This window comes from Maribacter sp. Hel_I_7 (genome assembly GCF_000688315.1).
Lineage (GTDB): Bacteria > Bacteroidota > Bacteroidia > Flavobacteriales > Flavobacteriaceae > Maribacter > Maribacter stanieri.
Window position 1 is genome coordinate 57,672 of record NZ_JHZW01000001.1, and the last position, 207,329, is coordinate 265,000.

At 34.2% G+C, this 207,329-nt stretch carries 183 protein-coding genes, 5 tRNA genes and 2 rRNA genes (2 of these 190 cut by a window edge); 91 read left to right on the forward strand and 99 right to left on the reverse strand.

From position 1 onward, the window contains the following. A protein-coding gene (locus P178_RS0100335; protein ID WP_027064361.1) for a Gfo/Idh/MocA family protein crosses the window boundary here: on the forward strand, positions 1-109 show its 3' portion. The gene continues 1,241 nt to the left of window position 1, outside the view; the window shows 109 of its 1,350 coding nt (coding positions 1,242-1,350); its start codon lies off the left edge, out of view; the stop codon is at positions 107-109. A gap of 5 nt (positions 110-114) precedes the next feature. Here the strand turns inward: P178_RS0100335 and P178_RS0100340 are convergent, their stop codons facing one another. Then, positions 115-714, reverse strand: coding sequence for a YdeI/OmpD-associated family protein (locus P178_RS0100340; RefSeq protein WP_027064362.1), 600 nt, complete (start codon positions 712-714; stop codon positions 115-117). A 4-nt stretch (positions 715-718) separates the two neighbouring features. Beyond that, a complete protein-coding gene (gene pepT / locus P178_RS0100345; protein WP_027064363.1) occupies positions 719-1,942 on the reverse strand; it encodes a peptidase T in 1,224 nt (407 codons plus the stop codon). Between the two features lie 72 nt (positions 1,943-2,014). Between pepT and P178_RS0100350 the strand changes: the two genes are divergently transcribed. Next, positions 2,015-2,464 carry a hypothetical protein gene (locus P178_RS0100350; RefSeq protein WP_027064364.1) on the forward strand — a complete coding sequence of 150 codons (450 nt, stop codon included), beginning with the start codon at positions 2,015-2,017 and terminating at the stop codon, positions 2,462-2,464. Positions 2,465-2,521: 57 nt separating this feature from the next. Further along, positions 2,522-3,568, forward strand: a complete 1,047-nt coding sequence (locus P178_RS0100355) for a quinone-dependent dihydroorotate dehydrogenase (protein WP_027064365.1) — start codon at positions 2,522-2,524, stop codon at positions 3,566-3,568. 81 nt (positions 3,569-3,649) lie between these two features. Here P178_RS0100355 and P178_RS0100360 read toward each other — a convergent pair whose 3' ends face one another. After that, positions 3,650-4,060: a Dabb family protein gene (locus P178_RS0100360; RefSeq protein WP_036145398.1), complete on the reverse strand. Its 411-nt coding sequence runs from the start codon at positions 4,058-4,060 to the stop codon at positions 3,650-3,652. A gap of 86 nt (positions 4,061-4,146) precedes the next feature. Here P178_RS0100360 and P178_RS0100365 point away from each other — a divergent pair, with 86 nt between their 5' ends. The 6 genes from P178_RS0100365 to guaB all read left to right on the forward strand — a co-directional run bounded on the left by P178_RS0100365 (position 4,147) and on the right by guaB (position 9,597). Then, positions 4,147-4,767 (forward strand): LysE family translocator, encoded by a 621-nt coding sequence (locus tag P178_RS0100365; RefSeq protein WP_027064367.1) that lies wholly within the window; start codon positions 4,147-4,149, stop codon positions 4,765-4,767. 53 nt (positions 4,768-4,820) lie between these two features. After that, entirely contained in the window at positions 4,821-5,690 is an 870-nt protein-coding gene (locus P178_RS0100370) for a hydroxymethylglutaryl-CoA lyase (protein ID WP_027064368.1), read from the forward strand. A gap of 144 nt (positions 5,691-5,834) precedes the next feature. Then, positions 5,835-7,013: a hypothetical protein gene (locus tag P178_RS0100375; protein WP_027064369.1), complete on the forward strand. Its 1,179-nt coding sequence runs from the start codon at positions 5,835-5,837 to the stop codon at positions 7,011-7,013. 23 nt (positions 7,014-7,036) lie between these two features. Next, positions 7,037-7,573, forward strand: a complete 537-nt coding sequence (locus tag P178_RS0100380; RefSeq protein WP_027064370.1) for an FMN-binding protein — start codon at positions 7,037-7,039, stop codon at positions 7,571-7,573. Then, entirely contained in the window at positions 7,573-8,085 is a 513-nt protein-coding gene (locus tag P178_RS0100385) for a hypothetical protein (protein ID WP_027064371.1), read from the forward strand. The genes P178_RS0100380 and P178_RS0100385 overlap by 1 nt, the downstream gene beginning before the upstream one ends. 39 nt (positions 8,086-8,124) lie before the next feature. Then, a complete protein-coding gene (guaB, locus tag P178_RS0100390; protein WP_027064372.1) occupies positions 8,125-9,597 on the forward strand; it encodes an IMP dehydrogenase in 1,473 nt (490 codons plus the stop codon). Positions 9,598-9,662: 65 nt separating this feature from the next. On the opposite strand, the gene P178_RS0100395 is transcribed toward guaB, so the two are convergent. The 3 genes from P178_RS0100395 to lysA form a co-directional block, all read right to left on the reverse strand. Then, complete coding sequence (locus P178_RS0100395; protein ID WP_027064373.1) at positions 9,663-12,245, reverse strand: M1 family metallopeptidase; 2,583 nt, start codon at positions 12,243-12,245, stop codon at positions 9,663-9,665. Positions 12,246-12,415: 170 nt separating this feature from the next. Then, complete coding sequence (locus P178_RS0100400) at positions 12,416-12,952, reverse strand: thioredoxin family protein (RefSeq protein WP_027064374.1); 537 nt, start codon at positions 12,950-12,952, stop codon at positions 12,416-12,418. 60 nt (positions 12,953-13,012) lie between these two features. Further along, on the reverse strand, positions 13,013-14,251 hold the full coding sequence (gene lysA / locus P178_RS0100405; protein ID WP_027064375.1) for a diaminopimelate decarboxylase: 1,239 nt from the start codon (positions 14,249-14,251) through the stop codon (positions 13,013-13,015). Positions 14,252-14,402: 151 nt separating this feature from the next. On the opposite strand from lysA, the gene P178_RS0100410 reads away from it, so the two are divergent. The 4 genes from P178_RS0100410 to P178_RS0100425 all read left to right on the forward strand — a co-directional run bounded on the left by P178_RS0100410 (position 14,403) and on the right by P178_RS0100425 (position 17,651). Further along, positions 14,403-15,041, forward strand: a complete 639-nt coding sequence (locus tag P178_RS0100410) for an LON peptidase substrate-binding domain-containing protein (RefSeq protein ID WP_027064376.1) — start codon at positions 14,403-14,405, stop codon at positions 15,039-15,041. Positions 15,042-15,192: 151 nt separating this feature from the next. After that, complete coding sequence (gene sucC, locus P178_RS0100415) at positions 15,193-16,386, forward strand: ADP-forming succinate--CoA ligase subunit beta (RefSeq protein ID WP_027064377.1); 1,194 nt, start codon at positions 15,193-15,195, stop codon at positions 16,384-16,386. A 227-nt stretch (positions 16,387-16,613) separates the two neighbouring features. After that, positions 16,614-16,949 carry a hypothetical protein gene (locus tag P178_RS0100420; RefSeq protein WP_027064378.1) on the forward strand — a complete coding sequence of 112 codons (336 nt, stop codon included), beginning with the start codon at positions 16,614-16,616 and terminating at the stop codon, positions 16,947-16,949. A gap of 366 nt (positions 16,950-17,315) precedes the next feature. After that, positions 17,316-17,651: a hypothetical protein gene (locus P178_RS0100425; RefSeq protein WP_027064379.1), complete on the forward strand. Its 336-nt coding sequence runs from the start codon at positions 17,316-17,318 to the stop codon at positions 17,649-17,651. Positions 17,652-17,697: 46 nt separating this feature from the next. Here P178_RS0100425 and P178_RS21185 read toward each other — a convergent pair whose 3' ends face one another. After that, positions 17,698-18,075 (reverse strand): DUF1456 family protein, encoded by a 378-nt coding sequence (locus tag P178_RS21185; protein ID WP_036145404.1) that lies wholly within the window; start codon positions 18,073-18,075, stop codon positions 17,698-17,700. Positions 18,076-18,324: 249 nt separating this feature from the next. Between P178_RS21185 and P178_RS0100435 the strand changes: the two genes are divergently transcribed. Further along, positions 18,325-18,726, forward strand: a complete 402-nt coding sequence (locus P178_RS0100435) for a hypothetical protein (RefSeq protein ID WP_027064380.1) — start codon at positions 18,325-18,327, stop codon at positions 18,724-18,726. Here P178_RS0100435 and P178_RS0100440 read toward each other — a convergent pair. Beyond that, positions 18,723-19,991, reverse strand: coding sequence for a DUF2254 domain-containing protein (locus tag P178_RS0100440; RefSeq protein WP_027064381.1), 1,269 nt, complete (start codon positions 19,989-19,991; stop codon positions 18,723-18,725). The two genes, P178_RS0100435 and P178_RS0100440, sit on opposite strands and share 4 nt — an antisense overlap. A 205-nt stretch (positions 19,992-20,196) precedes the next feature. On the opposite strand from P178_RS0100440, the gene P178_RS0100445 reads away from it, so the two are divergent. After that, the gene (locus tag P178_RS0100445; protein WP_027064382.1) at positions 20,197-20,622 is read left to right on the forward strand and encodes an Hsp20/alpha crystallin family protein; all 426 of its coding nucleotides are present in this window, start codon (positions 20,197-20,199) and stop codon (positions 20,620-20,622) included. A gap of 75 nt (positions 20,623-20,697) precedes the next feature. Here the strand turns inward: P178_RS0100445 and P178_RS0100450 are convergent, their stop codons facing one another. The 6 genes from P178_RS0100450 to P178_RS0100475 all read right to left on the reverse strand — a co-directional run bounded on the left by P178_RS0100450 (position 20,698) and on the right by P178_RS0100475 (position 41,098). Next, complete coding sequence (locus P178_RS0100450) at positions 20,698-22,224, reverse strand: M20/M25/M40 family metallo-hydrolase (RefSeq protein ID WP_027064383.1); 1,527 nt, start codon at positions 22,222-22,224, stop codon at positions 20,698-20,700. 135 nt (positions 22,225-22,359) lie between these two features. Next, positions 22,360-24,348, reverse strand: coding sequence for an excinuclease ABC subunit UvrB (uvrB, locus tag P178_RS0100455; protein WP_027064384.1), 1,989 nt, complete (start codon positions 24,346-24,348; stop codon positions 22,360-22,362). Positions 24,349-24,407: 59 nt separating this feature from the next. Continuing rightward, positions 24,408-26,177 carry a T9SS type B sorting domain-containing protein gene (locus P178_RS0100460; protein WP_027064385.1) on the reverse strand — a complete coding sequence of 590 codons (1,770 nt, stop codon included), beginning with the start codon at positions 26,175-26,177 and terminating at the stop codon, positions 24,408-24,410. Between the two features lie 95 nt (positions 26,178-26,272). Further along, on the reverse strand, positions 26,273-27,106 hold the full coding sequence (locus P178_RS0100465; protein ID WP_027064386.1) for an ABC transporter permease: 834 nt from the start codon (positions 27,104-27,106) through the stop codon (positions 26,273-26,275). Positions 27,107-27,118: 12 nt separating this feature from the next. Further along, the gene (locus P178_RS0100470) at positions 27,119-28,021 is read right to left on the reverse strand and encodes an ABC transporter ATP-binding protein (protein WP_027064387.1); all 903 of its coding nucleotides are present in this window, start codon (positions 28,019-28,021) and stop codon (positions 27,119-27,121) included. Between the two features lie 243 nt (positions 28,022-28,264). After that, on the reverse strand, positions 28,265-41,098 hold the full coding sequence (locus P178_RS0100475) for a T9SS type B sorting domain-containing protein (protein WP_036145409.1): 12,834 nt from the start codon (positions 41,096-41,098) through the stop codon (positions 28,265-28,267). 163 nt (positions 41,099-41,261) lie between these two features. On the opposite strand from P178_RS0100475, the gene P178_RS0100480 reads away from it, so the two are divergent. Continuing rightward, on the forward strand, positions 41,262-42,350 hold the full coding sequence (locus tag P178_RS0100480) for a hypothetical protein (RefSeq protein WP_027064389.1): 1,089 nt from the start codon (positions 41,262-41,264) through the stop codon (positions 42,348-42,350). Positions 42,351-42,436: 86 nt separating this feature from the next. Here the strand turns inward: P178_RS0100480 and P178_RS0100485 are convergent, their stop codons facing one another. From P178_RS0100485 to P178_RS0100510, 6 genes are read right to left on the reverse strand one after another with little or no spacing between them, the layout of a single operon-like run. Further along, positions 42,437-43,495, reverse strand: coding sequence for a nucleoid-associated protein (locus P178_RS0100485; RefSeq protein WP_027064390.1), 1,059 nt, complete (start codon positions 43,493-43,495; stop codon positions 42,437-42,439). A 55-nt stretch (positions 43,496-43,550) separates the two neighbouring features. Continuing rightward, positions 43,551-44,048, reverse strand: coding sequence for an IS1096 element passenger TnpR family protein (locus P178_RS0100490; protein WP_027064391.1), 498 nt, complete (start codon positions 44,046-44,048; stop codon positions 43,551-43,553). 26 nt (positions 44,049-44,074) lie between these two features. Continuing rightward, positions 44,075-45,109, reverse strand: a complete 1,035-nt coding sequence (locus P178_RS0100495; RefSeq protein WP_027064392.1) for a COX15/CtaA family protein — start codon at positions 45,107-45,109, stop codon at positions 44,075-44,077. A gap of 14 nt (positions 45,110-45,123) precedes the next feature. After that, complete coding sequence (locus tag P178_RS0100500) at positions 45,124-46,548, reverse strand: CCA tRNA nucleotidyltransferase (RefSeq protein WP_027064393.1); 1,425 nt, start codon at positions 46,546-46,548, stop codon at positions 45,124-45,126. Positions 46,549-46,552: 4 nt separating this feature from the next. After that, positions 46,553-47,113, reverse strand: coding sequence for an L-threonylcarbamoyladenylate synthase (locus P178_RS0100505; protein ID WP_027064394.1), 561 nt, complete (start codon positions 47,111-47,113; stop codon positions 46,553-46,555). A 16-nt stretch (positions 47,114-47,129) separates the two neighbouring features. Beyond that, positions 47,130-47,960 (reverse strand): hypothetical protein, encoded by an 831-nt coding sequence (locus P178_RS0100510; RefSeq protein ID WP_027064395.1) that lies wholly within the window; start codon positions 47,958-47,960, stop codon positions 47,130-47,132. A 99-nt stretch (positions 47,961-48,059) separates the two neighbouring features. On the opposite strand from P178_RS0100510, the gene P178_RS0100515 reads away from it, so the two are divergent. Continuing rightward, positions 48,060-48,878, forward strand: a complete 819-nt coding sequence (locus P178_RS0100515) for a glycosyltransferase family 2 protein (RefSeq protein WP_027064396.1) — start codon at positions 48,060-48,062, stop codon at positions 48,876-48,878. Here P178_RS0100515 and P178_RS0100520 read toward each other — a convergent pair. Both P178_RS0100520 and glf read right to left on the reverse strand, forming a co-directional pair. Further along, a complete protein-coding gene (locus tag P178_RS0100520; protein WP_027064397.1) occupies positions 48,860-49,654 on the reverse strand; it encodes a glycosyltransferase family 2 protein in 795 nt (264 codons plus the stop codon). The genes P178_RS0100515 and P178_RS0100520 overlap by 19 nt on opposite strands. Positions 49,655-49,813: 159 nt before the next feature. After that, entirely contained in the window at positions 49,814-50,926 is a 1,113-nt protein-coding gene (gene glf / locus P178_RS0100525; RefSeq protein WP_197026766.1) for a UDP-galactopyranose mutase, read from the reverse strand. 141 nt (positions 50,927-51,067) lie between these two features. On the opposite strand from glf, the gene P178_RS0100530 reads away from it, so the two are divergent. Then, entirely contained in the window at positions 51,068-52,102 is a 1,035-nt protein-coding gene (locus tag P178_RS0100530; protein ID WP_027064399.1) for a beta-1,6-galactofuranosyltransferase, read from the forward strand. Positions 52,103-52,105: 3 nt separating this feature from the next. Here the strand turns inward: P178_RS0100530 and P178_RS0100535 are convergent, their stop codons facing one another. Then, a complete protein-coding gene (locus P178_RS0100535) occupies positions 52,106-52,921 on the reverse strand; it encodes a 2,3,4,5-tetrahydropyridine-2,6-dicarboxylate N-succinyltransferase (protein ID WP_027064400.1) in 816 nt (271 codons plus the stop codon). Positions 52,922-53,020: 99 nt separating this feature from the next. On the opposite strand from P178_RS0100535, the gene ruvX reads away from it, so the two are divergent. The 5 genes from ruvX (at position 53,021) to P178_RS0100560 (ending at position 56,232) form a co-directional block, all read left to right on the forward strand. Continuing rightward, the gene (gene ruvX, locus P178_RS0100540) at positions 53,021-53,431 is read left to right on the forward strand and encodes a Holliday junction resolvase RuvX (RefSeq protein WP_027064401.1); all 411 of its coding nucleotides are present in this window, start codon (positions 53,021-53,023) and stop codon (positions 53,429-53,431) included. Then, positions 53,432-54,022 carry a peptide deformylase gene (gene def, locus P178_RS0100545; protein ID WP_027064402.1) on the forward strand — a complete coding sequence of 197 codons (591 nt, stop codon included), beginning with the start codon at positions 53,432-53,434 and terminating at the stop codon, positions 54,020-54,022. Positions 54,023-54,083: 61 nt separating this feature from the next. Beyond that, a complete protein-coding gene (locus P178_RS0100550; protein ID WP_027064403.1) occupies positions 54,084-54,512 on the forward strand; it encodes a DUF5606 domain-containing protein in 429 nt (142 codons plus the stop codon). Positions 54,513-54,736: 224 nt separating this feature from the next. Further along, positions 54,737-55,852 carry a PAS domain-containing sensor histidine kinase gene (locus tag P178_RS0100555; RefSeq protein WP_027064404.1) on the forward strand — a complete coding sequence of 372 codons (1,116 nt, stop codon included), beginning with the start codon at positions 54,737-54,739 and terminating at the stop codon, positions 55,850-55,852. Next, a complete protein-coding gene (locus P178_RS0100560) occupies positions 55,846-56,232 on the forward strand; it encodes a response regulator (RefSeq protein WP_027064405.1) in 387 nt (128 codons plus the stop codon). The genes P178_RS0100555 and P178_RS0100560 overlap by 7 nt, the downstream gene beginning before the upstream one ends. 52 nt (positions 56,233-56,284) lie before the next feature. Here the strand turns inward: P178_RS0100560 and P178_RS0100565 are convergent, their stop codons facing one another. Genes P178_RS0100565 through P178_RS0100580 form a run of 4 tightly spaced genes read right to left on the reverse strand, consistent with a single transcriptional unit; the run spans position 56,285 to position 60,219 of the window. Then, the gene (locus tag P178_RS0100565; RefSeq protein ID WP_410477197.1) at positions 56,285-57,895 is read right to left on the reverse strand and encodes a family 20 glycosylhydrolase; all 1,611 of its coding nucleotides are present in this window, start codon (positions 57,893-57,895) and stop codon (positions 56,285-56,287) included. Positions 57,896-57,907: 12 nt separating this feature from the next. Continuing rightward, a complete protein-coding gene (locus P178_RS0100570) occupies positions 57,908-58,597 on the reverse strand; it encodes a GDSL-type esterase/lipase family protein (protein ID WP_081819366.1) in 690 nt (229 codons plus the stop codon). A gap of 3 nt (positions 58,598-58,600) precedes the next feature. Beyond that, the gene (locus P178_RS0100575) at positions 58,601-59,476 is read right to left on the reverse strand and encodes an alpha/beta hydrolase (protein WP_027064408.1); all 876 of its coding nucleotides are present in this window, start codon (positions 59,474-59,476) and stop codon (positions 58,601-58,603) included. An 11-nt stretch (positions 59,477-59,487) separates the two neighbouring features. Then, positions 59,488-60,219: an MIP/aquaporin family protein gene (locus P178_RS0100580; protein ID WP_027064409.1), complete on the reverse strand. Its 732-nt coding sequence runs from the start codon at positions 60,217-60,219 to the stop codon at positions 59,488-59,490. Between the two features lie 260 nt (positions 60,220-60,479). Here P178_RS0100580 and P178_RS0100585 point away from each other — a divergent pair, with 260 nt between their 5' ends. After that, entirely contained in the window at positions 60,480-60,944 is a 465-nt protein-coding gene (locus P178_RS0100585; RefSeq protein WP_027064410.1) for a hypothetical protein, read from the forward strand. A 2-nt stretch (positions 60,945-60,946) separates the two neighbouring features. Here the strand turns inward: P178_RS0100585 and P178_RS0100590 are convergent, their stop codons facing one another. After that, on the reverse strand, positions 60,947-61,849 hold the full coding sequence (locus tag P178_RS0100590) for an SMP-30/gluconolactonase/LRE family protein (protein WP_027064411.1): 903 nt from the start codon (positions 61,847-61,849) through the stop codon (positions 60,947-60,949). A 10-nt stretch (positions 61,850-61,859) separates the two neighbouring features. Next, entirely contained in the window at positions 61,860-62,693 is an 834-nt protein-coding gene (locus tag P178_RS0100595; protein ID WP_027064412.1) for a sugar phosphate isomerase/epimerase family protein, read from the reverse strand. Positions 62,694-62,857: 164 nt separating this feature from the next. Here P178_RS0100595 and mazG point away from each other — a divergent pair, with 164 nt between their 5' ends. Beyond that, positions 62,858-63,634: a nucleoside triphosphate pyrophosphohydrolase gene (gene mazG / locus P178_RS0100600; protein ID WP_027064413.1), complete on the forward strand. Its 777-nt coding sequence runs from the start codon at positions 62,858-62,860 to the stop codon at positions 63,632-63,634. A 9-nt stretch (positions 63,635-63,643) separates the two neighbouring features. On the opposite strand, the gene P178_RS0100605 is transcribed toward mazG, so the two are convergent. Continuing rightward, the gene (locus P178_RS0100605) at positions 63,644-64,042 is read right to left on the reverse strand and encodes a response regulator (protein ID WP_027064414.1); all 399 of its coding nucleotides are present in this window, start codon (positions 64,040-64,042) and stop codon (positions 63,644-63,646) included. Positions 64,043-64,368: 326 nt separating this feature from the next. On the opposite strand from P178_RS0100605, the gene P178_RS0100610 reads away from it, so the two are divergent. From P178_RS0100610 to P178_RS0100625, 4 genes are read left to right on the forward strand one after another with little or no spacing between them, the layout of a single operon-like run. Continuing rightward, entirely contained in the window at positions 64,369-65,736 is a 1,368-nt protein-coding gene (locus P178_RS0100610) for an MATE family efflux transporter (RefSeq protein WP_027064415.1), read from the forward strand. A 48-nt stretch (positions 65,737-65,784) separates the two neighbouring features. Continuing rightward, positions 65,785-66,012, forward strand: coding sequence for a hypothetical protein (locus tag P178_RS0100615; protein ID WP_027064416.1), 228 nt, complete (start codon positions 65,785-65,787; stop codon positions 66,010-66,012). 8 nt (positions 66,013-66,020) lie between these two features. Then, positions 66,021-66,590, forward strand: a complete 570-nt coding sequence (locus P178_RS0100620; RefSeq protein WP_027064417.1) for a phosphatase PAP2 family protein — start codon at positions 66,021-66,023, stop codon at positions 66,588-66,590. Beyond that, positions 66,587-68,245 (forward strand): ArnT family glycosyltransferase, encoded by a 1,659-nt coding sequence (locus P178_RS0100625; protein ID WP_027064418.1) that lies wholly within the window; start codon positions 66,587-66,589, stop codon positions 68,243-68,245. The genes P178_RS0100620 and P178_RS0100625 overlap by 4 nt, the downstream gene beginning before the upstream one ends. Before the next feature lie 5 nt (positions 68,246-68,250). On the opposite strand, the gene P178_RS0100630 is transcribed toward P178_RS0100625, so the two are convergent. The 5 genes from P178_RS0100630 to P178_RS0100650 all read right to left on the reverse strand — a co-directional run bounded on the left by P178_RS0100630 (position 68,251) and on the right by P178_RS0100650 (position 72,685). Continuing rightward, on the reverse strand, positions 68,251-69,141 hold the full coding sequence (locus tag P178_RS0100630) for a lysylphosphatidylglycerol synthase transmembrane domain-containing protein (protein ID WP_027064419.1): 891 nt from the start codon (positions 69,139-69,141) through the stop codon (positions 68,251-68,253). After that, complete coding sequence (locus P178_RS0100635) at positions 69,125-70,084, reverse strand: glycosyltransferase family 2 protein (RefSeq protein ID WP_027064420.1); 960 nt, start codon at positions 70,082-70,084, stop codon at positions 69,125-69,127. Before P178_RS0100635 ends, P178_RS0100630 begins: the two co-directional genes overlap by 17 nt. A gap of 83 nt (positions 70,085-70,167) precedes the next feature. Continuing rightward, entirely contained in the window at positions 70,168-71,157 is a 990-nt protein-coding gene (gene meaB, locus P178_RS21190; RefSeq protein WP_051638129.1) for a methylmalonyl Co-A mutase-associated GTPase MeaB, read from the reverse strand. A gap of 40 nt (positions 71,158-71,197) precedes the next feature. Continuing rightward, positions 71,198-71,770 carry a DUF2911 domain-containing protein gene (locus P178_RS0100645; RefSeq protein WP_027064421.1) on the reverse strand — a complete coding sequence of 191 codons (573 nt, stop codon included), beginning with the start codon at positions 71,768-71,770 and terminating at the stop codon, positions 71,198-71,200. After that, on the reverse strand, positions 71,771-72,685 hold the full coding sequence (locus P178_RS0100650; protein WP_027064422.1) for an aldose epimerase family protein: 915 nt from the start codon (positions 72,683-72,685) through the stop codon (positions 71,771-71,773). A gap of 104 nt (positions 72,686-72,789) precedes the next feature. Here P178_RS0100650 and P178_RS0100655 point away from each other — a divergent pair, with 104 nt between their 5' ends. Genes P178_RS0100655 through P178_RS0100665 form a run of 3 tightly spaced genes read left to right on the forward strand, consistent with a single transcriptional unit; the run spans position 72,790 to position 75,302 of the window. After that, positions 72,790-73,332: an RNA polymerase sigma factor gene (locus P178_RS0100655; RefSeq protein WP_027064423.1), complete on the forward strand. Its 543-nt coding sequence runs from the start codon at positions 72,790-72,792 to the stop codon at positions 73,330-73,332. Continuing rightward, positions 73,316-73,900, forward strand: coding sequence for a hypothetical protein (locus P178_RS0100660; protein WP_027064424.1), 585 nt, complete (start codon positions 73,316-73,318; stop codon positions 73,898-73,900). The genes P178_RS0100655 and P178_RS0100660 overlap by 17 nt, the downstream gene beginning before the upstream one ends. After that, positions 73,872-75,302: a hypothetical protein gene (locus tag P178_RS0100665; RefSeq protein ID WP_027064425.1), complete on the forward strand. Its 1,431-nt coding sequence runs from the start codon at positions 73,872-73,874 to the stop codon at positions 75,300-75,302. The genes P178_RS0100660 and P178_RS0100665 overlap by 29 nt, the downstream gene beginning before the upstream one ends. On the opposite strand, the gene P178_RS0100670 is transcribed toward P178_RS0100665, so the two are convergent. Together P178_RS0100670 and msrA are read right to left on the reverse strand one after the other, a co-directional pair. Next, complete coding sequence (locus P178_RS0100670; RefSeq protein WP_027064426.1) at positions 75,303-76,037, reverse strand: sugar-binding protein; 735 nt, start codon at positions 76,035-76,037, stop codon at positions 75,303-75,305. It lies immediately after the preceding gene. Between the two features lie 214 nt (positions 76,038-76,251). Next, positions 76,252-76,959, reverse strand: coding sequence for a peptide-methionine (S)-S-oxide reductase MsrA (gene msrA, locus P178_RS0100675; RefSeq protein ID WP_027064427.1), 708 nt, complete (start codon positions 76,957-76,959; stop codon positions 76,252-76,254). A 102-nt stretch (positions 76,960-77,061) separates the two neighbouring features. Between msrA and P178_RS0100680 the strand changes: the two genes are divergently transcribed. Next, the gene (locus P178_RS0100680) at positions 77,062-77,748 is read left to right on the forward strand and encodes a peptidoglycan DD-metalloendopeptidase family protein (RefSeq protein ID WP_027064428.1); all 687 of its coding nucleotides are present in this window, start codon (positions 77,062-77,064) and stop codon (positions 77,746-77,748) included. A 297-nt stretch (positions 77,749-78,045) separates the two neighbouring features. After that, on the forward strand, positions 78,046-78,285 hold the full coding sequence (locus P178_RS0100685) for a hypothetical protein (RefSeq protein ID WP_027064429.1): 240 nt from the start codon (positions 78,046-78,048) through the stop codon (positions 78,283-78,285). Here the strand turns inward: P178_RS0100685 and P178_RS21195 are convergent. Beyond that, positions 78,282-79,028: an arylesterase gene (locus tag P178_RS21195; protein ID WP_081819367.1), complete on the reverse strand. Its 747-nt coding sequence runs from the start codon at positions 79,026-79,028 to the stop codon at positions 78,282-78,284. The genes P178_RS0100685 and P178_RS21195 overlap by 4 nt on opposite strands. A gap of 62 nt (positions 79,029-79,090) precedes the next feature. On the opposite strand from P178_RS21195, the gene P178_RS0100695 reads away from it, so the two are divergent. Genes P178_RS0100695 through P178_RS0100710 form a run of 4 tightly spaced genes read left to right on the forward strand, consistent with a single transcriptional unit; the run spans position 79,091 to position 84,729 of the window. Then, positions 79,091-79,780, forward strand: a complete 690-nt coding sequence (locus P178_RS0100695; protein WP_027064430.1) for an ABC transporter ATP-binding protein — start codon at positions 79,091-79,093, stop codon at positions 79,778-79,780. A gap of 47 nt (positions 79,781-79,827) precedes the next feature. After that, complete coding sequence (locus P178_RS0100700) at positions 79,828-82,329, forward strand: ABC transporter permease (protein ID WP_036145484.1); 2,502 nt, start codon at positions 79,828-79,830, stop codon at positions 82,327-82,329. A 56-nt stretch (positions 82,330-82,385) separates the two neighbouring features. Beyond that, positions 82,386-84,032, forward strand: coding sequence for an amidohydrolase (locus P178_RS0100705; protein ID WP_036145425.1), 1,647 nt, complete (start codon positions 82,386-82,388; stop codon positions 84,030-84,032). Positions 84,033-84,060: 28 nt separating this feature from the next. Continuing rightward, complete coding sequence (locus P178_RS0100710) at positions 84,061-84,729, forward strand: cyclase family protein (protein WP_027064433.1); 669 nt, start codon at positions 84,061-84,063, stop codon at positions 84,727-84,729. 30 nt (positions 84,730-84,759) lie between these two features. Here P178_RS0100710 and P178_RS0100715 read toward each other — a convergent pair whose 3' ends face one another. Beyond that, the gene (locus tag P178_RS0100715; RefSeq protein ID WP_155941550.1) at positions 84,760-85,344 is read right to left on the reverse strand and encodes a hypothetical protein; all 585 of its coding nucleotides are present in this window, start codon (positions 85,342-85,344) and stop codon (positions 84,760-84,762) included. A gap of 152 nt (positions 85,345-85,496) precedes the next feature. Here P178_RS0100715 and P178_RS0100720 point away from each other — a divergent pair, with 152 nt between their 5' ends. The 3 genes from P178_RS0100720 (at position 85,497) to P178_RS0100730 (ending at position 88,013) form a co-directional block, all read left to right on the forward strand. Further along, entirely contained in the window at positions 85,497-85,973 is a 477-nt protein-coding gene (locus P178_RS0100720; protein WP_027064435.1) for an OsmC family protein, read from the forward strand. A 152-nt stretch (positions 85,974-86,125) separates the two neighbouring features. Then, a complete protein-coding gene (locus P178_RS0100725; protein WP_027064436.1) occupies positions 86,126-87,481 on the forward strand; it encodes a DEAD/DEAH box helicase in 1,356 nt (451 codons plus the stop codon). A 274-nt stretch (positions 87,482-87,755) separates the two neighbouring features. Then, positions 87,756-88,013: a hypothetical protein gene (locus P178_RS0100730; protein WP_027064437.1), complete on the forward strand. Its 258-nt coding sequence runs from the start codon at positions 87,756-87,758 to the stop codon at positions 88,011-88,013. Between the two features lie 167 nt (positions 88,014-88,180). On the opposite strand, the gene P178_RS0100740 is transcribed toward P178_RS0100730, so the two are convergent. The 13 genes from P178_RS0100740 to P178_RS0100800 all read right to left on the reverse strand — a co-directional run bounded on the left by P178_RS0100740 (position 88,181) and on the right by P178_RS0100800 (position 104,128). Further along, positions 88,181-89,728 carry an amidohydrolase family protein gene (locus tag P178_RS0100740; protein WP_231500493.1) on the reverse strand — a complete coding sequence of 516 codons (1,548 nt, stop codon included), beginning with the start codon at positions 89,726-89,728 and terminating at the stop codon, positions 88,181-88,183. Between the two features lie 74 nt (positions 89,729-89,802). Beyond that, on the reverse strand, positions 89,803-92,322 hold the full coding sequence (locus P178_RS0100745) for a M14 metallopeptidase family protein (RefSeq protein WP_027064439.1): 2,520 nt from the start codon (positions 92,320-92,322) through the stop codon (positions 89,803-89,805). A gap of 114 nt (positions 92,323-92,436) precedes the next feature. Further along, positions 92,437-93,657 (reverse strand): sensor histidine kinase, encoded by a 1,221-nt coding sequence (locus P178_RS0100750; RefSeq protein WP_036145432.1) that lies wholly within the window; start codon positions 93,655-93,657, stop codon positions 92,437-92,439. Positions 93,658-93,972: 315 nt separating this feature from the next. Next, positions 93,973-97,335: a preprotein translocase subunit SecA gene (secA, locus tag P178_RS0100755; protein ID WP_027064441.1), complete on the reverse strand. Its 3,363-nt coding sequence runs from the start codon at positions 97,333-97,335 to the stop codon at positions 93,973-93,975. A gap of 215 nt (positions 97,336-97,550) precedes the next feature. Then, positions 97,551-97,775 carry a DUF2795 domain-containing protein gene (locus P178_RS0100760; RefSeq protein WP_027064442.1) on the reverse strand — a complete coding sequence of 75 codons (225 nt, stop codon included), beginning with the start codon at positions 97,773-97,775 and terminating at the stop codon, positions 97,551-97,553. Positions 97,776-97,908: 133 nt separating this feature from the next. After that, positions 97,909-98,484: a cob(I)yrinic acid a,c-diamide adenosyltransferase gene (locus P178_RS0100765; protein WP_027064443.1), complete on the reverse strand. Its 576-nt coding sequence runs from the start codon at positions 98,482-98,484 to the stop codon at positions 97,909-97,911. A 73-nt stretch (positions 98,485-98,557) separates the two neighbouring features. Further along, positions 98,558-98,707 carry a hypothetical protein gene (locus P178_RS23340; RefSeq protein ID WP_177214941.1) on the reverse strand — a complete coding sequence of 50 codons (150 nt, stop codon included), beginning with the start codon at positions 98,705-98,707 and terminating at the stop codon, positions 98,558-98,560. A 30-nt stretch (positions 98,708-98,737) separates the two neighbouring features. Next, positions 98,738-99,256 carry a hypothetical protein gene (locus P178_RS0100775; RefSeq protein WP_027064444.1) on the reverse strand — a complete coding sequence of 173 codons (519 nt, stop codon included), beginning with the start codon at positions 99,254-99,256 and terminating at the stop codon, positions 98,738-98,740. Positions 99,257-99,377: 121 nt separating this feature from the next. Continuing rightward, positions 99,378-99,608 (reverse strand): hypothetical protein, encoded by a 231-nt coding sequence (locus P178_RS0100780; protein ID WP_027064445.1) that lies wholly within the window; start codon positions 99,606-99,608, stop codon positions 99,378-99,380. Positions 99,609-100,022: 414 nt separating this feature from the next. After that, positions 100,023-100,253, reverse strand: a complete 231-nt coding sequence (locus tag P178_RS0100785) for a hypothetical protein (RefSeq protein WP_027064446.1) — start codon at positions 100,251-100,253, stop codon at positions 100,023-100,025. Between the two features lie 413 nt (positions 100,254-100,666). Beyond that, on the reverse strand, positions 100,667-100,897 hold the full coding sequence (locus P178_RS0100790; protein ID WP_027064446.1) for a hypothetical protein: 231 nt from the start codon (positions 100,895-100,897) through the stop codon (positions 100,667-100,669). Positions 100,898-101,054: 157 nt separating this feature from the next. Then, on the reverse strand, positions 101,055-102,926 hold the full coding sequence (locus P178_RS0100795; RefSeq protein ID WP_027064447.1) for an ABC-F family ATP-binding cassette domain-containing protein: 1,872 nt from the start codon (positions 102,924-102,926) through the stop codon (positions 101,055-101,057). Positions 102,927-102,943: 17 nt separating this feature from the next. Further along, on the reverse strand, positions 102,944-104,128 hold the full coding sequence (locus P178_RS0100800) for a DUF4105 domain-containing protein (protein ID WP_027064448.1): 1,185 nt from the start codon (positions 104,126-104,128) through the stop codon (positions 102,944-102,946). Positions 104,129-104,374: 246 nt separating this feature from the next. Between P178_RS0100800 and P178_RS0100805 the strand changes: the two genes are divergently transcribed. The 9 genes from P178_RS0100805 to P178_RS0100845 are packed head-to-tail and all read left to right on the forward strand — an operon-like array spanning position 104,375 to position 112,588. Then, complete coding sequence (locus tag P178_RS0100805; protein ID WP_027064449.1) at positions 104,375-105,118, forward strand: CDP-alcohol phosphatidyltransferase family protein; 744 nt, start codon at positions 104,375-104,377, stop codon at positions 105,116-105,118. Positions 105,119-105,138: 20 nt separating this feature from the next. Beyond that, entirely contained in the window at positions 105,139-105,660 is a 522-nt protein-coding gene (locus P178_RS0100810; protein WP_027064450.1) for a DinB family protein, read from the forward strand. Positions 105,661-105,689: 29 nt separating this feature from the next. Continuing rightward, positions 105,690-106,754 carry a flavin monoamine oxidase family protein gene (locus P178_RS0100815; protein WP_036145438.1) on the forward strand — a complete coding sequence of 355 codons (1,065 nt, stop codon included), beginning with the start codon at positions 105,690-105,692 and terminating at the stop codon, positions 106,752-106,754. A gap of 7 nt (positions 106,755-106,761) precedes the next feature. Then, entirely contained in the window at positions 106,762-107,706 is a 945-nt protein-coding gene (locus tag P178_RS0100820; RefSeq protein ID WP_027064452.1) for a tRNA dihydrouridine synthase, read from the forward strand. 40 nt (positions 107,707-107,746) lie between these two features. Then, positions 107,747-109,927, forward strand: a complete 2,181-nt coding sequence (locus P178_RS0100825; protein WP_027064453.1) for a B12-binding domain-containing radical SAM protein — start codon at positions 107,747-107,749, stop codon at positions 109,925-109,927. Between the two features lie 16 nt (positions 109,928-109,943). Continuing rightward, positions 109,944-110,465 (forward strand): GNAT family N-acetyltransferase, encoded by a 522-nt coding sequence (locus tag P178_RS0100830; protein WP_027064454.1) that lies wholly within the window; start codon positions 109,944-109,946, stop codon positions 110,463-110,465. Then, positions 110,465-110,944, forward strand: a complete 480-nt coding sequence (locus tag P178_RS0100835) for a GyrI-like domain-containing protein (protein WP_027064455.1) — start codon at positions 110,465-110,467, stop codon at positions 110,942-110,944. The genes P178_RS0100830 and P178_RS0100835 overlap by 1 nt, the downstream gene beginning before the upstream one ends. After that, positions 110,941-112,224, forward strand: a complete 1,284-nt coding sequence (locus P178_RS0100840) for an MFS transporter (protein WP_027064456.1) — start codon at positions 110,941-110,943, stop codon at positions 112,222-112,224. The genes P178_RS0100835 and P178_RS0100840 overlap by 4 nt, the downstream gene beginning before the upstream one ends. Further along, complete coding sequence (locus tag P178_RS0100845) at positions 112,202-112,588, forward strand: DUF4345 domain-containing protein (RefSeq protein WP_036145441.1); 387 nt, start codon at positions 112,202-112,204, stop codon at positions 112,586-112,588. Before P178_RS0100840 ends, P178_RS0100845 begins: the two co-directional genes overlap by 23 nt. Before the next feature lie 12 nt (positions 112,589-112,600). Here P178_RS0100845 and lptB read toward each other — a convergent pair whose 3' ends face one another. Genes lptB through P178_RS0100865 form a run of 4 tightly spaced genes read right to left on the reverse strand, consistent with a single transcriptional unit; the run spans position 112,601 to position 115,585 of the window. Beyond that, on the reverse strand, positions 112,601-113,341 hold the full coding sequence (gene lptB / locus P178_RS0100850; RefSeq protein ID WP_027064458.1) for an LPS export ABC transporter ATP-binding protein: 741 nt from the start codon (positions 113,339-113,341) through the stop codon (positions 112,601-112,603). Positions 113,342-113,392: 51 nt separating this feature from the next. Next, positions 113,393-113,743 (reverse strand): carboxymuconolactone decarboxylase family protein, encoded by a 351-nt coding sequence (locus P178_RS0100855; protein ID WP_027064459.1) that lies wholly within the window; start codon positions 113,741-113,743, stop codon positions 113,393-113,395. Next, positions 113,727-114,608, reverse strand: coding sequence for a twin-arginine translocase subunit TatC (gene tatC, locus P178_RS0100860; RefSeq protein ID WP_027064460.1), 882 nt, complete (start codon positions 114,606-114,608; stop codon positions 113,727-113,729). Before tatC ends, P178_RS0100855 begins: the two co-directional genes overlap by 17 nt. After that, complete coding sequence (locus P178_RS0100865) at positions 114,608-115,585, reverse strand: SIS domain-containing protein (protein ID WP_027064461.1); 978 nt, start codon at positions 115,583-115,585, stop codon at positions 114,608-114,610. The genes tatC and P178_RS0100865 overlap by 1 nt, the downstream gene beginning before the upstream one ends. A 172-nt stretch (positions 115,586-115,757) precedes the next feature. Here P178_RS0100865 and recQ point away from each other — a divergent pair, with 172 nt between their 5' ends. After that, a complete protein-coding gene (recQ, locus tag P178_RS0100870) occupies positions 115,758-117,968 on the forward strand; it encodes a DNA helicase RecQ (RefSeq protein ID WP_027064462.1) in 2,211 nt (736 codons plus the stop codon). An 89-nt stretch (positions 117,969-118,057) separates the two neighbouring features. On the opposite strand, the gene P178_RS0100875 is transcribed toward recQ, so the two are convergent. The 4 genes from P178_RS0100875 to P178_RS0100890 all read right to left on the reverse strand — a co-directional run bounded on the left by P178_RS0100875 (position 118,058) and on the right by P178_RS0100890 (position 121,625). Next, positions 118,058-119,368, reverse strand: coding sequence for a carboxypeptidase-like regulatory domain-containing protein (locus P178_RS0100875; RefSeq protein WP_051638130.1), 1,311 nt, complete (start codon positions 119,366-119,368; stop codon positions 118,058-118,060). A 105-nt stretch (positions 119,369-119,473) separates the two neighbouring features. Then, the gene (gene rluF / locus P178_RS0100880; protein ID WP_027064464.1) at positions 119,474-120,220 is read right to left on the reverse strand and encodes a 23S rRNA pseudouridine(2604) synthase RluF; all 747 of its coding nucleotides are present in this window, start codon (positions 120,218-120,220) and stop codon (positions 119,474-119,476) included. 22 nt (positions 120,221-120,242) lie between these two features. Next, entirely contained in the window at positions 120,243-121,370 is a 1,128-nt protein-coding gene (locus tag P178_RS0100885) for a serine hydrolase (protein ID WP_027064465.1), read from the reverse strand. A gap of 15 nt (positions 121,371-121,385) precedes the next feature. Then, positions 121,386-121,625, reverse strand: coding sequence for a hypothetical protein (locus P178_RS0100890; RefSeq protein WP_027064466.1), 240 nt, complete (start codon positions 121,623-121,625; stop codon positions 121,386-121,388). Positions 121,626-121,893: 268 nt separating this feature from the next. On the opposite strand from P178_RS0100890, the gene P178_RS0100895 reads away from it, so the two are divergent. The 5 genes from P178_RS0100895 to P178_RS0100915 all read left to right on the forward strand — a co-directional run bounded on the left by P178_RS0100895 (position 121,894) and on the right by P178_RS0100915 (position 128,218). Beyond that, the gene (locus P178_RS0100895) at positions 121,894-122,733 is read left to right on the forward strand and encodes a peptidyl-prolyl cis-trans isomerase (protein WP_231500492.1); all 840 of its coding nucleotides are present in this window, start codon (positions 121,894-121,896) and stop codon (positions 122,731-122,733) included. After that, positions 122,702-124,165, forward strand: a complete 1,464-nt coding sequence (locus P178_RS0100900) for a peptidylprolyl isomerase (protein WP_036145445.1) — start codon at positions 122,702-122,704, stop codon at positions 124,163-124,165. The genes P178_RS0100895 and P178_RS0100900 overlap by 32 nt, the downstream gene beginning before the upstream one ends. Before the next feature lie 5 nt (positions 124,166-124,170). Beyond that, a complete protein-coding gene (locus P178_RS0100905) occupies positions 124,171-125,124 on the forward strand; it encodes an AAA family ATPase (protein WP_027064469.1) in 954 nt (317 codons plus the stop codon). A gap of 186 nt (positions 125,125-125,310) precedes the next feature. After that, complete coding sequence (locus P178_RS0100910) at positions 125,311-127,584, forward strand: aconitate hydratase (protein ID WP_027064470.1); 2,274 nt, start codon at positions 125,311-125,313, stop codon at positions 127,582-127,584. Between the two features lie 79 nt (positions 127,585-127,663). Then, positions 127,664-128,218: a TlpA family protein disulfide reductase gene (locus P178_RS0100915; protein WP_027064471.1), complete on the forward strand. Its 555-nt coding sequence runs from the start codon at positions 127,664-127,666 to the stop codon at positions 128,216-128,218. Between the two features lie 27 nt (positions 128,219-128,245). On the opposite strand, the gene P178_RS0100920 is transcribed toward P178_RS0100915, so the two are convergent. The 6 genes from P178_RS0100920 to P178_RS0100945 form a co-directional block, all read right to left on the reverse strand. Continuing rightward, positions 128,246-128,692, reverse strand: a complete 447-nt coding sequence (locus P178_RS0100920) for a sterol desaturase family protein (protein WP_027064472.1) — start codon at positions 128,690-128,692, stop codon at positions 128,246-128,248. Then, entirely contained in the window at positions 128,692-129,531 is an 840-nt protein-coding gene (locus P178_RS0100925; RefSeq protein WP_027064473.1) for a phytoene/squalene synthase family protein, read from the reverse strand. The genes P178_RS0100920 and P178_RS0100925 overlap by 1 nt, the downstream gene beginning before the upstream one ends. Positions 129,532-129,538: 7 nt before the next feature. Further along, positions 129,539-130,996, reverse strand: a complete 1,458-nt coding sequence (locus P178_RS0100930) for a phytoene desaturase family protein (RefSeq protein WP_027064474.1) — start codon at positions 130,994-130,996, stop codon at positions 129,539-129,541. 14 nt (positions 130,997-131,010) lie between these two features. Continuing rightward, a complete protein-coding gene (locus P178_RS0100935; RefSeq protein ID WP_027064475.1) occupies positions 131,011-131,910 on the reverse strand; it encodes a MerR family transcriptional regulator in 900 nt (299 codons plus the stop codon). A 110-nt stretch (positions 131,911-132,020) separates the two neighbouring features. Beyond that, a tRNA-Leu gene (locus P178_RS0100940) sits at positions 132,021-132,104 on the reverse strand. Positions 132,105-132,186: 82 nt separating this feature from the next. Further along, positions 132,187-133,032, reverse strand: a complete 846-nt coding sequence (locus tag P178_RS0100945) for an AraC family transcriptional regulator (RefSeq protein ID WP_027064476.1) — start codon at positions 133,030-133,032, stop codon at positions 132,187-132,189. Positions 133,033-133,166: 134 nt separating this feature from the next. Between P178_RS0100945 and P178_RS0100950 the strand changes: the two genes are divergently transcribed. From P178_RS0100950 to P178_RS0101000, 11 genes are all read left to right on the forward strand, one after another. Continuing rightward, positions 133,167-134,084 (forward strand): dihydrodipicolinate synthase family protein, encoded by a 918-nt coding sequence (locus tag P178_RS0100950; protein ID WP_027064477.1) that lies wholly within the window; start codon positions 133,167-133,169, stop codon positions 134,082-134,084. Between the two features lie 118 nt (positions 134,085-134,202). Then, on the forward strand, positions 134,203-135,780 hold the full coding sequence (locus tag P178_RS0100955) for an aldehyde dehydrogenase (NADP(+)) (RefSeq protein ID WP_027064478.1): 1,578 nt from the start codon (positions 134,203-134,205) through the stop codon (positions 135,778-135,780). 37 nt (positions 135,781-135,817) lie between these two features. Further along, a complete protein-coding gene (locus P178_RS0100960) occupies positions 135,818-136,825 on the forward strand; it encodes a 4-hydroxyproline epimerase (RefSeq protein ID WP_027064479.1) in 1,008 nt (335 codons plus the stop codon). 18 nt (positions 136,826-136,843) lie between these two features. After that, the gene (locus P178_RS0100965; protein ID WP_027064480.1) at positions 136,844-138,091 is read left to right on the forward strand and encodes an NAD(P)/FAD-dependent oxidoreductase; all 1,248 of its coding nucleotides are present in this window, start codon (positions 136,844-136,846) and stop codon (positions 138,089-138,091) included. 124 nt (positions 138,092-138,215) lie between these two features. Further along, positions 138,216-138,617: a response regulator gene (locus P178_RS0100970; RefSeq protein WP_027064481.1), complete on the forward strand. Its 402-nt coding sequence runs from the start codon at positions 138,216-138,218 to the stop codon at positions 138,615-138,617. A gap of 80 nt (positions 138,618-138,697) precedes the next feature. After that, a complete protein-coding gene (locus P178_RS0100975; protein ID WP_027064482.1) occupies positions 138,698-139,240 on the forward strand; it encodes a heme NO-binding domain-containing protein in 543 nt (180 codons plus the stop codon). Continuing rightward, entirely contained in the window at positions 139,233-141,596 is a 2,364-nt protein-coding gene (locus P178_RS0100980; protein WP_027064483.1) for a PAS domain-containing sensor histidine kinase, read from the forward strand. The genes P178_RS0100975 and P178_RS0100980 overlap by 8 nt, the downstream gene beginning before the upstream one ends. A gap of 11 nt (positions 141,597-141,607) precedes the next feature. Continuing rightward, positions 141,608-142,738, forward strand: coding sequence for an FIST signal transduction protein (locus tag P178_RS0100985; protein WP_027064484.1), 1,131 nt, complete (start codon positions 141,608-141,610; stop codon positions 142,736-142,738). Beyond that, positions 142,738-143,802: a sensor histidine kinase gene (locus P178_RS0100990; protein ID WP_027064485.1), complete on the forward strand. Its 1,065-nt coding sequence runs from the start codon at positions 142,738-142,740 to the stop codon at positions 143,800-143,802. Before P178_RS0100985 ends, P178_RS0100990 begins: the two co-directional genes overlap by 1 nt. After that, entirely contained in the window at positions 143,799-144,119 is a 321-nt protein-coding gene (locus P178_RS0100995) for a hypothetical protein (RefSeq protein WP_036145450.1), read from the forward strand. Before P178_RS0100990 ends, P178_RS0100995 begins: the two co-directional genes overlap by 4 nt. Further along, complete coding sequence (locus P178_RS0101000) at positions 144,120-144,830, forward strand: LytR/AlgR family response regulator transcription factor (protein ID WP_027064487.1); 711 nt, start codon at positions 144,120-144,122, stop codon at positions 144,828-144,830. It abuts the gene before it with no gap. A 13-nt stretch (positions 144,831-144,843) separates the two neighbouring features. On the opposite strand, the gene P178_RS0101005 is transcribed toward P178_RS0101000, so the two are convergent. The 3 genes from P178_RS0101005 to P178_RS21200 form a co-directional block, all read right to left on the reverse strand. Further along, positions 144,844-145,257, reverse strand: a complete 414-nt coding sequence (locus P178_RS0101005; protein ID WP_027064488.1) for a response regulator — start codon at positions 145,255-145,257, stop codon at positions 144,844-144,846. Between the two features lies 1 nt (position 145,258). Then, a complete protein-coding gene (locus P178_RS0101010) occupies positions 145,259-147,046 on the reverse strand; it encodes a sensor histidine kinase (RefSeq protein WP_027064489.1) in 1,788 nt (595 codons plus the stop codon). A 269-nt stretch (positions 147,047-147,315) separates the two neighbouring features. Next, positions 147,316-149,376, reverse strand: a complete 2,061-nt coding sequence (locus P178_RS21200; protein WP_051638131.1) for a tetratricopeptide repeat protein — start codon at positions 149,374-149,376, stop codon at positions 147,316-147,318. A 225-nt stretch (positions 149,377-149,601) separates the two neighbouring features. Here P178_RS21200 and P178_RS0101020 point away from each other — a divergent pair, with 225 nt between their 5' ends. From P178_RS0101020 to P178_RS0101040, 5 genes are all read left to right on the forward strand, one after another. Continuing rightward, a complete protein-coding gene (locus tag P178_RS0101020; RefSeq protein WP_027064490.1) occupies positions 149,602-150,849 on the forward strand; it encodes an oligosaccharide flippase family protein in 1,248 nt (415 codons plus the stop codon). A 249-nt stretch (positions 150,850-151,098) separates the two neighbouring features. Continuing rightward, positions 151,099-152,328 carry a glycosyltransferase gene (locus P178_RS0101025; RefSeq protein ID WP_027064491.1) on the forward strand — a complete coding sequence of 410 codons (1,230 nt, stop codon included), beginning with the start codon at positions 151,099-151,101 and terminating at the stop codon, positions 152,326-152,328. 257 nt (positions 152,329-152,585) lie between these two features. After that, a complete protein-coding gene (locus tag P178_RS0101030; protein WP_027064492.1) occupies positions 152,586-153,725 on the forward strand; it encodes a response regulator in 1,140 nt (379 codons plus the stop codon). Between the two features lie 39 nt (positions 153,726-153,764). Then, on the forward strand, positions 153,765-155,036 hold the full coding sequence (locus P178_RS21205) for an oligosaccharide flippase family protein (protein WP_036145453.1): 1,272 nt from the start codon (positions 153,765-153,767) through the stop codon (positions 155,034-155,036). A gap of 49 nt (positions 155,037-155,085) precedes the next feature. Next, positions 155,086-156,315, forward strand: coding sequence for a glycosyltransferase (locus P178_RS0101040; protein ID WP_027064493.1), 1,230 nt, complete (start codon positions 155,086-155,088; stop codon positions 156,313-156,315). 115 nt (positions 156,316-156,430) lie between these two features. On the opposite strand, the gene P178_RS0101045 is transcribed toward P178_RS0101040, so the two are convergent. Genes P178_RS0101045 through P178_RS0101055 form a run of 3 tightly spaced genes read right to left on the reverse strand, consistent with a single transcriptional unit; the run spans position 156,431 to position 162,291 of the window. Next, positions 156,431-157,972 carry a glycoside hydrolase family 2 TIM barrel-domain containing protein gene (locus P178_RS0101045; protein ID WP_036145456.1) on the reverse strand — a complete coding sequence of 514 codons (1,542 nt, stop codon included), beginning with the start codon at positions 157,970-157,972 and terminating at the stop codon, positions 156,431-156,433. Continuing rightward, on the reverse strand, positions 157,953-159,200 hold the full coding sequence (locus P178_RS0101050) for a hypothetical protein (protein WP_036145459.1): 1,248 nt from the start codon (positions 159,198-159,200) through the stop codon (positions 157,953-157,955). The genes P178_RS0101045 and P178_RS0101050 overlap by 20 nt, the downstream gene beginning before the upstream one ends. Position 159,201: 1 nt before the next feature. Then, positions 159,202-162,291, reverse strand: a complete 3,090-nt coding sequence (locus P178_RS0101055; protein ID WP_027064496.1) for a membrane protein — start codon at positions 162,289-162,291, stop codon at positions 159,202-159,204. Positions 162,292-162,748: 457 nt separating this feature from the next. On the opposite strand from P178_RS0101055, the gene P178_RS0101060 reads away from it, so the two are divergent. Both P178_RS0101060 and P178_RS0101065 read left to right on the forward strand, forming a co-directional pair. Next, positions 162,749-163,915, forward strand: a complete 1,167-nt coding sequence (locus tag P178_RS0101060; protein WP_027064497.1) for a glycosyltransferase — start codon at positions 162,749-162,751, stop codon at positions 163,913-163,915. Between the two features lie 137 nt (positions 163,916-164,052). Beyond that, on the forward strand, positions 164,053-166,281 hold the full coding sequence (locus tag P178_RS0101065) for an FUSC family protein (protein WP_027064498.1): 2,229 nt from the start codon (positions 164,053-164,055) through the stop codon (positions 166,279-166,281). Here the strand turns inward: P178_RS0101065 and P178_RS0101070 are convergent, their stop codons facing one another. The 15 genes from P178_RS0101070 to P178_RS0101140 form a co-directional block, all read right to left on the reverse strand. After that, positions 166,282-166,911, reverse strand: coding sequence for a chloramphenicol acetyltransferase (locus P178_RS0101070; RefSeq protein WP_027064499.1), 630 nt, complete (start codon positions 166,909-166,911; stop codon positions 166,282-166,284). Positions 166,912-167,013: 102 nt separating this feature from the next. Beyond that, positions 167,014-167,547, reverse strand: a complete 534-nt coding sequence (locus P178_RS21210) for a DUF4303 domain-containing protein (RefSeq protein WP_051638132.1) — start codon at positions 167,545-167,547, stop codon at positions 167,014-167,016. A gap of 70 nt (positions 167,548-167,617) precedes the next feature. Continuing rightward, the gene (locus P178_RS0101080; protein ID WP_027064500.1) at positions 167,618-168,631 is read right to left on the reverse strand and encodes a hypothetical protein; all 1,014 of its coding nucleotides are present in this window, start codon (positions 168,629-168,631) and stop codon (positions 167,618-167,620) included. Positions 168,632-168,767: 136 nt separating this feature from the next. Next, positions 168,768-169,325, reverse strand: coding sequence for a hypothetical protein (locus tag P178_RS0101085; protein ID WP_027064501.1), 558 nt, complete (start codon positions 169,323-169,325; stop codon positions 168,768-168,770). Between the two features lie 7 nt (positions 169,326-169,332). Further along, the gene (locus P178_RS23090; protein WP_155941551.1) at positions 169,333-169,509 is read right to left on the reverse strand and encodes a hypothetical protein; all 177 of its coding nucleotides are present in this window, start codon (positions 169,507-169,509) and stop codon (positions 169,333-169,335) included. 123 nt (positions 169,510-169,632) lie between these two features. After that, positions 169,633-170,886, reverse strand: a complete 1,254-nt coding sequence (locus P178_RS0101095) for a mechanosensitive ion channel family protein (protein WP_027064502.1) — start codon at positions 170,884-170,886, stop codon at positions 169,633-169,635. A gap of 76 nt (positions 170,887-170,962) precedes the next feature. Further along, on the reverse strand, positions 170,963-171,811 hold the full coding sequence (locus P178_RS0101100) for a universal stress protein (RefSeq protein ID WP_027064503.1): 849 nt from the start codon (positions 171,809-171,811) through the stop codon (positions 170,963-170,965). A gap of 68 nt (positions 171,812-171,879) precedes the next feature. Beyond that, positions 171,880-172,272 (reverse strand): hypothetical protein, encoded by a 393-nt coding sequence (locus P178_RS0101105; RefSeq protein WP_027064504.1) that lies wholly within the window; start codon positions 172,270-172,272, stop codon positions 171,880-171,882. Continuing rightward, positions 172,269-172,688, reverse strand: coding sequence for a GreA/GreB family elongation factor (locus tag P178_RS0101110; RefSeq protein ID WP_027064505.1), 420 nt, complete (start codon positions 172,686-172,688; stop codon positions 172,269-172,271). Before P178_RS0101110 ends, P178_RS0101105 begins: the two co-directional genes overlap by 4 nt. A 175-nt stretch (positions 172,689-172,863) precedes the next feature. After that, a complete protein-coding gene (locus P178_RS0101115) occupies positions 172,864-174,153 on the reverse strand; it encodes a Glu/Leu/Phe/Val family dehydrogenase (protein WP_027064506.1) in 1,290 nt (429 codons plus the stop codon). Positions 174,154-174,399: 246 nt separating this feature from the next. Continuing rightward, on the reverse strand, positions 174,400-175,026 hold the full coding sequence (locus tag P178_RS0101120) for a hypothetical protein (RefSeq protein WP_027064507.1): 627 nt from the start codon (positions 175,024-175,026) through the stop codon (positions 174,400-174,402). A gap of 134 nt (positions 175,027-175,160) precedes the next feature. Beyond that, positions 175,161-175,520, reverse strand: coding sequence for a hypothetical protein (locus P178_RS0101125; RefSeq protein WP_027064508.1), 360 nt, complete (start codon positions 175,518-175,520; stop codon positions 175,161-175,163). 17 nt (positions 175,521-175,537) lie between these two features. Beyond that, positions 175,538-175,984 carry a GreA/GreB family elongation factor gene (locus P178_RS0101130; protein ID WP_027064509.1) on the reverse strand — a complete coding sequence of 149 codons (447 nt, stop codon included), beginning with the start codon at positions 175,982-175,984 and terminating at the stop codon, positions 175,538-175,540. Positions 175,985-176,240: 256 nt separating this feature from the next. Continuing rightward, entirely contained in the window at positions 176,241-177,566 is a 1,326-nt protein-coding gene (locus P178_RS0101135; RefSeq protein WP_027064510.1) for a sigma-54-dependent transcriptional regulator, read from the reverse strand. A 2-nt stretch (positions 177,567-177,568) separates the two neighbouring features. Beyond that, the gene (locus P178_RS0101140; RefSeq protein ID WP_027064511.1) at positions 177,569-178,657 is read right to left on the reverse strand and encodes a sensor histidine kinase; all 1,089 of its coding nucleotides are present in this window, start codon (positions 178,655-178,657) and stop codon (positions 177,569-177,571) included. A gap of 345 nt (positions 178,658-179,002) precedes the next feature. On the opposite strand from P178_RS0101140, the gene P178_RS0101145 reads away from it, so the two are divergent. Continuing rightward, a complete protein-coding gene (locus P178_RS0101145) occupies positions 179,003-179,485 on the forward strand; it encodes a T9SS type A sorting domain-containing protein (RefSeq protein ID WP_027064512.1) in 483 nt (160 codons plus the stop codon). Positions 179,486-179,489: 4 nt separating this feature from the next. Then, on the forward strand, positions 179,490-182,621 hold the full coding sequence (locus P178_RS0101150) for a tail fiber domain-containing protein (protein WP_081819370.1): 3,132 nt from the start codon (positions 179,490-179,492) through the stop codon (positions 182,619-182,621). A 124-nt stretch (positions 182,622-182,745) separates the two neighbouring features. On the opposite strand, the gene P178_RS0101155 is transcribed toward P178_RS0101150, so the two are convergent. Together P178_RS0101155 and P178_RS0101160 are read right to left on the reverse strand one after the other, a co-directional pair. Then, positions 182,746-182,818 (reverse strand) — tRNA-Lys (locus tag P178_RS0101155). Between the two features lie 95 nt (positions 182,819-182,913). Then, positions 182,914-182,989, reverse strand: a tRNA-Lys gene (locus P178_RS0101160). 131 nt (positions 182,990-183,120) lie between these two features. Between P178_RS0101160 and P178_RS0101165 the strand changes: the two genes are divergently transcribed. After that, the gene (locus P178_RS0101165) at positions 183,121-183,645 is read left to right on the forward strand and encodes a shikimate kinase (RefSeq protein WP_316929974.1); all 525 of its coding nucleotides are present in this window, start codon (positions 183,121-183,123) and stop codon (positions 183,643-183,645) included. Here P178_RS0101165 and P178_RS0101170 read toward each other — a convergent pair. Beyond that, positions 183,637-184,134: a phosphoribosyltransferase family protein gene (locus P178_RS0101170; RefSeq protein ID WP_027064515.1), complete on the reverse strand. Its 498-nt coding sequence runs from the start codon at positions 184,132-184,134 to the stop codon at positions 183,637-183,639. The genes P178_RS0101165 and P178_RS0101170 overlap by 9 nt on opposite strands. 48 nt (positions 184,135-184,182) lie before the next feature. After that, positions 184,183-184,611, reverse strand: coding sequence for an RNA-binding S4 domain-containing protein (locus P178_RS21215; RefSeq protein WP_051638135.1), 429 nt, complete (start codon positions 184,609-184,611; stop codon positions 184,183-184,185). Positions 184,612-184,689: 78 nt separating this feature from the next. Between P178_RS21215 and P178_RS0101180 the strand changes: the two genes are divergently transcribed. Further along, on the forward strand, positions 184,690-185,649 hold the full coding sequence (locus P178_RS0101180; RefSeq protein WP_027064516.1) for an FKBP-type peptidyl-prolyl cis-trans isomerase: 960 nt from the start codon (positions 184,690-184,692) through the stop codon (positions 185,647-185,649). A gap of 72 nt (positions 185,650-185,721) precedes the next feature. Here P178_RS0101180 and P178_RS0101185 read toward each other — a convergent pair whose 3' ends face one another. Then, entirely contained in the window at positions 185,722-186,312 is a 591-nt protein-coding gene (locus P178_RS0101185; protein WP_027064517.1) for a porin family protein, read from the reverse strand. Between the two features lie 238 nt (positions 186,313-186,550). On the opposite strand from P178_RS0101185, the gene tgt reads away from it, so the two are divergent. The 6 genes from tgt (at position 186,551) to P178_RS0101215 (ending at position 193,796) form a co-directional block, all read left to right on the forward strand. Further along, positions 186,551-187,681, forward strand: coding sequence for a tRNA guanosine(34) transglycosylase Tgt (gene tgt, locus P178_RS0101190; RefSeq protein ID WP_027064518.1), 1,131 nt, complete (start codon positions 186,551-186,553; stop codon positions 187,679-187,681). Further along, positions 187,681-188,763, forward strand: a complete 1,083-nt coding sequence (locus P178_RS0101195; RefSeq protein WP_027064519.1) for an LptF/LptG family permease — start codon at positions 187,681-187,683, stop codon at positions 188,761-188,763. Before tgt ends, P178_RS0101195 begins: the two co-directional genes overlap by 1 nt. Then, positions 188,750-189,649 carry a DMT family transporter gene (locus P178_RS0101200; protein ID WP_027064520.1) on the forward strand — a complete coding sequence of 300 codons (900 nt, stop codon included), beginning with the start codon at positions 188,750-188,752 and terminating at the stop codon, positions 189,647-189,649. The genes P178_RS0101195 and P178_RS0101200 overlap by 14 nt, the downstream gene beginning before the upstream one ends. 49 nt (positions 189,650-189,698) lie before the next feature. Further along, positions 189,699-190,652, forward strand: a complete 954-nt coding sequence (locus P178_RS0101205) for an acetyl-CoA carboxylase carboxyltransferase subunit alpha (protein WP_027064521.1) — start codon at positions 189,699-189,701, stop codon at positions 190,650-190,652. A 166-nt stretch (positions 190,653-190,818) separates the two neighbouring features. Further along, positions 190,819-192,369 carry a replicative DNA helicase gene (dnaB, locus tag P178_RS0101210; protein WP_027064522.1) on the forward strand — a complete coding sequence of 517 codons (1,551 nt, stop codon included), beginning with the start codon at positions 190,819-190,821 and terminating at the stop codon, positions 192,367-192,369. 164 nt (positions 192,370-192,533) lie between these two features. Next, positions 192,534-193,796 carry a hypothetical protein gene (locus P178_RS0101215; protein ID WP_027064523.1) on the forward strand — a complete coding sequence of 421 codons (1,263 nt, stop codon included), beginning with the start codon at positions 192,534-192,536 and terminating at the stop codon, positions 193,794-193,796. A 111-nt stretch (positions 193,797-193,907) separates the two neighbouring features. On the opposite strand, the gene P178_RS0101220 is transcribed toward P178_RS0101215, so the two are convergent. Both P178_RS0101220 and P178_RS0101225 read right to left on the reverse strand, forming a co-directional pair. After that, positions 193,908-195,269: a hypothetical protein gene (locus P178_RS0101220; RefSeq protein WP_027064524.1), complete on the reverse strand. Its 1,362-nt coding sequence runs from the start codon at positions 195,267-195,269 to the stop codon at positions 193,908-193,910. A gap of 20 nt (positions 195,270-195,289) precedes the next feature. After that, positions 195,290-197,707 (reverse strand): TonB-dependent receptor, encoded by a 2,418-nt coding sequence (locus P178_RS0101225; protein ID WP_027064525.1) that lies wholly within the window; start codon positions 197,705-197,707, stop codon positions 195,290-195,292. A gap of 148 nt (positions 197,708-197,855) precedes the next feature. Between P178_RS0101225 and P178_RS22505 the strand changes: the two genes are divergently transcribed. Beyond that, a complete protein-coding gene (locus tag P178_RS22505; protein WP_051638133.1) occupies positions 197,856-198,827 on the forward strand; it encodes a helix-turn-helix domain-containing protein in 972 nt (323 codons plus the stop codon). 47 nt (positions 198,828-198,874) lie between these two features. On the opposite strand, the gene P178_RS0101235 is transcribed toward P178_RS22505, so the two are convergent. After that, complete coding sequence (locus tag P178_RS0101235) at positions 198,875-199,669, reverse strand: HAD family hydrolase (protein WP_027064526.1); 795 nt, start codon at positions 199,667-199,669, stop codon at positions 198,875-198,877. Positions 199,670-199,763: 94 nt separating this feature from the next. Between P178_RS0101235 and P178_RS0101240 the strand changes: the two genes are divergently transcribed. Both P178_RS0101240 and P178_RS0101245 read left to right on the forward strand, forming a co-directional pair. Continuing rightward, the gene (locus P178_RS0101240) at positions 199,764-200,186 is read left to right on the forward strand and encodes a secondary thiamine-phosphate synthase enzyme YjbQ (protein ID WP_027064527.1); all 423 of its coding nucleotides are present in this window, start codon (positions 199,764-199,766) and stop codon (positions 200,184-200,186) included. Positions 200,187-200,218: 32 nt separating this feature from the next. Further along, on the forward strand, positions 200,219-200,497 hold the full coding sequence (locus P178_RS0101245) for an EF-hand domain-containing protein (RefSeq protein ID WP_027064528.1): 279 nt from the start codon (positions 200,219-200,221) through the stop codon (positions 200,495-200,497). A gap of 36 nt (positions 200,498-200,533) precedes the next feature. Here the strand turns inward: P178_RS0101245 and rplT are convergent, their stop codons facing one another. The 4 genes from rplT to thrS form a co-directional block, all read right to left on the reverse strand. Further along, positions 200,534-200,878, reverse strand: coding sequence for a 50S ribosomal protein L20 (gene rplT / locus P178_RS0101250; RefSeq protein ID WP_027064529.1), 345 nt, complete (start codon positions 200,876-200,878; stop codon positions 200,534-200,536). Between the two features lie 97 nt (positions 200,879-200,975). After that, positions 200,976-201,173 carry a 50S ribosomal protein L35 gene (gene rpmI / locus P178_RS0101255; RefSeq protein ID WP_027064530.1) on the reverse strand — a complete coding sequence of 66 codons (198 nt, stop codon included), beginning with the start codon at positions 201,171-201,173 and terminating at the stop codon, positions 200,976-200,978. Between the two features lie 116 nt (positions 201,174-201,289). Next, on the reverse strand, positions 201,290-201,847 hold the full coding sequence (gene infC, locus P178_RS0101260) for a translation initiation factor IF-3 (RefSeq protein WP_081819372.1): 558 nt from the start codon (positions 201,845-201,847) through the stop codon (positions 201,290-201,292). Positions 201,848-201,871: 24 nt separating this feature from the next. Continuing rightward, positions 201,872-203,818: a threonine--tRNA ligase gene (gene thrS, locus P178_RS0101265; RefSeq protein ID WP_027064532.1), complete on the reverse strand. Its 1,947-nt coding sequence runs from the start codon at positions 203,816-203,818 to the stop codon at positions 201,872-201,874. 696 nt (positions 203,819-204,514) lie between these two features. Here thrS and P178_RS0101270 point away from each other — a divergent pair. The 4 genes from P178_RS0101270 to P178_RS0101285 form a co-directional block, all read left to right on the forward strand. Next, positions 204,515-206,039, forward strand: a 16S ribosomal RNA gene (locus P178_RS0101270). Between the two features lie 179 nt (positions 206,040-206,218). Then, positions 206,219-206,292 (forward strand) — tRNA-Ile (locus P178_RS0101275). 158 nt (positions 206,293-206,450) lie between these two features. After that, positions 206,451-206,524: transfer RNA gene (locus P178_RS0101280), tRNA-Ala, on the forward strand. A gap of 142 nt (positions 206,525-206,666) precedes the next feature. Then, a 23S ribosomal RNA gene (locus P178_RS0101285) occupies positions 206,667-207,329 on the forward strand (it continues 2,168 nt past the right edge of the window). Together the 16S and 23S rRNA genes with 2 tRNA genes alongside form the textbook arrangement of a ribosomal RNA operon.

The following is a 207,329-nucleotide window of genomic DNA, read 5'->3' on the forward strand; positions in this document are numbered from 1 at the left end:
GGGAAACAGAATTTATTGGGATGAAACTGCAGGTCAGTTTAAAAATGAAGAAGCTAATCAGTTCCTAAAAGCTAATTATCATAATGGTTGGAAACTGCCAACCTTATAAAGTATTTATTTTCGGTAAATGTCATTAAGACCTTTACCTGCTAAAATTAACGGAACTATTTTGACAAGTCTTGATAGTTTCGTTTTTTCTTGCTTAGCTGTAGTTATATACTCAACGTATTCTTGTTGTTTTGAATGGGTAAGTTTGCTAAATGAGTCTTTAAGCTCAGGGTTTTTATTAAACTCCTGAGTTAAAAGTAGCGGAACTTCAATTTTACCTTTTGGTTTTTTAGAGATTTTTAATTGTAATCCTTTTTTTTGGTTTTCAATGGCTTCATTTATATAATCTGTAACGCTAGTTTTGTCAACTTCCTCTAGATTTAAAAATTTCCAATGCCGCATGGCTTTTGTTTTGCCTTCTTGTGCATTTTCAAGCACTTTCTTAGGGTCATTTAAAAAGACTCCATTAAAAAACCAAATACCAAAATGGGTTTTAAATTTACCGATGGCGATAACATTTTTGCCATCGATCATATAGGTGGGGAAACTCCATTTATAAGTTTCCGTTAAACCACAAGCTAAAGCAAGTTTTCTCAATGCGGCAACACCATTTTTAAAATGGTGCGGCTCATCATAGAATTTATCTAATTTCTCTTGTTTTTCCATAGTGTTACTGGTGTGCCGTCAATTGACAAATACGTACAATAACTTCAACAGCTTTTTGCATACTTTCTACCGGTACATATTCATATTTACCGTGAAAATTATGTCCGCCTGCAAAAATGTTAGGGCATGGTAAGCCCATGTAGCTCAATTGAGACCCATCGGTACCACCTCGTATTGGTTTAATAATTGGTTTTATGCCGATGTCTTCCATTGCTTTTTTAGCAGTTTCAACAATATGAAAAACTGGTTTAACCTTTTCTTTCATATTAAAATATTGATCTTTCAATTCAAGTGCTACACAATTATCAAATTCATGATTGTACTTTTTTACAATGGCTTCTACTAATTCTTTACGCTCATTAAAACGTCTTAAGTCATGGTCCCTTATGATAAGTTCTACGGTAGCATTTTCAATTTCACCTTCCATATGGTGTACATGAAAAAAGCCATCTCTACCATCCGTTTCTTCTGGTATTTCATGTTTAGGTAATTCACTTATAATCTTATTGGCAATTAACACCGCATTTACCATTTTACCCTTCGCATATCCAGGGTGTACGCTTTTACCTTTTATAGTGATTTTTGCTCCTGCAGCATTGAAATTTTCATACTCTAGTTCTCCTATTTGACTACCATCCATAGTGTACGCCCATTCAGCACCAAATTTTTCTACATCAAACTTATGAGCCCCTCTGCCAATTTCTTCATCCGGAGTAAACCCAACTCTAATAGTACCGTGCTTTATTTCAGGATGATTAACTAAATACTCCATAGCGGTAACTATTTCTGTAATACCTGCTTTATCATCGGCACCCAAAAGTGTCGTGCCATCTGTGGTTATAATGGTTTGCCCAATGTATTGCAATAAATCATCAAAATAACTTGAAGATAGTATGATGTTTTCTTCCTTGTTCAACACAATGTCTTTACCATCATAGTTATTGATTATTTGTGGTTTTACATTGGTGCCAGAAAAATCTGGAGAAGTATCGAAATGAGAAATAAAACCTATGGTAGGCACATTATGTTCTACATTAGATGGCAGTGTGGCCATTATATAAGCGTTTTCATCTATGGTAACGTCAGATAAGCCTATAGCACGTAATTCATCAACTAATTTGTTGGCTAAATTCCATTGCTTTTCAGTGCTCGGTGTGGTCTCAGATGATGAATCGCTCTGTGTATCAATAGTGATGTAGCTTATGAAACGATCAATAATATGTTGCATTGTAAATGGGTTTTATCAAAAATAAGCTTATAAATTGTAAATTAGTAAACGTAATATTCTATATATTTTGGCATGGAAAAATTTAAGTATTTAATAATCACAGCTTCTATTTTATTTTTTGTAAAAGTAAATGCACAGGCAGATTGTGTATTAGGGGTTGGGGTTACCAATGATTCCGTGATTTCAGATATCTTTCAGCTTAATGAAATGCAAAATGAGAAGTTGATAAGTTTTAGTGCTGAATTAAAATATAGGAATAATGTACTGAGTAATGAATTGCAGAATGTTGCAGAACGGCATCCACAGAGCAATGTAACCGAATTACGCCAACTAGCAGATAAGTATAAGGCTGTTATGGATAGTATGAACAGTGTTCAGTCACTTATTGACAAAAGAATGTTGTCTTTATTCAATCCTAAGCAATATGAGTTATACCGAACATTGTGTAAAGAAGCCAATCGTTCTCCATATTTAGTTATGCCTACAATATATGCCGATAGTATTGTTGATGAAAACAGATAAGTTATAATTAACTTTCTCGTTTACAGTTTGTACTTTTGCGACTTCTAAAATATATACATGTACAGGCTTATTATCAGACCTATTTTGTTTCTGTTAGACCCAGAAAAAGTTCATCATATTAGTTTTTCGAGTATAAAGTTTTTTTCTAAAATAGGACTTACTAGTCTTATGAAATCTATGTTTGCCGTCGAGGATAAACGTTTGGAGAAAGAACTTTTTGGCTTAAAATTTAAGAACCCTGTAGGGTTGGCAGCTGGTTTTGATAAAAACGCAGTGTTGTATAACGAGCTATCGGATTTCGGATTCGGATTTGTAGAAATAGGGACACTTACACCCAAACCACAAGAAGGAAATCCTAAAAAGAGATTATTCCGTCTTAAAGCGGATAAAGCAATCATAAACCGAATGGGTTTTAATAATCAAGGTGTTTTTGAAGCGGTAGAAAATTTAAAAAAAGAGCATAAAGTTTTAATAGGTGGTAACATTGGTAAGAATAAAATAACACCTAATAATGAAGCTATCAAAGACTATTTAATTTGTTTTGATGCCTTGTTTGATCATGTAGATTACTTTGTGGTGAATGTTAGTTCACCAAATACACCAGGTTTAAGAGAGTTGCAAGACAAAGAGCCTTTAACGGCATTGTTGAACGAACTTCAATTGGAAAACTCTAAACTTAGTAAACGTAAAAGCACAAAGCGTAAGCCAATTCTACTAAAAATAGCACCAGATCTTACAGATAGTCAGTTGTTAGATATTATTGAAATTGTAAGTACTACTACCATAGATGGCGTTATTGCAACAAACACAACCATTTCTAGAGAGAATTTAAAATCGCACGCACTTTTAATAGAAGAGGCTGGCGGACTTAGTGGTGCTCCTTTAAAAGACAGAAGTACAGAGGTGATTAGGTTTTTAGCGGAAAAAAGTAACAAAGCATTTCCAATTATTGGGGTAGGAGGTATTAACTCTGCCGAAGATGCTATTGAAAAATTAGATGCAGGTGCAGATTTAATACAACTTTGGACAGGTTTTGTATATGAGGGACCGGGTTTGGTAAAGAAAATTAATGAAGCTTTATTAGAAAGAATAGCAGAAGTCTAATACAATATACTTCAGCTAAAAAGAATAAATGCCTTTGTACGAACGTGTACAAAGGCATTTGTTTTTATTTGAGATTCTATTTTAATTTTTGACCCAAAAATCAACTACAAAAACATCTTCCAAATGTGGGGTTAAAACTGCACCAAAGGCTTTGTGGTCAGGGTGAGGTAAATATATGGCACGATCTTCTTCGCTTTCAAAAGTAAGAATGAAAGCATGGGTAAACCCTTTATCCAGTCCTTCTGGGCTATTGTTCAAGCCCCATTCATAACCTTTAATTTGTTCAATTTTAGAAGGTAATGCGCTAAAAGCATCTTCAACTTGCTTTATTTGAGCAGGTGTAGTCCCTTCTTTAAATTTAAAAAAAACGGTGTGCCTTAAAAGGCTGTCGGTTTTGATCATTTTAGTTGCTGTTATATTTTCATTTGTTGAAGCAAATGCAGAGGTCATAAACGAAATGCTAATTAATAATACCAGTACTTTAATTTTCATAGTGTCTTTATTTTTAAACAAGATATTAAAAATAGGTGTAATTCTGGGTTATTCGTACATTTCGAGAAGAACTTAAAACTCCTGAATTGAATTACGATATTTTACTTGCCTTTTCTGTAGCTACCTTCGTTTTGTCTCTATCGCCTGGTCCTGATAATATTTTTGTTCTAATACAGAGTATAAGTAATGGTAAAAAACAAGGACTAGCAGTTGTTGCAGGTTTAATGTCCGGTTGTTTAGTACATACTTCTCTTTTGGCATTTGGTGTGTCTGCCATCATAAAAAATAACCCAACCATATTTACGGGTATTAAAGCATTTGGAGCTGCGTATTTACTGTATCTCGCAATACTGGTATATAGAGGAGGTGATGCTATAGCCATAGAGGGGGAATCAAAGAATATAAAAAGCTTAGGGGCATTATATAAACAAGGATTTATAATGAATGTATTAAACCCAAAGGTGATTATATTCTTTCTGGCCTTTTTCCCTGGGTTTCTATTTTCAGACTCTTTAAGTAATGTGTTCCAATTTTATACGCTGGGTTTGTTGTTTATTCTGGTTTCATCAATTGTATTTAGTGGTATTGCCATTTTATCTGGACAGATTTCAACATTTATAAAAACTAAAGAACATACTGGTTTTATATTAAAATGGGTACAGATTATAGTGTTCATTGGTATCGCTATTTATTTATTCTTCGGTTAGTTTATTTAAAACATTAATATGACATACTTATTTAGAGTTCGTATTTTTACATAATGTCTAATTCTAAGCTTAAAATAGTTGAATGTCCTAGGGATGCCATGCAAGGCATTAAAACATTTATACCAACTAATGAAAAGGTTAGGTATATACAATCATTGTTAGGTTGTGGTTTTGATACCCTAGATTTTGGGAGTTTTGTTTCTCCCAAAGCAATACCGCAAATGGTAGATACCGCAGAGGTATTAGCAAAGCTGGATCTTTCAAAGACAAACTCAAAGTTACTGTCTATTGTGGCAAATGTACGTGGAGCGGAAGATGCAGTTTCTCATCCAGAAGTAGATTATTTAGGTTTTCCCTTCTCTATTTCAGAGAATTTTCAAATGCGAAACACGCATAAGACCATAGCACAATCTGTAGAGACTTTACAAGAGATATTTAATTTAGCCGATGCGGCCAATAAAGAGGTGGTTACTTATATATCTATGGGGTTTGGTAATCCATATGGTGACCCTTGGGATGTTGATATAGTTGGCGAGTGGACAGAGAAACTCGCAAAAATGGGAGCTAAAATATTGTCACTTTCCGATACTGTTGGATCTTCAGACCCAGAAACCATTTCATATTTATTTGCTAATCTTATTCCTAAATACCCAAATATTGAATTTGGGGCGCATTTACATACCACTCCTACTAAATGGCATGAGAAAGTTGCTGCTGCATACGAATCTGGTTGTAGACGTTTTGATGGTGCAATACAAGGATTTGGTGGCTGCCCAATGGCTAAAGATGATTTAACGGGTAATATGCCAACTGAGAAAATGCTATCGTATTTTACATCAGAAAAAGTAGAATCTGGAGTCAATTGGATGGCTTTTGAAGCTTCATATAATAAGGCAACAGAATTGTTTTCTAAATATCATTAATACCTTCCTTTTGCATTTTAATTAAAAGCTAATAACTTACTAAGTTTATTTAGATTTATTACAGATAAGCTTTGTTAAATCGAATTTAGATTATAAATTTGCGCTCCGTTAATAATTGACGGCTTGTAAAGAAAATTTATCTTGATGAAATACGCTTATCTATTTTTTTTGTTATTGTCGGCTAGCTTTTTACAGGCTCAGACTAAAACAGATTCAATTACATTAGTTCCCCAAACTCAAATCAATGCTGCGCAAAGATTACTGTCAGGTAATTATGCGTCTGCAGTTACCGTTGGTGCTTATGCGGAAATGCTATATAATCAGCCAGAGGGTGATAATGGTGAATTAGATGTGCAAAGAATGGTTTTGCTTTTTGGATATCGTTTTAATGATAAAACACAATTTGTTACAGAGGTTGAGCTAGAGCATGTTAATGAAATATTTGTAGAACAAGCATTTGTAAATTATTCCGTTGGAAATAATGTGAGCTTACGAGGTGGTTTAATGTTGGTGCCCATGGGAATTATTAATGAATTTCATGAGCCAACAACTTTTAATGGTACTGAAAGACCGGGAATGGATAATGCTATTGTACCAACTACATGGCGTGAAATTGGTGTTGGAGTTGCAGGTAGGTTCAATGATATTAATTTAGGATACCAGGCATATGTTTTTAACGGTTTTAAATCTACAGAGGCTAATGGCGCCGGTGGTTTATCTGGATTCTTAGGAGGTTCTAGCGGATTACGTGGTGGTCGCCAAAAAGCAATACAATCTACTATAGATAGCCCTACATTGTCTACTAAATTAGATTATTACGGTATTCCTGGTCTTCGTTTAGGTCTTTCTACTTATTTTGGAAAAACACAGGCAGAAGATGATATAGAAACCTTGGAAGGAGCAAATATTGGTATAGCAATGGTTGGTGTCGATGCACGTTATGCATATGATCGTTTTACGGCAAGGGGACAGTTTATAAATGCTTCTTTATCAGATACAGAAGAGTATAATACGGCTACTGGTAGAGATTTAGGTAGTGCTCTAAGAGGATTTTATGTGGAAGGAGCTTATAATTTATTGGCAATGGACAAAGAACAAAAATTATATGTTTTTACAAGGTACGAACAGTATGATACCCATGCCAATACAGCGGGTAGTTTGATACGTAATGAGGCATATGACAGAACAGATGTTACTACAGGATTAACATATCATATTGCTCCAGGTGTTGTTTTAAAAGGAGATTATCAGTTTCGTAGCAATGCCTTAGAAGGAGATGATATTAAGGATAGACTTAATTTTGGAATAGGCGTTTGGTTTTAATAGAATTACTTAAGTTTCCATTTATGAAAAAGAAGGTTGTAAAATCAGTTGTGAGCATGCTTACCATAGCCATGGTAATGGGGTTTGGTTTACCCAAAAATCTTCAGAAAAAAGTAGATAAGGAAATTACAGGTTATTTCGAAATTGAAACTTTTACAATGGAGTCTATTCCTGTCCAAAATAACTTAAATAAAGATTTGCCAAGTAAAATTACGGGCGAGAATTTATTTAAATTATTTGATGGTAAAAGTCTTATTGGATATATGTTCATTGAACAGGCACCAAGTAAAACCGCACAGTTTGACTATATGGTTTTATTGGATAAAGATTTTAAAATTTTACATTCCAAGGTTCTTATTTACCGAGAAGAATATGGTGGCGAAATAGGAAGTAAGCGCTGGCTTAAACAATTTGTCGGTAAAATACCTGGTGATAGGGTAGATCATAAAACAAATATTGATGGTATTGCAGGAGCTACTATTTCGGTTCGTTCTATGACTAATGCCATTGATGACCTTTTACAAACACTTACTATATTGCAGGAAAATAAAGTATTATAATGGAATTTAATGGTCTTTTATTAAAGCTTCCAAAAGCAATTCGCTTATTTATAGGGGCTTTTGTAATTGTACTTTCTATTGGCTATTATACAGGTTTGTTATTTGTTTCAGAAACAAGTACTTCTAATTCTAGTGGTATAGAAGAGAATTATCTTGGCAATGAAGCAGATGAAAACGCAGAGATTATGAAGTTCAAGAAAAGTAAAAGACAAATGCTGACTATTGTTCATACGCACATACTGTCCATGTCTTTTATCTTTTTTTTATTAGGTGTTTTAGTTTGGTTGACTAATTTACCAACACGGTTGAAACTCTTTTTAACTATTGAACCATTTTTATCGGTTTTACTCACTTTTGGCGGAATTTACTTTTTATGGTCAGGGATATCTTGGTTTAAATATATAGTAATGTTATCAGGTTTTTTAATGACCGCTACATATACTGCATCTGCTTTAATCGTCTTGTATCAATTAACATTTTCAGTGAAGAACGCTAATATTATTAACCAATAATATTCACTATATTTGCACGCAATTAAATCCTTAATTGCTATGCAAGCCCATCAAAATAAAATTCTAGGAGAAGGTCTAACTTACGATGACGTATTATTAGTACCTGCATATTCTGAAGTACTTCCAAGAGAAGTCAATATTCAGACAAAATTCACAAGAAACATTACAATCAACGTGCCTATTATATCTGCAGCGATGGATACGGTTACGGAGTCTAGAATGGCAATTGCCATGGCTCAAGAAGGTGGTATTGGTGTATTGCACAAGAATATGACTATTGAGCAGCAGGCAATGAAGGTAAGAAAGGTGAAAAGGGCTGAAAGCGGAATGATTTTAGATCCGGTAACCTTGCCTTTAGATTCTAAAGTAAAAGATGCCAAGGCCAATATGAAGGAGTATAGCATTGGTGGTATTCCAATTGTTGATGCTAAAGGAAAACTATTAGGTATTGTAACCAATAGAGATTTACGTTTCGAAAAAAATAACGAAAGACCTATATCTGAGGTTATGACTTCAGAAAACTTGGTAACTGCAGAAGAAGGGACTTCATTATCTGAAGCAGAAGATATTCTACAACAACATAAAATTGAAAAACTACCGGTCGTAACTAAAGATAATATCTTGGTAGGATTGATAACTTTTAGAGATATTACAAAATTAACCCAGAAGCCTATAGCGAATAAAGATCAATATGGTCGTTTAAGAGTGGCAGCAGCTTTGGGTGTTACCGGTGATGCTGTAGATAGAGCAGAAGCTTTGGTAAATGCAGGGGTAGATGCAGTAGTTATAGATACAGCTCATGGACATACGAAAGGTGTTGTGGCGGTATTACAAGCGGTAAAGAAAAAATTCCCTAACCTAGATATTATTGTAGGTAACATTGCTACAGGTGAAGCGGCAAAATATTTGGTAGATGCAGGTGCAGATGCTGTTAAAGTAGGTATTGGTCCTGGTTCTATTTGTACTACTCGTGTAGTTGCGGGTGTTGGTTTTCCTCAATTTTCTGCTGTATTAGAAGTAGCGGCAGCTATAAAAGGTTCTGGAGTTCCTGTTATTGCAGATGGTGGTATTCGTTACACTGGTGATATTCCTAAGGCTATTGCAGCAGGCGCAGATACCGTAATGTTAGGTTCGCTATTGGCAGGTACAAAAGAGTCACCCGGAGAAACTATTATTTACGAAGGAAGAAAGTTTAAATCTTATAGAGGAATGGGTTCTGTTGAAGCCATGAAACAAGGAAGTAAGGATCGTTATTTTCAAGATGTTGAAGATGATATTAAAAAATTAGTGCCAGAAGGTATTGTAGGTCGTGTACCTTACAAAGGTGATTTATTTGAAAGTATTCATCAGTTTATTGGTGGTCTTAGAGCCGGTATGGGATACTGTGGCGCTAAAGATATTGCAACATTACAGGACAATGGTAGATTTGTTAAGATCACAGCCAGTGGTATTAATGAAAGTCACCCACATGATGTAACTATTACAAAGGAGAGTCCAAATTACAGTAGATAGAAAATTAAATATTGATTATAAAAAAAGAGGTCTTTAATAGACCTCTTTTTTTATGTCTCAAAATATCAGTTTACAGAAGTGTCCAGCGGTTTTTGTGAAATTTGTACTCTTCTTAAATCGTCTGAAGCTTGAAGAACTTTTGATTTTAACGACGGATTTAAATCGGGATTTTCGTTAAGAAACGTTTGTAATATATCGTATGCTTCTTTTGAAGTGTAATTTCCTATGGTACTGCTTAACCATCGTTTTGGGAAAAAGATGTCACCGGTTTTTTGAATTTCATCCAGAAGATCAAGACTTGTTCTTAAATAATCAATCGACTCTTGTTGATGCAAAGGGTGATTCAAATTATTCATTGCATTTGCTACCCAAGATTCTTTAGCTCTGTTTTCTTCTTTGCTAAGAGATTTAAAAAAATCGTTTTTTGTTTGTAAGTCATTTGAAAGTGACGGTAGTAAATATCTAAATCGGTTTAATTTATCTTGATTGGAAATAGATTTTTCAGCCGTTACTAAAATGTTCTCGCTATCAGGATGACCATATAATGCCAAGTTTATTGCTAATTCGGTATAGTCATCATCGTTAAGTTTTAAATCATCAATCTTTATATTCTTCGTCCATATATCATATAATCGTTGAAGTGATTTATCGGTATAACCAACAGATGAAAAAGTTGAGAATAAAGTTTTTTTAATATTTGCGGGAAGTGGTTCTTGTAATTTAGTCCAGACTTGATCGGTTATTTCATTTTGGTAAAAGAGACGTTGTTCTTCGGTTAAGTATTTCCAATATACGGTAGTGGTGTATCTAGAAATAAGCCCTATCAATAATTCATTCTCTTCATCGTTTAACCCTTTTAGAAATAGTTTTAGAGCAGATGAGGGTGCAACAGCACCGTTAAGCACATTTTCAAATACATTGATATAGCTATAACCACGTGCTACCTGGTCGCTGAGGTTGGTTATTATTTCTAATTGTTCTTCTTGAATAGGAAATACCCCATAACCTTCTGCATTTGAATTATAGATAATAGCCTCAGGTTTAGGTAAACCAATGGTTTCTTTTAAATGAAACTTATCTTCAAGCATATTTACGGTAAAGACTTTAGTTTCTTTTGGATAAACAAATAGAATTTCGAAAGTCTGCGGCCAGATATTTTTACTTCCATCTTCGGCTTTCTGAAATAATTCAAATGAACTTATCCTGTTGTTTGAATCATATTTTATGTTGTCATTGAAAATAGGTCTACTAGAATTATTGACCCAAACGTTGCTCCATGCTTCAATATCTGTTGATGATTTTTTGTCAAAAATGTCTATGAGTTGACCCCAAACAGCATTTTTATAAGCAAAAATTGTGATGTATTCTTGTATACCACTTTTAAATGCATCCTTTCCTAAAACGGTTTCAAGCTGGCGCATCATTATAGGTGCTTTGTTATAAATGATGCTTCCGTATAATGAACCTGCATTGTTGAGGTTTTCTAAGTCTTGTCTTATGGGATTTGTGCCAAGAGTTCTGTCCTCGCCATAGGCATTGGGATAGTGGGTAATCATAAAAGCCAGTTGATGGTCTATGTTAGGAAAGGCTGGATTCATTATTTTATCTGCCATGAAATTTGCAAAAACTTCTTTCATCCAAACATCATTAAACCAATTCATGGTAACTAAATCGCCAAACCACATATGAGAGGTTTCATGAGCAATCAGTTTTGCGCGACTTAATTTTCGGTTTGCAGTTGCGCTCTCATCTAAGAAAAGAGAGCTTTCTCTGTATTGAATGGCACCAACATGTTCCATACCACCATATTGAAAACCAGGAATTGCAGCAAAATCCATTTTTTGAAAAGGAAAAGGATATGCGGTATACTCTTCTAAAAAGGTTAGTGATTGCTGGTGAAGATCAAAAATGGAATCGGTACTGTATTTAATTTTAGTAGAATCTGTTTCTCTGTACAACATAGTCATTTCCAGATTTGAGGTTTTTTGAGTTGCCGATTCAAATTTGCCTGCTACAAAAGAAAATAGATACGTACTCATTTGGTCAGATTTGCCAAAGTTGTACTGTGTAAATTCTTCTTTTTGAATTTTATTTACCTCTTTAGTACTACATAGCACTTTCCAGTCGTTAGGGGCTGTAATACTTAGTGTATAAACTCCTTTAATATTGGGTTGATCAAAACAGGGGAATAACGTTCTAGCACGGTCTGGAACTAGTAAAGTGTAGAGGTAATCTTTATTTCTATTCAATGAAAGTTCCCCGGCAATGAACGCTATGCTAACAGAGTTCTGTCCCTTTTTTAAATATTCTATTGGTAGAACAATGTGCTCATTAATATGCTGTATAGCAACAGAATCCTCATTAATAAATACCGATTTTATTTTAGCGGTTTCCTCCTTAAAATCTAGATAAACTGCCTCGTTGGTCTGATCTAAATTGAAATCTAAAATTAAATTAGAATGTATAGGGTCTTTTTGCTCTTTAGGAATTTGAAAACTAAGATTGTAGTGTACGTTAGAAATTCTAGTGCTCCTGTTGGTAGCCAATTCTAAAGAAACACCCGATGCTATATCTTTGGGAGATTCTGGGTTATTTTTACAGGAGATGATTACGAAGACCCCAAAAAACAAGTAAAATACCTTCTTCATATGTTGGTGATTATATGTTGTAGTGAAAGTACTTTAATGGAAAGTTCTATCCAATTTTTAAAGTTTGAAATAACACTAAATAAAAAATTGGTTACTCTATAGAAGAGTAACCAATTTATCATGTTAAGTTTTTAGAGGCTTACGTGTAATATTAAAAGTAAACTCTTGGTTTATTTACCAGCCTCGCCAGTGTAAGCTTTCCAATCTTTTTCTTTATAGATATTGTCTCCAAAATAGCGTGCTATTTCCATGAACGGTTCTGGTTTTTGATAGCCCGGTACCGGTGAAAGCATATTTAACTCTTCATCCAGAAAAATTGTAGTAGGGTAGCTTAAGCGTCCTTGCATTAATGCTGCGGCAAACTCATGATATCCTTTTCTGCCAGATGGAACAAATTTATAAGTCTTCCCTTTGTATTCAATTGGATCTTTTCCTTCACCATCAAACTTTACCATGTAGTAGTTGTTTTCCATATAAGCAGCTACCTCAGGATTTTGAAAAGTATCTTTATCCATTTTCTTGCACCATCCGCACCAATCTGTGTAAACATCAATGAAAACTTTTTTTGGATTCTTATCGGTTGAAGCCAATTTTGCAGCCTCATCCCATGATATCCAATTTACTTCTTGTGCATAGCTAGCAGCCGAAATAAACAGAACGGATAAGAATAAAAAAGATTTAGAAAAAAATAAAGAATACGTCGTCATGAGTTTTTTTTGAGTGTTTAGTCCAACTATTATACCAAAACTAACGTATTTTTAAACGCTTTATTTCACTTTTGCCGTTTCTTTAATAGCGAATAAATCATTTACATCTACTTGATTACGAATTAAATCATCAAATGTTTCTCTTTCGCGTATAAGAATTGCCTTTCCTTTATGCCAAAGAACTTCTGGCGGTCTAAATCTAGAGTTGTAATTGCTAGCCATTGTAAAGCAATATGCACCTGCATTTTTAAAACAAAGAATATCACCTTCGGTAATTTCATTTATTCTTTTGTTACTAGCAAATGTATCTGTCTCACAAATATATCCAACAACAGAATAGTAGCGTTCTCTACCAGCAGGGTTAGATATGTTACTTATGCTATGTGTAGCACCATAAAGCATTGGTCTAATTAAGTGATTAAAGCCAGAATCTACACTTGCAAAAACTGTAGATGTAGTTTGTTTTACCACGTTTACTTTTGCAAGAAAAACTCCTGCCTCGCTCACTAGAAACTTACCAGGCTCAAAAGCCAATGTTAAGTCTTTACCATATTCTTTACAAAATTGGTTGAAACGTGTACTTAGCTTTTTACCTAATTCTTCTACATTAGTTTCTATATCACCTACTTTATACGGTACTTTAAAACCACTACCAAAATCTATAAAATCTAAATTTTTGAAGTTTCGTGCAGTATCAAATAAAATTTCTGAAGCATATAAGAATACATCAATATCTAAAATATCACTACCGGTATGCATATGTATACCATTGATATTCATTTTGGTCAATTCCACGATACGTAGTAAATGTGGTATTTGATGAATACTAATACCAAATTTAGAATCTATATGTCCTACAGAAATATTAGAATTTCCACCGGCCATTACATGTGGGTTAATTCGAATACAAACAGGAATTGTTGGGTGCTTGCTACCAAATTGCTCTAAAATAGAAAGGTTGTCAATATTGATACGAACACCAAGTTTTGCTGCTTCCTCAATTTCTTCTAAGGAAACTCCGTTTGGGGTAAATATGATTGATTCTGGTTTAAAACCAGCTAATAAACCTAATTGTACTTCTTGGATAGATACTGTATCTAAACCACTACCTAGACTATTCATTAATCTTAGAATAGTAATATTAGAAAGTGCCTTAGCTGCATAATTAAGTTGTAACTTCTTTACAGAACCAAATGCCTTGGTTAATCTATTGAATTGTGAAACTATTTTTTCCGAGTCATAAACATACACCGGATCACCATAGGTTTTTGCTATCTGCAATAAATCCTCATTTCTCATGCTATCTATTTTTAAGCGAATTTACTTTTCTTAATCATTAAGAGCAAAAATAATAACGTAATTACAATAAAAATAACAGATTGTGATATTTATAACAATCTAGGTGGTTGTATATTTTGGCGCAATGTAAAGAGCTTTGTATTTTTAACGGATGAAATTACCTTTATTTCCATTACAATCAATATTCTTTCCTGGGGAAACAGTTCCACTTCATGTTTTTGAAGAACGCTACAAACAATTAATAAATGATTGTAGACAAGAGGCTATAACCTTTGGTATCCCTGTATTTATCAATAATAAGATGGAGTACGGCGTAGAAGTACAATTGGTAGAAGTCGTAAGTACTTATGGGACTGGAGAAATGGATGTAGTTTGTGTTGCTAGACAAGTATTTAAACTATTAGCCTTTGACAATGTGATGGAAGGTAAGTTGTATGCTGGGGGAATTGTTAAACTGATGGAGTACGATTATGAAGCAACTGACGAAAAAAAACAAGTTATTATTAATGGTATACGACAACTATATACAATTATGGATGTTCCATATACGAAGATAAATGTAAAGGAATTCAACAGTTTTACGCTAGCACATAAAATAGGATTGTCGTTTGAACAAGAATATCAATTATTGCAAATACCATCAGAAAATGACCGTCTTAATTTTATAAGTTTACATTTAACTTCCACTATAACGGTATTGTCTCAGGTAGAAAGAACCAAAAAAATTATTGAACTTAATGGTCATTTTAAAAATTTTGACCCTTTAGATTTTAAAGATATTGAGATATAAGAACTAAAAATGCTAAAAAAATCAATTAGATTTTAAGCGTTTTGTGTTTTTATCAGGTTAATTATAATAGTTATTCTAATTAATCACCAGTATTTTTAGATTATTACTTACTGTTTCCTATTTTTGCCTAACAATTAAAATCACCATATATATGAACCTTCACGAATATCAAGGAAAAGAGATATTAGCAAGTTTTGGGGTGCGCATCCAAAGAGGAATAGTTGCCCATAATGCAAAAGAGGCTGTTGAGGCTGCAAAGCAATTAACTGCTGAAACCGGAACTGGATGGCATGTTATTAAAGCGCAAGTACACGCAGGTGGTCGTGGTAAAGGTGGTGGTGTAAAATTAGCCAAAAACCTAAAAGAGGTAGAAGAGATTGCAAACCAAATTATTGGTATGAACTTAATTACACCGCAGACTTCTGCAGAAGGTAAAAAAGTACATCAAGTTTTGGTTGCAGAAGATGTTTACTACCCAGGCGAAAGCGAAACTAGTGAATTTTATATGTCTGTTGTATTAAATAGAGCTACAGGTAAGAATATGATTATGTATTCTACAGAAGGTGGTATGGACATTGAAGAAGTTGCAGAAAGTACACCACATTTAATTTTTACAGAAGAAATTGATCCAGCTACAGGTTTGTTAGGTTTTCAAGCAAGAAAGATTGCTTTTAACTTAGGTCTTTCAGGTACTGCGTTTAAAGAGATGACAAAATTTGTTGCATCATTATATAAAGCATATGTAGAAAGTGATTCTAATATGTTTGAAATTAACCCAGTATTAAAAACGTCCGATGATTTGATCATGGCTGTTGATGCTAAGGTTTCTATTGATGATAATGCACTTTACCGTAGAAAGCAATATGCAGAAATGCGTGATCTTAGAGAAGAGAATCCAATTGAGGTTGAAGCTAGAGAAGTAGGTCTTAACTATGTAGATCTTGATGGTAACGTTGGTTGTATGGTTAACGGTGCAGGTCTTGCAATGGCTACTATGGATTTAATTAAAATGGCAGGTGGTGAGCCAGCTAACTTCTTAGATGTTGGTGGTACTGCAGATGCTAAAAGAGTTGAAGAAGCTTTTAGAATTATTTTAAAAGATCCTAACGTTAAAGCAATTCTAATAAACATATTTGGTGGTATCGTTCGTTGTGATCGTGTAGCACAAGGTGTTGTTGATGCTTATAAGAATATGGGCGATGCAATGAAAGTGCCAATTATCGTAAGATTACAAGGTACTAACGCAGAGCTTGCAAAAGAGATTATCGACAATTCTGGACTTGCAGTTGAATCAGCTGTTCAGTTTCAAGAAGCAGCAGATAAGGTTAAAGCGGTATTGGCTTAAACTCATTTGCTTATCATATTTTTAAAGACCATTCATTTTGAATGGTCTTTTTTTGTTTTAAGTTTTAATGTAATTATTGAAAATGCAGTTTATATGGCTAAAAACTATGTATATTATTAATTTAATATTAAATAGATGTTAAAATTATCATATTGATATTTTAAATACGTTATTTTGTAGTATATGCAATAAATACGTGTAATTTTCAAACCTTTAAAATATATAGTATGAAAAAAGTCAAAATTATTTTAATCGCAATGTTAACATTTGGGATTGGAACTGTTACGGCTCATGATACCGAGTCTAATGAGGATAAAGGAACAAAGTGGATAACTTCTCAAATTCATGAGATGTTAGCTGATGAGGATATACCTGATCAAATAAGAGGAGCCAAAGCCGAAATTAAAATTGCTGTTGCAGAAGATGGTATGTACAGGTTATTATCAATTGAATCTACCAATAGTAAATTAAAAGAGTTTTTAAAGAACGGTATTGATTTTAAAAATCTTGAACCGGGCAATTCAGATATAGTTTACGTTATTCCAATAGAAATAGCAGACTAGTAGAATTACCACTTACCATTTTATAAAGAACGCTTATTTAGCGTTCTTTTTTTTTGTCAATTAATATAGAAATATCAGTTATTAAGTATTTATTGTGTGTTCTGTTTTAAGTAATCGTAATCATAAAAGGAGGAAATCTATATTTTATGTTACCGAAATGAAATAATGGTTAAGACTCTGTTATCATGTTTTTCGCATGACTTGTATTTCTAAATTTGGGGTGTATAATTGAGGAATTACTATTAAAGAGATGTTAAAATGAGTTTAAATTGTAACATTCTTATTTTACAATCGTCTTTTTAGTAATTCATCATCAATCAATTATTAATCATACTTCAGAATAACTGGAGTAAAAAACAAAAAGTCATGAGAAAATTAAGTTTAGTAGTCTTAGCTGCAATGCTACTTGCAACAGGTAATGTATTAGCTAACGATGTAAAAGGTGAAAACCCTACAAAAAATCTTTCAATACAGATATCAGAAATGTTATCAGAGAATAATTTCTCTGAAATGCATAACGATCTAACAGCACAAGTTCGTTTCACCTTGAACTCAGATGGTGAAATTGTAGTATTATCTGTAAATACAAAATTTGATAAAATGGAAAGTTTTGTCAAAAGCAAATTAAACTATCAAAAGGTTAATTTGGCTGAAGTAGAGGAGGGTAAGGTATATACTATTCCTGTACGTGTAAAGGCGTAATCCCTATTGAGATTGCCGTTAAAAAATCATGATACATAGAGGTGTATCATGATTTTTTTTTGTTTTTATATTTCACATGGCTAATACCAGTATCCACTTTTTTCATTTGCTTAGTTTTAAAATCTTCTCTCACTGTCTTTTTTGGAGCAGATTTCGCCGTATTTCCAGACATACTTAAAAGAACTTCGCCCGGTATTTTGGGGTCTTCTTTTGTGCCACGCAAATGAATGACCAATCCGTTTAAGAAATTACGAAGTACTTGATCGCCACACTCCATATAATTAGGATGGTCTTCGCTTCTAAAGAAAGCACCTAATTCACTTTTAGAAATTTTAAAATCTACTAACTGAAGAATTTCAACGATTTGATCATCCCTGAATTTTAAAGCTACTCTTAATTTTTTAAAAACATCATTATTAGTCATATCGCAATTTTAAGGACTGCAAGTTATTATAAAAATATGACCTGTTGGTTTCAATATCATATTAATAGGTGATTCATATATAGTAACCACATTTTATTTTTTAAAATGAATCTATTAAACTAGTTTAAAAAATAAGATATTTTATTTCAATATTAATTTTAGTACTACGTTATAACCATTAATGAAATAAAGAATGGTTTGCTACGTTTAAAAATGTAGTCCCTGAATATCAAATTGTTACGTAAGAATATGCCTACTAATAAAGAGAAGTTAAGTATTTTATCAGAAATGATTTCGTTTGCGAAAATCGATAATAAAATAAAGGAATCGGAGTATGATTTTTTATTTTCCGTTGCTCAGCAATTAGAGGTGAGTAAGAAAACGTTTGATAGTCTTTTTAATACTGATGTTGAGCATGTTATTCCTAAATCTCAGTCAGATAGGCTCGTACAATTCAATAGATTAGTTCTTCTTATGAATGTTGATGAGAATCAAGAACCAAATGAGGTTAAAAGAATATATGATATTGGTTTAAAAATGGGATTGCCACCAGGCGCAATTCAGCAAGTGTTAACTATTATGCATAAATACCCTAGTAAAATTGTGCCACCCAATATGTTAATCGCAATTTTTAAGGCGCATTATAATTAAGACCAAGAAATGAAATTGGCATCTAATTGTTCTAAATCTCTTTTGTTTTCAATATTGGTGTTTGCATCTTCTCTTAATTGTTTTATTTCTTCCTCTATAATGGTTAATTGATTGGAATTAATAACATGATTGCTTAATGTTTTTAGCATGTGTAGTAGTTTTCTCATCACTGTTATATCATGCTTACAGTACAATCTATATGTAGCCATTACATTAAATAATACCTCAGAAAACTTGGCACATTTAATACGCGACCAATTAGTCCCTTCCTCATCCGTCAAGTATTCAAAATCGGCTTTTTTCATTAAATCAATGAATAGAGAGGTTAGATAGTCGATGGTATTTAAAGCAGTGCCAGGATCATTAATACCTGGAGACATTGCCTTTATTCCAATTTCAGAAATTTGCCTAAACCCATAAATATAGTTTTCACCTATAAGTTCTTCATGACTAAAAAGTAGCGTAGCCATAAGTTTAGTTTTTAAATCCGTATTTATAGGTGTTTCTGTTAATAGACCAATGGTACCATCTAATATGAACTGCCCTTTATGTAGTTGAATTATAACTTTTATATCGTTCTCTCTACATAATTCTAATAAATCATCATGAAGTAATCCATGAAAATAACCAGATTCTGTTATTTCATACTCCTCCCAATGATCATGACTTGGAAACTGAAATGAATTATCACTTTGTTCATCTACAATAGATTTTATTTCAGATTTGGTTCGGGAATGAATTGCCGTTAAAATATTACCTACTTGTATAGCCTGTGAAATATGATGAATAAAATAGATGAAGGCTGCTAGGCAAATAACGGTTAAAATAATACCTAATAACACAGAGAAGCCCGGAGTTTGGTATGACTTTTCTGTAGGTTCAATAGAAATTAGAATAAATATATTGTAAAGTATGGTTGCTATATATTGCCCTAGAACAATCTGATGTTTTTCATCTGAAATAATACCGGGCAAAACCCTTGGTGAAAAATTGCTAGAAGCTTGGTTCAATAGCACCATAACCATAGAGAAGCTGAATACAGTCAGCGAGATTAAACCTCCTATTAGAGTGCTTAGAATAGTTTTGGCAGTATCTGTATCATCAATAACCAAAGCAGGAGCCACTTTCATGAGGTAACCAGAAATATTCTGTTGTTCTAGAAATATCATAAAAAATGCTAAGAATAAACCTGCTAATGAAATAATAGTAGGGAAGAAAGCAATTTTAGTACGTATTTGATGAAAGAAGTTGGTTAGTTTATCCATTTTAAAAATTCTATCAATAAAACTAGTCATTCTTGTCACTAGAATAGCGCTTAAATAAACATAATACGGACTCTTTAAGATAAATTTAAGACAAAATGGCAGTATTTAATTCTATTTACCGGACAAAATGACATTAAATTATGCTTGGTACATACTTTGTTCTATTCAAATCAAATAATGAATTAATTTTTTAAAATATACGATTATGAGTTTAACAAAGAGAAATGAGGTTTTGTTCCCAGCTTTAATGAATGAGTTATTTAGACCAGATTGGTTTGGTGGTACAGAAAATAAACGTGCTACCGTTCCTGCGGTGAACATCAAAGAAAATGAGAAAGATTTTGAATTAGAACTTTTTGTACCTGGAAGGGTTAAAGATGATTTCAAAATTGAAATTGATGATTCAGTATTAACTATATCAGCAGAAATTAAAGAAGAGAATGAAGAAGTAAAAGAGAATTTTACAAGAAGAGAGTTTAGTATTTCATCTTTTAAAAGATCATTTACTTTACCGGATACAGTTGCAACAGATAATATTGAAGCGACATATGAAGGGGGAATTTTAAAATTCAATATTCCAAAAAAAGAAGAGGCTTTGCCGAAACCAAAAAGATTGATTGAGTTAAAATAAGTTTTAAGTACTAAGTTTTTTTTAGGTTGGTTAGAGTTGTTTAGTTGAGTGCTTTGAGAAATCAAAGCACTTTTTTTATGGTAGTTTTTCAGTTAATAACGCAATACATGAAATTATACCCTCCCTATAATTTCCCATTCTTAGATTTTCATTAGGGGCATGTATATTATTATCGGGGTTGGGAATTCGAATAGATACTGCGGGAATATTCAATGTTTCTATAAATGGCGCCATAGGTTGGGATCCACCGGTAGTTCTCATATTTACAATTTTATTACCAAACACTTTAGTTAAAGCCGAATTTAAAAACTCACCGATTGAACTATCCATTTCTGTTCTAAATGGTTTTGAGCCAATTCTGTAATCGAGAGACACGAGTTTAGGGTAAGCTGCTCTTTCTTCTTTAGTTGGTATAGAGTCCACGATGTAAAACCCCTCTTCTTTAATATGCGCCCTTAGTAATTCTATTTGTCTTTCCCCTGGCGTTTCAGGTACTAATCGCATATCTATTTCAATAATAACTTCTTCGGGTATTAGAGTGCGGACTTCCTTGCCTGTCCATCCAGCTTTTAAGCCTCTAATGTTGAAAGATGGAAATTGTAATGCCTCTTGATAGGTGTCTGCAACTTTTTCAGAAGTGGCAATGCCCAGTCTCAAATTTAGACTGTCCATATTTTCTGGTATAGAATTAAGTAGTTCTTTATCGCGATCAGATAAATGGACACCTTCATAAAACCCATTAATTTGAACTATGCCTTTTTCATCTTTGAAACTACTTATTAATTGTGCTGCCTTAAAAACGGGGTTCGGTGCATAATTTCCATATTGACCGCTATGCAATGCATCGGTCGAACCAAAAATGGTAATTGTTGCTGTAGTAATACCTCTGGCGCCATATGTCAAAGTTGGTAAATTAGAAAGATGTCTAGTGCCGTCCATTATCAAAAGCATTTCTGCTTGTAAGAGGCTTTTATTGTTAAGAACAGCTTTTGGTAAATCTGGTGAGCCAAGTTCTTCTTGAAAATCCATGACTACTTTTATGTTGTATTCTGGAATAATTTGTTGTTCTTTTAAAATTTTCAGTGCTGAAATTAATGACATCGCCGGACCTTTAGAATCGGATGCAGATCTTGCAAAAATCCTTAGATCATCTGGTATGTTTTTTTGATTAGAATCAAATTCTTCCGTTGTCCATTCTCCATTTTTCAAGGTCTTGAAAACGGGTTCATAAGGATCGTTTTGAGACCACTCAGAACGGTCGACAGGTTGCCCGTCAATTTGTAAATAAAATAGAATGCTCTTTCTGTTTTTATGATATATTTTTTCGGCAAAAAGTAGGGGTGCACCTTCGGTAATTATGGTCTGTGTTTTGAATTTTAAACTCTTAAAAACACTATCGCACCAAGCTTTATTATTTTCAATTTGTTCGGGAAAATTACCGTCATTTGGTAATCTTAAAAAATGATGTAAATTCGTAGAAGCGGTCATGAAATTTTCATCGACCATTAATCTAATGTCATCGCTTTTTAACTTCTGTGAAAAGCTATTTAAACTACTGCTTATACATACTGCAATAAGCAATAAATTCACTAAATTTTTCATTTAATATAAAAATTATAAGATTTAGTCTTGTCTAAAAATTTTATTTAAATAATTATAAACCAGTATTTTATACAATTTTAAGTGAAGTTTAAATATATCTAACTTCCATTTTGGTTAATTTTTCCTAAACTTGACTTATTCTTGCTCTTGAAGCGATTTTATTTCATCTCTCAATTTCGCAGCCTGCATAAAATCTAATTCTTTTGCTGCTTTTTCCATTGCTTTTCTTTTGTCCTTTATAAGCTTTTCAATCTGTTCTTTGGTTAGGTAATCCATGTCTGGTTCAGCTGCTCTTAACTCTTCTTTTATGAAGTGATAAGTAGAGACAGAATTCTTAGAAAGTACACTATCCAAACTCTTGTTTAATGCTGTTGGAGTTATGTTGTTATCTGTGTTATATTGGATCTGTTTTTGTCTTCTGTATTCTGTTTCGTCAATTGTTTTTTGCATGCTTGCCGTTATCTTATCTGCATACATAATTGCCCTTCCATTTAGGTTTCTTGCAGCTCTACCAACTGTCTGTGTAAGCGATCTATTACTACGTAAAAAACCTTCTTTATCGGCATCTAAAATAACGACTAAAGAGACCTCTGGTAAGTCTAATCCTTCTCTTAATAAATTGACTCCAATAAGCACATCAAAGATTCCTTTTCGTAGATCTTGCATGATTTCTACACGCTCTAATGTGTCAACATCACTATGAATATATCTACATCGAATATTAATTCTGTCCATATATTTTGCCAACTCTTCCGCCATTCTTTTTGTTAAAGTAGTTACCAAAGTCCGTTCATCTTTCTCAACTCTAATTTGAATTTCTTCTACCAAATCATCGATTTGATTTAAACTTGGTCTAACTTCAATAATAGGATCAAGAAGTCCTGTTGGTCTAATAACTTGTTCCACATAAACTCCTTGACTTAATTGTAATTCATAATCTGCAGGAGTAGCACTAACATGTAAAACTTGATTTTGTAAAGCCTCAAATTCTTCAAATTTTAAAGGACGGTTGTCCATTGCTGCCGGTAAACGAAATCCATAATCTACTAAATTTACTTTTCTAGATCGGTCACCACCATACATTGCATGAACTTGTGGTATGGTAACATGACTTTCGTCAATTACCATTAAATAGTCATCTGGAAAATAATCTAATAAGCAGAAAGGTCTTGTTCCGGGTTGGCGACCATCTAAATATCTAGAGTAGTTTTCAATACCTGAGCAATACCCAAGTTCACGAATCATTTCTAAATCAAAATTAGTACGCTCTTCTAAACGTTTTGCTTCTAATGGCTTTGCAATGTCTTTGAAATAATCAATTTGCTTAACTAGGTCGTCTTGTATGTTGTGTATCGCATTTTGCAATACATCTTTAGAGGTAACAAACATGTTGGCAGGGTAGATGTTTAAATTCTCATATACCTCTATAATATTATTGTTGAAGGGGTCAAATGCTTCTATTTCTTCAATTTCATCTCCAAAAAAATGAATTCTATATGCGTGGTCTGCATAACTAGGGAACACATCTACCACATCACCTTTTACCCTGAAGTTTCCATTTTTAAATTCCGCCATTGTCCTAGAGTACAAAGACTGCACTAATTGATGCATAAGCTTTGTACGGGCAATTACCTGATCTTTTTTTATAGATATAACATTCTTCTGAAATTCTACAGGGTTACCAATACCATATAAACATGAAACGGAAGCAATAACAATTACATCTCGTCTACCAGAAAGTAATGAAGAGGTAGTACTAAGACGTAGTTTTTCTATATCCTCATTAATTGAAAGATCCTTTTCTATGTAAACACCGCTAGTAGGTATAAATGCTTCCGGTTGATAATAATCGTAATATGACACGAAATATTCAACCGCATTATCGGGAAAAAACTGCTTAAACTCTGAGTATAGTTGGGCTGCAAGGGTTTTATTATGCGCTAATAAAAGCGTTGGTTTTTGAACTTTTTCAATGACATTGGCTACCGTAAAAGTTTTACCAGAACCCGTAACACCTAATAAAGTTTGGTATTTTTCATTTTCATTTATTCCTTTCACCAATTCTTTAATGGCATTTGGCTGATCCCCAGTGGGTTTGAAGTCTGATACTACTTTAAATTTCATGCTATAAAATTACGAAAGATGTACGAGTTAAAAGAGTTCGATAAACAGAATCATTGCATCTATCGCTTCAATGAAAAATGACCTTTTATTATTTTGTTATTCGTAGAAAAAGCTTTGAACCAATAGTCTGATTCTGGTAAGGATTTTCCATTGAAACTACCGTTCCAGCCATCTGTATTTGGAGCTATTTGAGCCAGTAGAGAACCGAATTTATCGAAAATAAAAATAACGGATACATTGTTTTCACCGGTTTCAACAGGTGGTATAAATTGCCAGAAGTCATTAATACCATCGCCGTTAGGTGTAAAAAAACTAGGGAACCCGTTAACGGTTAAATCTTGTGTCACTAAACGCTTGGCAATACCACACCCTCCTTTGTCTCTAACAAATATGGTATGATTTTGAAATGAAATTCCGTTGAATTGGTTAGAATTTTGATATGGTCCATTTTCATTATCTAAGGCATATTCATAATCACCATTAGCTGCTGTTGAAATTATATAGTTTAATAAATTTGCGCTTATTTGAACATCGACATTTTCAATTACAGGTGCCTGAGATATAGTTGCTTGAAATGTTTTTGATGATGAGCATTCAAAAAATCTGCCTGAGTCTTCGAAGATGTCGTATGACTCATAGATATAATCTCCTTCTTCTGTTATAGACACATTTGCGGTACTAGAAATTAAAGTTTCATTTCCTCTGCTATCTAATTTGTACCATCTATAGCCATCGGCTTCATCGGGTGCAGTGATTGTATTTGATGTGTTACCTCTGCATAAGGAAATTGTATCTGGGAATGTCAATGACGGATTTAAGATTAAAAGTTCTCCACTTACCGGATCATAATATGGTCCGCAACCCAGTATTGTAGAGAATGTTTCTTGAGTACATCCAATGGCTTCACCAGCTTCATTAAAAGGAATTATTGTAATAAAGAAAGTCCGGTTAGGCTCAAAGTCGATAATTGTAGTAGAAGCTTTAAAAAGAATGGCATTTTCTAAAATATTAGTTTCAAAGGGTGATGTGCCAATAGATACCCGGTATCCAGTTGCATTTGCAATTTCGTTCCACTCTAATGTAGGACTCAGGGGCACATTTGTTTCACCGTTTACTGGGGAAACCATACTCGAGCATAACGGTAATTCTGCGGTGGCGGCCGTTGTGAAGATAGTGGTGCTGCAACCTGTAGCCAAACCAATTCTATTATAGGGGATTATTGTTATGTAAATATCGGTTTCTGCTGGTAGATCAATAGAAGGATTATAACTCAGTGTATTTTGAACATCTGCATTATTTAGAATTTCACTACCATTTAAAGTTGTGCCTATGGTTAAGTAATATCCAGACGCGCCGGGTGCGGCACCCCAAATAATATTGGTTGCCGTATTAATTTCAATTGCAGTATCTGCCGGACTAATGTTTGCGCTACAATCGGGAACTTCACTTAAAGCTGAAGTCGTAAAACTTTGACTCTCGCAGACTATATTTGGTTGATTGAAAAAGAAGAGAGTAATGGTTACAAAAATTTCGGTATTCTCCGGTAATCCAGTGGGTGGCATGTAATTTGTTGAAGCTCCAACGTTTCGTTCATTTAAAATATCATTGCCGCCTATTGTTGTACCTAATGAAATTATATAACCTGGTACTCCAGCTACGGCTTCCCAACTAATAGAAGAGTCAACGGATACCATATTGGTACCATCTGCCGGGCTTACCAAAGCTGGGCAGTCTTGTGCTAAGGTTTCTAAAGTGCCAAATAGCAGTGCAATGAAAAATATTGGTAGAACCAATACCCTGGGTAATTTTATGTCCCAATTCTTTTTCATAGCATTTTCGTAAACAGTACAATATACTACAAAATGAAAATGTAAACTTCTGTATGGTTAACAAATGGGACTAATTACCTGTCTAAACAGATGTATTAAAGGTCTCTCCTTTTTAATATGGCTAATGAACCATATACGAAAATGGCTATCCATGCCACTACAATAACAATTTCATACCAGTGTATGTAATAATCTAATGCTAATTGCTCTCCCATTTGGTTGGCTACAGATTGTACCGCTCCTAATCTTGAGAATGGTTCTTTGATAAGGTTGAACATTGATTGTAAAGGGAAAAACCCCATAATAATATCAGTGGTTTCGCTATCAAAAAACTTCCATCTGATAATGCCACGAAAAATTCCTTCAAAAACTTGCCATAGTATTAAAAAACCTAAGGCAAAAGCAGATCGTTTTACCAATACACCTAAGAATAAACAGAAGGAAAAGAACCCCGTTAGTTTAATGAAAAAAGCTAAAAGGAACTCTAAATCGGTAAGAATGATAGATATTTCATTGAAATCTGAGTAAATAAGACCTAAAATCAACGAAACTATAAAAACAAATATTGTTGAAACTAAAGAGAATGAGACTACCGTTAAGAATTTAGAGAAGATAAATTCTTTCTTGGACAGCCCATCAATCAAGTTTTGTTTTATGGTCTTATTGCTGTATTCATTAGACATCATAGAAACGATAACGATTGCCAAGAATAATTTAAAAAATGCAGTAATAAAAGTATTAAAATGCCAGATGTATGGGAAGTTAAAAATACCTTGATCTGCTAAATGAAATTTAATAGGACCAATGTCAAATTTTATGGCAGCTACCAGTGCTATGGATGTTAGCAGCGCAAAATATGAGATAATCAACACCTTACTAGCTCTGTTGTTCCAAAGTTTTATAAATTCTATATGAAGTAATCGTATCATTTTGTTGGTTTGTTAGGCGTTGGCATTTTTGGTTAAAGCTAAAAATTGCTCTTCTAAACTCTCTTTCCTTTTAACTAGGTGAGATGCAATAATACCATTATCAAATAGTAGTTTGTTCAATGTCTGGGCATCTAACTCTGATGTTAAAATTGCGGTAACCAGACCATTTTCTTGTTTTATACTGCCAAAATGCTGATTGCTTTTTAAGTAAGAAGTTAAATTTTCTAAGTCATCAGATTTTAATTCGAAAAATCCGAAACTAGCTTGTAGACTATCAACTCTTCCAGAATATAGTTTTTCCCCTTTTCTTAAAATAACGACATGTGTACACACTTTTTCAACCTCATCCAATAAATGTGAGGCAAGTAAAATAGTAGTGCCTTTTGCTGCAATAGTTTTTATAATTTCTCTAATTTGATGAATACCTTGCGGATCTAAACCATTGGTAGGTTCATCTAATATTAAAATTTCTGGATCGTTCAATAGGGCAGAGGCAATTGCCAAGCGCTGTTTCATCCCTAGAGAGAATGTTTTAAATTTGCTGTTCTTTCTATCAAGCAAGCCAACTAATTCTAGCTTTTCTTCAATTTTAGTTTCCGGTACATCTTTTATTTTGCAGACTAATTTTAAGTTCTGCAAAGCGGTCATATATGGGTAAAAGTTAGGACGCTCAATTATGGCACCTACTTTTTTTAAAGCTTCATGTGTTGAAGATTGACCATTGAACCAAGAAAATTCTCCGCTGGTTTTATTGACTACGTTTAAAACAATGCCAAGCGTAGTCGATTTTCCACTGCCATTTGGTCCAAGAATACCATAAACGTTACCTTTTTCAATGGTAAACGAGAGGTCTTTGACTGCGGTTAGGTACCCGAATTTTTTAGTAAGATGATTGACTGTTAAAATGGTACTCACGTCAGGTGTGTTTTGATTGGTTACACCTACTTGACGAGTAACTTGGTGGTTTGTTACAATTTAATATTAAAATCTATTCATCCGAAATGTAAACTTTCTCTTGGAAGGTAAATCTTCTGGGGAAATCAATTCTAAATATCGATGAAATCATGAATCCAATATTTCATATTATAGGATTGATTGGTTACAAGATTTTATCTAAAAAGAAAAGAGTGGTAGTTTAAACTACCACTCTTTAAAGTTTTATCTGTAGAGTGTAAAATTCCCTACAAACTCTCTTGTGTCTGCTTCACCATTTAGTTTGATTATATACCAGTAGTCTCCTGTTGGTAATTCTGCATTTTGATAGAAACCATTCCAGCCATCTTCATTGTCCTTAAATGTGTAAACTGTTCTACCATATCTATCATAAATGGATATGAATATTTCAGGATATATCTCAATGTTCAATGGCATCCACATATCATTTTCTCCATCACCATTAGGCGTAAAGAAATTTGGTATTTCAATATCAATGAACTCTATAAATATACTTGCAGTAGATTCACAACCATTTTCATCTACTACGGTTACATCGTATGTATTGGTTTCGGTAATGTAATATACATTTTCAGAGCCCATATCCCTATCACCTAAGTAGAATGTATAATTTTCTCTGCCGCCAGTAACCGTTGCAGTTATTTGATTTATGTTACTTTCAACCACAGTTATTTCAAGTGGTTCAAATGCTAATATTTCAACATCATATGTAGCAATACATCCATTTGCATGAGAAATACTTATAAAATGTGTACCCGGTGTCAATTCTCTGAAAATAGGTGTTAATTGCATTTCCATAGGATCAACAGTATCTAATCCAAAAAGAACATCATCTTCTATGCTTGGGTCATTTAATACAATGTTTACATAGTTGCTTGGGAAGTTACCATTACACCCATAAATAGGTTCAACGATAGCTCCAAGGTCAACACCGGTATCAATAGTTACAATAATTGTCTCTTCGCAACCTTGTGCATCTTCGATATAGATGATGTAATCACCTGCAGCCAAGTTTGTAAAGCTTGTTCTATCTTGAACAAAATCTGCTTCATCTGCTAAACGTGTGCTATATGGTGCGGTACCTCCAATTATGGTTAAATCAATAGTTCCGTCTTCTTCGCCTACACAAATTTCAGGAGTACTTGCCGTAGTTATTTCTAAAACTTCTGGTTCTACAATAGTAGCTTCAACAAGTTCAAAACAACCGTTGGAATCTTGTGCTATAATGATATAATCACCAGGAGCCAATTCATCAAATGTATTGTCATCACTAAAGCGATCCAAATTCGGTGAAATTGCATATTGATAAATACCAGATCCACCAATCATGTTTACTGTAATACTACCATCTTCTTGACCATTACATGTTACATCAGTAATTGATGTGTTAGCGGTATCAATTAGAAGTGGGTCAGGCTCCGTAATAGTTATTAAGGCTGATGTTACTTCACAGTCATCACTCTGTACTCTTAAATAATATGAACCTGCCAATAAATCTGTGAAAAGACCTGTTGGTTGATTTGGACTTACTTCATTGGTTAAACCTGCATCAGAGAATAAGGCATATTGATAATTACCTAATCCGCCTTGAGCCTCAGCATTTATAACTCCCGTGTTATCGCCGTTACAGTTAATTGTCGGATTATCATTATCCAATGTTACTGTTAATGGAATAATTGGGTTAATGGTAATGCTGTTCGTTAAAACAGAAATACAACCTTCGCTATCTTGTACATAGTATTGATATGTATTTGGTAGAACTCCCGTAAACAAATGGGTGTTTGGACCATTTATTTCATTCATTGCATTGAATGTTGATGTACCATCAATATTCCACATGTAAGGACCGGTACCACCTGATGCTGTTAACAATAGCTCTGCATCGGATAAACAAGTTGCTCTTTGCGCTGTTACCAATTGACCTTTAACTTCAATAGGCTCAATAATTTCTATAATTGCTGTTTCGTCTGAACAGTTTAAATCATCTAATACAGTAATGCTGTAATATCCTGATCTTAAATTACTGAAAGTCGGAGATGTTTGTGCACTTGTTGTTTGTATTAGATTGGCTCCAGGAGCGTCGCTGTCGTAAGTTTTAAGAATATATCTATAATTGGTCGTAACCGTTCTAGGTGTAAATCCACCCATTATTTCGGCAATGGTATCGCCTTCACAAACCAAGCCTTGAGTAGTTTGAATATTCGCCACTATCGGTTCTGGAGGAGATAATGTAAATGCATTGGTAATGGTTTCTGTACAACCTAAGTTATCTGTTACCTGTACTGTATATTGACCATCGCTTAAACCTCTAAATAAATTGCTATTTACTTGATTAGCTGTGTATGCTGTGCTAGTACTAATATGTGTAAGTACAATATTAAAAGGTGCTTCACCACCATTAGGAATAATATTTGCACTTCCCATATCATTGCTGCAACCAACATCATTGGTATCTATTGTTGCCAAAGTAATAGGAGCACTAGGCGAAGTAATGGTAAACGACCTTTCTTGAATACACTGTGGTGTACCAACTTGTGAAGCCCTTAAAATGTAACTACCTGCAGCAACCGGAATAGATGCCGTTGTTCCTGTACCTGTAAAAGTACCAGCGTCATCTGTACGAGTGGTAGCCGTACCATCAGCATTGAAAACTTCCCAGTTAAAGTCACCTGTATATGATGCATCGGTAAATGTTACTTCAATTCCTCCATCGGTACCATAACATATTACGTCTGCAAGTTTATTAACTTCTATATTAAACGTGTTTGGGTCTTCTACTGTGTGGGTTCTTGTAATTTCACAACCTGTAGTAATATTCCTAATACCAATAGTATATGTTCCAATAGCTAGTGTTAAAAATGTATTATCTCCTGTTTGATAAGTGGTAGAAGGCAATATTCTAAATTCATAGTTGGCTAGATTGCTAATAGAGTTCGTAATTGTACTTGATACATTTACTGTGATATTTTCCCCACTATTTACACAATCCAATTCTCTGTCAACTGTAATTGAGGCAGTATCAAATGTATCATAAGGATTTATAGTAACAATATGTTCTGCAGAACAACCTTCGTCATCGTATACACGAACAATAATATCACCACCAGCCGCATCTGTGTGCGTGTAGGTTAAACTACTGCTGTTTTGAAGTACATTGGTTGTTACATCATCTATAAATTCAAAACGATTGTATGTTCCACTACCACCATTAATTGAACTTGCGTCTATTGTTATTGTGGCATTGTCACCATCATTACCTGTAGCACAACCAAATTGGTCAGGAACGGGAGCAGTAAATGTTACAGCTGCATTTTCATCTATAACCACTGTTTTTACTGTGGTACAGTTATTAGGACCTCTTGCGGTTACATCATATGAGCCACCAGGTAAACCTGTGAAAGATTGGGTGGTTGCATCCCAAATAGCCGTTGCAGGCATAGGGTTTATCGTATATGCTAACGGATTATTTCCATTATTTACTTGAACTAGTTCTATACTTCCGTCTTCCGCACCTGAACAACTAACTTCAATAGGAGTTGCCGTGAAATCTGGACGAATAACCGCAGGTATGGTTACTGTAAAAGTTCTAAAACAATTTGGAGAGGCGGTACCAATATCATAAACATTGACCGTATAATCTGTGTCTATAGTATTATCCGGAACACCTACTGGTACATTCATGGCTCCACCTGTAAGAGTTTGCCTTGTTTCAACATCTGCTGAAGAGCTGTCAAGAATTTCGAACTCATAATTACCTGAACCTGAAATACCTTCAATAGCTATTTCTGCTTCAAAACCAGTGTCGCAACCCAATTGTTTATCTAAACTTGCAGAAGCTTGTAAGCTTGGGTGTACATCTATATTTAAGGTATCTGTACATCCGCTAGCATCTTTTATAAATACATCATAATTGCCGGCAGGGACAGTGTTGTATGTACCTCCGTTATTTTGATATGTACTTCCTCCATCTAAAGAATATAATATAGTACCCGTGCCTGTTGCCGTAATGGTAACAGATGCATTAGTATCACAATTAGCAATTGCCACATCAGTAATACTTGGTGCTGCCGTAAAGCTCATGGTAACATCGTTAAGAGGGTATGAGCAACCATATTGATCCTCTACCGTTACGGTGTATGTACCTGCAGGTGAGTTTGCCGCAATTTCTATTGGGTTATCATCTGTTGTAGTAATTGTAGTAAACGGACTAGGACCTGAAATAGTGTAGAAATAAGTACCTCCTCCACCTTGAACGTTGTCTATTTTTATTAAACCAGGATTCTCACATGAAATATCTTGGATCGATTGTGGATTTCCGGTAATAATTTCTAACTCATCTAAAATAGCATTTTCACTGGCGCTGATACATTGTTGATTATCAGCGTCGTCTATTTGTGTTACCTGAATATAGTATTCATTAGCAGAAAGGCCACTTACGGTAATAGTATTACTATAGGTCACAAAACCTGCACTTTGATCGATAATGTTATTATCGGTGTCAAATAAGGTCCATTCCATTCTATTTTCAGTCAATCCATCTTCATCAACTATCGTATATGTAATTTCACCATTGTTTGCCGTATTACAAGAAGGATTAATTTCTGGCGTAATGGTCATAGGTAAACCACCAGCAATTTCATTTACATTAACAGTACTTTGTCTTATACAAGTGCTTGGGGTGTTATTATCCCTAACATAGAATACATAGGTTCTACCTGGTATTAAGTTCGTGAATTGATAGCTACCGTGACCTGGAGTTACTGCGCTGCCATCTAAATGAAGACTACCACCTGGAAACCATGTAGCCATGCTTTCATCAAAGTTTGATGGGTCGTTAGAGAAAGCATACTCGTAGCCAGGTACACCTTCGCCACCTTGTACCGTTACTTTTAATTCATCACAGTTTTCAACTACCGAAGTTGTTGTAATATCTAAATCATCTAATGGATATGGTATTATTTCTCTTGGTAAATCTGTTTGACAAATTATATTGCCACTACCGTCTATTGTTCTAAGCGATGGGAAAACTTCATCACCAGATGTAAGTCCGGTTCTGAAACTAGTCCCTGTCTGCCAAGTACTTCCGCCATCTTCACTATATTCAATTGTTCCTGGTAGACCACTGGTAATGTTTGTAAAATCGAATCCAAAATCGGTATCGGTACCACTACAGTCACTGGCATAGGCTAAAACAATGTCAGCTGTAAGTTCTGCTGGTGCTGTAATAGTAACAGTTTCTGTTTCTGAACATCCTGCTTCGTCTGTAATAACTACGTCATATTCACCTGGTGCCAGGTTATAGTATGTTTTAGTAGTTCCTACTACATCAGTTTGCACTTGGTCAGGTGTACCATTAGTAACATCTACCAATCTGTAATCGAAAGGAGATTGTCCGTCATTAATGGTCACGGCAATATTACCGGTGCCATCATGACAATCTGGGTCTGTAGCTACTGCTGATATGTCCAATACCGGATTTGCAGCAACGGTCTCTGTAACCATTGTTTGGCAAGCATCTGTAGCATTTGCCTTATCTCTTACATATATGTCATAATTCCCAATATTTGCCAGCGCAATTGTTGTTGAATTACTTGCTGAGAAATCAGCATCAGTAACTGTATTTCCAGAAGGGATAAAAGCATACATGAAATTGTTGTCGCCGCCAGAGGCAGTTGCCGTTAAGCTACCATCCGCACATAAACTTGCATTTACAGGCACAACGCTAAGTGTAATTGTAGGTGCAATCGTTATTGATTCTATTGTAGAGACACAACCATAAATATCGGTTACTTCTACATTATAGGTTCCTTCAGATAAATTATTGAAGGTATATGCTAAATTGGTTGCAGGAGTAGGGGTTTGCCAAGCACCGTTATTAATCCTGAACGAGTAATTACCATTACCATCCGTAACTGTTGCGGTCACAGTACCGTTACTTTGACCATCATAACATTGTGTTGCGGTTAAACCGAAAGCAATGGTTTCTGGTTGAACTACACTTACAGTTGCCGTTGATACTACTTCACAATTGTTTTGATCTTTAACTCTAACATGGTAATCACCAGCTGGCACGTTTAAGAATTGTGATGATGTATCAAAAATTCTAACAATAGTATTATCAGTTCTTTCTAATTGGTATTCATAACTTGGTGTACCTTCAGTAGCAGTTGCCTGTAAAGTTGCACCTGTATTAAAACAAGTAAATTCTGCAGTTTGTTGTAAACTTGCCGTTAACGCATTAGGTGAAGTTAAAGTAACAGATGTTGCTGAAGTTGCAGTACATGAATTGTCATCTATCTTTTCTACCATTAAGTTGTACGTGCCATCTGCCAGGGTAGATGGGGTGGTTATTGGAGAAGTTGTTTCGGTTACCCAATTTGTACCTCCATCCAAAGAATACTGATATCCGAAAGTAGGATCAAAGTTAGAAACCTCAAAACGAATACTACCGTTATCGCTACCGTTACAATTAGGGTTTGTGCTACCTAAAATGGCTACCTCAAAAGTTTTTCCAGTTTCTACTATAACTGATATATCTTGTGTTTGTTCACATATCTCAGGAGTTTGTGAAGCCTGAATGTCATCTAGTACTAAGAAGTTACCATTATCACTGTCTAAATTGGTACGTAAAATAACACCAACAGCAGTATTGGCTCCTGGATTAAATGTTACTGTTCTTAAATGCCAATCGTTTGCGTTGTTGTTTTGAGGAATAGCCGCTGTTGCCTGACTGCTGATTACAGCACCAGAACCATCAACCAATTCTACTAATACCTCTGGGTCGTTACCAGATGCATTGTCTACTAATATATTATATGCATAAAATGATATGGTGATGTCTTGGTTGGCAAGTGCTTCCAAGCCTGTTCTTGACCATAGAATATTATTATTGCCTGCTGAGGTACTTACCCCAATTGCCATAAATCTACCATCGGTCAATCCTGTATGGTCATTAGGGCTTCTCCAAGATGTATTAGGATTGGTTATTCTGTTTGTTACCGCATATTCAGCATTTACAAGAATACCGGCAGGACCTAAATTACAGTCTGTATCCGTACCATCTTGTGGTTCGTAGCAATATCCTGTACCTATTTCTGCAATCTGTGTAGTAACACCAGATCCAAAATTTTCAAGGAATAAAGTACTTTGGTCGGCAGCTATTGAGCTTGTATAGCCAACAGTAATTGTTTGTGTGCCTGGAGCAACATTATTGAAAACATTGCTATCTAATGGTGTGTTATCTGTACCGTTTAATTTATAAGTATAGGTAAAGTCTGTTGTGTTAGAAGGGGTAATTGCAACTACTCCGTTTCCATCACACTCATACGTTATGTCATTAGTGAATGTAGGGTCAATAGCAGCACTCGGTACTGTAATTTCTAAATCTGTAGAACATTCTAAAGCATCTTTTATGGCTAATTGATAAGTTCCTGGTGTTAAACGTTGCTCGTCAACTGCGGTAAACGTACTTCCTCCGTCAAAACTATATTGATACGGAGCTTGACCGCCACTTGCATTTAAAATCTTTACTAAAGCAGTAGGTGTTGCAGCACCAGAAGTATCGCAAGATGCATCTTCTATAATGGAAGGTGATGCAGTTAGCGTAAATGGTTGGGTAACTTCATATTCATAAGTCTCTATACAACCATTACCGGCAGTACCACTAGAATCCATAACTGTAATAGTATAATTACCTGCTGAAATATTGTTGAAGTAATTTTCTGTTTGATAAGTAGTACCACCATCTAGACTGTATTGATATGGAGCATTACCACCAGATGCAGTTATTGTTAAAACAGATGTTGAAGAATCTGCACATGTGATTTCCGTGTTGGTAGCTGATATGGAAATAGTTCCCAAATCTTCCATGGTTACTATATTAGAGAATCCATAACATCCGTTATCATCTCTAATTACAAACACATATTCTCCGTCTTCATTAGGTACATATGTTGAAGGAGTACCTTCATATCCGAATAAAAATGATGGATTAGATGTGAAATCTGAATCGGGAATAGTAGTTTCGTCAGCGTATGGAGCATTACCATCTTTACTATAGATAGCATATTCGTACCCTGTTGTACCACCAGTGCCTATTAAATTTATTACACCGGAAGTACACGTAATGTTTTCTTGATTTGTTGCTGTTAACCTAAGTTCAGGAATTTCGTCTACAGTAATAGTTTGCTCATCTAAACAGCCATCTGTTGTTGAGGTAACAATTACATAGTCACCTGCCGCTAGCCCAGTAAATGTATGAGTATTATCTGATGAAACTAAGTTGTTAGCAACCAATGATCCTTTACCACCACTGCCATTGTCTAAATAAAGTTCGTAACTGTATTCTGGGGATACATTTAAAGCTTGTATTGCGATAGTACCAGCATCAGTACAATCAAATGGAGTAGTGCTAGGGTTTACTTCAAAAATTCTTTCTGAAATTCCTATTTCTTCCGTTTCAAAAATACAGCTATTTACTATCGGTGCTCCAGTGGAAGGATTAAGTTGTGTAATCTGAACTTTGTACGTACCAGGACTAGTGATATTAAAGTTAGGACCTTGACCAGCACTAAATGGTACTGCGATTGAATTATTCTCAACATCATATAACTGATAACCGTAACCGCTACCTAAATCGATTACTCTAATAGAACCATCTGTATCACAAATAATATCAGAAGAATCTGGTTCAGGAATATCTAATGTGTTTTGGTACGAATTGAAATAGAATCTACTAAAACATCCACCTTCATAACCAATAACAACTCTATATTTTCCACTTTCGGTAACAGTAAAGTTATCTGAATCGGTTTGTTCATTCCAAATCCAATTTCCATTGGTATTTGCGCAATTGTCACTAGCATCGCCACAAGTTGCAACATCACAACTTGTTTCATCTAGTTTTTCCCACTTTATGCTTAGTGCATCGGTAATACCTAATTGTATAAAAGCACTATCGGTATCTCCACAAAGGAAGATATGTGGCATTGAGCTGTTGTCATTTGAACATGTAACAGTTTCCCCTTGAATATCATTATCAGGATTACTATCTGAATTTACTTGGTTCAAATAACTAATAATTGGGTTCGTTTGGGTTTCTCCATAACGCTCAACAGAAATTAATTCTGTATGGTTAGCACAACCAGATGTTGCCGTCTTTTCAACAATGTAATTACCTATTGTGGTTACTACTAAAGTATTAGATGTTCCATCATTTAATATTGTATCTCCAGAATCTATTGATCCATTGTTGTTGTTGTCTATTGCCCAAGTATATGTGTCAAAGCCCAAACCAGCTGAAAGGGTACCACTGGCACCACAAAGTTGAACCGTACGTGCTACATTACAATTTGCCAATGCATCGGATACATTGTTTGCAGCAACTTCTAGAGTTGTAGTACAAGCACCTGCCGGGTTACTACCATCTTCATCAGAAAAGATATTGGTATTTAGAGTACCCGAGTAATTAGCATAGGCATTGTTTTCTAGTTGAGAGGCACAAGCCGCTACGAACTCAGAACAGTCGCCCGCAACAGATACCGTTATCTTTATTTTATATTCCGGATCATCAATTTGAACCAAAGCATCAGGTATAGTAAAAGTTATAGTTCTAGTACTTTCGTCATAACTGCTGGTTACTCCTGGTGCATCGTCAATGTTTATATCATCTAAGCTTACGTTATTTGGTAGAACATTTTTTATCGTAAAGCTAGTTGCATGATCATCACCAGTATTCTGAAATCTTAATACGTAATTGTAAGTATCTCCTAAATCAACATCTTCACCGTTAATGTCAGTACCACCTAATAATTCTGAGGTATTGCCTAAAACAATTACCGGAGCAAATACCTGAGTATAAGATGCTGCATTTACGGTACCATCTGTTGGGTCAACCGCAGGAACTCCTGTTCCAAATTCACCACCATCGCCACCGTCAGTAGCATCATCTTTGTAAAATTCGTTGGCATCACTACAACCATCATCATCGCTATCTAAGTCTAAATGATCAGGATAGCCATCCATATCAGTATCTAGATTAGCACAGAATCCAGAAAAAGACGCTGTATTGTAAGATAAAAAGGCAACATCGGCATTTGAACTAAGTTGTAATCGTAGATAAGAAACGTCAGCTAAACTAGCGGCTGGGATACCAAATTCTGACAATTCTACTGTAGCCAAACGATAATCTCTTGTAGTATTGTTATAGAAAATGCTTCCGTTTGCGTGGTAAATATCTAATCTATACGAGCCAACAACATCGGCAAGTGCTCCACCACTATAAGCCTGTACACGTACAGCATTTCCAAGAGGAGCACCTGTAGCATCATAAAGACTTACAACATGACCAACACCACTTGGGTCTGCAACTTGGGTTAATAATATATCTGGTATACCATCGCCAACGTTTGTTGCTACGATAGGATCTATTTCATAAGTCCATGTATCGCCGATGTTAACAATACCGGTACCAAGATCCAATCCATTTTGCCCGTGGGTCAACAAAGGATTTAATGGGTCTGTGGTAGGATCATTTATAACGGTTAATCCTAAAGCATTATCATTATTCCCATCATTTAAGTTAGCTTCAAAGGTAGCCTCGCTATAAATATTATTTGAAGGGGTCAATGCCATCCAGCTAGATTCTGTAGCTGAAATATCTGAAATTCCATCATTATTGGAGTCTATGCGGTCTGATAAACCATTTCCGTTGGAGTCATAAAGATTATCGTCTGCAACCCCAGTGGTAAAAGTGGTTCCTCCGGATGTAAATGCTAGTAATTCGTGTGATAAGTTTGGTAATACTGGATTTCTAGAAGTCGTAGAACTTCTCCAAAAACCAGAGAAATTGGAGAAAATTTCTGTTACGGCAGTACCACCTTGTGCAGTGCTTGATGGTGAAGTGAAATTTACATCACTAGAAATGATACACATTTGTTCAACGGAATCATAAATACCATCATTATCATCATCTAAATCAACGCTATCCACAACGCCGTCATTATCAAAATCGTTATGTACTATAATTCTGGCGGAAGGCTCATCTCTTGTAATGTTTGCGTCCGTTTGGTCTTGAGTATTGGTAGCTATATTTACGAGGTTGAGTAAAGGCAAGATGTCTATTTCGTCTGCAGTTACTTCTAATGTTAAGAATGCAACTTCGCCTGGTGCCAATGTGCCTATATTCCAAACATTTCCATTCCAAGATCCTGTTATGGTAGAAGCCCCTTTCAAGGTTAACCCTGCAGGAATATTATCTGTTACCTGAAGATTAGTGATTGGCAAATACCATAAGTTCTCTGCTCTGATAGTAAATGTGGCAGTTTCCCCCTCTGTAATCTCAGGTTTGTCAACGGTTTTTATAATTTGAACATCTGGCTCACAATAGAAAATTTTAATGGTTTGTGAATCGTAAGTACATGGTCCTTTTGTTCCTCTTACATAGTAATCACCAGCAATAGTTGCGGCATAATCATAGGCATTCGCTCCAGGGATGGCAACACCATCAAAAAACCACTGGTAAGCATCGAAATTATCATCAGAAGCTTCAAAAATACTTGAACCAGAAAAACAATCACCTTCAACACCTCCGTTAATTTGTAAAACAACTTCTGGTACGGTGTCAAACCCTGAAAAATAACCAGCAACACCTTGAGCACCATTATATCCAAAGAATCCAATAGCCATTGGTCCAGTTGAAGTCACACTAATATCTCCGTCTAAGTTTGGTATATAGAAAGTTTTCCAATCACTTGATCCAGCTACTGGTGTAGAGGCGGGTTTTGAAATTTCAACTCCGTCTTCAAATACTTTTACATTAGAGTCAATAGTATTTACGGAAGCTATAATGGTTAATCCCCCGGTTACTGTTGTTCCGGCAATGTTTCTAATATCTGGTATATTATCCATGACATCAGGTAACAGACAGTTAACAGGAGCCACAAAATTTAACCCTTGAGTATATAAATTACTTGATCCCGCCATTGACTGGTATGCATAGACATCTTTTGATGTTTGTACCAACATGTTGGCACCTACCGTATTAGAAGAGTAATTATTGCTTGGAATTTTAAAGTATTCACCATTATTAATTGTAGCAATGGCAGTAGTACTTCCATTCACATATATTTGAGTATTATCTGCTGTTGCAATAACTAACGGAAATTCGGTAAGTCCATTAGTGTTACCATTTCCTCTTATAAATACATATTCTTTACCTAGTTTATTAATAGGTACTGGTTGATCAATACCCGCATCTCTATGGCTCTGACCATCTTCACTACCAAAGTTTATAGAACCATTACTAATTACAATATCTTTTGTAGAAACTATTGATGCCCCGATCCAACCATCTTCGTGTGCTTGGGTAGGTGATGTGCCTATATAGGTTTCATAAACAAAAGATTCGTTTGCGTTTAGTGTTATTGTATGTGAGTTTGCAGTTATACCAGCTCTGTTTCCGCCTACTCTAAATTCGCAACCAGGATCATAACCAGATAATACCACTGTGGTATTATCCTCGGTTGCCATAATACCTAAGGTGTTAGATTTTGAGGAGTGACTTCCTTTATTTGGAACACCGCCCCATTTAAAATTAGTACCCATAGCTTGTCGACCCTTAGCGGTTAACGATGCAGCTTGCGAGCCAGATTTACCTCTATAATTAACATAAAATTTTTGTCCCCCAGCAGAAATAAACCGTAATCCGCTATTGGTAAGTACTTTACCGGTGTTGTTGTTATCTACTAGCGTAATGTTGTTATCACCGTTACCTAAGGTCCAAACACCAGGATTTAAATTATCTATGGTGATTGTTCTTTCGATTGTATTTGAAGTTCCACGATAAACGAAAACGTCGAAAGGTGTCGTTTCTGGTGTAGATAAATAAATAGCTTGGTTCTGAATACCTGCGTTGTTTTGACCTTGCTTCATTGGTGGTAAAAAATGAAGGTCGCTTAATTGTGCAAACCCTAAAAATGAGTTGAATGCAATTAGTAAAAACAGGAGTAATTTGATGTTGGATTTGATATGCGTAATCATTGGTTTGGTTTCATATGGTATGAATAGCAAATAAAACGAGGTTTTAGTTCTTAAATAAAAAAATGTTGTATACACGCGGTATTATGTTGTTGTAGGTGTTAATTCTATATACTAGCTTTCAATTATTAGTTTGAATTGATTATTTTGTAAGTAAATTTGAAGCATGTCAGAAGAAAGATTAATGTCAAAAAAAAAACCAGCTTATCCTGTAAGCGAGGCTTTAGATGGCTATTTGGATCATTATAGTCGTAAGATTGAAATTCCTATATTTTACGACGATTTGCTTCGATTTTCAGGGTCGGTGGTTGTATATGATAAAAATGATGAAGACACCCTTTGGATTCGAGCCTATTATTCTGAATTCGATAGAAAAGAAATTGATGATAGTTTAAAGAAAGTGTATTCTATTTTACTTTCAGATGGTAGTGATAATATTCACCAATATCTTAATGTAGATGCAGTAGATTTTTGCACGTTTGGAAACTCTAAACCTTTTCGTATTAAAATACGTAATATTTTAAACGATAACTTCACATATTTTTATATCAAAAAAACGGATGCATCTCGTATCTACGGACTAGAATTAGAGCATATGCTGTCTCCTTATAACCTAAACTTTTTGGTGTATAAAGACACGTTAATTGAAGAGCATATTGCAGGTATACCAGGCGATGAATTTATAAAAAACAATTTGCCAAAATGTACACCACGAGAAAAAGCTCAATTGGCAAAGGAATTTGTAAAATTCAACGAGCGTTGCATGATTCGATTATTGGGCGATATGCGCTCTTATAATTATGTTATTGTACCTACGCATGATTTTGACCATGTAGTGTATAAAATACGAGCCATTGACTTTGATCAACAATGTTTTGAAGGTAAATTGAAGGTATACAGACCGCAATTTTTTAAAGAAAACTTTCAAATGGTTGAGTTGGTACGGAACAAATTAACGCATGATTCTGTGGATCAATACAAGTTAGAAGAGCGTTCTATGGTAGCTAAACGTATTTTAAGTTCTGGAAATAGAATTAAAAAGTTACGGGCTATCTGTAAAACCGATGAAATTTCTACGCCAGAGAACATAGCTATGCTAAGAGAACAAATCGAAGTTCTTACTATGGATATGGATTTTAAGAACTGTAAGACAATGGGAGAAGTGTTAGATCTTGCCCTTAATTTTGTGCGAAGAAATTATGAAGATGTTAGTGTAAAACAGATTATTGAGCATAATATTAAAATTAATAATTAAAACATTTTCTACTATTTGAAAAGCCCCTTATTTCTTTAAAATAAGGGGCTTTTTATATGATGTATTGATTTTTTAAGTCAATGATATTAGCTCTTTTGCTCTTTGTTAAAGTAAACTAAGTAGTAATACATTTGTTTTTCTTCATCCCATCCTTTTTCTACATATTTCTCTGCAGATTCTGGATTAATGAAGTCCATTTTAATTTGAATATTGGTATCCAAATTAATAACGTTTTTTATCTTTTTACGAGCATCTGAAACTGCTTTATTTGCAATATCAAAATTAGATACATCCTCAATGCTATACTTAGGACCTTTCTCGGTTTTGTAATGCTTAAACTCCGGTATCAATTCTGGGTTTTCCATTACTTCGTTCAAAAAAGTCGATTCTTCAAATGAATCATTTTTTGCAAAATGGTTCACCGCACGGTTCATGAATAACACTTCTTGTTGTTTGTCTTCTGCTGGTAAAACAACATCTTTTGCAAAATTCTGGCAGAACTTTAAATAGTTTTTAGTCTTAAAGTTATCATCTGAAAGTGGATTAACACCCAAAAAGTTCTCTAACCAATACTTAGTATCATATTTATTACTATCTACCGAAAGTACCTTATAACCCTCTTCTTTATCTACATTGAAGATTAAACAACCTTTATCAAGCTTGTTAATATTTATACCTTGCTGAATAACAATATCTAGGTTGCTATCTTTTTCTTCGAACTGAATAAAATCATGTTTTAACTCACTTTTGAAAATACCGATGGCATCTACCTTTTTGTTATCTAAAAGCAACCCAGAAAGAAGAGCTACGTAGACCTCTCCACTTTTAATATGTGGGTGGTTAGATTGTTCAAATAATAAAGAGGCTATTTTTTTAGAATTTATATGAGCCGTAGACGTATCTTCAAATATTTGACTAACAATTTTATGCAGTTCGTTAAATTCTACATCAACTTCATTATCTAGTTTATAGTAGTTTTCTTCTTTTTCTCTAAAAGGTTTAAAAAAATATTCCTTTAATAAACCCGTAGTTTCATCGTTAAGTCTAAAAGGCTCTTCTGATAGAAAAACACCTTCGTTCTTATTTTTGTTACCAACTCTATGTATAGAAATACTTTCAATTTGGGTAGCATATAAGTTGATCATAAAAAGCTTTTATTTTTAATGGTTAGCAAGGGTAATAAAATGTATTATATATAATTTAATTCCAATTTTCATCGAAATCTAAATCATCATAATTTTCAAAAGTATCATCAAAATCAAAGGCGCTGTTCTCAGCCTCAAAGTTTTTTTCTGGCGGAGTTTCTGGTAATTCACCAAATGTAAAAAGTACATTAGGATAAGAATGACCATCTTCATTTTCTTGAATATCTGCAAGCTCAACAAAAAACGTCCACATGTTCATAAAATCATAAACATAAATAAGCTTTGGGTTGTTCTCGGTCATGATATCCTCCAAAAAGGTTTCGTTCATTAACCGTACATCAGATCCAGATTCGCTCATATCAAAAAGAGCAATTTCTTCATCTTGTTTCCATTCTTCGTCACAAGTGTAAAAAGAAGCCATTTCATTACCTAAAAAGCCAAATGCCTGAGTAATGGCATTATGAAACTCTTCTAATGAATTATGGGATTCAATCTCTAAATCTCTGAAAATATCCTCTTCAGCGTCTAGAATTACACGAATTTTATAAATCATACCTTATCTTTTGTGGGACGGCAAAGTTACGAAGTTTCCAAGTTTTTTCTAGGCATTAATGCATCTAAAAGTATGTAGAATTGAACACCGAATAAAATTGAAGCTAACACCAGGTGTAATGGCTGACTAGCAAAGGGGAAATCTAAATAATTCATAGCTATACCCGTAAATACTTCAACTACAAGTAAGAACATGACCCAATAAATTTTAAAATGACCTAGGTCTAGCTTCGTAATCCTATATGCCAAGAAAGCATTTACTGCAATTACTAGTATGGAAAATGACCTATGAACGTAAAATAACAATTCCGGACTTTTTAACCAATTACCTCTTGCAGTATACCCGTAAATGTCTATTTGCTCATCTACAAATTGACGAACTTGGGTACCCATGGTTATCTGAACTAGAGTAAGCAGCAGAGCTATAATACTTAGGTTCAATACCAATTTGTCATATCTAATACGTTTGTTCTCTGTATTGGCCAAGTATATTATATATAGTAATATGGCAACAATAACCAACGCCATTAGCATATGAACGGTAATTTTTGCGGGCTCTAAAACCGAATACACAACCGTTGCGCCCAGCCATGCCTGGAAAACCATGCCCAGCACAACTAACCAAGATAAAATAGGTATGCGTTTTTTCTTTTTCCAAAATTTAATGGACATAATCGCTAAAATTAAAGTGGCTAGTCCCGCTAATGCGCCAAAAAGTCTATTTATATATTCTATCCACGTATGCCAAGGATTAAATTCTGCATAATCATGTTTGGTATATAATTCCCAGTTTTCGGAATTGAACGAATTGGAAGTTGTGAAATCTTTTTTTGAAACCTGTAATGTCTCTCGCCAAATAATAACTTGACCTTTTTCAAAAGCCCTATTTGGTTGCCATTGTATTTCGGTAACCTCAGTTGGGGGTATGTAGTATCCAAAACATTTTGGCCAATCTGGGCAACCCATACCGCTTCCTGTCATTCTAACTACAGCGCCGGCAACAATTACTAAATAAACTAATACCAAAGATATTTTGGCAATTTTTCTAAATGTAATATCCATAAATAATAGCCATTCTATTTCGTAACCTGTAAACCTAATTGGGCACCCTTAAGATACATAAAATCTTGTGCCGCTTTATATTCATTCGGGATTTCTCCCTCTAATATAGCCTCTTTGATCGCTTCTTTTATAATTCCGATTTCTTTTGATGGTTTTAATGAAAAAGCTTCCATAATTTCTTCTCCACTAATAGGCGGTTGAAAGTTTCTAACATGATCACGAGCTTCTACTTCTTCAATTTTTTGACGAACAACCTTAAAATTCTGACGATACTTGCGCTGCTTTTTAGGGTTCTTAGTAGTAATATCTGCTTCGCACAACGTCATTAGGTCCTCTACATTATCGCCTGCATCAAAAATTAATCTACGTACGGCAGAATCTGTAACGAAGTCTTCAGAAAGTACAATTGGTCTAGAGCTCATTAAAACCAACTTTTGAACGAATTTCATTTTATCGTTCAAAGGCATACGGAGGCGTTTAAATAATTTCAAAACCATTTTAGACCCCACAAATTCATGGCCGTGAAATGTCCAACCAATTTTTTTATGGAATCTTTTAGTAGGGGCTTTTCCAATATCATGTAACAAAGCGGCCCAGCGTAGCCAAAGGTCTTCTGTAGCCTCAGAGATATTATCAACTACTTCTAAAGTGTGCCAAAAATTATCTTTATGCTTTTGACCCTCAATTTCTTCTATGCCTTGTAAAGCGGTTAATTCTGGTAGAATTAGTTCTAGTAGTTCTGTTTTATGAAGTAACGAAAACCCTAATGAAGGTTTTTTACATAGCATAATTTTATGTAATTCATCTAAAATTCGCTCATTTGAAACAATTTTTAAACGGTCTTTATTTTCGGTAATAGCTTGTAAAGAGGGTAGTGCAATTTGAAAATCTAATTGTGTTGCAAAACGAATGGCCCGCATCATGCGTAAAGGGTCATCTGAATATGTAACGCCCGGCTCCAAAGGTGTCTTAATGATTTTGTTTTCTAAATCTTTAATACCATTAAAAGGGTCAAGTAATTTACCATAATTGTCTTTGTTTAGCGAAAGTGCTAAAGCGTTAATGGTAAAGTCTCTTCTTTTTTGATCGTCTTCTAACGTGCCATCTTCAACAATGGGCTTACGACTATCTCGATTATAACTTTCTTTACGAGCACCAACAAATTCTAATTCAATTCCGTCATTTTTAATCATGGCGGTACCAAAATTTTTAAAGACAGAAACTTGTGGTTTCCCCTTTAATTTTGATGCTACTTTTTCGGCAAGTGCAATACCGCTGCCAATGGCAACAACATCTATATCTTTTGGTATTGATCTTTTTAAAAAATAATCTCTTACAAAACCACCAATAACATAGCAGTCTACAGAAAGTTCTTCTGCGGCTTCTGAAATTATTTTGAATATTGGGTTGTTTAAAGCGTCTGTATAGCTCTCTTGCATGTTCTTATTCTCGAATAATCTTCACCGTATTATCATTAGAAAGTCTAATAATTGATGAGGCGGAGCTATTCTGTTTCTCACGATGCAAATTTACCACATAGTCTACACCTTTTAAAATAGCTTCATCTATATTTTGAAAAGATTTGGGTGTATTGACCCCAGAAATATTGGCAGAAGTAGAAACTAAAGGTTTTTTAAACTTGCCTATAAGGTAGGTGCAGAATTTATCTGATGCTACTCTTATGGCTAAGGTGTTATCTGACGCAATTAGGTTTTTGGCTACACCACGTGGCTTATCGTATATAATGGTAGTGGGTTTAGTAGCTAGATCCATAAGATCGTATGCAAGTTCAGGTACTTTTTCTACATGTTTTTCAAGCATAGCATCATTGGCTACTAAACAAATTAGCGCCTTGCTATCATCTCGTTGCTTAAGTTGAAATACTTTCTGTACAGCTTCTTCATTGGTAGCATCACAACCAATACCCCAAACCGTATCGGTAGGGTAGAGTATAAGTCCGCCGCTTTCTAAAACTTCTATGCATTTGTTGATTTCCTCTGTCATTTGTTTTTTGCTTGTATTAAAGAAAATTATCTGGAGTAATGTTGAAGTAATTAGTTATAGCTAGCCATTGAGTCTTGTTTTTATCTCCTCCAATATTTGACTTTTTTAGAGATTGCTTTTGAGACCCAATTATAGGTATGGGTGTTTTTGCTTTATTCTTAGCTTGTATAGAAGCTGTTCCTTCTAAATGAGCCATGGCTTTAAACCACAGGTCATCTGCTTTCGGAGCCAATTCTAAAAATAATGTTGAGTCTGTTACTTTTTCAGAAAGGGTTTTGGGTGGATATAAAACACCCTCAGCACCTATAGGTATGACCGCAGATGTATTAAATTTTGAACCTTCAATATAAACCCAGCTTCTATACGATTGTAATTCACCAACATTAGTATAGGTGATATATCTGGTCTGGTTAGCTATTATTTTATTCGGATGTGTTTGATGTTCTTCATATAAGGTTCGAAGCCAATTATATCGATACATCATATCATCATCACAAGTGACAATTATTTCATTCGGGAACAATTCTAAGCTATGAATTAACTTTCTATGAGAACAGGTTAAATCGGAATACAAGATTTCAAATAAATCAGATTCTAATACCGCTAGTTTTTTTGGAATTTCACTTTTTAAAGAATGATGCAACCATAAAATAATTTTTTTAGGCCGTACATCTTGATTCAAAATACTTCTAATGGTTAGGTGAAGTGTACCTAATCTTGATGGAATAGAGGTTAGAGAAACAATTACAGGAATTTCTTCTTTCTGCGTAGTATGCATTCTTTTAACAGAAATAGCTAAAAGTTTAGCTGAATTGTAAATTGATACAGGTATTTCTTTTAACTTCATTTTACAATGCTGTAATTTGTCTTTTAATATTGAAGACTGTCTATTCTAATTCAAAGATAGATAAGAGTTTTATATTTTTGCAGTAATTTGAAATGCAGTATGGAGATTCCTAAAATAAGTATCATAGTTAGTACATATAATGCCGAAGAGTGGTTGCGAAAGGTACTTTGGGGTTTTGAACAGCAAATTTTCAAAGATTTTGAAGTTATTATTGCCGATGATGGATCAAAAGCACCCACCAAAGAATTACTAGCTGAGATGTCTGCGAAGGTGCATTACCCAATAGTTCATGTTTGGCAAGAAGACGAAGGCTTTCAGAAATCTAGAATATTAAATAAAGCTGTAACCGCCTGTTCTGCAGATTACATTATCATGACTGATGGCGATTGTATACCTCGTGAAGATTTTGTTCAGGTGCACTATATTAATAAAGAACCTGGTTATTTTATCTCTGGTGGGTATTACATGCTACCCATGAATATTTCTAAACTAATTACGCTTGATGATATTGAAAAACAACGTTGTTTTAATATTCAATGGCTAAAGGAAAAAGGAATTCCGCAGACATTCAAGAACAATAAACTAACTGCTCAAGGTTTTATTTCTAAAATTCTTAACTGGGTCACACCTACCAATGCTAGTTGGAACGGACATAACTCTTCTGGGTGGAAAAAGGATATAGAAAATGTAAACGGATTTGACGAGCGCATGCAATATGGCGGTCAAGATAGAGAACTAGGTGAGCGTTTGTTCAATTTCGGACTAAAGTCTAAGCAACTAAGATATAGTGCTGTTTGTGTACACTTAGACCATAAAAGAGGGTATAAAACACCAGAATCTATTGCAAAGAATGTGGGAATAAGAAATACTACAAAAAAGGAAAAAAGCGTGTGGACGTTTTATGGCATTACCAAGTAATACGCTAACTCGTTTTTTTGTTCCAATTGTTTAAGTTCATTATAACGTTCTAAAACGCCCAATGAATTTAGATAACAAATTATAAAACCTTTTTTACCATCTAATATACCAAGACGTAAAATGTAGTGGTTGAAAAATTTCCAGCTGGTTTTTAAAACCATCATTACGTAACTAAACTTTTTTTCTTTGTAAAATGATTCAATAGCCTTTAAGCGACCATACTTCAACATTTTACCTTTATAGTCTTCGTAATTTTTATAACAGTAGTGAGTCAATTTTTCTTTTAAAATACCAGATGTGCCATCAACGTCTAATGTTTCATGAACTATCTTGCAATCAGAAAAAACTGCTTTACTTTTTCTAAAAAGTCTATAATTTTTATCGGTCTGCCATCCACTATAGTTCAATTTTTCATTTTGAAACATGAACTGGCGGTAAAACCAAAATGCAGAGATATCAGTATCACTTGCTACCGTTTCTGTAATTTCATTTTGTAATGCATCAGAAACTATTTCATCGGCATCTAAAAATAAAACCCAATCATTTGTTGCTTGTTTTAAGGCAAATGATTTCTGAGCGGTAAAATTCTCAAACGGATTTTGAATGACTTTTACTTTCGGATGGTCTTTTAAAAATTCATAAGTTCCGTCGGTACTAAAAGAATCAACTACAATAATTTCATCAGCAAAAGAAACAGACTCAATACACTTTTCAATGTATCCAATTTCGTTAAACGTAATTACTAATGCGGTAAGTTGTTCTTTTTTGGTAATCATATAATCCAATTTGATAGGTTTGCTCTAATCGGAGCGAACAAAGTTATAACAAAAAAAGAATTAAAAAATTGTGTTAAGAAGTAAATTTCTTACATAATTGAAATCCAATGTTATAGCATGGTTCAGTTAATAAGAGGGCACATTTTAGAATGGTTGCGTTCAATTATCAAAAAGTTTTTTAGTTTTTGCTAACGCTGCGCCAATAACCTGATGCATATCGTAATACTTGTACTCGGCAAGTCTGCCGCCAAAGATGACTAAGTCATTGGAAGCCTTGTTTTTATACTGTAAATACCTATTGTTGTTCTTGTCGTCATTAATAGGATAGTATGGTTCTAAATCTGTTGAAGCTTCTAAAGGATATTCTTTTGTAATGACTGTTTTCTTCTGTTGTCCGAACTCAAAATGTTTGTGCTCTAAGATTCTGGTATAGGGTATATCTGCTTCTGTATAATTAATTACAGCGTTGCCTTGGTAGTTATCGGTATCTAAAATTTCATGGTCAAAACGTAATCCGCGATATTCTAATTTTCCAAATTCGTAATTGTAGTATTCATCTATTTTTCCTGTGAATACGGTTTTGTTGGCCAAGCTGTCCAATGCAATTTTGTCTTTAAAATAATTAACTCCAAGCTGCACATCTATACCTTCTAATAGTCCGCCAGAGAGTTCATTGTAACCGCCAATTGGTATTCCTTGGTAACTGTCATTAAAATAATTGTTGTCAAAAGTGTAGCGTAAGGGCAATCGTTTAATTATAAATGATGGTAATTCCGTAGCTTTTCTTCCCCATTGTTTTTCGGTATAGCCTTTTATCAGTTTGTAATAAATATCTTCCCCAACAAGTGATAATGCTTGCTCTTCTAAATTTTGGGGTTTATTTTTTTGATGCTTCTTACTTTGCTCCTCAATTACAGCTTTTGCCTCGGCCGGTGTTTTTACTCCCCATAATTGGTGAAAAGTATTCATGTTGAAAGGTAAATTGTATAATGACCCTTTATAATTGGCGACGGGAGAGTTCGTGTATCTATTGAAAGGGACAAAATCATTTACATAATCCCAAATTTTCTTATCGTTAGTATGAAATATATGCGCACCGTAGGCATGCACATTAATATCTTCTATTTTTTTGCAAAAAGTATTTCCACCAATATGTTCTCTTTTATCTACTACCAAACAAGTTTTTCCTCTTTTTTTAGCCTCATGGGCAAAAACTGCTCCGTAAAGCCCTGCGCCTACAATGAGAAAATCATACTTTTTAATGGACACCATATTATTTATTTGGAGCTCAAAGATAAGGTTTGAAAATACATTTTTTTGGTAGATTATATTTTGAAAAAGAAAATATTAAGAGTGTTTTAATTGTGAAAGAAGAACCTTAAACTTGCAACTGATAAACCAAACTAATCATTTATGAGTTCTGAAAAGCACTTTTATATTTCTAGAAATTACAAGTTTTCAAAAAATGCAGCATCTAAACCAAAAATGGATTGCGAAACTGTTTTAGAAAAGAATGGGTTTAGGAATTTAGGTTTTAAACAGAGTAATCACCCCAGTTCCGCCATCGGAGCGGTTATTAGTTTTTTCGGAATAACAAAAGGATTATTTCTATTACCAAGACAATCCGTTTTCTGTATGCAATATCCGTTAAGCAAGTTTTTCCGATATATAACTAGCATTGTTTCTTTGAAGAAATGTACTCTCATTATTATTATACATGATGTAAAATTTTTAATGGGTAAGTCTACTGACTTAAAAGGTGAAATGGCAAAATTCAACAAAGCAGATTTCATCATTGTACATAACGATTCTATGAAAAAGTGGTTTCAAGAAAATGGATGTAAAGCACAATTGGTAAGCTTAGAGTTGTTCGATTATTTACATGCAAGTAATAAACATGCGACATTAAATACGCCTTATGATGTAGTTTTTGCTGGAGGATTGGGGAAAGAGAAAAGTGAGTTTTTATATAGTATGGACAGTCTTAAGCCGTCAAATTATAAACTGAAGTTATATGGTAATGGCTTTAATGCGAATGATGCTGAAAGCGATAATTCCATTTTAGATTACCAGGGTGTTTTTTCACCAGATGAGGTTATTGACGAAATAGAAGGTTCGTTCGGTTTAATTTGGAACGGTAATGCTTTGAACGAATGTTCAGGAGATTTTGGAAAGTACCTTTTGTATAACAATCCGCATAAAACATCTTTATATCTGTTGTGCGGATTACCGGTTATTGTTTGGAAAAAAGCTGCTATCGCTAAATTCATTGAAAAAGAACAAATTGGTATTACCTTAAATTCCTTAGATGAATTGGATGCTACATTAGCAAACCTTGATCCTAAAGATTATGCTACTATGATTTCTAATGTAGAAAAGGTAAAAACCAAAGTTGCCTCTGGTCATTACCTTTCTCAAGCTATTACTAAAGTAGTTGAATTGGTTTAATAATTAAACCGCAACATCGTACTCTCTAAGTGCATCGTTCAATGATGTCTTTTTGTTTGTGCTTTCTTTTCTTTTACCTATAATTAAGGCGCATGGCACTTGAAATTCACCAGCAGGAAACTTCTTTGTATAACTACCAGGTATCACTACTGAACGTGCTGGAACAACACCTTTTGTTTCTACGGGAGTTTCACCTGTAACATCAATAATTTTGGTGCTCATTGTTAAAACAACATTCGCCCCTAGAACTGCTTCTTTTTCAACTCTAACACCTTCAACTACAATACAACGAGATCCAATAAATGCACCGTCTTCTATAATAACAGGCGAAGCTTGCAAAGGTTCAAGAACACCACCAATACCAACGCCACCACTTAAGTGAACATTTTTACCGATCTGCGCACAGCTACCAACAGTTGCCCAAGTATCTACCATAGTACCTTCATCAACATAAGCACCGATGTTTACATAACTAGGCATTAGAATTGTACCTGGTGCAATGTATGCACCATGTCTTGCAACTGCATTTGGTACAACACGAATTCCTTTTTCTTTATAGCCTCTTTTTAAAGGCATTTTATCGTGGTACTCAAAAATACCAGCTTCTAAGGTTTCCATTTTCTGAATAGGGAAATACATAACTACCGCTTTCTTTACCCATTCGTTAATTTGCCATCCATTTGCGGTTGGCTCTGCACATCTTAATTTTCCTAAATCTAAAAGGTCAATAACCTCTCTTATAATATTTTGGGTTGCAGTTTCCTTTAAAAGGTCTCTATTGTCCCATGCTTTTTCTATTTGTGCTCTTAATTCTGTCATTTTCATAAAATTTTCTCAAATATAAGTTGAAGTACAGTAATTAGCCATGCTCAAGGGCACATATAACAAATTATCCTTTATTTTTGCCAAAAATTAAGTTTGGGAAAGATTCTTGCAATTGATTACGGAGAAAAACGTATTGGCTTGGCAGTTACCGATGACATGAAAATGATAGCTTTCGGTTTAACTACTGTCGCCACATCAGAAATCTTTACATATTTATCAGATTATATTCCAAGGGAAAATGTAGAAACCATTGTTGTGGGCGAACCCAAGCAAATGAATAATACAGCTTCTGAATCTGAAGTATACATTATTCCATTTTTGGAAAAACTGAAAGAGAAATTCCCGTCAACTCCTATTAAAAGGCATGACGAGCGTTTTACATCTAAAATGGCATTCCAAACCATGTTGAATAGCGGCTTAAAAAAGAAACAACGAAAAAACAAGGCATTGATAGATGAGATCAGTGCAACTATTATATTACAAGATTTTTTAAAGACATTATAAATGATTTTACCCATTATTGCATACGGTGATCCCGTATTACGAAAAGTTGCGGATGATATTGATAAAGATTATCCTAAGCTGAATGATTTGCTTTCTAACATGTGGGAGACCATGTATAATGCTAGTGGTGTAGGTCTTGCAGCACCTCAAATTGGGTTGCCAATTCGTATATTTTTAGTAGATACCACACCTTTTGCTGGTGATGAAGATTTAACTGCAGATGAGCAAAAGCAACTTGACGGATTTAAACAAGTATTCATTAACGCATACATTGAAGAGGAAACTGGCGATGAATGGGCTTTTAACGAAGGCTGTTTAAGTATACCAGATGTTCGCGAAGATGTAAATAGAAAAGGTACCATTAAGATTACTTATTTAGATGAGAATTTTAAGGAACATGTAAAGACTTTTGATGGTTTATTGGCTCGTGTAATTCAACACGAATATGATCATATAGAAGGTATCTTGTTTACAGATAAATTATCTGCCCTTAAAAAGCGAATGTTAAAAGGTAGATTAACCAATATATCTAAAGGAAAAATTAGCGTAGACTATCGCATGAAATTTCCGGCAATGAAAAAAGGGCGTTAAAATGCCTATATAATTAATAGAAAAGTGTAATATTTGTCCACTTAAAATTTTAAATGAGTTTATGGGGTTAGAGAAAATTTTATCCGTTGCAGGAAAACCAGGTTTATATAAATTAATTACTCAAACCAGAACAGGATTTGTAGCTGAGTCTTTGTTAGACGGTAAAAGAATTACTGTGAGTTTACGTAGCAGTGTAAGTGTCTTGTCTGAAATAGCTATTTATACGTTAGAGGAAGAAGTTCCTTTAAGAGATGTGTTTAAAAAGATTCAAGAAAAGGAAAATGGTGGTAAAACATCAATTGGACATAAAGAAGAGAAGATTAAATTAGAAGAATATTTCTTTGAGGTATTGCCTAATTATGATGAAGATCGTGTTTATGTAAGTGATATTAAAAAGGTTATTCAGTGGTATAATATATTAACTGATAATAAAATAACTGATTTTTCTAGTGAAGAAGTAGAAAAAGAAGAAGCCTCTGAAGAGGAATAGAAATTAAGTTTAGTAGAATTAAAAAAGCCCTTTTGGGGCTTTTTTTTTGTTTCAAATTTTTGTAAAAATGCTATTTCATATTTATTTGAGTGTTGTTCATCTATAGTTTAGGGTATTTCATCGGTAGCTTTCTTTCAGTCATCAGTTATTACAAGGAAATTTATGTAAAACCCTGCAAATTAGCACTGTATAAATTTTGATGAATAAATTAAACCTAAATAAACATGAAGCGTAGTTCACCGGAAATTGATAACGATTTAAAGGGAGTATTTTTTGAAAATGCATATTCACCCTTTGTTATTTTAAATCGTTATATGGATTTTGTTGATGTAAACCAAGCAGCGGTTACTACAATAGGGATTGCTAAAGAAAACTTTATAGGTAAAAATATATTGGACATATTCCCTTATTTAGAAGGTACAGAAAGATATAATTCCTATAAAGATGTAATGAAAACAGGAATATCAACTGGTTTTGATGAGCTCATGTTTAAAGGTGAGAATGCTGAGATTAGATTTATGAGTAGGGCATTTAAAATAGGAGATTATCTTGGTATTACTACACTTGATGTAACTAATGTAATTAATACGATAGAAAAATTAAAGACTGCACAAACTTCTCTAAAAGAAGTCAATGAAAATTTACAAAGAAAAAATAATGAGCTTGAAGATTTTTCTTATGTAGCTGCACACGATTTAAGGGCGCCGTTGACTAATTTAAAAAGTCTTTTACAGATGGTATTGAATTCTGATCCTACCTCTAATGATTTTGTGCCTATAGTTGATAAAATGAAAGTTGTTACTAAGGTAATGTGCGACAAGATTAGGGCGTTAAATGAGGTTATTGCTATAAAATCTAATTTTAGTGAAGATAAGGAGGAAATGGTTTTTTCTGAGGTAATGAGTAAAATTAAGTTGTCGTATTCCAAAGAAATTATTGAAGGACGAACAATAATAAAGGAAGATTTCTCTAGTAGCCCAACCATCAATTATAATCCGGTACAGTTACAAAGTATACTTCAAAATTTAATGTCTAATGCACTTAAGTATAGACATCCTAAAAGAAAGCTAAGTATCAAAATTACAACCAAAGAAATCGATGGTAAATTAACATTGACATTCAAGGATAATGGATTGGGTTTTAAACAGAATTTAGCTGATAAAATCTTTAGACTTTTTAAGCGAATGCATACTCATGTAGAAGGCTTAGGTATTGGCTTATACATTATACACTCAATTATTAATAGAAATGGAGGGAATATTAATGTTAATAGTAAAGTTAATAAAGGAACCGAATTTGTAATCCAATTTAAATTAGAACTAAAACTAAAATCATGTTAAAAATACTAATTATTGAAGATGATGAAATCACTAATTTCATAACCAAAACAAATCTTGAGAAATTTGGCTATAAGAATATAGCTGTTGCACTAAATGGTCAAGAAGGGTTAGATTATTTAAAGAATAATTCTTGTCCAGATTTGATATTACTAGATATCAATATGCCTATATTAGATGGGTGGGATTTTCTTGAAGCTACAACTCGTTTAAATTTAGGTCTTGAAATTCCAGTCGTAGTAATAACATCATCTATAAGATTTGAAGATAGGTCAAATGCTGAACTATATTCTAATGTAATAGATTATATGGAGAAGCCTATAAATTTTGAAGAACTGAATAACTTACTAGCTAACTTGAAAACTAAGAAAATTGAATCTTAATTAAAAAAGCCTTGATTTTTATATCAAGGCTTTTTTAATTGTTTAAACACCATCAGTCTTTTTCTATGGTCTCATAAGTGAAATCACTTTTTTTCCAATCTATTAATGGGGATGGATAATACTTTACATCCATTCTATCTAGAAAAGGAGCTTGGTCTGCCAATCTAACTTTATAATCTTCCCAATCTCTATTTTCTTTTATACTCCAACTTAATTCAGAATAACCAATTATTCTAGGGAAAGCTAAGTACTCTAATTCATCAATATTACTGATCGTTTCTGACCAAAGAGGTGCTTCAACCCCTAAAATATTTTCTAATGGTATGCCATATTCTTCAGGTGTCCAAATATATGCTGTATCTACAGGTATATAAGCTGCCCAGTGTAGTCCAAACTTAGATAGGGTGTCATATTCCATATCCAAATAAGCTTTCTTGGCAGGAGATACTATAATTTTCATTCCTTTGTCCACAGCTTTTTTAGCATTTTCTTCACTTGCCCACCATTGAGAGATAGAAGTGGAGTCCACATTTGCAATGGCAACTTCATCCCAACCGATCATTCGCTTACCGTGCTTCTGAACAATTTTTTCAACCTTATCTATAAAATAGATATAATCGCTTTTTTTGGTTACATGACTTTCATCTCCACCAACATGAAAATAAGGACCAGGGGTTATAGCAGAGATTTCTCTTACCACATCGTCTATAAAGGCATAAACAGTATCCTTATGAGTATCAAATGTGCTGAAACCAACGCGCATACCTTCGTATAGTTTTGGTGTTTTGCCATTTCCATTTAAAAACGGATAGGATACCGATGCGGCATTTGTATGCCCTGGCATATCAATTTCTGGTATTATGGTCATGTACCTTTCAGCGGCATATCTAACTATTTCCTTATAATCTTCTTGGGTGTAGAATCCGCCAGATTCGCCACCAACTTCTGTACTACCGCCAACCTCGGTCAATTTTGGCCAAGATTTTATTTCTATTCTCCAACCTTGATCATCACTAAGATGTAAATGCAGAACATTTATTTTATAGTAAGCTAATAGGTCAATATATTTTTTAACATCATCTACACTAAAAAAATGTCTTGCAACATCTAGCATAGAACCTCTATATCCAAAATTAGGATTGTCAATTATTTTACCAGTAGGTACTGGCCAAATCTTTTGAAGCGCTAATGTATCGTTACTTTCTAAGGGTACTAATTGTCTTAAAGTCTGTATACCTCTAAAAGCACCTTCAGCGGTATTAGAATTGATGATAATAGAATCTTGATTAATATATAGTTGATATGCTTCTGGTGATTCTAAATCTGTGCTGTCACTCTGGTTAATGTAAATAACTCTTTCTATCGTATTTGCACCCTCAGAATTCACAGGTATCGTCAGGTTAATTTTGCTTTTAAGCTTATCGGCCAAAAATGTACCAACTTCTTCAAAACCTGTTGCATTTTTAGAAGTGTATATTGCCGTAAACTGGTCTAAAGCAAATGCCGAGTTGGTAGGTATTGTTTTTAAAGGCTTAGGTATTAAGCTAATTTTAGACAAATCTGTCGTAGGCATTGCAATTCTTTCTTTCTTTTCTTCAGCGCAGGCAACTAGCAATATTGCCAAACTTGCAAAAAATAGACTTCTAATAAAAAAGGTCTTCATCATTTTGTGTAATTATGGTTGATTTACTAAATCTTTCATGGCTTCATACCAAATATCATAGCCTTTTTGGTTCATATGTAGACCGTCTTCAATAAAAATATCGGTTATAAGTTTTCGTTTGTTCAACATAGGATTCCATACATCTACGTAATTCAACTGAGCATCCTTTTTAGTAAAACGCTCCATTTTTCTATTTAACCTTTTATATTTTCCACGTATTTTCCATCTACTAATACTAGGCTTAGCCGCTATTAATATAATTTGGGTAGATGGGTTGTCGGCTTTTATTCGACGGATGATCTCTGCGGTCGTATCAAGAACATTTGCAGGTCTTTTTTTTGACCATAAATCATTGTCTCCCTCGTAAATAAAAACTTTTTTGGGATTGTAGGATAGAATTAATTCATCAATAAATAATAGTAAATCAGATGCTTGTGAACCTCCAAAACCACTATTTACAATTTGATGATCAGGAAACTCTTCTTCTAATTTTTTCCATAAACGCACACTAGAGCTACCGGTGAAAACAATAGTTTCTTTACTGGAATCCCAAATACTATCGTATTTCTTGGTAATGTCTTTTACTTCATTGGTAAATACATTTTGAGTTTGAGCGAAACTCGCTAATGATATGAAAAATAAGCAAGCTGTTAAGATTTCAATTTGTTTTAAACTCTTTATAAAAGATAATTTTTTAAGCATTTTTTATTTATTGGTAGTTACTGTTAAACCTTCTGTAATTGCCCATTTGTGAAACTGCGAAATCCAATCGTCAGATGCAAGATTTTGAGTTTTCATTCCAAATCCATGCCCGCCTTTAGAATATATATGCATTCCGGTATTTTTGCCATTTGTTAACCATGCAGCATATAAGTCTGTGCTTGGTTTTGCTAATCCTAACGGATCATCTGAAGCACAGATAACTAACATTGGTGGTGCATCTTGTGGTACAGTATATTCACCTAAAACGGTCATCCACGGATAAACAGGAACTATAAAATTTGGTTTATTTTCTTCTATATAATTAAAGGTTACTCCCATAGTTACTGCCCCACCGGCAGAAAAGCCCATGAAACCTATTTTGTTAGGGTCCAATTTCATTTCATTGGCATTAGTTCTAACGTACGTAATTGCAGAAAGACCGTCTGCAATGGATAGTGGTAAAACTGGCGTAACTCTTTCACCAATTTTTGCGGGGTTACTTGCACCTTCATCCGTAATTTCTTTAATGCCATCTTCACCCGTTGGTACTAACCTATACTTTAGAACAAATGCAGTTATACCTTGTTTGTTTAGCCATTTGGCTACATCTCTTCCTTCGCTATTTATACTTAAACCATAGAGTCCGCCACCTGGAGCAACAATGACACTGGTGCCATTGGGTTGGTCTGCTTCATAAACTTCTAATCGTGGTATAGCTACATTGGTTACAACTTTTGTACCCCAAATATCTGAGTAATACTCATTTTCTGGTGTTGTCCAAGTTACTTCAGCATTGGTTTCAAAAGGTAGGTCTACCATTTTCTGGGCAAGTACATTCATAGAGATAAAAATACAGGTAAGTAAAATAAAATGTTTCATATGTTTAAATATTATTGAATTGTTTCAATTAACATAAATAATGCGGCAGCTAATACTCCGCCTATAATTGGTCCAACAATAGGAACCCAAGCGTAACTCCAATCACTTTTTCCTTTATTTCTAATAGGAAGTATGGAGTGTAATAATCGAGGACCAAAATCTCGTGCAGGATTTATGGCATATCCCGTTGGTCCACCCAAACCAAAGCCAATACCCATCACTAAAAGAGCTACAGGTAAAGCGTCTAGCGATCCTAGTGAAATATCGCTATCACCCATGGTGCCACCTGCTATGTAAAAAACACCAAAAACTAATGCAAATGCTCCAATAATTTCAGTTACCAGATTCCAAAACGGACTACGTATAGCGGGTTGTGTAGAGAAGGTGGCTAAAATAGCACCGGCATCTTCCGTTGCTTCGTATTGTTTTTTATAGTTAAGCCAAACTAAAAGGTTACCCATCATTGCACCTAATATTTGAGCTACAATATAGCCAGGTACTAAAGCCCATGAAAATTTTCCTGCCACGGCAAGTCCCACGGTTACTGCAGGGTTTAGGTGAGCTCCACTAGCATCGGCAGAAATGAACACTCCAATGAATACGGCAATACCCCATGCAAGAGATATACCTACCCAGCCAGAATCTGATCCTTTTGTACCTTTTAAAACAAGATTGGCAACAATACCGTTTCCAATTAAAATTAGCATTGCTGTGCCAATAAATTCAAAAATATATGTAATCATGGGTTGGTTATATTTGAATGGTTTAAGATAAAGAAAATAGAGGAATTATTAAATTTTATAAGGTTTTGTTATGTAATAGATAATAATCAATGTTTAAATATGTGAATTTCAATATAATGTAGGTAAGGTATTGATTGTAGAAATAAAAATTATTGATGACTGAGCTATATTTTTATTGGCTATTTCTTCAAAGTCTTTTCAAAAAATATTTAAATGTTTTAACTACCTTCAATTTTAGATTAAATAATTAGGTCACAACTATGAATAAATACACTTACTTCTTTTTTATCTCTTTGGTGATGCTTTTGTCAGGTTGTTCTTCTGATGATAGTGATGATGAAGTTGATAATAGCGCGTTAGTTATTGGAACTTATAATTTAACTGAAGTTAATGTTAATGTAGCTCAAGATGTCAATGAAGATGGTGTTTCTTCAAACAACATGCTCGATGAGCTTGAATGTTTAAATGGAATTTTGATTATTAGTGACAATAATACATGGACTTTAGATTTGGTTAATCTGGATATTACCAATGTAACCGGCGATTTTTACGCAATTCGTTGTGGTAGAACAAATAGTTTCACCGGTAAGTGGTCTTTTCAAGGTAGTACACTTAATTTAAATGCTACGGATTTTGGTACTATGACACTTAACAATTTAGTATTGACAGAAGGTATTAATGAAAATTTACCTGGTGTACTAAATAGAAAGTTTACGAAACAATAAAACTAATATCTTACTCCGTTTACATTCATTTTTAGGGTGTAAATAGAACCCATTGCGGTAATAAATAAAATGTCTTGGTTTTTGCCGCCAAAAGTTACGTTGGCAGTCCATTTTTCATCAACTGCAATATGATGTATTTGCTTTCCATTTTTATTAAAGATTGTTACTCCGTCGCCAGTTAAATAGATATTGCCTTGATTGTCTATGGTCATACCATCTGAGCCCATGTCTGTAAATAGCTTGCGATTTTTTAATTTTCCATCATCTTGTATGGAAAAGGAATATGTTTTTTTATCTCCAATATCTGCTACATAAAGTATTTTGCCATCAGGTGTTCCTATAATTCCGTTAGGTTGTGTTAAGCCTTCAGCGACTATGGAGACTTGTTTCATATCTGGAGAAATATAGTACACATTCTTTTCTTTAATATCTGCAGAAGTTCTGGACCAATATTCTCTTTGGTAATATGGGTCGGTAAAATAAATACCTCCACTTAAATCGACCCAAATATCATTAGGTCCATTTAATTTTTTGCCCTCAAAAGTGGTTATTAAGGTATCTATGTTTCCGTTAGAGTCAATTCGCCATAACTCATTATTTTCATCAGCAGCTGCCAATAATTTGTCATTATGATCAAAATATAAACCATTAGCTCTACCTGCTGGTTCTTTAAAAATACTAAGGGAATTGTTAGCGGCATCCCACTTTATAATCTTATCATTTGGTTGGTCGGTAAAGTAAACGTTACCGAACTTGTCAGATGCAGGTCCTTCTGTAAAACTATATTCGTTTGATACTTGAACCAGCTTAGCATTTTCTTTAACAACAGATGAATGTTGTGCTTTGCATGACGTGATAAAGACAATAAGTAGTATAGCACTGTAGTATTGAAGTTTATATTCCATAGTTAATATTTTAAATATTCTTCAAGTAATTCATATTATGACGCATGCTTTCAACAGGAGTGCTAGCATATTCTTCTTGTTCTATATAGATATGTTTAGCTCCAGAAAGGTCTTTGTTCTTAAGCATTAATTCTATATCAAGTATGCCTTTTCCGAATTCGGTACTTTCTTTTCCGTGAATATCCATGTCTTTTAAGTGCCAAAGTGGAAATCTACCAGGATACTTTTTAAAGTAATGAAGCGGTTCTTTTCCAGCAACTACCACCCAACCAAGATCTAACTCCATGTGAACTAAATCCTCTTCAGTGTTATCCATTAAAACATCATAAAGGATTTGTCCGTCTTCAGATTCAAATTCATATTCGTGATTATGATAACCAAATTTCAATCCCAATTTTTTACACGCTTCACCTGCAACATTAAATTGCTCTGCTACTTTTTTGTAGTTATCTACTGTTTGTCCGTCAGTAGGCATAGATGAGCATATTACGTACTCTTGTCCAGAAGCAACGGCATCTGCCATAGTTTGTTCAAATTTGTCGTCTAAGCGCACATGTCCACTAGTTAGCTTCATACCTAGTGCCTTACAAGTTTTACCCATTTCAGAAGGCGTTAGTCCATAATAGTAACCCAATTTAGAACCCGCACTTTCAATTTCTTTGAATCCTAAGCTTGCAATTTTCTCTAGAGTAGCCTTAGGGTTTTCTAGCATAGCATCTCTGAAAGAATATAACTGCACTCCATAGCTAGCTTTTTTTATAGCTGCCATACTTAATTGAGGCATTAGTAGGGTAGAAGCACTTAGTAAACTGGCATTTTTAAGAAAATTTCTTCGTGTATTCATTGGTTTGGTATAAAGGTGTTGTTGTTTGTTGTTGATTTTGCAAAATACAGCTCTTAATCAATAAAACGATGGACTAGAAATCTTGCGATTTTAAATGTACAAAATCTAAACAGGATTTTTAGTAGGGCAATCAGTGGTTATGTATTTTTGTAAAAATATTACGCATGAACAGTAGGGCAGAACAATTAAAGGCATTAGATAGGTTGTTAACAATAATGGATGAGTTGCGAGAGCAATGCCCTTGGGACCAAAAACAGACCATGCAATCACTTAGGCACTTGACTATTGAGGAAACTTATGAATTAGGTGATGCTATATTAGATAATGATCTTAATGAGGTGAAAATGGAATTGGGCGATGTGCTGCTTCATATAATGTTCTATTCAAAAATAGGATCAGAAACCAATGACTTTGATATTGCAGATGTTGCCAATGCTATTTGTGATAAATTGGTGCATAGACATCCTCATATTTATGGTGATGTTAAGGTAATAGATGCCGAAGATGTAAAACGAAATTGGGAACAGATTAAATTAAAAGAAGGTAAGAAAAGTGTATTGGAAGGAGTTCCAAGAAGTTTGCCTGCCTTGGTTAAAGCGAGTAGAATACAAGATAAGGTAGCTGGAGTCGGTTTTGATTGGGAAGAGCCTAAACAAGTTTTTGAGAAAGTGCAAGAAGAATTAGGTGAACTGCAAGTGGAGGTAGATGCCGGAAACAAAGAAAAAATTGAAGCTGAATTTGGAGACGTACTTTTCTCCATGATTAATTATGCTAGATTTCTTGGTATAAATCCTGAAAATGCACTTGAACGTACCAATAAAAAGTTTATAAAACGTTTTCAATACCTAGAAGCTACCGCTAAAGAAAAGGGTAAAGAATTAAGAGATATGTCTTTAGAGGAAATGGATGTGTATTGGAATGAAGCAAAATCTAAAGATTAGATTTTACGACTATACTACTGTACTCATAATTCTAGCTAAATCTCTATGTTTTATAGGTTTAATGAAATAGTCTGTTATTTCAGGAAACGATTTGGCATGGTCAAGGTCTTCAGAATTAATAGAAGAAGTAAGCATAATAATATCAATTTTCTTATCAATATTTTTAGCAATTTCTTGAAATTCTTTCAGAAAATCAAAGCCGTTTAAAATAGGCATATGTAAGTCTAGAAAAATAGTATCAGGCAATTTATCCAAAGAATCTAAATTTTCGTTTAATAACGTCAATGGTTTTATAGAATCTGGGAAATCAACAATTTTAGTTATAGATAATTGTTTGAGATATCGTTTCATAACGTACTTTGAAATATCGTCATCGTCGATAATCCAAACTAATGGATCTTGAATCATAAGGTTAATAATTAATGGTAATTGGTGTGTTTGTTTTATATAACGACTTGGTTGGGTGTTATAGTATTCATGAAATGTATATTATGAATGTTTACGCGTGTTATTGATTGTGTAGGGTGTATTTGTGTTCAATTTTGGATATTTTATATTTCTGAATATCAATTAATTACAAGTGTGTTTTTTGAGGAATTTTAGTTTGGAGTGTTGTATGGATAATTCTATAAATTGTTTTTAAGTAATTAGATGTGTCCGTTATTTTTTACCTGATTATACAGAACATAAATTGTTCAATTAACGGTACCTTTGACAAAATTTTATTTTAGGTTTTGTTACAGAATTACACCAAAGAATTTCGTTATAATATTAAGCTTTCCGTACCTGTTATTTTAGGAATGTTAGGTCATACATTCGTTCAATTGGCAGATAATATAATGGTTGGGCAATTAGGTACAGCAGAATTGGCAGCGGTATCTTTAGGTAATAGTTTTGTTTTTATAGCTATGTCTTTAGGCATTGGTTTTTCAACTGCAATTACCCCCTTAGTAGCAGAAGCCGATGGCGCAGGTAATAAAGAAAATGCCAAAAGTGCTTTAAAACATGGTTTGGTGCTCTGTACAGTTCTAGGGTTGACACTTTTTGGTCTAATTTTATTAGCTAAGCCCGTAATGTACGCTATGAAGCAGCCTATTGAGGTTGTTGAACTTGCTTTGCCATATTTAGACTTAGTCGCTTTTTCATTAGTGCCATTAATAATTTTTCAAGCATTTAAACAATTCTCAGAAGGACTCTCGCAGACCAAGTACCCAATGTATGCAACAATTGTTGCCAACATCATTAACATACTTTTAAACTACCTGTTAATCTTTGGTAATTTTGGTTTTCCTGAAATGGGTATCGTAGGTGCGGCAATAGGTACATTGGTTTCCAGGTTTTTTATGGTATTCTATCTTTGGTTCATCCTAAAAACAAAAGAAAAATTTAAATATTACGTAACCGGATTCAATTTTGCCAAAATTGAAAAAACGGTGATGAAAAAAATTGTTGAATTAGGTTTTCCTTCTTCTTTACAAATGTTTTTTGAAGTTGGTATTTTCACATCGGCCGTATGGTTAAGCGGAGTTCTTGGTAAAAATGCTCAAGCAGCAAACCAAATAGCATTGAACTTAAGCAGCATGACATTTATGTTTGGTATGGGGTTAGGTATTGCTGCCATGATACGTGTGGGAAACCAGAAAGGGTTGACCAATTTTAAAGAGCTAAGAAGAATTGCCCAGTCTATATTCTTATTGACATTCTTGTTAGAAATTATATTTGCCGCGCTATTTTTAATAGGTAGGCACTGGTTCCCATCATTGTATTTGGATATCGATGATATGACTAATTTTGCCGATAATACAGAAGTACTGGTAATAGCTGCAGAGTTGTTGTTGGTGGCAGCATTCTTTCAAATTTCAGATGGAATTCAAGTTGTTGTGCTAGGTGCTTTACGTGGTCTGCAAGATGTTAAAATACCAACGGTGATAACCTTTATTTCTTATTGGTTAATAGGTTTTCCTGTAAGCTATTATTTATGTTTACACACAGATTTAAAAAGTACAGGAATATGGATAGGATTGCTTACCGGATTAACGGCATCAGCGATTATGTTGTATATTCGATTTAATTATTTAACTAAAAAACTAATTGCCGGATAACCTTCTTTTGATAGTTGTCTGCAGTTAAATTTATATAGTATATTTCTTATGGAGTTTCCAAAATTTTTATTGGGTGATAATACAGATTTCCCAACAGCAATATTTGTAGTACATACTGAGTTTCCAAGATTCATTATAAACCTAGAAGATGATGAGGTAGAATGGCTTGAAGAATTTTCTAAAGAAGATGAGAAGGAGTTAGAAGAAGAAGCCGAAAACTTAATTGAAGCTGCAACAGCATTTTATGATCGCGAAGTATCTAGATACGAAGATTAACCATTATTATGCTTGAAGAGCTTTTACAGTTAGACAAAGACTTTTTTTTATACTTAAATGGACTTGGTACTCCGCAATGGGATAATCTTTTTCAGTTTATCTCTCATAAATTTAGTGCCATACCATTGTATCTATTTTTGCTCATTCTTTCATTTCAAAAATATGGAGGGAAAAGAACATTGGTCTTATTGGTAACGGTGGCTTTATTAATTACAGTTACGGATCAACTGGGTAATTTTTTCAAGTATGGCGTGGCAAGACTACGCCCTTGTCATGATCCAGAGATTGAACCCTACATGCGCTTGGTAAAAAGCTATTGTGGCGGTAAATTTGGTTATTTTTCTGCTCATGCATCTAATTCATTTGCATTAGCTGTCTTTTTCGGCAGCATTCTAAAATCTAAAATAAAATATATAGGTTTCTTTTTAGTCCTCTGGGCAGCCTTGGTAGCATACAGCAGAATATATTTGGGAGTTCATTTTCCACTTGATATTATTACTGGTGCCTTTATAGGTTCGTTGTTCGGCTGGTTGTTTGTAAAGTTATTTATATTTGCACTTCGCAAATTCTCCCTATGATATCTAATCTAAGGTACTGGTTCTTAATAGTTTTAATTTTCTTGGTATACGTTGCAGGTATGTTTGTTACGTTGTTTGAAAATGATTCTGCACAATTTTCTGTAATGGCCATGCGAATGGTACAAGAGAATGATTTTTTTAGTTTATTTAAAGGTCCAGAAGAATATTTAGATAAGCCGCATATGCACTATTGGTTGGCGGCACTATCTTATAAGATATTTGGTATTCATGATTGGGCTTATCGCATTCCTGGAATCTTATCTACATTACTAGCTGCCTATAGCTGTTATGGTCTTGGAAGTCTTCTATATAACAAACATGTAGGTAAGCTCGCAGCTTTAGTTTTTATGACTGCCCAGACAATTGTATTGGGAGCTATAGATGTACGTACAGATGCAGTATTAACAGGGTTTAGCATTTTAGCTATTTGGCAACTAACAAAGTATATAGAAAAAGGAAGTATTAAAGCAATAGGTATTGGAGCTTTTGCTGCTGGTATTGCATTTTCTACAAAGGGTCAAATTGCACTTTTAGTCATTGGTTTACCTATTTTATGTCACTTGACTTATACCAGAAAATGGAATGCATTTTTAAGTTGGAAAGTGTTATTGGCACTCTTAGTTTTTGCAGTGACGATAACACCAATGTTATATGCGTATTACTTACAGTTTGATCTGCATCCAGAGAAAGTAATACGTGGTAAAGACCATCGTAGCGGTATATTTTTTATTTTTTGGGAACAAAGTTTTGAACGATTAAGCGGAGAAGGTATTGGCAAGAATAGTAGCGATTACTTCTTTTTTTTCCATACTTTTTTATGGGTTTTTCTTCCTTGGACTATATTAGGAATTACCGCATTTTATAATAAGGCGAAGAGTTTTATTAAACTAAAATTTAAATATGTCCCTGGTTATGAGTTTTTAACCATTGGTGGTATTACCTTAATTTTTATTATTATCAGTTTTGCCCAATTTAAGCTTCCACATTATTTAAATATTACCATACCATTATTTGCAGTAATTACGGCTTCATATATTTATAACCTATATACAACCGATAAAGAAAAAACGATTAGATTATTAATGTATGGGCAATACTTTGTACTTAGTATTGTATTCATAGCATCAGCATTAATTTGTTTCTATGTGTTCAAATTAAGAAGTATGGTTGCATATGTTTTTTTAATAGCAGCTTCGGTTATAATTATTTATTACGCTTTAAAAAGAGAAGGTGTATATATGAAACTGGTGACAATTTCTGTTTGTGCTTCACTGTTGTTAAATGCTGTTTTAAACTTACATTTTTACCCAAATTTATTAGACTACCAAGGCGGTTCTTCCATGTCTAAAGTAATTAAAGAAAAAGATATACCTGTAGATCGAATTTACAAAGTGGGTAAAGATTATAGTTGGTCTTTAGATTTTTATAATCAATATCCTGTTCAACTTACAACAGTAGATTTATTGAAAGATAAAAAGGATGTTTGGGTATATGTAAACGATGAGGAAATGAGTTTACTGCAGAGTAAAGGCTTTGACTGGGACTCTCAATTATCAGTAGATCAATTTAGAATAACACGTTTGCAGGGCAAGTTCTTAAACCCCAATACACGTAGAAAGGTTACGCGTAAAATGCACCTATTGCATATCTATTAAGAGTTTTAATAAGCATTCGTTGTTGAAGTATCTGCTAACTCTATTTTGATTTTTTTAAAATGATACCAAACACCTATTAAAGAAACTATAGCGGTTATTAAAAAGAACAAAACACTTACTCCTACAGATATATTTTGGTCTAGTCCTAAAAATTTGGCTCCATAGAAAAAGGTGACCTCACGACTTCCAATACCACCTAAGGTTAATGGAACTACAGCAACAATTGATGAGATAAGGAAAATGATGAGATATGAAATTTGATTTAACTCGATGTTTAAGGCTAACAGTATAAACCAGATACTAACTAATTGTGCTAATTGCACTACTGCTGATAATGCCGTTGTTTTCCAGAATATAGGAAGCACGTAGGTGAAGAATTTTTTGTTCAATAGCCAAAATACAATTACAGCTAATGGAATAGCTACCAAGAACATCCAACGGTATCCATTTAAAAGGTCTACATCAAGAAAAGCGGGTAAAGCACAGGCATATATAAAAAGTAATAATAGTCCGCCTAAACGGTCTAATACGAGCACGCTCACTATTTTTTTTGTTTTTACCTCAAAAATTTTCTTTAAAATATACCCCTTATAGGCATCGCCACCTATACCGCCTGGTAAGAATAGATTGTAAAACATACCCAACAGATACAACTTAAAATTACTTACATGCGTAAGCATAATGTTAAGCCGATGAAAGTAAAGATTTAGCCGAATAGCCCCAATGAATTTGGATAGTACAAAGAAAACAGCGGCTAAAATTAAGTAAAGCGGGTTACTTCGAATCAATATATCTTTTATCTCGCCCACATTAATTTTTGTGAAGATGAAATATATTAAAACGGCACTTATAAGTACTTTTAAACCGGTAGTTACTTTCTTATTTAACTTCGCCACCTACACTTATTTTTTTAACGCGGTAAGGTCTTTTGTTTTGAGATTCGTAATAAGTTCTTATCAATAATTCCATTACAATACCTATTGTGAATAGTTGAATTCCAGCAAAGATTAACATCATTCCAAAGGTCAATAGTGGTCTTGTACCAATGTCTTCTCCAAACCCTAGTTTAACGATCAATAGATAAAGATTAATAAGAACCCCAGACATTATCATTAGAAAACCAGAAATTCCGAAAAGATGAATAGGGCGCTGAAAGTATTTACGAATAAAAAGCAATAACATCATATCTGCTACTACTTTAAAAACACGTTCTAATCCGTATTTAGAAACTCCTGCATGTCGTGCGTGATGCTTTACGGGTACTTGTTTTATTTGTCCGCCTTCTAGAAAAGCTAATAGCGTAATAAACCTATGCATTTCACCATAGAGATTTAAATCTTTAGCAATATCCTTAGTAAAAACTTTAAGGGCACAACCGTTATCTTTAATATCTAATTTGGTAACACGTCTTACCAGAAAATTGGCAATTTTAGATGGTATTTTTTTAACAAGGGAATCTTTCCTCTTTTGGCGTATACCGGTTACAACATCAAACTCTCCACTAACGGCATAAGTAAGCATTTGTGGAATATCAGACGGATCATTTTGTAAATCGCCGTCCATGGTAATAATATACTCTCCTTCGGCATAATCTAGACCTGCAGCCAAGGCTAAACTTTGACCGTAATTTTTCTTCAACTCAATTAAATGAACCTTTTCATCTTTAAGACCTTTGACTACTTTTTTGGTATTGTCCGTCGAGAAATCGTCTATGTAAATAATTTGATAATCGTAGCCAACCAAGCTTTCGTGGATTTTCTGTGTCAGAAGAGCCGCATTGTCTTGTTCGTTATATAAAGGAACAACGACCGAAAGTAGGGAAGTGGTAACAGGTTGCATTGGGTTGTTTTTGGAATAGCTGCAAAGTTATGTTTTTTATCCTAAACATAATGTACCTAAACAGTGGTAACCTTTTAATCTATTTAGGTCTCTTTTATTGCTTTCAATAGCTTTTCAGCAGCTAAAAACGGAGAGATATTACCGCTAATAACTTCTTTTTTTAATTGCGGTAGCATTTCTTTAGTCTTCGGATTATGGTAGAATTCAGTTAATAGTTCTTGCTCTAGATATTGAATTAACCAATTTTCATTTTGTTGTTGTCTGTTGGCGTTAAAATATCCGGATGCCTTCATGCTTGTGCAATAGGTATCTATTAACTGCCAAATTTCGTCTAAGCCTCTATTTTCAATAGCAGAACAGCTTAAAACTTCGGGTATCCAGCCATTTTCTTTAGGTGGAAACATGTGTAAAGCTCTAGTGAACTCCATCCTCGCAAACTCTGTACGTTCTATATTATCTCCGTCAGCTTTGGTAATAACAATAGCATCTGCCATTTCAATAATGCCTCTTTTTATACCTTGTAATTCATCACCGGCACCAGTTAATTTCAGTAATAGAAAGAAATCTACCATATCATGAACGGCTGTTTCACTTTGTCCAACACCAATTGTTTCAATCAGAATACAATTAAAACCGGCAGCTTCTAGAATAACTATACTCTCTCTCGTTTTTCGAGTAACGCCACCTAATGAAGAACCAGATGCAGATGGTCTTATATATGCATTCGGATTTTTAACTAATTCTTCCATACGAGTCTTATCGCCCAAAATACTTCCTTTTGTTCTGCTACTAGATGGGTCTACGGTTAAAACGGCTACTTTTTTGCCAATTTGGGTAAGCATACCTCCAAATTGCTCTATAAAGGTGCTTTTGCCAGCACCAGGTACTCCTGTAATGCCAATTCTAATAGAATCTTGTTTTTTAGAAATACAATGTGCTATAATGTCATTGGCAATATTTCTATGTTCTGGTTTGGTACTTTCTACAATTGTAATTGCCCTACTTACAATAGCTACATTATTAGCGTAGATACCCTCAAGTATTTCTGATGTAGTAAGATTGGCTAAATTCATTTTAACAATGTAATATAATAGCGAGTAAGGTACAAAGTTACTATTTGTAAATAGGAACCATAATTTTTGTGGAATCCCAGGCTAGACTTAAAAAATCTTGAGTTTTCTGGTTTACTGCAACATTCTCAAAATTGATGGATAAATCTTCTACAGGTTCAGCTAATTTTTTTACCGGGACTTCTACGGTCAAATAATCGTATTTTCTTTCATGGGTAGTTTGGTTACCATCTACCCGAGTAACGCCCCAACTTGGTATTTGAGTGTTGAATATTACTTTCCAGCTATTTTGATCAGGTATGGTCCATAAAGAATACTTACCTGCAGGTAGTGTTTTGTCAATTATTTTAATGGGCTCAGTGGTAGTGAATGTTGTAGGTTCATTAGCCCCTGTTCGCCATATTTTTCCATAAGGCACTAAATTTCCAAAAATGACTCGCCCTTTTTTAGAGGGGCTGGAGTAGTCGATCTCAAGTTCACTACCTTTTAAATCTAGGACTACCGTTTTTGCAGGACTAAATTTTCTAGCCTCACTGTGTATGTAAGGAATAACAACTAAATATACCAATGCCACTAGTACTGCAATACCAATGATAATTCTTTTTAACGACTTCATTTAATTTGATGAATCTAGATCAAACTTAAAGATAGAAATGTTGTTGTAGATATCTCCTGGTCTTAAGACGCTTTTAGGAAAATCTGGCTGATTAGGTGCATCAGGATAATTTTGAGCTTCAAAACAAATTCCAGGAAAATCAGATGGAGTATAAACTACCAAAGCAGGTTGGTTGGTGTAAACTTTCATAGTTATACCAGAACTTTTGGAATGAAGCTCTGCCACTTTTTCATTACCAATGTCCTTAATAAAAATGGCATCTAGCCTTTGTACACCTATTTTTCTTGGTAAAAGAAAATCGAATCCCGTTTTACGTACAGGTATAATATCTCCTGTAGGTAGCAAATTCTCTTTTGTTTCTAGTCTGTAAGGGCAGTTTAATTGTAATTCGTATTCGTCTATATACGGACTCTTATCTAGCTTAAAATAAGAATGATTGGTAAGGTTAATAACCGTACTTCTATCTGTCATGCCTTCATAAATAATCTGTAAGGCGTTATTCATTAATTTATAAGTAACACTAACGGTTAGGTTTCCTGGGTAACCTTCTTCTAAATGTTTACTGGTATAGCTAAGTTTAACAAAAGGTTTGTCACTATTATCAACTTCATCTATATTCCAATATTTTTGATGAAAACCTTCTTTTCCACCATGTAAATGCACACCATCTTCATGGTAAATATGGTACCTTTCTCTGTCAAGTGTAAATCCGCCTTCAGAAATTCTACCGGCATAACGGCCAACACTTGCGCCCAATACGTTGTCATCTAAACGATATCTACTAGGGTGATTGTACCCAACAACAACATTAGTATATTCATCATTCTCACCTTTAACAAGTAATTTTTGAATGGTGGCGCCATAATCAAGAACCATTAAGGTTAAATAGGCATTGGAAATTGTAACTTGTTTCAAGGGAATTATTTAATAGTGTGGTGTAAAAATAAAAATTTTTGCAACATTCTATTTTTTATATCGTCCTTATTATAACAACAACTAAAAACCAATCAATTAAACCGATGTTTCAAAGCAGTGTCGTAGAGAAATGTAAAGCAAACGACCGGGCTGCGCAATTGCAGCTATACAGGAAATATTGCGATGGAATGTTTATCGTGGCAATGCGGTTTGTAAAGAATGCCGATGATGCAGAAGATGTTTTACAAGAATCATTTATTAAAGCATTTCAAAAAATACATCAGTTTAAAGGCGATGTAACATTTGGAGCTTGGTTAAAGCGCATAGTTGTTAATAAGAGTATTGATTTTTTAAAATTAAAAAAGGAAAAGATTTCTCTTAATGAAGATAACATGCATGTGGTCGTAGAAGATGATAATTGGAATGTATCATCAACTATAAGTATAGAACAAGTAAGATATGCTATTGATGAATTACAGGATAAGTACAAATATGTAGTGCTCATGTTTTTGGTAGAAGGTTATGATCATCAAGAAATTGCTCAAGTATTAAATATATCAGAATCTGCTTGTAGAACTCGATTGTCGAGAGGAAAAAGTTATTTAAAAGAATTATTAAAAGGAAACAATTATGGAACAGGATCTTAGGGAAATGTTCAAAAAGGATAGAGAAGCGAAAAAGTATACCATAAAACATGGTCATGAAGAGCGCTTTTTAGAAAGACTAAAACAGTCATCCTTAGAAAATAAGAACCAGACTAGTATTTGGTTAAAAATTGCGGCTTCCATAGTAATTATAATAAGTATAGGTTTTGGTTTTAAGTATTTCAATATAGTTACTAATAGTACCCCAACTGTGGTAGATAATACCACAATTGAAAATGAGAAAACTGAATTCACTTTTGGAGACCTTTCACCAGATTTGAAAAAAGTAGAAAACTATTATGTAGCCAATATAAATATGGAATTGGCAAAATTAGAAGTGTCGCCAGATACCAAAGAGCTGATAGATAGTTTTATGGAACAGCTTAATAATCTAAATCTAGAATACAAGACTTTAAATACAGAATTGAAGGATTTGGGACCTAATGACCAAACAATAACCGCATTAATAGAGAATTTACAGTTACGCTTACAATTATTACAGAAATTAAAAAGAAAGTTAAACGAATTAAAATTATCAAAAAATGAACAGATCATTGACAATAGTATCTAAGCAACTCATCATTGCATTAGGACTTCTATCTTCTACTGGGCTAATTGCACAGGCAGAGAGTAAAACATTTCAAGAACGGTTTATTGTAGCTGAAGATGCTGTAGTAAATATTAATACCAGTTATGCTGATATTGAATTTGAAACGTGGGACAAGGATGAGGTGGCTATAACGGCCACCATCACCCTAGAAGGAGCAACCAAAGAAGAGGCTGAGGATTATTTTAAGAATAGCCCTATTGAAATATTAGGAAACAGCAAGGAGGTTAAAGTATCTTCTAAATCTAAGAACAACGATTTTTTTGCAAATTTTGATTCTAATAGCGACTTCGATTTTAACAATATGCGAATAGAGGTGCCAGAAATTGCATCGTTTGTAGTTGCTGTACCACAGATAGCTCCGTTTCCAGAAATGCCACCGTTACCACAAACCGATGCTTTCATTTTTAATTATGAGGAGTATCAAGAAGATGGTGATAAGTATATGAAAAAATGGCAAAAGAATTTTGAAAAGAGTTTTGATAAAAAACATCAAAAACGATTGGAAGAATGGGCTGAGCGCATGGAAGAAAAAGCAGAAGAGTTGGAAATAAGAATGGAAGAACACAATGCAAAAAGAGCTGAGTTAATGGAAGATCGTCATGAAGCTTTGCAACAAAGACTTGAAGAACGAGAGGAAAAACGTGCCCATTTACAATCAGAGAAAGATGAGCTTAGAGCATTTATCCATACTTCTAGAAACAGCTCTGGTGATGCACCAAATGTTTTCTATTATTCTTCTGAAGGGGAACAAAAGAATTTTAAAATTAAAAAAACTATAAAAATAAGCTTGCCAAAGTCTACCAGAATAAAAATGGATGTACGTCATGGTGAGGTGAAATTAGCTGAGAATACCAAAAACTTGAATGCGAATCTTTCGCATTCAAGCCTTTGGGCGGTGACTATTGACGGAGAAGAAACAAACGTTTCAGCTTCGTATTCACCGGTAACTGTTCAAAAATGGAATTATGGTCAATTGAATACATCATATTCTGAAGAAATTTCTTTGTCAGAAGTTGTTCAATTACAATTACAGGCAACTTCATCTACGGTTACTATAAATAAATTATTTAAAAATGCTTTTGTAAAAAATAACTTTGGTGCAGTGCATATTTTAGAAATGAGCAATGACTTTGAAGAGTTAGATGTAAGTGTAAAAAATGGAGAGTTAAATATTGCTTTACCAGTAGTATCTAGTAATATCTATGTAAAAGGTAATTCATCAACATTAAAATTGCCAACAGGTGTAGAGGTTGTTGAAACTAAAAATGGAACTACCTCAATTAAAAAAGGGTATTATTTAAACAATAACAGTAATCGGTCAATTGTAATTACTTCAGACTATAGCGAAGTTGTTCTTCAGTAATTATTTTACCAATTGTAGTGTCCCAAAAACATTTGCATCTATCCATCCCGCATTTTTATTCTCTCCAGGAACAAATACCGATCCAATTAAATTCTCGCGCTCCTCACTATTATCGTTGTCCGCATAGGCTACGGCAAAACCAATTCTTTTATCTGCAGTAAGTATTACTGGCTTTATATTAGGCTCGTCATTATAAAGGCTAGGGTAAATTTTTATATGCATTTCCCAATATGTAGTATTGCCCTCTGTCTGGTGTTTAGATATAATGTGATCATTATATAATGTTGGTTTCTCATTAACACCTAAGTCTACAACATTACCATCTAGGGCAACATGGTAGGTAAAGGCATTGTGATTAAACCTGTGCTGTCCACCAGAGTTGTCTTCGTCAACATAGACAATTACGCAATCATCGTTCCACCAAAGTTTTAATGGGTCTTCTGTTTGGTCTAAAATGGTGTCATCAACTATTTCTAATAATAGATAAAGTCCGTCCTCGTTCCATGCCATTTTATATTTGCCATTATAATCATTGTGGTCAAAAGGACCACCTATCCAATTCTGATCTATTGGTTGCCATTCTAAAAGGTTCCAATAATTCTCAATAGGTCTACCATCTAGGGTAGGAGTATCTTTAATATAGGAGACGGGCGTTACTTGAGAGTTTTTTTTGGTTTTTATTTCTGTACACGAAACAAAGCATACAAGACTTAAAAGATAAATAGTCCACTTCATATTACTGGTTTGAAATCTATGATTTATATACCATTCTCTTAAGTACTGTAAGATTATTAGTACTTAGTTAAGAGGGGACCAAGATAGAATAAAATTAAAACAACCCACTAATTCGTATGTTAACTAATAGATTAATAGGAATATATAATTATTTAAAGCACAAAAAAAGCGTCCCTTTTGGGACGCTTAACTATAGAAATTTTTTGGGAGATCTTTAATGGGCACTCTTCTTCAGATAATCTCCAAAGTTTTCTTTAAACCTATTTAATCTCGGTACCGATACGTTTTTAATATATGAGTTGTTAGGATTATTCTTCTCATAATCTTGATGATATGATTCTGCTTTGTAAAATATAGTATAAGGTACAATTTCTGTAGTAATTGGATCATTATCATACACTTTATTATCAGTAAGTGCCTGAATATAGCTTTCTATGATTTGCTTTTGCTCATCATTTTTGTAAAAAGCAATAGAACGGTACTGTCTACCTTTATCTGGTCCTTGCCTGTTTAACTGGGTTGGATCGTGTGAACCGAAGAATACTTGTACTAGCTCTGTGAAAGATATTTCGTTGGGGTCATAATAAACCTCTACAGCTTCTGCATGGTCAGTTTTTCCATATCCTACCTCTTCGTATGTGGGATTCTTTTGTTTCCCGCCAGCATATCCGGATACTGCTTCTTTAACACCTTTAACACTCTCAAAAATAGCTTCTACGCACCAAAAACATCCACTTGCAAAATAAGCAGTTTCATATTTACTTAATTGTTGAGGACTCAGTTTTATATCTTCTTGTAATTCTTCTTTGTCAACTGCTACATTTTCCGAGTTTTCAGAAAGTGTATTTTTCTTGACTTTTGACTGGCAACTGGTAGCAAGCAAGCTTGCACAGACCAATAAAGAGATTTGTAATAATTTCATAACAATTTTTCTTTTAGCAATTTGTAGGTAATTTACAAAGACCTTACGAGTAAAAGGGTTAAAAAATGTTAACTACATAGAACGATTATATATTTTTGAGACATGAATATATTACTTCATTCACTTGAGTCTTACTCAACAGCAACCATTAGTATTTTAGATGCTACAATTCCAGTTCATAATTACGTGCCTTTAGATTTATCTAAAAACAATAGGGAACTAATTGATTTGGACATTACCGATTATAATGTTTGTCAAGATTACATTGATAAAGTTCTAAAAGACAACAACGGAAGTATTGCTTACGGAGGATATTTAGAGCAACGAAATTTATACAGTGATAAGGATGGTTTTACTTCTAACAATAGACCCATACGCGATATACATTTAGGAATAGACTTTTGGTGTATTGCAGGTACCAAAGTAATTGTACCCATTGATGGTACAGTGCATAGTTTTAAAAATAATAATACAATAGGCGATTACGGACCTACGATTATTTTAAAACATGTTTTAAACAATACTTCTTTCTATAGTTTGTATGGACACTTATCTGAAGATTCTTTAGCCGGACTAGAAAAAGGAAAGGAATTTAAAGCTGGGAATCAGTTGGCTATATTAGGTACGCCAGATATTAATGTCAATTACGCACCGCATCTTCATTTTCAAATAATATATGACTTGGAAGGTAATGAAGGAGATTACCCTGGCGTATGTGCAAAAGCTGATTTGCATCATTATAAAGAGAACTGCCCGGATCCAAATATTTTACTCAAATTGAAAGGATAACCGAAATTTCAGAAGTTGGTAGATTGATTTTTTTTTAATACCAATCAAGATGGCATGTCTTCTTTGTAGTCCGCCTATAGCTATTTTAAATAATTTGTAGGAAAAAACCTATTAAGTCGATGAAGTGCACAAATTCGGCTGCCAACGGAAGAAAATTTTGTAGGAAAAAGGACTACAAATTAGAGTAATACATCGAAAACCCGACTTTTCATCGTAAAAACGATACCTCTTATCGAAATCGAAATACGTTTACCTACACTGGTGGGTTATCTATAGACCAAATTTACCTACTTTATTATGCGTACAATTATTTTTTTATTCCTTGTTGTCTGTTTGGGAACCCAGTCCCAAGCCCAAGCCAAATCACCAGTTAGCAAAGTGCAGACCATTGTCATGCCCATGGCAGATGTAACAATAAAGTCTGATGTAAACTCTCAGGGTTTTCAAACAGCTGCAAGGTTTTTTAAAGTTAAAAATGCAAGAGTTAAACAAGCTTTACTTTTTAAACCAAGAGTAAGAACTTTGTTTTTCGCTTAGTTTAATTCTTCAACTTCAACTTCAACATCTACTGTTGCCTCGGTTCCCCTTACAGGCAATACAATAGTTTTCAAAATTTCCCAAACATTGTTAGTTACTATTCGCTGTCCTTCTGCAGTTGGGTGAATTCCGTCTTCTAAGTTTAATTCTGGTATGCCAGCCACACCTTCCAGTAAGAAAGGAATTAAAAAGGTATTATTGGATTTTGCTAAAGCTGGGTACATAGTTTTAAATTGAGAAGCATAATCTGCACCCATATTTGGTGGTATTTGCATGCCGGCCAATATTATTTTTGTTTCAGGATTTTTGTCCTTCACCATATCTATCATCTCTTGTAAATTATTCATAGATTCTGCAATAGGTATACCTCTTAAGCCATCATTTGCGCCTAATTCCAAAACAAAAATATCAACGGGTTGGTTTAAAACCCAGTCTAATCTATTTAATCCTCCAGAGGTTGTTTCACCACTTAAACCGGAATTAATCACTTTGTAATCTAATCCTAAAGAATCTAATCGCTGTTGAATTCTATTTGGGAATCCTTCTTTTGTATCTAGACCATAAGCTGCTGTAAGACTGTTGCCATAGAACAAAATTACTTTGTCATCACTAGTTGTCTCTGACTTTTCAGAAGAACTTACGGCTTCTGTTTGATTCTCAGTTTCCTTCTTTTCTGGGGTTTCTCCACATCCAACAAACAACAAAGCCAATAAAAAATAACGAAACTTTAATACTTTCAACATAGTCTTAACTGATTAGATTCCAAATCATTTCTTTATTTTGTCCTCTTGTAGCAAAATGATTTATGGCAAAGATATTAAACGTACGTAATCTAAAGAAAACGTATACGAGTGGATCTAAGAATTTAACTGTAATTGATGATATTTCTTTTTCTATAGAGGAAGGTGATACTTTCGCAATTGTGGGTCCATCTGGTAGTGGTAAAACAACCTTATTAGGACTATGTGCAGGGTTAGATGAAATTAATGAAGGTGTAATAGAACTTTGTGGTGAAGATTTGAGTGGTCTTAACGAAGATCAAAGAGCATTACTAAGAAATGAGAAAGTAGGATTCATATTTCAGGATTTTCAATTATTACCAACACTTACGGCCTTAGAGAATGTTAGCGTGCCTTTAGAACTGCAAGGTGCATCTAATGCTGCTAAAGATGCTATGGAGTTGCTTTCTAAAGTTGGTCTTGGTGATCGCTATGATCATTACCCTTCTCAATTATCTGGCGGTGAACAGCAACGTGTGGCTTTAGCACGGGCTTTCTCTAATAAACCTTCTATTCTTTTTGCTGACGAACCTACGGGTAACCTAGATGAAGAAACTGGTGAAAAGGTAATTAAACTTTTATTCGACCTAAATAAAGAAATGGGAACTACCTTGGTTATCGTTACTCATGATTTGGAACTGGCAAATTTGAATAAGCACGTATTACGACTTAAAGGTGGTAAAATAGTAATCAATGAAACCATTGCACTATCTTGAATCTAACACAAAGAACTTCAAAAGCATCATATAATTGGTTGTTGAAAATGGCTTGGCGAGATGGCAAAGCTAGCGGTAAACGACTATTGTTATTCATGGCTTCAATTATTTTAGGTATTGCGGCTGTGGTATCTATTCAATCTTTTAGTGACAATCTTAAAGAAAATATTGGCTTACAATCAAAGGCGCTTATGGGTGCCGATTTTCTAATTGATAGCAACCAGCCTGCCAATGACCGGGTTTCAGAATTAATGGATTCGTTAGGTGGATTCAATGCAAGAGAGGTCAATTTTGCATCTATGGCAGCATTCCCAAAAAGCTTAGCTACCAAATTGGTTCAAGTACGTGCAATTGAAGGTAGTTTCCCTTTTTATGGGGAATTGGAAACAGAACCTGCAAATGCCGCTTATGAATACCAAAATAAAGGAGGAGCTTTGGTTGATGCTACCGCAATGTTGCAGTACAATCTTAAACCTGGCGATAGTGTAAAATTAGGCACAACAACTTTTGCTATTATTGGCTCTTTAATTACTGCACCTGGTAGTACTGGTATTGGCGCTACTGCTGCACCACCTATTATTGTACCGTTTCGTTTTATGGAAGAGAGCGGACTTTTACAACGTGGAAGTCGCTTGGGTTATAATTACTACTTTAATAATGACAAGGCAGATTTAGATGTATTAAGTAAAAAGGTAGACCCTTTACTTGATGCCGAAAATGCAGATATGGATACCCATATCGATACTAGTGAGCGATTAGGACGTAGATATGAAAACGTGGGTCGTTTTCTTAATCTTGTTGCATTTATAGCACTATTGTTAGGGTGTGTAGGTATTGCCAGTTCTGTCCATATTTACATAAAAGAAAAATTAAAGGCTGTTGCGGTACTTAAATGTTTAGGTGCCACACGTAAGCAAACATTTTTAATCTACCTGATTCAAATTGCCGGTATGGGCTTATTAGGTGGTTTAACAGGTACAATTATAGGATTGCTGTTACAACAGACATTTCCGTTAATTTTACAAGAGTTTTTACCTTTCGAGGTTGAAATTTCAACTTCTTTTCAAGCTATATTTATTGGGTTGCTACTTGGTGTTTGTATGTCTGTATTATTCGCACTTTCCCCATTAATTAATACATGGTTCGTATCTCCGTTGCAAGTATTACGTGTGCAAGATGATACTAGTAAAAAATCCAGACCATATCAAATTTGGGTAGTTATAGCTATAGTGCTTTTTATATTGTTATTTGCCTATTGGTTATTAGGAAGGTGGACGTTCGCACTTAGTTTTGTTGCGGGCATATTAGTGGCCTTTTCTATTTTAGCGGGAGTTTCTATTGGCTTTATCCGTTTAATAAAACATTACTTTCCTAAGTCTTGGAGTTTTGCGGCAAGACAAAGTTTGTTGAATTTATACCGCCCCAACAATCAAACTGTAGTATTGATTTTAGCTATTGGAATTGGAACTTTTCTGATCAGCACCTTATATTTTACAAAAGATTTTCTTCTAGCAAAAACTTCTTTTGAGGCAAGTGCAGAAAGTCCTAATTTGATTCTCTTTGATGTACAGACCGACCAACGAGATGCTGTAGCGAATACTATAACTCCAAAAGGGTTACCGGTAATTGATAATATTCCTATCGTTACCATGAGGTTAGAGCGTATTAAAAATAGAAATGTCAATGATATTCGTTTAGATACCACAACACGAGTTAATAAATGGATTCTTAATCACGAGTTTCGAACAACGTATCGCGACTCAATGATAGGTTCAGAGAAATTGTTGGAAGGCGAGTGGATACCTACCGTTGATCCTAATGCGAAGGCTATTCCTATTTCTTTGGCAGATAATGTTGCTAATGATGCGCTAGTAACTATTGGAGATACCTTATTGTTTAATGTACAAGGTAAATTGATGACTACTGTAGTAGGTAATATTAGACAGGTAGATTGGGCTCGTATGCAACTTAATTTTTCTATTGTTTTTCCAAAGGGTGTGCTAGAAAATGCACCACAGTTTCATGTAGTTACTACTAATGCACCAGATAAAACATCTTCGGCTAATCTACAGCGAGAATTGGTAAAGAAATTCCCAAATGTTTCCATCATAGATTTAAGACAGGTGGTTACATTGGTAGAGAATATTTTGGATAAGATTTCATGGGTTATCTCCTTTATGGCTTTCTTTAGTATATTAACGGGAATAATTGTTTTAATAGGCTCTGTTAGAAATAGTAAGTACCAACGTATTAGAGAAAGTGTATTGCTAAGAACATTGGGAGCACAGAGTAAACAGATTTTGAAAATTAATGCTTTAGAATATCTGTTCTTAGGTGTTTTAGGCAGCGGAGTAGGAGTATTACTTTCTTTGCTAAGCAGTTTTTTACTTGCCTATTTTATTTTTGATACACCGTTTATTCCTTCTTGGGTTCCCTTTTTGGTAGTGCTACCAGGTATTACTCTTTTGGTATTGTTAATTGGTTTGTTGAACAGTAAAGGAGTATTAAATAGTCCGCCATTACAGGTTTTAAGGAAAGAGGGCAGCTAATTTTATTTGATGGAAAAGATTATGGAAAACACTCATACTTTTCTATCTTTAAAAGCATGATAAAGCAGTTGTTTTTTTCTCTAGGAATAGCCATTTTCATTTGTTCTTGTACCTCCAATGAAACTGCGAAAGCAGATTTAATAATAACCAATGCCAATATTTGGACGGGTGATTTAGATGCTTTAAAAGCAGAGGCAATGGCAATAAAGGCAGATACACTTTTGGCTGTTGGTTCTTTAGAAAAAATTTTAAAGTTTAAAGGCAAAGTTACAGAAGTACAAGATGTACAAGGTAAATTCATTACTCCGGGATTTATTGATGCTCACGTTCATTTATTAATGGGTGGCAATAGTCTATTAAGTGTACAATTAAGGGATGCAGATAGTAAACAAGAGTTTATAGATAGAATAGCATCTTTTACAAAATCTCTTAGTCCAGGTCAATGGATTGTTGAAGGAAACTGGGATCATACCCTTTGGGGAGGAGAATTACCTAATAAGGATTGGATAGATGAATTTACCGGAAATAATCCCGTAGCTATATATAGAATGGACGGGCACATGATTTTGGCAAATTCTGCTGCCTTAAAAATTGCCGGAATAGATAAGTATAGTCCCGATGTGGAGAATGGAGAAATCGTTAAAAATTTAGACGGTACGCCTACTGGTATTCTTAAAAGTGAAGCCATGTATTTGGTATTGAATAAAATACCAATTCTAACAAAGGCGGAAAAGGAAAAGGCAATTAGTACCGCACAAGATTATTTAATTTCCCAAGGTGTAACGACAATACATGATGTCGATAGTTTAGGCGGTTATGAGGTTTTAGATAAAATGAACTCAGAAAAGAAACTAAAAATAAGAGTCTATTCTGCAAATCCTTTAAAGTATTGGGAAAGTATTTCAACAAGTGATAAAAACTCTAAATGGCTAAAAAGAGGACTGATGAAAGGTTTTGTAGATGGTTCATTAGGTTCACATACAGCTGCATTCAAGGAGCCTTATTCAGATAAGCCAAATGATAAAGGGTTGTTCATCGTTAATGAAGATAGCTTATATAATTGGGTATCTAGTGCCGACAATAAAAATTTACAAGTTACCGTACATGCCATAGGAGATAAGGCAAACCATACGCTATTGAATATTTTTGATAGCGTAATTAAGAAAAATGGGAAAAAGGATAGACGTTTTAGGTTGGAGCACGCGCAACATTTAGCGTTGGAAGATATCAAAAGATTTTCTGAGCTTGGTATAATCGCAAGTATGCAACCTTACCATGCCATAGATGACGGTAGATGGGCAGAAGAACTTATTGGTTCAGAACGTATGAAAACAACTTATGCTTTTAAATCACTATTAAATGCAAATACCACTTTGGTTTTTGGAAGTGATTGGCCCGTGGCACCGGCTTCTCCAATTTATGGTATTTATGCTGCTGTTACCAGACGGACTATTGATGGCAAGAATCCTAAGGGTTGGGTTCCTGATCAGAAAATTAATGTAGTAGAAGCACTAAACGCATATACCAAAGATGCCGCTTATAGCTCTTTTGATGAAGGGATAAAAGGAACTTTGGAACCTGGTAAATTGGCAGATTTTGTTATTCTGAGCGATGATTTAATGAAAGTAGAACCAGTTAAGATTAAGGATGTGAAAGTTTTAGAAACTTACATTGGTGGAGAAAGGGTGTTTAAAGAAAATTAAATAAGAATTTTGAAGCCAGAAGCTCTAAATGAATAAACAGAAAAATACACTACTAGATTTAAGCCATACCATAGACAATGGACTAATAACTTATAAAGGCTTGCCTGCGCCTATAATTTGTGATTATTTAAGTAGAGAAGATTCAAAGCATAATTACGCCGAGGGAACCCAATTTCAAATAGGAAAAATTGAAATGGTGACTAATACAGGTACTTATATAGATTGTCCTTTTCATAAGTTTGAAGATGGTAAAGACGTTTCTCAAATGCCCTTAGAACGCTTTGTAGATTTAGATGCTATCGTAATTCATATTCCATTTACCGAAACTATTGAGATAACTGAAGAACATTTAAAAGGTTATGATGTAAAGAACCGTGCAGTTCTTATACACACAGGTTGGGATATTAAATGGAATACTGATGCCTATTTTGAAAGTAATCCATATTTAACAAAAGGTGCGGCAGAATATCTTAGGGACTCTTCCGTTTTATTGGTAGGGATAGATTCACATAATATTGATGATACTAGAGGGAATAGCAGACCGGTGTATACTATCTTGCTGGGTGCAGAAATATTAATCGTAGAGCATTTATGCCAACTCAATTTGCTGCCAGACAGCAAATTTATGTTCAGTGTAGTTCCTCCAAAATTTAAAGGTGTAGGCACTTTTCCAGTACGGGCGTATGCTAAGTTTTAACACAAGACATTTATCACATTTAAAAGCTGATTACTTTTGAGTGGGTTTACCAACATACATATAAAACACACCATCTGAGTTTGGGTCTATAAATCTGAATAGTTGTAATCTAATTGTAGGTAATTGAAAATCATTTTCATCATATACATCCAATAGAAGTTGGGCATAGTCCGCGCGAGAAACACCTCCTTTTTCTTTGTAAACCTCACCAGCTTTTTGATTTAAAAGCATACTTTTAGTTTTATTATTTTGCATATATTTCGCTAAACCAATAGTTTTCATCTGTTTTAAGCCATTATAATTAAAACGTTTAGCCAGTTTTTGAACAGAATCTCCAATCGCATAATTACTGGTTATTTCAAAAGTACTGTCTTTGCTAATTTGGTTTAATAAATGCACATAGCTATTGTAAGTAGTGTCGGCAATACTATTTCTAGTAAAGAGTTCTTTTTGAAAACCATCTAAAATTTTTATAAGTCCTGTGTAATACTCTGGGTCATTTATTTTGATGCTCTCATTAACAGCTACTTCATATGTATTGGTAGTTACTTGTGAAGCAATTTTACTTGTATAAAAGAGGGGAATTAATATTAAGAATATTGATGATATCTTCATAGTGAATAAAATATTGGCGTATTCGAAAGAAACTAAGCTAAACATAATTTTGGTTTTCTACATTTAGCCGTTTTAATACGAAAGATTTTTTATTATAAATCTTAGTATATAAATTCGGTAAAATATAGTAATTGCAATTTCAAATTAATAGTATGGGTAAGGAACACAAGTATGAAACGAAGGTGGAATGGACCGGTAATAAAGGTACAGGCACATCTAACTATCGTGAGTTTGAAAGAAGTCATACGATATCCGTAGAGAAGAAAGTATCTATTTTGTGTTCTTCTGACCCAGCATTTAGAGGAGATTCCTCTAAATATAACCCAGAAGAGTTATTGGTATCTTCCATTTCTTCTTGCCACATGCTTTGGTATCTGCACTTATGTTCAGAGGCTAAAGTGGTTGTTTTAGAATATACAGATTTTGCTACGGGGACTATGGTTGAAAACGCAAACGGTAGTGGTCAGTTTTCAGAAGTAGTTTTAAAACCTTTGGTGAAAGTGAAACACGCTTCTATGATAGATAAGGCACAAGCCTTGCACAAAAAAGCAAACGAGTTTTGTTTCATTGCTAATTCCGTCAATTTTGATGTAAGGCATCAGTCTACTTGTGTAGAATTTGAAGGGTAAAAAATTGTTTCTTGATTTCTTTCATGGTAAAAAGTATATAAAATAGATTAATAATCAGTAAAAGTCATTATTAAAACCGATAATTGGCTCAGTTTTCGGGAATTGTCAACTAATCAGCATAGCTTTGCACTCATAATACAAATGTGATTCTTATGCCGTTGTTTACCGATTTAAAGATTTCAAGAAATTTAGAAAAAGCGCTTACCGATTTAGGTTTTGAAAACACAACCCCAATTCAAGAGAAAGCTTTTCCTATTGTTATGAGCGGTAGCGATGTAGTAGGTATTGCACAAACGGGTACAGGTAAGACTTTTGCTTATTTACTTCCTATTTTAAATACACTAAATTTTTCAAAGGATATTCACCCTAAGGTTGTCGTTCTTGTGCCTACACGTGAGTTGGTAGTACAAGTTGTTGAAGAAGCGGAAAAGCTTGCTAAATATTCCGGAATTCGTGTTTTAGGAGTTTTTGGAGGTAAGAGTATGCTTCGTCAAAAAGATGCCTTGGCATTAGGTACAGATGTTCTGGTAGCCACACCAGCAAGATTGTATGACTTAATCTTAACCAAAGCTGTTCAATTAAAACAGGTAAAAAAACTTGTTATCGATGAGGTCGATGTAATGTTAGATTTAGGCTTCAGATTTCAATTGGTGAATATTTTTGAGTTGTTACCGCAAAAGAGACAGAACATTATGTTTTCTGCCACAATGACGGACGATATTGAATTATTTATTACCGATTTCTTTACCGGAGTTAAAAAAATAGCCATTGCGGTAAGTGGAACACCATTAGAAAATATTACGCAATATGGTTATGCTACACCCAATTTTTATACGAAAGTGAATTTATTGGTAAGCTTATTACAGGACGAAGAAATGTACCATAAAGTTCTGGTCTTTGTTTCTAGTAAGCGAAGTGCAGATTTATTATTTAAAGAAATGTCTGAATTTTTTAGTGAAGAAATCTGTATTATTCACTCTAACAAGACACAGAACTACAGATTACGTTCTATAAACCAATTCGATGAAGGTAAGAACCGCATTTTGGTTACTACCGATGTAATGGCACGTGGATTGGATTTACAGGAGATATCTCATGTAATCAATTTTGATACACCAGCTTATCCTGAAAACTATATGCACCGTATTGGTAGAACAGGTAGGGCAGAGAAGGAGGGAACTTCAATCTTATTGTTTACACCGCAAGAGGAAGAGTCAAAAGATGCTATTGAAGAATTAATGTCTCATAAGATTAACCAACTGCCATTACCTGAAAATGTAGCAATAGCTACTCAACTTACTTTTGATGAGCAACCTAAGCACAGGGAGCGAGAGAATCCGCTAAACATCAATGAAGAGGAACGTGGTGCAAGTTTTCATGAGAAATCAGATAAGAATAAAAAAGAAAATCAAGGTGGTTCTTATCAACGTATCATTCAAAAGAAATATACCAAACCTAAAACCCGTGGTGATAAAAACTACGGTAAACGAGGACGAAATAAAAAATAACTCCAAGAATTTTTTATTGCTGCCCCTATCTACTACAGGATTGGATAGCTTCATTTAGCCTTATTTTTAAGGGAATTAATTTTTCATCCATTTAAATTCATCGACGAAATGCATACTGAGTCGGTATGCTGATCTTAGACTAAAATCCGTTCGTCGACACTTTTTGTCGATTCATCATAGATTTTTACGCTAGGCGAAAATTATAGCAGTTCAGCGAGGCGAAAAGGCTTATTGATGGGGCTGAAGGTACCTTTATATTGTTCAACATTGAGATATGAAAGCAATATTTACCTTACTAATAATACTTTTCGCTGGCGTAATAGCTTCAGCACAAACACCCCAAACAGATGATAAAATTAACACTATTGAAATGGGTACTGTTATGGTTGATAGCCTTAACCATATTAGTAACAAGAAAACGATTACAATCACTACTGAAACTTTGGTAGCTCGTTTGTACAGATATAAGAATGCAAGAGTTAATAAAGAATTAGGTTTTATTACTGCTAAGGGTTACGGTAAATTGGCATAATCTTTGCCCTATATAAAAAGGTGCAACGAAGCACCTTTTAAATTTGAAATTATGATGTTATTTACAATTTTAATATCTGCTTTTATTGTTATTGCTACTATTGCTTTCGCGGCAAAAAACAAAAAGAAAGTTCGTACTATCAAAGTACTAGTAGACAAACGTAAATTTTAATTTTTAACACCTGGCTGCTTTATAGTATAATTCCTTTTAGCTTTTGCCTCGTCTACTTGGCGTTTTACGTCAGCTAATAGGGCTTTGGAGTCATAAACAATTCCATCCTTTATAGTATATTTTATACCACCAACACGAACCACCTCGTTATCCTCGGTAAGTTTAATAGCTCCCGTACCATATAATACTTTAAGATTTTGTAGCGGATTTTCTTCTACTACGACAAAATCTGCCAATTTCCCGATAGTGACAGATCCTAATTTGTCATCCATACCTAATGCTTCAGCACCATTTAATGTGGCAGATTGTATTATTTCTAATGGATGAAAGCCTGCTTCACGCATAAGTTCTAGTTCTCGTATATAAGCAAAGCCATAAAGTTGGAAAATGAATCCAGAATCTGACCCTGTAGTCACTCTACCACCTCTGTTTTTATATTCATTAATAAAGGTCATCCACAGTTTGTAATTATTTCTCCATTCCACTTCTTGTTCGGTACCCCAATCATGCCAATATGACCCATGTGATATCTTGCTAGGCTGGTAAAATTCCCAAAGAGAAGGTAATGTATAATCTTCATGCCATTCTGCACGTCTGGCACGTTGTAAATCTCTACTTGCCTCATAAATATTAAAAGTAGGATCCATAGTAAAATCCAATGCAATCAACTCATTCATTACATTGTTCCAATGTTCAGAGTAAGGTTCTGCTGCCTGCGCCCATAATTTACCTGCATTTTCAAAACGATGTTGCTCATTTTGGTAATTATAATCTAAAGGAAAATCTTGTACTGTTCGGTCTTCAAATAAAGCTTCTGGTAGTCCGTACCAATGTTCCATAGAGGTTAGTCCTGCTCTTGCAGAATGTAGCACATTCCATCTTGCAACACTCATTTGCGCATGATGACAGGCTGAACCTAAGCCCAGTTTTTTGTTTTCATCTAATGCTGCTTCCATAATCGCAGGTTCGGCACCAAAGAATTTAATACCATCAGCTCCTTTTTTTGCATTAGCTCTTACCCATTCTCTTGCTTGCTCTGTAGTGGAAATCGGAATGTCGTTTAAAGGGTTGAATGATTTACTAGTTTGCCCAAATGCGGTGTATGAAATAATGCGGGGAGCCGTTATTTCATTCTTTTCACTTTTATGTTTTAAATCTAAAGCAATATCAATACCTCTGCCAGCAACTTCACGTACCGTAGTAACACCATGTGCCATCCAAAGTTTAAAAACATAATCAGGGTCAGCTCCTTGTGAGTCACCACCTATGTGAGTATGCATATCTATAAAACCTGGCATTAAGTACATTCCTGTACAATCTAATTCTTTGCCTCCCGCTTTAAGTTGTGGTCTTTTGCTGTCATCAATAGCTACACCGGGGTAACCAACAACCTTAACATCTTTAATGATATTATTTTCTACAACAATATCTATAGGACCTTGCGGTGGTGCTCCATTTCCATTTATGAGTATAACGCCTCTAATAATCAATTGTGAATGTGGACCATCACCTTCTAAGGATTGCGATAATAAAGGTGTTGTCATTAAAAAGACAATTCCTAATAGTAGCAGTGCTTTTATGTTTTTCATTTTTCCGTATTAATTAGTAGTAATTAATGTTAGTCTTCTGAAGGTATTTTTATTTTGTCTCCTAGAATAAGCGCATTTAGAAATAATCTATTGGTTCCATACCATGAACCTCTAAAGTTGGGATTGTCCGCAAAAAGAACTACTCTGCCACTACCCAATTTACTGACAATAAGAGATGCTGAATTTAATATGTTTTCTTGCATATTCTTCTCAGTTATAAATCCGTCTATATGTGGATTTTTAGTATATTTTGCTATTGTTGCATATGAGTTTTTACTTGGTGTTAACCAAACTGAATTATTTTTATACACAGGAATGTTACTGTCTCTATATCCATAAGCTAGCGGGTGGGTAATATCTAAATCAACGTTTAAAATAACTCCACCAAGACTTTCCTTTCCAATATTTTCACGTGCATCTACATATGGTTTTCTCACAGCGATTTGGGTAGAATCTTTTTCCGTTTTGGTAAGTTTTTCTTTTACTAACTTTTTCTCAACAGCCCATTTGCTAGCAGTACCTATTGTAATAAGAGTGTTACCCTTACTGGTCCAATCTTTAATTTTAGACATTTGTTTCCCGGTAAGGTTATATTTTCCAGAAACCATAACCATGGTGTTGTATTTGTCTAAACTTACCTTGTTGAAATTACGCATTGGTATTTTAGTTATAGGCATGTGAACACGAGTATCTAGCAAATGCCAAACTTCCCCTGCTTCATAAGAACTTACGCTATCGCCAATCAACATTACAGCCCTTGTTTTTTTAATTGGTGAAATATTGCCGCTACCTAAATCTACACCTTCTAAACTAAGACCAGAATCTACTGCGTAAATAGGCACTTCGAATTTTTCTTGTGCTTCTTTAATACTTTTGTACACTGCAGCTGCATCTTCTTTTTGTAGGCTAACAGGAACTAAGACAGCACCATAATTAAACTTTTTGGTGTCGTTTTTGGTTTTTATGCTGAATAGCTTAGCTGCAGAAGAAGCTACAATGCCTTTTTTCTGTAAATACACAAGAGCAGCAGGGGCATTATAATCATCCCAGTCCATAACATAGGCATAATTAGATTTTTGAACCGGACTTATAGATATCAAGTTTTTTGTTTCAGTAATTTTATCGCCAAGGTTAAGTGTGTTTACCGACTTGTATTTCATATTATAGAAGTTAGCAACCGACCATGCAGAAGCATCATAATAAACACTATCTCTATACTTCTCATACGTTTCAAACATCGTTTGTACCATTCTGTATTGAGGCTGTTGTGTCGGTACCGTAAATGAGTCTCCAGAACGATAAACGTCTATTTTATGTAGCAATAACTTATCTATAAATGCTTTTGTTCTGTTTTTGTCATGAACATCACCAAAAGTATAGCCTTTAACTTTACTTTTAGCAGCGTTGGTTAAGGCACTTTTAAAGAATTTCTGCTGATACCTACGCATATATTCTTTGTTGTTAACTGCAGTTTTTACCGTTGTTATCCCAGAAACGTATTGGTTTCTAATAGTAAAAGCGAACGTTATTTCTCCAAATGCTGTAGTTTGTCTATGACCTCTAGAACTGGCTTGCTCGAATAATAATCCAAGACCACCTTGTAGGTCAGGGTATGAAGATCCATAACCAGGGTAGGTGCCATCAAAAACTTCTTTGGTGAAGTAAAGAGATCCAATACTATCTAAACTCTTAGAAAATGCATTACCAAAAAGGGTATTTAAATCTTCATAATTCTCTTTAGGCATGATAGGATCATATGAGGCATTTGTTTTCATTGGTTCAAAGAAATAGGTACTTTGCGTACCCATTTCATGAAAATCTGTAACGACATTTGGGTACCATTGGTGGTACCAATTTAATTTTCCTCTACTCTCTGGGTTAATTGCTAATAACCAATCTCTGTTGAGGTCAAACCAATAATGGTTTGTTCTTCCCATTGGCCAGTATTCATTATGTTCAACATCTTGTGGGTCTGCAACTTCTGGATTTCCTTGGTATGTGTTTGCCCATTGTGTGTGTCTGTCTCGACCATCAGGATTAATGGTTGGGTCAATAAAGATTACAGCGTTCTTTAAGTAATTTAATATTTCAGGATTTTCTGAAGCCGCAAATGTATAGGCTGTAAGTAATGCCGCTTCTGAACTAGAAGGTTCATTACCATGTACATTGTATGCTAGATTAATGAAGATTGGAACGTCACCATAATTGGAAACTGATTTTTTAGGGTCTGTAAAAGCTAAATGTTCCTCTTTTAGTTGATCTAGGTTGCTTTGATTTTCTGGAGCGGTAATGGTTAACATAACTAATTTACGTCCCTCATGTGTTCTGCCATACTCTGCTATCGATGCCCTGTCTGAGACTTCAGCTAGTTTTTCAAGATAAGCCACAATTAGATCGTGTCTTGTATGGTGTTCACCTATACCGTAACCCAAAAATGCTTTAGGAGATGGTATTTCGGAATTGAAAGGTTGAAATTTTTGGTAGAAATAATCTTGTGCCGAAATGGTAGTTCCATAAAGGAATACCAATAGTAGTAATTTTTTGATCATTAAGCGCGGTTTGAAAGTTAGTCGCTTAAATATAGGTATTAGTATAAAGATTTGCTAGCATTACTATGGTTCACTAAACATTATTGCGTTAGTGATAAAAATTGATAAGTGATTTTATAGTGTTGGTGATAACTGCTGCTTGATTTCCTGAAATTTTATTATATAATTGGTACCTTTTTTAGAAGGGTCGCGGACGATAGTACCTTTTAATTGACGAGTTAGGTTGTGTATTAATTTTAAACCTAGTGATTTGGTGTTTTTGTAATTGATTGTTTCAGGAAAACCAATACCGTTGTCGCCAATTTCTAAAACATAGCAATGTTCTATTGTAGTGTCTTTTTGAAGTTTAATATTTATTTCACCTTCATCATCACTTTCAATCCCATATTTCAAAGCATTGGTTAATGTTTCATTTATTAACAAACCTAATGGAATAGCGGTATCTATTCCCAGTTTAATATCTGGTATATCAATTTTTAAATCGACATTATTATCGTTTCCTTTTATGGATCTAATTAAATACTCACTTAATTCTTTTACATAATCCTTATATTCAATATGGCTGATATCACTGCGCATATAGAGCATTTCATGAACCATAGCCATGGCAATAACCCTATTTTGTGTGCTTTTTAGAAGTCCTTTCATTGGGCCCGCTTCTATATTACGAGATTGAAGACTTAACAAACTAGATACAGTTTGTAAATTGTTTTTTACTCGGTGGTGTACTTCTTTAAGCAGATTTTCTTTTTCATGTACTTGGTTGGCCAAAGCTTTTTTTGAACTATATAAGGCATTATAGGTTTTTAATAAGCTTTTTCCGAATGTATTACCTAAAACGAAAACTGAAAATAAGATGCTAACAAGACTAAAAATTGCAGCAGATTCCTCAGGGACTACATTGTATGTAAAACTAAGTTCAGGTATAGATTGCGTAAAAACTGCAATAATAATTACAAAAATAACATTCAAGTATATTCTGCCATATCTGATACTATTTATGAAACCTCCAAAAGCAATTAGCGGAATCATGAATATAAACGGGCTATAAATTCCACCACTGTATAAGGTAACGATGGTTGCGCATATTATACCTATAATAGAAGAGAAATTAAAAGTGGGTAATATATTTTTATGGACTTTGAAATATAATAAATTGACAATATTTAATAATGAAAAGCCAATAAGTACAAACGGAATTACTTGGGTTATCTTTAATATAAAATAGCACAATATTCCAAATAGGAATGCAATAATGCTTGTGGTATAATTTACCCTTAAGAAAAGTTTGGTTTTATCCTGAAGACGTTCATTGTCAATGGTAAATCCGGGCATAGAAATTATTTATGTACTAGAAACATACGTATTACGTAATGTAAATCTAATTATGTTTTTATCATTATGCTAGTTTTTTCTGACTTAGTGTATTAAAAACACCAAAAAATTTTCTGAATAACACATTTTTTTTGCCTAAAAATTGGTTAAAAATGTTGAATTAATTGTTAATGTCCGTTTTTCATGAATTATTAGAAATATGATTACAATATTTATGCTTCGTCTATATTGTTTAGTAATAGCTGGTTAAGTATTCATAAATAAAAAAGGCATCCATTTAGATGCCTTTTTTATTAAAACTTTTTTCTATTGAATTTAGTCTTGAGTCAAAACCCAACTTCCGTTTTGTAAAAGAGGTTCTGCTTGTTTAAACTTTACCGTTTTACTTTCTCCACTCATTACATTTTTAATAGTAACACGTTCATTACGACCTATTTTTGGTTGTTCTCTAGTGATAGTCTCAGTAACAGCAGGGCGTTCAGCCTGATTTTGACTTACAGCTCTACTACGTGCCGCTAATTCATCACTATTTGGAATTTCCTCTTTTGTCGTTTGTAAATTTTCTTTAGAGCGTTGAATGTTTCTTTCTTCTTGAATAGCGTTCGGATTCTCTGAAGGCAATTCTCCTTTGAATAAGAAAGAAACAACATCTTTGTTTACTTTCTCTATCATTGATTTAAAAAGTTCAAATGCTTCAAACTTGTAAATAAGTAATGGATCTTTTTGTTCGTGTACCGCTAATTGAACCGATTGCTTTAACTCATCCATTTTACGAAGATGGGTTTTCCAAGAATCATCTATAATTGCTAATGAGATATTCTTTTCAAAATCAGTAATTAATTGCTTACCGTTACTATCATAAGCTTCTTGAAGGTTTGTAACAACATTCAAACTCTTAATACCATCTGTAAAAGGAACAACAATACGTTCAAAATTATTTGCGTTGTCTTCGTGTACTTTTTTAATTACAGGAAAAGCTGCTGCTGCATTACGCTCCATCTTATCATTGTAATAATCATATGCAGCTTTGTAGATTTTTCCGGTAATTTCTTGGGCAGACATGCTGCCAAATTCAGCTTCATCGATTGGAGCTGTCATTGAGAAGTATTTAATCAACTCAAACTCAAAATTCTTAAAATCACTTGCAACTTTATTACTTTCAACGATTACTTCACAAGTATCATAAACCATATTGGCAATATCAAGCTTTAAACGCTCGCCCTGTAAAGCATGACGTCTTCTCTTGTATACAACTTCACGCTGTGCGTTCATTACATCATCATATTCCAATAGACGCTTACGTACACCAAAGTTATTCTCTTCAACTTTTTTCTGGGCACGCTCAATAGATTTGGTCATCATACTATGCTGAATAACTTCACCATCTTCCAAGCCCATTTTATCCATCATCTTAGCGACTCTGTCAGAACCAAATAAACGCATTAGGTTATCTTCTAAAGAAACATAGAATTGAGAGCTTCCTGGATCTCCTTGACGTCCAGAACGTCCACGTAACTGTCTATCTACACGACGGGAATCATGTCTTTCCGTTCCAATAATTGCAAGACCACCAGCTTTCTTGACAGCTTCAGATAATTTAATATCCGTACCACGACCAGCCATGTTGGTTGCAATGGTTACCACACCTGCATTACCAGCTTCTGCAACAACGTCTGCTTCTTTTTTGTGAAGTTTTGCGTTCAATACATTATGAGGTACTTTACGTACACTCAATAATTTAGATAGCAATTCTGAGATTTCAACAGAAGTTGTACCTATAAGTACAGGTCTACCTGCTTGACTTATTTTGGTTACTTCTTCTATAATTGCGTTGTATTTTTCTCTCTTAGTCTTGTAAATTAAATCGTTTTTATCCTCTCTAGCAATAGGTCTGTTAGTTGGGATTTCCATAACATCTAACTTGTAGATTTCCCAAAATTCTCCAGCCTCTGTTACAGCAGTACCTGTCATACCCGCAAGTTTGCTGTACATTCTAAAGTAGTTTTGTAAAGTTACCGTTGCAAAAGTTTGCGTTAGAGCTTCGATTTTTACATTTTCTTTTGCTTCAATAGCTTGGTGTAAACCGTCAGAGTATCTACGACCGTCCATAATACGACCGGTTTGCTCATCAACTATCATCACCTTATTATCCATAACAACATACTCGGTATCCTTTTCAAATAAGGTATAAGCCTTTAATAGTTGGCTCATAGTATGTATACGTTCGCTCTTTATAGTAAAATCTTTAAAAAGATCTTCTTTTAGTTCAGCTTCTTTTTCAATTTCAAGATTTTGACTTTCAATCTTAGCAATTTCCCCACCAATATCTGGCATAACAAAGAAATCTCTGTTTTGCTCACCAGAGATATAATCTACCCCTTTGTCGGTCAATTCTATCTGATTGTTCTTTTCATCGATAACGAAAAGTAAATCTTCATCAACAACAGGCATTTCCCTGTTATTGTCTTGCATGTAGAAATTTTCAGTTTTTTGAAGTAATTGTTTTACTCCTTCTTCACTTAAAAATTTAATTAATGCTTTATTCTTTGGAAGTCCACGGTATACACGTAATAAAAGGAAACCACCTTCTTTAGTATCACCCTCTGCAATTAATTTTTTAGCCTCAGCTAATACGCCCGTTAAATGTTGACGTTGTTTTTTTACAATTTCATCAACCTTAGGTTTTAACTCATTGAATTCGTGACGATCACCTTCTGGTACTGGACCAGAAATAATTAAAGGTGTACGAGCATCATCTACCAATACAGAATCTACCTCATCTACCATTGCATAATTATGTGGACGTTGCACCAAGTCTTTTGGTGTATGTGCCATATTATCTCTTAGGTAGTCAAAACCAAATTCATTATTCGTTCCGTATGTAATATCGGCATTGTATGCTGCGCGTCTACCATCAGAGTTTGGTCTGTGATAATCAATACAATCTACAGATAAACCATGAAATTGAAATATAGGTGCCATCCAAGCACTATCCCTTTTTGCTAAATAATCGTTAACGGTAACCAAGTGCGCACCGTTACCAGTTAAAGCATTTAAATATAGAGGTAAGGTTGCAACTAAGGTTTTACCTTCTCCTGTATGCATCTCTGCAATTTTTCCTTGGTGCATGGCGATACCTCCAATAAGCTGAACATCGTAATGTACCATGTCCCAAGTAACTTCTTTACCTGCGGCGTTCCAAGAATTTTTCCAAATAGCATAAGAACCTTCCAGTGTAACGTAATCTTTGTCACCTGACAATGTTCTGTCATATTCAGAGGCTGTTACTTGTAAAGTTTCATTATTTGCAAATCGCTTAGCAGTTTCTTTAACTACCGCAAATGCCTCTGGAAGTAATTTATTTAATGTCTCTTCAGAAATAGCGTAAGTTTCTTCTTTTAACTTATCTATTTCAGTGTAGATATCCTCATTCTTATCAATATCAGTAGAGTTCTTAACCTCTTCTTCTAAAGTTTTTATTTGATCGGTCTTTTCTTTAATAGAATCTTGAATAACCTTTTTAAACTCTATGGTTTTTTGCCTAAGATCATCATGACTAAGGCTTTCCAGTTTAGATTCGAATGACTTTATTTGGTCTACTAAAGGCTGTAATTCCTTTACATCTTTTTGTGATTTATCACCAACGAATGCCTTTAGGATGGAATTAATGAAACTCATAATATTATAAACTATTAGAATTGAAAATTCTTCACTATCAATTTAGTCAAGGGACTTTCAAAATATTTTAGAATCGACAAATATGTTCGATGCTGTTTAAGAGCAAAAGGCATTCCAGTCTTGATTTTTACACTGATTTACCTAAGAACCTGCCAAAATTACATAAAAAAAAAGCCTCCGAAGAGACTTTTTTGTAGTTATTATGATATCGAATATTAATATTCGTCCTCGTTCCAGAGGTAGTCTTCTTCCGTTGGATAATCAGGCCAGATCTCTTCGATAGATTCATATATTTCGCCACCTTCTTCTTCCATAGATTGTAAATTTTCTACGACTTCAAGAGGGGCTCCAGTTCTGATGGAGTAATCTATTAACTCATCTTTACTTGCCGGCCAAGGTGCATCACTTAAATAAGATGCTAATTCTAATGTCCAATACATAGTAATTGTTTGATTTTAATTTTTTGCAAAAGTAATTTTTAAATTGAGACAGCAAAGAAATTAGTGATAAATTTCATTCTTATCACTGATTTTTTTGCATTTATTAATTGATAACGAATAAATTACAGATTTATTAGTCCTTTTTTTTAGGAACCCATTTTATTTCCTTCGCTTGTAAATCATATGACAACTTCCGTGCCAATACAAAAAGGTAATCTGAAAGTCTATTTATAAAAGATAGCACATTTTTATCAAAAGGTTCACTTTGATATAACAGAGTAGAGATGCGTTCTGCTCTTCTACAAACTGTTCTAGCTATATGACAGTATGACACTGTTGTGTGACCACCAGGTAATATGAAATGCGTCATTGGAGGTAATTGACCATCCATTTGGTCAATGGAGGTCTCTAAAAATTCAATTTCTGTAGTTCCTACTTTAGTGATTTTTAATCGCTCTTTACCATTTTTAAGAACTTCTTTTTCTGGATCGGTGGCTAAAATTGCGCCTACGGTAAATAAATGTTCTTGTATATTAATTAATTGTTGTTGGTAGATTGGGTCTATTTTTTGATCTCTAATAAGTCCTAACCAAGAATTTAGTTCATCTACAGTTCCGTAACTATCTATACGAATATGATGTTTAGCGACGCGTGTGCCACCAAAAAGTCCGGTAGTGCCATCGTCTCCTGTTTTAGTATATATTTTCATTTTGCTGAATAAGAAAGTGGTGGTGTAGGGGAGTTATGCTTTAAAAAAGAATTTGCAATATGAATTTAATATTCTATAAATCTTCTTTTTTTTCTTTTCGCTCATAATTTTCCATGAACTTTCTTGATTTTCGCTCATTAGATTTACTTCTACTGGTAATGCGAACAGCTAAATAAATAGCAAATACGACTCCAAGTATTATATATATAGTATTACTGTTCATTAAAAATAACTTTAGTTTAAAATTACTGGTTTATATCCGAATTTTAAAATGCTCTTCTACTTGTTCCTTTCTAAAGAAAATAACTCCACAGTAGAATAAATCTAAGGTTACACGTACTTGTGATTCCTTTTTTAATCTGTTCCAACTCTCAAGACTTATTTGATCTTTGTGAATGTCATCTAAAAGTACCATTGTATCATTAGACAGGCTACTTATCACAATATCATCGTTTTTTAAATCTGAAATGCTTCCAACTAGTACATCGGCATTGATTTCTGTGAAAGTAACATTAGTACAGAATTTTTTAATAGCTGCTTCTAACATCTTTTTATCCCCTAAAATATGCACCGTTTTAAAGTTGAAATAATGTAGACTTTTAACAAGTACTTTTGAAGTTATTGGCAGTTTTAATTTTTCTTTATTATAAAGACATTTGGTAACATAATCATAAACAAAAGGAGAATGAACCCCATGCTGATTAGTTGCTGTAAAGATGAATTTAATATAGGATAGAAAACGAAACACTATAACTTTTTCATTTTTTGTCAAAGGTAAGTATAGTGATGCAACTTAATATTCTTACAGTAAAGATTATAGTATAATAATACTAGTTAATGGTAAGAAATGGGGTAGGTATACGATTGGGGCGAAAAGGGTAATTTATATTTGTTTAAGAAAGTTTAGCGCTATTCAATTTCGTTGAGAATTTTAAAGCCTTGATTACTCTGTTGTTTTTGTTCTTGTACAATCGAGCAACCTCCGTTGTATTTTCTGTATCAATTGTTTCAATCATTTCAACTTCTACTGTTTTAATTTCTAAAGAAACATTCTCGTCGTTCGCTTGTGCTTGAACTAAGAAAGAAGTGAAAAAAAGAACAGTTAAAAGGATAAATGATTTCATGATATTTGTTTTACACTGCTAAAGTACATTCAAGGCCAAACAAAAATTGGCGCTTATAGTTGGTCGGTATTTAACTGTAGACGAATGGTAAATAACGTTCGTTAACTACCACTGGATAAAATGAGTATTTGCATAGATACCCACTAATGGTTATACATAAACCTTCGGTAATTATTGGTGTAGTGCTATGATTATGACTTTTTGTATGCGGGATAAAAACCTTTTATGGAGAGTTTAGTTTAACTATACAAAATCTTATCACTCAACCTGTGGTGATATCTGAAGATGCATTTGAAAGTAGTGGAGTAGTGATTTTATTAAGGGAAACGGTATTGGGTAATAAATTAGAAAGTAGGTAATGGTAAGAAATGGGGTAGGTATACGATTGGGGCGAAAAGGGTAATTTATATTTGTTTAAGAAAGTTTAGCGCTATTCAATTTCGTTGAGAATTTTAAAGCCTTGATTACTCTGTTGTTTTTGTTCTTGTACAATCGAGCAACCTCCGTTGTATTTTCTGTATCAATTGTTTCAATCATTTCAACTTCTACTGTTTTAATTTCTACAGAAACATTCTCGTCGTTAGCTTGTGCTTGAACTAAGAAAGAAGTGAAAAAAAGAACAGTTAAAAGGATAAATGATTTCATGATATTTGTTTTACACTGCTAAAGTACATTCAAGGCCAAACAAAAATTGGCGCTTATAGTTGGTCGGTATTTAACTGTAGACGAATGGTAAATAACGTTCGTTAACTACCACTGGATAAAATGAGTATTTGCATAGATACCCACTAATGGTTATACATAAACCTTCGGTAATTATTGGTGTAGTGCTATGATTATGACTTTTTGTATGCGGGATAAAAACTTTTAAGGAGAGTTTGGTTTATCTATACTAAACCTTATCACTCAACTTGTGGTGATATCTGAATTTGCATTTGAAAGTAGTGGAGTAGTGATTTTGTTAAGGCAAACGGTATTGGGTAATAAATTGGAAAGTAGGGAATGGTAAGAAATGGGGTAGGTATAAGATTGGGACGAAAAGGGTAATTGTTTTTAGATTAAGAAAGTTTAGCGCTGTTTAATTTCGTTGAGAATTTTAAAGCCTTGATTACTCTGTTGTTTTTGTTCTTGTATAATCTAGCAACCTCCGTTGTATTTTCTGTATCAATTGTTTCAATCATTTCAACTTCTACTGTTTTAATTTCTACAGAAACATTCTCGTCGTTAGCTTGTGCTTGAACTAAGAAAGAAGTGAAAAAAAGAACGGTTAAAAGGATAAATGATTTCATAATATTTGTTTTACACTGCTAAAGTACAGGCATAAACAAACAAAAATTGGCGCATATAGTTGGGCGACATTTTACTGTAGACGAACGGTAAATAACGTTCGTCTACTATCTTTGGGAAGAAGTAAAATGTATTGTGAAATCTTAATGTAAATAGGGTTTAACCTTCCATTATTGCTGAAAGTTCAAACCATCTTTCGGTTTTATTTTCAATAGAGTCGGTCAGTTCTTTCAGTTCAATAGATAGGGCTTTAATATCATCGCCACTCAATGAACCATCGGTGAATTTTTCTTGGAGTGTTACCTTTTTCTTTTCTAATTTCTGAATTTCACGCTCTAATTTTTTATACTCCTGTTGGTCTGCGTAAGAGACTTTAGTAGCCGAGTCTGGCTCTTTCCAATTCGTTTTCGTAGAACTTTGAGTTTCCTTTTGCTCTCTTTTCTCTATGATTTGGCTGTCTTCATAGGCTCTATAATCTGAATAGTTGCCAGGAAAATCTTCAACAACGGCATCACCTCTAAACACAAATAGGTGGTCTACGATTTTGTCCATAAAGTAACGGTCGTGAGAAACCACCATTAAACATCCTTGAAAATCCATTAAGAAACTTTCTAATACGTTAAGCGTTACAATATCTAAATCATTGGTAGGTTCATCTAGTATTAAGAAATTTGGATTCTGAATAAGTATGGTACACAAGTAAAGACGTTTGCGTTCACCACCACTGAGTTTATCTACAAAATCATATTGTTTTTTTCTGTCAAATAGAAAACGTTCAAGCAATTGTTGTGCTGATATCTGTTTTCCTTTCATTAGGGGAATATAATCTCCAAATTCCCGAATGACATCAATAACCTTTTGACCTTGTTTTATGTCAATCCCTTTTTGGGTGTAGTAACCAAACTTAATAGTTTCACCTACAATTACTTTTCCGCTGTCAGGCTGGTCTCTTCCACTAAGAATATTTAAAAAGGTAGACTTGCCTGTACCATTCTTACCAATGATTCCAATACGTTCTCCTTTTTGAAATACATATTCGAACTTGTCTAGAATTGGCTTGTTAGGGAAAGACTTAGAAATCTTATGAAGCTCAAGAATCTTGCTTCCAACACGTTCCATATTAAGTTCTAACTGAACTTGATGGTCTTTTCTACGTTGACTAGCCTTATCTTTAATTAACGCAAAATCATCAATTCTAGATTTAGACTTGGTAGTACGGGCTTTCGGCTGCCTTCTCATCCAATCTAATTCCTTCTTAAAAAGTAATTCTGTTTTATGCTGTTCTGTGGCTTCTTGCTCAATACGGGCTTCTTTTTTCTCTAAATAATAAGAATAATTTCCTTTATAAGGATATAGCTTACCGTTTTCAAGTTCAATGATTTCATTACAAACACGCTCTAAAAAGTAACGGTCGTGCGTTACCATAAATAAAGTCATGTTTTCTTTGGCGAAAAATTCCTCTAACCATTCAATCATTTCTAAGTCTAAATGGTTGGTAGGCTCATCTAATACTAAAAGGTCTGGCTTATTAATAAGCGCATTGGCAAGAGCCAAACGTTTCTTTTGACCACCTGATAACTTATCTACTTTGGCATCTAGATCATCAAGCTTTAGCTTAGAAAGAATTTGCTTGTATTGGGTTTCAAAATCCCAAGCTTCAAATCTATCCATTGCTTCAAATGCTTTTTGATAAGCGTCTGCATCTTCAGGGTTTAGTAATGCCTTTTCGTAATTCGATAAAACTTTTAAAATCTCGTTATCAGAAGCAAAAATAGTTTCCTCTACAGTTAAATTGGGGTCCATTACCGGCTCTTGAGCCAAAAAGGATACTCTGGTAGATTTGCGATAGTTTACCTGACCAGAATCTGGCGTGTCTGCTCCAGACAGTATATTAAGTATAGATGTTTTTCCTGTACCGTTTTTAGCGATTAAAGCAATTTTTTGGTCTTTATTGATACCAAATGATAGGTTATCAAAAAGCACCAATTCGCCATAGGATTTAGAAATGTTTTCAACGGTAAGTAAATTCATGTAAGGTATCTTGATTTTTATTTTTTCGCTAGATGTTTACTTTTAAAATAATATATCAGGTATAGGTATCGTACAGCTAATGCTAGTAATACTATAACTAATAATATGGAAAACACTTGAATTTTAAACATCCAAAGAACACAAGTGATTCCTAGTAATATGGTTAGAAATATGATGTAGGTAATAATCCATTCCGGGACATTCCTTTTAACCATTAAAAATGCTATAAATATATTTGGAGCAAATGCCCATAGCGAATTAAAGTTGCCTTTAGTTGCCAAGTGGTCTGTGCCGAACCAAAGAAAGACTATAAGTACACCTGCCAAGCCCGTTACTAAGAACAGGAAAAAATCTAACCACTTATTCCTTCTAAAATTTTTATAATCGGTGTAGGTTATAAAACAGACCAATATCAGTAATATGCTAAGCCAAAAAAGAGGCGTCAAGAAAATAAGAGCTCGGTCTTCTTGTTCTGGAATATCTAATAATACAGATTCTTTTTTAACTATTGGTTTGCCATCTAGCGTGGTATGTTTCATTTGCTCGTACACATAAATTGGTAAGAACAAATGTTCATATGGCGTGGCCTCTCTATCAATTACAGATCCTAATGCTAAATCAATCCCAAAATTAGACCACGAATTAGGGTTTAATTTTAATCTAATTAATTCGCGAAACGTTAACTGGTCCTCTAAATAGCTGTAGTCAAAATTGAAAGTGCTTCCTAAAGTCTTTTCAAATACCATAGGTATTCTAGTGGCACAATTATCAAACAAGAAGTCATACTTATATTTTTTATTTTCGGGTAGTAAATTATTTTCTAAAAAAGCAACTATTTTGGTGCGTTGCTGTACATCTAAATCTAAAATTTGCTCTCTGATCCATCGTTTTTCTTGTTGGTAAGAGTAATCAAAGTATTTAAACGGAATTCTAGAAATGGTATATGATAATTTACCTCTTGTAAAATTCAAATAAAAATTAGGGTCTTCAAAATCATATGTGCCATAACCATAGACTTCATCTATACCCAAAGTTGGGTCTTGCAATCTAATAGCACTGTGTCCAAATTTAGCAGCTAAATCTTCTCCTGTACCTACCGTCAATAAACTGATTTTTGATAACGGGGAAAGTTCTACATTTTGAGATTGTCCCCAAAATGAAGCAAAAAGTAGCATTAAGAAAAAAGTGAGCTTTTTGAACATACTTTTACTAGTTCATAATAGCTGCAAAGATGCGAATAACTAAGATATTTAATTCTAAAAGCTTTTATAATTTATTGGTTGCACGAAATCCAATATCAATCTTTAGTTTAAAACTTGTTTTACTTTATTGTTTTAAAACTTAGAACCAATAGAATTATCTTATTTTTATAGCATATTTTATATTCGAGAATTCATTATTTCTCCAATCAAGAAAAAAATAGTTCTTGTAACAAAAGCCAGATTCTTATGAAAAAGCATATTCCCAATTTTATTACCCTATTAAACGTTTTTTGTGGCTGTGTGGCAACTGTTTTTGCCGTGCTTAATAAATTAGAAATTGCAGCTATTTTCGTGGCTTTGGGTATATTTTTTGATTTTTTTGACGGACTGGCAGCACGTGTTCTAGATGTAAAAAGTGAACTTGGCTTACAATTAGATTCCCTTGCAGATATGATTACCAGTGGTCTTGTTCCTGGTATTGTAATGTTTCAATTATTGGCAATGTCACAAACTAGTGGCTGGGGAGATGGATCTCACTTCTTTATAGAATCGGGAGAACTAAAACTGGTACATCTTATACCTTTCTTTGGTTTTGTAATTACTATGGCATCAGGTTACAGATTGGCGAAATTTAATATTGATGAAAACCAGACTTCTTCCTTTATAGGATTGCCTACTCCGGCTAATGCGCTATTAATATTATCATTACCCCTTATATTACTGTATCAGAACAATGATTTTTTAAATACTTTGATACTTAATCAGTGGTTTTTAATACTGTTAACTGTTGTTAGCGCCTATCTATTAAATGCAAACCTTCCTTTATTCGCTTTAAAATTTAAGAATACAAGTTTTAAGGATAATGCCATGCGTTACATTTTTATCATTATCAGTTTAGTACTTATCGTAACCATGAAGTTTATGGCAATCCCTTTAATTATCCTCTTTTATGTGGTAAGTTCTATGATACAAGAGAGACTTTATAAATAGAATTAAAAAGTAAGAGTACTATGGATGATGGACAGGAAAAAATGGAATTTTGGTTAGCAGGTCCAATACCAAATATCCCTGATATTTTGCAACCTGCTGCACATGCACTTTTGCAATCTGAAAGAGATTTAAAAAAGTACACTGCAAATTTCCCTAAAGAACTTTTATGGGCTAAAACATCTGGTAGGGCATCGGTTGGTTTCCATATGAATCATATAACTGGTGTTTTAGATAGAATGATGACTTATGCCAAAAGTGAGTCTCTTACCGATGAGCAATTTCTATTCTTAAAACAAGAAGGTTCTTTCAATTTAGATACCGAAGTTGAGGATTTGCAAGAACAATTTTCAACAAAGGTTGCTGAAGCTTTAGCATTTTTTAAGACCATTTCAGAACATACACTTACAGAAACAAGAACTGTGGGCAGGAAAAAATTACCAACTACGGTTTTAGGTCTCTTATTTCATGCTGCAGAGCACAGTCAAAGACATATTGGGCAATTGTTGGTAACTGTAAGTGTGCTACAATCAAAAGTTTCTTAGTCCGGTTTTAATCAAAATAAAATAGAATAATGAGTAAATCGGTAGTGATTGTCGGTGCGGGCTTAACGGGACTTTTAACTGCATACCGTTTGCAAGAACTTGGGTTAAATGTAACGGTACTAGAAGCTCGAGACCGCATAGGAGGTAGAATTCATACCATACAATCTGGGAAAGCAAAAGTTGAAATGGGGGCTACTTGGTTTAATCAAGCTCATTATCATTTAGCTGACCTTATTGAGGAATTTAAGGTTCCTTATTTTGAACAATTTATGACGGGTAAGTCTTATTTTCAGACGTTTTCAAATGTACCACCACAAGAAATTGCAGTACCGAACGATAGCCCTAGTTACAGATTTAAAAATGGAACCATACATTTATTGAATGCCATAAATACTAAACTAAAACCCAACACCGTATCTACAAACGAGGTGGTTAAGCATATTTCAGTGTATGAAAACGGTGCCGCAATAAAAACCAATACACGAACTTTAAATGCAGATGTAATTATTACCACATTACCACCTGCAGCATTAATTGACCAAATAGAATTTTCACCCGCTTTGCCAAAAGATGTAATATTATTGGCAGAACAAACCCACACGTGGATGCAAGATGCTATTAAAGTTGCATTAACTTATAAGAAACCTTTCTGGCGAGAGCAGGGTAAATCGGGAACTATATTTAGTAATGTTGGTCCGCTTACGGAATTTTACGACCAATCTAATTTGGAAACTGAATCTTATGCCCTTGTTGGTTTTGCATCTGGTAGTTGCGCTCGTTTTTCAAAAGAACAAAGAATAGAGAAAATAGAAGCGCAGTTGAAAATGGTATTTGGGGTAGAGGCTTTGCAATACGAATCGTATCACGAAACGGCTTGGTATAATGAAGAATTTACCAAATCTAACAGACAAGAAGACAATTTATTTCCACATCAAAACGGCGGACATGCACTGTATCATGAACCTTTATTTGATGGTAAATTATTTATTTCTGGAGCAGAAACGTCAAAACATCACTCTGGTTACATGGAAGGCGCTATTTTTGCAGCTGAATCTGTTGTTGCAAAATTGAAGAACTTGCACCTAACGCAGTAATACATACATGTCAGTTACCTTATTATCATCCCCATTACAGGGTTTTACCGATTTTAGATTCCGCAATGCATTCCATAAATATTTTGGAGGTATTGATACCTTTTATGCACCATACATTCGTTTGAATGGGAAAATGGTGATAAAAAACTCCTATCAAAAAGATTTACAGCCAGAGAATAACACTACGTTAGAAGTTATTCCGCAGGTAATGACTGGTGATGCCGATGAATTTTTGTTCGTAGTAAAGTATATTCAAAGTTTAGGGTATAAAGAATTGAACTGGAATTTAGGCTGTCCTTATCCTATGGTTACAAAGCAAGGTATGGGTAGCGGACTCATTTGTAATCCCGAAAAAATAGACCATATTTTAAAACGTGCTCACGAAGAAACAGATGTTGTGGTTTCTATGAAAATGAGAATGGGCTATGAAAATGCAGAAGAGATTTTAGATGTTTTTCCTATTCTTGATTCTTATCCATTAAAAAATATTGCCATACATGCGCGTATAGGAAAACAGCTGTATAAGGGTGGTGTAGATTTAGATGCTTTTCAAAAATGTGTAGAAAGTACTACCCATAAATTGTATTATAATGGTGATATTACTACCGTTGCGAAGTTTCAAGAAATGCAGAAACGTTTCCCTTTAATAGACCATTTTATGATGGGTAGAGGACTAATTGCCGACCCATTTCTGCCAAGTATGATTAAGAATAATACCACCGAATACCCAAAAGACCGTTGGAAGATTTTCTCTGAGTTTCATGATACTATTTATCAGCAGTATGACGAGGCATTATCAGGACCAACACCCATTAAAATGAAAATGCAGAGCTTTTGGGAGTATTTTGCTCAATCAACGTCTAATCCACATAAGGCATTCAAGAAAATTAAAAAAGCCAATAATCCAAGAGCATATCAGCAAGCGGTTCGCGAGATATTGAATAATGAGTAAGGTATCCGTTATCTTTGCAGCATTGTTCTAAAATAGCCTTGTGAAAGACCTTCTTCTAATTACACCACCTTTTACCCAACTAAATACTCCGTACCCAGCAACGGCATACATTAAAGGGTTTTTGAATACAAAGGGTATTTCTTCTTTTCAGTCCGATTTAGGTATTGAGGTTATATTATCACTATTTAATAAAAGTAACTTTCAGCAACTATTCGAAATGGCTTTTGAAGCAGATGCTATTGTTTCTGAAAATTGCCAGAGAATATATGCCCTTCGTTATGATTATTTGAAGATGTTAGATGCGGTTATTCTGTTTTTACAAGGAAAGAATGATACGCTGGCAAGACAGTTGTGTACCGATAATTTTTTGCCGCAAGCTTCACGTTTTCAACAACTGGATGATTTAGAGTGGGCTTTTGGTAATATGGGTATGCAAGATAAAGCCAAACATTTGGCAACCTTATATCTTGAAGATTTATCTGATTTTATTGTCGAGTGTATTGATCCTAATTTTGGTTTCAGTAGATATGCTGAAAGATTAGGTAGAAGTGCCAATTCATTTGATGAACTTTACAATCACTTAAATAATGCACCTACTTTTATTGATGAGTTAACACTGAAATTATTAGCAGAACAAGTAGAAAAGGTTCAGCCTAAACTAGTATGTTTTTCGATACCTTTTCCGGGTAATTTATATAGTGCTTTTCGCTGTGCTCAGTTTATAAAAGTAAATTATCCTGATGTGAAAATTGCTATGGGTGGCGGATTCCCAAATACAGAATTACGCAGCCTTACCGATGTTCGTGTTTTTGAATTCTTGGATTTTATTTCGTTAGATGATGGAGAACTTCCTTTAGAACTTGTTCATCAATTTGTAATAAATGGCGAAGGAGAATTGAAACGCACTTTTATCTTAGAGGATAACCAAGTAGTTTATAAAAATAATAGTAGTCAACCAGATTATAAACAGCAAGATATTGGTACTCCAGATTATGCTGACCTGCAATTAAGTAATTATATTTCAGTAATTGAAATTGCCAACCCAATGCATAGTTTATGGAGCGATGGTCGTTGGAATAAACTCACCATGGCGCATGGTTGTTATTGGGGTAAATGTACTTTCTGCGATATCTCTTTAGATTATATAAAGATATATGAACCTGTTGCGGCAAGTCTTTTGGTAGATTGTGTAGAAACTTTAATAGAACAAACAGGTGAATCTGGTTTTCATTTTGTAGATGAAGCAGCACCGCCTTCATTGATGAAAGCTTTTGCGTTAGAAATTCTGAAAAGAAACCTGACCATTACCTGGTGGACAAATATTCGTTTTGAAAAAAACTTCACCCAAGATTTATGTTTTTTGCTAAAAGCATCTGGTTGTATTGCTGTTTCTGGAGGATTGGAAGTAGCATCAGACCGTTTACTGAAATTGATTGATAAAGGTGTTACAGTTGAGCAAGTTGCCAAAGTGACACGCAATTTGACCGAATCTAATATTATGGTGCATTCGTATTTAATGTACGGCTACCCGACACAAACGGTACAAGAAACGGTAGATAGTTTAGAAATGGTGCGCCAGCTGTTTGAATTGGGAATTATACAATCGGGTTTTTGGCATCAGTTTGCATTAACAGCGCATAGTCCTGTAGGTCTTAATCCTGAAGATTATGGAGTAATTCCAGATTTAAAACAAATCAGCTTTGCTAATAATGATATTGACTTCAAAGATAAAATTGGTGTAGATCATGGTAAATTTAGTTATGGTCTAAAAAAATCACTTTTCAATTTTATGCACGGTATCGGGTTTGATATGAGTTTGCAAGAATGGTTCGATTTTAAAATACCTACGTCAACAATAGCTCCAGATTATATTTATAATTGCTTAGAACAAGAATTGGTACTGAATACAAAACCTACTGCTAAAGTAGCTTGGATCGGTGCAATGCCTATGACTAGTGAACGTGTAAAGAAGAAGAAAGGAATGACTTGGCAACAACTAGAATTAAGCTTTCATACTAAGGTTAATAAGTATGAAATAACAGTGGATAAGGACAAAGGAGAATGGTTACTTTCTAGTTTGGAAAAATTAAAACCTGCCAATAAACTAATAAGTTACGGTCAGTTAAAAAAGGATTACGAATCTCAATTACAAGATTTTGAACTTTTTTGGTACTCAAAGCAAATAAGTGGTTTGCGTGAGCACGGACTGTTGGTTTTATAATTTAAGTGAATTAAACATGATAGTTGAAAATATTAGTTTAGAGGAAATTGATGAAGTTTTCAACTTATACAACATTGCCTCAGCATATCAGAAAAGTAAGAAATCTGTAGTAGTCTGGCCTGAATTTGATAGGGATATGGTTTCTGCTGAAATAACCGAACAAAGTCAGTTTAAATTGGTCATTGATAATGAGATTGCTTGTATCTGGGCCATTACTTTTTCTGATGCTCAAATATGGGTAAAGAGAAATGAAGACCCAGCCATTTATATTCATCGTATAGCCACAAATCCAAATTTTCGTGGTCATAATTTTGTCGCTTCGATTGTAGATTGGGCAAAAGAATATGCAAAAATGCATGCTAAACAATTCATTCGTTTAGATACCATTGGGGATAACACCCGCTTAATTAAGCATTATTGCACTTGTGGTTTTAATTTTTTAGGCATGTTTAATCTGCCAAATGTAGATGAACTTCCACCTCATTACAAAGAAGGACCTGTTTGTTTATTTGAAATTGATTTAAAAAAAAGAGCGTAATGAAGCCAAGAATCGTTGAATTAAAATCGAAACAACTAGTAGGGTTAAATCAAGAAATGAGCCTAGTGGATAATAAGACTTTTGAACTTTGGAAAAATTTCAGGCAATGTAGTAAGGATATTTTAAATAAGTCGTCTCAAGACTTTATCTCGTTACAAATATATCCTAAAGGTTATTTTGAAACCTTTTCTCCGGCTAAAAGATTTGTAAAATGGGCTTGTGTAGAAGTAGATGATAATAAAAGTATTTCCACAGATTTTCAAAGTTTAAATCTAGAAGGCGGACTTTATGCTGTCTTCGATTATAAAGGTACTGCAGAAAGTGCCCCAGCTTTTTTTCAATATATTTATGGAGAATGGATTCCTAAATCAGATTATATTTTAGATGACCGCCCACATTTTGAAGTGTTAAGTGACAAGTACAAAAAAAATGACCCTGCCTCGGAAGAGGAGATTTGGATTCCGATTAAAGCAAAATGAAACAACCCGAAAAAGCGCCCTGGTATTACTTGATACTATTAATTTTAGCTGGAGAGAGCGTCTTTATTTTACCCTTTGTTTTACAGCGAGTATTTAGGCCTACGGTATTAAAGGTATTTGAGCTAGACAATGTGTCATTGGGACTTTGTTTTTCTGTTTATGGTTTTGTGGCATTGATATCTTATTTGTTGGGCGGACCTTTGGCAGATAAATATCAACCTAGAAAATTGATAGCTATTGCGTTGTGGATGACCGCCTTAGGTGGATTACTTTTTGCAACCTTCCCTGATTATTTAATGCTTCAAATATTATATGGGTTCTGGGGTTTTACCACTATTTTTCTTTTTTGGTCCCCTATGATAAAAGCCACAAGGGTTTGGGGCGGACAAAATTCTCAAGGTAAGGCATTTGGATTTTTAGATGGAGGTAGGGGATTGGTAGGTGCTCTTTTTGGAACTTTGGGAGTACTCGTTTTTGCTCATTTTATGTCGGCAGATTTAGAGGTGGCGTCCTTGCAAGAAAGTAGATTTGCCTTTCGTTATGTTATTTTAACTTCTTCAGGTATTGTAGCGGTTGTGGGTGTCTTGGTTTGGCTGTTTATGAAGCTGCCCGAGCATCAAGAGAAAGAAATTGTTGTTGATAGAATTACAACTTCACAAATTAAAGAAGTCCTTCGACTGCCATCCGTTTTATTATTAATGATTATTATTCTATGTGCTTATGTAGGATATAAAATCACTGATATATTTTCGCTCTACGCCCAAGATGTTATGTTGTTAGATGAGGTTGGTTCTGCGGAAGTAGGTACGTTCTTGTTATTTGCAAGACCGGTTGTAGGTGTATTTATAGGGATTGTGGCCGACCGTTCTAGACCAAGCTTATTTTTATTTATAGGCTTTGTAATTGCACTTATAGGTTCATTACTCTTTGCTTCTGCTATGGTTGCGAATGTTTCCTATTTTATATTTTTATTTTCTATAATGATTGTTGCATTAGGTGTTTACGCCATACGATCTTTATATTTTGCAGTAATGCAGAGTGGTAAAATTCCTTTAGTATTAACTGGTACTGCGGTTGGGCTTATTTCTTTAGTAGGATATACACCAGATATTTTTGCTGGTCCAGCAATGGGTTATTTACTAGATGCTTCACCAGGTTTAGAAGGACACCGACATGTGTTTTGGATGTTAGCCTTATTTTCATTTATTGGTGGTATAGCGGCATTTAGATATCTTCAACTTTATGGTAAACAATTCAATGACAATTCCAAAAAATCTTAATCTGGTATTATCCGGAATTATTGTAATTATTGCCGGATTCGTATATGGTGGTCATCCAACGGTTATAATGCCAGAACTTTTAGGGTTTGAGGTGGTAGACTTGGAATTGAAGAATATGTTACGTGCTGTAATGGGTATTTATTTGGGTGTAGGGCTATATTGGATAATAGCTGCTTTTAAACCCAAAATTTGGTATGGAGCAACAATGTGTAATGTGCTTTTTATGGGAGGAATTTCTTTTGGAAGAACAGTAAGTACAGTAGTTGATGGTATATCGCCACTATTTACACCTGCATTAATTCTAGAGCTATTGTTTTTTGGATGGGGATTATACAACCTAAAGAAGTACAAAGAAGTAATTTAAGTATATACTTTTTTAGAAATCTAACTTCTTTTTACGTAGTTCAAAGTTTTGCCCCAAGTAAACTTTACGTACCATTTCATCTGCAGCTAATTCTTCTGGCTCACCAGATTTTAATATACCGCCTTCGAACATTAAATAAGAACGTTCTGTAATAGCAAGCGTTTCCTGCACGTTGTGGTCCGTGATAAGAATACCAATGTTTTTATCCTTTAATTGCGCTACAATACGCTGTATGTCTTCTACGGCAACGGGATCTACACCGGCGAAAGGTTCATCCAATAAAATAAATTTAGGATCGGTAGCCAAGGCACGCGCAATTTCTGTTCTTCTTCGTTCACCACCAGATAATAAATCACCACGGCTCTTACGAATATGACCAAGACCAAATTCCTCAATAAGAGACTCCATTTTCATGTGTTGCTCTTTTTTGCTCAACTTGGTCAATTGAAGTACACTTAAAATGTTCTTTTCAATACTTAGCTTTCTAAAGACGGAAGCCTCTTGTGCTAAATATCCAATACCATTCTGGGCTCTCTTGTACATGGGAAATTTTGTAATCTCCATGTCATCTAAATAGATGCTGCCGCCATTAGGTTTAATTAGCCCAACAATCATGTAAAAGGAAGTTGTTTTACCAGCACCATTTGGTCCTAATAATCCAACGATTTCTCCTTGGTTTACTTCCAAGGAAATTCCTTTAACCACCCTACGACCTCTGTAGGACTTCATTATATTGTCGGCACGTAACTTCATGTTTTCAAATCTATTGGTTATTGGTCTGTTAGAAAAGTAATTAGGGATTTTTTAACCTTGTTGGTTTTCTAATTCTTCCCAATACTCATATGCTCTTCTTAAATGTGGAATAACAATAGTACCGCCTACCAATGTAGCAATACTTAAAGTTTCCATGACCTCTTCTTTAGAAACACCCTCATTATAAGAACTTTCTAAATGATACTTTACGCAATCGTCGCAACGAAGAACTGCAGATGCTACAAGACCTAATAACTCTTTTGTCTTTACATCTAAAGCGCCCGCAGCAAAAGCGTTGGTGTCTAGGTTAAATATGCGTTTTACAATCTTATTATTATCGGCCAACAACTTATCGTTCATCTTAGAACGGTAAGCATTAAATTCTTCAATTTGGTTTGACATTTCTATTTTTCTTTTTTTCTTTTTCAGCTTTTTTTCTTTCCTTTCTTAGTACCATGGCAGAAATAAAAATACTTACCTGGTATAAAATTATAACTGGTATAGCAACTATAATTTGACTTGTAACATCTGGAGGAGTAATTACTGCAGAGAGTATTAAAACAACTACCAAAGCAATTTTTCGGTACTTTTTCATTAATTCTGGAGTAACCAAACCTACTTTGGTTAAAAAGAAAATAATAATAGGTAGCTCAAATAAAATACCACAGGCAAGAACCGATATTTTTAGTGTACCTATATAAGAATCAAGGTCGAATTCGTTTAAAACCGAATCACTGACAACATAAGATCCTAAGAAGTTAATAGAAAGTGGTGCTACAATATAGTATCCAAATAAAACACCAATAAAAAATAAGATAGAAGCAATAAGTATAAACCCTCGGGAATTCTTACGTTCGTTAGCGTGAAGTCCAGGACTTATAAACTTCCACATTTCATATAGAATATAGGGAAACCCAATAATTACACCTGCCCAAATCGAGGTCCAGATATGGGCCGAGAATTGTCCACCCATTTCACGACTCTGAATTGTAAAAGGAAATTCATCGGCACAAAAGGAAGAATCTATTACGGTAAATGACTGGATTTTATTTAACCATGTAGCTACATCACAGAAAAAGCGATATGTTGGAAAATCCATGTTTTTAGGTCCGAAAATAATCGTATCAAAAATGAAACCCTTCATTAAAAAGGCAACACTTCCAATGATGACAACAGCCAAAACGGATCTAATTAGATGCCATCTTAATTCTTCTAAATGGTCGAGAAATGACATCTCGTTGTGAGGCGTGGAAGCTTTGGAACTCATTATAAAATACCTTCGTTTATTAAATTATGTAAATGGATAACACCCACATAAGTGTCATTATCCATAGCAAGTAGTTGAGATATGCCCTTTTTTTGCATGTGTTCTAAAGCTTTGATTGCTAGTGTATCAGCAGGTATGGTTTTAGGATTGCTGGTCATAATATCTTCTGCCGTCAAGCCTTTTATGTTGTCGTGCTTATTTAGCATACGCCTAATATCGCCATCAGTAACGATACCTACAACTTTTTCGCCATCTAGTACTGCTGTAACCCCTAACATTTTTTTAGAGATTTCTACAATTACTTTTTTGACTTCCTCGTCTTTTTGAACTTTAGGTACTTGATTTTTACTTACTAAATCAGCTACTCTTAAATACAGTCTTTTTCCCAAAGAACCGCCAGGGTGATATTTTGCAAAATCAGAACTACTAAATCCTTTTATTTCTAAGAGAACAATTGCTAGTGCATCTCCCATTACCAACTGTGCAGTGGTACTGGTAGTAGGTGCTAAACCATTGGGGCAAGCTTCTTTTTCAACATGAGTGTTCAAAATATAATCTGCTTGCTTTGCCAAAAAAGAATCGGTATTACCCGTCATGGCAATTAATTTATTCGTGCCTCTTTTTATAAGTGGCACCAACATTTTAATTTCCGGTGTATTACCACTATTAGAAATACATATCACCACATCGTTATCTTGAACTGTACCCAAATCTCCATGAATGGCATCACCAGCGTGCATGAAAATTGCAGGGGTTCCGGTTGAATTAAGGGTAGCAACAATTTTTGTTGCGATAATGGCACTTTTTCCAATACCGGAAATTATAACGCGACCTTTTGCGTCAATAATGCAGTTTACGATACTAGCAAAATCATCAGTTAAAAGAGAGGAAAGTTGTGCTATAGCATCACGCTCAGTTTCAATGGTTTTTTTCGCTAAGTCAATAATGGTGTCCGTTGCAATCAATCTATTATTCAAATTATGGATTGTATTCCTAAAAGAATGTATTATCTTTAAGATGACAAAATTAAACAAACTTAATTTTAAATGCCGATTATAGCATAATAATTTAGTAATGCCAAGCTAGGCAAATTGTAATTTTGTTCGCTTATGAATTTTAAAGTAAGTAGTGTCCCCTTAAATGTAAAATGTGACAGACAGTAAAGAATTTGACAATATCGATTTACATTCCTCTTTAAAAAAATATTTTGGATTTTCTCAGTTTAAAGGACTTCAAGAGGAAGTAATCAAAAATGTTTTACGACAGAATAATACGTTTGTAATAATGCCCACTGGTGGTGGTAAATCTCTTTGCTACCAATTACCGGCTCTTATGCAAGAGGGTACGGCAATAATTGTTTCTCCATTAATTGCCTTAATGAAGAATCAGGTAGATGCCATTCGTGGTATTTCATCTGAAAACGGAATAGCACATGTACTTAATTCCTCCTTGAACAAAGGGGAGATTAAGCAAGTGAAACAAGATATAACTGATGGTGTAACCAAGTTGTTATATGTAGCACCAGAGTCGCTAACCAAAGAAGAGAATGTAGAATTTTTGCGATCAGTAACTGTTTCTTTTGTAGCGGTAGATGAGGCGCATTGTATTTCTGAATGGGGTCATGATTTTAGACCTGAGTATAGAAATTTGAAATCTATAGTGGAGCGTTTGGGTGATAATATTCCAATTATTGGACTTACCGCCACCGCTACACCTAAGGTTCAAGAAGACATTATAAAAAATTTAGGTATTGGTGGTGCAAAGTTGTTTAAAGCTTCTTTTAATAGACCAAACCTGTTTTATGAAGTACGAACTAAAACAGAAAATATAGAGGCTGATCTTATTCGTTTTGTAAAACAAAACTCGGGTAAATCAGGAATAATATATTGCCTAAGTCGTAAAAAAGTAGAGGAGTTAGCACAAGTTTTACAAGTAAACGGTGTAAGTGCTGTTCCATATCATGCTGGTTTTGATGCTAAAACAAGGTCTAAATATCAAGATATGTTCTTGATGGAGGATGTTGATGTTGTTGTAGCTACAATTGCTTTTGGTATGGGAATCGATAAGCCAGATGTTCGTTTTGTAATCCATCATGATATTCCTAAGAGTATAGAAAGTTATTACCAAGAAACTGGTAGAGCTGGGCGTGATGGGGGCGAAGGGCATTGTTTGGCATACTATTCTTATAAGGATATTGAGAAATTAGAGAAGTTCATGTCTGGTAAGCCAGTGGCTGAACAAGAAATAGGAAACGCGCTGTTGCAAGAGGTTGTAGCATATGCAGAGACATCAATGTCTAGGCGTAAATTTATGTTGCATTATTTTGGAGAGGAATTTGACGATGTTAACGGTGATGGTGCCGAAATGGATGATAATACTAGAAACCCAAAAGAGAAAGAAGAAGCAAAAGAAGATGTCATTAAATTACTAAAAGTAGTTAAAGGCACTAGCGAAAAGTTTAAATCTAAAGAAGTTGTAAATGCAATTCGTGGGAAAACGAATGCCATCATTTCATCTCATAAAACCAATGAAAAAGAGTTTTTTGGAATAGGATCAGATAAAGATAAGAGTCATTGGATGGCATTAATACGTCAAACTTTGGTAGCAGGGCTCCTACGAAAAGAGATTGAGCAATACGGTGTTCTTCATTTAACTGAAAAAGGTAATGAATTTTTAGATGCTCCAGTGTCATTTATGATGACTAAGGATCATGTTTATAATGCTGAAAATGATAATGCAATTGTTGGTGCTGCCAAGTCTGGTGGTATTGCTGATGAGAAATTATTAAAGCAATTAAAGGATTTGAGAAAAGCGCAGGCAAAGAAATTAGATGTGCCTCCTTTTGTTGTATTCCAAGATCCTTCTTTAGAAGATATGGCATTGAAATATCCCATTACACACGAAGAATTATTAAATGTACATGGAGTAGGAGAAGGTAAGGCTAAAAAGTATGGTAAGCCCTTCTTGGCATTCATTAATACATATGTTGCAGATAATGAAATAATTAGACCAGATGATTTAGTAGTTAAAAGTACTGGAGCTAATTCTGCACTGAAGCTTTATGTAATACAGAACGTAGATAGAAAATTACCTTTGTCTGATATAGCATCCTCAAAAGGATTGGAAATACCTGATCTTATAAAGGAAATGGAACAAATTGTATACAGTGGTACCAAATTGAATTTGAACTATTGGATCGATGAAATTTTGGATGAAGATCAACAAGAAGAGATTCACGATTATTTCTTAGAAGCAGATAGTGATGATTTAGAAGAAGCTATGGCTGAATTTGATGGTGACTATGAAGAGGAAGAATTACGACTGTATCGACTTAAATTTATTAGCGAGGTAGCCAATTAAGTTTTTAGTTTGCTAGCATAGACATTTAAAAAATCCTTTTGTAATTCATAAGAATTACAAAAGGATTTTTTATTGCTATTTAGGAGTTTCTAACGTGCGGATGTGCCATTATTTGGTTTTTCTCTTCGCAGTTGCCTTTGAATTTTTTTAATTGCAGATTCAATTGATTTTTCTGGCTCTATAATATTGTATTCTCCCCAGAAATCTGGATCAGCAAAACCAATAGCTTCTTCACTTAAAATGATTGACGCTTTCATTCTGTCTTTAGACTTTGGTATGGTATTTTCTATATTTTTTTCCCAATCTGTAATCGCCATTTCACAACTCATACTATAGACGGAATTAAATAAACGTTTGTCCCAGTTAATTTTAAACTCTAATAATACGTTGCTGTAGCCATAATACCACTTTCCATCTTTTTCTCTATAATCTACTCGATAAGATACTTCTGTAGGCCATACCTCTGCATTCTTTGGTTTTCTACGTACAAACATTTGAGAAGCTAATTTTCTATCTGTTATATTAAGTGAGTAAATAGCACTAGTTAGAATTTTGTTTTCTGCATCTATATATAATTTGCCATTGTATAAGGGGTCAATAATTTCTGGTTTTTGTTTAAAGTCTATTACATATATCAATTGGTCATTTACACGGGTAGAGGTGTCAAACGAAAAATCATAATACCCCAATGTTTCTGGTGTAAAAATATAATTTGGATACTTCACCATATCAACGAATAAAGTGTTGAATGGACCTCCTTGAAGTTTTAGGGCTACAGTGTCTAACTTAGAATAATCTGTGCTCTTACGTGCCTTGTATAGTTCTAATGCATCTGTCTTATTAGATGAATAAGGAGTTTTATAAATATTTACAACAGCTTCAGAAAGACTAACATTAGTTCTTCTCTTTTTAATGGTCTCCCTATAAAACGCGGTCATTACCGTATTTTCATTTAAATAATTACTGCCTTTTTTATCTAAGGTTTCTCTAACCAGGACCTCCGCATCATTAGGAGCATCTATACTAGCTTCTGATAATGCCATAACAAATTCTTCCATGAAGATCTTATTCTTTTCGTTTTCCAATTCAGAAATAGAAATTTGCTTTGTTTTATAACCCAGAAAGCTGATAGTTAAATTATTGTTGATATATTCAGTAGGCACTTTCAATGAAAATTGACCTTCTGAATTAGTAATTGTGGTAACATTGGTATTGTCCACGGTTAGTGTTGCAAAGACTAAGGCTTTTTTGCTATTAGAGTCTAATACCTCACCAGTATACTCAGAATAATTAATGGTTTGCGCCATTAATGAAGTGGTTCCTGTGATTATAGAAATAAGAAGAATAAAACTATACTTTAAAGTATGGTTTTTTATGTGGTTTTTTTTCTCTTTTGACATAACGTAGCTTTTTATTTTAAAATAGTGATTTTTAATGAACTAAGCTACATTGTTGAGCTTTAATTATTTGTGTTGCCCATTTAAAAAAAATGAAAGGTTATTTGTCTACTGTTTTTCGCCGTCAAATGTTTTTGATGAGGAGCTTACCAGTCTATTAATTTCAGCTAATTCTTCTTCTGTTAAATCACGGTATTCTCCTACGGGTATATCTAATTGAACATTCATAATTCTAATTCGCTTTAATTTCTTTACCCTGTATTCCAAATACTCGCACATACGGCGAATTTGCCTGTTGAGACCCTGAGTTAAAATAATTCTGAATTGGTAAGTACTTACTTCAAAAACCTGACATTCTCTGGTTACGGTATCAAGAATAGGAATGCCTTTGCGCATTCTATTTAAAAAATCAATAGTAATAGGTTTATCAACGGTTACTAAATATTCTTTTTCATGATTGTTACGAGCACGTAAAATTTTATTTACAATGTCACCGTCATCAGTAAGAAAAATAAGTCCTTCACTGGGTTTATCTAATCTGCCAATAGGAAAAATACGTTTATGGTAATTTATGAAATCGATAATATTATCTTTTTCAACACCTGTATCTGTTGTACAAACTATGCCTACAGGTTTATTGAAAGCTAAGTAGGTAGACTTTCCTTTTGGTTCTTTTATTAGTTCACCATCAACTTTTACAATATCACCTGCCGTAATCTTAGTGCCCATTTCTGGAACTTCTCCGTTAATAGTAACTCTTCCTTGGTCAATAAGCTTATCTGCAGCCCTACGAGAGCAATAGCCAGCTTCACTTAGGTGTTTGTTAATTCTTGTTTTATTGGTGTTGTCTTGCATAGTCAGCTTGCTGTTTCTATTTTTATTTACGGTTTAATTCCTGATGATAGATTTCTCTACCCAATTGTGCCAAAAACGGAATTCCAATTTCTTCATATTCATAGGCATCATCATTAAAGATACCATCTTTGTTTACCAAAATAGTTGCGGTTAAAAGAAACTCTACGTTATTCTCTGTATCCTTTACGTACGCACAATCAGTAAGGGTGCCGTAGGCAAATCCTACTTTATTGTAAATTTCTAAATGCTCTGGTATATTTTCTTTAGTGTCGCCGTAAAGAAAAAACTTGCAGTAGCTATCATAATATGTTATTGCATCATACCCAGCCTTCTGGGGTACGGTATGCATTGCTTCTAATAGAAAATTCCTTTGTTCAGCGCTTATGTGAAAACGTTCTGTTTCCTCAAAATTATTAGGAAATAAAATTCTTTTTAATACATTATGTTGCGATGAAATTGGGTAATAGTTTTTTTGACTAAAATTAAAAGGAACTTCTACTAATTCCTCATTTTCATAATAACCTACTCCCTTTTTTATTTCTAGAAGCTCTAGTTCATCTGGGGTTTTGTTCAATATAAAGGAAGTAATGCCTGTAGTAGAATCATTAATATAAATAATTAAAGGTTTTGTTCTTAAGTCATCAGAACGATGTCCTAATCTATGTGTAATTCTAACAGGCGATATCCCTTTTTCTCTTAAATTTTGATTGATAGCTTCAAACCCTAAAAATTCGACCAATCTATTGTTGGCTAGATTGTCGCTTACAGCAAATATTTCAGATATATCTTTTGCGAATGTACTTTCAATAGTGTCACCTTCCACATAATACTTCGTTTGCATAGAAAGGCTGTCTATCTTATTTAGTTTTTCTAAAGCCAATACCGCTGTTGGGAATTTTACAGTGCTTGCGGGATAGAAATACATACTATCGTTAACCTGAAAATCATAGTCGGTAAAAATTACACTATCATTTTTTCTGTCTATTTGAGTGTATTTAATTTGAATTTGATAGTTGTCTATACTATCAACAACCCGTTTAATTTTTGCATGATCTGATGATAAAGCAACTTCAAGAAAATTAAGGTTTTGCTTTTGCTGAGAACATGAAGCTATGGCTACACAACATATGAAAAGTAAAAAAGGCTTCATGTCTATGTATTTTAATTAAGCCACGTAAACTTCACCACGGTGTGGCTTTAATAAATCTCTAACAGATATCATTTCTTTTTCTTCCACGACCATGAACGCAATGCTATACATGTCATTTATTTCTTTAAAACCGGTAATGTTAAGTTCGGTTTTTTCCATGGCTATAAATTCATTGAGGTGTTTAACATGGTGTTCTGCAGTTTTTAATGCTGCAGGACCTCTAAAATCCCAAATTAGTTTTATTTGTCGGTTCAAGAATAAGTGGTGTTAAATTATAAAAATCAATACACAAATTTACCTAAAAAACCTCAGTTCATACCCTATTTGGAACGAGATTACAATTTTGCAAAAGATCTAGTTTTAGTTCTTTATAAGGTATTTGTTATATCTTGTGTTCCTAAAATTCGTGTTAAGTAAATCAATAAGCATTTGCACACGAATAGGTTATTGCTATTTTTGCTCGATGTTTTTTAAGAAATCTAAATTTATATACCGCAAGTTTTACCCTTTAGCTAGTCTAGGGATGTTGACTATTTTGTTTATTTCGTGCGATGGTCTTTTTAAAAAAGATGAAGAAAAGAAAGTTATAGCTAGAGTAGGTGAGTCCTTTTTGTATCAAGAAGATTTGGCACCCTTACTTACAGAGAATATGACAAAAGGCGATAGTGCTTCTTTCGCTACCAATTACATTAATAATTGGGCTTCCAAACAATTATTACTTTCTAAAGCCAAAATCAATTTATCTGAAGAAAAGTTAGCGGAGTATAATGCATTGGTAGATGATTATAGAACGGAGTTGTATACCCGGGTTTATAAAGAAGCCTTGGTAACACAAGCTACGGATACTGTAATTACAGATCAGCAGTTGAATGAATTTTACGAGCATGCAAAAGAGAATTTTAAACTCAAAGAAAGAATCGCTAGAATTAGGTTTGTTGCATTGCCAAAAGGTTTTTTGGATCAAGATGAGGTTGGTAAGCGCTTAAAGAGATTTAAGAAAGATGATGTACGTTACTTAGATTCAATTGGTGTTCAGTTCAATAAATTGAATTTTAATGACTCTATATGGGTGCGTTACAGTAGAATATTCGAAGAAATACCCCCAATTACGGCTGACAATGCCAATAAGTACTTAAAAAACTCACAATTTTTTGAATTAGAGGATTCAATCGGGGTATATTTGGGGAAAATAGAGGAAACAAAGGATGTAAATGATATTGCACCTTTGACTTTTATTAAGCCTACAATAGAACAAGTTTTATTAAGTCGTAGAAAAATGGACTACCTACGCAAATTAGAAACTGAATTATTAGATGAAGCAATCAAGGATAATGAATTTGAAGTTTTCGAAAACAAAAAATAGTATTTATATCGGGGCAGTATTACTGTTCTCAAGTGTAGTAACAGCACAAGATTCTATACCAACTGTAACGGATAATCAAGAAGAACCAATGGAAGCCGTTGCGGAAGCTGCTCCAGTAAAGAAAGACTCTTCAATTAATTTCAAGAGAATAAAATTAGATGGTATCGCTGCAGTAGTTGGGGATTACGTAATCTTAGATTCTGATATTGAAAAAACACTTATTGACCTTAAAAGTCAAGGAGCTTCGACGGAAGATATTACCCATTGTGGACTTTTAGGTAAGTTGATGGAAGATCGTTTGTATGCAAACCAGGCGGTTCAAGATAGTATTTTGGTATCTGACGATGAGGTAAATGCTACTGGTGATCGTCAATTACAGTCTTTAGTTCAACAAATTGGTTCTATGGACAAAGTCTTGAAATACTATAAAAAGGAAGACGAAGCGAGCTTTAGGGAAGAGTTATATAAGATTAACAAACTGCGTATGCTTTCTGAGCGTATGCAACAAGATATTATTAAAGAGATTGAAATTACACCTGAAGAGGTTCGTCAATTTTTTAATAAAATACCACAAGATGAACGCCCAGTATTTGGTGCAGAATTAGAGATAGCTCAAATTACAAAAGAGCCAGAACCTTCTGAAGAGGAAAAACAAAAAGTTGTAGATAAACTTAATCAGATAAAAGCTGATGTTGAAGATAATGACGCTAGTTTTAGTGTAAAGGCTATTTTATATTCTCAAGATCCAGGTTCAAAATCTAAAGGAGGGTTTTATAGTATAACTAAAGAGACTGGTTTTGATAAGAAATTTAAAGATGTTGCTTTTAGTTTAAAAGAAGGTGAAGTTTCTGAGCCTTTTGAAACTACTTTTGGGTATCACATTATTTTCATAGAAAAAATTAGAGGTCAAGAATTAGATTTAAGACATATATTAATTCAACCAGAAATATCTCAAAGTGTTTTGGATGCTGCTAAGGCAGAATTGGATACTATTCGTAAGAAAATTATTAATGAGGAATTTACGTTCGCAGAGGCAGCTTTAAATTTTTCTGATGAAAAGGAAACAAAATTCGATGGTGGGCTTTTACGTAACCCTGTGAATTTCGATTCTAAATTCGAATTAACAAAGATGGATCCTACTTTGTACAATCAGGTTCAGAATTTGAAGGATAATGAAATTACATATCCGGTACTTGAACAAGACCAAAGAGGTGGTGCGCCAAAATATAAGATACTTAAGATTACCAATAGGTATGATGAGCATGTAGCTGATTTCTCAAAGGATTATACTAAAATTCAAGAATTGGCGCTTACTGAAAAGAAATACAACGCCATCAAGAAATGGATGGACAAGCATATTAAAGATACCTATATTAGTGTTAATGATCAGAACAAAGATTGTGAGTTCGCTAATAATTGGGTAAAAGAATAAAAAATATGTCAGACGTTGCAGCAATAGAACGCCTAGTAATAAAACATGCTGAGCTTAAGAAAGAAATAGCCAAAATTATTGTAGGTCAAGATGAGGTTATTGAACAGATTCTGCTTTCTATTTACACGGGTGGACATTCATTGCTGATTGGCGTACCAGGCTTGGCAAAAACGTTAATGGTAAATACTATTGCCCAAGCGTTAGGTCTAGATTTTAAAAGAATACAATTTACTCCGGATTTAATGCCAAGTGATATACTTGGTAGTGAAATTTTAGATCAGAACAGAAATTTTAAATTTCTAAAGGGACCTATATTTTCCAATATTATTTTGGCAGATGAAATTAATAGGACTCCTCCAAAAACGCAGGCCGCATTATTAGAAGCCATGCAAGAGAGAGCTGTTACTATTGCTGGTCACCAACATAAATTAGAATTACCGTATTTTGTTTTAGCAACACAAAACCCAATTGAGCAAGAAGGAACATATCCTTTGCCAGAAGCTCAGTTAGACCGTTTTATGTTTGCAATTGAATTGAAATACCCTACAATTGCAGAAGAAATTCAAGTAGTTAAGAATACTACGGCAAATATCAAGCAGGTTATTAATCCGCTTTTCAATGCCCAAGATATTATTGCTGTTCAAGAATTGGTAAGACGAATTCCTGTTGCCGATAATGTTGTGGAATATGCCGTAAAATTGGTAAATAGTACAAGACCTAATTTAGACTCCGCTTCAGACTACGTAAAACAGTATTTAGATTGGGGAGCGGGACCAAGAGCATCTCAAAACTTAATTTTAGGTGCTAAGGCCAATGCTGCTATACATGGTAAATTTTCTCCGGATATAGAAGATGTACATGCCGTTGTAAAAGGTATTCTTCGTCATCGTATAATTAAAAATTACAAGGCAGAAGCAGAAGGTATCACTGAAGAGGATATCATAGATAAACTGCTTTAATTTTCACTTCTTTTTTTTATTTTTTTGAGGGCAAATTGTGATAATAGTCACTTTCTGCCAAGTGCTGTTGTATATACTAGCAAGGCATATTTAATAAAAAGCGATTAATCATACTTATTTAATTTTAATTGCGTTATAGATTTTCTTAAATTTACAGAATTGCGCTAACTTAAAATTAGATAAAGAATGGCATTTGATATTGATATGATTAAAGGAGTTTACGCCAATATGGCTAAACGTGTTGACGAGGCTAGGAATATTGTAGGGAAACCACTTACCCTTTCTGAGAAAATTTTGTATTCACACCTTTGGGATGGAACACCATCTAAAGCATTTACAAGAGGAAAAGATTACGTTGATTTTGCTCCGGATCGTATTGCTTGTCAAGATGCAACTGCACAAATGGCCTTATTACAGTTTATGCAAGCTGGTAAGCCAAAAGTAGCAGTGCCAACTACAGTACATTGTGATCACTTGATCCAAGCTAAAAGTGGTGCTACTGCCGATTTAAAATCTGCAAACACTACAAGTGCCGAAGTTTTTGATTTCTTAGAATCTGTTTCTAATAAATACGGAATCGGTTTTTGGAAACCAGGAGCAGGTATTATTCACCAAGTTGTATTGGAGAACTATGCTTTTCCAGGAGGAATGATGATCGGTACTGATTCTCACACTGTAAACGCAGGTGGTTTAGGTATGGTTGCTATTGGTGTTGGTGGTGCTGATGCCGTTGATGTTATGGCAGGTATGGCATGGGAGCTTAAATTTCCAAAATTAATAGGTGTTAAGTTAACTGGAACTATTTCTGGCTGGACTGCACCAAAAGATGTTATATTAAAAGTTGCCGAAATTCTTACTGTAAAAGGTGGAACAGGAGCAATCGTTGAATACTTTGGTTCAGGAGCTAAATCTTTATCATGTACTGGTAAAGGAACTATCTGTAACATGGGTGCTGAAATAGGAGCTACAACTTCTACTTTTGGTTATGACGAATCTATGGAGCGTTATTTAAGAGCTACCGATAGAGCTGACATTGCAGATGCTGCAAATCAAGTTAAAGAACATTTAACTGCAGATCCTGAAGTATATGCTAACCCAGAACAATATTTCGATGAGGTTATAGAAATTAACTTATCTGAATTAACTCCATTATTAAACGGTCCTTTTACTCCAGATTTATCTACTAAAGTTGGTAGTGATATGACAGAGAAAGCTACTTCTCATGAATGGCCTTTAGCTGTTGAGTGGGGATTGATCGGTTCTTGTACAAACTCTTCTTACGAAGATTTATCTAGAGCTTCATCTATTGCACAACAGGCTATTGATAAAGGAATTAAAATGAAAGCGGAATTAGGAATTAATCCTGGTTCTGAACAAGTACGTTATACTGCAGCTCGTGATGGTATTCTTGGAATATTCGAGAAATTGGATGCTAAGATATTTACTAACGCGTGTGGACCATGTATTGGACAATGGGCACGTTACAGTGATCCGAAAAATGCACCAAAGAACAGTATAGTTCACTCTTTCAACAGAAACTTTGCTAAGCGTGCAGATGGTAACCCAAATACACATGCTTTTGTTGCATCACCTGAAATTACAGCTGCAATAGCTATATCAGGTAGATTAGATTTTAATCCGATGACGGATAAATTAATCAATGAAAAAGGTGAAGAGGTAATGTTCGATGAGCCAACTGGATGGGAATTACCTCCTAAAGGTTTTGAAGTAGAAGATGCAGGTTATCTTGCTCCTGATGCAGATGGTTCAGGTGTATCGGTAAAAGTTGCTACAGATTCAGAGAGACTACAATTATTAGAGCCATTTACTCCTATAAAAGATGAGAGTTTAATGGGGGCTAAATTGTTGATTAAAGCATTTGGGAAATGTACAACGGATCATATTTCTATGGCAGGACCATGGTTACGTTTCCGTGGACATTTAGATAATATTTCAAATAACTGTTTAATTGGTGCTGTAAACGCATTTGGACATAAGACCAATATGGTTAAAAACCAATTAACAGGTGAATTTGGTGGTGTTCCAGATACTGCACGTGCTTATAAAGCTGCAGGTATAAGAAGCATCGTTGTTGGTGATCATAACTATGGTGAAGGATCTTCAAGAGAACATGCTGCAATGGAGCCTCGTCATTTGGGTGTTGCCGCTGTAATTGTTAAGTCGTTTGCACGTATTCACGAAACTAACCTTAAAAAGCAAGGTATGTTAGGTTTAACTTTCGCAAATGAAAGTGATTATGACCTTATACAAGAAGATGATACATTTAACTTTATTGATATTGCAGAATTTGCACCAGACAAACAATTAACCGTTGAGGTTGTTCATGCCGATGGTAGTAAAGATGTTATTAAAGTAAACCATACTTATAATGCCGCTCAAATTGGATGGTATAGAGAAGGTTCTGCTTTAAATGTTATTAAGAGAGAAAATGCTTCTTAATTTCAATAAGTAAAAATTAGTGAGAAAAACTCCTGATATTATTCAGGAGTTTTTTAGTTTTAACCCCTATCTGACTTTTATGAAGAGACAAACAGTTTTTACCTTATTGATTATTGCTTTTGTACTTTCTTTTTTTGTTACCCCTTTGGGTGATTACAGCAAAATTATACTCAACAGGGTCTTCGCAACATCTCCTACTATTATTACGCCAGAAAAAAGAGGAAAGATTGCGGACTATGATTGGAAGTTGAAAAATGAAAATTGGAAATTCATAAATTTTGAGGAAGCAAAAGGTAAAGTAGTCTTCATCACTTTTTGGACTTCATGGCATATGCCTTCTCAGGCACAGTTAAAAGACGTTCAGTACCTTTTTGATACGTATGGGGATAAGATGAAGTTCTATGTAATTACGAATGAAGAAAGAGCTCCTGTAGAGCTTTTTATGAATGAGCAAGGCTATACTTTCCCAGTTACCTATCAGATTATTGGAGAACCAAGCCCAATCTCATTGCTAAAACCGCCAGGATCTTATTTAATAGATAAAGACGGTTCAATAATAATTCACCAAAATGCCATAGCAGACTGGGACAATGAGAAAATTAATAATCTATTAAACGAATTAATTTCGGAGTAAGCGACTTAATCAAAACCGAATAGGGTGTTATTTTTTAAAGTATTTAAACGGTACGAATAACATTCCAAAACATTCTCCATCTCCTTTGCCCAAGTGCTTATGATGCATTTTATGGGCTCTTCTAACACCTCTACTATACCAGTTATTTGCATTTCTGAACAATTTAAAACGTTGGTGAATAAAGATGTCATGTACTAAGAAATAAGCGATTCCGTAGGCTAAAATTCCGAATCCTAAAGGGTAACCATACCAAAAACCTGTAGTACCCGCATAAAATAAAGACATGCTTACAATCGCATAAAAGATGAAGAACAAATCGTTTCTTTCAAACCAAGAGTCGTGGTCCTTCTTGTGGTGGTCTTTATGAAGACTCCATAAAAAACCATGCATTACATATTTATGCGTAAACCACGCCATGAATTCCATGAACAAAAAAGTTCCTAGAAAAATCAATATTCCAATAACTATATCCATTATACTAAGTTCATTTTAAATTTAACGTAAGAACGCGCTAGTAACCCAAATTTTTGATAATTAGGTACTCTAATTCGTGCGTTTTTAATTTCTAAAGATGGTGTGCTCTGCAGTTTCTTTAATAACTTATAATAGTATTTATAAGCTGTATATACTCCAAATTTGGCTTCGGTTGGTAAACCGATAATGCCTTCGTACCCTTTTTTAAAATCGGATTTTATTTCATCAACTATTCGTTTTTTTGAATTTTCGTCAAGCTCCTTTAAATTGGTATTAGGAAAATAAGATCTGTTCAATTCCTCAAAATCAGCTTTTACATCTCTTAAGAAATTTACTTTTTGAAATGCAGAGCCTAGTGCCATTGCAGATTCCTTCAACTTATCATAAGCTTCAATGTCCCCTTTTACAAATACTTGAAGACACATTAAACCAACTACATCTGCAGAACCATATATGTATTCTTTGTATTCAGCATCGGTACGGTAAATATTCTTTACCAAATCCATTCGCATGCTTTTCATAAATGAATCAACCAAATGCTTAGGGATGTTGAATGTATGATAGGTTTGTTGAAATGAGTTTAAAATTGGATTTAAACTAATTTTATCACGAAGAGAAGCTTCTAGTTCTTGCTCAAATTTATCAAAGAGTACTTCCTTATCATAATCATGAAATGTATCTACGATTTCATCCGCAAAGCGAACAAAACCATAAATATTATAAATATGACCGCGTATAGATGAATGTAGCATTTTAGTTGCTAACGCAAAAGATGTGCTATATCTTTTAGTTACAATTTTACTGCACTGGTACGAGACTTGATCAAAAGTATCTTTCATAGGTAAACTAATTATCTTTTATAATTAATTCTGACACTAATTTCCCAGATATTAGTGCGGGTGGCACTCCTGGACCAGGTACAGTCAGTTGTCCTGTAAAATATAAATCAACTACTTTTTTACTTCTTAAATTGGGTCTTAAAAATGCTGTCTGGGTTAGCGTATTAGCCATACCATATGCATTTCCTTTATATGAGTTATATCTTTCTACAAAATCATTAACACAAAATGTTTCCTTGAATATAATATTATTTCTAATGTCTTGATCGGTTCTTTTCTCAAAGCGGTCAATAATTATATCAAAATATTGATTTCTTAATGCCTCTGTATCTTCAAGAGCAGTTGCAATAGGCACTAGAAAAAATGCTGTTTCACAACCTTTGGGCGCCATGCTTTCATCTGTTATAGATGGAAAATTTGCATAGAATAACGGATTTGTAGGCCATTTAGGGTCATCATAAATTTCTTGTGCATGTAATTCAAAATCGGTGTCAAAAAATAAATTGTGATGTTCTACATTTTTCAGCTTGGTGTCAAATCCAATATAAAAAAGAAGGGATGAAGGGGCAAATACCTTTTTATCCCAATAACCTTTGCTATATTGTTGGTGCTTTTCTTCTAGTAAGCTTTCTGAGTGTTGATAATCTGCTCCACTTAAAACTACATCTGAAGTATGAATTTTACCGTTACAAGAAACACCTATTGCCTTACCATTATCTACTAATATTCGTTCTATTGGTGAATTTGTATGTATGGTTACACCTAGCTCTTTAGCCAGACTTTCCATTGCTTTAATAACCTCGTACATACCACCTTTAGGATGCCATGTGCCCAAACCAAAATCGGCAAAGTTCATAAAATTATAGAACGACGGAGTTTTACTAGGTTTTGCGCCAAGAAATAACACTGGAAATTCTAATGTTGATACCAATTTCGGATTTTTAAAGGACTTACGTACTTGCGAGCTAATAGTTTTAAAAAACTGATCAACTTTTAAAATTGTTTCTTTAGTTACTAATTCTAAGGGAGAAAGCCCTGGTCTTAAAACAACTTTGTTGATGGCAATGTCATAATTTTCTTGCGCCTTATCAATGAATTTTTTTAGTGCTTTTGAGCTCCCTGGTTCTATTCTTTCAAATTCTTCACAAATTTTGTTCATACTATCACCAATAGTGATAACATCATCTGAAAAGAAAATTTTGTAGGCAGGACTCAGCTTATCTAGTTGATAATAGTCTGATGTTTGTTTATTGAAATCGGCAAAAAACTTATCAAAAATATCTGGCATCCAATACCAGCTTGGACCCATGTCAAAAGTGAATCCATCTTTAATAAATTGAGAGGCACGGCCACCTACAGATTCATTCTTTTCAAAAATAGAAACATCCCAGCCGTCCTTTGCTAAGTAACATGCTGCTGATAATGACGAGAAACCAGAACCTATTACAATGCAATTCTTCTTCATGTATTTCTGTGAGATTATAAATTGTTTACCAAATTATCGATAGAAGTAAATGTTCTACAAAATTTTGGTTTTGTAGCTTCATCAATAAAATTTGTTTGTCGGCCTAAAAGCCAAATATTAGGGTTGTTATAGTTGGCTACCACCGCTTTAAAGTCTTCTAAGTATTTGTTAACCCTATCTTTTTCTGGAAAAACCGTAAAATATGATACGAAATAGATGTCATCAAAATATTTTAGAACATCTTCAAGATTTTCCATAGGTATTGTTGGACCTAGGTAAATACATTTATATCCCTTAAGGATGATTTCATAATTGATATATAATAAACCAATATCGTGAATTTCATTTTCAGGTAAAAACGCTACAAATACCTTATCCTTTTTAGTAGGCTCTAAATGTTGAAGCTTTTCTGTATTTATTAGAATTTTCTGTTTTATAAGACTACTCATAAAATGCTCGTGAGCAGGACTAATAGTATCTGTTTGCCATAAAAGACCTAATTCGTTCAATAATGGAACAAATGTCTCTTTGAAAATTTCCCTAAAAGAACTTTCACTTAATAAAGCATTGTACGTATTAAAAAACATTGTCTGATCAAAATTGACCATTGCTAGTTTAAAAGCATTTATAGCTTGACTCTTATGACTGTGTTTTGCTACAATTTCACGAACTACATACGGAATATCTTTATCAGATATCTTAGCGATTTTTGAAATTTTGTGACCATTGTTATACAACAAGGTAACATTAAGTAACTTTTGCAAACTAGCGAGGCTATAAGTTCTAATGTTAGTGTCCGTACGCTCAGGCGATAAAAGATTATATCTTTTTTCCCAAATTCTAATGGTGTGTGCCTTAATACCAGAGAGGTTTTCTAAATCTCTAATACTAAACTGCTTTTTTACATTGTTCATGTTTTCTGAAAAAGGATTAAACAAATCTACAATTTATTGAAATGCTTATCACTACCAGAAAGTTAAAATTATCAAAATAAAAAAAGGCTAGATGTAAATCTAACCTTTTGTGCCCACGACTAGATTCGAACTAGCACGTCCTTACGAACACTACCCCCTCAAGGTAGCATGTCTACCAATTTCACCACGTGGGCTAATACGAAGTATATTGGACTGCAAATATAGAAACCTATTATGCAATTTAAAATTAATAGTCGAAATATATGGTTCAACTTTTCACTGAAGAAGCGACTGCTGATATTGGGTTGGCGTAATTCCTTTTAGCTTTTTAAATTTTTTATTAAAATTTGATATCGAATTGAAGCCAGACATGTCAGAAACTAAATTTATATTCAACTCCTTTTTAGAAGAGAGCAATTGACAAGCATGTTCAATTCTAAGCTCAATTAAAAATTGAAAGAAGGTCTTGTTAGTTCGTTGCTTAAAGAATTTACAAAATGCGTTAGGCGTCATAAATGCCATTTTAGATATCTCGTCCAATGAAATGGATTGTTGAAAATTCTTCAAAACAAAATCAAATATTTCCTGTAATCGTTCGCCTTCATTTACACTAAGTGTTTTTGAATAAATAAAGCTACTCAAGGGTTCTGTGCTTATTTGCGACAAGTTTTCTAGCAATTCTAAAAATGATATAAAACGTTTCAACCTATTTTGAGATTGTAGCTCTATTAATTGTTGCGCTATAATTTCTTTATTAGTAATTACTTTAAAACCAGTTGTAGCATTCAAGAAGAATTGTTTTAGGTCTTTAAAATACGGAAGCATGAAAAAATCAGAACCAAAAGATTTATCAGTAAAGAAAACGGTTACCATATGCGCATCTTTTTCTTGAGGTATACTTTTGAAAATATGTGGCAGGTTACTGCCTATTACATAGGTGTCTCCTGCTGAAAATTGATGCACACTATCACCAACTAGTAGTTTTCCATTTCCATTTATAATATGGCTTATTTGTATTTCTTCATGCTGATGTAGACGATTATAAAAAATAGGCTCCTTATCTATTTGAACTATTAAATGCTCATCTATAGGTTTCGGTATTTTAAAAGGATATACTTTCATATGCATCTAATTTATCATATTAATTTATAAATAAACAAGTAAGATGATAATATAGTACCATGTATGGATAATATAAAAACACGTAATAGATAATACGACTAGTAATTTTGAGTATCACCAAAACACAAGATAGAATGAGTATTTCATGGACAGGCGTTATGCCAGCAGTTACCACAAAATTTACCGCTAAAGATGAATTAGATCTAGATATGTTCGCGGTTAATATTAATGCACAATTAGAAGCAGGTGTAAGCGGAATTATTCTCGGTGGCACATTAGGAGAAGCAAGTACTCTTACCTCTAATGAGAAAAAGGTTTTAATGAAAGAGACCGTTAAGTTGGTAAAAGGCAAAGTGCCTGTTATTATCAATATTGCAGAACAGACTACTAAGGGTGCCATACATGCCGCACATGTTGCAGAAGAATGTGGCGCAACAGGGTTGATGATGCTACCACCCATGCGTTACAAAGCTAATGATTATGAAACGGTAACTTATTTTAAAGAAACGGCAAATAGTACCAAGCTGCCAATTATGATTTATAATAACCCTATAGATTATGGTATAATGGTGACTCTAGATATGCTAGAAGAATTGATGGAATGTGATAATATACAGGCTGTAAAAGAATCAACTAGAGATATATCTAACATTACTCGAATTAAGACAAGGTTTGGCAATCGCTTAAATGTTTTAACAGGTGTTGATACGTTAGGTCTGGAAAGTACATTAATGGGTGCCGATGGATGGGTAGCCGGATTAGTTTGTGCTTTTCCTGCAGAAACCTGTGCAGTTTTTGAGTTGGCAGAAGCTGGCAGAATTAAAGAAGCCTTAGAAATCTACAGATGGTTTTTGCCATTGTTAGAATTAGATATTAGCCCACAATTGGTACAGAATATTAAAATGGCAGAAGTAGCTACTGGCATAGGTACTGAATATGTTAGAGCTCCAAGACTACCATTAATAGGTGATGAGAGAAAACGAGTTGCTACAGTTATAAAACAAGGTATGGCTACACGACCTACATTGCCAGATTATAAAGGAATTAATTAATTATATATAAATGACACACCTATAGAGTGTTTTTTCAACTTTAGGCAATTGTCTAGAAAGAAGCTAAATTTATTACAGGTTCTTTCTTTACTTTTGAGTAACACGATAAATATAGAGAATGATAAGTGGTACAAATTCAATAGGGAATACATCTTCTAAAAAGGGTAAAGTAACCTTTAAGACCTTTAACCCTAAAGAAAATAAAAATACGGAGTGGACTTTTTATGAGGCAACTTCTAATGAAATTGATGATGCTGTTGAATTGGCAACGAACGCTTTCAAAGTATATAAGCATATTTCTGGATTACGAAAAGCAGAATTTCTAGAAGAAATAGCAACAGAAATAGAAGCGTTGGGCGACGAATTGATTAATACGTATTGTAAGGAGTCTGGTTTGCCAGAAGGTAGAGCAAGAGGAGAACGCGGTCGTACCATGGGGCAATTACGTGCCTTTGCCAATGTTTTAAAAGAAGGTTCTTGGTTAGAGGCTGTTATTGAAAAAGCACAACCAAATAGAGAACCAATGCCAAAATCAGATATACGTAAAATGTTGTTTCCATTAGGTCCTGTGGTGGTATTTGGAGCCAGTAATTTTCCATTGGCGTTTTCAACTGCTGGTGGAGATACTGCTAGTGCACTAGCGGCAGGTTGTCCGGTTATTGTAAAAAGTCATCCAATGCATGCAGGTACGGGCGAATTGGTATCATCGGCAATAATTAAGGCGGCAGAAAAAACTAGTATGCCAAATGGTGTGTTCTCTAATTTAAATAGTAGTGGAATAGAAGTAGGGCAACAATTGGTTAAACACCCTAAAGTAAAAGCTGTAGGTTTTACCGGTAGTATTAATGGTGGTACAGCACTGTACAAATTAGCCAATGAACGTGATGAACCTATACCTGTATTTGCAGAAATGGGTAGTATTAACCCGGTTGTTATCCTGCCCTCGGCGTTAGAAAGTGATAGTGATGCATGGGCAACCAAATACGCTTCGTCAATTACTATGGGTGCGGGTCAGTTTTGTACCAACCCAGGTTTGGTTATAGGAATAAAAGGAGAAAAGTTAAACGGATTCATAAATAAATTATCCGAGGAAATATTAAAATTAGAGCCTACATGTATGCTCCACCCAAATATACATGCCAAATATCAAGAAGGTAAAAAAGAATTGTCTGGTCAAAATGGAGTAACTGTTACTGCAAATTATGAAAAGGATACAAATGAAAATACGGCACAACCATCTATTTTAAAAGTTAGCGGTGCAGATTTTTTAGCAAACACCAAATTACATAAAGAAGTCTTTGGACCGTTTTCAGTAGTTGTTACTTGTGAGAATGCTACTGAACTCGAAAATATCCTTAATCATCTGGAAGGTCAATTAACTGGTACTATTTTAGGATCAGAAGATGATTTGGAAAAGCATACAAATGTTGTAGATGCGCTACAAAGTAGGGTAGGGCGTTTATTGTTTAATGGCGTGCCTACAGGTGTAGAGGTTTGTTCTTCTATGGTTCATGGAGGTCCATTTCCTGCTTCTACTGATGCTCGTTTTACTTCTGTGGGTACATCGGCAATCAAAAGGTGGGTACGTCCGGTTTCTTTTCAAGACTGGCCTAATAAATTATTGCCACAGGCATTACAAGATGAAAATCCACTTAAAATAACACGTCTAATAGAAGGCGTTTATAGCAAGAACTAAAAAAAATAAGTTGAACAACGGTAATTAATGTTTCTAAATGGCAAGTAGCACTTTTGTTTGTATTGATGCGCACACCTGCGGAAATCCAGTAAGGGTAATTAAGCACGGTGGTCCTAATTTATTTGGGAATACAATGAGTGAAAAACGCCAGCATTTTCTAAAGAAATATGATTGGATCCGTAAAGGATTAATGTTTGAGCCTCGTGGACATGATATGATGAGCGGTAGTATATTCTATGCGCCAAGTGATCCAAACAATGATTTTGGTATACTATTTATTGAAACGAGTGGTTGTTTACCAATGTGTGGGCACGGAACAATAGGAGCAATAACAATTGGTATAGAAGAAGGATTGATTGTGCCAAAAGTACCAGGACAGGTTCGTATGGAAACCCCTGCAGGTTTAGTACTTGTTACTTATCGGCAAACAGGAAAGAAAGTAGATTGGGTTAAATTGATCAATGTAAAGTCTTACTTGGCAGCAACAGATTTGACCATTGAATCTTCCCATTTGGGTGAACTGATTTTTGATGTATCCTACGGTGGTAATTTTTATGCCATTATAGATCCACAAAAAAACTTTAGTGGAATACAGGACTATTCCGCCAACGAATTAATACAGTTTAGTCAAGAGCTAAGAGCAGAAATTAATATCAAGTATCCTAATTTATTTATTCATCCAGAGGATACTACCATAAGAAATGTGAGCCATATGTTATGGACAGGAAATACCATGTCTAACACTGCTACCGCAAGAAATGCTGTTTTTTATGGCGATAAAGCAATTGATCGTTCACCTTGTGGTACAGGTACTTCTGCTAGAATGGCGCAGTGGCATGCAAAAGGCAAATTGACTGTCGCCGAAGATTTTATTCATGAAAGTTATATAGGGTCTCAATTTATAGGATGTGTAGAGGAAGAAACAGAATTGGCAGGGAAACCAGCCATTATACCCAGTATTAAAGGTTGGGCGAAAATATACGGCCACAATACTATTACTATAGATGATGATGATCCGTATGCACATGGATTCCAAGTAATATAAATTTAGCAATGATTTAAAATGAAGAATGTAGTTGTTATTGGTGCTGGTATTGTAGGTTTAAGCACTGCGTATTATTTATTGAAAGAAGGATTTCAAGTTACTATAATTGATAAAGGAGACATCACCTCTGGCGCGTCATTTGTAAATGCAGGCTATATAACACCAAGTCATATAATTCCTTTAGCATCGCCAGGTATGATTGCCAAAGGAATTAAAATGATGTTTAATTCTGCGAGTCCGTTTTATATGAAACCCAGGCTTGATACAGATTTTCTTAAATGGTCATGGTATTTTCATAAATCTTCAACCTTAGCCAAAGTGGAAAAAGCTATTCCACTGATAAAGGATATAAATCTTATAAGTAGACAATTATTTACTGATATCAAAAACTCAGGCGATTTAGGAGATTTTCAATTAGAACGCAAGGGCTTATTAATGTTGTATAAGACAGAAGCAAGTTATTTACATGAAAAGAAAGTTGCAGAAAGGGTAAATTTTGAAGGTCTTGAGGTCTCTGATTTAAATAAGTCTGAACTACATAAATTAGAACCTAATGTAAATATAGAAGCAGAAGGAGCTATACATTATGAATGTGATGGACATACTACACCAACAGAAATAATGCCAAAGCTGTTAATTTACTTAAAACAGCAAGGTGTTGTTATTAAGACAAATGAAGAAGTACTTGATATTAAAACTTCAGGAACAATAATTAAGGAGATAATTACAGATAAAGACAGCTATAGACCAGATGAGGTAGTTTTAGCAGCTGGGTCTTGGAGTGGTAACATTGCTAAAAAACTGAATTTAAAACTATCATTGCAAGGCGGTAAAGGCTATAGTATAAATGTAGCACGCGAAACGGGTATTTCAGTACCGGCAATATTGATGGAATCTAAAATGGCGGTAACGCCTATGAACGGATTTACAAGATTTGCAGGTACTATGGAGTTTTCAGGTAACAATGATGTGGTAAGAAAAGAAAGAGTACATGCTATAGCCAATGGTGCACATTCTTTTTATCCTGATATAGAAATAAACGATACAGAGATAAATGCTGTTAAGACAGGTTTACGACCAGTATCGCCAGACGGTTTGCCGTATATAGGTAAATCTTCAAAGTTTACAAACCTTACCATAGCCACAGGACACGCTATGATGGGGTGGAGTTTAGGACCTGCTACAGGGAAGCTAGTTGCAGAGTTATTATCTGATACTAAGCCATCTATGAACCTTACTGCTTTTAGTCCAGAAAGGACATTCTAAAGAATTTTAAAAAATACTCATCGGCATAGAATCACCATTCACCGACACTAAATTGCCATTCACCTACAGTTACCATTTTAACAATCATTAATCGTTGACATTTGTAGTATCAAATAAATGACCAATGGATATATTATTAATAGAAGACGATTTAATCGAAGTAATGAAGTTGAAACGTACAGTTTCTAAACTTAATTTAAAGCATTCGATTATAGAAGCAAAAAATGGTGAAGAAGCATTAACCTATTTAAGGTCAGGTGAAAAATTACCAGATATTATTCTATTAGATTTAAATATGCCAAGAATGAATGGTATAGAATTTCTTGCTATTTTAAAGGAAGATGAAATACTTCAGTATTTACCAACAGTCATTTTAACCACATCTGAAAATAGAGCAGATCTATTAAAATGTTACCAAGCTGGTATAGCAGGTTATGTAATTAAGCCTTTAAAATATGAGGATTATGAGTATAAGCTAAATGCTGTTTTAGAGTACTGGAATGTTAATCAATTGGTTAAAGGCTAACAAAAAAGCTCATTTCACAACATTTTCAAGTATATCTGTATTAATTTTCCTACGTTTGAAAATAAATCAAATATTTTCGAATGAAAGGCATAGTGTTTACAGAGTTTTTAGAAATGGTCGAATCGGAGTTCGGTTTAGAGACTGTTGATAATATTATTGAAAAATCCAATCTACCATCTGAGGGTATTTATACTTCTGTTGCCACCTATGAATTCAATGAAATGGTGGCGTTGATTACCCAATTAAGTAAAGAGGTAGATTTACCCGCCGGAGATTTAATTTATGCCTTCGGTCTTTACTTGTTTTCAAGTTTAAAGAACGCCCATCCAGAGGTTATTCAAAATTATAAATCACCAATTGGTTTACTATATTCTATAGAAGACCATATACATGTACACGTAAAAAAGCTATATCCAGAAGCTGAGTTACCTACATTTAAAATTCTTGAAAAAACAGATACTTCAATTTCAATGATATATTCTTCATCTAGAGGTTTGTATAGATTGGCCCATGGGTTAATTGAGAAAGCATTTGAACATTTTAATGGTAAGGCAGATATAAGCTATGAACTTCTTAAGGAAGATGGTACGGAAGTGAAATTTGATGTAGTACAAAATGGATAATAAAGAAGTTGTTCTCTTAAAAAAAGCCCTTGAAAGGCAAAAAAAGGCACGTAAACAGGCTGAGAGGATTTTAGAGGATAAATCTAAAGAACTTTATGATGTTACTCACCATTTAAGAGAGTCAAATCAAAAGCTTGAGAATTTACTGAGTGAAAAAACCTCAGAGCTTGATGGTATTTTTATAAATATTATAGATCCTTATGTTGTTATGGATCTTCAGTTCAATGTAATAAACATGAACAGGTCGGCCAAAGAGTTTTTGGGCTTTGACCATTTAGAAAAAGTAGTAAACCTTTCTCAATTTATACATCCAGATTTTTTAGCGTATACCCAGGAGTCTATGAGCTCTATGATGGAGGTTGGCAGTTTAAAGAATTATCGAGCAAAGATTATTCTTGACGGTGGTGTTGAAAAATGGATTCAAATAAATGCTAGTCTTGTTTATGATAAAAACCAAAGACCTATTGCCGCACAGGGTATAATTAGAGATATTTCACAAGAAACAGAAGTAAAAAGACTTGTTGCAGAGCAAAAGGCTCAATTAGATATCATTGTAGAAAACTCTCCTCTTGGTATTGTTCTTTCTGTTGATGGCGAAATTCTAAAGACTAATAATACGTTTCTAGAAATGTTGGGATATAATGAGAAGGAACTTAAAAATGTTTCTTTCAAGTCCATATCTCAACCTGAAAAAGTTAAGGGAGGTATATATTCTATTGATGAAATGTGTGCTGGCAAACTAGATAAGTTTACAGAAGTATGGAGATTCAATAAAAAAGATGGTACTACTATTATGGGCAAGACTATGATGTCCGCTATACATGATGACCATAGAAAAACCGATTATCAAGTAGCAATTATAGAAGATATTTCTCATCAATTAGAAGCTGATAGAAAACTTAAGGCATCTGAAAATAGATTATCAGCATTAATTTCTAATTTACAAACTGGGGTGCTCTTAGAAGATGAGAATGGTAAAGTGGCATTGACCAACCAAATGTTCTGTAATATTTTCAATATTAAAAATACTCCTAAAAATCTTATTGGAGTTGACTGTGAAGAATCTGAAAAAGAGAATAAAAAGCTCTTTAAAAATCCCGATAACTTTGTAACTAGAATTGAAGAAATTCTAGCAAAGAAAGAACCTGTATTGGCAGATGAGTTAGAAATGTTAGATGGTAGGGTCTTGGCAAGAGATTTTATTCCTATTGATAATGATGGCGACTATAAAGGTCACTTATGGGCTTACCATGATATTACAATAAGCAAGAATTACAGAAAAAATTTAGAAGCCCAACGAGAAAAATATGGTAGTATAATAGCTAACATGAATTTAGGTTTGGTTGAGGTTGATAATGACGATATTATACAGATGGTCAACCAAAGTTTTTGTAATATGAGCGGCTATGAAAGCAAATATCTTATAGGTAAAGTTGCTTCTAAAGTTGTTAGATTCAAAGATGGTGGCATTATTGAAAAGAAGAATAAAAATAGACTCGGCGGTATATCAGAATCTTATGAAGTAGAAGTCGTAGATAAAAATGATAATGTAAAACATTGGCTAATTAGTGGCGCACCTAGATATGATGATACAGGTTCGGTAATTGGATCTATAGGCATACATTTAGATATAACTGATCAAAAGGAGTTAGAGCTTCAAAAAGAAAGATTACTTAAAGATTTAGAAAATAGTAATCAAGGTCTACAAGAGTATGCGCATATAGTTTCTCATGACCTTAAATCACCATTAAGAAGTATTAGTGCATTGGCTACTTGGTTAAGCGATGATTACAAAGATGTATTAGATGAAAGTGGACGACAAAATCTTGATCTCATGCAAGAGAAAGTTGCATCTATGGATAAATTAATTCACGGTATTCTAGAATATTCAACTGCCAATAGCTCAGCTCTAGATGATTCTAAAGTAAATTTAAATGAAGTCATTACAGATATAGGTGAAACTATATATATACCTGAACACGTAAAATTGGTGATACCTAAACCACTACCAACTATTATGGCAGATAGAATTAAGGTTCATCAGGTTTTTCAAAATATTATTGGTAATGCCGTGGTACATATAGAAAGGGAAGAAGGACTTGTAGAAGTTCTCTGTAAAGATGATGGAGAATTCTGGCAGTTTACTATTAGCGATAATGGAGTAGGTATACCAGAAGAATATCATAAAAAGATTTTTGATATATTTCAATCTATCGGAAATAATGAAAGATCTACAGGTATAGGACTTTCTATAGTGAAGAAAATTGTTGATCGCTACCAAGGTAACGTGTGGGTAGATAGTGTAGTAGGGGAAGGTACCCAATTTCATTTTACTATAAAGAAGCACCATAATTAATATATCTATAAATGAAAATAGTTCAGGCGATAAAAGAACCTAACAAACCTTTTAAACTCAATAATTCTGTTGCGTTAAAAGAGCCGTTGGTATTAGTTTTTGGTAATAGATATTTATTGGAAAGTGATCAAATTTATGCAGAGGTTAGAGAAATGTTTCCCAACGGACATATTGTATTTGGCACTACATCTGGTGAGATTATAGATAATACCGTTCTTGATAACTGTGTTGTATTAACTGCAATTGAATTTGAAAAAAGTTCAATTTTAGTGAAAAGAAGTAATGTTGACGATTTTAATAACGATGATGAAAAATTAGGGAAGAGCCTTATGGCCGAATTCCCAAGTGAAAATTTAAGGCACCTATTCGTTATATCTGAAGGTAGTACCGTAAATGGTAGTGCACTTATTGCAGGAATTGAACATTTAGGAAACATCAGTTTTGGACTTTCTGGCGGACTTTGTGGTGATGATGATCGTTTTGAGCGAACATTGGCTTCCTATAACGAGAACCCTAAAGAAGGTGAAATTATAGCTATTGGTTTTTATGGCGAAACCTTAGAAATTACTAGTTCTAATTATGGTGGGTGGACAACTTTTGGACCCGAACGTATAATAACCAAATCTAATGGTAATGTACTTTATGAGTTAGATGGTAAACCGGCATTAGATTTATATAAAACCTATTTAGGTGAAAAAGCAAAAGAGTTGCCTAAGTCAGCTTTACTATATCCTTTGAGCGTAAAAGCAACACAAGATTCAGAAGCATTGGTGCGTACTATTCTTAATATAGATGAGGTAGAGAATACTATGACACTTGCAGGCGATGTTCCAGAAGGGGCTAGAGTGCAATTAATGATGTCATCTGTAGATGATATTGTAAATGGTGCTTTTCATGCAGCAGAATTAGCTATAAAGGATAGAAAGAACCCTCCAGAGCTTGCATTATTAATTAGTTGCATTGGTAGAAAACTGGTAATGGATCAAAGAACGGAAGAAGAAATAGAAGAGGTAAAAGCCGTAATAGGTGATGATACCGTAATTGGCGGGTTTTATTCCTATGGAGAAATGGCTCCGTTTAGTGGTCAAGATAGTTGTAAACTACATAACCAGACCATGACTTTAACCTTATTTAGCGAATAATGCATTCACTATTAAAAAGACAGATTCGAAAATATTTACCTGATGATCTAGAATCAAATCCGGAAATGGATAAGTTTTTAGAGGCAATAGAAAAATCGTATGAAAATTACGATGATAAATTTTCTATGCTTCATAGGGCTTCGACAATTAGCTCTGATGAACTTTTTGAAGCAAATAAGAAATTGCAGAAAGAAGCAGAGCAGCAAAAGAATATTTTAAATTCATTAGAAAACGCCATTCGTAGTTTAACAGACAATTTAAACGAAGAGCAATTATTTGGTCAGAATATACAAGATGAGTTTAATGCAGAACATCTGGCGGGTTACATAAGTAATTTAGCTTCTCAGTTTTCTCAGATGACAGTTGAAAAAGATAAACTCCTAATCAGCTTAGAAAACCAAAATGAGTCTTTAAATAATTATGCGCAAATGGTATCGCATGATTTAAAATCACCTATTAGAAACATTAATGCTTTAATGAGTTGGATCATACAAGATGAGAAAGACAAATTCTCTGACACCAGTAAAGAGAATTGCTCGTTAATATCTCAAAACCTGTCAAAGATGGATAAGCTTATTTCGGGTATACTAAGCCATGCTACATTAGGTGAAACAGAGGAGTTTAAGGTTTCGTTTAATTTAATAGATAGTTTAAAAGATATAGAACGCACAATTTATGTTCCAGATAATATAATATTTGAGTATCCTAAAGAGTTACCACAGATGGTTTTTGAAAAATCACGTTTAGAGCAATTGTTCATGAACTTGTTTACAAATGCTATTACGGCGACAGAAAATGTAAAAAAAGGAGTAATTAAAATTCGCTACGAACCAGATGAAGTGTATTGGAAATTTAGTGTTTCCGATAATGGTAAAGGAATTGCGGTTAAACATCAAAAAGGGATTTTTGAAATGTTTAAAAAATTAGAAACAGCAAATAATGCAACCGGAATAGGACTTGCAATTGTTAAGAAAATTGCAGTTCTTTATGAAGGTGATGTATGGTTGGAGTCAGAAGAAAATGTAGGTACTACATTTTTTATAACTTTAAAAAAGAATTTATGATAGATCAACCTAACCTTAATTATGTAAATGAACTTGCCGGGGACGATGTTGAATTTAGAGGTCAATTCATCGATATAATTAAAAACGAGTTCCCCCTAGAAAAAGAAGAGTATTTTGGTCATGTGTCTAATGCTAGAGTAAAAGAAACAGCCGAAATAGTACATAAATTAAAACACAAATTCAATATTCTGGGCATGGAAAATTCCTATAAGTTGGCTGTTGTTTACGAAATGGAATTATTAGAAGGTAAGCACGATAGCCAATCTAAATTCAATGAGATTTTAGAGACTATTGAAGAATATATTAAAACCATATAAATGAACTGTATTATTATTGATGATGAAGCTATGGCAAGGGCAATTGTTAGACAATTGTGTTCTAAAATACCAGAGCTTGATGTCATTGAAGAATTTGATAATGCCATATCTGCAATTAAATTTCTAAATCAACAGGATATAGATGTCATATTTTTAGATATTCATATGCCTGGTTTTAGTGGCGTTGATTTTGTACAGACACTTAAAAATCCGCCAAAAATTGTTCTAACTACTTCAGATACAGATTTTGCTATTGCAGCCTATGAATACGAATGTATTGTTGATTATTTGGTAAAGCCTATAACCCAAGAAAGGTTTGAAAAGAGTATTGCCAAAATTTCTAGTATTTCTAACCAAAGGCCACAAGCTAAAGTAGAATCTAAACAAGATGCTGTAGAGGGTGAAGATTTGTATATTAATATTGATAGAAGATTAATAAAGCTTAAGCTCCAAGATATTTTAGTGATAGAGGCTAAAGGTGATTATATTGATGTTAAAACAGAAAAAGAGGAATATAGAGTGCATACGACCTTAAAGAAAATTAAGGAAAAGCTACCTGAGAAACTATTTCTACAGATACACCGGTCGTATATAATTAATTTTACTAAAATTGTAGATATTGAGGATAATAGCGTTTTGATTGCGAAAAATGTAGTTCCTATAAGCCGATCTAATCGTCCAGAATTAATGAGACGATTAAACCTACTATAGCAATCAAATTATACTACCAATTTTCGTGGTAAATTTTTGTAAAGATTTCTGCTAACTGAACCTTATTTACAGGCTTAATAACATAACCTGTTAAATCTTCAAAGTCAGAGGCTCTTTTAATATCACTATCACGCATAGAAGAACTCACCATATAGATATTTACGTCGTTTTGAATTTTGTCCTTAAGTTTTTTAAACTCGTTTAAAAATCCCCATCCATCTAAGAATGGCATGTTAATGTCTAAGAAAATGACTTCAGGAAGATCAATCTTTTCTTCGGTACATTTAGAAATATATTCAACAGCTTGTTCTCCATCTGTAAATGTACTTACCACCAAATCTTTCGATAATTGATGAATGGTCTTTTCCATTATATATAAATACAGTTCGTCATCATCTACGAGTAAAATATTTGGTTTTGTAATCATTTTAAAATATTAGTTTAAACGTGGTTCCTACTCCTTCTTTGCTATTAATTGTTATGGTTGCGTTGAGCGCGTCTAGTTGAGATTTTACCAGAAATAGTCCCATACCTTTGCCAGAAATATTTCTATGAAATCTTTTGTAGAGCTTAAATACGTTGTCACCATGGCGTTCCATATTCAACCCAATACCATTATCCCTTACATATAAGACTTTGTGCTTGTTTTCTATTGCAGATTTAAATTCTATGTATGACGCAACATTGTCTCTTTTGTATTTTATAGAATTTGAAATAAAGTTGTGAACGATGCTTTGCATATAAAATTTTGAATATGAAATATGATCCCAGGTATCTAAGTTTATCAATACTTCAAATCCGGTATCATCTAACAGAGTTTCGGTAAATTCATTTTTAACTTCAAGTATTAGTTTCTTAAGGTCTATATCTTCAATTTTAACTTCTTGGTTATCCAAAATAGACACATAGTCATTAATATCTTCAGTAAGGTGAGTAATACTTTTTGCTATTTGATCAAGTTTAGGGAGAAGCTGATTGAGTATCTCTGGATTCTTTTCTTTTTGTATCATATCGACGATTACCGACATGCTAGTTACAGGTGAACGCAAGTTGTGAGAAATTAAATAATTGAAATCACTTAACTGTTTGTTTCTTATTTCCAAACTGTTATTCATTTCATTGACCATTACATTGTTCTCTTCTAATAAATCACTGTTTCTAGTCAGCATTATATTCTTACTTTCAAGTTCTTTATAGAACAATTCTTTTTGAGTTTTCTTTTTTTGAAAAACATAGCATAAAGCTAGTAAGCCTACAATAGCTATTACGTTGAACGTAATTAAACTATCATACAATGGTTCTAGGTATTTTTTTAAAAGTCTTGGCGGTATCTCAATAATCATATACCAATTAGATGGTGTAATGATTTCTGAAGGCGGTTTTGATATTGACCCAAACGAATTTTTCGTTCCATTTAGAATTACAGGTTGCATTCGCCATATATGGTCATTATCTATAATTGTGCTGTCTTTTGTAATTCCTTTTATGCTGGTAATTAATTTATTGGGAAATATGTTATCAACTCTGCCGGTTTCATAAGGTAAATCTTCTTCATGTAAGCTAGAGCTAATTAATCTATGATTCTCGTCTAATAAATAAAGTTCTGTATCGGCAACTTTAGATTTTAGTTGGTCTAGTACTCTTTTCATTTTAAAATTAATAACCACTAAACCTATTCTGGTTTCCGTAGTATCATAAATTGGCGCAACGGCTCTAATTACGGGTTTATTGGGTTTTTCAATAATTCCATGCTCCCTATTAAGGCTTATTTGTGATAGGTATAATTGATCTTTATTCAATGCTAGCCCTTCCTTTACATACTGTTGGTTTTCTTTATTCTGTAAATTGCCAATGGTAATGGAATCTGCGTTATTACGAACGGCTCTATATAGCTCTTGTCCTTTAAGGTCTATAAAACGAAACTGATCATAATCTGTTATTTCTTTAATCAATTCAATATATCGATCCATAAAAGCAGTATGCTTTCCTATAGGATCAAAATTTACCGGATATTCTAAGTTTGCCCAATAATGGGTATCTGCAAGTAAGGCATTACATTGCTCTAAAAAGTATTTTTTTTTAATTTCAACATCCCGTTTCTGAAACTCAGATAACGTATTTATTTGCTTTGTCTTTTGAGAGGCAAAGACATATAAAGAAAGGGCTACCAACGGAAGGTAAAGCCCTATAAACATTTTCAAAATTCTTTTCCACATATAAACTCAATTAGAGTCTCATTTTCAATAATAATTCTACAATGGGGGAATTTTGTATCCTTACGCTAAAATAGGTAAAATTCTTACAAATTATTATCTTTTATTTATAATTAGGCTGATAAAACCAGTGATTAGCATTAAATAATATAAATTTTTGTAAGATATTTTATATTAGATATTACCATATAGCACTTAGAGTGATTTTTAGGTATAGTTATACCTAGAATTGAAAAATTAAATTGCAGTAATTGGGACTATTTTTCTGCTGTTTAATCTAGGTTTAAGCTTTTATAAAAAAGTGGTTTCTTTAGAAATAACCATTTCGCTTTTACACCTATTTCGGTAAACTCGAATCCGGCTGCTGTTGCAGAGGCAATATTACTGTACTTACCATAAATATTTAAGCTAAAACGTTTAGAAAACTGTCGTTGCACAGAAGCTTCAGCCCTAAAAATGGCAGTTTTATCATCATCCTCTACTTGCTGTATACCAGTTGCAGCACTAGCCATGTAAGTTGTTTTTTCTGAGATGTTACCACGTATGTCTGCAAATATTTCAACTGCTTTGTACACTTCTGGACTAAAATATATGGTAGGTAGTTGATCTTTAAAAGTAATATACTGGAAGTTTACACCCATTTTCAACGCAGGTTTACGCAGCACATTATAATATAATGAGGTAAATAATAACTTTCTAACGTTATCATCACTCTGTTGGGTGTGCATAAGTTGTGTATACCAACCAAAATTCACATTTGTACCAAGGTTATAATTAAGTCCGTAATGGTTTTGTACAATTTCACGTTCTATTAATTCAGCATTAAAACTTTGTACCTCTCGTTGGTACCCAAGTGTTAAGTTTTGCAATTTAAAGGGTTGCATATCTAACTTAATATCTAAAACTGGTTGTGTATATGCTTCGTCTAAAAACCTAGAGTTGTTTAAACCGATAACCGTTTTTAAAACAGTTTTAGGAAATAATTTGTATTGTAATCCGGCCAATAATACATGAGAGGTTGCTTTATTATCGGTTACACTATTTTCTGTATTTCGAAAAAAGTAAGAAACCGTAGTTCTAAATTTTGTACTAAAAGGTACATCAACGGTAGTGTTGGTGAAAAATGCCACATTATTACCGTTGTCAAAAGTATAGGCTGCATGTTCCTCAATTGTAGGGGTATGCATTAAATTCAGTTTTTCTATAAAACCTTTGGCATCCTTCTGATTTTTATAAAATTTTAAAGTTGAGTTTGCCATATTATAGGCAGGAATAATTCTGTCAGAAGCGAATAATGCATTTGCCTTACCTAAATTTCCATCAAAAGAAGCACTGTCGTTTACTAATATTCTATCATAACTTTCAACGCTAGACTTAGCATCTCCTGTGTATAAACCTAATGTAGCTTTTAAAGCTAAAATCCAATTTTTATTTGGGTTATGTGTCTCTAGGCTATCAATCTTATTCTTTGCAGAAATAAATTTTCTATTCCATATTAATGCCTGTACATAACGATCGTAAGTACTAGCTGTCAATGCCTCGTCATCAATTTTTGCAACTTTTCTAATAGCGCTTTTAGATATTTCTAAAGCTTCTTTATTATTTTCATCTATATGTTCTGCTAGCGCAATACCATTTAATGCGGTAATAGAATCTTTGGGTGTAGTTGCATATCTAATATAGATATCCTTTGCTTTATCGGCTTCTTTAACAATAAGGTATAAATTAGCCAAGTTGATCAAAACATCTTTATCTTCTGGGAAATCCTCAAATATTTTCTTTAATGTCTGTTCACCTTTACCATATTGTTGGTTGTTTACAAAATCGTTGGCATAACCTAATCTCATAAACTTTCTAGAGATTTTTGCACTCGTGTTTTCTGGTTGTAATTGAATAGCTTTTTCAACCCAGCTTAACGCTAATTTGTATTCTTTTAGATTACTTAAGGTGTTGGCGTACCCTAAAACTGCACCAAATTTTGTTGGATATTTTTCTACTAGATCTGCATATAATGGTTTGGCTTGCTCATATTTTTTAGCCCATAGGTATGACTCGTTATAATTTATTAATATCTCAAAATCACCTGGATACTCTTTTAAAAGCTCAGAAAATAAGTTAGTAGCTTTTTGCGGTTCTCCACTTAAGCCAACTGCACGTCCAAAACAAAGTTTTGCTGTTTTATTATCAGGGTCGGTTTTAAGGTATTCTTGAAAAAAAAGTTCAGCTTCTTGAAACTCTCCTTTTTCCAATAAACCAAAGCCTTTGGTCATATCAGATTGTGCCCTTAATAATGAAGTGGTGAATAAAAAAAGGAATATTACTTTGCGAATCATTTAAAAGTCAGATTAATACTACAAATACCTAACGGTAATTATTGCAATTTATTTGTCATAATTAATATTGTAAAGATAAAATTGCCTTCTCCGTAACGGAAGTAAGATAATTGCCATTCATCTATAGTAATTGGTCACCTACCTAAATGCCTATTAAATTAACGCTAGCCTTCATGATATTTGAGGTATAACCAAGTCAATGTTTAGACTCTAAAAAACATAATCATGACGGCAATTAAATTAGTATTCAATAAAGTTTCTCCCGAAAAATTATTTATGGGGAGTGTATTGGTCGTTAATGGTGGTAATTATCTCTATAACCTTATATTAGGTAGATTGCTTGGTCCGGCAGCATATAGTGACGCTGCTTTACTTATTACGTTATTACTTGTACTATCTTTTTTAGGAATGACATTTCAACTTGCCACGGCAAAATTCGCAATCTTATTTACTGGTGATAATTGGGTTGCTTTTAAGCAACTTTTATATACTTATGCTTTAGGTTTTGGAACCCTAATAGGTGTTTTACTTTTTGCCTTTTCGGGGCACCTACAAACTTTATTTCATACAGAATCTGACTTGCTGTTTAAAACTTTTGCCGTATCGGTACCGTTATATTTTTTTATGTCTGTAAACAGAGGAAGGTACCAAGGAAAGCAAGACTACCAAAAATTATCAATTACTTACCAAACTGAAATGTGGAGTAGGTTAATATTGACTTTAGCACTTTTATGGATAGTACCTACTACACCAGCTTTCTTAGTTTCATTAGGTATTGTTCTTTCTTTTGTATTTGGACTGATACCTACTAATTTTAGTATAAAAAATTTAAAAAAGAAAGTCTCTTTATCTAAGGAGAATAAACGAAAAGTCATCAGTTTTATAGTATTGACAGCTTGCTACGAGCTTACCCAAATAATAATTAATAATAGCGATGTACTTTTAGTGAAGCATTATTTTGACACTGTAAATGCAGGGCTTTATGCTTCATTGGCCATGATTGGTCGTGTGGTATATTTTGTGGCTTGGATGTTTGTTATGCTATTGTTACCCGCTGTGGTTCAAAAACAGAAAGATGGTGAAGCAACCGCACCAATATTAATAAAGTATGTAAGCTATGTGGCCGTATTGGCAATTTCTATAATTTTCTGCTGTGCCGTTTTTCCAACATTAATTATTCAATTAATGTTTGGCGACGCCTATATTTCTATGGCGCCATTATTATGGCAGTATGCACTTGCTACCTCTTTGTTTGCCATCTCTAATATATTTGCATATTACTTTTTATCATTAGATCAGTACGTGCCTGTTATTCTATCTGGTGTTCTAGGAATTTCACAAATAATCATGATTATTTTCTTTCATAGTTCATTGTATATGGTAGTTCAAGTTCAAATCATAGCAATGGTAGCCTTGTTAGTTGCTCAACTGCTTTACTTTACCACTAATAATATTCTGAACAAGACCATATAACCCTTTTGTATTAAAAAAATATAATCCAAAAGAAATCTCGCACTTTAAGATTCAAATCTAAATAGATGAATAGTGTATTGAAATTAATGTTGGCTATAATGGTGTGTATAGTTGAATTTTTGGCTTACCGAATGTTTAATTCCATTCATCTACAGTAAATCTTCATCCACCTAAAATAGCCTAAAAAAACTTCTTCTTAGTTGGATATTTGTATCAGAAATAACCCAAATAGTATTTAAACCTTAACCTATGAAGCTTGCTATTGTAACTGCTTATCCCCCAAGTAAAGTGACCTTAACCGAATACGGATACCACTTAGTAAAACATTTTAGACTCCAAAAAGAAGTAACAGAAATAATATTAATTACCGACAAGACTGATGGAGAGAAAGATCTTAATTTTAATGAAGATGGATGTAAGATTACGGTAAAAGAATGTTGGAGTTTTAATGACTACACTAACCTATTTAAAATTAAACGTGTAATTACAGAAACTAAACCAGATGCAGTGCTTTTTAACTTACAGTTCTTAAAATTTGGAGATAAAAAGATACCAGCGGCACTTGGTTTAATGCTACCATTAATGTGCAAATTAAAGGGTATACCAACTATTTCGTTATTGCATAATATTTTGGAACAAGTAGATTTAGAAAATGCCGGTATTACTTCTAATAAATTGATGCAAAAGGTTTACGGCACAATTGGTAATATGTTGACCAGGTTTGTATTGGCTTCAGATGTTGTAGCGGTAACTATAAGTAAATATCAGACTATACTAGAAGACAAATATGTGTCTAGAAATGTAGCAGTTATTCCACACGGTTCTTTTGAAACTCCGCCAGAACCTGTCTATAAATTGCCCGTAGGACCAAAGAAAGTTATGGCTTTTGGAAAGTTTGGTACCTATAAAAAGGTAGAGATTATGATTGAGGCTATTGAATTGATTAGAAAACGTAGCAATGAGGATATTGAAATAGTAATTGCGGGTACAGATAGTCCCAATACCCCTGGTTATTTAGCTGGTATTAAAAAGAAATATGCGCATGTAGAACAATTACATTTTACAGGTTATGTTGCAGAAGAAGATGTACCGGTAATTTTTGGTGAAAGTGTCGTGGTTGTTTTTCCATATACATCTACTACGGGTAGTTCCGGTGTTCTTCACCAAGCTGGTAGTTACGGTAAAGCGGTTGCATTACCAGATTTGGGAGACTTAAGTATTTTGGTAAAGGAAGAAGGTTATAAAGGTGAATTTTTTGAACCAGAAAGTGCTGAGTCTTTGGCAGATGCTATTGAAAATATTCTGGCACATGATTCATACAGAATCTATTTAGCTAAAGCAAATTACAGAGCAGCTTGTTCATTGCCTATGTCAGATATTACAAAAATGTATGTTGAGTATTTTAAAGTATTACAAATAGCAAAATCCAAAGGGTTCATTTTAGATGTACCTACGATAGAAAAAGAATTAACGATATAAACTTTTTGGTTAGGTTTAGTGAAAGAGGGGGTAGTGTGGTTAGCTACTCCCTTTTTATTTATTTAAGTTTAATTTCAAAACCAAATTCCATCTAAATTCTTACAATTATTATTTTCATTTGTTGCAGTTATGGTAGTATGTAAATCAGTCAGTTATATTTTAATTAAAAAAAATTATTTTGATTTTATTTTCATAATACTTACAATTTTTATAAAATAATACGTTATATGTAAGTTAAATCTTACTAGCATAAAACCATGAAAATACTAACTATTGATGATCAACAACTGATTTTATTATCGGTTGAAAAGCGACTTACTGAATTGGGTTATGATGTAATGACAGCCAATTCGGGTAAAAAAGGTATAGAAATATATGATGCTTTTGAGCCAGATTTGGTTCTTGTAGATATAAATATGCCAGATATCTCTGGTCTTGATGTGGTTAAACACATTAAAGAGATTAATAATAAAAATACCCCTGTTTTAATAATGTCAGGTAATACTGATGAGACTATAATTATGGATGGCTTTACTCTGGGCATCGATGATTATATGAAAAAACCTGTGAGCTTATCTGAAATGGCAGCTCGTATTAAAAGGTTAATTGGCGCTCCTGTCGTTCAAGGAGGTGAAACAGTTTCAGGTAATGCTAGAATGCTCCAAAAAAACTGTGTTGGTGTTGTTATACCTTGTTATAACGAAGAAGAACGCCTTTTAGGTAAAGAGTTTAGAGATTTTGCACATAGTAATCTAGGGTATCATCTTTGTTTTGTAAACGATGGTAGTACAGATAAAACTTTAGAAGTTCTTGAAGAACTGAAAAAAGGAAACGAAAGCAATATTAGTATCTATAATTGCGAGAAAAATGGTGGTAAGGCCGAAGCTGTTCGCAAAGGTATGCTACACATGGCAAAAGATAGTCAACTAGACTATATAGGCTTTTTAGATGCCGATTTATCTACTGATTTTAGAGATTTTGATGATTTAGTGGAAACGTTGGATCAATCTAATTTTAAAATAGTAAGTGGTTCTAGAATGAGTAGAATGGGAGCGGATATTACTAAAGAGTCTGCCCGTAAGATTATTAGTATGACTATTAATCTTATTATTAGAACCATTTTAAGAATGCCTTTTAATGATACACAATGTGGTGCAAAAGTTATGGACCGCTCAGTAGTTCCGTTACTTTTTGAAAAAAAATTCATAACGAAGTGGCTTTTTGATGTGGAGATGTTCATTAGAATGAGAAAGCATTATGGTAAAGTCGAAGCCAAAAAGCTTATTTGTGAGCAACCATTAAAACGTTGGATTCATGCAGATGGATCAAAACTATCAATGAAAGACTCTGTAAAGATTGTTGGTCAATTGGCAAAAATCGCCTATGTATACAGATAAATTAATTTCTCCCAAACCCCCGAAAACCCTATCAAAATCATGTCGGCAATAAGATTAGCAATTAAGCGAATTTCCCCTAAACAATTGTTTATGGGTAGTGCGTTGCTGGTAAATGGTGGTAATTATTTATACAATTTACTTTTAGGTAGACTTTTAGGTCCCGAAGCTTTTGCAGATGCGGCATTATTGGTAACCTTATTATTAGTGTTATCTTTTGTAGGCATGACCTTTCAATTAGCGACTACAAAATTTGCGGTGCTATTTTCGGATGAAACCTGGGTGGCATTTAAGAATACCATGTATAGATATGCATTGGTATTTGGTGTCTTTACAGGTATCCTCGTACTCGTTTTTTCAAAAAATCTACAAGCGCTATTTAATACGCAAAATCATTATATGTTTATGATTTTTGCTGTCGCTATTCCGCTATACTTTGTTATGAGCGTTAATAGGGGAAGATTTCAGGGAAAGCATGATTTTGGAAAATTAGCGGGCACATACCAAACGGAAATGTGGAGTAGGTTACTGCTTACTTTTGCGCTATTATTATTGGTGCCCTTTGAACCGGGTGTTTTAATTGCTGTAGGTATCGCTGTGTCGTTTATTTTTGGTCTTTTTCCTTCAGATTTTAAGGGAGTTCAACTATTTTCTAAAAGTAAGTTGGCTTCTGTAGATTTAAGACAAGTCTGGATTTTTATTGGCTTAACTGCTGGTTATGAACTTACACAGATTATCATTAACAATAGTGATATTCTATTGGTAAAGCATTATTTCAATGATAAGAATGCGGGTTTATATTCATCTCTAGCATTAATTGGTAGAGTAGTGTATTTTGTAGCTTGGATGTTTGTAATGCTACTTATGCCAACTGTAATACAAAAACAAAAGGATGGCGAGGCAACTGCACCCGTACTTTTTAAGTATGTGTTCTTTATTGGTGGCTTATCGACCTTTATAGTTTTTGTATGCTTTCTGTTTCCGAATTTGATCATTACGTTAATGTTCGGTGATGCATATTTGTCTATTGCACATTTACTTTGGAAATATGCTTTGGCGACATCACTATTCGCAGTCTCTAATATTTTTGCATACTACTTTCTGTCCTTAAATCAATATTCGCCTGTAATATTATCCGGTTTATTAGGGTTTTCTCAGGTGGCACTAATCATGTTATATCATGAGAATTTAGAAACCGTAGTACATATGCAAATAATTGCCATGGTGATACTATTGGTAGCACAACTATTATTTTTCATCATTAAGAATAAGAAAGATTCATCAGCCTTAAAAAAGCAAAATAATTTGGTCTAGCACTGCTTTTCCAAAACAAAATAACCCTGTATACTAAAATTTAGTTCAAATGAAATTAGCAATCGTAACCGCCTATCCGCCCAGTAAAGTAACTTTAACAGAGTACGGTTATTACTTGGTAAAACACTTTAGACTTCAAGAAGAAGTGACCGAATTAATTTTGATTACCGATCGAACCGATGAACCTAAAGATTTAAACTTTGAAGAAAACGGTTGTAAGATTACGGTAAAGGAATGTTGGAGCTTTAACAGCTACAATAATATCTTTAGTATTAGCAAGACCATTTCGCAAACAAAGCCAGATGCCGTATTATTCAATCTTCAGTTTTTAAAATTCGGAGATAAGAAAATACCGGCGGCACTAGGGCTAATGCTTCCATTTATTTGTAAAACAAAAGGGATACCAACAATTTCATTGTTACATAATATTCTTGAACAAGTAGATTTGGAGAATGCTGGTTTTACCAAAAATAAAGCATTACAGAGCATCTACAATTTTATAGGAACTACATTGACCAAATTTGTTTTAGCTTCAGATATACTTGCAGTAACTATTAGTAAATATGTTACTACGTTAGAAGAAAAATATAAGGTTAAAAATGTTGCGTTAATACCGCATGGCGCTTTTGAAACTCCGCCAGAACCAGATTTTAAACTTCCGGCTGGTCCAAAACAGGTGATGGCTTTCGGTAAATTCGGTACGTACAAAAAAGTAGAAATACTTATTGAAGCCGTAGAAGAAATTAGAGCTCGAACCAATGAAGATTTAGAAATCGTTATTGCAGGTACAGATAGCCCTAATACCCCTGGTTACTTAGAAGAAATGAAACAAAAATATAGCCATGTACCTCAAATTAGATACACAGGTTATGTAGCAGAAGAAGATGTGCCTAAAATATTTGGAGAAAGCGCAGTTACTGTTTTTCCTTATACTTCTACTACGGGCAGTTCTGGTGTATTGCACCAAGCTGGTAGTTATGGTAACGCTGTTGCCTTACCGGATTTAGGAGATCTTAGTGTTCTAGTAAAAGAGGAAGGCTATACCGGAGAGTTCTTTGATGCTCACAGTACTTCGTCTTTGGCAGATGCTATTGAAAAAATTATTACAGACGATGCCTATAGAATACAATTGGCAAAACAAAATTATAAAGCAGCTTGCTCTTTACCAATGTCTACAATTACACAAATGTATATAGATTACTTTAAGGCAATCCAAAAATCAAAAGAAACTGGTTTCAATATTGATATATCAACTATGGAGAAGAAATTGGTTCATTAAGAATTGATATGGTTAGTATGAAAGGGCTGGTTTTTAACCAGCCTTTTTTATTTAAAATACTAATGCCCTATTCTTGATTTTGAAGTAAGTTTAAATAAAACTTTTTTCAATTATTCTATTTTTTAATTATTAATTCTGAATATGCAGGTTTCTTATTACCTAAGGTATCTAAGCAACCAAAGTAATGTTGTTTTTTAGTTTTCCAGGGTAGGCTACCTGCTACAGAGGTAGGTACTTTTTTAAAGTCATATAAAGTCCAAAACATATAGGGAATATTGTTATCCTTCAATATTGGTTGAATTTCTTTATAATAATCTTGTTGCCCCTCTTCATTTGCACCCCTATATAAGTTCCATGCGCCTTTGTAGGAAGACATACCATATTCTTGAAGCACTATAGGTTTATCGCTTATTGCAGCTTTAAGCGTATCATGTGCTTTTTTAAAATCTTCGATATCTCTGTAATAGTGATAGGAAACAAAATCAACTTCATCTCCAAGTTCTATAGCCGCTTCTGGTGAAGACCAACCTATGGAAACTGGGTGGTTTTTATCCCATTTTTTTAAATTTTCGATCATTTGTTCCAACCAAGACAAAACGCGTTGTTTCCCTCTAGAGTCAAAATCTAAATCTGGTTCGTTTTTTATATCCCATCCCAAAAGGGCAGGATGATCTTTTACGGCATTTACAATACTCTCTGCATGTCTGTGGGTAAGTGTCCAATTAGAAACATCATAATCACCATAAAAGTCGAATAACGTAATTACTACGTCTAATTCATTTTTTGCTGCGGTATCTAATAAGGTTTTAAGAAGGTTGAGTTTTTTATAATCTACACGGCTTTTTCCGAAATCTTCATACTGTATAAATACACGAATTGTATTTAGACCCATATTCTGAATGATCTTAAAATCCAAATCAATTATACTATCGTTAAATGTTTTCCCGAAGGTATCCCATGGAGAATCTTTTGGGTAGTAATTAATACCTTTTATGTTTTCAATTTTTTTAAGTTTATCCTTTATGTTTCTTGGTGCTATTGTAGCTGTATCTGCTGGTGCAGGTATTTCTTTTAAGTGTCTAATACGCCAAAAACCATCCTCTAAAAGCATCATTACTTGGTAGCTGGTAGTATCTTTTTCTTTGCTGAGTAGCGTTTCACCTTCATAAATTTCTTGGTATTCTTCAACATTATAATCTTTGAATACCACCATGGTGCCATCTGCGGTATAAAAATCTAAAGAAGAGTTATGGTTTAATGTAGTGCGTTTGTACCAGTGATTGTTCTTTTTATTTAAATCTATATTATCATACAATCGTACCCTTGCGCTATCAGTATAAAAATCTTCTATACCGTAAGGATCATTTTTTTTATATGCGATATTACGAACATGCCAAGCATTCATATAATCGTTCGTGATTTCTCCTAAGGCTTGTTCCTCCATTTGGCGACCTGGATTATCTAAATTTGACCATTTTAAACTTGGCATATACACATCTTCCATTGGGACTTCTAAATGCAACATAGAAGTTTTGTCCGCACCTGTATTCATAAATGCCCACGCAGCCCCAATTCCATATAAGACCAGTGCATTTATAGCTAAGAAAGTAACTATCAGCACAGTTCTGTATAATACCTTATTTAACTGTATCGCCATGTATATTCTTTGTAAATTCTTTAGTAATACCTGCAGCCTTTATTTTTAATATATAATCGCCTTCTTTAAGAAAATGTTCGCCTAAGAAAATATTACAAACTCCGTTTTTGGTCGTTGTTTTCTTAGATGTTATAAAAATACCTTCAGTGTCATAAATATCTAATTTTAATAAAAGACCATCAGGTATAAGCTGTTTCATAAAACTTTCAAACGGACCAATATCTATATTTCTATTTCCTTTAGAAAAATGCACAGGATAATCTTTTATTGCCGCTTTAAAAGTGTATTCTGTTATATTACTCTCTGCTGCCCCTGTAACAAAAGCCTGTATTTCCCATTTAGATGCTTTATCTGGATGTAACGTTTTAGCTTCGGCAATACCATTAATAGTTGTGCCTATAGTGTATAAATGAGTGTCATTTTCATTTTTTATTACAAAGGTTACAAGTGTACCATTGGTAACCATATTTCCGAATTCATCTTTTATGATATTAGATGTAAATGTGATGATTTGATTGCCATCAGCAAAGTCATGTGCACTAGAGCTACTTATGGTGAAATCTGTAGCATTAGAAGGGTAGACGATGGTTGCAAGCTCCTTAGAGGTAACCCCGTTACATTCTGATGACACCAAGATTCTGCCCGATTCTAATGTTGACCTAACATTGTAAAAGGCATATAAACTTTCGGTAATTATTTTTTGCTCTTCTATATTTTCTTGAAATTGATATTTAACGGTTACTTCCGTTCCGTCATCTAATGGGTTGTCATAAGCGTCTGTAGGTGATATGGTCAACATAGAAAAATCGTTGTTACCTGCAGTTACACTTCGTGGTCCAAAGTAAGATTCTATATACGTGGCCTTTGGGGGATTTGTGGCAATATCAAACTTTCCCTCTCGTAAAGTTTGACCATTTAGTAAAACCTTCCATCTACATGGACCCGCAATTCTTGTAAAGTTTTTTGGAATGTTAAAGATTGCGAGTTGGTCTTCTGTATTTTCTGGTGATAAAATGGCGTTTCCGTAGGCATTCTTTATTTGTAATTTTAGATTTTCTTTGAGCGCATCCGTCTTGAAAGATAAGGAAACGGCATCGCCAGCTACACTAGAAGTAATCTCGGAAACTGGCTCAATTTTAGGATAGTCAAATTCTTTTGGTTGTTCTTCTATTTTGTTAGAACAGCCAAGTGATATAAGACTTAAAATGATTAAAATTTTAATGCGCATATTATTTAGGATTACCTATATAACTGTTTATTTCAAATTTTATAAACTCATAACCTTTTCCTTTAAAAGGTTGTGTTTGTTTCTTCTCATGTATAACCTTTCTATTGGGGAATATTTTATCAGCTATCGCTTTGTTTGGTGAGCCATTAACGAAACAATTTTCTAGACTATTGCTAATGATTTCTAGACTATCTAAGTCTAAAGGTTTATAATTAAAAAATTGCTTTCGCTGTATACGAACACCTTCGGTTACAAATTTATGATCTACCCAAAGTAGTTGGCTATTGGCATCGTAATAAGAAATTATTAATTGAGGTATGGTAACCTCTTGTACCCCAGAGTTAAATAAAACACCATTAAAACCCTGTTCGTTATATTCCAAATCTTGTAAAGCTACATGTTTGTATAAATCTGTATTAGCAGTGTTGCCAGCAGATTGCAAGTTGAACTTTGTTGGTTGCTCCTCAAAACTTACCGGTGTAAATTGATCTGGATCAAATGTTGGTGGCAAGGTATCTTTCGTAGAGGACCAAGCTATACCTTCAAAGTTTATTTTAAATGTGGTGGTTTCCTTAGGCATTAATTTATGCTTAATTTGATGCTTGGCATTGTAATTGGCCAGCTCTTTATTATTGTCATTGTACAACGTTGCTTTTATAACAATATCTGCTGGTGTATTATCCACATTTTGTAGCTCACCAATTATACTGTACTGCCCTTTGTATTTCACCAATTTAGCCGATAGAATTTCTAAAACGGGTTGCTTTAAAACATCTTCGTGATAGGTCTCTTGGGTAGTGATTTTTCTTCTGCCGTGGTTATAATAGGTTGTGCTATTAGCCGTAAAAAGCTGATCTGGCGGAATATCGTTATCAACTTTTGAAGATTTTAGATACCACTTATTTTTCCTTTTTATAAGTTCATGATAGTCATTATTAAATACGTTTTCTAGCGGAGTAATCCATCGAGTGGCTACTTTTGCTTTTGCGCTATTTTCAGTTTCATCATAAATTTCAATTCCTAATGAATCTAGTTTTGCATACGAACTTAAAATACCATCTGTAACCGAAACCTCTAGCATATACTGTGCTATATCTATATTTTCTTCTGGGTCTAGATATGAATGAGCTCTAGAGAATTCCTTAAAATCCAATGCATCATAATAAGATTCCACCACATTGTTTGGAGATAGTTGCGTTACATTTTTTACATAAAAAATATACATACCGTATCCCATGCATATAAGGATACCTAATGCCCACCAATGAGAGAAGGTTAAAAGCTTAGAAGGAAACTTTTTGTACGGCAATTCTAATTTCATGAACGAATGTTCAGGAACTTTTTTAGACTTTAATAACCGTATCCAAATCATTTGAATATTTACAAAAATGGCTATTAATACCGTAAGCAATGGTATTACGCCCCACATAATTTTCATGATGGTGGGTACATCTTGCTTAGGCATAATTTGGGGTATGGGAGCAACATTTAATTTCTCCCAAACCATAATGCCATTTTCTAACTGTTGTAATCTTTGCCAACCACAATAATAAAGTATGGGGTCATAGAATTTATCATTGGAGAAAATGTACTTTAAATTATATTTTTCTGGTACGGTTAAAAACTGCTGTAATGAACCAATACCTTCTACACCTCTAAATTTAGAGTTTTCTATGCGTTCTATGGCTCTTGTGGTAAGTTCGGGTAATCTACGTGCAGAGTGATAATTTCCATCAACGGTCATTGCCCCAGTTTGCGCAGAAAGCCAAGCCATTTGATCACCAAAACCCAAGGGAAGATAACGCCAAGAATCATGAGAATCTGCTCCTAAAAAGTTAACTATGGGTAGCATTTTTATTTTTGCAGGTTGAGAGGGTCTAAAATATCCTAAGGTCATGGTAAAGAGAACCATAAACAGCATTCCTCCGGCAATTAATCCGCCTAAAACCCTATGATATACTCCTCCGAATTTTGTTTGTATTAAGGTTTTTAAATCACCTTCTACCATTCTGTAGGCAAATTCAGCAAATATGGGAAGTGCCATAATGGTAGCCCATAATGTAAATCTATCTAAGGTTAGGATATTAAATGCCATTTCACCTAACATTAAACGCGGAATAGGGGTAGTGCCACCAGTTCCTAATATGGTTAATAGTGCAAAAGATAATCCGAAGAACACATATCTTTTACTAAAATATCTGTAAAAGAAATAGGGTATGATAAACAGAAATACTCCCCACGGAATTATAAAAAATACGAGTCCAGATGAAGTTATTTCCAAGAAATTATCCCGAGATCCATGAGGTATGGCAACTTGGGTAATAGGGTTTCTTTTGGAGTTGTACCAATAAGGAAAAATACAGAATATTAATAAAAATATTGCCGTACCACCAAATTTGGCAATTCGCCAAAAGTGCTGAAGGGTAGTAGCCCAAAATACTTTAAATGTAAGCGCTTTATATGATGCTACTTTTTCTCTAGCTGCATCCATAACTGCCATACCCATTAATGGAGCTATAAAAAATACCATTCCAAATAGGGGAGTAACATGATGAGATGTAACCGTTACCGCTAACATAGTTGCCGATGTAATGAAATATCTAGTTTTACCTGTTTTGATATACAGGTATATTTCTGTCATGGCATGAAGTAATATAGATAATGCCGAAATACTAGGTAACTGCCCAAAAATATGAAGTGTTTCTACAAACGTGGATGAAAAAACGGCCATTACAGCACCGTAACCTGCTATTCTACGACTACCAGTCATTAATAGGGTAAACCTATAAGCGCCTGTTATAAACAATACAATGGCAATCAATGCAACTGTATACATTCCAAATTTTAGACCACCTATGTAAGAAAGTATGCCAATGAGTTGATGCACTAATGGCGGATAAGATTGTACCGTAAAACCTGTGTACCATCTATATTCCCATGGATCAAACCAACTATTGGCATAATGGTCGGCGAAAAATAAATGGATTAATGCGTCATAGGTTGATTCTAACGTAAAGAATATAGCAGAACCATGGAAAGCTAGCCCTACAATTAAAGCTAATATTAAGAGGGTGTTGGTTTTTTTTTCCAAAGTTTATATTAGAATCAAATTCTACCTAAAGGTATTAAATATATGAGATGGAGATTACAATTAAAAGCGAACGTTTAATATTTTAATAATAGAATACCTACAATACCGCGAGCTGTAATTTTGAAATCTTCAAATAGTTTATGTCAAATCTTTTAAAAAGTAAAAGTTTTCAAAATATATACTGTCTTAATAATCAAATTATAAAGGTCAATAGAAATGAAAAGAGGTTGGTATAAGCAAGTCTCCATTTTTATATGAATTTATTTTTGTAAGAAAATATATCGATACAAAGATATGCTTATTGTTTATTTTCTAGGCAATGAGCCACCGAACTAATAAAACCATTCGTCTACAGAAAAACGTTAGTCATCTTTTCGGGTCCAAAATCAACGTATCTGAAAAGTACTTTTACGGCATAACTATATAAAGTAACCAAAAACTAACTAAAATCTTACCTATGAAAATCTTAGCCATAGATGACCAAAAATTAATTTTACTATCTGTTGAAAAACGATTATCAGAATTAGGTTATGAAGTAAAGACAGCGAATTCAATTGAAACTGGTATTAAATTGTTCGATTCATTTAAACCAGACTTGGTTTTATTAGATATGAATATGCCAGAAATGTGTGGAACAGAATTGGTTTCATGTACGGGTACAGAAGTTGTTAAATACATTCGTGTATTTATGAGAAATGATACACCTATTTTAGTAATGTCAGGTAATACCGATGAGGCTCTTATCATGAAAAATTTTGATTTAGGGGTTAATGATTACATGAAAAAACCGGTAAGTCTAGATGAAATGGCTGCTAGAATTAAGAGAATTATTGGAGCTCCAGAAAATAAGGCGGGAACTACCACAACAATATCTGACACACGCATGTTGCAGAAAAATTGTGTGGGAGTTGTAATTCCATGTTATAATGAAGAGACAAGACTATCAAGTGAAGAGTTTAAAAACTTCGCCCATAAAAATTTAGGCTACCATCTATGTTTTGTAAATGATGGAAGTACAGATAATACCATGGCTGTACTACAGAAACTACAAAAAGAAAATCCTTCTAATATAAGTATCTACAATTGCGAACAAAATGGAGGTAAGGCAGAAGCGGTACGTCAAGGAATACTTAATCTCGTTAAAGATGAGCAATTTGATTATATAGGATTTTTAGATGCAGATTTATCTACCGATTTTAGAGATTTCGATGATTTGGTAAAAACAATTGAGCAATCAGACTTTAAAATAGTAAGCGGTTCTCGTATCTCAAGAATGGGAGCAAATATTACAAAAGAGTCAGCCCGTAAGGTAATTAGTATGACTATTAATTTTATTATCCAAACCATTTTAGGGATGCCATTTAAAGACACACAATGTGGTGCCAAGGTAATGGACCGTGAAGTTGCTTCTAAAATGTTCAATAAAAAATTTGTTACCAAATGGCTATTTGATGTGGAACTTTTTATGAGAATGAAAAAGTATTTTGGTAAAACAGAGGTAAAGAGCATGATTTGTGAGCAACCGTTAAAAAGATGGATACATGCAGATGGTTCTAAACTATCTATGAAAGACTCCGTTAAAATTGTTGGTCAACTAGCTCAAATAGCAGTTCATTATAGGTAATGTTACTTAAAATTTAGGTTCACATAATTTCAAGTATAGAATAGGTGTTGAGGTTTAATTGCCTCAACACTTTTTGTTTTTTTAGGGTTAATTGCTTCTTTTACCAAAGTGTATCTTTGTGCTTGATTTTATTGGTATTGGAAAAAATTCAACATTACATTTCTGTTTATTTTAAAGAACTGGTTCAATTTCTGGTCAGCACTAATTTTACTAAATCTGTGCTTACCGTAATTGCGGTTATTATACCTATCGCCATTGGGGTTTTAACAGGGTATACAGAAATTGGAGTCGCTATTTGCTTTGGTGCTTTTTGGTGCTCTCCTAGTGATGTTCATGGTAGTCAACGGCACAAAGTTCTAGGCATACTCTTTTCAGGTGCGTTGGTAATGGTTGTAAGTTTTATAGGTGGCTATTTACATTATTCTCTTTGGCTTTCTCTTGTCATTTTAGGATTGATGAGTTTTGCCATTTCCTTTATTTCTGCCTACGGGTTTAGAGCCTCGCTTATTAGTTTCTCTGGTCTTTTAGCATTGATTTTAAGTTTTGCCCATACTCCCGATAAATTGGAGATTTATGAATATTCACTATTGGTTGGTCTTGGTAGTCTCTGGTATTTAGGGTTGTCCTTATTATGGTTTAAAATAAACCCGAAAGGGCAAACAGAAGAGGTTTTGTATGAAACCATAGGTAATACAGCGAAACTTTTAAAGAAACGTGGAACGCTAATTGACCAACAATCCAATAGAAAAAAGTTACAAGAAAGCTTGTTCTTATTACAAAGTCAACTTACAGAACAGCACGATATCTTACGTGAAATTTTAATTCTATCTCGAAAAAACTCTGGTATATCGGTATACAATGGTAAGCGTGTTTTGGTATTGGCGCAACTTATAGAAATGTTAGAAACTTCAGGTGCCAACCCTGTCAACTATATAAAGATGGATGATCAATTTAAATTGCATCCTGAGTTTATCACCCATTTTCAAAATCTGATTTTTGAGATGGCAAATCAATTGCAATTAATTTCAGAAATAGGTAATAAGCCAAATCAAATACCAAAGCATGATGGTTTAACAGCCCTTTTTGAAGATATTCGAATTAAGATTTTAAAGCTGGGCAAAATTAAAGAAGCAAAGGCTTATGAGGCATTTATCATGTTTCAAAATTTATTGGAATATCAAGAAAAGCAATTTGATAAGCTTAAAAGAATAAAATGGCTATTAAGCGATCATGATGTTGCTTCAGAAGAATTTATTGACAAAGAAATTCTGAAACGTTTTTTGATTTCTCAAGATTATAGTCCGAGTATATTATTACGAAATCTAAGTTTTAGGTCTACCATATTTAGACATTCGTTACGTTTGGCAGTAACCTTAATGATTGGTTTTATTCTAGGTAATTTGTTTTCGTTTCAGAATCCGTATTGGATTCTTTTAACCATTATTTTGATTATGAGACCTAATTACGGTCTTACAAAAACACGTTCTAAAGACAGAACAATTGGTACTATGATTGGTGGTGTAATCGCCACGGTTATAGTTTTTCTAATACAAGATGTATATGTGTACGCAATATTGGCATTGATCTCTTTTGTAATTGCACTTTCAATGCTGCAGAAAAATTATAAAGCATCTGCCATATATATCACTTTAAGTATCGTATTTATTTATGGTATTCTACAACCCGATGTTATGACGGTTATTCAATATCGAATACTAGATACGTTGTTAGGAGCAGGATTGTCTTACTTAGGATTTTTGTTTTTATGGCCAAGCTGGGGCTTTCAAGAAATACGAAAAGATGTAACTAAAAGTGTAGAAGCGAACAGGGTATATTTATCTAAAATTGCGGATTATTATATACAAAAAGGCAGAGTACCCACAAGTTATAGACTGGCACGTAAAAATGCTTTTTTAGAAACTTCTAACCTAAGTTCGGCATTTCAACGTATGACCCAAGAACCGCATTCAAAACAGAAGAATTTAAATAAGATATATGAGTTGGTTGAATTGAACCATAACTTTTTATCATCATTGGCATCGTTGAGTATTTACATTCAACACCATACAACCACAGAGGCATCTGAGCGTTTTAATACTATTATAACGAAGATCGATGAAAACCTTTCTGTGGTGCTTCAATCGTTGTCTAAGGAAGCGACAGGAGACCAGAAGCCAAATTTTGATGCCGTGATCTCTTTTGAAAAACAATTGCCAAAATTCGAATCTGATCAGGTAAATTTAAGTGCCGATGATAATGGCGCGTTAAAACGGAATCATCAAGAGGAACAATTGATATGGGAACAATTGCGTTGGCTGTTTTCTTTGAGTTCTAATATGATGAAACTAACCTTGAGCTTAAAGTAATTAATTGTTCTCGTTCATTAGTTCTTGCAGTTTCTCAAAGAATTGCCCAACATGTAAACCGTCCATTAATCCATGGTGCACGTGAACGGAAACGGACATCAATTGCTTATCATTTTCCGTTACCATTTTACCGAAACTTATTTTAGGGCAACTGTCAGGAAAATCATAATGTCTGGCATGAGAAAGAGAGGTGAAATCTATCCAGGGTAATGCTGAAAAATGAATTACGTTTTCACCCGATAGTGCGGGCATTAAACTATTAGAATTTCTAACCTCTTCAATTCTTGGAGCAGCTAAGTCGCAGAAGGTTTTAAAATCTTCATGATAATCTAAATATGAAAATCCAAAAGAACCATTTTCACGGTTTATAGTTGGTGATGCATTTATTGCTTCATATTCAAATAGTTTACCATCAATAATTCGATATCTAAACGGTTCTATTTTATTGGCGGTTACTAGCGTTTTGTGCAGATAATATAAAAAGAAGGAATAGCCATTTTCTTTTGAAATTTTATAGGCTAACGTACAATCAATTTTAGCTGTAACACCAAAAAATGGCTCACTGAACTTAGAAAAAAAATCAAAATGATCTTTTCTGTACCATTCTTTAATGTTTATTTCTTTTCGCATTGTCGTTGGTCTGTTGATTTTTTAAAAGTTGAAGAGGAGTAAACTATCTATAGCAATATACAAGGAATATTAAAATTGCATTTAAGCGACAGGATAGTTTTATTATTCATTGATTAAATAATCCTCAAAACGATTTCCTATAGCTTCAGAATTAAGTCGTTTTCCCCATTGTATTAAATTTTCTTTAGGCTCACTTGTGTCAGAAATGCTAAATAGAACTAAGAGATTTTTACCTAACTCATTTCTAAAAAAATGCTCTGTCCGTAGTTTTTCTAATACTTGAACACAGGTTTCAAACAAGGTATTTCTAAAAGCTTCAAAATCTAAATCGTCATTATCTACTTCATCAGATACCATTTTACAAATGTCATTAAACTCAGTGTTTGCTCCACCAGATGTAAACCATTCTGCAGGTTCAAACTCGTAAGTATCTTTATATGTGGGGTCTTCTAACTGTAGTTCTGTTAAATGACTTTTTGTATTGGTAAAAGGTACTACAGTCATGGCGCCATCATCACTAATCAATGAAAATGAGCATATGTCAGAACCATATTTCTTACTATTTTCTTTGAAACTCTTTCTAGTAGCGCTTTCAATTTTGCTTTTTAATTCTTCAAAATTAAAATTTGTATTCATAGTTTTTGAATTATACATAATGGTTACAAATAACCGTCAATTATATTTTTAATATTGCGATTGTTCTTAACTATTGTTTTTTAATGAGCCTTACGGTGTCGATTTTTTCAATATAATTAAAGTCAAACTCGCTAGAGGCTCTTTCAATTGTCATAATTGTATCTGAAATGTTTAATATTCGCCATTGTTTCGGATAGCCAATTAAGTCCGTTCTTAAACCTTCTAAAATTAATATATTATCTCTTTTTTGAAGGGTGTATGAAGTAGAATCAATTCCAAGAAAAAAATGTGTGATTTGTTCTTTGGATATTTCATAATAGGGAGGCCAAATTGAGTCGTGGTCAGGATTTCGTGCTGGTGGGGGACTTGGCATATTTGAGTTTTCAAAACCCACCCATAATTCTTCAGTCCACTGTCCTAAAATTTTTTCGGAAGTTAATTTTAATTGTTTTTCGTTTTGGTCAATTTTCTCCATCGTTTCTTCAATACTAAATCCCGTAACTATTTTATGAATTCTATATGTGCTGCTTAATAATATTCCATAGATAAAAACTAAAATTGATGAAATCATTATAAATCGCCCAACTTTATAAATCCGTGAAATTGCTGCCCAGTTGAAAAGAAAGATGAAAATGGGCAAGAAAAAAGGTATATAACTATACTTCTCTTTTAAATCTATTTCAAAACCATCGTATCTAAATGAAGTACTGAAGGGGAGGTATTTTGTAGATACAAATAGAATTACCATAAAAATGAAAATAGAATTAGTTTGAGCAATTCTATTTTTGAAATTTTTCTTTCTATTATTTAAAAAATGTTTGCTAGTCCAGAAGTACATAGTATAACAAAAACCAAGTGATGATGAAGTCAATGCCAATAAAAGTGAATTGTAAGGACTTATTAAAAAACCACCGAGTCTAAGATTGTAATGTCTAGTTAAATCAAATACTACAAAAAAGCCATAATCTATTAATCTAAACCAAAGGTTTACTAAAAATCCATAGCCAATACCTAACAAGATTCCAAAGTAGAATCTTAATTTATCAATATTCTTAATTGTTAGAATTGGTTTAATTTTTTTCAAATATTATTATTTGATTTAAATATTAAAATAGAATTATATAGAAAGATTTAAATGGGTTTTATAAAATATACAAAACCTGTGATTAAGCCCTAAATCATTATTGTTTCTTGGTTTTATAGTGATGCGTATTTTATTCCTACTCTAATCTATACGTCATCAATTCTCCATTGCCAAAACTTGCAATTTTCCCAGTTCCTTTTTCGTAGTAATTCAAATAATTCTTTAATTTGTCTGCATCCCGGTTTAAAATTTGGCTTGCTTTCATTACCAGAAGACCACTATACCTTTTGGTTGGGGTTTCTAAATCTGCGTTCATATTAACGATTTCATATTCCCAAGCTTTATCTATACTTTGCCATTTAAAACCAACTTTTGGTTTACTAGGCATAATCATATTTTCAGTACCCGATTGAGTATCAAAATACATGACATTCGTATTTTCTAATCGATATAACGTTTCCGTTTTTTTACCCCAAGAATATTGAATTTCCCTTACAGTATAGATTTTTTCGTTTTTTGACTCGGTTTTGTTCAAGTCTTTATGAAATACATAAGAATCTGAATTGGCATATTTAAATTTCGCATTCATACCCGAAATCGGATAGTATGAATTTTGTACATTGTTGTTACCGATTTTAGAAGTTCCACAGCCAGCTATGATAATGAGTGTTGTTATGTATATAATTTTTTTCATAGTTTGCTTATAAAGTATCCCAATCTTCTGAGGACACATTTTTAATTTCATCAACTTTTACTTGGATTCTATCTAATGTGTCAATTTTATTAATGGCATCAGTAATGGTTTCATCAGATAGTTTTGCATCATTCTTAATATCAATCCACCACTTATCCGTACTTCTAATAAATGATACTCCCATTTATTTTTCTTGGTATAATTAAATAACTGCTTAGACACAACTATGTAGAATCATTTTTAGATAAGAAAGATACAATTTCCATCTAAAACCAAAAATGGGTTATGGTAAATGGTAATTGTAAAATTACCCTTGTGCAATGACACTTTCCGGAACTGGAATTTCATAAACCTGCAAATGAAAATAGGGTAGGGCAGCAATTAAATGGTCAAAAATATCTGCCATTACATACTCATAATTTTCCCATCGTTTGTCTGAGCTAAATGCATAAATTTCTAAGGGAATTCCCTGTGGTGTTGGCGGTAATTGGCGCACCATTAATGTCATTCCTTTATTTACTGCAGAATGGTTTTGAAGATAATCGTTTACGTATTTTCTAAAAACTCCAATATTCGTCAAATTTCTACCATTAATAGCCAGGTCTTTATTTATATTATTACTGGTGTTGTAAGTATTTATCTGTTCGCTACGTGTTGTTAAGTAGGGCTGAATCAGTTGTATTTTTTGAAATTCTTCTACATCTGCATCAGATAGAAAACGAATGCTTTTTTGACTAATGATCAAAGCACGTTTAATACGTCTTCCGCCAGCTTCTTGCATACCTCGCCAGTTCTTGAACGAATCTGAAATTAAGGCATAGGTAGGTATTGTGGTAATTGTCTTATCAAAATTCTGTACTTTAACTGTTGCCAATGATATTTCAATAACATCACCATCTGCACCAAATTTGTCAAAACTGATCCAATCTCCAATACGTACCATATCATTGATACTGACTTGAATACTGGCAACTAAACCTAGAATAGAATCTTTGAAGATTAAAAGTATTACGGCAGAACCTGCACCAAGAGCGGTGAAAAATTTCCAAACCTGAATTTCTGTTATAATAGCGAAAATGGTAAAAATACCCAGTACCCAAGCAAAGATCATAAAGACCTGTATGTAACTGCCCATGGGTTTATCTCTAAACCTTGGCTTGGTCTTTAAATAATCGTTTATACTTTTAAATACACTTTTAACCACATAAAGCGTGAGTACCACAAAAAGTACATGTAAGAACTTTAATGCTATAACGGCCGCATATTCAAAGCCAATAAAGCCAAAGGGCACAAGTTCTACCAATATACTTAATGGTAGAATGTGTGCGAGATATCTAGGCACTCTATTAGCTACTAAAAAATTGTCAAAATTGGTTTTAGACTTGCGTGCTAATCTAAGGGAGACAGAACGTAAAACCTTCCAAATAATTAAATCTAAGAACCACGCTAATACTAGTGCAATTACTAATAAAATGGTAAGATTTAAATACGAAGCAGAAGTTTCGTTAAGTCCTGCTTCAACAAGGTAATTATATAGTATTCTGTGAAAATCATCCTTCATTTTGCATATTCTTTTTTCGTATGCAAAGGTACAATATATGCATTAGCTAGAAGGGGAGTTGGGTCGTGTAAATAGCTTATTTACTATGCAACGCCAATACGGGTACATCTGCATAATAGCCCAATTTATTAAGGTTTAGTTTGCCAAGACCAAGACGCTGCCATAAAGAGGGTTTTTTATCTATATAACTGATCATATTAGAATTTCTAATAGATACAAAACAACTTAGCGCAATACCCATTTTAACATTGCGTAAGGTATTAAAATTATGGTCTACCTCTTTTAATTGCTTACGTATAACAACCTTATTTCTTTTCTGAAAAAAGCTTAATTTGCTAGGTTGTGTTATGCTCAAAACTTGAATGCTGGCATTGCTAAGTTTTGCTATTTCAACCAAGTTTGTTATTTCAGATATTTTAATGTCGGCATTAAAATCTGTAGTCAGTACAATCTCTTTTGGGTGGTTAAAATCTACATTGGAAGGAACTACCAAAATTGGACATTTTCTAATCGACTTTAATATTTCTAAAGTGTGTTTTCCATAAGATTCTCCTTTCTTGTTATTAATGCCTTTGGCACCCATAACAATCATATCGAAATGTAATTTTTTATTCAGATACTTAACGGCATCCAATAACAGGGTAGATTCAGAAACTACATGAAAGCAATGGTTTGTATTATTCTCTAGTTTAGATAGCTTTATTAGAATATCGCCTAAACCTTCTTTAGATTTAATTTCAGACATTTTATTAAATGCTTCGTCTGGATCTAATAGGGTTAAACTGTCTAGACCATGGGTTTCTTTAGCATACGTATGTAGAATGTAAAATTCACACTGTTTTCCTTCAAAAAGTTTAATGGCATACTTAATAGCATTCCAAGAATTTTTTGAAAAATCTGTAGGCAATAATATTCTCTTTTCCATGATGGTTTAGTTTTAGCCCTTTGTTTATTGGTTGTTTTAAGGCGATTCTTAGTTCAATTTGTTTTCACTTAACTCTTTGCATTTAATAGTATTTGCGATAAAATTTTCAGTTTTAGATTTCTGTAATTAGTAATATGAGACAAATAGGTGTCTCTTTTTTTCTCGTGATGGTTTAGGTAGTAGGCATCACATTCTACGGTATCGCATTCTATAGCCTTACCAACGCTATTGTCATATCTGTATAAGGATGCCAACATTAAAGCGTTTTCTCTACGCGTACCATGTAATTCTTGGTACAATTTTGAGTTTCGTATCATGATATCTTCAATATCTAAATAGAAGTCTAGCTCCTTATTTAAAAACTCTAGCTCGTCTGTCCAATTATTTATTTCTAGCCTGTCTTTCTTCATCATAATTCTTTTGTCAGATTCATGAGGATAAAAATGTTTAGATGCGATCATAATACCATGTTCAAGTTTATAGGTGCATTCTCTTGTTCTACTTTTTCAATGGTTAGTTTTTGTTCTCCAGAGGGAAACTCCCATACTACCGAATCGCCTTCGCTATAGCCCATTACTGCTGCTCCCATAGGCGTCAGAATAGATATTTTATCATTTTTAATATCGCTATCAGTAGGCATTACCAATTTAAATTTCTTGTGCCACCCGTTCTCTGATATTATTGTAACCGTTGTGTTGAACCTTATAACATCTTCATACATTTCAGATTCATCACGAATAATTGCAGTCTCTAATTCTCCTACTATTTTTTGAACAGATTTACGTAGCGTATCATCTTTATAGTACCCGGACAGATTCATTAATCTTTTCAGTACTACATATTCTTTTTTCTCTATAACCAGATTCCCGTACTTCATTGTCTAATTTTTTAATTGTAATAAGGGGTGTTTAAAAGGTATATTATACCTCCATATGTAAATAGCCAATAGCGTTAGTTAGTTTGGTTTCAAAATATACTGACTACACTTTATGCGGTAGTATGTTGTACATACCTTTTAAGCCCCTTTCTATAAATGAATCATTTATAATATATCATGGAAAAATACCACGTTGTACATATGCCTCTTCTAAACGCTCAATGGCAATTACAAATGCTGCGGTACGCATATCTACATTTCTCTTTTTTGATGCTTCTAGAACTGTTGTAAAAGACTCTCGCATTTTCTTTTCTAGCTTTTCCATTACTTCTTCTAGAGACCAAATTTCACCGTTACGATTTTGTAGCCACTCAAAATAACTACCGATAACCCCACCAGAGTTGCATAAAATATCTGGAATGATATCTATACCTTTTTTCAATAGAATTTCTTCTGCATCTACATCTGTTGGTCCGTTAGCACCTTCAGCTATTAAATATGCCTTTATTTTACTGGCATTTTTAGCGGTAATTTGATTTCCTAAAGCTGCTGGTATACAGATATCACAGTCTAACGAAAAGAAGTCGGCATTGTCTAGTGTGCGTGCTTTTGCATAACCTAATATGCTTCCTTTATTGCCCTTTGTATAGTTAAGTAACTCATCAACATCTATACCTTCTTCATTTACAATACTACCGTAGGCATCTTGTACCGCCGTTAAAATAGCGCCTTCATTTACTAAGAAATAAGCGGCCCAATATCCAACATTACCAAAACCTTGAACAATGAATTTTTTGTCCTTCAAGTCTACATTATTACTTTCTGCCCAAAATTTAATGGTAAGGAAAACTCCAAAACCTGTTGCCCTATCTCTACCTTTAGAACCACCGGCACCAATAGGTTTACCAGTTACTACGTGCATATTTGTAGAACGTTCTGCAGGCGATTTGGTAGACATGTAAGTATCTAAAATCCAAGCCATAGTTTGCGGATTGGTGTTTACATCTGGTGCAGGAATATCTAATTCTGGACCAATATTATCACCCAATGCATATGTGAATCTTCTGGTAATACGCTCTAGTTCAGAATCTGAATATTTATTAGGGTCTAACTGTATACCACCTTTTGCACCACCGTAAGGCAAACCTGCCAACGAGGTTTTCCAAGTCATCCACATTGCTAATGCTTTTGCAGCATCAATATCAACCGTTGGGTGATAACGAAGGCCACCTTTATATGGCCCTAAAGAATTGTTATGCTGTACACGGTAACCGGTGAAAATTTCTACTTCGCCATTGTCCATTCGAACAGGAAAATGAACAACGATTTCATTATTGGTCACCTCAAGAATTTTTCTAATATTGGTGTTCAGTTCAATGATGTCTGCGGCATTATCAAACTGTCGCATAACATTTTCTAGCATGCCTTGTTTAGGCGCTTTTATAGATGCTACTTTTGCTATCATTATTATAGATTTAAGACTAATTCGTTATTAAATTCTTCAGTACTTGTCATTTCATTTGAAATGATCATGGTAGGTTTATTTGTAATGTCCAAAACATGCACATATTCACTGCACGAAACAATTGAACTTTTGTTTCTTGTTAATGAACAATGTGGCGTGTGCGTACAGGTAGAGCATATGCTCCGCATATAATTTTTCATTGCACTTAAATTATGATGTTCTTAAAAGTTCAGTTAAAATATTCCACTACTCCAAAACAGGTTGTTTTGTTTTCATGGGATAAAAAATTAACGCCAGCAAGGCAATTCCGATCACTATTAAAAAAGCCAACTCAAGTTTAGACAAGAGGATGTTCGTTTCTAAAGATTTGTTTGAAAGTTGCGTCATTTGCTCACTTTCTTGAATCTGTATTCTAGCCAACACATTTAAATTTTCATCTATCTTTTGAAAAGTTTGTTTTGATAAAATAGCTACACCATTTCTAAGATTTTCTTTTGAATGCAAAACCTTATTTTCTGATTTCTTGAGCTTTTCAAATTGCAGATTTAACTCATTAAGTGTGTTGAATTCGTCTGTAGTTAGTTCTGTAGAAGCAAAATCAAGTAAGATTTTTTCAACTTTCTCATTTTCATTTGCTACTGGGGTAAAATCATCTTCGGTTATAAAGCGAAGTTTTTTTGTTTGAAAAATGTTATTAAGCTGATAGATGTAATCTTGAACCAACACCCTGTCTTTATACACTGAATTTACCGTGCTTTGTAATGTATGAAAGTGTCTTTTGTTTAATCTATTAGACCCTAACACCAATAAGAATGCTATTGCCAGAATAAAACCGGCATTAATTCTTTGTGGAGTTTGTTGTTTATTAAACATGGGTTCTTTTTTTAATTAAACTTTAATTGTTCATTCATCTTCAATTTGAGAGAAATCCACCTGGTTATTTCTTAATAAATCAGCCAACTTATTTATAGAAGCCAAGTGGATTACATCAACCAACTAAAAAAAAATTATAAAGCTTGTAATTCACCTGAATCAATGGCTTCTTTAAAGTCTGCAGTTACAACAGTGTGACTGTTAAAAAAACGACCACCATCATTTCGCTTAATTTTAATTTGGGTAGTACCGTCCTTTTTTTCCTTTACAGCGGTAACTATTACTTTCTCTCCATGAGCCTGCCTATAATTGGCAATTCCACCACGTTTAATAATGAAATTTTCACGAGGAAAGTCTATATGTTTGTATTTGTTCGTTTCTGGTTTACCTATTTCAAAAACATCGCCTACATCTACACTTGTTGGTGTAGTAGCGGTGTCTTGAGCGTTCATTATACTTACTGAAAATAATAGGGCTATTGCGTATTTGATCATAACTGAATAATTTATAATTAATGAATTTTCACTTCTTTGGTCATTCCTCCTTTGGTAGTAGTTTTGTTGGCTGTTTTTGGTTGCTTTACTTTTTCAATTACTAAAGACACGGTATCACCAGGTAAGCCATAAGAAATTCTATCTCCTTGGGCACGCCCAATAACAGATGCACCTAAACTGCTGATAACAGATATTTTGTTCTCTTTAAGATCAACTTCATTTGGTGGTACTACCTGAAATGTTTGGCGAATACCAAAGGCGCTGCTTACTTTAATAGTAGAGTACATGGTTATGATATCAAAAGGGATATCAACTTCGTTTAAACACAAGGCAGTGGTCATGTTCTGGGTAAGAACATCTAACACGTTTTTGTGCGCATAATCTTCAATTGTGTAATTCATTTCTTGATATTTTTTAATTATCAAGAATTCATTTGTTTCAAAAACAAGACTACCATACTTCATCTGCTACTATTTAAAAGGTTCCACGTACTACATCTGGTTTGCACATAGTTTGAATTGAATTTCAAGACCGTATGTTGTGCTTTTAGAAGTAGTTGTCTTTTGCGAGATGTATATAGCAATTGATATGCCCGTTACTTTATAGTAGCGTGCCATATATTTTAATTCACTGATATTCAGTGATTAACAATTAAATAAAAAATTATAGAGTAAATTTAATTGGGTAGTTATTCCCCGGTTGAGGAAAATATACCCGATATTATTTTAATTTTTCGCGCAAGGTCTTGCGGTCTATTTGAAGAATTTCGGCAGCTTTTGTTTTATTGCCATTGGTATGGTTTAATACACGTTGTACATATTCTTTCTCCATTTCACGTAGTGGACGTAGCTCGTTATTTGGAAAATCAATTTGATATTTTAAGACATCCGGTAGGTCTTTTACATCTATAGTACCGTCAGACATGATGACGGCACGTTGTATTACGTTTTCAAGCTCTCTAATATTTCCGGGCCAATTGTATCGTTCTACTATTTGAAGTGCTTCTGGAGATATACGTAACAATCTGTCCTTGAATTCAATACCATATTTACGAATGAATTTTTCGGCTAATATAGAAATGTCAGATTTACGTTCTCTTAGTGGTGGTACATTAATTTCAACTACGGTTAACCTATAATAAAGGTCTTCTCTAAACGTATTGTTTTTAATTTCTTCCCTTAAATCTGCATTGGTAGCCGCAATAATTCTAATGTCAACTTTTTCTACTTTTTGCGAACCTACTCTTGTAATTTCTTTTTCTTGTAGTGCGCGTAACAATTTTGTTTGTACGGCAAGTGAGGCTGTTCCAATCTCATCTAAAAATAAGGTGCCTCCTTTTGCTGCTTGAAAGAATCCGTTTCTATTTTCATTTGCGCCGGTAAAGGCACCTTTTATATACCCAAAGAGTTCTGCCTCTTGCAAATTTTCTGGTATGGCGGCACAATTGACCGCTATAAATGGTTCTCTAGAAAACTTCCCGGAATAATGTATGGCACGGGCAACCAATTCTTTACCGGTACCACTTTCCCCAGTTACAATAACTGTTGCTTTATTATCCTTAACCCTATCAATAATGTTGGTTACTTTACGAAAAGCAGTAGATTTTCCCACCATATCTGAATAGATATTAGATGTTGATCTTATAGTATTGCTTTTACTCTTTTTTCTTGTGGTATTCTGTGAAAGTGCCTTGTCTATAGCTTCTTTAAGCTCAGATTTTGTAAACGGTTTAGTAAGATAGTCCGTTGCGCCAGATTTGATAACTTCTAAGGTACCTTCAACAGAGGGGTAACCGGTAACCACTAGTTTAGGAATTTCTGGGTAATGTTCGTTAGCGAATTTCAATAATTGTAGCCCATCTATTTCGGGCATTTGTATATCGGTAATGAGTAAATCAATAAATGTATCTTTTAGTATAAACAACGCCTCTTTTACAGAAACAGCTTTATAGGTATGGTAGTCCATTGATTGTAAGTGCCTTTGTAAAAGCTCAAGAATATCAATGTCATCATCAACAATAAGAATGTTTTCTTTACGCAGCTCCATAATTACAATTTAGGAAAATCGACAGTAAATATAGTCCCTTTTGGTGTATTCCTTTTGTGCTCCAATTTTCCTTTATGGCTGGTGATAATACCATGTACCACACTTAGCCCTAAACCAGAACCCTCGCCAATTGGCTTGGTAGTAAAAAAGGGTTCAAATACTTTGTCATCTAACTCTGGCGGTATACCTTTACCTTCATCTGAAATTTCTATGGTAATATGACTATTGCTTTCTAACACATGTACACTAATAGATGCACCCTGTGGAGAATAATAGATAGCATTCATAATAAGGTTGAACATTACTTGTGTCATTTGAACCGTATCTGCTCTTAATTCAATGTCTTCATTATCAAAGCTTTTTGTCAGCTTTAAATTCTTGGAACGTAAAGAAGGTTCTAGCAGTTTTATAACATTGGTGACGATAGGTATTAATTTTACGGTCTTCATTTCTTGTGGCATTTCACAAGCAAAAAACATTAGTTTTTTTACGATTTCACGGCTAAATATAGCACTGTCCATTATCTTTTCTAAATCTCTAACGGTCTCTTTATCTTTTATTTTTTCTGAAAGTAATTCTGCAAAACCAAGAATATTTGCAAGTGGAGTATTGAGTTCATGGGCAATACCAGCTGTAATTTCACCAAGAATGTGTAAACGATCGGTACGTTCCATCTGTCTTCTAGTAATGGCTTCACTTTCTCTAATCTGCTTACGTTCCATAAGATTGCCAATAGCCAAGGCTACGTTGTTCAATAAAGTCTGCTCCTCAATTAAAAAGTCATCTATGGTATATTTATTAGAAGGATAACCTACAATTACTTCACCTTCTATTTTATTAAAAACTTTAATATTAGATTTCAAAGTAACCATGTTGGTTTTATAGTCGTCTGTCTGTACATGGTACTCACCAACGGTTAAAAATACTTCAGTAACTTTTTCATGTTGCCAAGCTCTTTTCAGACAATATACAATAGCTTCTAAAGAAGTTTCTAACTGCCCATAATCAGAATTAACTATTATAGATGTTACTTCATAAAGACAGGTTAATTCTTTAACGCGCTCCTTTAATTTAGCTTCAACTGATGTCATATCTATTGTATTTCAATTGCGATATATAAAGGTCAGCAATATTTGGTAAGAACGGAAATAATGAATATTCAAATCCATTTGACATCCTTAAAATATAAAACTAGAATACAAGATGGTGGTTTTATAATCTCAAGATATTCCGGGATAATTATATAGTAGGTAAAATCTATTTAATATACCTTTTTAAAAGTAATTATTGGGTAAGTAAAATCTTATTCAATATTTGTAGGAATTTGTTTTTTGTTTTAGATATCGGTCAAGATGAATATGGTGTATTCATAAAAATAGTTCAGAACAATGTTAACCTTTTACGGTTGTGTAACATTAATCTAAAACAGAACTAAAATGAAAAGACAACTACTTCTATTTACATGCTTGTTCTACAGTATATGCTCTATTGCGCAATCTTTAGATCGAAGTGTGGTTGCAAGCCAAGGAAATACATTAAGTAATGATGATATTTCTTTAGGGTTTACAGTAGGTGAACCTTTAGTTGGTTTAATAGCTCGGGAGGGCGCTATCGATCAGGGATTTTGGACAGGTTATGGTCTTTTGATTATACCGTTAAGTCTTGAAGAAGATGATATAGAAATACTAGTATACCCTAACCCTGTTGTTGAGAGTGTTTCGGTTGCTTCTACAGAACAGAGTATTGATGGCATAGAGCTTTTTGCAATAAACGGACAAAAAGTTTCATCGCAGTTATTTGATACTGCTAATACCGAATTTGAAATTGACATGACTACACATGCCAATGGGGTCTACGTATTAAGATTATACTTGGAAGAAGGAACTCAAATCAAAGAATACAAACTGATAAAAAAATAGAACTATGAAAAGAAATTACGTTTCAGTACTGGTAATAGTTGCCATGATGTGTGGCTCTTTTATACTAAATGCACAACAAAAGAATTATATTAATTATCAAGGGGTTGTAAGAGATGCTGATAATGAATTAATGGTTGAAGAGTCTGTTGAAATCGGTATTGCTTTAAAATTTGGAACTTTTAATGCTCCTATTCAATATCAAGAAAATCATTTTATTACAACAGATATAAATGGTGTTTTTAGTCTGCAAATTGGTAGCGGAATCAGTAATAGTGGTGATTATGAGAATTTACCATGGGGAGAAGCTTCATTTGTAGCGGTTTCTTTTAATGGTTCAGAATTGGGTACGACCGAATTAATGGCAGTACCGTACGCGATAACTTCAGGTAGTGATCAGTGGATTGTTGACGGAAATACTATAGCGAATAAGAATATAGGAGAAGTCCGTGTTACCAATGATTTAAAAGTTTTTGGCCAGTTTACATTAAACGATGGTAATGCTGTGAACGAAATATCTGATGATGGAACGTTATTAGAAAACAGTAGTAATATTTTACCAACACAAAAAGCTGTCAAGACTTATGTTGATAGTAGGGTTGTTGGTGGTGGAGAATCTCAAAATGCAGTAGAAGTACCGTTTGATAATTCGGAATCCGGACTAACGGCAATTAATGTTCAGGATGCTTTAGATGAACTTGTTATCGCAGGAATGGGAGGTACTGATGATGATATAGATTCCACCAACGAGCTACAAGATATTTTCCTTTCTGGAACCGATTTGAATATTACGGATGGGTCCACCATAGATTTATCGGCTATTATCCCGCCTGGTGGCACAGATGACCAAAATGCTTCTGAAGTTCCTTTTGACAATACGGGAACAAGTCTTGCTGCTGGTGATACACAAGCGGCAATAGCAGAATTGGCAGCTGGAGGTTTAGTAGATACAGATGATCAGGATTTATCACTATCAGGTACGATTCTACAAATTACAGATGGTGCTAGTGTAGACCTTTCTCCAATTATTCCACCTGGTGGTACAGATGATCAAGAAGCATCCGAAGTTCCTTTTGACAATACTGGAACAGGTCTTGCTGCGGCAGACACACAGGCGGCAATAGCTGAATTGGCGACTGGTGGGATGGTAGATACTGATGATCAGAGTCTATCACTTTCAGGAACTATGCTTCAAATTGATGATGGTACTGGAGTTGATTTAGCACCACTTATATCTAGTAGTGGTCATGATAATCAAAGGTTGGATTTTAATGAATCTACTGGAACATTAAAAATTGAGAATGGAAATGCTGTTAATTTAAGTAGTTTGACAGATGCTGATTCAGATCCTGAAAATGAAATTGATGTGACTAGAAATCATGGACTTCTTGTGGGTGATGATGGAATCATAGATGGTTTGGTAGGTACAGCTGATGGACAGGTAGCAAAGTGGGATGCAGCCTTAGGTAATTGGGTTGCCGGAACGGATGAAGTTGGAGGAGGTAGTGCAAGTTCAGTTTGGAATGAAGTAGCGGACGGGATAAATTATAATGATGGTAATGTCAGCATTGGGACTACTTTTTCTGGACATACTCCGGGAGCTTCAAAATACTTTACTGTATCCGGCGGAATAGCAAATGGTGATTTTGGAGCTATTGAAATAAAAGGGAGACAGAGTACTGTTGGTATGCCAATAGGAAGATTTGGCTTTCTTTCATTAGGGAGTACTGGTTCTACCTTTGAAATTGCACGTATAGAAACAAGGATGTCTGATGGCGCTCAGTTTCGAGGTGATCTTGGTTTTTTTACAATGGATGGCGCAAATTCAGCAGATGCCTTACTTCAAGAACGAATGACTATAAAAAGAACTGGTAATGTTGGTATTGGTACTACAAACCCAACAAGTAAGTTAGATGTTGATGGCACTATAAAATCATCTGATTTATCCGGGACTGGAGAAAGAAATGTAGTTGCAGATGCCGATGGTAATCTTATGATTGGCGGTGATATTGGGGCGATAGTTAATATAAATGATTTAGCTGACGGAAAGTCTAATGAAGAAGGGTCGTCATTGTATGTAGGAAACGGTGCTGGAAATAGAGATTCTGATTTAACAGGATTAAATGTAGGAATAGGTCCTATTGCACTTTATCTGAACGAAAGTGGTGAGCAGAACACTGCCATTGGGAGTGCGGCATTGTACAATAATACAGATGGTAATTTTAACGTCGCTTTAGGAAGAGCTGCACTTTACGCAAATATAAATGGTGAGGGTAATACAGGTATAGGTTATATTGCTCTACAGGCAAATACTACTGGTCAATATAATACAGCAACTGGTCTTAATTCTTTATCGAAGAATGAAAATGGAGATCGAAATACAGCTATGGGTAGTTTTAGCCTTTTTAATAATTTAAATGGAATCTATAATACTGCTATTGGAGCTAGTGTACTTTCTCAAAATACAATAGGAAATTATAATATAGCAATTGGGAGTAGAGCTCTTGATGAAAATGTAAGTGGTGATTATAATACAGCAAATGGATATCAAGCACTTCAAAATAATACTACAGGAGACTATAATACGGCTATAGGTCGTCGTTCTTTATATCAGGTAATTGGCAGTTGGAATACCGCTGTTGGTAATGATGCATTAGGTGATTTGTTAACTGGAGTTAATAATATAGGTATAGGGGCAGATTCTCAAGTTCCTAATAGTAATGGTTCTCATCAAGTTCGCATCGGTAATACCCAAATTACTTACGCAGGTGTTCAAGTAGCTTGGAACATCACTTCTGATATGCGTTGGAAAAATGATGTACAGAATTTATCTTATGGACTAAACATAATTAATAAATTAAGACCTGTTGATTATATTCGAAAAAATAATGATAGCAAGATTCGAGAAATTGGATTCATTGCTCAAGAAGTTGAAGTATTATTAAATGACCTAGGCTATTCTGAACAAGGTATCTTGAGTAAAGATGATCAAGGATTTATGAGCTTAAGATACAATGATTTTATACCTGTACTTACAAAAGCCATTCAAGAACAACAAGCTATAATTGAAGAGCAAGAAATAAGAATACTAAATTTAGAAGAACGGTTAGTCAGATTAGAGGCTATAATCGAAAAATAGTTGAGTTTTTTTGTTTTAATAGATGATGCAAAAGATTATACCTTAATTTATTTTCAATGTTACATTCAGCAAACAGGCTAAAACAAAAAAACCTCCAAATAATTAATATTTGAAGGTTTAAAAGTGACCGGGCTGGGGCTCGAACCCAGGACCCTCTCCTTAAAAGGGAGATGCTCTACCAACTGAGCTACCAGGTCAAAAAATCTTAAGAACGTTAGCGTTAATTACTTATAAAATAAGTTTGAACGCTTAAATAAAAAAGCCTCTTTTTGGTGAAGAGGCTACTATTTATTGGTGACCGGGCTGGGGCTCGAACCCAGGACCCTCTCCTTAAAAGGGAGATGCTCTACCAACTGAGCTACCAGGTCAAAAGCAAATTCGGAAAACAATTCCCTCAATGCGGGTGCAAATATAAGTCGATTACTTTATTTAACAAACCCTTTTCAAGATAAATTTATTTTTTTTTGAAAAACGTATTAATTAGTCCAATTTTGTACAAATGAATAATGTGAAAATAGTATTGGTAGGGTATATGGGGAGTGGAAAGTCAACTGTAGGAAGAATAGTTGCTAACCATTTGAATATTAATTTTTTAGATTTAGATGATTATATCGAGGAAAATGAGAATATGTCTATAGCTTCTATTTTTGATACAAAAGGGGAGATATATTTTAGAAAAAAAGAAATTGAATATTTAAATAAAATATTTTCAACTGATGATAGTTTTGTTCTCTCTCTTGGTGGTGGTACTCCTTGTTTTGGTGATAATATGAGGTTGGTAAATGATAAAACTGCTAATTCCTTTTACTTAAATGTGGGTATAGACGAACTTACAAATCGTTTGTTAAAAGAAAAAAATCATCGTCCTATGATTTCTCATCTACAAGATGAAGAACTGACCGAGTTTATAGGTAAACATTTATTTGAAAGAAGCTTCTTCTATAATCAAGCACATCAAAAGATAAAAAGTAATAACAATACACCAACGGAGATTGCAGAAATGATAGTAAACAAACTAGCTTAAGTACACTCTGTCATTTTTGGATTCAAAATGAACATTTACATGCTCTTGTAATGAGGTAGATAATGAAATTCCCTTGTAGTCTGCTTTTACTGGGTATTTCTTATGATTTCTATTCACTAATACCGCAGTTTTAAGTTGTTTTAAAGGAGTTTTTAGAAAGTGGTGTACACCATAAATTAGGGTTGTGCCAGAATTTAACACGTCATCTACTATAACTACAGATTTATTTGTAAACTCTTCATCTCGTATTGATGTGGTAACTCCACTTGATAATGGATCTTTCTTGTCCATCGTTAGCTTACAAAGAACAATTTTAGCCTCAGTAATTTTTTTAAGCTTAGCTACAATCTTCTTCGCAAACTGAAGTCCACCACCCTCAATACCAGCAATAATAATTTCCTGTTCAGAAACATTTGCTTCATAAATTTGATAAGCTATTCGTTCAATTTTATGCTGAATCTGTTGGTGCGTAAGTATGGTTTGTTCCATGTATTGTTCTTAAAAGAATAAAGATAAGTATGTTTTTAAAAGTTTAGGCTAATCTTCAACTTCTTTACTATTATTATCGGGTTCTACAGTTTTACTTTCATCATTTTTAGAAGGTGTCTCCAAATAATCGTCAATATCTCTCCTGTCTTTTTTGGTGGGTCTACCAATTCCTTTTTTGCGATAGTAATCTTTAGAATACTGTAAAAGCTCGTTATGCTCAAACGCTTCTTTTGGTGTCGTATCCTTTCTATAGATGTCAACTAATTTAGCACCAACGCGACTTGGTGGTATGTCAAGAACCGTAAATTTATAATCTATTTGATTTTTGCGCACTACAATTTGATCCATTGGGAATACTTCCCTTCCAGGTTTAGCGGCAAGACCATTAATTTTTGCATGCCCTTTTTTACAGGCAGTAGTGGCTATGTTTCGCGTTTTAAAATATCGTGTGCTCCACAAGAATTTATCTATGCGCATTACAGGTTGTATTTCTTTGTTAACTTCCAAACAAAAATAGGGGAAAATTGTATCTTGCGCGTTTAAAATATATTATTGATGAAATTGAAAAATGTCTATTTGCTAATAGCTGGCTTACTTATAATAAGTTCATGTAAGAAGGATGATGATTCTATTGGAGAAGTTGTGCCGCCAAGGTTATTAAGTGAAGTTACTGTTGAGGACGATGCCGAAATTATAGAATTTTTAAAAACACATTTTTTTAACGAAGAAGAGTTTGAAACAACACCAGAGGGTTTCGATTTTAAAATTAGGTTTGATACCATTGCAGGTGAAAACAGTACCAAACGTTCAATTTTTGACCACCCAAATTTAATTACGCAAACAATTTCTGTTGATTCTGAGAATTTAGGAAGAGCAGATGATAACGAGATTATTGACCAAACGTTGTATACTTTAGTTGTGAGACAAGGTGCGGTTGATGGTAAACCAACAATAGGGGATTTCTCTATACTTAGATATGAAGGTCTGTTGTTAGATGGTACTCTTTTCGACGCTTCTACAAATCAACCGGTGCGTTTTAACCTTTCTTCTGTAGTAAGGGGTTTTGGAAATGGAATGAAAAATTTTCAAACAGGAACCGGTCCTTTTGAAAATGGCGATGGAACAGTAAGTTATGAGGATTATGGTATTGGAGCTATTTTTATGCCTGCAGCATTAGCGTATTTTGATTCATCACCAAATTCTGATGTACCTTCATATTCTCCATTAATTTTCAAAGTTGACGCCATGACTTATGAGCCAGACTCCGATTTTGATGGCGATGGTATTCCTTCAATTTTAGAAGATTTAAATGGTAACGGAAATTTAAATGACGATAATACGGATGATGAATCTGAAGGTTTTTCTGTGTATTTGGCTAACTTTAATGATAACGATGATGATAATGATGGAATTTTAACCATTGATGAAATAGAACTAGATGCAGATGGTAATTTTGTAGGGTTCTTAGATACAGATGGTGATGGTACACCTGATCATCTTGATAATGACTTATAGTGAATCATTTTAAAACATAAAAAAACCTCTTAAGAGTACTTAAGAGGTTTTTTGTTTCTTGTTAGTTTGTGTTTATAGTGCCAAAGACAAACTTAATATCAATTGATCTGGTCTTGTATCGATTCTGCTAGGACCAATATTAGTTATATTGGTATTTATGAAGGAAGCTTCATTATTACTAAATCCTCTTTCATAACGTAAATCTAATCCAAGTTTACCAAAACTAACACCAGCACCAATATTCATCCCAACGGAAAAATCATTTTCTACATCATCAATAGTAACACCGTCAAACTCGGTATCTAAAATATATTGAAAGCTAGGTCCGGCAAATATATGTAGCGGTCCAATTAGATTAATTCCTAAAAGGACAGGAACATCTAATTTACTCATGTCAAAATCGGCTCCGTCATAATCAGACTTTGTTTTAGTATACACCAATTCTGGTCTTACATAAACTTTAGAAGCTCCAAATTTTCCAAATACACCAACATGGTATCCCACATTTCTATCAGGGTTTCTCGCGGCATCACCGGCAGATTCAAAATAATCTCCGTTTGCGTTGTAGTTTAATCCTCCTTTAATTCCGAATCCCGAATCGCTCTGTGCTACCCCATAAAACCCAGAGAGTGCCATAAAGGCAACTAAAATTGTTTTTTTCATATTCATTGTTGTTTAGGTGGAACAAGTAGCAAATACGATACCAAATGTTCCATTTCTCGTTATACCATCAGAACGGAGGTAAAATATCTTTATTGTTTATCATTGCTTTTGGGTCAATCTCAATTTTATTAAGTTACAATTTTGAACATGTTGCTTTCACTGTTTCATAAACATCTTTGCTTTTTATTAAGTTTTTCCCAAACTCAGTTCATTATATTTGCAGCTAGATTTAGAAATTTTGAAATTTACACTACACAATACCGATACTCAATCAAAAGCTAGGGCAGGAACTATGGTAACTGACCATGGTATTATTGAAACTCCAATTTTTATGCCCGTTGGCACGGTTGCTTCTGTAAAAGGGGTACACCAAAAAGAATTAAGAGAAGAAGTAAATCCTGATATTATCCTTGGTAATACCTATCATTTATTCCTGCGTCCAAAAACTGAAATTTTAAAAAAGGCTGGCGGACTCCATAAATTTATGGGATGGGATAGAAATATACTTACCGATAGTGGTGGGTATCAAGTTTATTCTCTTTCAGCAAATAGAAAGATTAAGGAGGAGGGTGTTAAGTTTAAATCTCATATAGATGGGTCTATGCATTTATTTACACCTGAAAATGTAATGGAAATTCAACGTGTCATTGGAGCTGATATTATTATGGCTTTTGATGAATGCACACCTTACCCTTGCGATTATAATTATGCAAAACGATCAATGCATATGACACATAGGTGGTTAGACAGGTGTATTAATCATTTAGAAAAAACACCTTTTGAATATGATTATGAACAAACGTTTTTTCCGATAGTACAGGGATCTACCTATAAAGACTTAAGAAGACAATCTGCAGAATATATTGCAAACGCGGGTGCAGAAGGCAATGCAATTGGCGGACTATCTGTTGGTGAACCAGCAGAAGAAATGTATGGTATGACCGAGGTGGTTTGTGAAATTCTACCGGAAGATAAACCAAGGTATCTTATGGGAGTAGGTACCCCAATTAATATTTTAGAGAATATAGCGCTGGGTATAGATATGTTTGATTGTGTGATGCCTACAAGAAACGCTAGAAACGGAATGTTGTTTACGGCACATGGTACCATAAATATTAAAAATAAGAAGTGGGAAGATGATTTTTCCCCTTTAGATGACATGGGAACGACATTTGTAGACCGTGAGTATTCAAAGGCATATTTAAGACATTTGTTCGCAGCCAATGAATATTTAGGCAAACAAATAGCAACAATTCATAACTTAGGCTTTTATATGTGGTTAGTGCGTGAAGCACGTAAACATATTATTGCGGGAGATTTTAGAGCTTGGAAAGATATTATGGTTAAACAAATGGATAAAAGGCTATAATGCTATCAATAATAGATAAATACATTCTTAAAAGGTATTTGGCGACGTTTTCGTTAATGCTCTTGTTATTTATTCCCATAGGTATTATGGTGAATTTAGCGGAGCAGATCGGTAAAATGATCGATAATGAAGCACCGTTGAATGAAATTGTAATGTACTATGTAAATTTTACTATTTATATAGGTAATCTATTATTCCCAATTTTTTTATTCCTCTCGGTTATATTTTTCACTTCCAAGTTGGCAAACAATACTGAAATTGTAGCCATTTTAAGTTCTGGGGTTTCTTATGGTCGTTTTTTAAGACCGTACATTATTGGTGCATCTATGATCGCTGTTTTAATGTTTTTTATGACCATGTTCATTGTGCCCAATGCAAGTGTGGGCTTTAATGAATTTAAGTACAAATACCTTAAAAAAGGGAAACAAGATAGGGTTACCAACAATATATTCAATCAACTTAATGAAACTGATTTCATTTATGTAAGTAGTTTTGATCCGGCAAGACAGCTAGGGCATAACTTTACTTTTGAGCGTTTTAATGAGAATAATGAACTTGATTTTAAAATTTCTGCCGCAAATATTCGCTGGGTAGAAAAAGACTCTAATTACAGACTTACATCTTATAAAAAACGAACCGTATTTGGGGACACCGCTTTTATAGAAAGTAAACGACGATTAGATACCATATTCGCTTTTGATATTGGCGACCTAACACCAGTATCTTACGTAGCTGAAACAAAAAATCTTTTTGAGCTAGATACGTTTATAAAAGATCAAAAACGAAAAGGAGCATCTAACATAAATACTTATATTTTAGTTAAATACAAGCGTTGGGCATTACCGCTAACTGCATTTATTCTAACACTTATAGCGGTATCCGTTTCCTCCGTTAAAAGACGTGGTGGAATGGGAGCAAATTTGGCATTCGGTATATTGATCGCATTTATATTTATATTTTTTGATAAGGTATTTGGAGTATTAGCGGAGCAGTCTGGCTTTTCGCCTTTACTTGCTGTAATTATACCTAATGTAGTTTTTGGATGTTTAGCATTTTATCTACTTCAAAATGCAAAAAGATAAAAATCTAAACCTACTACATTTACATTTTATAGTCTTTATTTGGGGCTTTACAGCCATTTTAGGAAAGCTTATTACCATAGATTCATTACCATTGGTTTGGATAAGAATGGGATTGGCTACACTATTTATCGCCGTTTATATTTTAATTGCGAAGTTTAGTTTAAAGGTTTCAAAAAAAACACTTTGGTGGTTAATAGGTGGTGGTATTGTTGTAGCTCTGCATTGGGTAACTTTTTTTCTGGCGATTAAAGTTTCTACAGTCTCCGTAGCGCTTGCAATGATGTCTACAGGAGCCTTTTTTACAGCCTTAATGGAACCATTTTGGTACAAGCGTAAAATTATTGGTTACGAAATATTCTTTGGCTTAATGGTGGTTGTAGGTCTCTATTTAATTTTTAAAGTAGAAACGGAATATGTGTATGGCATGACGATAGCATTGATATCTGCCTTTTTAGCAGCGGTCTTCTCCCTAATAAACGGTAAGTTGGTTCAAAATCATAAACCGTCTGTAATTAGCTTCTATGAACTGGGCGTAGGTGTTGTTTTCTTATCTATAATTTTGATAGTTAAAGGAGATTGGAATTTGTCATTAGTGACATTACCAAGTATGGATTGGATGTACTTGCTTGTATTAGCGCTTATTTGTACTGCTTATGCATTTATCGCATCTGTAAAGATAATGCGTGTTTTAACTCCTTATACGGTGATGTTGACTACAAATTTAGAACCAGTTTACGGTATTCTATTGGCTTGGTTCATATTTGGCTCTGACGAAGAAATGAAACCAATGTTTTATGTTGGAGCCTTAATTATACTCACTACGGTCATTGCCAACGGTATTTTGAAACAAAGAGCAAATATTAAAAAAAGGGTACCCAAGATTTAGGTATTAAAGTTTTATCTTTGAGCCGCAACTAAAGAAACTTTATTGAAATATGGAATATTTGGATTTTGAACTTCCTATTAAAGAACTGGAAGAGCAATTGGACAAGTGCATGGTAATTGGAGAGGAAAGTGATGTTGATGTTACAGAAACATGTAAACAGATTGAGAAGAAACTTGCCGATACTAGAAAAGAGATTTATAAGAATTTAACTGCATGGCAACGCGTACAATTATCTAGGCACCCAAATAGACCTTATACATTAGATTATATAAAAGCTATTTGTGGTGATACGTTCTTGGAGCTTCATGGTGATCGTACTGTGAAAGATGACAAGGCTATGATCGGTGGTTTAGGTAAAATTGGTGATCAGAGTTATATGTTCATTGGTCAGCAAAAAGGATATAATACTAAAACTCGACAGTATCGTAATTTTGGTATGGCAAACCCAGAAGGGTATAGAAAAGCATTGCGCTTAATGAAATCTGCCGAAAAATTTCAAGTTCCTGTAGTTTGTTTAATTGATACTCCGGGTGCTTACCCAGGTATTGAAGCAGAGGAAAGAGGACAAGGAGAAGCCATTGCTAGAAACATTCTTGAAATGACACGCCTTAAAGTGCCTATAATTGTTGTAATTATTGGTGAAGGAGCGTCTGGTGGTGCATTAGGTATAGGTGTTGGTGATAAGGTGTTAATGCTTGAGAATACTTGGTATTCCGTTATTTCACCAGAATCTTGTTCTTCTATTTTATGGAGGAGTTGGGAGTATAAGGAAAAAGCTGCTGAAGCTTTGAAACTAACGGCTACCGATATGAAAAAATTGAAACTTATTGATGAAATCATAAGAGAACCTGCTGGTGGAGCACACTCTAACAGAGAAAAGACTTTTGATACAGTGAAAAATAAAATTTCCTCTCATTTTGAGGATTTGCAAAAGTTATCACCAAAAGAACTGGTAAATCAACGCATGGATAAATATGCACAAATGGGCGTTTTTAACGGCTAATCTGCATTTTAGGCTTATTAAAAATATACCGAGGATTTTATTCCTCGGTTTTTTTATGTTATCAACAGAAAATCGTAACTTATTAACAGTCAATTGTTAGTCAACTGTGAACATCGAAACTGATGTTTTTCACGTTAACTAAAGGTTAATTGTATACTTTCGCACTATGGAGAACACGAAACCCTTTGTCGCTCGAAAGATTGACAAATCTAATATTATAAGCCTTCAAAAAGGTAAGATTCCGCCACAAGCTATTGATTTAGAGGAGGTTGTGTTGGGTGCTATGATGATAGATAAAAAAGGTGTTGATGAAGTTATAGATATTTTACACCCAGATGTTTTCTATAAAGACGCTCATAGATTTATTTATGAGGCTATTTTTATTCTCTTTGAAGAGTCGCAACCAATTGATTTATTAACCGTTTCGTCACAACTTAAGAAAGCGGGTAAATTAGAGGTTTGTGGAGGCGATTTTTATTTGATAAAATTGACTCAAAAAGTAGCATCATCTGCTCATATTGAATTTCATGCACGTATCATTCTTCAGAAATTTATTCAACGTAGTTTAATTAAAATTTCTGGTGAAATTATCGAGGAGGCATATGATGAGGCGATTGACGTATTTGATTTGTTAGATACTGCCGAAGCAAAATTATATGATGTTACCCAAGGTAACTTAAAACGTTCTGCCGAGACTGCGCAAGATTTGGTGATACAAGCTAAAAAGCGAATTGAAGAAATTGCTGGTAAAGAGGGGATGAGTGGTGTTGCCTCAGGATTCGATAAATTAGATAAGCTTACTTCGGGTTGGCAACCAAGTGATTTAATTATTGTTGCTGCACGTCCTGGTATGGGTAAAACGGCATTTACCTTATCTATGGCTAGAAATATGGCTGTAAATACAAATACACCAGTAGCTTTCTTTTCACTTGAGATGTCCTCGGTACAGCTTATTACTAGATTAATTTCTTCTGAAACAGGATTGTCTTCAGAAAAATTAAGAACGGGTAAGTTAGAAAAGCATGAGTGGGAGCAACTGAACGTAAAGGTGAAAACTTTAGAGAAGGCGCCTTTGTTCATTGATGATACTCCGTCTTTATCTATATTCGATTTACGTGCAAAGGCAAGACGTCTTGCCTCTCAACATGGTATAAAAATGATTATGATTGATTACTTGCAGTTAATGACAGCTGGTGGTAGTCAAAAAGGAGGAAACAGGGAACAGGAAATATCTACAATTTCTCGAAACCTAAAAGCACTCGCTAAAGAATTGAATGTGCCTGTAATTGCATTATCTCAATTATCTCGTGCCGTGGAAACACGTGGAGGTAGTAAAAGGCCTATTCTTTCGGATTTGAGGGAATCTGGAGCAATTGAGCAAGATGCCGATATTGTTTCGTTCATCTATAGACCAGAATACTATAAGATTGAAGAGTGGGATGATGAAGAACGTACACCAACTCAAGGTCAGGGAGAATTTATTGTTGCAAAACACCGTAATGGTGGTTTAGAGAATATTAGATTGAAGTTTATTGGTAACCAAGGTAAGTTTGATAACCTTGATGATTTTGACTCTCCGTTCGAATTCCAATCGAAAATGAATGCTAATGAAGAGAACCCATTTGCAACTAAAAATTTACCAAGTGCTGATGATGCCTTTGGTAGTAGCATGAATAGTAGTCCAGATTTAGATGAGGATAATGATGTACCTTTTTAAACTGTAATATAAATATATATTTAAAAAGTCTCCATTAGTGGAGACTTTTTGCGTTTGTAGTAAATCTATTTTCTGGAATATCACTTTACAATACCTTTAACGATAACCCAATTAACGACCAAAGTTTTTACTTTATCTTTGAGTTAATGTCTTGAATATAATATATGTCTAAAATTGTATCATCAGTATTTTTTCTTCTTTTATCAGTGCAGCTATTTGCGTCATCCATATTGATTCCGATGGATTCTGATACTCAAAAAAACCATTTAAAAGCCTATGGTATTACGTATTGGGTTTTGTCTAAACAGCAAAAAGTACAATGGCTACTAAACTATCGTGGCGGGTCATTTTTACTTCCGGATGGGGAAAGTATACGTAAAGAATGTCAAATACGAGGAGTTAGTTTTGAAATTTTATCTGATGAACAGGCAAACGGTATCTTAGATGAGATTAGTAGTCCCTCTAAAAATCAAGATGCTGTTATACTTGAGAAAGCACCAAGAATAGCGGTCTATTCTCCAAAAGACAAACAACCGTGGGATGATGCTGTGACTATGGCATTGACGTATGCGGAAATTCCGTATACCACTATATATGATGAAGAAGTATTAGGAGATAAATTGGCTTTATATGATTGGTTACACTTACACCATGAAGATTTTACAGGGCAGTATGGTAAATTCTACGGTGCTTATAGAGCAACACCTTGGTATATAGAAGGGAAAAAGAATGCAGAGAAACTTGCTAAAAAACTTGGGTATGATAAAGTATCTGAAGAAAAGAGGGCCGTTGCATTAAAAATTAGAAATTATGTTATTGGTGGCGGATTCATGTTTGCTATGTGTTCTGCTACAGATAGTTTTGATATTGCATTAGCTGCTGACGGAATTGATATTGTAGAGCCAATGTTTGATGGTGATGCTTCTGACCCTAATTATCAGGCAAATTTAGACTATAATAAAACTTTTGCTTTTACAGATTTTATATTGGAAAGAAGCCCTTTGAAATATGAGTTTTCATCAATCGATATGACTAATAAAAGAGGGAATGTACCAAAAGAATCCGATTATTTCTCGTTGATGGATTTTTCCGCAAAATGGGATCCTGTTCCTACAATGCTATGTCAAAACCATACTTCTTTGGTTAAAGGTTTTATGGGGCAAACCACGGCTTTTACACGAGACCAAATTAAACCAACTGTTTTGGTGTTAGGTGAAAATAAGATAAACGAAGAAGCAAGATATATTCATGGAATTAAGGGCAAAGGTTTTTTTACATTTTATGGAGGTCATGATCCTGAAGATTATCAGCATAGGGTAGGTGACCCAAAAACGGAGTTAGAGTTGCATCCTACTTCACCGGGATATCGTTTAATTTTAAATAATGTGTTGTTTCCGGCTGCAAAAAAGAAAAAGCAAAAGACTTGATAGCAAATTTAAAATCGATGTAAATAAAAACCGTTGTCAAAATTTAAATTTTGACAACGGTTTTTTAATAAGTTATATTCACTACCGAACTGAATAAATATGACTACTGGTCTAGAATACACCTATGAAGTGACTACCAGCAACATTAACTAATTCAGCACCCTTGGTAACTTCACCAGTTTCTGTTTCAACAACATAGATATTTCCGTTTTCTCCTACTGCACCTTGAGTAAGATAAATTTCTGTTCCGTCAACTACAAAACCTTGGTATTGGAATAAGTAGAAATCTGGATCATAAGGAATAGCGTCAATTTTAACTGCCGTTTTAGCATTTAAATCTACCAATGCAAAAAATCCTTGAGCACCTGCAACACCTTCTGCAGAACCATCATGACGGTAAGCTAGTACAGCTTTACCATTTGCAGCTGGTCTCCAGGCAAGAATATAAGCACCTTCAATACCTAAGGCATCATCTAAATTAAAGTCGTAAGTATTGTCATATTCATTATCGGCACCAATTTTTAAGATATAAGATCCTTCTGGATCGCTTTGGTTAGCTTGATATACGCTACCGTTGTATTCGAAAGAATTAATGCTACGGTATCCATTTGTGTTACCGTGACCAACAGTAGAAGTAATAACAGATGGATTAAGTAAAGATGGGTAATCTAATATGATAGTTTTAGAACCTAAAATCTCATAATCACTATCACTTTCTGCAGTTGCAGGGTCAACTTTACTTAAACGAGCGCCAATATATAATTTGTCTCCAGCTTCATTTAAAGTAGGCATATCAATTCTAGAGATGTAATAACCGTTTGCTTCCTCTTCATCACTTAGGGCAACACTATGTTCTTGAAATTCTTTTATGGAAGAATTCACTAAATCTAAAGTCACAACACCAATTGTTGCTTCTGTACGAGTATAATTGTCATTCTCATCAAATTCATTTTCCGTATTTACATAAACCGCAGCACCGGTTTGGTCTCCATCAAATAATTTTATCCATCTTGGAGCAGTACCTACATAGGGAGCTATACTTACTTCTGAACCTGAAGGTGTAAAAGTTTGTCCGCCTTCTACAGTATATTTTGTATAGTTTCCACCAGTATCTCCTGCGTAGCTAATATTGAAAATAGTATTACCATCTTCAGATGATTGTAATCTTGCCGTTCTGTTAGAAGGTGCAATAAAACCGTTTTCAAAAGGCGCTATAGAAACAGTTGGGTCTTTTGCATCATCACTAGTTACAGAATAAATTAGGGTTCCTCCGTTACCATCACCAGGGTTGTCACCCATTTTAGCAGCAGCTACAGTTATCCATCTTGGTTCTTCTGGTTCTTCTGTTTCCGGTTCTTCAGTATCTGGTTCAGGAGTTACAACTGTATCATCTTCACTACTACATGCGGTCATTAGACTAGCTGTTAATATAATGGCAGCAAAGGTTTTAATGTTTAGAAAAGTTCTTTTCATCTTAGGTGTTATTTAAATAATTAAAATTTATTAATTGCGTAATTTAATTTTACATAAAAAGCCCTACCTGGTTTTTGTACAGATAGATTATCGTAGACTGGTTTGTCAAATATATTTTTGATGTCAAAACTCATGACAAACTTTTTGTTAGGGAATGTGTAACTGAGTCCAATATCTTGTGATAGTTGTTGTGGAACCTCAAAAAACTCATTTCCAACAGTATTAGTTCCCTGTGAGGTTAAGAATGAAAATTCATCAGTGAAATAAGCATTGTAGAAAAGATTTAATTGAGATTTCTTTAATACTACATCTTTAAAGAAATATCGTAGCCCCGCGTTCATGGTAAAGAATGGAGTGTTTGGAACATCTATTTCAATACCTTGATTTATAATTTTTAAATCGAAACGAGATACATTAAAGTTGAGACCAAAATTTTTGTTGTAAGAGTAATTAACTTGAGCATCTATACCCTTAGACGTACCACTACCTTGATTTACGTAAACAATTAATTCGTCATCGACATTTAATGACGTTTCAATAGGGAGACCAATTCTATCTTTAATATTTCTTGTGAAAACGTTTGTAGAAACAGTGAAATCATGTTTTTTGATATTAAAAGAGCCAAATCTGAACCCAAGATTATAGTTATCACTACTTTCTGGGTCTATGCTAGAATTGGCAACTACGTTATCTCCATCATCACCAAAAACCTCTGTTTCATTGGGTAGGCGAATAGCTTTTTCTGCAGATGCCAAAAGTGTTATGTTTGGTACAAGCTCATATGAAGCAGCAAAACCATACCCGTCATATTTCTTATTACTACTAACAACTTCATCAACAATAACATCGTTTCCGTTAGAATCAGTTTCTATAGCAGGATCAACACTTACAGTCTTTTGCTGATAATGTTTTCCAAATAGACTTGCTTTTAACTTTTCATCGAATGCGGTTACTTCATAGGATAAAGAATAGATGTTTTTATGTAAATCTCTTGTGCCAAGGAAGGTGTTTTCCAATACAGATCTTAGGGCATCACTATCTTCTCTATCAATTCCGCTATATACATGATTTACAGTTAATTTATGATTGTCGTTAATAGCATATGATACCCCAGTTCTAATTGAAGCTACATTTCTTTTAATTTTTGCTAGGGTAGGACCGCCCTCTTGTTGAGAACGCCATGTATATTGATATTCATTTCCTCTAAAATCTATTGCTCGTTCTCCGTTCCAGCTGTATGCCCAAGAAACAGTATCGTTAACTACACGGTTTCTTTTTCCGTACAAACCGTTTACGGAAACATCAAGTCCTTTGGTGAATAGATTTTTCTTTTGATAATTTATACTTCCCAATAGCGCATCAGACTCTAAAAATCTATCCTTGTAAGGTGTTATAGTCATAAAGGCTCCGTGCTGCACCTCTTTATAATCATCAGAACCGGTAATGCCTATAAAAAATTGATCTGCCCATTTTACATCGGTAAAACCAATTTCGGCTCTCCCTCCAGTAGATCTATAAGCATCATTAAATCTTCTTGCTGTTATAGGTGTTTGTACGCCTCCTAAACCTGTAACAACGACACTTCTACCTGATACTTTATAGTCATTGTCAGAATAGTTATGGAAAAGAGATGCTTTAACGGTAAAGCCTGATTTTTCAAAACGATATAATCCATTAACATTAGTTTGTAAAGTGTTGAACGATCCGTAAGATACAGAAGCATTGAAATTTGTTTTTGCATCGTTATGCAGCACTATATTTATTGCCCCACCTAAAGCATCATCTGCTAAATGCACTGGTACCACACCTTTGTAAACCTCAATATTTTTAATCATTGAAGGCGGAATGCTGTTAAGGTTAAATGAGTTTCCATAAGTAGAAATAGGGATTCCGTCGATAAATATGCGCACCGAGTTTCCAGATAGCCCATTTAAACTATAAGTAACTTCTGAACCGAGTCCACCGTTTTGGCGAATTTTAACTCCTACTGTAGTGTTTAATAATTCATTGGTTTGAATATTTCGTAAGCTAGCTTCTTCCGTATTTATTGCATTTACCGCAAAACCCTTAGTTTCAATTTGGGTTTCTTTGGTTTTACCTTTTACGGTTACTTCATCTAAATTTTCTGTGGATTCTTGTAGGGTGAAATTTATCTCTTTTAATCTGGTATTTTCACTAAGCTTAAAAGTCTTAAAGCGTGTAGTATAACCAACAAAGGATACAATTAGCTTATGCTCTCCTTTGGGTACTTTATTAATAGTGAAATACCCATTTTCATTGGTGAGAACACCAAGCTTTGTGCCTTCTATAAGAACACTTGCAAAAGGTAATGGAGTGCCCGATGTGTCTTTTACTGTCCCTGAAATTGAACTAAAAATATCTTGCCCTTGAACAGTTGTAAATAATACTAAAAGAATTGCCGTTAAGAAGTTTTTCATTTGAATTTAAAAAAGCTACTAATGTTTATTAAGATTTAGTCTAAATAAATTAGTTTTGCAAATCTAACGCAGGATTGAAAAGGGAAGTGCCGAGAAAGGAATTTAAACATACGCGAAAGGAAGTAATGCTTTGCGATAGAAAATGTATATGAATATAGAGTTGCTACGTAAAGAAATAAGGGTAAAGGAGTTGTTTGAAAATAGCTACATTAATAACTCTGTGCAGTTCAATGAAGTAGAGGTGACAACCAAGGATAATACTTCATTTATAAGAGGCGCAGACTTTTCTAATACAAAATTAATTCAACAATTTGATTCTGAGATTTGTGTAACGAGTGATGAACATTTAATTAAATTTCATTTTTCTTTAGAGGGAGCTTACAATTATCAACCTTTAAGACATATAAAATATTTGGTACAAATTCCAGAAAATCACTGCAATATGTTTTATTATCCAACTACAGAAGGTAGAGATATTTTCTTTAAGAGTAACGCTAAGTTGTTTGAGATTTATGTTAAGCCTAGTCTTTTACAAAATCTTTTAGGGACTGAATTTGAAAATTCTTTTAAGAAATTAAAAGAGGCTATTGTCAATTCTAATTCATTTGTATTATGGGACAAAAGTAAATTTATACCTCCTAACATTCGAAGCAAGATAAATGAGATTATACAATGTCCGTATAAAGGCGAGATCAGAAAGACATATTTAGAAAGTAAGCTTACGGTACTATTAATAGATTTTCTACTGGGTAGACAGACTTCTAAACTTTCCAAGAACAATATAAAATTGTTGAATTCAGATTATTTGGCGTTGGTGAAAGTTGAGGCTTACATAAGAAATAACCTCAAGGAACCATTAAAAATTTTAGACTTAGCAGACATAGCTGGTTTTAATACTACAAAATTAAAAAGAGATTTTAAAAAAGTATATGGTGTTCCTGTATTCAAATATATAACTGCGTTGAGAATGGAGGCTGCCAAATCTTTAATTACGCAAGACGGCGCAACCATTGCATTTGCAGCATACGAAGTGGGTTATGCTAATCCACAACATTTTACTACTGCCTTTAAAAGAACTATGGGGTATCTGCCAAGTGAGCTAAAACCTGCGGTTGAGTAATTCGGATTTATTTGCAGTTGTTTTATAATTTTTATTGAATGGAAAATTTATTTAATTAGCATCTTAAGAATATGTTCAACACCATTATCATCATTACTCAAAGTTTCGTACTTGGCAATTTTCTTCACATTAGGATGAGCATTTTTCATGGCAAAGCCAAAATCAGACAATGCGAGCATTTCTAGATCATTGTTGTAGTCACCGAATACCATTATCTCATCTGAACCAACATTGTAGCTTTTCATTAATTTTTCTAATGCGTATCCTTTATTGGCATTCATACTTGAAATGTCTAACCAATTTTCTCCAGAAACTTTTACTTTCAAATTATCTTCAAAGTGTTTTACGTAAGGATAAATATGTTGCTCAGAACTTTCAAAATGATATATGGCAATTTTAATCACTTCAGATTTGAAGTTAGATAGATGTTCCACTATTTCAAATTCAGTATAATATTCAGCTAATTTTTCGACAAATTCGTTAGACTTGTTGGTTAGGTATGCTTTATGTTTAGTGCAAATAACAGGATGAATTCCAGGTATTTTATCAAGTGTTTTCAGTATATCCTCAACGTAATGTTTGTCTAGTGGCGTAGCTAGAAGCTCAGTTTGCTGTTTCATGGCAAAACCTCCATTTTCTGCAATTACAATGATATCATCTTTAATAGTATATAATTTATCAATTATACTATTGTATTGTCTGCCACTTGCGGCTACAAAGGTTATACCTTGAGATTTTAACCCTTTAAAGAGTTCAAAGAATTGGTCACTAACTTCATGTTGTGAGTTTAAAAGAGTCCCATCCATATCAGAAACAACCATTTTTATCTTTGATAAATCCATATACATTAAATTTTGCAGCAAAGATATTTGAATGCCGGTTAACAAGGGGATGGTATAGCTTAAAGTTTTACCTTTATTTAATTAATTATATATGATGAAGTTGTTTCAAAAAGAGGTAGTTCTACCTTCATATTCAAGAGGGTTTCACATTGTTACAAATCAAATTGTTTCAAAAATACCAGAGATAGAAAAAATAAATAACGGTTTCCTTCAGGTATTCATAAAACATACTTCTGCAAGTCTTACCATTAATGAGAATGCGGATCCCACTGTAAGAGAAGATTTTGAATCGCATATTAATATTTTAGTTCCGGAAAATGCCTCATATTACAAACATGACTATGAAGGATCAGATGATATGCCGGCGCATATTAAATCTTCATTAATGGGAGCATCTGTGCAAGTGCCGGTGACTAATGGTAGATTAAACATGGGTATATGGCAAGGAATTTACCTGTGTGAACACAGAAATTATGCCTCAGGTAGAAACCTTGTATTGACATTATGGGGAATTTGATTTAAATTAAGGTCAATAAAAATAAAGGAATTATGACAACTGAAGAATCTATATTAAACAAGATACAAATACTCATTACTAATCATTTTGAAACACCTGAAATGGCTTTTAATTTTTTTGATAAGGATAATGATCAGAAACTTACAAAAGGAGAGATAGTAAAGCTATTGAAGGATGCTGAAATAAGCGGATTTATTAGAGGTATTGTAGGGTCAAAACTTATAGAAGGATATGATAAAAATGGTGACGAATTAATAGACTGGGAAGAATTTAAATTGGCCATTGCTAAAATTAAAAAATCCGATTCGTGAGAATCGGATTTTTCAAAAAGTGAGATTGTTATTAATTTATTTTACCTGATCTACAACTGCCTTAAAGGCGTCTGGGTGGTTCATTGCTAAATCTGCAAGAACTTTTCTGTTAAGTTCTATGTTATTAGCTTTTACTTTTCCCATAAATTGAGAGTAAGACATTCCGTGTTGTCTGGCACCTGCATTAATACGGGTAATCCATAATGAACGGAAAGTTCTTTTCTTGTTTCTACGGTCTCTATAAGCATATAACATTGCTTTTTCAACCGCATTTTTGGCTACTGTCCAAACGTTTTTACGTCTTCCAAAGTAACCTTTGGCTTGCTTCATAACCTTTTTTCTTCTGGCTCTTGAAGCTACTGCATTTACTGATCTTGGCATTTTTTTCTAATTTTTTGTAGTAGGCGCCCTCTTTATTTTAAGGAACTTTTATGGCCTAACTCCATGGTTAATAATTTTACCTTTTAAAGAACTTAGTTTACTTTAAACGTAACTGCTCTTTAATACTGTTAACATCTGCTTGATGAACTAAACCATCATGTGTTAACTTTAGCTTACGCTTTTTAGACTTTTTAGTCAAGATGTGACTCTTAAAAGCGTGCTTTCTTTTAATTTTACCTGTACCTGTAAGCTTAAAACGCTTTTTAGCACTGGATTTTGTTTTTTGTTTAGGCATTTTCTCCTAGTTTATATATTAATCTCACTTTGCATGCTAAACGCTGCCCACAATTGCAAGCAGCGTTTAGTATTTTATAAATACATTCGGTAGCAGAGCTAAGCCGAATTATTATTTTACTTTCCTTTAGTCTTAGGGGCAATGAACATGGTCATACGCTTACCTTCTAATTTAGGCATCTGTTCTACCTTTCCTAATTCTTCTAATTCAGAAGCTAGTTTTAATAGTAAAATTTCACCTTGATCTTTATAAACTATAGAACGACCTTTAAAAAATACATACGCTTTTAATTTAGCTCCTTCTTTTAGAAACTTTTCGGCATGCTTCTTTTTAAAGTCATAATCATGATCATCTGTATTAGGACCAAATCTTATTTCCTTTACTACAACCTTGGAAGCTTTCGCTTTCATGGCTTTATCCCTTTTCTTTTGTTCGTATAAAAACTTTTTATACTCCATTATTTTACAAACAGGAGGATCTGCTTTTGGTGAAATTTCCACCAAATCCAAACCTAATTCTACTGCTTTCTCAAGAGCCTGAGGAAAAGGATATACACCTACTTCAACATTGTCACCTACCAACCTAACTTTTGGGGCCGTTATCTTTTCATTGATATTGTGGGGATTCTTATTTTCCCTTCTAGGTTGTGGTCGAAATCTTTTACGTATTGCTATGACTAAATAATTTTAATTAAACTTTTATTCTTTAAACGTCTTTAAGGTACTATTTATTTCTTTGTTGACCAAGTCTGTAAACATAGTTACGTCAATCGCTCCTAAGTCTTCACCTCCGTGTTTACGTACAGAAATCGTGTTTGCGACTTCGTCATTTTCCCCAACGATAAGCATAAATGGTATCTTACTCATTTCTGCTTCTCGTATTTTCTTGCCAATAGTCTCGTTTCTACTATCGATAAGGGCGCGAATTTCGTTATTTTCTAGGGATTTTAAAACTTTTTCAGCATATTTTTCATGTTTTTCGCTAACAGGAAGAATAATAGCTTGTTCAGGGGTTAACCATAATGGGAAATTACCACCAGTATGTTCTAATAATAATGCTATGAAACGTTCCATACTTCCAAAGGGAGCACGGTGAATCATTACTGGTCTATGTAATTCGTTATCACTGCCCTTATAAGTTAAATCAAACCTTTCTGGTAAATTATAATCTACTTGAATTGTACCTAGTTGCCATTGTCTACCTAAGGCATCTTTTACCATGAAATCTAACTTAGGACCATAAAAAGCAGCTTCCCCACTTTCTATAACATAATTTAGCCCTTTTTCCTTGGCGGCATTTATTATGGCCTGTTCTGCTTTTTCCCAGTTTTCAACTGATCCAATGTATTTATCAGGATTGTCTAAATCGCGTACAGATACTTGTGCGGTAAAGTTGTCAAAACCTAATGATCCCAAAACATATAAGGATAGGTCAATAACATTTTTAAACTCTTCGTCAAGTTGATCTGGTGTACAGAAAATATGTGCATCATCTTGAGTGAATCCTCTAACTCTTGTAAGTCCATGGAGTTCTCCACTTTGTTCGTACCTATATACTGTACCGAATTCAGCAAATCTTTTTGGAAGTTCTCTATAGCTAAAAGGCTTTGCATTATAAATTTCACAATGATGAGGGCAGTTCATTGGTTTTAACAAGAACTCCTCATCTTCCTTAGGGGTGTGTATTGGCTGAAAACTATCGGCACCATACTTTTCATAATGTCCAGAAGTAACATAAAGTTCTTTTTGACCAATATGTGGTGTAACTACCATTTCATATCCAGCTTTCTTTTGAGCCTTTTTTAGAAATTGCTCAAGTCGTTCACGTAATGCTGCTCCTTTAGGTAGCCATAAAGGTAAACCTTGACCAACTTTTTGAGAGAAAGTGAATAGTTCTAATTCTTTGCCTAATTTTCTATGATCACGCTTTTTAGCTTCTTCTAAAAGCTCAAGATATTCTGTAAGCTCTTTTTGTTTTGGAAAGGATATACCATATATACGAGTAAGTTGAGGATTGTTTTCGTTTCCTCTCCAATATGCACCGGCAACACTTAAAATTTTGATTGCTTTTACAATGCCTGTATTAGGTATATGTCCACCTCTACACAAATCTGTAAATGTATCGTGATCACAAAACGTTATGGTTCCGTCTTCTAAATTCTCTATCAATTCTACTTTGTACTCGTTTCCTTGCTTTTTATAAAAGGATAAAGCATCAGCTTTTGATACTTCTCTCATTTTATATTCATGCTTGCCTCGAGCTATCTCTATTGCCTTTTTTTCAATGGCAGGAAAGTCTTTATCAGATATGGAGCCATTTGGGAGTTCTATATCATAATAGAATCCGTTATCTATCGCTGGACCTATTGTTAATTTTACTCCAGGATAAAGTTCTTCTATAGCTTGTGCTACAATATGTGAGGTAGAATGCCAAAAAGCAGTTTTGCCTTCCTTATCATTCCAAGTGTATAATACTAAGCTGCCGTCAGTTTCTAATGAGGTGACAGTTTCAACAATGGTATTGTTGAATTTTGCTGAAATTACATTACGGGCTAATCCCTCGCTAATGCTTTTTGCAACCTCCATAGGGGTTGTTCCTTTTTCAAACTCCTTAACCGATCCATCGGGTAGTGTAATTTTAATCATTTGTCTTACATATTATAGGGGTGCAAAGATAATATGAACTATCCACGTCTACAATAGAATGGTGTTATGATTTGCTTTTTGGTTTTGTTGGGGTAGATGTATGTCATGTTGCATAGGGTTGTAGGGGGTTATCCGGTCATATATATGATAGGTCAATAATGGTTCGGTATTGCATCTATAATTAAAAAGCAGTGATGTAATATTATTTCAGAGTTATAAAAACCTGTAAACAAAGGTGTTGAGTGTTGGTGCAAAAAACTTTGTTTATTTTGTTTTAAAAGTAGTTGTGTATTTAGAAATAGTGTGTACATTTGCACCCCGCAAACGAGGAAGATAAGTTCTGAATCGGGGGTCGGAAAGTTCATGTACATGTTGTTTTAGGTTGGCGAAAAAAAGAAAGAATATTTTTTTTCAAAATAAGTTGCCAGGTTAAAAAACAGTTGTATATTTGCAGCCGCTTAGGGAAACACCTAAGGAAAACGAAGCAAGGGAATCGAGAGATTCGATGCCGAGTTGATAGAAGTTCATTGAAATATTGTGGAGATAAGAATCGAGAATAGGTGAGGACCTGTTCGAGAGGAACAAGAATTAAGGAAACATACAATTTAGTATATCGTAAGGTATATATAAGGAATTGAATCGAGAGTCGGGGCCGGGAGAGATTTGGACTTCGTTGGGACGAATATTTACAAAACAACGATGAAGAGTTTGATCCTGGCTCAGGATGAACGCTAGCGGCAGGCCTAACACATGCAAGTCGAGGGGTAACAGGGAGCTTGCTCCGCTGACGACCGGCGCACGGGTGCGCACCGCGTATGGAACCTACCTTGTACAGGGGAATAGCCCAGGGAAACTTGGATTAATGCCCCGTGGTACCATGACCCGGCATCGGGATATGGTTAAAGCCTTCGGGCGGTACAAGATGGCCATGCGTCCCATTAGTTTGTTGGTAAGGTAACGGCTTACCAAGACTACGATGGGTAGGGGCCCTGAGAGGGGGATCCCCCACACTGGTACTGAGACACGGACCAGACTCCTACGGGAGGCAGCAGTGAGGAATATTGGACAATGGAGGAGACTCTGATCCAGCCATGCCGCGTGCAGGAAGAATGCCCTATGGGTAGTAAACTGCTTTTATACGGGAAGAAAAAGAGCTACGTGTAGCTTACTGACGGTACCGTAAGAATAAGGACCGGCTAACTCCGTGCCAGCAGCCGCGGTAATACGGAGGGTCCGAGCGTTATCCGGAATTATTGGGTTTAAAGGGTCCGTAGGCGGGCCGATAAGTCAGGGGTGAAAGTCTGCCGCTCAACGGTAGAACTGCCTTTGATACTGTCGGTCTTGAGTTATAGTGAAGTTGCCGGAATATGTAGTGTAGCGGTGAAATGCATAGATATTACATAGAACACCGATTGCGAAGGCAGGTGACTAACTATATACTGACGCTGATGGACGAAAGCGTGGGGAGCGAACAGGATTAGATACCCTGGTAGTCCACGCCGTAAACGATGGATACTAGCTGTCCGGAACCTTGAGTTCTGGGCGGCCAAGCGAAAGTGATAAGTATCCCACCTGGGGAGTACGTTCGCAAGAATGAAACTCAAAGGAATTGACGGGGGCCCGCACAAGCGGTGGAGCATGTGGTTTAATTCGATGATACGCGAGGAACCTTACCAGGGCTTAAATGCATATTGACAGGTCTAGAGATAGATTTTCCTTCGGGCAATTTGCAAGGTGCTGCATGGTTGTCGTCAGCTCGTGCCGTGAGGTGTCAGGTTAAGTCCTATAACGAGCGCAACCCCTACCGTTAGTTGCCAGCATGTCATGATGGGGACTCTAACGGGACTGCCGGTGCAAACCGTGAGGAAGGTGGGGATGACGTCAAATCATCACGGCCCTTACGTCCTGGGCCACACACGTGCTACAATGGCAGGTACAGAGAGCAGCCATGTCGCAAGGCAGAGCGAATCTATAAAACCTGTCACAGTTCGGATCGGGGTCTGCAACTCGACCCCGTGAAGCTGGAATCGCTAGTAATCGGATATCAGCCATGATCCGGTGAATACGTTCCCGGGCCTTGTACACACCGCCCGTCAAGCCATGGAAGCCGGGAGTGCCTGAAGTCCGTCACCGTAAGGAGCGGCCTAGGGCAAGATCGGTAACTAGGGCTAAGTCGTAACAAGGTAGCCGTACCGGAAGGTGCGGCTGGAACACCTCCTTTCTAGAGATTGTCCTTTAAGGACGGTCCCTGACGAAGTGAAGAATGGAACTACGGTCCCGGTCTTTTGATTTAATAATAGTTTCTTTAGTAAATGTTCCAATAAATGATCTCCATAATTATGATATATAAGTAATTGCTTTTTTTGCGAGGTATTTATACCGAGAGGAAAGAGTAGGGACAGTCCCATAGCTCAGCTGGTTAGAGCGCTACACTGATAATGTAGAGGTCGGCAGTTCGAGTCTGCCTGGGACTACAAACAAGAAAATCGTTTAGCAATAGGCGATACGTTCATTAAGTATTGAAGGAAATTTTAGAAGTTGGTTAAGACCAGTTTACAGTACGCGGTATGCGGTACACAGTACAACAGCATAAAAACTGGTTACTGGTTACTGATCACCGGCAACTTAAAACGGGGGATTAGCTCAGCTGGCTAGAGCGCCTGCCTTGCACGCAGGAGGTCATCGGTTCGACTCCGATATTCTCCACAGCGACGAAAGTCGACAACGTTCATTGACATATTGGAACAGGAGGTAATACATTTTTAATGTATTGCCGACTAAAAAAGAAAGAAACACGAATCTTTATTAAGTAAAGAGTACGAATAAAATAGAATAGATTAAAGATCTGGCGACAAGCTGGAAAAGGGCGTATGGGGAATGCCTAGGCTCTCAGAGGCGAAGAAGGACGTGATAAGCTGCGAAAAGCTACGGGGATCGGCACACACGATATGATCCGTAGATATCCGAATGGGGCAACCCGGCATATTGAAGATATGTCATGGCGTAAGCCAAGCAAACCCGGGGAACTGAAACATCTAAGTACCCGGAGGAGGAGAAAACAAAAGTGATTCCGATAGTAGCGGCGAGCGAAATCGGATTAGTCCAAACCGTACATGTTCCGGCATGTGCGGGGTTGTAGGACCACGACATTCGAGGTGTAATGAACTAGAACGCTTTGGAAATAGCGACCATAGAGGGTGATAGTCCCGTATAGGTAAAGAGCATTTAGATAGTGGTATCCTGAGTAGTGCGGGGCACGTGAAACCCTGTATGAATCCGGCGGGACCATCCGCCAAGACTAAATACTCCTGAGAGACCGATAGTGAACCAGTACCGTGAGGGAAAGGTGAAAAGAACCGTGAATAACGGAGTGAAATAGATCCTGAAACCATACGCTTACAAGCGGTCGGAGCCCATATGGGTGACGGCGTGCCTTTTGCATAATGAGCCTACGAGTTACTTTTACTAGCAAGGTTAAGGACTTCAGGTCCGGAGCCGTAGCGAAAGCGAG

Excerpts from the sequence above, each read along its gene's own strand:
- P178_RS0101030 (WP_027064492.1), top strand. The coding sequence starts at position 152,586 with ATGAAAATACTAACTATTGATGATCAACAACTGATTTTATTATCGGTT.
- P178_RS0100980 (WP_027064483.1), top strand. The coding sequence starts at position 139,233 with ATGGATAATAAAGAAGTTGTTCTCTTAAAAAAAGCCCTTGAAAGGCAA.
- P178_RS0100635 (WP_027064420.1), bottom strand. The coding sequence starts at position 70,084 with ATGCAACCTGTTACCACTTCCCTACTTTCGGTCGTTGTTCCTTTATAT.
- P178_RS0100645 (WP_027064421.1), bottom strand. The coding sequence starts at position 71,770 with ATGAAGTCGTTAAAAAGAATTATCATTGGTATTGCAGTACTAGTGGCA.
- P178_RS0100485 (WP_027064390.1), bottom strand. The coding sequence starts at position 43,495 with ATGATCAACTTATATGCTACCCAAATTGAAAGTATTTCTATACATAGA.
- P178_RS22505 (WP_051638133.1), top strand. The coding sequence starts at position 197,856 with ATGAATATAGAGTTGCTACGTAAAGAAATAAGGGTAAAGGAGTTGTTT.
- P178_RS0100965 (WP_027064480.1), top strand. The coding sequence starts at position 136,844 with ATGAAGAATGTAGTTGTTATTGGTGCTGGTATTGTAGGTTTAAGCACT.
- P178_RS0100665 (WP_027064425.1), top strand. The coding sequence starts at position 73,872 with ATGAACAGATCATTGACAATAGTATCTAAGCAACTCATCATTGCATTA.
- P178_RS0100505 (WP_027064394.1), bottom strand. The coding sequence starts at position 47,113 with ATGACAGAGGAAATCAACAAATGCATAGAAGTTTTAGAAAGCGGCGGA.
- P178_RS0101060 (WP_027064497.1), top strand. The coding sequence starts at position 162,749 with ATGAAAATCTTAGCCATAGATGACCAAAAATTAATTTTACTATCTGTT.
- P178_RS0100740 (WP_231500493.1), bottom strand. The coding sequence starts at position 89,728 with ATGACAACACCTTTATTATCGCAATCCTTAGAAGGTGATGGTCCACAT.
- P178_RS0101010 (WP_027064489.1), bottom strand. The coding sequence starts at position 147,046 with ATGTGGAAAAGAATTTTGAAAATGTTTATAGGGCTTTACCTTCCGTTG.
- P178_RS0100810 (WP_027064450.1), top strand. The coding sequence starts at position 105,139 with ATGGATGATGGACAGGAAAAAATGGAATTTTGGTTAGCAGGTCCAATA.
- P178_RS0101045 (WP_036145456.1), bottom strand. The coding sequence starts at position 157,972 with ATGGCGATACAGTTAAATAAGGTATTATACAGAACTGTGCTGATAGTT.
- P178_RS0100700 (WP_036145484.1), top strand. The coding sequence starts at position 79,828 with ATGGCTTGGCGAGATGGCAAAGCTAGCGGTAAACGACTATTGTTATTC.
- P178_RS0100800 (WP_027064448.1), bottom strand. The coding sequence starts at position 104,128 with ATGTTCAAAAAGCTCACTTTTTTCTTAATGCTACTTTTTGCTTCATTT.
- P178_RS0100380 (WP_027064370.1), top strand. The coding sequence starts at position 7,037 with ATGAAAAAGAAGGTTGTAAAATCAGTTGTGAGCATGCTTACCATAGCC.
- P178_RS0100350 (WP_027064364.1), top strand. The coding sequence starts at position 2,015 with ATGGAAAAATTTAAGTATTTAATAATCACAGCTTCTATTTTATTTTTT.
- thrS (WP_027064532.1), bottom strand. The coding sequence starts at position 203,818 with ATGATTAAAATTACACTACCCGATGGATCGGTTAAGGAGTTTGAAAAA.
- P178_RS0100565 (WP_410477197.1), bottom strand. The coding sequence starts at position 57,895 with ATGAAGACCTTTTTTATTAGAAGTCTATTTTTTGCAAGTTTGGCAATA.
- P178_RS0100360 (WP_036145398.1), bottom strand. The coding sequence starts at position 4,060 with ATGAAAATTAAAGTACTGGTATTATTAATTAGCATTTCGTTTATGACC.
- P178_RS0100885 (WP_027064465.1), bottom strand. The coding sequence starts at position 121,370 with ATGAAGCCTTTTTTACTTTTCATATGTTGTGTAGCCATAGCTTCATGT.
- P178_RS0100780 (WP_027064445.1), bottom strand. The coding sequence starts at position 99,608 with ATGAAATCATTTATCCTTTTAACTGTTCTTTTTTTCACTTCTTTCTTA.
- sucC (WP_027064377.1), top strand. The coding sequence starts at position 15,193 with ATGAACCTTCACGAATATCAAGGAAAAGAGATATTAGCAAGTTTTGGG.
- P178_RS0100435 (WP_027064380.1), top strand. The coding sequence starts at position 18,325 with ATGCCTACTAATAAAGAGAAGTTAAGTATTTTATCAGAAATGATTTCG.
- P178_RS0100510 (WP_027064395.1), bottom strand. The coding sequence starts at position 47,960 with ATGAAGTTAAAAGAAATACCTGTATCAATTTACAATTCAGCTAAACTT.
- P178_RS0101100 (WP_027064503.1), bottom strand. The coding sequence starts at position 171,811 with ATGGAAAAGAGAATATTATTGCCTACAGATTTTTCAAAAAATTCTTGG.
- P178_RS0100720 (WP_027064435.1), top strand. The coding sequence starts at position 85,497 with ATGGGTAAGGAACACAAGTATGAAACGAAGGTGGAATGGACCGGTAAT.
- secA (WP_027064441.1), bottom strand. The coding sequence starts at position 97,335 with ATGAGTTTCATTAATTCCATCCTAAAGGCATTCGTTGGTGATAAATCA.
- P178_RS0100920 (WP_027064472.1), bottom strand. The coding sequence starts at position 128,692 with ATGGATATAGTTATTGGAATATTGATTTTTCTAGGAACTTTTTTGTTC.
- P178_RS0101050 (WP_036145459.1), bottom strand. The coding sequence starts at position 159,200 with ATGCGCATTAAAATTTTAATCATTTTAAGTCTTATATCACTTGGCTGT.
- P178_RS0101070 (WP_027064499.1), bottom strand. The coding sequence starts at position 166,911 with ATGCGAAAAGAAATAAACATTAAAGAATGGTACAGAAAAGATCATTTT.
- P178_RS21210 (WP_051638132.1), bottom strand. The coding sequence starts at position 167,547 with ATGAATACAAATTTTAATTTTGAAGAATTAAAAAGCAAAATTGAAAGC.
- P178_RS0100680 (WP_027064428.1), top strand. The coding sequence starts at position 77,062 with ATGAATATATTACTTCATTCACTTGAGTCTTACTCAACAGCAACCATT.
- P178_RS0101150 (WP_081819370.1), top strand. The coding sequence starts at position 179,490 with ATGAAAAGAAATTACGTTTCAGTACTGGTAATAGTTGCCATGATGTGT.
- P178_RS0100805 (WP_027064449.1), top strand. The coding sequence starts at position 104,375 with ATGAAAAAGCATATTCCCAATTTTATTACCCTATTAAACGTTTTTTGT.
- P178_RS0100945 (WP_027064476.1), bottom strand. The coding sequence starts at position 133,032 with ATGAAAGTATATCCTTTTAAAATACCGAAACCTATAGATGAGCATTTA.
- P178_RS0100570 (WP_081819366.1), bottom strand. The coding sequence starts at position 58,597 with ATGCTTAAAAAATTATCTTTTATAAAGAGTTTAAAACAAATTGAAATC.
- P178_RS0100950 (WP_027064477.1), top strand. The coding sequence starts at position 133,167 with ATGAGTATTTCATGGACAGGCGTTATGCCAGCAGTTACCACAAAATTT.
- P178_RS0101140 (WP_027064511.1), bottom strand. The coding sequence starts at position 178,657 with ATGACATCAGTTGAAGCTAAATTAAAGGAGCGCGTTAAAGAATTAACC.
- P178_RS0100925 (WP_027064473.1), bottom strand. The coding sequence starts at position 129,531 with ATGAAAGATACTTTTGATCAAGTCTCGTACCAGTGCAGTAAAATTGTA.
- P178_RS0100445 (WP_027064382.1), top strand. The coding sequence starts at position 20,197 with ATGAGTTTAACAAAGAGAAATGAGGTTTTGTTCCCAGCTTTAATGAAT.
- P178_RS0100615 (WP_027064416.1), top strand. The coding sequence starts at position 65,785 with ATGGAGTTTCCAAAATTTTTATTGGGTGATAATACAGATTTCCCAACA.
- P178_RS0100975 (WP_027064482.1), top strand. The coding sequence starts at position 138,698 with ATGAAAGGCATAGTGTTTACAGAGTTTTTAGAAATGGTCGAATCGGAG.
- P178_RS0100710 (WP_027064433.1), top strand. The coding sequence starts at position 84,061 with ATGAATAAACAGAAAAATACACTACTAGATTTAAGCCATACCATAGAC.
- P178_RS0100845 (WP_036145441.1), top strand. The coding sequence starts at position 112,202 with ATGACAATTCCAAAAAATCTTAATCTGGTATTATCCGGAATTATTGTA.
- meaB (WP_051638129.1), bottom strand. The coding sequence starts at position 71,157 with ATGAATTTAGCCAATCTTACTACATCAGAAATACTTGAGGGTATCTAC.
- P178_RS21205 (WP_036145453.1), top strand. The coding sequence starts at position 153,765 with ATGTCGGCAATAAGATTAGCAATTAAGCGAATTTCCCCTAAACAATTG.
- P178_RS0100535 (WP_027064400.1), bottom strand. The coding sequence starts at position 52,921 with ATGACAGAATTAAGAGCACAAATAGAAAAAGCATGGGACAATAGAGAC.
- P178_RS0100420 (WP_027064378.1), top strand. The coding sequence starts at position 16,614 with ATGAAAAAAGTCAAAATTATTTTAATCGCAATGTTAACATTTGGGATT.
- lysA (WP_027064375.1), bottom strand. The coding sequence starts at position 14,251 with ATGAGAAATGAGGATTTATTGCAGATAGCAAAAACCTATGGTGATCCG.
- P178_RS0101020 (WP_027064490.1), top strand. The coding sequence starts at position 149,602 with ATGACGGCAATTAAATTAGTATTCAATAAAGTTTCTCCCGAAAAATTA.
- P178_RS0100685 (WP_027064429.1), top strand. The coding sequence starts at position 78,046 with ATGCGTACAATTATTTTTTTATTCCTTGTTGTCTGTTTGGGAACCCAG.
- rpmI (WP_027064530.1), bottom strand. The coding sequence starts at position 201,173 with ATGCCTAAACAAAAAACAAAATCCAGTGCTAAAAAGCGTTTTAAGCTT.
- glf (WP_197026766.1), bottom strand. The coding sequence starts at position 50,926 with ATGGTGTCCATTAAAAAGTATGATTTTCTCATTGTAGGCGCAGGGCTT.
- P178_RS0100985 (WP_027064484.1), top strand. The coding sequence starts at position 141,608 with ATGAAAATAGTTCAGGCGATAAAAGAACCTAACAAACCTTTTAAACTC.
- P178_RS0100475 (WP_036145409.1), bottom strand. The coding sequence starts at position 41,098 with ATGATTACGCATATCAAATCCAACATCAAATTACTCCTGTTTTTACTA.
- P178_RS0100465 (WP_027064386.1), bottom strand. The coding sequence starts at position 27,106 with ATGATACGATTACTTCATATAGAATTTATAAAACTTTGGAACAACAGA.
- P178_RS0100905 (WP_027064469.1), top strand. The coding sequence starts at position 124,171 with ATGTCAGACGTTGCAGCAATAGAACGCCTAGTAATAAAACATGCTGAG.
- P178_RS0100370 (WP_027064368.1), top strand. The coding sequence starts at position 4,821 with ATGTCTAATTCTAAGCTTAAAATAGTTGAATGTCCTAGGGATGCCATG.
- P178_RS0100930 (WP_027064474.1), bottom strand. The coding sequence starts at position 130,996 with ATGAAGAAGAATTGCATTGTAATAGGTTCTGGTTTCTCGTCATTATCA.
- P178_RS0101195 (WP_027064519.1), top strand. The coding sequence starts at position 187,681 with ATGCTATCAATAATAGATAAATACATTCTTAAAAGGTATTTGGCGACG.
- P178_RS0100970 (WP_027064481.1), top strand. The coding sequence starts at position 138,216 with ATGGATATATTATTAATAGAAGACGATTTAATCGAAGTAATGAAGTTG.
- P178_RS0101215 (WP_027064523.1), top strand. The coding sequence starts at position 192,534 with ATGTCTAAAATTGTATCATCAGTATTTTTTCTTCTTTTATCAGTGCAG.
- P178_RS0100580 (WP_027064409.1), bottom strand. The coding sequence starts at position 60,219 with ATGATTACATATATTTTTGAATTTATTGGCACAGCAATGCTAATTTTA.
- P178_RS0100915 (WP_027064471.1), top strand. The coding sequence starts at position 127,664 with ATGAAGAGACAAACAGTTTTTACCTTATTGATTATTGCTTTTGTACTT.
- tatC (WP_027064460.1), bottom strand. The coding sequence starts at position 114,608 with ATGAGTTCCAAAGCTTCCACGCCTCACAACGAGATGTCATTTCTCGAC.
- P178_RS0100815 (WP_036145438.1), top strand. The coding sequence starts at position 105,690 with ATGAGTAAATCGGTAGTGATTGTCGGTGCGGGCTTAACGGGACTTTTA.
- P178_RS0101120 (WP_027064507.1), bottom strand. The coding sequence starts at position 175,026 with ATGTTTAATAAACAACAAACTCCACAAAGAATTAATGCCGGTTTTATT.
- P178_RS0100560 (WP_027064405.1), top strand. The coding sequence starts at position 55,846 with ATGTTAAAAATACTAATTATTGAAGATGATGAAATCACTAATTTCATA.
- P178_RS0100425 (WP_027064379.1), top strand. The coding sequence starts at position 17,316 with ATGAGAAAATTAAGTTTAGTAGTCTTAGCTGCAATGCTACTTGCAACA.
- P178_RS0101025 (WP_027064491.1), top strand. The coding sequence starts at position 151,099 with ATGAAGCTTGCTATTGTAACTGCTTATCCCCCAAGTAAAGTGACCTTA.
- rluF (WP_027064464.1), bottom strand. The coding sequence starts at position 120,220 with ATGCAAGACAACACCAATAAAACAAGAATTAACAAACACCTAAGTGAA.
- P178_RS0101170 (WP_027064515.1), bottom strand. The coding sequence starts at position 184,134 with ATGGAACAAACCATACTTACGCACCAACAGATTCAGCATAAAATTGAA.
- P178_RS0101130 (WP_027064509.1), bottom strand. The coding sequence starts at position 175,984 with ATGAAGTATGGTAGTCTTGTTTTTGAAACAAATGAATTCTTGATAATT.
- P178_RS0100595 (WP_027064412.1), bottom strand. The coding sequence starts at position 62,693 with ATGAATACACGAAGAAATTTTCTTAAAAATGCCAGTTTACTAAGTGCT.
- P178_RS0100515 (WP_027064396.1), top strand. The coding sequence starts at position 48,060 with ATGGAGATTCCTAAAATAAGTATCATAGTTAGTACATATAATGCCGAA.
- P178_RS0100530 (WP_027064399.1), top strand. The coding sequence starts at position 51,068 with ATGAGTTCTGAAAAGCACTTTTATATTTCTAGAAATTACAAGTTTTCA.
- P178_RS0100375 (WP_027064369.1), top strand. The coding sequence starts at position 5,835 with ATGAAATACGCTTATCTATTTTTTTTGTTATTGTCGGCTAGCTTTTTA.
- guaB (WP_027064372.1), top strand. The coding sequence starts at position 8,125 with ATGCAAGCCCATCAAAATAAAATTCTAGGAGAAGGTCTAACTTACGAT.
- P178_RS0100705 (WP_036145425.1), top strand. The coding sequence starts at position 82,386 with ATGATAAAGCAGTTGTTTTTTTCTCTAGGAATAGCCATTTTCATTTGT.
- P178_RS0100990 (WP_027064485.1), top strand. The coding sequence starts at position 142,738 with ATGCATTCACTATTAAAAAGACAGATTCGAAAATATTTACCTGATGAT.
- P178_RS0101180 (WP_027064516.1), top strand. The coding sequence starts at position 184,690 with ATGAAATTGAAAAATGTCTATTTGCTAATAGCTGGCTTACTTATAATA.
- P178_RS0100995 (WP_036145450.1), top strand. The coding sequence starts at position 143,799 with ATGATAGATCAACCTAACCTTAATTATGTAAATGAACTTGCCGGGGAC.
- P178_RS0100585 (WP_027064410.1), top strand. The coding sequence starts at position 60,480 with ATGAATAAATACACTTACTTCTTTTTTATCTCTTTGGTGATGCTTTTG.
- P178_RS21195 (WP_081819367.1), bottom strand. The coding sequence starts at position 79,028 with ATGTTGAAAGTATTAAAGTTTCGTTATTTTTTATTGGCTTTGTTGTTT.
- P178_RS0100935 (WP_027064475.1), bottom strand. The coding sequence starts at position 131,910 with ATGAACAATGTAAAAAAGCAGTTTAGTATTAGAGATTTAGAAAACCTC.
- P178_RS0100795 (WP_027064447.1), bottom strand. The coding sequence starts at position 102,926 with ATGAATTTACTTACCGTTGAAAACATTTCTAAATCCTATGGCGAATTG.
- P178_RS0100480 (WP_027064389.1), top strand. The coding sequence starts at position 41,262 with ATGTCAGAAGAAAGATTAATGTCAAAAAAAAAACCAGCTTATCCTGTA.
- mazG (WP_027064413.1), top strand. The coding sequence starts at position 62,858 with ATGAACAGTAGGGCAGAACAATTAAAGGCATTAGATAGGTTGTTAACA.
- P178_RS0101220 (WP_027064524.1), bottom strand. The coding sequence starts at position 195,269 with ATGAAAAGAACTTTTCTAAACATTAAAACCTTTGCTGCCATTATATTA.
- P178_RS0100785 (WP_027064446.1), bottom strand. The coding sequence starts at position 100,253 with ATGAAATCATTTATCCTTTTAACTGTTCTTTTTTTCACTTCTTTCTTA.
- P178_RS0101240 (WP_027064527.1), top strand. The coding sequence starts at position 199,764 with ATGAAGTTGTTTCAAAAAGAGGTAGTTCTACCTTCATATTCAAGAGGG.
- P178_RS0100655 (WP_027064423.1), top strand. The coding sequence starts at position 72,790 with ATGTTTCAAAGCAGTGTCGTAGAGAAATGTAAAGCAAACGACCGGGCT.
- P178_RS0101200 (WP_027064520.1), top strand. The coding sequence starts at position 188,750 with ATGCAAAAAGATAAAAATCTAAACCTACTACATTTACATTTTATAGTC.
- P178_RS0100910 (WP_027064470.1), top strand. The coding sequence starts at position 125,311 with ATGGCATTTGATATTGATATGATTAAAGGAGTTTACGCCAATATGGCT.
- P178_RS0101105 (WP_027064504.1), bottom strand. The coding sequence starts at position 172,272 with ATGATCGCATCTAAACATTTTTATCCTCATGAATCTGACAAAAGAATT.
- def (WP_027064402.1), top strand. The coding sequence starts at position 53,432 with ATGATTTTACCCATTATTGCATACGGTGATCCCGTATTACGAAAAGTT.
- P178_RS21215 (WP_051638135.1), bottom strand. The coding sequence starts at position 184,611 with ATGCGCATAGATAAATTCTTGTGGAGCACACGATATTTTAAAACGCGA.
- P178_RS0100900 (WP_036145445.1), top strand. The coding sequence starts at position 122,702 with ATGAATTTGAAGTTTTCGAAAACAAAAAATAGTATTTATATCGGGGCA.
- P178_RS0100395 (WP_027064373.1), bottom strand. The coding sequence starts at position 12,245 with ATGAAGAAGGTATTTTACTTGTTTTTTGGGGTCTTCGTAATCATCTCC.
- P178_RS0101235 (WP_027064526.1), bottom strand. The coding sequence starts at position 199,669 with ATGGATTTATCAAAGATAAAAATGGTTGTTTCTGATATGGATGGGACT.
- P178_RS0100955 (WP_027064478.1), top strand. The coding sequence starts at position 134,203 with ATGATAAGTGGTACAAATTCAATAGGGAATACATCTTCTAAAAAGGGT.
- P178_RS0101145 (WP_027064512.1), top strand. The coding sequence starts at position 179,003 with ATGAAAAGACAACTACTTCTATTTACATGCTTGTTCTACAGTATATGC.
- P178_RS0101135 (WP_027064510.1), bottom strand. The coding sequence starts at position 177,566 with ATGGAGCTGCGTAAAGAAAACATTCTTATTGTTGATGATGACATTGAT.
- P178_RS0101165 (WP_316929974.1), top strand. The coding sequence starts at position 183,121 with ATGAATAATGTGAAAATAGTATTGGTAGGGTATATGGGGAGTGGAAAG.
- P178_RS0101095 (WP_027064502.1), bottom strand. The coding sequence starts at position 170,886 with ATGAAGGATGATTTTCACAGAATACTATATAATTACCTTGTTGAAGCA.
- P178_RS0100875 (WP_051638130.1), bottom strand. The coding sequence starts at position 119,368 with ATGTCAAAAGAGAAAAAAAACCACATAAAAAACCATACTTTAAAGTAT.
- P178_RS0100725 (WP_027064436.1), top strand. The coding sequence starts at position 86,126 with ATGCCGTTGTTTACCGATTTAAAGATTTCAAGAAATTTAGAAAAAGCG.
- pepT (WP_027064363.1), bottom strand. The coding sequence starts at position 1,942 with ATGCAACATATTATTGATCGTTTCATAAGCTACATCACTATTGATACA.
- msrA (WP_027064427.1), bottom strand. The coding sequence starts at position 76,959 with ATGAAATTATTACAAATCTCTTTATTGGTCTGTGCAAGCTTGCTTGCT.
- P178_RS0100440 (WP_027064381.1), bottom strand. The coding sequence starts at position 19,991 with ATGGATAAACTAACCAACTTCTTTCATCAAATACGTACTAAAATTGCT.
- P178_RS23340 (WP_177214941.1), bottom strand. The coding sequence starts at position 98,707 with ATGAACAGTAATACTATATATATAATACTTGGAGTCGTATTTGCTATT.
- dnaB (WP_027064522.1), top strand. The coding sequence starts at position 190,819 with ATGGAGAACACGAAACCCTTTGTCGCTCGAAAGATTGACAAATCTAAT.
- P178_RS0101110 (WP_027064505.1), bottom strand. The coding sequence starts at position 172,688 with ATGAAGTACGGGAATCTGGTTATAGAGAAAAAAGAATATGTAGTACTG.
- P178_RS23090 (WP_155941551.1), bottom strand. The coding sequence starts at position 169,509 with ATGGGAGTATCATTTATTAGAAGTACGGATAAGTGGTGGATTGATATT.
- P178_RS0101000 (WP_027064487.1), top strand. The coding sequence starts at position 144,120 with ATGAACTGTATTATTATTGATGATGAAGCTATGGCAAGGGCAATTGTT.
- P178_RS0101115 (WP_027064506.1), bottom strand. The coding sequence starts at position 174,153 with ATGATAGCAAAAGTAGCATCTATAAAAGCGCCTAAACAAGGCATGCTA.
- P178_RS0101085 (WP_027064501.1), bottom strand. The coding sequence starts at position 169,325 with ATGAAAAAAATTATATACATAACAACACTCATTATCATAGCTGGCTGT.
- P178_RS0100625 (WP_027064418.1), top strand. The coding sequence starts at position 66,587 with ATGATATCTAATCTAAGGTACTGGTTCTTAATAGTTTTAATTTTCTTG.
- P178_RS0100385 (WP_027064371.1), top strand. The coding sequence starts at position 7,573 with ATGGAATTTAATGGTCTTTTATTAAAGCTTCCAAAAGCAATTCGCTTA.
- P178_RS0101040 (WP_027064493.1), top strand. The coding sequence starts at position 155,086 with ATGAAATTAGCAATCGTAACCGCCTATCCGCCCAGTAAAGTAACTTTA.
- P178_RS0100670 (WP_027064426.1), bottom strand. The coding sequence starts at position 76,037 with ATGAAGTGGACTATTTATCTTTTAAGTCTTGTATGCTTTGTTTCGTGT.
- rplT (WP_027064529.1), bottom strand. The coding sequence starts at position 200,878 with ATGCCAAGATCAGTAAATGCAGTAGCTTCAAGAGCCAGAAGAAAAAAG.
- P178_RS0100790 (WP_027064446.1), bottom strand. The coding sequence starts at position 100,897 with ATGAAATCATTTATCCTTTTAACCGTTCTTTTTTTCACTTCTTTCTTA.
- P178_RS0101125 (WP_027064508.1), bottom strand. The coding sequence starts at position 175,520 with ATGATCAAATACGCAATAGCCCTATTATTTTCAGTAAGTATAATGAAC.
- P178_RS0100895 (WP_231500492.1), top strand. The coding sequence starts at position 121,894 with ATGTTGACTATTTTGTTTATTTCGTGCGATGGTCTTTTTAAAAAAGAT.
- P178_RS0100835 (WP_027064455.1), top strand. The coding sequence starts at position 110,465 with ATGAAGCCAAGAATCGTTGAATTAAAATCGAAACAACTAGTAGGGTTA.
- P178_RS0100960 (WP_027064479.1), top strand. The coding sequence starts at position 135,818 with ATGGCAAGTAGCACTTTTGTTTGTATTGATGCGCACACCTGCGGAAAT.
- P178_RS0101005 (WP_027064488.1), bottom strand. The coding sequence starts at position 145,257 with ATGATTACAAAACCAAATATTTTACTCGTAGATGATGACGAACTGTAT.
- P178_RS0100620 (WP_027064417.1), top strand. The coding sequence starts at position 66,021 with ATGCTTGAAGAGCTTTTACAGTTAGACAAAGACTTTTTTTTATACTTA.
- uvrB (WP_027064384.1), bottom strand. The coding sequence starts at position 24,348 with ATGAAATTTAAAGTAGTATCAGACTTCAAACCCACTGGGGATCAGCCA.
- P178_RS0100555 (WP_027064404.1), top strand. The coding sequence starts at position 54,737 with ATGAAGCGTAGTTCACCGGAAATTGATAACGATTTAAAGGGAGTATTT.
- P178_RS0100840 (WP_027064456.1), top strand. The coding sequence starts at position 110,941 with ATGAAACAACCCGAAAAAGCGCCCTGGTATTACTTGATACTATTAATT.
- P178_RS0100765 (WP_027064443.1), bottom strand. The coding sequence starts at position 98,484 with ATGAAAATATATACTAAAACAGGAGACGATGGCACTACCGGACTTTTT.
- P178_RS21200 (WP_051638131.1), bottom strand. The coding sequence starts at position 149,376 with ATGATTCGCAAAGTAATATTCCTTTTTTTATTCACCACTTCATTATTA.
- P178_RS0100715 (WP_155941550.1), bottom strand. The coding sequence starts at position 85,344 with ATGAAGATATCATCAATATTCTTAATATTAATTCCCCTCTTTTATACA.
- P178_RS0100410 (WP_027064376.1), top strand. The coding sequence starts at position 14,403 with ATGAAATTACCTTTATTTCCATTACAATCAATATTCTTTCCTGGGGAA.
- P178_RS0101225 (WP_027064525.1), bottom strand. The coding sequence starts at position 197,707 with ATGAAAAACTTCTTAACGGCAATTCTTTTAGTATTATTTACAACTGTT.
- P178_RS0100695 (WP_027064430.1), top strand. The coding sequence starts at position 79,091 with ATGGCAAAGATATTAAACGTACGTAATCTAAAGAAAACGTATACGAGT.
- P178_RS0100750 (WP_036145432.1), bottom strand. The coding sequence starts at position 93,657 with ATGCCCGGATTTACCATTGACAATGAACGTCTTCAGGATAAAACCAAA.
- P178_RS0100520 (WP_027064397.1), bottom strand. The coding sequence starts at position 49,654 with ATGATTACCAAAAAAGAACAACTTACCGCATTAGTAATTACGTTTAAC.
- P178_RS0100605 (WP_027064414.1), bottom strand. The coding sequence starts at position 64,042 with ATGATTCAAGATCCATTAGTTTGGATTATCGACGATGACGATATTTCA.
- P178_RS0100855 (WP_027064459.1), bottom strand. The coding sequence starts at position 113,743 with ATGTCAAACCAAATTGAAGAATTTAATGCTTACCGTTCTAAGATGAAC.
- P178_RS0100550 (WP_027064403.1), top strand. The coding sequence starts at position 54,084 with ATGGGGTTAGAGAAAATTTTATCCGTTGCAGGAAAACCAGGTTTATAT.
- P178_RS0101245 (WP_027064528.1), top strand. The coding sequence starts at position 200,219 with ATGACAACTGAAGAATCTATATTAAACAAGATACAAATACTCATTACT.
- P178_RS0100660 (WP_027064424.1), top strand. The coding sequence starts at position 73,316 with ATGGAACAGGATCTTAGGGAAATGTTCAAAAAGGATAGAGAAGCGAAA.
- P178_RS0100730 (WP_027064437.1), top strand. The coding sequence starts at position 87,756 with ATGAAAGCAATATTTACCTTACTAATAATACTTTTCGCTGGCGTAATA.
- P178_RS0100495 (WP_027064392.1), bottom strand. The coding sequence starts at position 45,109 with ATGGATATTACATTTAGAAAAATTGCCAAAATATCTTTGGTATTAGTT.
- P178_RS0100340 (WP_027064362.1), bottom strand. The coding sequence starts at position 714 with ATGGAAAAACAAGAGAAATTAGATAAATTCTATGATGAGCCGCACCAT.
- P178_RS0100575 (WP_027064408.1), bottom strand. The coding sequence starts at position 59,476 with ATGAAACATTTTATTTTACTTACCTGTATTTTTATCTCTATGAATGTA.
- P178_RS0100590 (WP_027064411.1), bottom strand. The coding sequence starts at position 61,849 with ATGGAATATAAACTTCAATACTACAGTGCTATACTACTTATTGTCTTT.
- lptB (WP_027064458.1), bottom strand. The coding sequence starts at position 113,341 with ATGAAGTTACGTGCCGACAATATAATGAAGTCCTACAGAGGTCGTAGG.
- P178_RS0100400 (WP_027064374.1), bottom strand. The coding sequence starts at position 12,952 with ATGACGACGTATTCTTTATTTTTTTCTAAATCTTTTTTATTCTTATCC.
- P178_RS0100355 (WP_027064365.1), top strand. The coding sequence starts at position 2,522 with ATGTACAGGCTTATTATCAGACCTATTTTGTTTCTGTTAGACCCAGAA.
- P178_RS21185 (WP_036145404.1), bottom strand. The coding sequence starts at position 18,075 with ATGACTAATAATGATGTTTTTAAAAAATTAAGAGTAGCTTTAAAATTC.
- P178_RS0100500 (WP_027064393.1), bottom strand. The coding sequence starts at position 46,548 with ATGCAAGAGAGCTATACAGACGCTTTAAACAACCCAATATTCAAAATA.
- P178_RS0101185 (WP_027064517.1), bottom strand. The coding sequence starts at position 186,312 with ATGAAAAAAACAATTTTAGTTGCCTTTATGGCACTCTCTGGGTTTTAT.
- P178_RS0100460 (WP_027064385.1), bottom strand. The coding sequence starts at position 26,177 with ATGAAAAAGAATTGGGACATAAAATTACCCAGGGTATTGGTTCTACCA.
- P178_RS0100820 (WP_027064452.1), top strand. The coding sequence starts at position 106,762 with ATGTCAGTTACCTTATTATCATCCCCATTACAGGGTTTTACCGATTTT.
- P178_RS0100760 (WP_027064442.1), bottom strand. The coding sequence starts at position 97,775 with ATGTATTGGACATTAGAATTAGCATCTTATTTAAGTGATGCACCTTGG.
- P178_RS0100830 (WP_027064454.1), top strand. The coding sequence starts at position 109,944 with ATGATAGTTGAAAATATTAGTTTAGAGGAAATTGATGAAGTTTTCAAC.
- P178_RS0100450 (WP_027064383.1), bottom strand. The coding sequence starts at position 22,224 with ATGAAAAATTTAGTGAATTTATTGCTTATTGCAGTATGTATAAGCAGT.
- P178_RS0100745 (WP_027064439.1), bottom strand. The coding sequence starts at position 92,322 with ATGATCAAAAAATTACTACTATTGGTATTCCTTTATGGAACTACCATT.
- P178_RS0101205 (WP_027064521.1), top strand. The coding sequence starts at position 189,699 with ATGGAATATTTGGATTTTGAACTTCCTATTAAAGAACTGGAAGAGCAA.
- P178_RS0100490 (WP_027064391.1), bottom strand. The coding sequence starts at position 44,048 with ATGATTTATAAAATTCGTGTAATTCTAGACGCTGAAGAGGATATTTTC.